The 230,686-nt window shown below is 50.8% G+C and carries 212 protein-coding genes, 3 tRNA genes, 1 other RNA gene, 1 pseudogene and 1 CRISPR repeat array (2 of these 218 only partly in view); of the genes and pseudogenes, 85 read left to right on the top strand and 132 right to left on the bottom strand.

Going from position 1 to position 230,686, the window contains the following annotated elements; translation table 11 throughout:
- Positions 1-311, bottom strand: partial view of a hypothetical protein gene (locus Q0X97_RS01360; protein WP_302065467.1) — the 5' portion only. 142 nt of this gene lie to the left of the window's left edge; only the first 311 of its 453 coding nucleotides appear in the window; its start codon is at positions 309-311; its stop codon lies off the left edge, out of view.
- Positions 312-373: 62 nt separating this feature from the next.
- Between Q0X97_RS01360 and bioF the strand changes: the two genes are divergently transcribed.
- Together bioF and bioC are read left to right on the top strand one after the other, a co-directional pair.
- Entirely contained in the window at positions 374-1,639 is a 1,266-nt protein-coding gene (gene bioF / locus Q0X97_RS01355; protein ID WP_302065466.1) for an 8-amino-7-oxononanoate synthase, read from the top strand.
- Positions 1,629-2,408 (top strand): malonyl-ACP O-methyltransferase BioC, encoded by a 780-nt coding sequence (gene bioC, locus Q0X97_RS01350; RefSeq protein WP_302065465.1) that lies wholly within the window; start codon positions 1,629-1,631, stop codon positions 2,406-2,408. Before bioF ends, bioC begins: the two co-directional genes overlap by 11 nt.
- Positions 2,409-2,625: 217 nt before the next feature.
- Here bioC and Q0X97_RS01345 read toward each other — a convergent pair whose 3' ends face one another.
- Positions 2,626-3,402: an MOSC domain-containing protein gene (locus tag Q0X97_RS01345; protein WP_302065464.1), complete on the bottom strand. Its 777-nt coding sequence runs from the start codon at positions 3,400-3,402 to the stop codon at positions 2,626-2,628.
- A gap of 76 nt (positions 3,403-3,478) precedes the next feature.
- On the opposite strand from Q0X97_RS01345, the gene Q0X97_RS01340 reads away from it, so the two are divergent.
- Complete coding sequence (locus Q0X97_RS01340) at positions 3,479-3,949, top strand: hemerythrin domain-containing protein (protein WP_302065463.1); 471 nt, start codon at positions 3,479-3,481, stop codon at positions 3,947-3,949.
- Between the two features lie 53 nt (positions 3,950-4,002).
- Here Q0X97_RS01340 and ilvD read toward each other — a convergent pair whose 3' ends face one another.
- The 4 genes from ilvD to Q0X97_RS01320 form a co-directional block, all read right to left on the bottom strand.
- Complete coding sequence (gene ilvD, locus Q0X97_RS01335) at positions 4,003-5,865, bottom strand: dihydroxy-acid dehydratase (RefSeq protein WP_302065462.1); 1,863 nt, start codon at positions 5,863-5,865, stop codon at positions 4,003-4,005.
- Positions 5,866-6,221: 356 nt separating this feature from the next.
- Positions 6,222-6,902, bottom strand: coding sequence for a lipoprotein-releasing ABC transporter ATP-binding protein LolD (gene lolD, locus Q0X97_RS01330; RefSeq protein WP_302065461.1), 681 nt, complete (start codon positions 6,900-6,902; stop codon positions 6,222-6,224).
- The gene (locus Q0X97_RS01325) at positions 6,895-8,145 is read right to left on the bottom strand and encodes a lipoprotein-releasing ABC transporter permease subunit (protein ID WP_302065460.1); all 1,251 of its coding nucleotides are present in this window, start codon (positions 8,143-8,145) and stop codon (positions 6,895-6,897) included. The genes lolD and Q0X97_RS01325 overlap by 8 nt, the downstream gene beginning before the upstream one ends.
- A 153-nt stretch (positions 8,146-8,298) precedes the next feature.
- Positions 8,299-9,663 carry a polynucleotide adenylyltransferase PcnB gene (locus tag Q0X97_RS01320; protein ID WP_302065459.1) on the bottom strand — a complete coding sequence of 455 codons (1,365 nt, stop codon included), beginning with the start codon at positions 9,661-9,663 and terminating at the stop codon, positions 8,299-8,301.
- 212 nt (positions 9,664-9,875) lie between these two features.
- On the opposite strand from Q0X97_RS01320, the gene Q0X97_RS01315 reads away from it, so the two are divergent.
- From Q0X97_RS01315 to purE, 4 genes are all read left to right on the top strand, one after another.
- The gene (locus Q0X97_RS01315) at positions 9,876-10,061 is read left to right on the top strand and encodes a DUF3460 family protein (protein ID WP_302065458.1); all 186 of its coding nucleotides are present in this window, start codon (positions 9,876-9,878) and stop codon (positions 10,059-10,061) included.
- Positions 10,062-10,082: 21 nt separating this feature from the next.
- Complete coding sequence (locus Q0X97_RS01310) at positions 10,083-10,751, top strand: class I SAM-dependent methyltransferase (RefSeq protein WP_302065457.1); 669 nt, start codon at positions 10,083-10,085, stop codon at positions 10,749-10,751.
- A gap of 13 nt (positions 10,752-10,764) precedes the next feature.
- Entirely contained in the window at positions 10,765-11,421 is a 657-nt protein-coding gene (locus tag Q0X97_RS01305) for a tol-pal system YbgF family protein (RefSeq protein WP_302065456.1), read from the top strand.
- Between the two features lie 72 nt (positions 11,422-11,493).
- A complete protein-coding gene (gene purE / locus Q0X97_RS01300; protein ID WP_302065455.1) occupies positions 11,494-11,982 on the top strand; it encodes a 5-(carboxyamino)imidazole ribonucleotide mutase in 489 nt (162 codons plus the stop codon).
- Positions 11,983-12,162: 180 nt separating this feature from the next.
- On the opposite strand, the gene der is transcribed toward purE, so the two are convergent.
- The 13 genes from der to cmk all read right to left on the bottom strand — a co-directional run bounded on the left by der (position 12,163) and on the right by cmk (position 25,204).
- Positions 12,163-13,620: a ribosome biogenesis GTPase Der gene (gene der / locus Q0X97_RS01295; protein ID WP_302065454.1), complete on the bottom strand. Its 1,458-nt coding sequence runs from the start codon at positions 13,618-13,620 to the stop codon at positions 12,163-12,165.
- 325 nt (positions 13,621-13,945) lie between these two features.
- Positions 13,946-14,575 carry a tetratricopeptide repeat protein gene (locus Q0X97_RS01290; protein ID WP_302065453.1) on the bottom strand — a complete coding sequence of 210 codons (630 nt, stop codon included), beginning with the start codon at positions 14,573-14,575 and terminating at the stop codon, positions 13,946-13,948.
- Positions 14,576-15,871 (bottom strand): histidine--tRNA ligase, encoded by a 1,296-nt coding sequence (hisS, locus tag Q0X97_RS01285; protein ID WP_302065452.1) that lies wholly within the window; start codon positions 15,869-15,871, stop codon positions 14,576-14,578.
- Positions 15,872-15,918: 47 nt separating this feature from the next.
- Entirely contained in the window at positions 15,919-16,305 is a 387-nt protein-coding gene (locus tag Q0X97_RS01280; RefSeq protein WP_302065451.1) for a hypothetical protein, read from the bottom strand.
- 84 nt (positions 16,306-16,389) lie between these two features.
- On the bottom strand, positions 16,390-17,661 hold the full coding sequence (ispG, locus tag Q0X97_RS01275) for a flavodoxin-dependent (E)-4-hydroxy-3-methylbut-2-enyl-diphosphate synthase (RefSeq protein ID WP_302065450.1): 1,272 nt from the start codon (positions 17,659-17,661) through the stop codon (positions 16,390-16,392).
- Positions 17,661-18,608: a RodZ domain-containing protein gene (locus Q0X97_RS01270; RefSeq protein WP_302065449.1), complete on the bottom strand. Its 948-nt coding sequence runs from the start codon at positions 18,606-18,608 to the stop codon at positions 17,661-17,663. The genes ispG and Q0X97_RS01270 overlap by 1 nt, the downstream gene beginning before the upstream one ends.
- Positions 18,608-19,375 (bottom strand): type IV pilus biogenesis/stability protein PilW, encoded by a 768-nt coding sequence (gene pilW, locus Q0X97_RS01265; RefSeq protein ID WP_302065448.1) that lies wholly within the window; start codon positions 19,373-19,375, stop codon positions 18,608-18,610. The genes Q0X97_RS01270 and pilW overlap by 1 nt, the downstream gene beginning before the upstream one ends.
- A gap of 4 nt (positions 19,376-19,379) precedes the next feature.
- Complete coding sequence (rlmN, locus tag Q0X97_RS01260; protein WP_302065447.1) at positions 19,380-20,477, bottom strand: 23S rRNA (adenine(2503)-C(2))-methyltransferase RlmN; 1,098 nt, start codon at positions 20,475-20,477, stop codon at positions 19,380-19,382.
- A gap of 68 nt (positions 20,478-20,545) precedes the next feature.
- Complete coding sequence (gene ndk / locus Q0X97_RS01255) at positions 20,546-20,971, bottom strand: nucleoside-diphosphate kinase (protein ID WP_107928141.1); 426 nt, start codon at positions 20,969-20,971, stop codon at positions 20,546-20,548.
- Positions 20,972-21,035: 64 nt separating this feature from the next.
- Positions 21,036-22,202, bottom strand: a complete 1,167-nt coding sequence (zapE, locus tag Q0X97_RS01250; RefSeq protein ID WP_302065523.1) for a cell division protein ZapE — start codon at positions 22,200-22,202, stop codon at positions 21,036-21,038.
- Positions 22,203-22,386: 184 nt separating this feature from the next.
- The gene (locus Q0X97_RS01245) at positions 22,387-22,695 is read right to left on the bottom strand and encodes an integration host factor subunit beta (RefSeq protein WP_302065446.1); all 309 of its coding nucleotides are present in this window, start codon (positions 22,693-22,695) and stop codon (positions 22,387-22,389) included.
- 8 nt (positions 22,696-22,703) lie between these two features.
- The gene (gene rpsA / locus Q0X97_RS01240; protein WP_107879040.1) at positions 22,704-24,389 is read right to left on the bottom strand and encodes a 30S ribosomal protein S1; all 1,686 of its coding nucleotides are present in this window, start codon (positions 24,387-24,389) and stop codon (positions 22,704-22,706) included.
- 155 nt (positions 24,390-24,544) lie between these two features.
- Positions 24,545-25,204, bottom strand: a complete 660-nt coding sequence (gene cmk, locus Q0X97_RS01235; protein WP_302065445.1) for a (d)CMP kinase — start codon at positions 25,202-25,204, stop codon at positions 24,545-24,547.
- A gap of 259 nt (positions 25,205-25,463) precedes the next feature.
- On the opposite strand from cmk, the gene Q0X97_RS01230 reads away from it, so the two are divergent.
- The gene (locus Q0X97_RS01230) at positions 25,464-26,699 is read left to right on the top strand and encodes a uracil-xanthine permease family protein (protein WP_302065444.1); all 1,236 of its coding nucleotides are present in this window, start codon (positions 25,464-25,466) and stop codon (positions 26,697-26,699) included.
- Between the two features lie 101 nt (positions 26,700-26,800).
- Here Q0X97_RS01230 and Q0X97_RS01225 read toward each other — a convergent pair whose 3' ends face one another.
- Positions 26,801-27,244 (bottom strand): DUF4149 domain-containing protein, encoded by a 444-nt coding sequence (locus Q0X97_RS01225; RefSeq protein ID WP_302065443.1) that lies wholly within the window; start codon positions 27,242-27,244, stop codon positions 26,801-26,803.
- 233 nt (positions 27,245-27,477) lie between these two features.
- Here Q0X97_RS01225 and Q0X97_RS01220 point away from each other — a divergent pair, with 233 nt between their 5' ends.
- The 5 genes from Q0X97_RS01220 to Q0X97_RS01200 all read left to right on the top strand — a co-directional run bounded on the left by Q0X97_RS01220 (position 27,478) and on the right by Q0X97_RS01200 (position 34,317).
- Positions 27,478-29,073 carry a YdgA family protein gene (locus tag Q0X97_RS01220; RefSeq protein ID WP_302065442.1) on the top strand — a complete coding sequence of 532 codons (1,596 nt, stop codon included), beginning with the start codon at positions 27,478-27,480 and terminating at the stop codon, positions 29,071-29,073.
- Positions 29,074-29,150: 77 nt separating this feature from the next.
- Positions 29,151-29,597, top strand: coding sequence for a GNAT family N-acetyltransferase (locus Q0X97_RS01215; protein ID WP_302065441.1), 447 nt, complete (start codon positions 29,151-29,153; stop codon positions 29,595-29,597).
- A gap of 128 nt (positions 29,598-29,725) precedes the next feature.
- The gene (gene mnmA / locus Q0X97_RS01210) at positions 29,726-30,829 is read left to right on the top strand and encodes a tRNA 2-thiouridine(34) synthase MnmA (RefSeq protein WP_302065440.1); all 1,104 of its coding nucleotides are present in this window, start codon (positions 29,726-29,728) and stop codon (positions 30,827-30,829) included.
- A gap of 65 nt (positions 30,830-30,894) precedes the next feature.
- Positions 30,895-32,565, top strand: coding sequence for an AMP-binding protein (locus Q0X97_RS01205; protein ID WP_302065439.1), 1,671 nt, complete (start codon positions 30,895-30,897; stop codon positions 32,563-32,565).
- Between the two features lie 123 nt (positions 32,566-32,688).
- On the top strand, positions 32,689-34,317 hold the full coding sequence (locus tag Q0X97_RS01200) for a CTP synthase (protein WP_302065438.1): 1,629 nt from the start codon (positions 32,689-32,691) through the stop codon (positions 34,315-34,317).
- A 98-nt stretch (positions 34,318-34,415) separates the two neighbouring features.
- On the opposite strand, the gene Q0X97_RS01195 is transcribed toward Q0X97_RS01200, so the two are convergent.
- Positions 34,416-35,504, bottom strand: a complete 1,089-nt coding sequence (locus Q0X97_RS01195; RefSeq protein WP_302067656.1) for a metallophosphoesterase — start codon at positions 35,502-35,504, stop codon at positions 34,416-34,418.
- Positions 35,505-35,576: 72 nt separating this feature from the next.
- Between Q0X97_RS01195 and Q0X97_RS01190 the strand changes: the two genes are divergently transcribed.
- Both Q0X97_RS01190 and recB read left to right on the top strand, forming a co-directional pair.
- Positions 35,577-36,482 carry a Dyp-type peroxidase gene (locus Q0X97_RS01190; protein ID WP_302065522.1) on the top strand — a complete coding sequence of 302 codons (906 nt, stop codon included), beginning with the start codon at positions 35,577-35,579 and terminating at the stop codon, positions 36,480-36,482.
- A 133-nt stretch (positions 36,483-36,615) separates the two neighbouring features.
- The gene (gene recB, locus Q0X97_RS01185; protein ID WP_302065436.1) at positions 36,616-40,233 is read left to right on the top strand and encodes an exodeoxyribonuclease V subunit beta; all 3,618 of its coding nucleotides are present in this window, start codon (positions 36,616-36,618) and stop codon (positions 40,231-40,233) included.
- Between the two features lie 372 nt (positions 40,234-40,605).
- Here recB and Q0X97_RS01180 read toward each other — a convergent pair whose 3' ends face one another.
- On the bottom strand, positions 40,606-40,851 hold the full coding sequence (locus Q0X97_RS01180) for a glutaredoxin family protein (protein WP_302065435.1): 246 nt from the start codon (positions 40,849-40,851) through the stop codon (positions 40,606-40,608).
- Between the two features lie 135 nt (positions 40,852-40,986).
- Here Q0X97_RS01180 and Q0X97_RS01175 point away from each other — a divergent pair, with 135 nt between their 5' ends.
- Both Q0X97_RS01175 and Q0X97_RS01170 read left to right on the top strand, forming a co-directional pair.
- Positions 40,987-42,117 (top strand): M14-type cytosolic carboxypeptidase, encoded by a 1,131-nt coding sequence (locus tag Q0X97_RS01175; protein ID WP_302065434.1) that lies wholly within the window; start codon positions 40,987-40,989, stop codon positions 42,115-42,117.
- A 233-nt stretch (positions 42,118-42,350) separates the two neighbouring features.
- Complete coding sequence (locus Q0X97_RS01170) at positions 42,351-43,310, top strand: DMT family transporter (protein ID WP_302065433.1); 960 nt, start codon at positions 42,351-42,353, stop codon at positions 43,308-43,310.
- Between the two features lie 38 nt (positions 43,311-43,348).
- Here Q0X97_RS01170 and Q0X97_RS01165 read toward each other — a convergent pair whose 3' ends face one another.
- Entirely contained in the window at positions 43,349-44,329 is a 981-nt protein-coding gene (locus Q0X97_RS01165; protein WP_302065432.1) for a tRNA-dihydrouridine synthase, read from the bottom strand.
- 192 nt (positions 44,330-44,521) lie between these two features.
- Here Q0X97_RS01165 and Q0X97_RS01160 point away from each other — a divergent pair, with 192 nt between their 5' ends.
- Both Q0X97_RS01160 and Q0X97_RS01155 read left to right on the top strand, forming a co-directional pair.
- Complete coding sequence (locus Q0X97_RS01160; protein WP_302065431.1) at positions 44,522-45,889, top strand: cytochrome ubiquinol oxidase subunit I; 1,368 nt, start codon at positions 44,522-44,524, stop codon at positions 45,887-45,889.
- Complete coding sequence (locus Q0X97_RS01155; RefSeq protein ID WP_302065430.1) at positions 45,889-46,884, top strand: cytochrome d ubiquinol oxidase subunit II; 996 nt, start codon at positions 45,889-45,891, stop codon at positions 46,882-46,884. The genes Q0X97_RS01160 and Q0X97_RS01155 overlap by 1 nt, the downstream gene beginning before the upstream one ends.
- A gap of 65 nt (positions 46,885-46,949) precedes the next feature.
- On the opposite strand, the gene iscX is transcribed toward Q0X97_RS01155, so the two are convergent.
- The 4 genes from iscX to hscA all read right to left on the bottom strand — a co-directional run bounded on the left by iscX (position 46,950) and on the right by hscA (position 50,090).
- On the bottom strand, positions 46,950-47,144 hold the full coding sequence (iscX, locus tag Q0X97_RS01150; RefSeq protein ID WP_302065429.1) for a Fe-S cluster assembly protein IscX: 195 nt from the start codon (positions 47,142-47,144) through the stop codon (positions 46,950-46,952).
- Between the two features lie 89 nt (positions 47,145-47,233).
- Positions 47,234-47,575 carry an ISC system 2Fe-2S type ferredoxin gene (gene fdx / locus Q0X97_RS01145; protein ID WP_302065428.1) on the bottom strand — a complete coding sequence of 114 codons (342 nt, stop codon included), beginning with the start codon at positions 47,573-47,575 and terminating at the stop codon, positions 47,234-47,236.
- 59 nt (positions 47,576-47,634) lie between these two features.
- Complete coding sequence (locus tag Q0X97_RS01140; RefSeq protein ID WP_302065427.1) at positions 47,635-48,156, bottom strand: hypothetical protein; 522 nt, start codon at positions 48,154-48,156, stop codon at positions 47,635-47,637.
- A 71-nt stretch (positions 48,157-48,227) separates the two neighbouring features.
- Positions 48,228-50,090, bottom strand: a complete 1,863-nt coding sequence (gene hscA, locus Q0X97_RS01135; RefSeq protein WP_302067655.1) for a Fe-S protein assembly chaperone HscA — start codon at positions 50,088-50,090, stop codon at positions 48,228-48,230.
- Between the two features lie 185 nt (positions 50,091-50,275).
- Here hscA and hpnD point away from each other — a divergent pair, with 185 nt between their 5' ends.
- The 3 genes from hpnD (at position 50,276) to Q0X97_RS01120 (ending at position 53,377) form a co-directional block, all read left to right on the top strand.
- The gene (gene hpnD / locus Q0X97_RS01130; RefSeq protein WP_302065521.1) at positions 50,276-51,124 is read left to right on the top strand and encodes a presqualene diphosphate synthase HpnD; all 849 of its coding nucleotides are present in this window, start codon (positions 50,276-50,278) and stop codon (positions 51,122-51,124) included.
- Positions 51,121-52,452, top strand: coding sequence for a hydroxysqualene dehydroxylase HpnE (hpnE, locus tag Q0X97_RS01125; protein ID WP_302065425.1), 1,332 nt, complete (start codon positions 51,121-51,123; stop codon positions 52,450-52,452). Before hpnD ends, hpnE begins: the two co-directional genes overlap by 4 nt.
- A 205-nt stretch (positions 52,453-52,657) precedes the next feature.
- Positions 52,658-53,377, top strand: a complete 720-nt coding sequence (locus Q0X97_RS01120) for an SDR family oxidoreductase (RefSeq protein ID WP_302065520.1) — start codon at positions 52,658-52,660, stop codon at positions 53,375-53,377.
- 223 nt (positions 53,378-53,600) lie between these two features.
- Here the strand turns inward: Q0X97_RS01120 and rpe are convergent, their stop codons facing one another.
- On the bottom strand, positions 53,601-54,284 hold the full coding sequence (gene rpe / locus Q0X97_RS01115; RefSeq protein ID WP_367881722.1) for a ribulose-phosphate 3-epimerase: 684 nt from the start codon (positions 54,282-54,284) through the stop codon (positions 53,601-53,603).
- A 201-nt stretch (positions 54,285-54,485) separates the two neighbouring features.
- On the opposite strand from rpe, the gene Q0X97_RS01110 reads away from it, so the two are divergent.
- The 8 genes and pseudogenes from Q0X97_RS01110 (at position 54,486) to rarD (ending at position 64,686) form a co-directional block, all read left to right on the top strand.
- Complete coding sequence (locus Q0X97_RS01110) at positions 54,486-54,917, top strand: Spy/CpxP family protein refolding chaperone (RefSeq protein WP_302065424.1); 432 nt, start codon at positions 54,486-54,488, stop codon at positions 54,915-54,917.
- A gap of 133 nt (positions 54,918-55,050) precedes the next feature.
- Positions 55,051-56,526, top strand: coding sequence for an anthranilate synthase component I (gene trpE / locus Q0X97_RS01105; RefSeq protein ID WP_302065423.1), 1,476 nt, complete (start codon positions 55,051-55,053; stop codon positions 56,524-56,526).
- Between the two features lie 115 nt (positions 56,527-56,641).
- On the top strand, positions 56,642-57,280 hold the full coding sequence (locus Q0X97_RS01100) for an abortive infection system antitoxin AbiGi family protein (RefSeq protein ID WP_302067654.1): 639 nt from the start codon (positions 56,642-56,644) through the stop codon (positions 57,278-57,280).
- Between the two features lie 45 nt (positions 57,281-57,325).
- Positions 57,326-58,477: a 5-(carboxyamino)imidazole ribonucleotide synthase gene (locus Q0X97_RS01095; RefSeq protein ID WP_302065421.1), complete on the top strand. Its 1,152-nt coding sequence runs from the start codon at positions 57,326-57,328 to the stop codon at positions 58,475-58,477.
- A gap of 204 nt (positions 58,478-58,681) precedes the next feature.
- The gene (locus tag Q0X97_RS01090) at positions 58,682-60,247 is read left to right on the top strand and encodes a glycosyltransferase (RefSeq protein ID WP_302065420.1); all 1,566 of its coding nucleotides are present in this window, start codon (positions 58,682-58,684) and stop codon (positions 60,245-60,247) included.
- A gap of 91 nt (positions 60,248-60,338) precedes the next feature.
- Positions 60,339-61,706 (top strand): murein hydrolase activator EnvC, encoded by a 1,368-nt coding sequence (locus tag Q0X97_RS01085; protein ID WP_302067653.1) that lies wholly within the window; start codon positions 60,339-60,341, stop codon positions 61,704-61,706.
- A gap of 258 nt (positions 61,707-61,964) precedes the next feature.
- Positions 61,965-63,419 (top strand): S41 family peptidase, encoded by a 1,455-nt coding sequence (locus tag Q0X97_RS01080; protein WP_302065418.1) that lies wholly within the window; start codon positions 61,965-61,967, stop codon positions 63,417-63,419.
- A gap of 362 nt (positions 63,420-63,781) precedes the next feature.
- Positions 63,782-64,686 (top strand): annotated as a pseudogene (gene rarD, locus Q0X97_RS01075) (EamA family transporter RarD).
- A 146-nt stretch (positions 64,687-64,832) separates the two neighbouring features.
- Here the strand turns inward: rarD and bfr (Q0X97_RS01070) are convergent.
- The gene (bfr, locus tag Q0X97_RS01070) at positions 64,833-65,306 is read right to left on the bottom strand and encodes a bacterioferritin (protein WP_085389663.1); all 474 of its coding nucleotides are present in this window, start codon (positions 65,304-65,306) and stop codon (positions 64,833-64,835) included.
- 26 nt (positions 65,307-65,332) lie between these two features.
- Positions 65,333-65,797, bottom strand: a complete 465-nt coding sequence (gene bfr, locus Q0X97_RS01065) for a bacterioferritin (RefSeq protein ID WP_302065417.1) — start codon at positions 65,795-65,797, stop codon at positions 65,333-65,335.
- 382 nt (positions 65,798-66,179) lie between these two features.
- Here bfr (Q0X97_RS01065) and typA point away from each other — a divergent pair, with 382 nt between their 5' ends.
- The 7 genes from typA (at position 66,180) to Q0X97_RS01030 (ending at position 73,074) form a co-directional block, all read left to right on the top strand.
- Entirely contained in the window at positions 66,180-67,991 is a 1,812-nt protein-coding gene (gene typA / locus Q0X97_RS01060) for a translational GTPase TypA (protein ID WP_302065416.1), read from the top strand.
- A gap of 578 nt (positions 67,992-68,569) precedes the next feature.
- The gene (locus Q0X97_RS01055; protein WP_302065415.1) at positions 68,570-69,376 is read left to right on the top strand and encodes a DUF4198 domain-containing protein; all 807 of its coding nucleotides are present in this window, start codon (positions 68,570-68,572) and stop codon (positions 69,374-69,376) included.
- A 64-nt stretch (positions 69,377-69,440) separates the two neighbouring features.
- Positions 69,441-70,505 carry a magnesium/cobalt transporter CorA gene (corA, locus tag Q0X97_RS01050; RefSeq protein ID WP_302065414.1) on the top strand — a complete coding sequence of 355 codons (1,065 nt, stop codon included), beginning with the start codon at positions 69,441-69,443 and terminating at the stop codon, positions 70,503-70,505.
- A 51-nt stretch (positions 70,506-70,556) separates the two neighbouring features.
- Positions 70,557-71,048 (top strand): acyl-CoA thioesterase, encoded by a 492-nt coding sequence (locus tag Q0X97_RS01045; protein WP_302065413.1) that lies wholly within the window; start codon positions 70,557-70,559, stop codon positions 71,046-71,048.
- A 167-nt stretch (positions 71,049-71,215) separates the two neighbouring features.
- Positions 71,216-72,007, top strand: coding sequence for a polyamine aminopropyltransferase (locus tag Q0X97_RS01040; RefSeq protein ID WP_302065412.1), 792 nt, complete (start codon positions 71,216-71,218; stop codon positions 72,005-72,007).
- 25 nt (positions 72,008-72,032) lie between these two features.
- On the top strand, positions 72,033-72,365 hold the full coding sequence (locus tag Q0X97_RS01035) for a ferredoxin (RefSeq protein WP_085389659.1): 333 nt from the start codon (positions 72,033-72,035) through the stop codon (positions 72,363-72,365).
- A gap of 73 nt (positions 72,366-72,438) precedes the next feature.
- Positions 72,439-73,074 (top strand): alpha/beta hydrolase, encoded by a 636-nt coding sequence (locus Q0X97_RS01030; RefSeq protein WP_302065411.1) that lies wholly within the window; start codon positions 72,439-72,441, stop codon positions 73,072-73,074.
- 63 nt (positions 73,075-73,137) lie between these two features.
- Here Q0X97_RS01030 and Q0X97_RS01025 read toward each other — a convergent pair whose 3' ends face one another.
- A complete protein-coding gene (locus Q0X97_RS01025; protein WP_302065410.1) occupies positions 73,138-74,415 on the bottom strand; it encodes a NupC/NupG family nucleoside CNT transporter in 1,278 nt (425 codons plus the stop codon).
- A gap of 235 nt (positions 74,416-74,650) precedes the next feature.
- On the opposite strand from Q0X97_RS01025, the gene Q0X97_RS01020 reads away from it, so the two are divergent.
- From Q0X97_RS01020 to xerD, 4 genes are all read left to right on the top strand, one after another.
- Positions 74,651-75,094, top strand: a complete 444-nt coding sequence (locus Q0X97_RS01020) for a peroxiredoxin (RefSeq protein WP_302065409.1) — start codon at positions 74,651-74,653, stop codon at positions 75,092-75,094.
- A 27-nt stretch (positions 75,095-75,121) separates the two neighbouring features.
- Positions 75,122-75,580: a methylated-DNA--[protein]-cysteine S-methyltransferase gene (locus tag Q0X97_RS01015; RefSeq protein ID WP_302065408.1), complete on the top strand. Its 459-nt coding sequence runs from the start codon at positions 75,122-75,124 to the stop codon at positions 75,578-75,580.
- Positions 75,581-75,676: 96 nt separating this feature from the next.
- Positions 75,677-75,877 carry a hypothetical protein gene (locus tag Q0X97_RS01010; protein ID WP_302065407.1) on the top strand — a complete coding sequence of 67 codons (201 nt, stop codon included), beginning with the start codon at positions 75,677-75,679 and terminating at the stop codon, positions 75,875-75,877.
- Between the two features lie 14 nt (positions 75,878-75,891).
- Complete coding sequence (gene xerD / locus Q0X97_RS01005) at positions 75,892-76,782, top strand: site-specific tyrosine recombinase XerD (protein ID WP_302065406.1); 891 nt, start codon at positions 75,892-75,894, stop codon at positions 76,780-76,782.
- A gap of 90 nt (positions 76,783-76,872) precedes the next feature.
- On the opposite strand, the gene Q0X97_RS01000 is transcribed toward xerD, so the two are convergent.
- Entirely contained in the window at positions 76,873-79,965 is a 3,093-nt protein-coding gene (locus tag Q0X97_RS01000) for a calcium-binding protein (protein WP_302065405.1), read from the bottom strand.
- A 609-nt stretch (positions 79,966-80,574) separates the two neighbouring features.
- Between Q0X97_RS01000 and Q0X97_RS00995 the strand changes: the two genes are divergently transcribed.
- Complete coding sequence (locus tag Q0X97_RS00995) at positions 80,575-81,978, top strand: DASS family sodium-coupled anion symporter (RefSeq protein ID WP_302065404.1); 1,404 nt, start codon at positions 80,575-80,577, stop codon at positions 81,976-81,978.
- A 103-nt stretch (positions 81,979-82,081) separates the two neighbouring features.
- Here Q0X97_RS00995 and rnr read toward each other — a convergent pair whose 3' ends face one another.
- Positions 82,082-84,466 (bottom strand): ribonuclease R, encoded by a 2,385-nt coding sequence (rnr, locus tag Q0X97_RS00990; protein ID WP_302065403.1) that lies wholly within the window; start codon positions 84,464-84,466, stop codon positions 82,082-82,084.
- Positions 84,467-84,556: 90 nt separating this feature from the next.
- On the opposite strand from rnr, the gene Q0X97_RS00985 reads away from it, so the two are divergent.
- From Q0X97_RS00985 to leuB, 5 genes are all read left to right on the top strand, one after another.
- Positions 84,557-84,643: transfer RNA gene (locus tag Q0X97_RS00985), tRNA-Leu, on the top strand.
- 46 nt (positions 84,644-84,689) lie between these two features.
- A tRNA-Leu gene (locus Q0X97_RS00980) sits at positions 84,690-84,776 on the top strand.
- Positions 84,777-84,971: 195 nt separating this feature from the next.
- A tRNA-Ser gene (locus tag Q0X97_RS00975) sits at positions 84,972-85,062 on the top strand.
- Between the two features lie 141 nt (positions 85,063-85,203).
- Positions 85,204-86,712 (top strand): exopolyphosphatase, encoded by a 1,509-nt coding sequence (gene ppx, locus Q0X97_RS00970; protein WP_302065402.1) that lies wholly within the window; start codon positions 85,204-85,206, stop codon positions 86,710-86,712.
- A gap of 324 nt (positions 86,713-87,036) precedes the next feature.
- Positions 87,037-88,107 carry a 3-isopropylmalate dehydrogenase gene (leuB, locus tag Q0X97_RS00965; protein WP_302065401.1) on the top strand — a complete coding sequence of 357 codons (1,071 nt, stop codon included), beginning with the start codon at positions 87,037-87,039 and terminating at the stop codon, positions 88,105-88,107.
- A gap of 66 nt (positions 88,108-88,173) precedes the next feature.
- Here leuB and sucD read toward each other — a convergent pair whose 3' ends face one another.
- The 14 genes from sucD to sdhC form a co-directional block, all read right to left on the bottom strand.
- Positions 88,174-89,064 carry a succinate--CoA ligase subunit alpha gene (gene sucD / locus Q0X97_RS00960; protein WP_302065400.1) on the bottom strand — a complete coding sequence of 297 codons (891 nt, stop codon included), beginning with the start codon at positions 89,062-89,064 and terminating at the stop codon, positions 88,174-88,176.
- A 10-nt stretch (positions 89,065-89,074) separates the two neighbouring features.
- Entirely contained in the window at positions 89,075-90,241 is a 1,167-nt protein-coding gene (gene sucC, locus Q0X97_RS00955; protein WP_302065399.1) for an ADP-forming succinate--CoA ligase subunit beta, read from the bottom strand.
- A 469-nt stretch (positions 90,242-90,710) separates the two neighbouring features.
- Positions 90,711-91,001, bottom strand: a complete 291-nt coding sequence (locus Q0X97_RS00950; protein ID WP_302065398.1) for a hypothetical protein — start codon at positions 90,999-91,001, stop codon at positions 90,711-90,713.
- A 259-nt stretch (positions 91,002-91,260) separates the two neighbouring features.
- Positions 91,261-92,646 (bottom strand): AGE family epimerase/isomerase, encoded by a 1,386-nt coding sequence (locus tag Q0X97_RS00945; RefSeq protein ID WP_302065397.1) that lies wholly within the window; start codon positions 92,644-92,646, stop codon positions 91,261-91,263.
- Positions 92,647-92,952: 306 nt separating this feature from the next.
- Positions 92,953-94,383 (bottom strand): dihydrolipoyl dehydrogenase, encoded by a 1,431-nt coding sequence (lpdA, locus tag Q0X97_RS00940; protein ID WP_302065396.1) that lies wholly within the window; start codon positions 94,381-94,383, stop codon positions 92,953-92,955.
- Positions 94,384-94,446: 63 nt separating this feature from the next.
- Positions 94,447-94,701 (bottom strand): hypothetical protein, encoded by a 255-nt coding sequence (locus Q0X97_RS00935; protein ID WP_302065395.1) that lies wholly within the window; start codon positions 94,699-94,701, stop codon positions 94,447-94,449.
- A gap of 68 nt (positions 94,702-94,769) precedes the next feature.
- A complete protein-coding gene (gene odhB, locus Q0X97_RS00930; protein ID WP_302065394.1) occupies positions 94,770-95,948 on the bottom strand; it encodes a 2-oxoglutarate dehydrogenase complex dihydrolipoyllysine-residue succinyltransferase in 1,179 nt (392 codons plus the stop codon).
- A gap of 60 nt (positions 95,949-96,008) precedes the next feature.
- On the bottom strand, positions 96,009-98,840 hold the full coding sequence (locus Q0X97_RS00925; protein WP_302065393.1) for a 2-oxoglutarate dehydrogenase E1 component: 2,832 nt from the start codon (positions 98,838-98,840) through the stop codon (positions 96,009-96,011).
- Between the two features lie 241 nt (positions 98,841-99,081).
- Entirely contained in the window at positions 99,082-100,365 is a 1,284-nt protein-coding gene (gene gltA / locus Q0X97_RS00920; protein WP_302065392.1) for a citrate synthase, read from the bottom strand.
- A 55-nt stretch (positions 100,366-100,420) separates the two neighbouring features.
- Positions 100,421-100,669, bottom strand: coding sequence for a succinate dehydrogenase assembly factor 2 (locus tag Q0X97_RS00915; RefSeq protein WP_085389639.1), 249 nt, complete (start codon positions 100,667-100,669; stop codon positions 100,421-100,423).
- A 5-nt stretch (positions 100,670-100,674) separates the two neighbouring features.
- Positions 100,675-101,379 (bottom strand): succinate dehydrogenase iron-sulfur subunit, encoded by a 705-nt coding sequence (locus tag Q0X97_RS00910; protein ID WP_302065391.1) that lies wholly within the window; start codon positions 101,377-101,379, stop codon positions 100,675-100,677.
- 21 nt (positions 101,380-101,400) lie between these two features.
- Complete coding sequence (gene sdhA / locus Q0X97_RS00905) at positions 101,401-103,164, bottom strand: succinate dehydrogenase flavoprotein subunit (RefSeq protein WP_302065390.1); 1,764 nt, start codon at positions 103,162-103,164, stop codon at positions 101,401-101,403.
- Positions 103,161-103,508 carry a succinate dehydrogenase, hydrophobic membrane anchor protein gene (sdhD, locus tag Q0X97_RS00900; protein WP_302065389.1) on the bottom strand — a complete coding sequence of 116 codons (348 nt, stop codon included), beginning with the start codon at positions 103,506-103,508 and terminating at the stop codon, positions 103,161-103,163. Before sdhD ends, sdhA begins: the two co-directional genes overlap by 4 nt.
- The gene (gene sdhC, locus Q0X97_RS00895; RefSeq protein ID WP_302065388.1) at positions 103,502-103,879 is read right to left on the bottom strand and encodes a succinate dehydrogenase, cytochrome b556 subunit; all 378 of its coding nucleotides are present in this window, start codon (positions 103,877-103,879) and stop codon (positions 103,502-103,504) included. The genes sdhD and sdhC overlap by 7 nt, the downstream gene beginning before the upstream one ends.
- 155 nt (positions 103,880-104,034) lie before the next feature.
- Here sdhC and Q0X97_RS00890 point away from each other — a divergent pair, with 155 nt between their 5' ends.
- From Q0X97_RS00890 to Q0X97_RS00880, 3 genes are all read left to right on the top strand, one after another.
- A complete protein-coding gene (locus Q0X97_RS00890; protein WP_302065387.1) occupies positions 104,035-104,319 on the top strand; it encodes a hypothetical protein in 285 nt (94 codons plus the stop codon).
- A gap of 165 nt (positions 104,320-104,484) precedes the next feature.
- Positions 104,485-105,462, top strand: a complete 978-nt coding sequence (locus Q0X97_RS00885; protein ID WP_302065386.1) for a malate dehydrogenase — start codon at positions 104,485-104,487, stop codon at positions 105,460-105,462.
- Between the two features lie 368 nt (positions 105,463-105,830).
- On the top strand, positions 105,831-106,196 hold the full coding sequence (locus tag Q0X97_RS00880; protein WP_302065385.1) for a YkvA family protein: 366 nt from the start codon (positions 105,831-105,833) through the stop codon (positions 106,194-106,196).
- Between the two features lie 74 nt (positions 106,197-106,270).
- Here the strand turns inward: Q0X97_RS00880 and Q0X97_RS00875 are convergent, their stop codons facing one another.
- The 14 genes from Q0X97_RS00875 to Q0X97_RS00810 form a co-directional block, all read right to left on the bottom strand.
- The gene (locus tag Q0X97_RS00875; RefSeq protein WP_302065384.1) at positions 106,271-107,458 is read right to left on the bottom strand and encodes an acetylornithine/succinyldiaminopimelate transaminase; all 1,188 of its coding nucleotides are present in this window, start codon (positions 107,456-107,458) and stop codon (positions 106,271-106,273) included.
- 160 nt (positions 107,459-107,618) lie between these two features.
- Complete coding sequence (gene lepB / locus Q0X97_RS00870) at positions 107,619-108,605, bottom strand: signal peptidase I (protein WP_302065383.1); 987 nt, start codon at positions 108,603-108,605, stop codon at positions 107,619-107,621.
- Positions 108,605-110,398 (bottom strand): translation elongation factor 4, encoded by a 1,794-nt coding sequence (lepA, locus tag Q0X97_RS00865; protein ID WP_302065518.1) that lies wholly within the window; start codon positions 110,396-110,398, stop codon positions 108,605-108,607. The genes lepB and lepA overlap by 1 nt, the downstream gene beginning before the upstream one ends.
- Positions 110,399-110,608: 210 nt before the next feature.
- Positions 110,609-111,127: a membrane integrity-associated transporter subunit PqiC gene (locus Q0X97_RS00860; RefSeq protein ID WP_302067651.1), complete on the bottom strand. Its 519-nt coding sequence runs from the start codon at positions 111,125-111,127 to the stop codon at positions 110,609-110,611.
- Entirely contained in the window at positions 111,127-112,773 is a 1,647-nt protein-coding gene (gene pqiB, locus Q0X97_RS00855) for an intermembrane transport protein PqiB (RefSeq protein WP_302065381.1), read from the bottom strand. Before pqiB ends, Q0X97_RS00860 begins: the two co-directional genes overlap by 1 nt.
- Positions 112,766-114,097, bottom strand: a complete 1,332-nt coding sequence (locus tag Q0X97_RS00850; protein ID WP_302065380.1) for a paraquat-inducible protein A — start codon at positions 114,095-114,097, stop codon at positions 112,766-112,768. The genes pqiB and Q0X97_RS00850 overlap by 8 nt, the downstream gene beginning before the upstream one ends.
- 154 nt (positions 114,098-114,251) lie before the next feature.
- A complete protein-coding gene (locus Q0X97_RS00845; RefSeq protein WP_302065379.1) occupies positions 114,252-114,992 on the bottom strand; it encodes a toxin-antitoxin system YwqK family antitoxin in 741 nt (246 codons plus the stop codon).
- Between the two features lie 7 nt (positions 114,993-114,999).
- Entirely contained in the window at positions 115,000-116,343 is a 1,344-nt protein-coding gene (locus Q0X97_RS00840; RefSeq protein WP_302065517.1) for an aldehyde dehydrogenase family protein, read from the bottom strand.
- 264 nt (positions 116,344-116,607) lie between these two features.
- Complete coding sequence (gene htpX / locus Q0X97_RS00835) at positions 116,608-117,450, bottom strand: protease HtpX (protein WP_302065378.1); 843 nt, start codon at positions 117,448-117,450, stop codon at positions 116,608-116,610.
- 385 nt (positions 117,451-117,835) lie between these two features.
- Positions 117,836-119,095 carry a glutamate-5-semialdehyde dehydrogenase gene (locus Q0X97_RS00830; protein WP_302065377.1) on the bottom strand — a complete coding sequence of 420 codons (1,260 nt, stop codon included), beginning with the start codon at positions 119,093-119,095 and terminating at the stop codon, positions 117,836-117,838.
- A 131-nt stretch (positions 119,096-119,226) separates the two neighbouring features.
- Entirely contained in the window at positions 119,227-120,237 is a 1,011-nt protein-coding gene (waaF, locus tag Q0X97_RS00825; protein ID WP_302065376.1) for a lipopolysaccharide heptosyltransferase II, read from the bottom strand.
- 222 nt (positions 120,238-120,459) lie between these two features.
- Positions 120,460-121,275 (bottom strand): squalene synthase HpnC, encoded by an 816-nt coding sequence (gene hpnC / locus Q0X97_RS00820; RefSeq protein WP_302065375.1) that lies wholly within the window; start codon positions 121,273-121,275, stop codon positions 120,460-120,462.
- 147 nt (positions 121,276-121,422) lie between these two features.
- Positions 121,423-121,519, bottom strand: an RNA gene (ffs, locus tag Q0X97_RS00815) — signal recognition particle sRNA small type.
- 96 nt (positions 121,520-121,615) lie between these two features.
- Positions 121,616-121,924 carry a hypothetical protein gene (locus Q0X97_RS00810; RefSeq protein WP_302065374.1) on the bottom strand — a complete coding sequence of 103 codons (309 nt, stop codon included), beginning with the start codon at positions 121,922-121,924 and terminating at the stop codon, positions 121,616-121,618.
- A 311-nt stretch (positions 121,925-122,235) separates the two neighbouring features.
- Here Q0X97_RS00810 and Q0X97_RS00805 point away from each other — a divergent pair, with 311 nt between their 5' ends.
- Entirely contained in the window at positions 122,236-126,066 is a 3,831-nt protein-coding gene (locus tag Q0X97_RS00805) for a DUF3683 domain-containing protein (protein ID WP_302065373.1), read from the top strand.
- 73 nt (positions 126,067-126,139) lie between these two features.
- Here Q0X97_RS00805 and lpdA (Q0X97_RS00800) read toward each other — a convergent pair whose 3' ends face one another.
- The 5 genes from lpdA (Q0X97_RS00800) to Q0X97_RS00780 form a co-directional block, all read right to left on the bottom strand.
- On the bottom strand, positions 126,140-127,918 hold the full coding sequence (gene lpdA / locus Q0X97_RS00800) for a dihydrolipoyl dehydrogenase (RefSeq protein WP_302065372.1): 1,779 nt from the start codon (positions 127,916-127,918) through the stop codon (positions 126,140-126,142).
- Between the two features lie 95 nt (positions 127,919-128,013).
- Positions 128,014-129,672: a dihydrolipoyllysine-residue acetyltransferase gene (aceF, locus tag Q0X97_RS00795; RefSeq protein ID WP_302065371.1), complete on the bottom strand. Its 1,659-nt coding sequence runs from the start codon at positions 129,670-129,672 to the stop codon at positions 128,014-128,016.
- Between the two features lie 132 nt (positions 129,673-129,804).
- The gene (aceE, locus tag Q0X97_RS00790; protein WP_302065370.1) at positions 129,805-132,474 is read right to left on the bottom strand and encodes a pyruvate dehydrogenase (acetyl-transferring), homodimeric type; all 2,670 of its coding nucleotides are present in this window, start codon (positions 132,472-132,474) and stop codon (positions 129,805-129,807) included.
- A gap of 663 nt (positions 132,475-133,137) precedes the next feature.
- Positions 133,138-133,752: a Smr/MutS family protein gene (locus Q0X97_RS00785; protein WP_302065369.1), complete on the bottom strand. Its 615-nt coding sequence runs from the start codon at positions 133,750-133,752 to the stop codon at positions 133,138-133,140.
- Between the two features lie 32 nt (positions 133,753-133,784).
- Entirely contained in the window at positions 133,785-134,510 is a 726-nt protein-coding gene (locus Q0X97_RS00780) for an SDR family NAD(P)-dependent oxidoreductase (RefSeq protein WP_302065368.1), read from the bottom strand.
- 200 nt (positions 134,511-134,710) lie between these two features.
- Here Q0X97_RS00780 and Q0X97_RS00775 point away from each other — a divergent pair, with 200 nt between their 5' ends.
- On the top strand, positions 134,711-135,115 hold the full coding sequence (locus Q0X97_RS00775) for a hypothetical protein (protein ID WP_302067650.1): 405 nt from the start codon (positions 134,711-134,713) through the stop codon (positions 135,113-135,115).
- A 66-nt stretch (positions 135,116-135,181) separates the two neighbouring features.
- On the opposite strand, the gene Q0X97_RS00770 is transcribed toward Q0X97_RS00775, so the two are convergent.
- Positions 135,182-136,252, bottom strand: coding sequence for an AI-2E family transporter (locus Q0X97_RS00770; protein WP_302065516.1), 1,071 nt, complete (start codon positions 136,250-136,252; stop codon positions 135,182-135,184).
- A 189-nt stretch (positions 136,253-136,441) separates the two neighbouring features.
- Between Q0X97_RS00770 and purM the strand changes: the two genes are divergently transcribed.
- Both purM and Q0X97_RS00760 read left to right on the top strand, forming a co-directional pair.
- The gene (gene purM, locus Q0X97_RS00765; protein ID WP_302065366.1) at positions 136,442-137,476 is read left to right on the top strand and encodes a phosphoribosylformylglycinamidine cyclo-ligase; all 1,035 of its coding nucleotides are present in this window, start codon (positions 136,442-136,444) and stop codon (positions 137,474-137,476) included.
- 91 nt (positions 137,477-137,567) lie between these two features.
- Positions 137,568-137,804, top strand: coding sequence for a hypothetical protein (locus Q0X97_RS00760; RefSeq protein WP_302065365.1), 237 nt, complete (start codon positions 137,568-137,570; stop codon positions 137,802-137,804).
- Positions 137,805-137,891: 87 nt separating this feature from the next.
- Here Q0X97_RS00760 and Q0X97_RS00755 read toward each other — a convergent pair whose 3' ends face one another.
- Positions 137,892-138,731 (bottom strand): class I SAM-dependent methyltransferase, encoded by an 840-nt coding sequence (locus tag Q0X97_RS00755; RefSeq protein ID WP_302065364.1) that lies wholly within the window; start codon positions 138,729-138,731, stop codon positions 137,892-137,894.
- Between the two features lie 237 nt (positions 138,732-138,968).
- Here Q0X97_RS00755 and Q0X97_RS00750 point away from each other — a divergent pair, with 237 nt between their 5' ends.
- Both Q0X97_RS00750 and Q0X97_RS00745 read left to right on the top strand, forming a co-directional pair.
- Positions 138,969-140,522, top strand: a complete 1,554-nt coding sequence (locus Q0X97_RS00750) for a BCCT family transporter (protein ID WP_302065363.1) — start codon at positions 138,969-138,971, stop codon at positions 140,520-140,522.
- Between the two features lie 3 nt (positions 140,523-140,525).
- Positions 140,526-140,654: a hypothetical protein gene (locus tag Q0X97_RS00745; RefSeq protein WP_267894247.1), complete on the top strand. Its 129-nt coding sequence runs from the start codon at positions 140,526-140,528 to the stop codon at positions 140,652-140,654.
- Positions 140,655-141,396: 742 nt separating this feature from the next.
- Here Q0X97_RS00745 and Q0X97_RS11880 read toward each other — a convergent pair.
- The 4 genes from Q0X97_RS11880 to Q0X97_RS00725 all read right to left on the bottom strand — a co-directional run bounded on the left by Q0X97_RS11880 (position 141,397) and on the right by Q0X97_RS00725 (position 143,964).
- Positions 141,397-141,453, bottom strand: coding sequence for a hypothetical protein (locus Q0X97_RS11880; protein WP_367881724.1), 57 nt, complete (start codon positions 141,451-141,453; stop codon positions 141,397-141,399).
- A 662-nt stretch (positions 141,454-142,115) separates the two neighbouring features.
- Entirely contained in the window at positions 142,116-142,991 is an 876-nt protein-coding gene (locus Q0X97_RS00735) for a DMT family transporter (protein ID WP_302065515.1), read from the bottom strand.
- Between the two features lie 95 nt (positions 142,992-143,086).
- Positions 143,087-143,449, bottom strand: coding sequence for a hypothetical protein (locus Q0X97_RS00730; RefSeq protein ID WP_302065361.1), 363 nt, complete (start codon positions 143,447-143,449; stop codon positions 143,087-143,089).
- Positions 143,450-143,478: 29 nt separating this feature from the next.
- Positions 143,479-143,964: an aminoacyl-tRNA deacylase gene (locus Q0X97_RS00725; RefSeq protein ID WP_302065360.1), complete on the bottom strand. Its 486-nt coding sequence runs from the start codon at positions 143,962-143,964 to the stop codon at positions 143,479-143,481.
- A gap of 140 nt (positions 143,965-144,104) precedes the next feature.
- On the opposite strand from Q0X97_RS00725, the gene Q0X97_RS00720 reads away from it, so the two are divergent.
- Together Q0X97_RS00720 and recN are read left to right on the top strand one after the other, a co-directional pair.
- Entirely contained in the window at positions 144,105-144,461 is a 357-nt protein-coding gene (locus Q0X97_RS00720) for a RidA family protein (RefSeq protein WP_302065359.1), read from the top strand.
- A gap of 204 nt (positions 144,462-144,665) precedes the next feature.
- Entirely contained in the window at positions 144,666-146,330 is a 1,665-nt protein-coding gene (recN, locus tag Q0X97_RS00715; protein WP_302065358.1) for a DNA repair protein RecN, read from the top strand.
- 112 nt (positions 146,331-146,442) lie between these two features.
- On the opposite strand, the gene tpx is transcribed toward recN, so the two are convergent.
- A complete protein-coding gene (gene tpx / locus Q0X97_RS00710) occupies positions 146,443-146,937 on the bottom strand; it encodes a thiol peroxidase (protein WP_302065357.1) in 495 nt (164 codons plus the stop codon).
- A 73-nt stretch (positions 146,938-147,010) separates the two neighbouring features.
- On the bottom strand, positions 147,011-147,625 hold the full coding sequence (locus Q0X97_RS00705; RefSeq protein ID WP_302065356.1) for a DUF4230 domain-containing protein: 615 nt from the start codon (positions 147,623-147,625) through the stop codon (positions 147,011-147,013).
- A 359-nt stretch (positions 147,626-147,984) separates the two neighbouring features.
- On the opposite strand from Q0X97_RS00705, the gene ribBA reads away from it, so the two are divergent.
- From ribBA to nusB, 5 genes are all read left to right on the top strand, one after another.
- A complete protein-coding gene (ribBA, locus tag Q0X97_RS00700) occupies positions 147,985-149,346 on the top strand; it encodes a bifunctional 3,4-dihydroxy-2-butanone-4-phosphate synthase/GTP cyclohydrolase II (protein WP_302065355.1) in 1,362 nt (453 codons plus the stop codon).
- Between the two features lie 94 nt (positions 149,347-149,440).
- A complete protein-coding gene (locus Q0X97_RS00695; RefSeq protein WP_302065354.1) occupies positions 149,441-150,331 on the top strand; it encodes a DMT family transporter in 891 nt (296 codons plus the stop codon).
- A 67-nt stretch (positions 150,332-150,398) separates the two neighbouring features.
- The gene (locus tag Q0X97_RS00690) at positions 150,399-150,722 is read left to right on the top strand and encodes a DUF2185 domain-containing protein (RefSeq protein ID WP_302065353.1); all 324 of its coding nucleotides are present in this window, start codon (positions 150,399-150,401) and stop codon (positions 150,720-150,722) included.
- A gap of 95 nt (positions 150,723-150,817) precedes the next feature.
- Positions 150,818-151,300: a 6,7-dimethyl-8-ribityllumazine synthase gene (gene ribH, locus Q0X97_RS00685; protein ID WP_302065352.1), complete on the top strand. Its 483-nt coding sequence runs from the start codon at positions 150,818-150,820 to the stop codon at positions 151,298-151,300.
- Between the two features lie 66 nt (positions 151,301-151,366).
- Positions 151,367-151,792, top strand: coding sequence for a transcription antitermination factor NusB (gene nusB, locus Q0X97_RS00680; protein ID WP_107929315.1), 426 nt, complete (start codon positions 151,367-151,369; stop codon positions 151,790-151,792).
- A gap of 67 nt (positions 151,793-151,859) precedes the next feature.
- On the opposite strand, the gene pyrC is transcribed toward nusB, so the two are convergent.
- The 3 genes from pyrC to Q0X97_RS00665 all read right to left on the bottom strand — a co-directional run bounded on the left by pyrC (position 151,860) and on the right by Q0X97_RS00665 (position 153,788).
- A complete protein-coding gene (gene pyrC / locus Q0X97_RS00675; RefSeq protein WP_302065351.1) occupies positions 151,860-152,897 on the bottom strand; it encodes a dihydroorotase in 1,038 nt (345 codons plus the stop codon).
- Between the two features lie 87 nt (positions 152,898-152,984).
- The gene (locus Q0X97_RS00670) at positions 152,985-153,548 is read right to left on the bottom strand and encodes a hypothetical protein (RefSeq protein ID WP_302065350.1); all 564 of its coding nucleotides are present in this window, start codon (positions 153,546-153,548) and stop codon (positions 152,985-152,987) included.
- Positions 153,549-153,560: 12 nt separating this feature from the next.
- Entirely contained in the window at positions 153,561-153,788 is a 228-nt protein-coding gene (locus tag Q0X97_RS00665; RefSeq protein WP_302065349.1) for a sulfurtransferase TusA family protein, read from the bottom strand.
- Positions 153,789-153,961: 173 nt separating this feature from the next.
- Here Q0X97_RS00665 and Q0X97_RS00660 point away from each other — a divergent pair, with 173 nt between their 5' ends.
- Both Q0X97_RS00660 and Q0X97_RS00655 read left to right on the top strand, forming a co-directional pair.
- Positions 153,962-154,567: a CNP1-like family protein gene (locus Q0X97_RS00660; RefSeq protein ID WP_302065348.1), complete on the top strand. Its 606-nt coding sequence runs from the start codon at positions 153,962-153,964 to the stop codon at positions 154,565-154,567.
- Positions 154,568-154,622: 55 nt separating this feature from the next.
- A complete protein-coding gene (locus Q0X97_RS00655) occupies positions 154,623-155,396 on the top strand; it encodes a TSUP family transporter (protein ID WP_302065347.1) in 774 nt (257 codons plus the stop codon).
- 65 nt (positions 155,397-155,461) lie between these two features.
- Here the strand turns inward: Q0X97_RS00655 and Q0X97_RS00650 are convergent, their stop codons facing one another.
- The 16 genes from Q0X97_RS00650 to Q0X97_RS00575 form a co-directional block, all read right to left on the bottom strand.
- On the bottom strand, positions 155,462-155,743 hold the full coding sequence (locus Q0X97_RS00650; RefSeq protein ID WP_302065346.1) for a hypothetical protein: 282 nt from the start codon (positions 155,741-155,743) through the stop codon (positions 155,462-155,464).
- Complete coding sequence (locus Q0X97_RS00645; RefSeq protein ID WP_302065345.1) at positions 155,736-156,137, bottom strand: phage holin family protein; 402 nt, start codon at positions 156,135-156,137, stop codon at positions 155,736-155,738. Before Q0X97_RS00645 ends, Q0X97_RS00650 begins: the two co-directional genes overlap by 8 nt.
- A gap of 170 nt (positions 156,138-156,307) precedes the next feature.
- Complete coding sequence (locus Q0X97_RS00640) at positions 156,308-156,622, bottom strand: YqjD family protein (RefSeq protein ID WP_302065344.1); 315 nt, start codon at positions 156,620-156,622, stop codon at positions 156,308-156,310.
- Between the two features lie 182 nt (positions 156,623-156,804).
- A complete protein-coding gene (locus Q0X97_RS00635; protein ID WP_302065343.1) occupies positions 156,805-157,506 on the bottom strand; it encodes a hypothetical protein in 702 nt (233 codons plus the stop codon).
- 13 nt (positions 157,507-157,519) lie between these two features.
- Positions 157,520-158,614, bottom strand: coding sequence for a beta-ketoacyl synthase N-terminal-like domain-containing protein (locus tag Q0X97_RS00630; RefSeq protein ID WP_302065342.1), 1,095 nt, complete (start codon positions 158,612-158,614; stop codon positions 157,520-157,522).
- A gap of 3 nt (positions 158,615-158,617) precedes the next feature.
- On the bottom strand, positions 158,618-158,905 hold the full coding sequence (locus Q0X97_RS00625; protein WP_302065341.1) for a phosphopantetheine-binding protein: 288 nt from the start codon (positions 158,903-158,905) through the stop codon (positions 158,618-158,620).
- Complete coding sequence (locus Q0X97_RS00620; protein WP_302065340.1) at positions 158,906-160,150, bottom strand: ABC transporter permease; 1,245 nt, start codon at positions 160,148-160,150, stop codon at positions 158,906-158,908. It lies immediately after the preceding gene.
- A complete protein-coding gene (locus tag Q0X97_RS00615) occupies positions 160,144-161,046 on the bottom strand; it encodes an ABC transporter ATP-binding protein (protein ID WP_302065339.1) in 903 nt (300 codons plus the stop codon). Before Q0X97_RS00615 ends, Q0X97_RS00620 begins: the two co-directional genes overlap by 7 nt.
- A gap of 11 nt (positions 161,047-161,057) precedes the next feature.
- Positions 161,058-162,011 (bottom strand): hypothetical protein, encoded by a 954-nt coding sequence (locus Q0X97_RS00610; RefSeq protein WP_302065338.1) that lies wholly within the window; start codon positions 162,009-162,011, stop codon positions 161,058-161,060.
- Between the two features lie 80 nt (positions 162,012-162,091).
- Positions 162,092-163,105 (bottom strand): BtrH N-terminal domain-containing protein, encoded by a 1,014-nt coding sequence (locus Q0X97_RS00605; protein ID WP_302065337.1) that lies wholly within the window; start codon positions 163,103-163,105, stop codon positions 162,092-162,094.
- Complete coding sequence (locus Q0X97_RS00600; RefSeq protein WP_302065336.1) at positions 163,102-163,512, bottom strand: hypothetical protein; 411 nt, start codon at positions 163,510-163,512, stop codon at positions 163,102-163,104. Before Q0X97_RS00600 ends, Q0X97_RS00605 begins: the two co-directional genes overlap by 4 nt.
- Positions 163,509-164,654: a beta-ketoacyl-ACP synthase III gene (locus tag Q0X97_RS00595; protein WP_367881723.1), complete on the bottom strand. Its 1,146-nt coding sequence runs from the start codon at positions 164,652-164,654 to the stop codon at positions 163,509-163,511. Before Q0X97_RS00595 ends, Q0X97_RS00600 begins: the two co-directional genes overlap by 4 nt.
- 7 nt (positions 164,655-164,661) lie before the next feature.
- Positions 164,662-165,603, bottom strand: a complete 942-nt coding sequence (locus Q0X97_RS00590) for a dialkylrecorsinol condensing enzyme (protein WP_302065514.1) — start codon at positions 165,601-165,603, stop codon at positions 164,662-164,664.
- A 120-nt stretch (positions 165,604-165,723) separates the two neighbouring features.
- Positions 165,724-165,867, bottom strand: a complete 144-nt coding sequence (locus tag Q0X97_RS00585; RefSeq protein WP_302065334.1) for a hypothetical protein — start codon at positions 165,865-165,867, stop codon at positions 165,724-165,726.
- Positions 165,854-166,762 (bottom strand): c-type cytochrome, encoded by a 909-nt coding sequence (locus Q0X97_RS00580; RefSeq protein WP_302065333.1) that lies wholly within the window; start codon positions 166,760-166,762, stop codon positions 165,854-165,856. Before Q0X97_RS00580 ends, Q0X97_RS00585 begins: the two co-directional genes overlap by 14 nt.
- On the bottom strand, positions 166,755-168,107 hold the full coding sequence (locus tag Q0X97_RS00575; RefSeq protein WP_302065332.1) for a cytochrome c: 1,353 nt from the start codon (positions 168,105-168,107) through the stop codon (positions 166,755-166,757). The genes Q0X97_RS00580 and Q0X97_RS00575 overlap by 8 nt, the downstream gene beginning before the upstream one ends.
- A 433-nt stretch (positions 168,108-168,540) precedes the next feature.
- On the opposite strand from Q0X97_RS00575, the gene Q0X97_RS00570 reads away from it, so the two are divergent.
- The 3 genes from Q0X97_RS00570 to Q0X97_RS00560 all read left to right on the top strand — a co-directional run bounded on the left by Q0X97_RS00570 (position 168,541) and on the right by Q0X97_RS00560 (position 170,444).
- Positions 168,541-168,918: a thioredoxin family protein gene (locus tag Q0X97_RS00570; protein WP_302065331.1), complete on the top strand. Its 378-nt coding sequence runs from the start codon at positions 168,541-168,543 to the stop codon at positions 168,916-168,918.
- Between the two features lie 9 nt (positions 168,919-168,927).
- Positions 168,928-169,656 (top strand): cytochrome c biogenesis CcdA family protein, encoded by a 729-nt coding sequence (locus tag Q0X97_RS00565; RefSeq protein WP_302065330.1) that lies wholly within the window; start codon positions 168,928-168,930, stop codon positions 169,654-169,656.
- Positions 169,657-169,877: 221 nt separating this feature from the next.
- A complete protein-coding gene (locus Q0X97_RS00560) occupies positions 169,878-170,444 on the top strand; it encodes a peptidylprolyl isomerase (RefSeq protein WP_302065329.1) in 567 nt (188 codons plus the stop codon).
- Between the two features lie 69 nt (positions 170,445-170,513).
- Here Q0X97_RS00560 and pth read toward each other — a convergent pair whose 3' ends face one another.
- The 9 genes from pth to Q0X97_RS00515 all read right to left on the bottom strand — a co-directional run bounded on the left by pth (position 170,514) and on the right by Q0X97_RS00515 (position 176,882).
- Positions 170,514-171,095, bottom strand: a complete 582-nt coding sequence (gene pth / locus Q0X97_RS00555; protein WP_302065513.1) for an aminoacyl-tRNA hydrolase — start codon at positions 171,093-171,095, stop codon at positions 170,514-170,516.
- Between the two features lie 63 nt (positions 171,096-171,158).
- Positions 171,159-171,443, bottom strand: coding sequence for an RnfH family protein (locus Q0X97_RS00550; protein ID WP_302065328.1), 285 nt, complete (start codon positions 171,441-171,443; stop codon positions 171,159-171,161).
- The gene (locus Q0X97_RS00545) at positions 171,436-171,867 is read right to left on the bottom strand and encodes a type II toxin-antitoxin system RatA family toxin (protein ID WP_302065327.1); all 432 of its coding nucleotides are present in this window, start codon (positions 171,865-171,867) and stop codon (positions 171,436-171,438) included. Before Q0X97_RS00545 ends, Q0X97_RS00550 begins: the two co-directional genes overlap by 8 nt.
- A 182-nt stretch (positions 171,868-172,049) precedes the next feature.
- Positions 172,050-172,469, bottom strand: a complete 420-nt coding sequence (locus Q0X97_RS00540; RefSeq protein ID WP_302065326.1) for a hypothetical protein — start codon at positions 172,467-172,469, stop codon at positions 172,050-172,052.
- Positions 172,470-172,605: 136 nt separating this feature from the next.
- Entirely contained in the window at positions 172,606-173,607 is a 1,002-nt protein-coding gene (holA, locus tag Q0X97_RS00535) for a DNA polymerase III subunit delta (RefSeq protein ID WP_302065325.1), read from the bottom strand.
- Complete coding sequence (lptE, locus tag Q0X97_RS00530; RefSeq protein ID WP_302065324.1) at positions 173,607-174,077, bottom strand: LPS assembly lipoprotein LptE; 471 nt, start codon at positions 174,075-174,077, stop codon at positions 173,607-173,609. The genes holA and lptE overlap by 1 nt, the downstream gene beginning before the upstream one ends.
- A 174-nt stretch (positions 174,078-174,251) precedes the next feature.
- Complete coding sequence (locus Q0X97_RS00525) at positions 174,252-175,709, bottom strand: efflux transporter outer membrane subunit (protein WP_302065323.1); 1,458 nt, start codon at positions 175,707-175,709, stop codon at positions 174,252-174,254.
- A gap of 126 nt (positions 175,710-175,835) precedes the next feature.
- On the bottom strand, positions 175,836-176,489 hold the full coding sequence (locus Q0X97_RS00520; protein WP_302065322.1) for a DNA alkylation repair protein: 654 nt from the start codon (positions 176,487-176,489) through the stop codon (positions 175,836-175,838).
- A gap of 48 nt (positions 176,490-176,537) precedes the next feature.
- Complete coding sequence (locus Q0X97_RS00515; RefSeq protein WP_302065321.1) at positions 176,538-176,882, bottom strand: VOC family protein; 345 nt, start codon at positions 176,880-176,882, stop codon at positions 176,538-176,540.
- A 532-nt stretch (positions 176,883-177,414) separates the two neighbouring features.
- Between Q0X97_RS00515 and cas9 the strand changes: the two genes are divergently transcribed.
- From cas9 to cas2, 3 genes are all read left to right on the top strand, one after another.
- On the top strand, positions 177,415-180,654 hold the full coding sequence (gene cas9, locus Q0X97_RS00510; RefSeq protein WP_302065320.1) for a type II CRISPR RNA-guided endonuclease Cas9: 3,240 nt from the start codon (positions 177,415-177,417) through the stop codon (positions 180,652-180,654).
- Between the two features lie 80 nt (positions 180,655-180,734).
- Positions 180,735-181,646 (top strand): type II CRISPR-associated endonuclease Cas1, encoded by a 912-nt coding sequence (gene cas1, locus Q0X97_RS00505; RefSeq protein ID WP_302065319.1) that lies wholly within the window; start codon positions 180,735-180,737, stop codon positions 181,644-181,646.
- Positions 181,639-181,965: a CRISPR-associated endonuclease Cas2 gene (gene cas2, locus Q0X97_RS00500; RefSeq protein ID WP_040666777.1), complete on the top strand. Its 327-nt coding sequence runs from the start codon at positions 181,639-181,641 to the stop codon at positions 181,963-181,965. Before cas1 ends, cas2 begins: the two co-directional genes overlap by 8 nt.
- 64 nt (positions 181,966-182,029) lie before the next feature.
- A CRISPR array of direct repeats spans positions 182,030-183,055; the repeat unit is 36 nt; unit sequence ATTGTAGCACTACGAGATGAGAGAGGAAGCTACAAC.
- A 66-nt stretch (positions 183,056-183,121) separates the two neighbouring features.
- Here cas2 and Q0X97_RS00495 read toward each other — a convergent pair.
- Positions 183,122-183,874 (bottom strand): methylated-DNA--[protein]-cysteine S-methyltransferase, encoded by a 753-nt coding sequence (locus Q0X97_RS00495; protein WP_302067649.1) that lies wholly within the window; start codon positions 183,872-183,874, stop codon positions 183,122-183,124.
- A gap of 222 nt (positions 183,875-184,096) precedes the next feature.
- Here Q0X97_RS00495 and Q0X97_RS00490 point away from each other — a divergent pair, with 222 nt between their 5' ends.
- The gene (locus Q0X97_RS00490) at positions 184,097-185,086 is read left to right on the top strand and encodes a nuclease-related domain-containing protein (protein ID WP_302065317.1); all 990 of its coding nucleotides are present in this window, start codon (positions 184,097-184,099) and stop codon (positions 185,084-185,086) included.
- Positions 185,087-185,477: 391 nt separating this feature from the next.
- Here Q0X97_RS00490 and Q0X97_RS00485 read toward each other — a convergent pair whose 3' ends face one another.
- The 5 genes from Q0X97_RS00485 to Q0X97_RS00465 all read right to left on the bottom strand — a co-directional run bounded on the left by Q0X97_RS00485 (position 185,478) and on the right by Q0X97_RS00465 (position 192,327).
- Positions 185,478-186,518, bottom strand: a complete 1,041-nt coding sequence (locus Q0X97_RS00485) for an ACP S-malonyltransferase (protein ID WP_302065316.1) — start codon at positions 186,516-186,518, stop codon at positions 185,478-185,480.
- Between the two features lie 65 nt (positions 186,519-186,583).
- Positions 186,584-187,705 (bottom strand): ABC transporter permease, encoded by a 1,122-nt coding sequence (locus Q0X97_RS00480; protein WP_302065315.1) that lies wholly within the window; start codon positions 187,703-187,705, stop codon positions 186,584-186,586.
- Between the two features lie 31 nt (positions 187,706-187,736).
- On the bottom strand, positions 187,737-188,300 hold the full coding sequence (locus Q0X97_RS00475) for an alpha/beta fold hydrolase (protein WP_302065314.1): 564 nt from the start codon (positions 188,298-188,300) through the stop codon (positions 187,737-187,739).
- Between the two features lie 299 nt (positions 188,301-188,599).
- Entirely contained in the window at positions 188,600-191,734 is a 3,135-nt protein-coding gene (locus Q0X97_RS00470) for an ATP-binding cassette domain-containing protein (RefSeq protein WP_302065313.1), read from the bottom strand.
- Between the two features lie 44 nt (positions 191,735-191,778).
- Positions 191,779-192,327, bottom strand: a complete 549-nt coding sequence (locus Q0X97_RS00465; RefSeq protein WP_302065312.1) for a TetR/AcrR family transcriptional regulator — start codon at positions 192,325-192,327, stop codon at positions 191,779-191,781.
- Positions 192,328-192,413: 86 nt separating this feature from the next.
- Between Q0X97_RS00465 and Q0X97_RS00460 the strand changes: the two genes are divergently transcribed.
- Entirely contained in the window at positions 192,414-192,920 is a 507-nt protein-coding gene (locus tag Q0X97_RS00460; RefSeq protein WP_302065311.1) for an HPP family protein, read from the top strand.
- A gap of 194 nt (positions 192,921-193,114) precedes the next feature.
- Here Q0X97_RS00460 and Q0X97_RS00455 read toward each other — a convergent pair whose 3' ends face one another.
- Both Q0X97_RS00455 and Q0X97_RS00450 read right to left on the bottom strand, forming a co-directional pair.
- On the bottom strand, positions 193,115-193,513 hold the full coding sequence (locus Q0X97_RS00455) for a hypothetical protein (protein ID WP_302065310.1): 399 nt from the start codon (positions 193,511-193,513) through the stop codon (positions 193,115-193,117).
- A gap of 337 nt (positions 193,514-193,850) precedes the next feature.
- Positions 193,851-194,684, bottom strand: a complete 834-nt coding sequence (locus Q0X97_RS00450; RefSeq protein WP_302065309.1) for a CPBP family intramembrane glutamic endopeptidase — start codon at positions 194,682-194,684, stop codon at positions 193,851-193,853.
- A gap of 51 nt (positions 194,685-194,735) precedes the next feature.
- Between Q0X97_RS00450 and Q0X97_RS00445 the strand changes: the two genes are divergently transcribed.
- Positions 194,736-195,239 carry a hypothetical protein gene (locus Q0X97_RS00445; protein ID WP_302065308.1) on the top strand — a complete coding sequence of 168 codons (504 nt, stop codon included), beginning with the start codon at positions 194,736-194,738 and terminating at the stop codon, positions 195,237-195,239.
- A gap of 168 nt (positions 195,240-195,407) precedes the next feature.
- Here the strand turns inward: Q0X97_RS00445 and Q0X97_RS00440 are convergent, their stop codons facing one another.
- The 12 genes from Q0X97_RS00440 to Q0X97_RS00385 form a co-directional block, all read right to left on the bottom strand.
- A complete protein-coding gene (locus Q0X97_RS00440; RefSeq protein ID WP_302065307.1) occupies positions 195,408-196,550 on the bottom strand; it encodes an NADH-dependent flavin oxidoreductase in 1,143 nt (380 codons plus the stop codon).
- Positions 196,551-196,723: 173 nt separating this feature from the next.
- Entirely contained in the window at positions 196,724-196,900 is a 177-nt protein-coding gene (locus Q0X97_RS00435; RefSeq protein WP_302065306.1) for a hypothetical protein, read from the bottom strand.
- A 190-nt stretch (positions 196,901-197,090) separates the two neighbouring features.
- Positions 197,091-197,567, bottom strand: coding sequence for an ImmA/IrrE family metallo-endopeptidase (locus tag Q0X97_RS00430; protein ID WP_302065305.1), 477 nt, complete (start codon positions 197,565-197,567; stop codon positions 197,091-197,093).
- Positions 197,560-197,937, bottom strand: coding sequence for a helix-turn-helix domain-containing protein (locus tag Q0X97_RS00425; RefSeq protein ID WP_302065304.1), 378 nt, complete (start codon positions 197,935-197,937; stop codon positions 197,560-197,562). Before Q0X97_RS00425 ends, Q0X97_RS00430 begins: the two co-directional genes overlap by 8 nt.
- A gap of 298 nt (positions 197,938-198,235) precedes the next feature.
- A complete protein-coding gene (locus Q0X97_RS00420) occupies positions 198,236-198,901 on the bottom strand; it encodes a glutathione S-transferase (RefSeq protein WP_302065303.1) in 666 nt (221 codons plus the stop codon).
- Between the two features lie 33 nt (positions 198,902-198,934).
- Positions 198,935-199,255, bottom strand: coding sequence for a TfoX/Sxy family protein (locus Q0X97_RS00415; protein ID WP_302065302.1), 321 nt, complete (start codon positions 199,253-199,255; stop codon positions 198,935-198,937).
- A gap of 185 nt (positions 199,256-199,440) precedes the next feature.
- Entirely contained in the window at positions 199,441-199,785 is a 345-nt protein-coding gene (locus Q0X97_RS00410) for a DUF4298 domain-containing protein (protein ID WP_302065301.1), read from the bottom strand.
- A 70-nt stretch (positions 199,786-199,855) separates the two neighbouring features.
- On the bottom strand, positions 199,856-200,827 hold the full coding sequence (locus tag Q0X97_RS00405; RefSeq protein WP_302065300.1) for an HlyD family secretion protein: 972 nt from the start codon (positions 200,825-200,827) through the stop codon (positions 199,856-199,858).
- 9 nt (positions 200,828-200,836) lie between these two features.
- Positions 200,837-201,457 (bottom strand): TetR/AcrR family transcriptional regulator, encoded by a 621-nt coding sequence (locus tag Q0X97_RS00400; RefSeq protein ID WP_302067648.1) that lies wholly within the window; start codon positions 201,455-201,457, stop codon positions 200,837-200,839.
- 191 nt (positions 201,458-201,648) lie between these two features.
- The gene (locus Q0X97_RS00395; protein ID WP_302065298.1) at positions 201,649-203,478 is read right to left on the bottom strand and encodes a M48 family metalloprotease; all 1,830 of its coding nucleotides are present in this window, start codon (positions 203,476-203,478) and stop codon (positions 201,649-201,651) included.
- Positions 203,479-203,490: 12 nt separating this feature from the next.
- Positions 203,491-204,078, bottom strand: a complete 588-nt coding sequence (locus tag Q0X97_RS00390; protein ID WP_302065297.1) for a LemA family protein — start codon at positions 204,076-204,078, stop codon at positions 203,491-203,493.
- A gap of 217 nt (positions 204,079-204,295) precedes the next feature.
- On the bottom strand, positions 204,296-204,946 hold the full coding sequence (locus Q0X97_RS00385) for a fumarylacetoacetate hydrolase family protein (RefSeq protein WP_302065296.1): 651 nt from the start codon (positions 204,944-204,946) through the stop codon (positions 204,296-204,298).
- A gap of 524 nt (positions 204,947-205,470) precedes the next feature.
- Here Q0X97_RS00385 and Q0X97_RS00380 point away from each other — a divergent pair.
- Complete coding sequence (locus tag Q0X97_RS00380) at positions 205,471-206,124, top strand: YceI family protein (RefSeq protein WP_302065295.1); 654 nt, start codon at positions 205,471-205,473, stop codon at positions 206,122-206,124.
- 517 nt (positions 206,125-206,641) lie between these two features.
- Here the strand turns inward: Q0X97_RS00380 and Q0X97_RS00375 are convergent.
- Positions 206,642-208,354 carry a proline--tRNA ligase gene (locus Q0X97_RS00375; RefSeq protein ID WP_302065512.1) on the bottom strand — a complete coding sequence of 571 codons (1,713 nt, stop codon included), beginning with the start codon at positions 208,352-208,354 and terminating at the stop codon, positions 206,642-206,644.
- A 471-nt stretch (positions 208,355-208,825) separates the two neighbouring features.
- On the opposite strand from Q0X97_RS00375, the gene fghA reads away from it, so the two are divergent.
- Both fghA and Q0X97_RS00365 read left to right on the top strand, forming a co-directional pair.
- Positions 208,826-209,668 (top strand): S-formylglutathione hydrolase, encoded by an 843-nt coding sequence (gene fghA, locus Q0X97_RS00370; protein ID WP_302065294.1) that lies wholly within the window; start codon positions 208,826-208,828, stop codon positions 209,666-209,668.
- Positions 209,669-209,769: 101 nt separating this feature from the next.
- A complete protein-coding gene (locus Q0X97_RS00365) occupies positions 209,770-211,152 on the top strand; it encodes a phosphomannomutase/phosphoglucomutase (protein ID WP_302065293.1) in 1,383 nt (460 codons plus the stop codon).
- 107 nt (positions 211,153-211,259) lie between these two features.
- Here the strand turns inward: Q0X97_RS00365 and Q0X97_RS00360 are convergent, their stop codons facing one another.
- Positions 211,260-212,144, bottom strand: a complete 885-nt coding sequence (locus Q0X97_RS00360; RefSeq protein WP_302065292.1) for a factor H binding protein domain-containing protein — start codon at positions 212,142-212,144, stop codon at positions 211,260-211,262.
- A 288-nt stretch (positions 212,145-212,432) separates the two neighbouring features.
- Between Q0X97_RS00360 and Q0X97_RS00355 the strand changes: the two genes are divergently transcribed.
- Together Q0X97_RS00355 and coaBC are read left to right on the top strand one after the other, a co-directional pair.
- Positions 212,433-213,785 carry an MFS transporter gene (locus Q0X97_RS00355; RefSeq protein WP_302065291.1) on the top strand — a complete coding sequence of 451 codons (1,353 nt, stop codon included), beginning with the start codon at positions 212,433-212,435 and terminating at the stop codon, positions 213,783-213,785.
- A gap of 94 nt (positions 213,786-213,879) precedes the next feature.
- A complete protein-coding gene (gene coaBC, locus Q0X97_RS00350; protein WP_302065290.1) occupies positions 213,880-215,061 on the top strand; it encodes a bifunctional phosphopantothenoylcysteine decarboxylase/phosphopantothenate--cysteine ligase CoaBC in 1,182 nt (393 codons plus the stop codon).
- A 233-nt stretch (positions 215,062-215,294) separates the two neighbouring features.
- Here coaBC and aspS read toward each other — a convergent pair whose 3' ends face one another.
- From aspS to rpsT, 4 genes are all read right to left on the bottom strand, one after another.
- Positions 215,295-217,103, bottom strand: a complete 1,809-nt coding sequence (gene aspS / locus Q0X97_RS00345) for an aspartate--tRNA ligase (protein WP_302065289.1) — start codon at positions 217,101-217,103, stop codon at positions 215,295-215,297.
- A gap of 14 nt (positions 217,104-217,117) precedes the next feature.
- A complete protein-coding gene (locus Q0X97_RS00340) occupies positions 217,118-217,849 on the bottom strand; it encodes a DUF502 domain-containing protein (protein WP_302065288.1) in 732 nt (243 codons plus the stop codon).
- A gap of 78 nt (positions 217,850-217,927) precedes the next feature.
- On the bottom strand, positions 217,928-219,097 hold the full coding sequence (locus tag Q0X97_RS00335; RefSeq protein WP_367881721.1) for a phospholipase A: 1,170 nt from the start codon (positions 219,095-219,097) through the stop codon (positions 217,928-217,930).
- Positions 219,098-219,273: 176 nt separating this feature from the next.
- Positions 219,274-219,537 (bottom strand): 30S ribosomal protein S20, encoded by a 264-nt coding sequence (rpsT, locus tag Q0X97_RS00330; protein ID WP_302065286.1) that lies wholly within the window; start codon positions 219,535-219,537, stop codon positions 219,274-219,276.
- Between the two features lie 311 nt (positions 219,538-219,848).
- Here rpsT and Q0X97_RS00325 point away from each other — a divergent pair, with 311 nt between their 5' ends.
- Positions 219,849-221,003 carry an extracellular solute-binding protein gene (locus Q0X97_RS00325; protein ID WP_302065285.1) on the top strand — a complete coding sequence of 385 codons (1,155 nt, stop codon included), beginning with the start codon at positions 219,849-219,851 and terminating at the stop codon, positions 221,001-221,003.
- Positions 221,004-221,137: 134 nt separating this feature from the next.
- Here the strand turns inward: Q0X97_RS00325 and Q0X97_RS00320 are convergent, their stop codons facing one another.
- Positions 221,138-222,046 carry an AraC family transcriptional regulator gene (locus tag Q0X97_RS00320; RefSeq protein ID WP_302065284.1) on the bottom strand — a complete coding sequence of 303 codons (909 nt, stop codon included), beginning with the start codon at positions 222,044-222,046 and terminating at the stop codon, positions 221,138-221,140.
- A gap of 101 nt (positions 222,047-222,147) precedes the next feature.
- On the opposite strand from Q0X97_RS00320, the gene Q0X97_RS00315 reads away from it, so the two are divergent.
- Together Q0X97_RS00315 and Q0X97_RS00310 are read left to right on the top strand one after the other, a co-directional pair.
- On the top strand, positions 222,148-222,483 hold the full coding sequence (locus tag Q0X97_RS00315; protein WP_085390856.1) for a carboxymuconolactone decarboxylase family protein: 336 nt from the start codon (positions 222,148-222,150) through the stop codon (positions 222,481-222,483).
- A 302-nt stretch (positions 222,484-222,785) separates the two neighbouring features.
- Positions 222,786-225,173 carry a DNA translocase FtsK gene (locus tag Q0X97_RS00310; protein WP_302065283.1) on the top strand — a complete coding sequence of 796 codons (2,388 nt, stop codon included), beginning with the start codon at positions 222,786-222,788 and terminating at the stop codon, positions 225,171-225,173.
- A 263-nt stretch (positions 225,174-225,436) separates the two neighbouring features.
- On the opposite strand, the gene ispD is transcribed toward Q0X97_RS00310, so the two are convergent.
- Both ispD and dnaQ read right to left on the bottom strand, forming a co-directional pair.
- Positions 225,437-226,120: a 2-C-methyl-D-erythritol 4-phosphate cytidylyltransferase gene (gene ispD / locus Q0X97_RS00305; RefSeq protein WP_302065282.1), complete on the bottom strand. Its 684-nt coding sequence runs from the start codon at positions 226,118-226,120 to the stop codon at positions 225,437-225,439.
- Positions 226,117-226,845, bottom strand: a complete 729-nt coding sequence (gene dnaQ / locus Q0X97_RS00300) for a DNA polymerase III subunit epsilon (RefSeq protein WP_302065281.1) — start codon at positions 226,843-226,845, stop codon at positions 226,117-226,119. The genes ispD and dnaQ overlap by 4 nt, the downstream gene beginning before the upstream one ends.
- A gap of 304 nt (positions 226,846-227,149) precedes the next feature.
- On the opposite strand from dnaQ, the gene Q0X97_RS00295 reads away from it, so the two are divergent.
- The 3 genes from Q0X97_RS00295 to gap all read left to right on the top strand — a co-directional run bounded on the left by Q0X97_RS00295 (position 227,150) and on the right by gap (position 229,999).
- Positions 227,150-227,632 carry a pyridoxamine 5'-phosphate oxidase family protein gene (locus Q0X97_RS00295; RefSeq protein ID WP_302065280.1) on the top strand — a complete coding sequence of 161 codons (483 nt, stop codon included), beginning with the start codon at positions 227,150-227,152 and terminating at the stop codon, positions 227,630-227,632.
- Positions 227,633-227,797: 165 nt separating this feature from the next.
- Positions 227,798-228,481, top strand: a complete 684-nt coding sequence (locus tag Q0X97_RS00290) for a 16S rRNA pseudouridine(516) synthase (protein ID WP_302065279.1) — start codon at positions 227,798-227,800, stop codon at positions 228,479-228,481.
- A gap of 489 nt (positions 228,482-228,970) precedes the next feature.
- On the top strand, positions 228,971-229,999 hold the full coding sequence (gene gap, locus Q0X97_RS00285; RefSeq protein WP_302065278.1) for a type I glyceraldehyde-3-phosphate dehydrogenase: 1,029 nt from the start codon (positions 228,971-228,973) through the stop codon (positions 229,997-229,999).
- 65 nt (positions 230,000-230,064) lie between these two features.
- Here the strand turns inward: gap and rpoH are convergent, their stop codons facing one another.
- Positions 230,065-230,686, bottom strand: the 3' portion of a protein-coding gene (rpoH, locus tag Q0X97_RS00280; protein ID WP_302065511.1) for an RNA polymerase sigma factor RpoH. The gene runs 239 nt beyond the window's last position; only the last 622 of its 861 coding nucleotides appear in the window; its start codon lies beyond the right edge, outside the window — the gene reads right to left on this strand; its stop codon occupies positions 230,065-230,067.

Genomic DNA, 230,686 nt, shown 5'->3' with positions numbered 1-230,686 from the left:
TGAGGTTTGACGGTAACCGTATGCCGCCAGCGGCGTATCAGCACGCCGCGGCCGTTGTCGAGCATGGTGAAGCAGTCTGCCGCCGGATAGGAAATATCCACGATCTGCCAGCCCAGCGGCACAAGGCCGAACAGGTGCATGTTGAGCCGGTAGGCGGCGGCTTGCCATGTTTCGGGAAGCGTTTCGTTTCGGCACGGGCTGAAAACAACCAACGGACGCGCCACATACAGCAGCAACGACGGCTTTTTCAGGTGCGCAGCCGCTTCTTCGGCGGAGCAGGGCAAAAAAGTGTGCAGGCAGATACTACGCATGGCGGTTTTCGCGTTGTTTTCTGTTTTTCAGACGGCCTCAAGCCGGCAGACAAGCTCGAAAAATGCAACGGCGTAGTGTAACAAAAAAAGCCCTTGCTCGGGCGGTTTTGCATTTGACAGGCCGTCTGAAACCATACACACTCTGCCGCTTTCTACCCGCCGCAGCCATGATGAATTGGAACGACCACCTGCAAGCCGCGCTCGACAGCCAAGCGGCCAAACGAGCCTACCGCCGCCGCACCGCCCGCTGCGCCGACACAACGCCGCCTTATCTCGAAAACGGCGGAAAACGCTATCTCAATTTCGCCGGCAACGACTACCTCGGTCTCAGCCGCGACCCGGGTATCATCGCCGCGTGGCAGCAGGCTTTGGCGCAGTACGGCACCGGCAGCGGCGGTTCGCCTTTGGTTAGCGGCCACACCGACGCGCATGAAACGCTGGAAAACCGTTTGGCCGATTGGCTGGGTTACGAATGCGCCATCTTGTTTCCCAGCGGTTACGCCGCCAACCAAGCCGTGCTGCTCGGTTTATTGGGCAAAAACGACGTGCTGCTGGCCGACAAACTCTGCCACGCCTCCATGCAGGAAGCCGCCGCCCTCGGCCCCGCGCAGTTTAAGCGGTTCGCCCATCGGCAATATGATGTTTTGGAAAAACAACTGATTGAACATCAAGGAAAAAGAATCTTGGTGGCCAGCGAAGGCGTGTTCAGCATGGACGGCGATACTGCCGACTTAGGCCGTCTGAAAACCCTGTGTGAACGATACAGCGCATGGCTGCTGCTCGACGACGCACACGGCATCGGCATCCTCGGCAGCGAAGGCCGTGGCAGCGCGGCAGCGGCGGGCGTGCAACCCGACATATTGATCGTTACCTTCGGCAAAGCGGTCGGGCTGATGGGCGCGGCGGTATTGTGCAGCCGCACCGTTGCCGAATACCTCACTCAGTTCGCCCGCCACCTGATTTACAGCACCGCCTTCCCGCCCGCTCAAGCCGCCGCCCTTTCCGCCGCCTTCGCCCGCATCCGCAGCGCCGACGATTTGCGCGGCAAACTGCGCGGCAATATCCACTTTTTTCAGACGGCCTTATCCGAATGCGGCCTGCGGGAACGCCTGATGCCGTCTGAAACGCCCATCCAGCCCTTTCTCTGCGGCAGCAACGAAGCCGCTTTATCCGCATCCGCCATACTGCGCGGACACGGCCTGTATGTGCCCGCCATCCGCCCACCCACCGTGCCCGTCGGGCAGGCGCGGCTGCGGATTACCTTCACCGCCGCCCACGAACCGACGCATATCGAAACACTAATCAAAGGCTTGCAAGATGCCGTCTGAAACCCCGTCCAAACACCTCATCGCCCGCGCCTTCAGCCAAGCCGCCGCCGGTTACGACGCGTATGCCGACGTTCAACAGCAGGCTGCGCTGCGTTTGCTGCAACTGCTGGAAAGCCGTTTTTCAGACGGCCTCAACCGTAAAACCGTTGCCGACATCGGCGCGGGCAGCGGCTGGGTCAGCGAAAAAATACGCAGTCGCGGCGCAAACGTGCTCGCCCTCGATTTGGCCGAAGGCATGTTGCAACACATCGCCCGCCACCGCCGCGCCGACTGCTGCCTGCTCGCCGATGCCGAATCCCTGCCGCTCGCCGATAGCAGCGTCAACGCCTGCTTCAGCAGCCTCGCCCTGCAATGGTGCACACTCGAACAAGCCGCCGCCGAAATGCAGCGCGTGATTCAGCCCGGCGGCTGCGCGGCCGTCGCCACTATCGGCGCAGGCAGCCTGCAACAGCTCAAACAGGCATGGCAGGCCGCCGATGAAGCCGCGCACGTCAACCGCTTCCTTACCGAAAGCGAAATTCAGACGGCCTTTAACTGCTTTCCCAACCTACGGATACACACCGAAACGCATACCCAATATTTCCCCACCCTCCAAGCCCTGCTGCACAGCCTGAAAAACATCGGCGCCAATCATGTGATCGCACGTGAAAACAAAGGCTTGACGGGCAAACAACGCTGGCAGCGTTTTCAGACAGCCTACGAAAACATGCGCGCGCCGAACGGTATGCTGCCGCTGGATTACCGCATCACTTATGTTGTGGCTTGGTAAGTTTCCGGCAGCCTGTTCAAATAATCAGGCGGGCATTTCCGCCCGCCTTGATTTCCGATATAAAACAACGGGTACGAATGCCCGCCCCGCATCCGCAAACATTCACACCCTACTCCCACCGGCGTATATACGCCGTCTCCAATCATTCATAAAATATGAAACATAAAAGAAAATATGAAACATAAAAGAGGCCGTCTGAAAAATTTTGCGGCAAACGCTATTTATACGACAGCACTTCGATCTCATCGCCCAGCCTTACCGTGCCTTCGTTAAGCGCCACCAGATTCACGCCGAAGATGGCATTGCGGGCAATGGCAAGTGTGCTGAGAGGTTCTTGGAACGGGTCTTTTCTGGCCGTTTGAAGATCAACCGTCGTCATGACGCAGCGCGTACAGGGTTTGAAGTTTTCAAACTCCACTTCGCCGATGCGGAGGCGGTGCCATTTTTCCTCTTCGTAGGCTTCCGTACCCGCCACGACAAAATTGGCACGGAAACGCTCCATTTCCACGGGCGTGTCGAGCATCCGATTCAAATCGTCGAGCGAGGCGGTGTTGGCGAGCAGAAACGGTGCGCCGTCGGCAAAAGAAAGCGGCGTTTGCGAATAAGCCAGTATGCGCCGGCTGGGATTGCCCAACCAGAAAAGGCGGGCTTCGATGCCGAGTTTTTCAGACAACCACGCATCGGTTTCGGCACTGCCGCAGCGGGCGGGAAAGTTGTCTTTCCAAACCGTTACGTCGGCGGTGTCGACCATCTCATCAACGCCCACCGTTCTGCGGCTGCCGTCGGGAGCGGTAAGCACGAGTCGCTCCGGCGAGGCTTCGGTTTGCCACAACAGCATCTGCGGAAACTTGCGCGCCGTAACAAACCCGCCCTGCGGTGTCGCCACCAGCCATTCGCGGTCATGCGGCAGCCCCGCGGCAAAAACGGGAGCTTCGGCAAGCGGATTGCCGCCCATAGATTTAACGGGATAACGGGTAATGGCGGTAAGTTTCATTTCAGACGGCCTCGACAATTAAAAACAGCCCAATCATAGCAGAATTCAAACGCCTATTTCTTAAGGAGCCGCAACCATGACCGATTTTACCCTTTGGCAACAAGCGCCGTTCGATGCCGTTACCGGCCATATTTTGAGCCGCTACCACGACACCCACCGCCGCCAGTTTGCCGAGCTGATTCCGCTGGCGGAAAAAGTTGCCACCGTGCATGAAGGCACGTTTCCCGCCGAAGTGCTGCCGCTGCTACAACACATGCAGGCGGAGCTGTTCAGCCACATGATGAAAGAAGAGCAAGTGCTGTTTCCGATGATCAACCAAGGTGCCGGACGCGGCGCAGCCATGCCCATCCGCATGATGATGCACGAACACGACCAACACGAAGCCGCCGTTTCCCGCCTGCTCGAACTGACCGGCAACCTGCAAGCCCCCGAAGGTGCCTGCGGAAGCTGGCAGCGGCTGTATGCGCTGATACGGGAATTGGTAGATGATTTGAACGACCATATCGTTTTGGAAAACGAAATCCTCTTCCCGCGCGTGCTGGCATAAACCAAGAGGCCGTCTGAAAACATGTTTTCAGACGGCCTCTTAATCATTAACGCTTATTTGCGCTCGACTTGGCTCACATCACGCACCGCGCCGGTGTCAGCGGAAGTGGTCATGGCCGCGTAAGCACGCAAGGAGGCGGAAACGTGGCGGTCGCGGTTTTCGGGTTTCCACGCTTTGGCTCCGCGCGCTTCCATTTCGCTGCGGCGCGCGGCCAACTCTTCATCGGAAACGACCAAACGGATGCTGCGGTTAGGGATGTCGATTTCGATGGTGTCGCCCTCTTTCACCAAACCGATGGCACCGCCTTCCGCCGCTTCGGGCGAAACATGGCCGATGCTCAAGCCGGAAGTGCCGCCTGAAAAACGGCCGTCGGTGAGCAAGGCGCATGCTTTGCCCAAGCCTTTGGATTTCAGGTAACTGGTGGGATAGAGCATTTCCTGCATGCCCGGGCCGCCTTTCGGGCCTTCGTAGCGAATAATCACAATATCGCCGGCGACGATTTGGTTATCCAAAATGCCCGCCACGGCGGAATCTTGGCTTTCAAACACGCGCGCGCGGCCGGTGAATTTGAGAATGCTGTCGTCCACACCGGCGGTTTTTACCACGCAGCCGCGCTCGGCGATGTTGCCGAACAGCACGGCCAAGCCGCCGTCTTGCGAATAAGCATGTGCTTTGCTGCGGATACAGCCGTTTTCGCGGTCGAGGTCAAGCGAAGGCCATTGTCGGTTTTGCGAAAAGGCTTCGGTGGTGCGCACGCCGCCCGGTGCGGCCTTGTAGCGCTCATGCGCGGTTTCGTTGACAGGGTTGGTGATGTCCCATTTCGCCAGCGCGTCTTTCAAGGTTTTTTCGTGAACGGTGGAAACATCGGTTTTCAGGCAGCCGGCGCGGTCGAGTTCGGCCAGAATGCCCATCACGCCGCCCGCACGGTGTACGTCTTCCATGTGGTATTTCTGCGTGGCGGGTGCAACCTTACACAAACACGGCACTTGGCGGCTGATGCGGTCGATGTCGGCCATTTTGAAATCCACTTGCGCTTCGCTGGCGGCGGCCAACAGATGCAGCACGGTGTTGGTGGAACCGCCCATTGCCACGTCCAAACTCATGGCGTTTTCAAACGCGGCTTTGGTGGCGATGCTGCGCGGCAATACGCTCTCGTCGTCTTGCTCGTAATAGCGTTTGGTAATTTCCACAATCAGACGGCCTGCTTCCAAAAACAGTTCTTTACGGCCTGCGTGGGTGGCCAGCAGCGAGCCGTTGCCCGGCAGCGACAAGCCCAAGGCTTCGGTGAGGCAGTTCATCGAGTTGGCGGTAAACATGCCGGAGCAGGAGCCGCAGGTCGGGCAGGCGGAGCGTTCTACCGCCGCTACTTCTTCGTCGGACACTTCGTCGTTGGCGGCATCGACCATTGCGTCCACCAAATCCAGCTTGCGGGGGTCGGTGATGTTGGCCACACCGATGACTTTGCCAGCTTCCATCGGGCCACCCGAAACAAACACGGTGGGAATGTTCAGGCGCATGGCGGCCATCAGCATGCCCGGGGTGATTTTGTCGCAGTTGGAAATGCACACCAGCGCGTCGGCACAATGCGCGTTGACCATGTATTCCACCGAATCGGCAATCAAATCGCGGCTGGGCAGGCTGTAGAGCATACCGCTGTGGCCCATGGCAATGCCGTCGTCCACCGCGATAGTGTTGAATTCTTTCGCCAAACCGCCTGCTTTTTCGATTTCGCGCGCCACGAGTTGCCCCATATTGTGCAGATGCACATGGCCGGGCACGAACTGGGTGAACGAGTTGGCAATGGCGATAATCGGTTTGCCGAAATCTTCGTCGGCCACGCCGGTGGCACGCCATAAAGCGCGTGCGCCGGCCATATTGCGGCCGTGGGTGGAGGTTTTGGAGCGGTAAGCTGGCATGGTGTGTTCCTTTGTATATAGATTCAATCAGGCCGTCTGAAAAGCGCAAAGATGTTTTCAGACGGCCTTTATCAAATTAAGTCGAGTGGTTATATGTTGTGATGCGGTTATCAAAAAGCCGAAACGTATTCTATAGCTAATCCAAGCAAAAACCAATACGGCGAAGACTGTCGCAAAACCCGATAATAATTGCCGACTGCAAGGTTTAAACACCATGCCGAACAGTATTATGGCAAGGCCGGTCGGCATGGCAGAACCGCCGGTTCAAAAACGATTATCGGGCAAGCCTGCATGATAAAAACACAGGCCGTCTGAAAACATGTTTTCAGACGGCCTTGCAATATACAAACCGATGGCTATTTGTCGTTCAAACGGCCGTCGGTCATGGTCATCACGCGGTCGAAGCGGGCGGCTAATTCGTCGTCATGCGTTACCACGATCAAACTCGTGCCCAACTCGTTTTTCAAATCCAGCATCATGTCGAGCACATTTTGAGCGTTTTTACGGTCGAGATTACCCGTCGGCTCGTCAGCCAGCAGACATTTCGGGCGCGTTACCAAAGCACGGGCAATCGCCGCACGCTGGCGCTCGCCGCCGGAAAGTTCGCTCGGGCGGTGCAACATACGCTGCTTCAAACCCACCTTTTCCAACATCGCCGCTGCCTGCTCTTCAGCTTCCGCTTTCGGCTTCTTGCCGATCAACAACGGCATCATCACATTTTCCAATGCCGAAAATTCAGGCAGCAGGTGGTGGAACTGATAAACGAAACCCAGATACCGATTGCGCAAATCACCTAGCTGCTTTTGGTTCATCTTGCCCAAATCATGTCCCATCAGATTGACGCTGCCCGAAGTCGGCATATCCAAGCCGCCGAGAATATGCAGCAAAGTCGATTTGCCGCTGCCCGACGCACCGATAATGCTCACGCTTTGGCCTTCGTCAACCTGAAAATTCAGGTTATTGAGCACATCCACACTCAACACGCCGTCTTGGTAGCTTTTACTGACGTTCTGACAGCTCAATACAATATTATTCATAACGCAACGCCTCCGCCGGTTGGGTTTTCGCCGCACGCCAGCTCGGATACAGCGTGGCGATAAAGGCCAGCACCAAAGAAATCGCGGCAATCACGGCCACATCGCTCATGTTGACATCACTCGGTAGGTAGTCAATGAAATAAATTTGCGAATTAATCAGGTGCACGCCGAACAGCTCTTCGAAAAAGGCCACAATTTTACCGACATTCCAACCTAACAACACACCGCAAATCACACCGATAAGCGTGCCGAAGAAACCCGCAAACGCCCCCTGCACCATAAAGATTTTCATCACTCCGGCAGGCGGCAGCCCCAATGTACGCAAAATAGCAATATCAGCCTGTTTCTCGGTAACCGCCATTACCAATGAAGACACCAAATTAAACGCAGCCACAGCGATAATCAGTGTCAAGATGATAAACATCATCCGTTTTTCCAGCTCAACCGCCTCAAAATAACTGCGGTTTGCAAACGTCCAATCGCGCACCCACACTTTGTCGCGCTGGGCGGTGGGAACGAGGTCGCGTATAAAATCGGGAGCATTCTGCGGATCAGCCAGCTTCAGGCGCAAACCCGTCATGCCGTCAGTCAAACGATATAATACTTGGGCATCTTTAAGATGGGTCATCGCCAGCGAATTATCTACCTCATATACTCCGGTTCTCACAATGCCTACCACATTAAACTGTTTCAGGCGCGGCACCACACCGGCAGGGGTAACATTGCCTTCCGGCGTAATCACAGTTACTTTCCCTCCTTTTTCGGCCCCTAAAGCCTCAGCCAAACCTTCTCCGAGAATAATGTCGAACTCACCCGGCTTCAAATCGTCGAAACTGCCCGCAGGCATATCTTTGCCGTAATCGACCACGTTTTTTTCTTCCGCAGGCAACACGCCGCGAATCTGCACACCGCGCACTTCACCCGCATTTGCCAGCAACGCTTGATCCGCCACATAAGGAGCGGTAGCCAATACCTCTTTACGGCCTTTCACAAAATCGCGCAAATCCGCCCATGTTTCGCCATTACCGGCATCGTAATAGCCGATTTCGGCATGCGGTGCCACATTCAAAAGCTGGCCACGGATTTCCTTTTGGAAGCCGTTCATTACCGACAACACCACAATCAATGCTGTTACGCCCAGCGCAATACCGGCAATTGAAATCATGGTAATAAACGACATGAATCCGTTGCGTTTTTTCGCCCGCAGATACCGCAGGCCGATCCAAGTTTCTAAAGATGCCATTTGTTCAGGCCGCCTTTTATTCAGTAAAAATAAACGCGCATTGTACCGTAAAACAAGTTAAATCGGTTTAACCGCGGTTGTTGTTTTGTTGTCTTATATGGCGAGAGGCCGCCTGAAAAACATTCAGACGGCCTCTCGCCATATGCAGCAGCGTTATCCGGCATTACTGCCGCTGTTTTCAATTTTTTGCTTCGGTTTGCGGCGGCGTTTGCGCTTGGGCTTGTCGCCGGACGTTTCACCGCCGCGCTTCTGCTGTACCGCAGTCATCTGCATACGGATTTCGTCGTCGGCGTGCTGGAATTTCGTCCACCACTGCACCAATTCGCCATCCACCTCTCCCGCTTCGCCGCGCAATGTCAGGAAATCGTAAGCGGCCCTGAAACGCTGCTGGGCGATCAGGCGGTGCGGGCGTGCTCCTTTGCGGTTGTCAAATTGCGGTTGCAACTGCCATATTTCGCGCATGGTGGCGGCAAAGCGTTGCGGCACGCCCCAACCTTTTTCCACATCGTCGCGCAAATCGCCGATGGCGTTATTCAATGCCACCACCGGTTTCTGGCCTTGGCTCATATTCTTCTGCCAATAAGTATTCAGTTGCGGCCACAACACGGCGGCCAGTACGAAGCCTACCGACACCGATTTATCCGCCCGCAAACGTTCGTCGGTATTGCGCAGAGCCAGTGAAACAATATTTTGCCTGCCGTTTTCAGTATGTTGCAGAGCATTGAGCAACGGGTGGATTTTGCCCGGAATGCCGAGCGTATTCATTTGCTGCAAACACTGCCCCGCATGGCCTGAAAACAACAGCTTCATGATTTCGTCAAACAGCCGTGCCACAGGCTCTTGTTTCAGACGGCCTGCAAAAGCGGGAATGGGTTCCGCAGTGTTTCTTTCGACTTCAAACCCCAGTTTGCCCGACAAACGCACGGCGCGGAGCACCCTCACGGGGTCTTCCTGATAGCGCTCGGCAGGGTTGCCTATCATTACCAATTTGCGTGCGCGGACATCGGAAACGCCATGATGGAAGTCGATAATCTGCTGGCGTATCGGGTCGTAATACAGGGCATTGCAGGTAAAATCGCGACGCATCGCGTCTTCTTCCATCGAGCCGTAGGTATTGTCTTTCATGATACGGCCATGTTCGTTTTGCTGAACCTTGCCGCCTCCCCGGAAGGTGGTTACTTCGATGGTTTCGGGGCCGATCATCACGTGTACGATTTGGAAACGGCGGCCGATAATGCGGCTGCGGCGGAATACTTTGCGCACTTGTTCGGGCGTAGCGTTGGTGGCTACATCAAAATCTTTCGGTTCGATACCGAGCAGCAAATCGCGCACGGCACCTCCGACCACATAGGCTTCATAGCCTTCATTGTGCAGGCGGCGGACAACTTTTTCGGCGGCAAAACTAAGCTGGTCGGCACTGATTTTGTGTTCACTGAATGGGATTACTTCTTTGCGGACACGCGGCTTGCCTTTGCCTGACTTCCCGGGCAAAACCTTATGCAGCCATTTTTTCAACATATTATTTTTCGCAATCAATCTCAAAACAGGCCGTCTGAAACATGGTGTTTCGTGTTTGAAACCTTTGCGGATAAACCTGCGGTACGCAAGCCTATCTGCAAAGGTTTCAGACGGCCTTAAAATATCAAAAAGAAACCGCGTATTATACCTTATCAAGATGTTTGTAAAAAATTTTTTCGGCTATAATACACCCTACTTTACAGGAGAACACCATGTACCACTACAAATCCGATGCCACCCGATTCATTGACGAATTTCTGGAGAAAAACCCTCAGGAAGCCGAACAGCGCCTGAAAAACCGCAGTCTGCTTTGGGATGTCGAACTCAACCCCGAAGAACAAGCCGGTTTCGAAGCGGCCAAACTGCCTAAAAAACCGTATGCTTACCAGCCCGACTGATTTTCAGACGGCCTAACCGGTATGGCAACGCACATACACAACATCGACCCGCAACTGCTTGCTTATTTGCACGGCATCGGCGAACCCGAACATCCGGTTTTAACCCGATTACGCGGGCGTACCGCTTCACACCGCCTCGGCAAAATGGCGATTGCGCCGGAACAAGCGGCATTGCTCACTTGGTTGGTCAAGCTGATCAGAGCCGAACGCTATCTCGAAGTGGGCGTGTTTACCGGTTATAGCAGCACGGCAATGGCGCTTACCCTGCCGGAACACGGTAAAATCACCGCATGCGATATCAATGTTACGTTCACGGATATCGCCCGCGAAACTTGGCAGGAAGCAGGCATTGCCGACAAAATCAGCCTGCACCTGCAACCCGCTTTGCTTACGCTTGACGACTTGATTGCCGCCGGAGAAAGCGGCAGTTACGATATGGCACTGATAGATGCCGACAAACCGCCCACCCCGCAATATTACGAACGCTGCCTGCAATTGGTACGCAGCGGCGGCATTATCGCCATAGACAACGTATTGCTCGGCGGGCGCGTACTCGAACCCGCCGGAGAACACAGCCCGCCCGCCCATACGGTTTTACGGGAATTCAATCAAAATCTGCCGCATGATCACCGCATCGTTCCCATTACTCTGCCCGTAGGCGACGGCTTGACCCTGCTTTTGAAAAAATAACCGAGCAAACATCATGAAAATAAAATTCTCCGCCCTGTTATTTTCCTCCTTACTATTGAGTGCCTGTGCCGGAATACCGAAACAAGCCGACAAACCCTCAGGCATTCCCTACCCCGAACCGGACATGCAGACGCAAATCAACACGCTCGGCATGCAGATTACCCGTCTTGAAGAACAAATATCCGGTTTGCAAACCCGCATCCGCCAACTTGAACGCCGCGCACCGAAGCAAGCTCCCCGCCAGCCGCAATCTAAAACACCTGCGGAAACAACGCCTTCCCAAACGCGTTCCAGCTCTCCCGCCGCGATTGCCGCTTACGCCCAAGCACAAAAACATTACCAGAACGGCAATTACAGTGCCGTTCTTCCCTTGCTGAAAAATGCGGAGGGAGGCGGCAACGGTGATGAGACCGCCCGCCAAAGCATGTATCTGCTCCAACAAAGCCATTTGCGCTTGGGCAACTGTGAGTCGGTAATTCACATAGGCAACCGTTATGTCAACCGCTTCCGCAACAGCCCGCAAGCCCCTAATGCCCTATTTGACGTAGCAAACTGCCAATACCGTATGCAGCAGCAGGATATTGCGCGCGACACATGGCGCAAACTGATTCAGATTTATCCCGACAGCGCTGCCGCCAAGCGCGCGGCAACAAAATTAAAAAAACGCTAAACGTCAGAGGCCGTCTGAAAACAAATATTCTTTTTCTTTCTATCTCACAACCATCCCCACAAGGAAAATTACATGATTCAAGTCGGTATCATCATGGGCAGTAACAGCGATTGGCCTGTTATGCAGCATGCCGCGGAGTTTCTAAAAGAATTCGGCGTAGAATACGAAGCGCTGGTCGTTTCCGCCCACCGCACACCCGATTTAATGTTCGAATATGCCGAAACCGCCCGCAAACGCGGTATCAAAGCCATCATCGCGGGCGCGGGCGGAGCCGCGCACCTACCCGGAATGGTAGCCGCCAAAACAACCGTTCCCGTGCTGGGCGTGCCCGTACCGAGCAAATACCTTCGCGGCGAAGATTCTCTGCTCTCAATCGTACAAATGCCTAAAGGTGTGCCCGTCGCCACCTTCGCCATCGGTGAGGCCGGAGCAGCCAATGCCGCTTTGTTTGCAGTATCTATGTTAGCCAATGAAGACGGTTTGCTCGCACAAAAATTGGCAGATTTCCGCAGCAAGCAGGAGGCAACCGTTCTGGCAATGAAGCTCCCTGATACCGAGTAATCTTATTTAAAAAACTTTTATCGATCATCGGCTTGAGATGCATTCCGGAGTTATCCGCCGATCGTGTGCTTAAATTTTGCAGATGCTACGTTTACGTTTGCTCTACCGGCATATCTTGCACCGCATTCAAAGAAGAGGCCGTCTGAAAACTGTTTTTCAGACGGCCTCTTTTCACTTTGATTATTTACTCTGCAATTTCTTCACACTGACTTTTGTTTTCTTTTTAAAGCGTTTTTTTTCTTCTTTACGCCCTTCCCGCTTCTCAATCCGGTTGCTCAACGCTACACGGCGTAACGGCTTTTTCTTCGGTTTGTCATCAGCCTGTTCATACGGATTTTCCGAAACATTGTATTGAATACGCAAAGGCGTTCCCTGCAAATTGAAGGCCTTACGGAAAGTTTGCGTCAAATAGCGGGTATAACTATCGGAAATGGCATGCAGCGAATTACCGTGCACCACGATAACGGGCGGATTCATGCCGCCTTGGTGGGCGTAACGCATTTTGGGCCTTACCAAACCTGCACGCGGGGGTTGTTGCCGCTCAATAGCACTTTGCAACACACGGGTAATCTTGGGCGTGGGCATTTTGATCATTGCAGCATCATAAGCGGCTTGGATGCTGTCAAACAATCCGTCGATGCCGCGTTCTTTCAATGCGGAGATATAATGGAATTTGGCAAAATCCAAAAAATACAGCTTGCGTGCAATATCACGCTTTACCTGTTCGCGACGCTCTTCGGTGATTCCGTCCCATTTGTTGACGGCAACAACCAACGCACGTCCTGCTTCCAAAGCAAAACCGGCAATCGTAGCATCCTGATCGGCAATATCCTGTCGGGCATCTAAAACCAATACCGCCACGTTCGCAGCCTCAATTGCCTGCATTGCTTTAATTACTGAGAATTTCTCTACCGCCTCTTCTACTTTTCCACGACGACGGACACCTGCCGTATCAATTATGGTAAACGGCTTGCCGTCGCGCTCGAAGTCGATATGGATGCTGTCGCGTGTCGTTCCTGCCATATCGAAAGCGATAACACGCTCTTCTCCGAGAATGGCATTAACCAACGTAGACTTACCGACATTCGGGCGGCCTATCACGGCGAATACCGGATGTTTGGGCTGCTCGGGTTCTTCTTCCGCTTCGGGGAAATTGGCTAAAATTTCTTCAATCAGATAATACACGCCATCCCCGTGTGCTCCCGAAATCACATGAGGTTCACCCAAAGCCAATTCATAAAACTCTGATGCCAACACTGCATGGTTGCCTCCTTCACCTTTATTTACAGCCAAATACACGGGACGCGGGCTTTGGCGCAAACGGTCGGCAATGATTTTATCCTGCGGAGTCAAGCCGGTACGCCCGTCTACAAGAAACACAACCGCATCGGCTTCGTCAACCGCCTGCAATGTGTGTTTTGCCATCTCGTGCAAAATACCGCTATCGACAACCGGCTCAAAACCTCCGGTGTCAATAACCAAATAAGGTTTACTGCCGACGCGCCCGTGTCCGTAATGGCGGTCACGCGTCAGCCCCGGCAAATCGGCCACTAACGCATCTTTCGTGCGTGTCAGGCGGTTAAATAACGTCGACTTGCCGACATTCGGGCGGCCGACAAGGGCAATGGTGGGTTTCATTATATATCTCTGTTTCTTGAGCTATGCGCACCTATAAAACGGCAAAAGAATAAGCGCTTCTCATGTTACCGATATGCAGACCGTTTTCAGACGGCCAAACAATATCGTTTTATTTGGAATATCAACAATATAAAATACTATGGCTCGCACAGGACTTTAAAATTATCGACATTTTATTCTCAACTGTTTTTCTTACCAAAAACAATTTAACTACTTGCTTTTGAAAAATTTTAATTCGAACAAACCCGAGGCTACCGACAAAATCTGCCGAAGGCGGATTTGCCGGTAGCCCCTAGAATTGGTTTATCTGTTTTTTCAGACGGCCTTATTTCAACTGTTCCGCCTTGAGCAACAACAATTCTTGGTCGGCAGCATCTTTAGGCAGTTTTGCCAATGCTTGCTCGTATGCGTGCAAAGCTTCTTTATTTTTACCTTGAGCAAGGTATACATCGCCTCTGGCTTCCTGCAATAACGGTTCAAAACTTGCTTCCACTTTTTTATCCAATACTGCCAATGCTTCATCGTATTTCTTTTGCTGCAAATAAACTACCGCCAACCGTTTCGAAGCCAACGTTTGCACCAGCGGATTTTTCTGATTTTTCAACACCCAATTCAGATGGCCTGCAGCGATATCATATTTGCCTTTATCAAACTCAGTAGCCGCTACCATCATGGTTGCTTGGGAAGCGGCAATACTGCCTGAATAATTTTGCTGTAAATTCTGCAAATCGGCATTAATGGCTTTAGCATCAGCTTTACTTTGCGCTTTTTCAACCATCTGCACTAATACCGCAGCAGCTTCCTGATCTTTCTTTAATACATGGTTTTGATACAAGATGTAACCGAGGTAAATCAATGCGGCAAGAACCAATGCGGCAAACAGCCAACGCCCCCAGCTTTTCCAGAAATATTTAAAATTCTCCAGCTCTTCCTGTTCCTGAATATGTGCTGCCATCTATGTATTCTTCCATTGTTCTAAAGTGTTAACCAAATCAGCTGCCGCCACAGTAACTTGGCCGAGCTGTCCCTGCATATCTTTTAATGTTACCGTGCCATTTGACAATTCATCTTGTGCGACAATCAATGCAAAACGTGCGCCGCTGGCATCAGCCTTTTTCATTTGAGCCTTCAGGCTTTGATAACCCGAATGTTGCAATATATTGAAGCCGATTCGGCGCAACATCTGCGTATATTTCAATACCTGCAAAGCCGCTCCTTCACCTTGGTGCATGGCATATATATCGGGTGCAGAATTTACCTCAAGTGCACCATATTCGCTAACCAGCAACAACAACCGCTCCACACCCATGGCAAAGCCGATAGATGGCGCAGGTTTTCCGCCCAGTTCTTCAATCAATCCGTCGTAACGGCCTCCGCCGCATACCGTAGCTTGCGCTCCGAGCTTATCGGTTGTCCATTCAAAAACCGTCTGATTGTAATAATCCAAACCACGTACCAAACGAGGATTCTCAATATAAGCAATACCCAAACCATCCAACATGATTTTGAACTGCGCATAATGTGCCAAAGATGTTTCACCCAGATAATCAATCAGTCGGGGAGCGACATTACAAATCTCTTGCAAATCAGGGTTTTTACTGTCCAGCACGCGCAACGGATTGGTATGCAAGCGGCGTTTGCTATCTTCATCTAATTTTTCTTCGTGGCGACTGAGATACTCTACCAATGCGGCACGATGTGCCGCCCGTTCTTCTCGGCTACCTAAACTATTGATTTCCAAAGTCAGGTAATCACGAATGCCCAGTTCGTTCCACAATTCCGCCGACATCGCCACAATTTCGACATCAACATCAGGCCCTTCAAAACCCAATGCTTCAATGCCTACTTGGTGGAATTGGCGGTAACGTCCTTTTTGCGGACGCTCCCGACGAAACATCGGGCCCATATACCACAACTTCTGGGGGCCGTTATACAGCAAATTGTGTTCTACAACCGCACGCAGACAAGATGCCGTGCCTTCAGGACGAAGAGTTAAGCTCAACGAATCATTGGAATCTGAAAAAGTGTACATTTCCTTACCAACCACATCGGTTTCTTCTCCGATAGAGCGGACAAACAAACCGGTTTGCTCCACAATCGGCGTGCGGATTTGTTGATAACCGAAACGGTGAGTCCAACGTACGACAATATCTTCGAATGCCTGCCAGAAAGATGCGGTAAGTTTGAAGTCTTTCTGTACGACAGGCAATAAATCATTCATGCCTTTAACGGCTTGGATTTTTTGTCCCATAATTATATTTTTATATCAAATTGATTTCAGACGGCCTTAAGCTAATATTAAATAAACTGGCGCAGCATGCTATCGGTTAAATTGACAAATTGCCTGTACTTATCGGATTGCCCGATATTTTCTTTATCTAATTCAATCGGCACAAGAACACCGTTCTTATTGCCGTAAAGCATAATATTTTCAATCTCCCAAATTTGCTTCTTATGCGAAGTATTCGACGGCACAACAAAAGCCTGCACCATCTCTCCTGATGGAAGATTCTGCAAAATTACACTTTTCTTCACATTTTCAATTAAATCCGCTTCAGCATATTGAAACGGATTAACCGCCATATCACTTACACCTTGGTAAGTGTAAATAAAAACTTTGTGTTCAGCTTTAGGATTATTGATTAAATAAAGTTTTAAGAGTAATTCGCGTAAATCCTGCTTCATGTTTACTCCTCGTATGTGCTTTTCAATGCAGATAAATAACCTTAGGCCGTCTGAAATAAACCGTAATAATCCAATTAGGTGTTTTTAAATAGAACGGATAGGAATAACTCGACTATCCTTACGCTTTTTACCACCTGCTCCGTAATTGGTTTCTACATATTCCTGAACGATAGCTAGAAACTCAACAGCCATGTTATTGCCCTTAAGCGTAACTTTCCGCTCTCCATCGACATACACGGGAGCAATGGGTGTTTCCCCCGTCCCCGGCAGACTGATACCGATATCGGCCAATTTACTTTCACCCGGACCATTCACCACACAACCCATTACGGCAACATTCAAAGACTCTACACCGGGATACTGTACACGCCATTCGGTCATCCGTTCTCGCAAATATTGCTGGATATCGCGTGCTAATTCTTGAAACACGGTGCTGGTAGTACGCCCACAACCGGGGCAAGCGGTAACCATAGGTGTAAATGAACGCAATCCCATAGTTTGCAGAATTTCTTGTCCAACAACAACTTCTTGTGTTCGCGGGCTTCCCGGCTCGGGAGTAAGAGAGATACGGATGGTATCACCTATCCCTTCTTGCAGCAGCACCGCCAGAGCAGCTGTTGACGCAACAATCCCTTTGCTGCCCATCCCCGCTTCGGTCAAGCCCAAATGCAGCGGGTAATTACAGCGCGCACCAAGCTCTCTATACACTTGAATCAAATCTTGTACGGCACTAACTTTACAAGACAGAATAATTTTGTTTTCCGGCAGACCTAGATCAACCGCTTTTTGCGCAGACTCTAAAGCCGATACAATCAATGCTTCTTTCATTACCTCTTCAGGAGGTTTGGGCGAAGCAGAGGCCAGATTGGCATCCATCATCCGTTTGGCGATACTTTGGTCAAGCGAACCCCAATTCACACCGATGCGCACAGCCTTACCATATTCAGCCGCGGTACGAATCATGTAAGCAAATTTTTCATCGCCTTTCGCGCCTTTTCCTACATTACCCGGATTAATACGATATTTAGACAAAGCCTTTGCGCATTCGGGAAATTCCTGCAGTAGCCGCTCACCGTTAAAATGGAAATCACCGATTAACGGGGTATTACAACCCATATCATCCAAGCGCCGGCGAATTTCAGCCACTTTCGATGCGGCTTCCGGACTGTTAACCGTAATTCTCACCATTTCCGAACCGGCATCGCTCAACTCTTTAACCTGTTTTGCAGTTCCTTCAGCATCCGCTGTATCGGTGTTGGTCATTGACTGCACCACTACCGGCGCGTCTGAACCAACGGTTATATGGTCAATCTCTACTTGATGTGTGTTACGGCGTTTTAATAAAGAAGTGCTCATTACTGGCCTGCAATAAACGATGATGTTTTCTTACCGACCATATGTTTCGATACGGAAATATCCTGGCCACCATAATTTGCGGTTGCACCTGACGCATAACCAATCCATACATTGTATGGCGCTCCACCTCTAAAACGATGTTCGCTGCCTGCCGGTACAATTTTATTGATAACAAATTGACCATCTTTGTCTTTGATGACTAAATTCGAACGGTAACGCACTTTAACCACCAACTCATCAGCAGCAATAAGTGCTACATCTGAAGCCGCTACGGTTAATGCAGGAGCGGAAGCTTGCACCAGTTCAGGCTCAGAGGCTTGCTGTTTGCTATTGGTAATCGCAGATGCTGCAACGGCTTGACTTTCTGAAACCGATTCTTGAGAAGCAGGTGTAATAGCCGATTCTGCTTCGCTCCCCATTGCAACTACGGAAATATTACTCGCCTGTAAGTTAGGGGCAGAAGCATTGCTTAATTCAGATTGAATATTACTATCGGTTTGTTTTGCATACTCTAAATTTGACTTGTTCTGCCAAACATATACACCTGAACCAACCAATGCCAGTACTAATAAACCTGCTACCCATTTGGGAAAGGATTTTTTAATTTCAGTTTGTTGATAATTTAATGACTGGTTGTTGCGCTCAACAGCATAAAGATTACTCCGATTTTGCGGCAAAATGCGGTCAAGATAAGACGCTACTTCATTCTCATCCAATCCCAAAAAACGCCCGTAGGTACGCAGGAATCCCCGTATAAAAACTGCTTCGGGCATCCCCTCGTAATTCCCGCTCTCCAACCCTTCAATTTGGCGCGCCGGCAATTTTAAACGCTCGGCCACCTCGCCGATAGAAAACCCTTTTTGCTCACGCGCATGACGCAACTTTGCGCCCATTTCAACGGCAGCATTATTAATATATTGCTGTTCGGTGTTTTGGTTATCGTTCATTACAAACGTCCTGTTGTAATTGTCTGCAATTCTTCAGAATAAGGGTAATTAGTCCGCAGCTGGGCTTCATACTCATAAGCTGCCTGTGTATCACCCAAAGCATTATATAAACGCCAGCCTAACAACAAATCATCAGCAGTCAAAACATCGACCTTACTTTGATATTGACGGAAGTAATAATCTGCATCGCTTAAGTTGCCTGCAAGCATCTTGGTGCGTGCCATTTCTTTGAATACCGATGTAAATTGCGGGTCGGCTGCTAATGCCCGTTCTAAATAGGCTTCTGATAAAGAATATTGCCCCATCTTAGCACTGCAAATGCCTTTATTAAGATAAGCAACTTGGGGGTTTGGATAAGTAGGATCAGCTAAAGCTTTATCAAAATAAGGAATAGCTTCATTAGGACGGTTTAATTGGCTACACATAAACCAACCGTAATTATTATTAATCTCTGCACTATTCGGATTTAAAGCAAGTGCTTTTTGAAAACTTTCCCGAGCTTTATCAGAAACTTTCAAGTACTGATAAATCTGGGCACGTATCAGCCAAGCAATCTCATTTTTGCTATTACTTTCCAAAGCTTCTTCAATACTGCTGACTGCCTGACGATAATCTTGCCCGCGCATATACTCAACAGCCAATTGAGTTTTAATATTGGAGACTTGTACGGAACGCTCACGTGCACTTGGTTTCTTAGGAGCACCACTACCGGCACATGCACTCAACAAAGCAATCAATAATAAAGATGGCCATAATTTCATTTTCATTACCTTAACTTCCCCTCTCTGCTGCCACAATCTGCTGCCACTTCTGCTGTCGGCGTGTTTTATCCTTAACCTGTCCCGCCAACTGGCCGCAAGCCGCATCAATATCATCACCACGTGTTTTCCGAACAGTAACAACAAAACCGGCTTGCTGAAGAATATCGCGGAATATACGTATATTTTCGTTGGTTGACCGATTGTATCCTGAATTAGGAAAAGGATTAAATGGAATCAAATTGAATTTACAAGGCACATCACGCACAAGTTCAATCAATTCGTGCGCATGTTGTGCCTTATCATTAATGCCGTCAAGCATAACATATTCAAAGGTCACGAAATCACGAGGAGCTTTTTCCAAATACCTGCGACATGCCGCCATTAATTCTTTTAACGGATATTTTTTATTCAGCGGCACGATTTCATCTCGAACCATATCATTAGATGCGTGCAGGGATACTGCCAAAGCAACCGGCATCACCTCTTTTAAACGATCCATTTGCGGCACCATACCTGAAGTGGATACCGTTACCCTACGCCGCGACAAGCCGTAGCCATGATCGTCCAACATCATGCTCAATGCAGTCACGACATTATCAAAATTTGCCAAGGGCTCCCCCATCCCCATCATAACCACATTGGAAATAACGCGTTCATTTTTAGGGGTAACGCCCATGGCTTTATTTGCCCACCACAATTGCCCGATAATTTCAGCGGCAGTCAGATTACGATTAAAACCCTGCCTACCGGTTGAACAAAATGTACATTCAAGCGCACAGCCTACTTGCGAAGAAATGCATAAAGTACCGCGTTCAGCCTCTGGGATAAATACGGTTTCTACGCCGTTACCGGTGCCGACATCCAACAGCCACTTCCTTGTGCCGTCTGAAGATTGTTGGGAGGTTATCAATTCAGGTACAACAACACATGCATTTTCATTCAGTTTGCTTCGTAGCGACTTAGCCAAATCTGTCATTTCATCAAAGTCTGCCACACCCGACTGATGCATCCAACGCATTACTTGTTTGGCACGAAATGGTTTTTCTCCTATTTCGGAAAAATATTGTGTCAAACTGTTTAAATCAAAATTTAACAAATTGGTTTTCATGTACTTCCATTAAAAGCTCTCAGGCCGTCTGAAAATATTCAGACAGCCTAAAAAATAAAGCTTTTTATTTAGCGTGAGCAAATTTCACTTTGACTAAAGAAATAAGCAATTTCAATTGCTGCATTTTCCAAACTATCAGAACCATGCACGGCATTAGCATCAATGGATGCTGCAAAATCTGCACGAATAGTGCCGGCTGCTGCTTCTTTCGGATTGGTTGCTCCCATCAATTCTCGGTTTTTTGCAACGGCATTTTCGCCCTCCAGTACTTGAATCATCACAGGGCCACTGGTCATAAATTCGACCAATGCTGCGAAAAAAGGACGTTCCTTGTGCACAGCATAAAAATCTTGTGCTTCTTTGGTGCTTAAATGCTTCATTTTGGCCGCAATGATACGCAACCCGTTACTTTCAAAACGACTGTAAATTTGGCCGATTACATCTTTTGCTACGGCATCCGGCTTAATAATAGAAATGGTGCGTTCAATTGCCATGTATATTCCTTAAAATGATTGCTTCAATAAAAATTGGGCAAACATTTTATCAAATTTCCCTATTTTATGGTTGAAAGTTGATTGCTTTTTCGTTGTTATTACTCAAAGTGAGATGAGGCTGGGTGAGATACTCTTTTGATTGCATCTCAATCATTCTGCTAACGGTACGTACAAATTCATTAGCAAAATCACCTTCTACATAAATTTCTTCCGCTTTCACTTTACTTGTGGCACAAAACTTCACCCTAAAATCATACAAAACATCGATTAACCACGTAAGACGGCGAGCCTCTGCCCTCTCTGCCTCACTTAGTTTTTCAATACCCGACACAAAAACCATTTCATAATGCTCGGCTAAATATAGATAATCTGCTTGGGAGCGCGGCCCGAAACATAAAACACGGAAATCAAACCAAATTGCACGTTCATCATGAGCATTACATGTCAATTCGCGCCCATGTATGATTATAGATTCAGGTTTTTTTTCCTTACCGTGGGTCATTTGCGAAAATAACTCTGTCAACTTTCGTTCGTTCTCTTCACTATCAGGTACATAAAATACTTCTGCCGGTTTTAAAGCACGTAAACGGTAATCTTCTCCTCCATCAACATTTAAAATCGTGAGTTTTTCTTCAATTAAAGCAATCGTCGGCAAAAAACTGCTACGGTTTTGCCCTTGAGGATAAAGTTCCGAAGGTGCATAGTTAGATGTCGCCACTAAAACCACGCCGCCTTCAAACAAATTTTCCAACAACCTACCCAGCATCATGGCATCGGCAATATCGCTGACATGAAATTCGTCAAAACACAAAACCCGAGTTTCCTTAGCAATCTCGGCAGCTATCGCTTTTAACGGGTCAGGTTCACTTTTAAAAGCCTTCATCCGTTGATGAACTTCCGCCATAAAAGCATGGAAATGCACACGGCGCTTGCGGCGATATGGCAAGCAACCATAAAAGACATCCATTAAAAAACTTTTTCCCCTACCTACTCCACCATAAAAATACAACCCTTTCGGCAATTGCGGGGAACGCAAACTGCGACCTAGAAAACGGTTACGTTTACGCTTGAACATCATCAATTCTGTCCAAAGCTTATCCAGATATTCAATGGCTTTTGCTTGAGCGCCATCACGGATAAAAGCAGGTTGTTCCGATGCAGCCTGATACCAAGTGAGCGGACTATGGTTGACAAAGTCGGGAGCAATAAAACGATTTTCGTTATTATTCATCATAACCAATATGGCAAATCAACAATTTTGCCATTATAAATGATTTCAGACGGCCTCCAAGTATTTAAGGCCCAATAATCACATAAATCATTTTTCCTTCTAATTCATACCTGCCATATCATACGAAACAAATATAAAAAATGATAAAAACGCCGCATTTCTGCGGCGTTTTACCTTTAAATTACTACTCGGTTAGCATAGCCTGATCTACGCGCTCGCGTAATTCTTTGCCCGGCTTAAAGTGAGGCACATATTTCTCAGGCACCTCCACACGCTCACCGGTTTTAGGATTACGGCCAACACGAGCCGGACGATGGTTCAAATCAAAACTACCGAAGCCGCGGATCTCAATACGCTGCCCCTTAGCCAGCGAACGAGTCATGGTATCTACCAAAACTTTTACGCTGTATTCGACATCTTTGGCAATCAACTGACTGCCATTCCTTTCAGCAAATACTTCTGCCAAGCGAACCATTAATTCAGATTTGGTCATGCTGCACCTTATTCCTGTTCACCAGACAATTTGGCTTTCAGCAGATCACCCAAGCTGGTCGTACCGGCACTTGCAGTTGATGCAGCATTAACTGAATTCAACGCATCGCGATTTTCTTTGGCATCTTTTGCTTTAACAGACAATTTGATGCTGCGGTTTTTGCGATCTACGGTAGAAATAACGGCTTCTACTTCTTCGCCTTCTTTCAAAACGTTACGCAAATCTTCAACACGTTCGCTAGACCACTCGGAAGCAGGCAAATAAGCTTCAACGTCGTCAGACAAAGCAATTACGGCACCTTTGGCATCTACTGATTTGGCAGTACCTTTTACCAAAGAACCTTTGTCGTTTACGCTGATGAAGTTACCGAAGGGATCGCCTTCCAATTGTTTGATGCCCAAAGAGATGCGCTCTTTTTCAACATCGATGGCCAATACAACGGCTTCCACTTCTTCGCCTTTTTTGTATTTGCGTACGGCTTCTTCGCCCGCTTCAGTCCAAGACAGGTCAGACAGGTGAACCAAACCGTCGATGCCGCCGGGCAAGCCAACGAATACGCCGAAGTCGGTGATAGATTTAACCGCGCCAGACAATTTGTCGCCTTTGTTGTGGTTGGCGGCAAACTCTTCCCACGGATTGGCTTGGCATTGTTTCATGCCCAAGCTGATGCGGCGGCGGTCTTCGTCGATTTCCAAGATCATTACTTCTACTTCGTCACCCAGCTGAACAACTTTGCTCGGATGTACGTTTTTGTTGGTCCAATCCATTTCGGAAACGTGTACCAAACCTTCGATGCCTTGTTCGATTTCCACGAATGCACCGTAGTCGGTCAGGTTAGACACTTTACCGAACAAACGGGTGCCTTGCGGATAACGACGGGTCAGGCCGCTCCAAGGATCTTCGCCCAATTGTTTCATACCCAGAGATACGCGTTGTTTGTCTTGGTCGAATTTCAACACTTTGGCTTCAACTTCTTGACCAACTTCCAAAACTTCGCTCGGGTGTTTCACACGGCGCCATGCCAAGTCGGTAATGTGCAGCAAGCCGTCGATGCCGCCCAAGTCAACGAATGCACCGTAGTCGGTGATGTTTTTAACGATACCTTTAACCACTGAACCTTCTTGCAGGTTTTCCAGCAATGCTTTGCGCTCTTCGCCCAAAGTAACTTCCAGAACTGCGCGGCGCGATACCACAACGTTGTTACGTTTTTTGTCCAGCTTAATTACTTTGAATTCAATTTCTTTGCCTTCAAAGTGCGAGGTGTCTTTTACGGGACGTACGTCAACCAAAGAACCCGGCAAGAATGCGCGGATGCTGTTGATCATTACAGTCAGGCCACCTTTTACTTTGCCGTTGATTACGCCGGACAGAATATCGCCGTTTTCCATAGCTTCTTCCAAAGCGATCCAGTCGGCCGCACGCTTGGCTTTTTCGCGTGACAGTTTGGTTTCACCGAAACCGTTTTCAACAGATTCGATGGTTACGGTAACGAAGTCACCGACTTTTACTTCAATCTCGCCCTGAGCGTTTTTGAATTCAGCTACATCAATCAGAGACTCTGATTTCAAACCGGCATTTACGGTAACGAAGTTGTTGTCGATCGCCACTACTTCAGCGGTAATCACTTCACCGGGATTCATCTCTTGAAGGGTAAAGCTTTCTTCCAACAGTTGGGCAAAATTTTCCATAGTCATATATAACTCTTTTCGGTACACCGCCAAGGAGTGTGAGGTTGGTTAGAGGAAACTTGCTGCCCCTGGCACAACAAGCGTTTACTACAAACGGTTTTCAGACGGCCTTTGGTTTTTTGAGGCCGTCTGAAAAAATTATGCGGATTATACAGCAAGGTTTAGATTTTTGCATACCAATCAAGCACTTTTTTTACAGATTCTTCGATATTCATTTCCGAAGTATCTAACAACAGCGCGTCGGGCAACTGTTTTAGCGGTGCAACGGCACGGCGGCTGTCGGCTTCGTCACGTGCTTCGATATCGGATAAAATCCGTTCGAACTCCACTCCTTCGCATTGCACGCCGATTTGCTTGGCACGGCGCTGAGCTCGGATTTGGGCGGATGCGGTTAGAAATATTTTTAAGACGGCATCGGGAAACACCACCGAGCCCATGTCGCGCCCATCTGCAACCAAACCTTTTTCGGTTAAAAAATCGCGCTGGCGTTGCAAAAGCGCCTCCCTAACTTTGGGCAGGCGGGCGACTGAAGATGCGCCCATACCAATGGCTTCGGTGCGGATCGCTTCCGATACGTCTTTACCGTCAAGCAGTATTTTCTGCCCGTCAAATACCGCCGGCAACTGCTGCACCAGTTTTGCAATACCTTCTTCATCGTCCCATTCGATGTTTTTTAATTGGGCGTAGAGTGCGGTTAAACGATATAGCGCACCCGAATCCAAATATTCAAAACCTAATGCGGCGGCTACTCGTGAAGCCACCGTTCCTTTGCCGGAAGCGCTCGGGCCGTCAACGGCAATTATTTTTCGGTTCAAATTCATTTATTGTTATCTCTAAGAAATTTAATTGTGATTCGACTAGATTAATTTGTTTTCTGCCACCATTCGATTTAATCGGATGAACGGCATTTTGTTTTCCCGTAAAGCGGCGGAATTATAGCTTTTTAAATATCTTCTGTAATTATTTTTCATAAAATTATCGACGGAAATATCTTAAATCCGACACATTCAGTTACACACAAAACATTGGCGCAAGGCTATAATCCGCCCCGTTTGTTTAAAAAACATAACGGAATCTAACATGCAACAACTCAAACTAGCTATCTCCGGTGCGCAAATTCTGTTTGTCGCTTTCGGCGCGATGGTTCTCGTGCCGCTACTTACCGGCCTTAATCCTGCTCTGGCCTTGCTGGGCGCGGGTATCGGCACTTTGCTGTTCCAACTGGTTACCAAACGCAAGGTGCCGATATTTTTAGGTTCTTCTTTCGCCTTTATTGCTCCGATTATTTATTCTATCGGCGAATGGGGTCTGCCTTCCACCATGTTCGGCTTGTTTGCCGCCGGCTTTATGTATTTTATTTTTGCCGGGCTCATCAGGTGGCGCGGATTGGCTACGGTAAACCGCCTGTTACCGCCGGTTGTCATCGGCCCCGTGATTATGGTTATCGGTTTGTCGGTTGCAGCCGTAGCCAGCCAAATGGCAATGGGGCAAGCTGGCGGCGAACAAGTAATAGACTATACGCAATCGCTGCTGCTCTCCGGCTTTACTTTTGCTGTTACCGTTATCGTTGCCGTATTCGGCAGCAAAATGATCAAACTGGTTCCGATTTTGATCGGTGTTGCCGCCGGTTATACCGTGGCTTTAGTGATGGGATTGGTGGATACCGCGCCGATCATGAATGCTCCGTGGTTTGCCATTCCTCATTTTGAAACGCCGCAAATCAACTGGCAGGCGGCTCTGTTTATGCTGCCCGTTGCCATTGCACCCGCCATCGAACACATCGGTGGGGTAATGGCCATCGGCAAAGTAACCGGCAACGATTATGCAAAAGACCCGGGACTGGATAAAACTTTGGCAGGCGACGGCTTGGGCGTATGCGTCGCCGGTTTGATCGGCGGCCCGCCGGTAACCACTTACGGCGAAGTAACCGGAGCGGTGATGATTACCAAAAACAGCAATCCGAAAATCATGACTTGGGCGGCAATTTTTGCCATCAGCATGGCTTTTTTCGGAAAATTCAATGCTTTTTTGGCTTCGATTCCATTGCCGGTAATGGGCGGCATCATGATTTTACTGTTCGGAACCATCGCCTCACTTGGTTTAAAAACCTTGATTGATGCCAAAGTAAATCTGATGCAACCGAAAAATCTGGTTATCGTCAGCTCGGTATTGACCACCGGTGTAGGCGGCATGGTAATCAAATTTGGCAGCATGAGCTTCGCCGGCGTGGGCTTGTGTGCCATTTTAGCCATTCTGCTCAACTGGTTGCTACCTGACGAAAAATTCAGTGATACCATCATCAGCAAAGAAATTTAACCGGTCAAACTATAGTTTCGACTATCCGGTCTAACCAAAAAGGCCGTCTGAAACATAAACAATATGTTTCAGACGGCCTCTTTCTAAAAAAAAACAATATGCTAATACCAATCCAATTTCAGCAACCGGAAAACCAGCCCCAAAGCCAGCACGCTGCATATCATATAAATGATACTCGAGATGCCGTGCCACTGGCCGAATGATCCTCCGATGAGGGATAGCAGCCAATTTGTTTTCCCTGCTTTATGCGCCTCGATAACGGGAGTAACCAAAAACTGATTTACCGCCAAAAACGATAGCAGCGCCAGCACAAACTTATTGGTATACGAACGCATCACATGTCTGCTCAATTCGGCGCGGCCGATAAAGTAAACCAACAGCCAAACCGCCATGCCTGTATAGGCCACCACATTAAACATCACACCGGCCAAAGCTCCGGCTTCCATTCTGCCCATATTTTGAAACAATATCGGCGCAACCAAATAACCTACGCCCAATTGCAAACCCAACCATGTTCCTGCCAAAACCGCTGCCAATTTATTCATATTCTACCTATCCATTGTTTTCATTTATGCCGTCCGCCGCCCGACAACAATCTGTACAAGCAAACCATCCGACGGCGAAAATACTTAAAAATTAAAATAATATTTTCCCAGTAAAATATTATTTAATCAATATTGCCAACAATTATGACATCAGGCCGTCTGAAAACCGCCGCAAAGACAAATCCTATAAATGATGCTATTCTTCAAACTTTCCGTTTTATCTATTTGAAGCAATGAAAAAGCTCCTGATTTCCGTATTACTGGTTGTGTTCGTCGCGCTGGCCGCCGTTTTTGTCGGCCTGCCTTACTATCTCGGCACCAAAGCCGAAGAAAGTCTGAACGCACAGCAAGCACTGCTCGCACAGTCCAGCTTTTTAACGGTCGAATCGCACCAATACGAACGGGGCTGGTTTAGTGCCACCGAAACCACCGTAATCCACCTGAAACCCACCCTGCTTCACAACACTCAAAAATACCTGCCCGACAATCTCAAAACCGTGTTAAAAGAACCGATTACCGTCGTCAACCACATCAAACACGGCCCGTTTGCAGGCGGATTGACGCCCGTTCGCGCCCATGTGGAAACCGAATTCAAATACCACCCCGAAACAGCCAAAGTGCTGGCACGCTTTTTCGGCGGACAAACTCCGGTAAGCATGACCAATACCGTTTATTTAAACGGAAACGGAAAAATCGCATTAAACGTGCCTTCTTTCGATTATGAAGAACTTTCCGGTATCAAACTCAACTGGAAAGGGCTGGAAGGCACCACTTCATACCAAGCCGATTTCCAAGACTACACCCATGATTACGCAGCGCCCGCTCTGCAAATCAAACTGGCCGACAAAGGCGATATCGGCATGGAAAACCTGCGCGTCCGCACCCAAACCATCGACGGCAGCAACCGCTTGGCGTTGGGCAGCAGCGAATTTTCCTTAGACAAACTCTCGCTGCAATGGAAAGAAGGCATTGATTATAATGTCAAATTAAACGAACTGGTTAATCTGGTTACCGATTTGCAGATCGGTGCCTTCATCAACCCCACCGGCACGGTTGCACCTTCTAAAATCTTGCTTGAAAAACTCCGCTTTGATACCAAAACCCATGAAAATGGTGGCTGGATCGACAGCGAAGGGCGTTTCCGCTTCCAAACCCTAACCTACGGCAACGACCGTTACGGCCCGTTGGATATCGACATCGCAGCCGAACATCTCGATGCCAAAGGCCTGCTTGCCATCAAAAACAAAATGGCCGAACTTGCTTCGACCGAAATGACCGAAGAACAAATTCAAAACGAATTGTTGAAAACCGCCAAAACCGAGGCTGCAGGGCTGTTCATCCAAAATCCCGTACTCAAAGTTAAAGCCTTCAACTTTACCATGCCGCAAGGCGTGGTCGATGTGAAAGGCGAAATGCGTTTTAACGGCCTGACCCAAGCCGATATGAACGACTTCAGCGCCATGGTAAAAAAAACCGAAGCCAAGCTCGACATGCGCGTGCCGCAAAAACTGCTTGAAGAACTGGCCATCAACCAAGCCAGCAGCATCTTCAGCGTTAACCCCGAAGATGCCGCGGAAGGCCGCGCCAGCATCGAGGACATCAACGAAACCCTGCGCCTGATGGTAGACAGCACCGTAAACTCGATGGCGCGCGAGCAATATTTGACATTGGACGAAGGCGATATCCGCACGCTGATAGAATTAAACAAAGGCCGTCTGAAATTAAACGGCAAAGTGTTCGAGAGCGAACCGGAACCGGACTTCAACGAAAACGATTTGCTGCCGGAAAATGCCGATTCCGCCCTTGAAGAAGAGGAAACAACATCCTAATCCGAAAGGCCGTCTGAAAATAAACATTCAGACGGCCTTTGATATTTATCCACCCTATTGTTTACCGAACCATCAATATGCAATGGCACAGCAAAACCTTCCCCCAACTTACCAACCTTGAGCTTTACCGCATCCTGCAATTACGCAGCCGTATTTTCGTGGTCGAACAAAACTGTGCATTTTTAGATTCAGACGGCCTCGACCTCGAAGCCGTGCACATTTACTATGGCAACGAAAATACCGTTGCCGCTTACGCCCGCATTCTCAAAATGCCCGACCATCCCATCGCCCCCGCAGCCATAGGCCGATTGGCCGTTGCCGCCGAATACCGCAGGCAGGGTCTTGCTGCCGAAGCCCTGCAACGCAGCATGGATTACATCCAAACCGTCTGGCAGTGCCGCACCATCTACCTGCAAGCCCAAACCTACCTGCTGCCGTTTTACCGGCGGTTCGGCTACGAAGCCGTATCGGAAGAATATTTGGAAGACGGCATCCCCCACATCGACATGCGTTTTACCCGTTAAGCAAACAGGCCGTCTGAAAACATCGCCTCCGCAACCCCGATTCTTTTCAGACAGCCTCTTCTTAACACCAACCCAACCTGTGTTAAAATTCTTCTTTAAATTCCCGCCCCATTTTCCGCATCTGCATCATGCACATATCGAACACCCCGCAAAACATCATCGTCGGCTTATCCGGCGGCGTTGATTCCTCCGTTACCGCGTACCTTCTCAAAGAACAAGGCCACCAAGTGCGCGGCGTTTTCATGCAAAACTGGGAAGACGACAACAACGACGAATATTGCAGCATCAAACAAGATTCACTCGATGCCATGTCGGTGGCCGACATCATCGGCATCGACATCGACATCGTCAATTTCGCCGCCCAATACAAAGACAACGTCTTCGCCTACTTCCTCAAAGAATATCAAGCAGGCCGCACGCCCAATCCCGACGTATTGTGCAACGCCGAAATCAAATTCAAATGCTTTCTCGACTACGCCGTCGAACAAGGCGCAGACGTGATCGCCACCGGCCACTACGCCCGCAAAGAAGTGCGCAACGGCGTGCACTACCTGCTCAAAGGTCTCGACAACAACAAAGACCAAAGCTACTTTTTATACCGCCTCAAACCGCACCAGCTCGAACGCGCCATCTTCCCGCTCGGCGACTTGGAAAAACCCGAAGTCCGCCGCCTCGCCGCCGCAGCCAAACTGCCGACCGCCGCCAAAAAAGACAGCACCGGCATCTGCTTTATCGGCGAACGCCCGTTCCGCGAGTTCCTGCAAAAATACCTGCCCACCGACAACGGCGACATGGTTACGCCCGAGGGCAAAAAAGTAGGCGGACACGTCGGCCTGATGTTCTACACCATCGGCCAGCGCAAAGGCTTGGGCATAGGCGGCGCGGGCGAACCGTGGTTTGTTGCCGGCAAAGATTTAACCCGCAACCGATTAATCGTCGTACAAGGCCACGACCACCCGCTGCTCTACACCAAGAGCCTGACCATGAACGATTTGAGCTGGACACTGCCCGAACGCCCCGCCGAAGGCCGCTACACCTGCAAAACCCGCTACCGCATGGCCGATGCGCCGTGCGAGCTGCGCTACATCGACGACGAAACCGCCGAGCTGCTGTTCGACGAACCGCAATGGGCCGTTACTCCCGGCCAATCCGCCGTACTCTACGACGGCGACGTATGCTTGGGCGGCGGCATCATTACGGCTACCGACAAACCCGTTATCATTACACAATAACAGTCAGGCCGTCTGAAAAAGCCAACCTGATTTTCAGACGGCCTCACAACAAGGAAACTCACTTTATGGAAAAAATCTGGCTCCAAAGCTACGAGCAAGGCATCAATGCCGAAATCGACACCGAACGCTACAACTCGATTATCGAAGTGTTTCAAGAAAGCGTAAGCAAACACGGCCATCTGCCCGCTTTTCAAAACATGGGCAAAACCCTCACCTACGCCGAAACCGCCAAGCTGGCCGAAAACTTCGCCTCGTTCCTGCAACACAGCCTCAAACTGCCGCGCGGCGAACGCGTCGCCATCATGATGCCCAACCTGCTGCAATACCCCATCGCCCTCTTCGGCGCATTGAAAGCAGGCATGATAGTTGTCAACACCAATCCGCTTTACACCCCGCGCGAACTCGAACACCAACTCAACGACAGCGGCGCGACCACCATCGTGGTGCTGGAAAACTTCGCCAACACGCTGGAATTGGTTTTGCCGCGCACCAAAGTGAAAAACGTGATTGTCGCCAGCGTCGGCGATATGTTCGGCTTGAAAGGCAAGCTGATGAACTTCGTGGTGCGCAAAGTCAAAAAAATGGTGCCCGAATACCGCATCGCCAACGCCATTCCTTTTCAGACGGCCTTAAAAGAAGGTGCGGCGCATCCGTTCACGCCGGTTACCCTCACCCGCGACGACACCGCCTTTCTGCAATACACCGGCGGCACCACCGGCGTGGCCAAAGGTGCCATCCTCACCCACGGCAACATCTGCGCCAATATGCAGCAGGCCGCCGAATGGATTAAAAATTTATTGGAACCCGGCAAAGAAATCGTGATTGCCGCCCTGCCGCTCTACCACATCTTGGCCTTAACCATTAACCTGATGATCTTCACCCAAGCCGGCGCCAAAATCCTGCTGATTACCAATCCGCGCGACATGAAAGGCTTCATGGGCGAATTGAAAAAAGAAAAAATCAGCGTATTCATCGGTGTAAACACCTTGTTTAACGCCATGGTCAACCGCCCCGAACTGGCCGAAATCGACTTCTCCGCCCTCAAGCTCACCTTAGCCGGCGGCATGGCCACCCAAAAACCTGTGGCCGAAAAATGGAAAAACATCACCGGCACGCCGATTGTCGAAGCCTACGGCCTTACCGAAGCCAGCCCCGGCGTATGCTGCAACCCGCTCAGCATTCCTTCCTACACCGGCAGCATCGGCCTGCCCGTGCCTTCCACCGAAATCGAACTGCGTGATGCCGACGGCAAAGAAGTGCCGGTAGGACAACCCGGCGAAATGTGGGTGCGCGGCCCGCAAGTGATGAAAGGCTATTGGAACCGCCCCGAAGAAACCGCCAAAGCCATCGACAGCCGCGGCTTCCTCGAAACCGGCGACATCGCCGTGGTTGACGAAAAAGGCTGGTTCAAACTGGTTGACCGCAAAAAAGACCTGATTGTCGTTTCCGGCTTCAACGTCTATCCCAACGAAATCGAAGAAGTGGTCGCCCACCACGACAAAGTGCTCGAAGTCGCCTGTATCGGCGTAGCCAGCGAAAAAACCGGCGAAGCCCTGAAACTCTTCGTGGTGAAAAAAGACCCCTCGCTCACCAAAGAAGAGCTTATCGCCTTCTGCCGCACCGAGATGACCGCCTACAAAGTGCCGAAAGACATCGAATTCCGCGACGAGTTGCCGAAATCAAACGTCGGCAAAATCCTCCGCCGCGAACTGCGCGAAGAAGCCAAAAAAGCCTAGCCGCGCTTGCCGCACAAAACAAAAAGGCCGTCTGAAAAGCAATCGTTTTTCAGACGGCCTCTAAAGTTGAAGGCAAACCCCATTCACGGTAAAATCACGCATTCAAAACGAGCGGTAAAGATCATGACCAAATTTATTTTCGTAACCGGCGGCGTTGTATCTTCACTAGGTAAAGGTATCGCCGCCGCTTCTATTGCCACCATTCTCGAATCCCGCGGCTTGAAAGTCACCATGCTCAAGCTCGACCCCTACATCAACGTCGATCCCGGCACCATGAGCCCCTTCCAGCACGGCGAAGTGTTCGTAACCGAAGACGGCGCGGAAACCGACTTGGATCTCGGCCACTACGAGCGCTTCATCAACTCCACCATGCTGCGCCGCAACAGCTTCAGCGCCGGCCAAGTTTACGAACAAGTTATCGCCAAAGAACGCCGCGGCGACTACTTGGGCGGCACCGTGCAGGTTATCCCGCACATCACCGACGAAATCAAACGCAAAATCCACGAAGGCGCGGCAGGCCATGATGTCGCCATCGTCGAAATCGGCGGCACCGTGGGCGACATCGAATCCCTGCCCTTCTTGGAAGCCATCCGCCAAATGCGCAGCCAACTCGGTCGCAACAATACCCTATACGTACACCTGAGCTACGTTCCCTACATTGCCGCAGCGGGCGAAATCAAAACCAAACCGACCCAGCATTCCGTTAAAGAATTGCGTGAAATCGGTATCCAGCCCGACGTACTCATCTGCCGCATGGACCGCATCCTGCCCGAAGAAGAAAAACGCAAAATCGCCCTCTTCTGTAACGTCGAAGAACGCGCAGTGGCCGGCAGCTACGATGCCAACAGTATTTACGAAATCCCCGAAATGCTGCACAACCAAGGCATCGACAACATCATTTGCGAGCAGCTTCAATTAAACGTACAGCAAGCCGATTTGACCGAGTGGAAAAAAATCGTTTACGCGATTAAAAACCCGAAACACACCGTTAAAATCGCCATGGTCGGTAAATACGTCGATCTGACCGAATCCTACAAATCGCTCACCGAAGCCCTGAAACACGCCGGCATCCACACTGAAACCGACGTACAGATTACCTATATCGACAGCGAAGCCATCGAAAAAGAAGGCACCGACTGCCTGAAAGACATGGATGCCATTCTTGTGCCCGGCGGCTTCGGCGCACGCGGCGTAGAAGGCAAAATCGCCGCCGTGAAATACGCGCGCGAAAACAAAGTGCCTTATCTGGGCATTTGCTTGGGCATGCAGATCGCCCTCATCGAATACGCCCGCGACGTTGCCGGCATGCAAGGCGCGAACTCCACCGAGTTCGACCTGAAAACCGCCTACCCCGTTGTCGGCCTGATCGACGAATGGCAAACCGCCGACGGCAGCGTGGAAAAACGCGACGAAAACGCCGACTTGGGCGGCACTATGCGTTTGGGCGCACAAGAAGTGGAATTAAAACCCGACAGCCTCGCCGCCAAAATTTACGGCAGCACCGCCATCAAAGAACGCCACCGCCACCGCTACGAAGTCAACAACAACTTCATCCCGCAACTGGAACAAGCCGGCTTGGTGATCGGCGGCGTATCCGCAGGCCGCGAACGTTTGGTAGAAACCATCGAACTGCCCAACCACCCGTGGTTCTTCGCCTGCCAGTTCCACCCCGAGTTCACCTCCACGCCACGCAAAGGCCACCCGCTGTTTACCGCTTACATCAAAGCGGCTTTGGCCAACAAAAAGGCTTAATTCGCCTGCTCCGTTGATAAAAACAAAAGCTCCCTAATCGGGAGCTTTTTATTCAAGGCCGTCTGAAATGTTTTCAGACGGCCTCAAGCCATTTTCAGCTATTTGCCCGCCACATCGATAATCCATACTTCCGACTGCGAGCCCAAGCGCAACGGTACGCCCCAAAAGCCGTAACCCGAAGTAACAAAAAAATGGCCGTTGCCGATTTGCTCGTAACCGTAATGTAGGCGGTTCAGAAAGCGGACAATCAAATTGGCCGGAGCGATTTGGCCGTTATGCACGTGGCCGGAAACCTGCACGTCTATCGGCAGTCCGGCATGAAGCGCAATGTCGGTAGGCCGGTGATCCATCAGCAATACCGGCATGGAAGTATCTTCGTTTTCCAACAATTTTTCAGCCGAGGGGCGGTTTCTATCCAAATCGTCGTTACGTCCCACCACCAGCAACCGGCGATCGACCACAATGCTTTCGTTAGTCAACACGCGAATACCGGCCTTGCTCACTTCTTCATAGATTTTCCGTTCGTGCCCGAACAAATCATGATTGCCCAGCGTGGCATACACGCCCAACGGTGCGCGCAGTTTTTCCAAGTGCGGGCGCATATTTTCCGCACGGTAGGCTTTCACGTTATCGTCCATCAAATCGCCGGGCAGCAGGATAATGTCTACTTTTTCACGGTTCATAATGTCCGCCAGTTTGTCCAACTGGCGGGCTCCGAACAGCACGCCCAAATGCATATCGCTGGCCATGCCGATACGCAACGGTTTTTCCAGCGGTTTATCGATCGTAATTTCTGCATGCCGTACAACCGGCGTATAAGCATGGTAAAGCGACCAACCGAGCAGCGCGGCTACAAACAATGGCGCAAACAACCGCAAACTGCGCGACATGGGCTTTTGCCGCATAAAACGTCGCAGCAACAGATACAGCGCAAACGTAGCCAACGCCGCATACATCACGAACAGCAGCAACACCATCCACAAAGCCATCCAGCGGAACACTGCGTGGCCAAGCTGAAAAACCAATCCTGCAATCAGCGCGTTGGTAATGAAAAACGCTGCGCCCATCAACCGGTGTTTACCGTGTTGGCCGATATAAGGTGCAAGCAACCATTGCAGCGAACGTCCCAAACCATAGGTGGAAAGCTGCAACAGGAGCAAAATCAAAATAAAAGCAAATATTCTCATAAATATTCCCGTTAAACTGATTGCACGTATCAGTTATAATCTTATAATAATTTGTTTTGAAAGGAACATAACATAATGAAACCGCAAACCGCCATCATTCCAGATCACAGCAAAGCCGCCATATTTATTGAAGCCAATATCAAAGGCGGCCGTGAGCAGATTAAAACCGCCTGCCGCCAAAGCCTCGAAACCCTCGCCAAACTACAAAACCAATACCCCGATGCCGTACTCGGCCTCACGATTGCATTCGGCAGCGAATATTGGAAAGGTTTCGGCCACACGCAGGAAGGCAGCGAAATCAAACCTTTCGTACCGCTCGGCAATGGCCTTGCCCCCGCCACCCAGCGCGACATTATGTTCCACATCCAATCTCTGCGCCCCGATGCAAACTTTTCTCTGGCCATGGAAATACTCGATGTATTCGGCGACGACATTGATGTAAAAGACGAAACCCATGGCTTCCGTTGGATTGAAGAACGCGGTTTGGACGGTTTTGTAGACGGCACCGAAAACCCGCACGGCGACGAAAAAATACAGGCGGTCGGCACGATTCCTTCGGGCAGACCCGACAGCGGCGGCAGCTACGTATTATTGCAAAAATACCGCCACGACTTGAAAAAATGGAATCAAGTGCCACTGGCCGAACAAGAAGCCGCCGTAGGCCGCAGCAAAGAAGCCAACGAAGAATTCAGCAAAGACGTGCGCCTGCCCGATTCACACTTGGGCCGCGTCAACATCAAAGAAAACGGTGTCGGCTTGAAAATCGTGCGCCGCAGCCTGCCCTACGGCACGGCATCGGGCGAACACGGGCTGATGTTTATTGCTTATTGCGGCACATTGCACAATATCGAAGCCCAACTTCTGAGTATGTTCGGCGATACCGACGGCAAAACAGACTTGCTGCTGAAACATCTTTCCGCCGCCGTTTCAGGTGCTTACTATTATGCGCCTTCGGTAGAACGTTTGCAGGATTTGTAACTTTTCAGACGGCCTCTTTGAAAAAGCCTTCCGATCAGGCCGTCTGAAACCCCATTTCAGACGGCCTTTTCCATTCCCCTGATTCCTCAAAGAAATGCTATGATGCCGCCAACCGATTAACACTCCCACCGCCATGCCCGCCCATCACCAACCCTTCAACCCGCTCACCATTCCCATACAAGGCACCAATCTGATCGAAGCCTCCGCCGGCACAGGTAAAACCTACGGCATTGCCGCACTGTTCACGCGGCTGGTGGTGCTCGAGAAAATGCCGGTCGAAAGCATATTGGTGGTTACGTTTACCAAAGCCGCCACCGCCGAATTGAAAACCCGTTTGCGCGCACGCTTGGACGAGGTTCTGCGGGCATTGGAAGACAATCCGAATGCCGTAAACGATTCAGACGGCCTGCAAGCCTATTGCGAACGCGAGCATAAAGACGACGGCTTTATTCTGCCGCTGCTTACCCAAGCCTTAAGCCAAGAACCGCAAGCACGGCTGATTGTGCGCCTGAAAGCCGCCATCGGCCAATTCGACAATGCCGCGATTTACACCATCCACGGTTTCTGCCAGCGGCTGCTGCGCGATTACGCCTTTCTCTGCCAAGTGCCGTTTGATGTCGAACTCACCGAAGACAACCGCGAACGCCTGCTCGTACCCGCCGAAGACTTCTGGCGCGCAAACGTGTCCGACGATCCCCTGCTGGCGCGGTTGGTGTTCAAATGCAAACAAACCCCGCAAACCGTGTTGGCAAAGATAAAAAAATTCATCAGCCGCCCGTATTTGGTTTTCAGACGGCCTCAAGCCGATTTGGCCGGTGCAACGGCAACTTTGCAGCAAACATGGCAAAAAGTGCGTGAAAACCTAACCGCACTCACCGAAACATTTTGGCGGGTATATCCCAACCTGAACGGCCGGAGCTACCGCAAAACCTCTTTTGAAAACCTGTTTGCCGAGCTGCAACAAGCCGATGAAAACAATCTTTTACCTGCATCTAACGACAAACTGGCGATGTTCGCCGTAGATGCATTGGAAAGCGAAACTAAAAAAAACACCGCACCCGACCTTGCCGCCTATGCCGACCTGCAAATACTCGCCAATCTGGAACGCGACTTTGCCGCCGTCGAGGAAGAAGAAAAAAACACCCTCACCGTTTTGCAGCTCGATTTACTCGAGCACATCAACAACGCCTTGGCCGAACAAAAAAAATCCCGCCACGAACGCGGTTTCGACGATTTATTGCTCGATGTTTACCACGCGCTCACGCAAAGCCCGCACCGCCGCACTTTGGCCGAAACCGTGGCGGACAACTGGAAAGTGGCGCTGATAGACGAATTCCAAGACACCGACCCGCTGCAATACGAAATTTTCAGCCGCCTGTTTATCCGGCAAGGCAACCCGCTGTTTCTGGTGGGCGACCCCAAACAGGCGATTTACAGCTTTCGCGGTGCCGACATTTACGCCTATCTCCAAGCCGCCGAAGATGCCGAACACCACTACACGCTTGCCACCAACTACCGCAGCCATGCCAAGCTGATTAACGGTATCGGCGCATTGTTCAAACAAAAAAACCGCCCCTTCGTGCTGGAACACATCAATTACGCCGATGTCGCCGCCTCGCGCGAAGCAGGCCGTCTGAAACCCGCCCGCCCCGCGATACAGGTGCGCTGGCTTAACCGCAACGACGACAATTCCGCCGCCAAAGAAAGGCTGCGCCGCCGTGCCGCCGAATATTGTGCCGACGAAATCGCCCAAGCCCTCAACGAAGCGGCGGCAGGCCGTCTGAATTATCAGAAAAACGCCGATTCCGAGGCGCGCCCGCTGCAATCGGGGCAGATCGCCGTGCTGGTGCGCACCCACAACGAAGGATTGTTGGTGTCGCAAGAGCTGAAAAAACGCAACGTGCAAAGCGTTATCCGCAGCCGCGAATCGGTATTCGCCACCCCGGAAGCCGAAGCCGTCGCCGCCCTGCTCGGTTTCTGGCTGCAACCGCAGCAAACCGAACCGTTCCGTTTCGTGCTCGGCAGCATCCTGTTCCGGCAAACCGCAGCCGAACTCTACGCCCTCAATCACGACGAAAACGCCTTGCTCGCATGGATTGCCTCCGCCGAAGCCACCGCCGCCACATGGCGGCAACACGGCATTTACGCTGCCATGCAGCAGTTTGCCGCGCGGCACGGCATCGAAACAGGGCTGCTCAAATCAGGCAACGAACGCAGCCTGACCAACTACCACCAGATTCTTGAACATCTGGCCGAAGAAGACGAGCAAAGCCACACGCCCTCGTCGCTGCACCAGTGGCTGTTGGAACAAATTCAGGCTGCACAAGAAAGCGGCGGCAGCGAAAACAACATCTTGCGGTTGGAAAGTGATGATGCCTTGGTCAAAATCGTTACCATGCACGCCGCCAAAGGTTTGCAGTATCCGCTGGTGTATTGCCCGTTCGTGTGGGATGCCGCCGACAACAAACCCGCCGAATGGCAGATTCTTCATCAAAACCGGCAGGCGGTATTGCTTGCCAAACACCAGCTCGACGACACCGATACCGAGTTGCTGGCCGACGAAGAACTCGCCGAACGTCTGCGCCTGCTCTATGTCGCCCTTACCCGCGCCGAAGAGCAGCTCAATATTTACGCCGCTTATTGCAGCGACACCGCCGACAACACTTTCGCTTATTTATTGGAGGGCGGCCGACAGGCCACCCGCAGCGAAAACAAAACGGCATACGAAGCGGCCAAAAACGAAGAAGGCGTGGCGATGCTGAAAGCCAACTGGCAGCGTTTTATTGACAATGCCTCTGAAAACACCGAATTTGTTTTCACGGAGGATGCTCCTACTCAAACCGTATATCACGGCATGCAGTTTTCAGACGGCCTCTACCAAGCGGCAAGCATTCCCGAGAGAGCTTTCGAGCTGATACGCCACACCAGCTTTACCGGCTTGAGCCGCCACACCCGCAGCCGCGATTCCGAACGCGACGAACTGCAACCCGCTATCGATCCCGCCGAAAGCAGCATAGACAGGCCGTCTGAAAAGATGCCGTCTGAAAACAGCGGAACAGACGGCATCCACGCCTTTCCGCGCGGCACCAACGCCGGTGTGTGCCTGCATGAAATACTCGAACATTTCGACTTCGCCGTCTCCGCAACCTCCCAAACCGAAGCCATATCCGCCGCCCTTGCCCGTTATGGCTTCGACGCTACTTGGCTGCCTGCCGTCAACGCCATGCTCGAGCATGTCCGCCAAACCCCGCTCACCGGCAAACACGCCCTAGCCGATATCGCCGCCGACCGCCGCCTGCCCGAAATGGCTTTCACGCTCTACATGCACGATTTCAACCTGAACCGCCTGCGCGAATGGTTTGCCCGTCCGCATCTCAACTTGCCATCCGAATGCGTTGCCGCCGCGCAACAACTAGACTTTGCCGCCGTGAAAGGTTTTCTCAACGGCTTTATCGACATGGTGTATCAGGATTCAGACGGCCTCGTTTGCATTATCGACTATAAATCCAACCGCTTGGGCGACACCGCCGCCGACTACACCCAAACGGCCATGAACGAAGCGATGGCCGAGCACCACTACTACCTGCAAGCCCTGATTTACGCCGTCGCCGTTGCCCGCTATTTCAAGATACGCGGCCTTCCGCAGCCCCAAATCGCCGTGCGTTACCTGTTCCTGCGCGGATTGGACGGCAGCGGCAACGGCATCTGGGCGTGGAATTTAAACAGCTCTGTTCTGGCGGAATGGTTATAAATCAATCGCCGATCATATAATCAAGCCGACACAAACCCACTCAAACCCTTTTTTGTACCATTTATCCCAACTGCTTACCAAGATAAACAATCTTTATCAAATTTAATCTTGTAATAAACACCAATCAGCATTATATTGCGTATTACTCTCACAAATGACAACAACAACGAAAGGAGACGCTTATGCAACACCGCAGACGTCAGGCCATTTTTCAGGCTGCCAAGCGTGCATTCAACGCACGCAAACCTGTAAACGGCCACGCCGCACGCATCAGCTCGTCGCGCTGATACCCATATTTTATTGCGTGCCTAAAAAAACGCCGCCCGAGTTCATCAGGCGGCTTTTTATATGCACGCGCGGAAACGCCGGAAATTATTTGCCGGCCTGCTCTTTCAAACAGGCTTCCAGTTTTTCCGCATCCAAGAACCAATGGCAGATTTCCGTTTCGCCATGCAGCAACACCGGCACCAACTCATTGTATTTCTCTTCCAGCACCGGATCGTCATCTACATCGAATATTTCCAAATCAAATCCGTATGCTTCCCGATACGGCTGCAAAGCATCGCGCATTTTGTGGCAGAGGCTGCAATATTCGCGAAACATCAAAGTGAGCTTCATGTTACCAGTCCGATTGTCTAAAACGATTCTATTATAACTTGCCCCGTTACAGCCTTTTCCGAAAAGTATTACAATATTGATTATCCGGCCGCCGTTGAACGCATTTTCGGCGGCTTAACACCGACAGGACAACACATGATTAAAATCAGCACCCAATTCGACGCAGGCTCCGTCAGCGTTATTGACTTGAGCGACCCTGCCAATATCCGCCTGAACCTGCGCCCCGATAATGCTTCCGATTTCGCCCAATGGTTTTATTTCCGCTTGCAGGGCGCAGCCTATCAAAATTGTGTGATGCACTTTGAAAACGCCGCTTCTTCCGCCTACCCCGCCGGTTGGGAAGAATATCAGGCCGTAGCCTCCTACGACCGCAGCAACTGGTTCCGCGTGCCTTCCCGCTATGAAAACGGCGTGTTTACCATCGAGCATACGCCGCTCGCGAACAGCGTTTACTACGCTTATTTCGAGCCGTATTCGCACGAGCAGCATTTAAACCTGCTCGGCGACGCGCAAGGCAGCGGCCTGTGCCAGATTGACGACTTGGGCAGTACCGTGCAAGGCCGCGACATCAACCTGCTTACCATCGGCAACCAAGTGGCCAGCGATTTGAAAGTGTGGATCATCGCCCGCCAGCATCCCGGCGAAACCATGGCCGAGTGGTTTATCGAAGGTTTGCTGGGCCGCCTGCTCGATCCGCAAGACCCGACCGCCCGCGCTTTGCTCGACCGCGCCACGTTTTATATCGTACCCAACATGAACCCCGACGGCTCGGTGTTGGGCAACCTGCGTACCAATGCCGCCGGTGCCAACCTCAACCGCGAATGGTTGGAACCGAGCATCGAGTGCAGCCCTGAAGTGTATTATGTCCGCGAAAAAATGCGCGAAACCGGCGTGGACTTGTTTTTAGACATTCACGGCGACGAAGCCATTCCGTTTGTGTTTATGGCCGGCACCGAGGGTGTACCTTCGTATGATGCGCGTATTGCCGCACTGGAAACGCAGTTCAAACAAGCCTTTACCGCCGCCAGCCCAGATTTCCAAGACGAACACGGTTACGACAAAGACGCGCCCGGCCAAGCCAATATGAGCATGGCCACCACGTGGGTCGGCGAAAACTTCCGCTGCTTGGCCTTCACGCTGGAAATGCCGTTTAAAGACAACAACAACCTGCCCGACGACGATTTCGGCTGGAACGGCCAACGTTCTCTGCGTTTGGGCGAAGCGATTTTGTCGGCCGTCTTAAATGTGTTGCCCGATTTGCGCTGAATGAACATAAAAAAGCCGGCCGGTCGCGGCGCTCGCCAAACCGCTCCGGCCGTATAAATGATGCCGTCTGAAAAACGTTCGGTTTCCGTAGAAACCGCGCTACTCGTTTTCAGACGGCCTCGAACGGCATAAACAACCGTCCCCCTTACCAATCCGCATTGAACAGTGAATGCTTTATTTTTCCTGCCAATGCGGGGAAAACAACGTACTCCGCCCGTTTAAGGCATTTAAAAATGGAAACTCCGCTAACGCATGCCGACAACCCTCAAGCTTCGCTTCCCGCGTCTGCCGGTAACACCCAACTTCCCATCCCTCCGCTGCTCGCCCTGAAACTGGTACTGGCTGCTTTATTCTGGGGCGGCACGTTCATTGCCGGCAAGGTGCTGGCACAATCCATACCGCTTATGACCGCCGCTTTCGGGCGTTTCCTTATCGCCTCGATGCTGCTGATCTGGGCTTCGTACAAAATCGAACACGGCCTGCCCCGCCTCAACCGGCAGCAGATGATCGGCACCGCGCTGCTGGGGCTTACCGGTATTTTTCTCTACAACATCTTTTTCTTCGGCGCGCTTTCCCACATACCTGCCGGCAGAACGGCTTTGTTCGTTAGCCTCAGCCCCATCACCACCGCGCTGGCGGCCGCATTGATCATGGGCGAACGGCTCGGAACGAAACGCTGGATAGGCATCGCCACCGCCCTTTTCGGTGCCGCCATCGTGATTACCCGCGGCGATTTGGCCGGCACCATGCACGATATCAGCCAATCGGTGGGTTTGGGGGAAGTCTTAATGACGTGCGCCGTAGTCGCATGGACGGTTTACACCCTGATTTCCCGCAAGGTATTGACCTCGCTCAGCCCCATTGCCGCCACCACCTATTCCACCCTTTGGGGCACGCTCTTTCTCGGTATCGGGGCGGCCGGCCAATTCGGTTCGCTTGATATGGCATCGTTCAACTGGCAGGTTTGGGCTTCCATTTTCTATCTGGGCGCATTCGGTACGGTTGCCGCATTCGTTTGGTACTATCAGGGCATCCGCGCGGTGGGCCCTTCCCGCACCATCATATTCAACAACTTGGTACCCGTATTCGGCGTGTTGCTTTCGGCGCTGCTGCTGGGCGAACCGATTTTAATGTCGATGCTGCTGGGCGGAGCGATATCCGTAGCCGGCGTGCTGCTGGTAAACAGCAAATGATGAGAGGCCGTCTGAACAGAAGTTTTCAGACGGCCTTTTTAGTTTGATGATCTTTTTGCCCGTTGCATGAGTTCAAACCCGAGCAACACCTGTTTCACTTCGTGCGCTTCCTTCAGCGTGCGGATAAGTTCAAACAATTCCTGCGCCTGCGGATACACTTTTTTCATCATGCCCAGCCATTGTTTCAAGCGGGCGACAGGGTATTTGTTGTTGGCTTCTTTTGCGAGGCACAGGTCAAAAAACAGGTTTATCCAACCCGCGATTTCGGCAAAATCCGCTTCGGTAACGGTTTCTCCGCGTTCAAACTGCTTAATCTGCCGCGCCAAATCCGGCCGCATCACCGCGCCGCGCCCGAGCATCACGCTACTGCAACCGCTTACCTCTTTAATGTCGAGATAATCCTGCAAAGCAAACACATCGCCGTTGGCCGTTACCGGAATCGGCACGGATTCGCGGATTTTGCGCACCCATTCCCAATGCGCGGGCGGTTCGTAGCCTTCCACTTTAGTGCGTGCATGTACGGTCAGGCCGCAGGCACCGCCGTCGGCAATGGCGGCGGCACATTCCAGCGCGAGCGTTTTGTCTTCAAAGCCCAAACGCATTTTGCCGGTGAGCGGAATATGGTCGGGCAGACTTTGGCGCAAAGTGCGGACGATATGGCGAATCAGCTCCGGCTCTTTCAGCAGCACCGCGCCGCCTTTGTGTTTGTTGACGGTGGGTGCGGGGCAACCGAAGTTGAGGTCGATTTTGTCGGCACCGAAGCGGACGGCTTCCAACGCGTTTACCGCCATGTTTTCCGCATCGCTGCCCAAAAGCTGCACGGTGCAGGGCACGCCGGCAAAGGTTTTGTTTTCACGGGCGATTTCGGGAACGTATTTCAGCCAGGTCTGGCGCGAGTGCACGGTATGGGTAATGCGCACGAATTCGCTCACGCACTCGTCGAACCCGCCGATACGGGTCAGCAAATCGCGCATCACGTCGTCAACCAACCCTTGCATGGGTGCCAAAATCAACTGCATATCTGAAAAGGCCGTCTGAAAAAGCGGCTATTGTACCGCCGTATCAAAGGTTTTACACCTTCGGTTTACCGAGGCCGCCTTAAAACCCGCTTTCCGCACTCTGCTAAGTTTTGCAATAAAACACCCTTTACCCGCGCAGAAGAGTAAACTTTTGCCCCGTTGTAAACACACACATCAAAACAGGAAAATCCGATGGACGCTTTAATCCTCAGTCGCATTCAATTTGCGGTCAATATCAGTTTTCACATCCTGTTTCCCGTTATCAGCATCGCCTTGTCTTGGTTTGTGGTTTATTTCCGCTACAAAGCAGGTAAAACGGGTAACGACGGCTGGCTTCAGGCTTACCGTTTTTGGACTAAGGTTTTCGCCGTAACCTTCGCGATGGGCGTGGTGTCCGGCGTTACCATGAGTTTTCAGTTCGGCACCAACTGGCCAGGCTTTATGGAGCGGGCGGGTAACGTGGCCGGGCCGCTGCTGGGCTACGAAGTGCTGACGGCTTTCTTTTTGGAGGCCGGTTTTCTCGGCATCATGCTGTTCGGGCGCGAGCGCGTGAGCCAGCGCGTGCACATGATCGCTTCGACCATTGTCGCCGTCGGCACCAGTATTTCGGCTTTCTGGATTCTGGTGTTGGATTCGTGGATGCAGACACCGCAAGGGCATTGGATAGATTCAGACGGCATCGTCCATGTGGCTGATTGGCTACAAGTGATTTTCAACCCCTCTTTCCCTTACCGTTTCGTACACATGATGCTGGCTTCGGTGTTGACGGTATCGTTTTTGCTGGTTGGCCTTTCCGCTTGGCAGATTCTGAAAAAATCGGCCAACTCCGCCACCGCCAATGTGATGAAAACCGGCTTGACTACCGCCTCCGTCGCCATCGTGCTGCAAATCTTCGCGGGCGACGCGCACGGTTTGAACACCAAAGAATACCAACCGGCCAAGCTCGCCGCCATCGAAGCGGTATGGCACACCGAGCAAAACGTGCCGCTTACGCTGATCGGTTGGCCGAACGAAAAAACGCAGGAAACCGACTACGCCGTCAAAATTCCTTATCTCGGCTCGCTGATCCTCACGCACAGCATGAGCGGCGAAATCAAAGGCTTGAGCGAGTTTGAACACAAGCCGCCGGTTGCGCCCGTGTTTTTCGCTTTCCGCATCATGGTCGGCATCGGCATGCTGATGTTGTTGGTAAGCTGGTACGGCTGGTACCGCCTGCGTAAGCACCGCTGGCAGCCGCACACTTTGCCGCGCTGGTTGCTGCACACTTTTGCGGGCATGACGTTTATCGGCTGGGTCGGCACGCTGGCGGGCTGGTACGTTACCGAAATCGGCCGCCAACCGTTTTTGGTGCAGGGCATTTTGCCGACCGCCGAAGCCGTAACCAAAATCGTGCCTGCGGGCGATGTCGGTTTAACGCTGGTGATGTATCTCGTGCTTTACGCCGCCATGCTGCTTTCTTATCTGATGGTGTTGAAATATATGGCGGAACACCCCGAACACGAAATCCACAATAAAGGCCGTCTGAATCCGGTAGGCCGTCTGAACGCGGAGGAAAAATAATGGACTGGAATTACTGGCTGCCTTTGGTCTTTTTAGGATTGCTCGGCTTCGTGATGACCGTGTATGTGGTGTTGGACGGCTTCGATTTGGGCGTGGGCATGCTGATGCCGCGTGCGAAAGCCGACGAGCAAAACGTGATGGTCGGCTCCATCGGCCCGTTTTGGGATGCTAACGAAACTTGGCTGGTGCTCGGCGCGGGCGTGCTGTTTATCGCCTTCCCCAAAGCCAATACCATCGTGTTGGGCAATCTTTATCTGCCCGCCACTTTTATGCTGTTTGCCCTGATCGTGCGCGGCGCGGCGTTCGATTTCCGCGTGAAAGCCGACGACAACCACAAAGAATTGTGGAACATCGCCTTTATGCTCGGTTCGGCGGGCATGGCGCTCACGCAGGGCTGGATGCTGGGGCGTTACATTACTGCGTTCGGCACCGACGTATCTGATTACTTGTTTTCACTCGGCATCATGGCCACCGTGCCCGCCGTATATGTTTTGCTCGCCGCCTGCTGGCTGGTGGCGAAAACCGAAGGCGACTTGCAACATAAAGCCCGCCGTTGGGCGAATCAGGCATGGTGGCCGGTGGTGGGCTGTCTGCTGCTGATTTCGCTGGCCACGCCGTATATCCGCCACAGCATTTTCGAGCGGTGGTTCACCCTGCCCAACATGCTTTGGCTCGCGCCCGTGCCGCTTCTGAGCGCGTTCTGCCTGCTGCGCGCCAAACTGCTGCTGCAAAGCGAAAACATTCTGCACTGCCGCATTTGGCAGCCGTTCGCCCTCACCATCTTTGCCCTGATCTTGTGCGCCGTCGGTTTGGGCATCAGCCTCTATCCTTACGCCGTGATCGGACAGCTTACCGTGTGGGAAGCTGCCGCCAGCACGCCTACCTTGGTGATTACCCTTATCGGCGTGTGCATTACCGTGCCGTTTATCGTTGCGTACAGCATCTTCGCTTACTGGGCGTTCAGAGGCAAAGCGACACATCTCACCTACGGTTGAAACGTTCCAATATAACCGGAGGCCGTCTGAAAAAGTTTTCAGACGGCCTCTTAAACTGCAACGGCTTATTCCGCTTCGTCAATCCAAGCCTGTTGCACGGCTTCGAGAATGCGTTCGCCGCAATGGGCGGGATCGTCGTCGAAATCGGGCAATGCAAGAATCAGCTCGCGCAAACGGGTAAAGCGGACGGTTTTCGGGTCGATATCGCCGTGGGTGTCGTAAAGCTCTTCGGCGATGCGTTGGGTGTCTGTCCATTTCATGATGTGTTCCTTCGTCATTCTCAGGCCGTCTGAAAACAAACGCGGTTCGGTTTTACCCGCCGGTACGTTTTCAGACGGCCTCTCTGTTATCAATGATGTTCGCGCGCATGGTTGATGGTGTATTTGGGAATTTCCACCACCAAATCTTCATCGGCGACTTTGGCTTGGCAGCTCAAACGGGATTCCGCTTCCAATCCCCATGCCTGATCAAGCAGGTCTTCTTCGATTTCAGACGGCTCTTCCAAGCTGTCGAAACCCTGCCGCACGATCACGTGGCAGGTAGTGCAGGCGCACGATTTTTCGCAGGCGTGGTCGATTTCGATGTCGTTGTCGAGCAGCAAATCGCAAATGGTTTGGCCTTCGGGCGCATTTTCAATGACTTTGCCCTCGGGACAGAGTTCGGCGTGTGGGAGTACGGTTACTTTCGGCATGTGTTCTTTCGTTATTAAATAAATTAAATTTTACATCGGGTGCATAAATTAAATAATTTTCAATAAATTTTCAGCTTTTCACTTACAAATTTCCGGCCATTTTCATCATAAATAGAATAGTAAGTGATTTTGATATCTGATTCATGAATGAATCTCAATAAAAATTTTGTACAATCTGTGTCTGTTATATTTGCTTTACTTAATGCAATTAAAGGTTCTTCAGTGCTATTTGCCCTGATAACTGTTCCTCGGTTTATAGAACCGAATCTTAAGAGATAATTGCATTTTTGCAATTGGGCATCTTGAAGCAGTTGATGCCAATTCGCAGTAGTAAACGAACTATATTTCTTCCCATTTATAGTAATAGATTCAATAACGGCAGGACTTAAACCCTCATTGGAGATAAAGATACCCAAATCTGCCGCCAACATCGGCGCTATTGCTAAATATGGTCGTAATGTTTGTAGTTGGTATTTGGCCGATTGAGCTGAAGAATATGCAGCATATGCGGCACAAACGGCCGTAAATAATGATAAAACATTAATTGAAATAGAAATTATTTCCGTCTTTTTCCACACCATACGCTCTTTATTCAAGATAAAAACTAAAATTAAATAATTAAACCATAGTTGCGTTCAATTCCAAGCACCTATTAAATCTCTTCCACCCTCTGCCCCGTCAAAGCCCGCTTGATATTCCTATCCATACGTTTGGCGGCAAAGTCGTCGGTAGCATGTCCTAACGCGGATACGGCATTGCGGATTTCGTCGGCATTGCCTGTCTGAACGAGATTTTGCAAAGCGGCGATGCTGTCGCGGATGGCGGCAAGTTCGGTTTCGTTGAGCAAATCGCCGTCCATTTCCAACGCGGTTTCTACGGCGGCGGTTAGACCTTCAGCTTCTACAACGGCTTCGGCACGGGCGCGGGCGGCCATGTCGTCGGAGGCGTTCGACATGCTCTCTTTCAGCATGTTGGTGATGGTTTCGTCGTCGAGACCGTAGGAAGGTTTTACTTCGATTTGCGCCTGCACGCCGGTGGATTGTTCGCGGGCGGACACGGAGAGCAGGCCGTCTGCATCCACTTGGAAGGTAACGCGGATGCGGGCGGCACCGGCCACCATCGGTGGGATGCCGCGCAAAGTGAATTTGGCGAGGCTGCGGCAGTCGGACATGAGTTCGCGCTCGCCCTGTACCACATGAATTGTCATCGCGGTTTGGCCGTCTTTAAAGGTGGTGAACTCTTGAGCGCGGGCGGTGGGCAAGGTGCTGTTGCGCGGGATGATTTTTTCTGCCAGCCCGCCGTAGGTTTCGAGGCCGAGCGACAGGGGCGTTACGTCGAGCAGCAGCCATTCGTCTTCGTTTTTATTGCCCGCCAGCACATTGGCCTGTATCGCCGCGCCGAGTGCGACCACTTGGTCGGGGTTGAGGTTGTTGAGCGGCGTTTGGCCGAAAAAGGTGGCCACGGCTTGCTGAACGTGCAGCATGCGGGTGGAGCCGCCCACCATAATCACGCCTTTCACGTCGGCTTTGCCCACGCCTGCGTCTTTCAAGGCCTGCTTTACCGGTTCGATGGTTTTGGCCACCAGATGTTGGGTGAGGTTGTGGAATTCTTGGCGGGTGATGGTGGTATCGACCGTGCGGCCGTCTGAAAGCACGGTTTGCACGGTGGCGCTGGTGTCGGTGGTGAGCGTTTCTTTGGCGGCGCGGGCAAGGCTGAGCAGCAGTTGGCTGTCTTGCTCGTTGAGTTGCGAGAGTTTGTTTTGCTCCAGCAGCCAGCAGAACAAGCGGTGGTCGAAGTCGTCGCCGCCGAGCGCGCTGTTGCCGTTGGTGGCTTTTACTTCAAACAGCCCTTTGGTGAGCTGCAACACGGATACGTCGAGCGTGCCGCCGCCGAGGTCGTACACCACAAACGTGCCTTCCGAGCGGTTGTCCAAACCGTAAGCAATCGCGGCGGCGGTCGGTTCGTTGAGCAGGCGCAAAACGTTTAATCCGGCCAAACGCGCGGCATCTTTGGTGGCTTGGCGTTGGGCATCGTCGAAATAGGCGGGCACGGTTATCACGGCACCGACAAGCTCGCCGCCGAGGTTTTCTTCGGCACGCTGTTTCAAAGTGCGGAGGATTTCGGCGGACACGTCAATCGGCGTTTTGTCGCCCGCGCGGGTGTGCAACTCGATAATGCGTTCGTTGCTGCCGAAGCGGTAAGGCAGATAGCGGGCTTCTTGCTGAACATCTTCCAAAGTACGCCCGATCAAACGTTTGGCGGAGCTGATGGTGTTCACGGGGTCGATTTTCTGAGCCTTGAGCGCGTCGTAGCCGACTTCGATATCGTCTCGGCCGCAATAACGCACAACCGAAGGCAGGGTAACGCGGCCTTTTTCGTCGGGCAGGCAAACGGCGCTGCCGCTTTTAACGGAGGCAACGAGGCTGTTGGTGGTGCCCAAGTCGATACCGACGGCCAAGCGGTGTTGGTGCGGAGCGGCAGACATGCCGGGTTCGGAAATTTGCAGAAGAGCCATGTTTGTGTGCCTTTTGAAGTGTTATTTTTGTCGTCAATTATTTTAGCAGATTTGGCAAAGGTAGTTGAGTGATTTTGTCGGGAATAGGCAGAGGCCGTCTGAAACGCTTTCAGACGGCCTCGAATTGTTATCCCCCCTGTTTCCCGCTACAATCCGTATCCGATAAAAACTACTCAGGAACCGCCGTGCTGCCGCTCGAATACTGCCGTCAAAAAGCCGCCGAAAGCAAATCCAGCTTTCTGGCGGGTTTTCGTTTTCTGCCGCAACCGAAACGCGATGCCATGACCGTGCTGTATGCCTTCTGCCGCGAGCTGGACGATGTGGTGGACGACTGTTCCGACCGGCACGTTGCGCAAACCACGCTCAACTGGTGGCGGGTCGAGCTGGCCAAAGTGTTCGACGGCGAAACGCCGGAGCATCCCGTCTGCCGTGCCTTGAAAACCGTTGCCGCCGATTTCGGCCTGCCGCAGGAAGAGTTGGAAGACATCATCAACGGCATGCAGATGGATTTGGAGCAGGCCCGCTACGGGCGTTTTGAAGACCTGAAACTTTACTGCTACCGTGTGGCGGGCGTGGTCGGGCGGCTGATTGCCCGCATTCTCGGTTTCAGACGGCCTGAAACTTTGCAATACGCCGAAACGCTCGGATTGGCTTTGCAACTCACCAACATCATCCGCGACGTGGGCGAAGACGCGCGCAACGGGCGCATTTATCTGCCCACCGAAGAATTGCAGCGTTTCAACGTACCCGCGCAAGTGCTGATGCAGCGCACGCCCACGCCCGAATTTGCCGCGCTGATGGATTTCCAAATCAACCGCGCCCGCAATACCTACCGCGAGGCCGTGGCGCTGCTGCCGTCTGAAGACAAAAAAGCCCAAAAAGTCGGCTTGGTGATGGGCAGCATTTACTATGCTTTATTGAACGAAATCGCTGCCGACGGTGCCGAAAACGTATTGAAGTACAAAATCGCCATTCCTTCGCCGCGCAAAAAACGCATTGCCCTGAAAACATGGCTGTTCGGATTTAACCCATGAAACCGCAAAACCCACGCCCCAAAATCGCTGTTATCGGCGCAGGCTGGGCAGGCTTGTCCGCCGCCGTACAGCTTGCCCCGCGTGCAAACCTGACGCTGTTTGAAGCAAGCCGCAGCGCCGGCGGCCGTGCGCGCACGCTGAATGCCGACAACAGCGGTTTCAGCTTTCTCGACAACGGCCAGCACATTCTGCTCGGTGCTTATCACGGCGTGCTTGCGCTGATGAAGCAGATCGGTGCGGACGAACACCAAGCCTTTCTGCGCATGCCGCTGCAATGGCATATTTCAGACGGCCTCCAATTTCAGACGGCCTCTTTGCCTTCGCCGCTCCATATCGTTGTGGGATTGCTTAAAGCCAAAAACATCGGTTTCGGCGAAAAAGTCAAACTGCTCAACGATATGCACGCGCTGCAACAGCGGCACCGTTCACCGCTTCCCCTGCCCGACATCACCGTTGCCGAATGGCTGCGCAGCCGCAACGTCCAACGTAAAGCCGTCGCGCAATTCTGGCAACCGCTGGTGTGGGGCGCATTGAACACGCCGCTCGAATCCGCCGGTCTGAAAACGCTGTGTAATGTTTTGCAAGACGGCGTGTGGGCAGACAAAGCCGGCAGCGACTACCTGCTGCCCAAACAGGATTTAGGCCGCATCATCGCCGAACCTTCCCTGCAATTCTTAGCCAAACACAAAGCAGACATCCGCATGGAAACGCGCGTAACGCAGCTTTCCAACCTGCCCGACGGCCGCGTGTGCGTGAACGGCGAAGCGTTTGATGCCGCCGTGTTGGCCGTTGCCCCCTATCATGCCGCCGCGCTGATGCCGTCTGAAACCCCCGCCGATATTCAGACGGCCTTTGAAGGCATCATCTACCATGCCATCACCACCGTTTATCTGCGCTACGCTGAAACCGTGCACCTGCCCGCGCCGCTCACCGGCTTGGCCGAAGGCACCGCACAATGGTTTGTCCACCGCGCAGCACTGGGCTTGCCCGCCAATGAAACCGCCGCCGTGATCAGCGTGTCCGACCATTTAGGCCGTCTGAAAAACGAAGAATGGATTGCGCGCGTACATGCCGATTTGAAAACGCTTTGCCCTTATCTGGGCGAGCCGCTTGCCGCGCAAGTGATTACCGAAAAACGCGCCACCGCCGCAGCAACGGCCGGCCGCACCCCGCCCGATTTGGTATGGCTGCACCACCGCCGCATCTACCCCGCCGGCGACTACCTGCACCCGCGCTACCCCGCTACGCTGGAAGCCGCCGTGCAGTCAGGCGCAACCGCTGCCGAACTGTGTTTGACCGAATACAAACCGTACGGGGCGAAACTTTAGCGTGAACCGGCCTGCCTTACCGCAGTCCGCCATATTCAAGCTTGGCCGGTATATCTTGGCGTTTCGGTAACGTTGGGATACTCGGGTCAAGCCCGAGTATGACGGATGTAGAATGCCCCGTACCGGAAAACCGCCCCCTCGGCACCGCAACATTTTTTCAGACGGCCTGCCGTCGATACCGATTGAAACCTTAAAGGAAAAACCCATGAGCCAGCTTCAAAACAAAACCATCCTCATCACCGGCGCATCGCAAGGTATCGGCGAACAGGTTGCCAAAGCCTACGCCGCTGCGGGTGCCACCGTAGTGCTGGTTGCCCGCCATCAGAAAAAACTCGAAAAAGTGTACGACGACATCGTCGCTGCGGGCGGCCCCGAGCCGTTTGCCATCTGCTTCGACCTCCTAACCGCCGAAGAAGCCGAGTTCGACCGCTTCGCCGCCACCATTAACGAAGCCACCGGCGGCAAGCTCGACGGCATCGTGCATTGCGCCAGCTACTTCTACGCCCTCTCCCCGCTCGATTTCCAAACCGTAGCCGAATGGGTCAACCAATACCGCATCAACACCGTTGCCCCGATGGGCTTGACCCGCGCCTTCCTGCCGCGCTTAAAAGAATCGCCCGACGCTTCGGTGATTTTCGTCGGCGAAAGCCACGGCGAAGACCCGCGCGCCTACTGGGGCGGCTTCGGCGCATCCAAAGCCGCACTCAACTATTTGTGCAAAGTAGCCGCCGACGAGTGGGAACGCTTCCCCAACCTGCGCGCCAACGTACTCGTGCCCGGTGCCGTCAACTCGCCCCAACGCATGAAAACCCACCCCGGCGAAGCCCGCACCGAACGCAAAAACTACGAAGACATCATGCCCGAATTTGTTTGGTGGAGCAGCGAAGCCAGCAAAGGACGCAGCGGCGAGATTGTGTATTTATAGTCGATCAACTTAACTTTTACTGCGGTGTTGCTGCGCCTTGTCGTACTACCTCTACCGCCTGCGGCTTGCTGCCTTGTATTAAAAATGTGTTGATTAACTATAACCCCCCGATTTTAATATTCCGCAGCATTGGTTTGCCCCGCTTTCCCGTATAGGCTTTCAAGAATAGAAACAGGCCGTCTGAAATGTTTTCAGACGGCCTTTTGATAAATTGCCTGCCTTACTATACGGCTACTTTAGCCAATTCCGCACGCATCTCGTCGATAACGGCTTTGTAATCGGGCTTCCCGAAAATCGCCGAGCCGGCCACAAACGTATCCGCACCCGCCGCCGCCACTTTGGCGATGTTGTCCGTTTTGATGCCGCCGTCCACTTCCAAGGCGATTCTGCGGCCGCTCTCGCTTTCGTACATATCGAGCAAATCGCGCACTTGGCGAATTTTTACTAAAGTTTGCGGAATAAAACTCTGTCCGCCGAACCCCGGGTTTACCGACATCAGCAACACCATATCCAGTTTATCCAGTACATTTTCCAACACATAAACCGGTGTGGCGGGATTCAACACCAATCCGGCCTGACAACCCGCTTCCTTAATCAAACCCAAACTGCGGTCCACATGACGGCTCGCTTCAGGATGGAAAGTGATGATGTCCGCACCCGCCTGAGAAAACGAACGGATTAAATCATCCACCGGCTCCACCATCAAGTGCACATCCACGGGCACGGTGGCATAAGGCTTCAACGCGGCACACACCATCGGCCCGAAAGTAAGATTGGGCACATAATGGTTATCCATCACATCAAAATGGATCAAATCCGCACCGGCTTCGATAACGGCCGATACTTCTTTACCCAAACAAGCAAAATCAGCAGACAGGATACTGGGGGCAATACGGTATTTTTGCACGATTAATTACTCTCCTTAGTAATCTTCTTTCAAATGGCTGTTATGCACATATTCCCACAAAACCGAATATAATCAACAGCTCATATGCAAAAATTTTCAAAAAATTGCATTGTCATTAACGAAAGTTAACTACGATTATACCGCGTTTCACATACATATCCGCTATATTTTGCGATGTTACAAAATTGGGAAAACAATAATATGCTTATCGCTTTCAAACTGGGTCGGGTTACGCAATCAGTTACCATCGGCCTTTTTATCCTATGCACAAGCCAAACACAAGCCATGCAACTCACTTCACAGCTCGACGATTTCCACCCCAACTGCGACGTACGTCCGCTCGGCCTTTCCGACGCACAAAACAACGAATTGCGCAATCTCAGAAAAGAATACAAAAAAGCGCGTGATAAAGCTGCCCGCAAAGCCGACCGCATAAATAAAAACCGTCGCCGCAACATTATCAAAATTTTATCCGAAGATAAATTCGATACCGAAAACGCCCGCGACTATGTCGAAAACCGCTACACTTTCAGCATGGATTTCGCCGTAGACGAATTGGCCATTCAGCACCGTTTCTATAAACTGCTCAGCCCGCAACAACGTTTATTGTGGTTGAACTCCTGTCTGAAATAAAATTTCACCTTAGTCATGTTGTTATCCAACAAGGCCGTCTGAAAACCATTTCAGACGGCCTTTCAACACCCCAAATATACCTGAAACTGTTATACTTATCTGCATTTTCCACCCACCTCAGGCCGTCTGAAACATGATTACCAAACAAGAATACCAGGCCCAAGCCGCCGCAGGTTACAACCGCATTCCGCTGGTTCAAGAGCTGCTGGCCGACCTCGACACCCCGCTTTCCCTCTACCTCAAACTCGCCAACCAGCCCTACACCTACTTGCTCGAATCCGTGGTCGGCGGCGAACGCTTCGGGCGGTATTCTTTCATTGGCCTGCCCTGCCGCACCTATCTGAAAACATCGGGCAAACACGTCGATGTGTATCAAGACGGCCAAATCATCGAACAATACGAAGGCAACCCGCTGCATTTTATCGAAACCTTCCACCAACGTTTCAAAACACCCGAAATCCCCGGCCTGCCCCGCTTTACCGGCGGCTTGGTCGGCTACTTCGGCTACGAAACCATCTATCATTTCGAGCACTTCGCCCACCGCTTCCAAAACAGCAATAAACCCGACACCATCGGCACGCCCGACATCCTGCTGATGCTCTCGCAAGAACTCGCCGTCGTCGACAACCTCAGCGGCAAAATCTACCTTATCGTCTATGCTGACCCCGCCGTTTCAGACGGCTACGAACAAGCCCGCGAACGGCTGGAAGACCTGCGCACCCGCCTGCGCCAAAGCTGCGCCATTCCCCTTTCGCTCGGCAGCTCCAAAACCGAACCGGAACACGAAACCGGCGAAGCGCGCTACAAAGAATATGTGCGCAAAATCCGCGAATACATTCTCGACGGCGACTGCATGCAAGTCGTGCCCAGCCAGCGCATGAAGCAAAAGTTTACCGACAACCCGCTCAGCCTCTACCGCGCCCTGCGCACGCTCAACCCCTCGCCTTATATGTTTTACTACGACTTCGGCGACTTCCACGTTGTCGGCTCGTCTCCCGAAATCCTCGTACGCCGCGAACGCGACAACATCATCGTCCGCCCCATCGCCGGCACCCGCCTGCGCGGCAAAACCCCCGCCGAAGATTTGGCCAACGAACAAGATTTGCTCAATGACGCCAAAGAAATCGCCGAACATGTGATGCTGATTGATTTAGGCAGAAACGACGTCGGCCGCGTCAGCGAAACCGGCGAAGTCAAAGTAACCGACAAAATGGTCATCGAACGCTATTCGCACGTGATGCACATCGTTTCCAACGTAGAAGGCCGTCTGAAAAACAATATCGACAACATGCAGATACTCGCCGCCACCTTCCCCGCCGGCACCCTGTCCGGTGCTCCCAAAGTGCGCGCGCTCGAAATCATCGAAGAACTCGAACCCAACAAACGCTGCATCTACGGCGGCGCCGTCGGCTGCTGGAGCTTCAACAACGACATGGACTTAGCCATCGCCATCCGCACCGCCGTGATTAAAGACCAAACGCTGTATGTACAAAGCGGCGGCGGCATCGTGGCCGATTCCGACGAAGAAGCCGAATGGCAGGAAACCCAAAACAAAGCCCGCGCGGTATTGCGGGCGGCACAGATGGTACAGGAAGGGTTGGATAAGTGAGGCCGTCTAAAAGGCTTATTTACTGCATGAAAATATAATTGATAGGTATGCTGATCTCAAGCTCCAACATATTTATCATATAATATTTTGCTTTCAAAAAGGAATATCTATAAAGATGATAAGAAACCGCCCTGATTTTTCAAATTATCTCGCACACTTTACGACGGATAGAAAACCTTGTAGCCAAGCAAAAAATAATGCAACTGCCCATGTTGTAAAGATGAGTGCGCAAGAGAGGCTAATTAATATATTAAGAACAAAAAAGATTTTAGCCTCCAGATTACCATGGAACTCAAGAGATGCAGTTTGCCTCACAGAATGTCCGTGGGAAAGCTTACTCGATCACGCTAAAAGATATTCATCTTATGGTATTGGTTTTAACAAACCTTTTGTCTTTGGAGCGGGTGGAGGCCCCGCTTATTATGTTCGAGCAGACCACTATCAAAACCAAAAATGGGACGATAATGTTCACACATTTGTTACCCCCTTTTGGCCCGCGTACCGGCCTCAAAAACTCAAAAATAACCAAATTTTAAATAATAAAAATATTGACTATTCTCATGAAAGAGAATGGAGGGTTCCCCATGATCTTGCTTTTGAGTACGACCATATCGAATTTATTATTTTGAATACATACGAAGATATGGCTAAATTCCCAAAAGATTTAAAAGACGATATCGGTAGAAATAAATTTTTATTAATGGATAATTATAGGCAAATAGGAAAAATTTGGCCTACGTACACCTCAAGCTAACAATCTTAAGCAATTAATAATAAACATTTAGATTGATCAAAAAACATGCAAAACACTCCCATCCTCCCCCCCGCCAACCTCGGCATTCTCGGCGGCGGCCAGCTCGGCCGTATGTTTGCCGTCGCCGCCCAAACCATGGGCTACCGCGTTACCGTACTCGACCCCGACCCCAACGCCCCTGCCGCCGCCGTTGCCGACCGCCATTTATGCGCCTCTTTCGACGACAAAGCCGCCTTAAACGAGCTGGCTGAATGCGCCGCCGTTACCACAGAATTTGAAAACGTCAACGCCGATGCCATGCGTTTTTTGGCACAACATACCGTGGTTTCGCCCGGCGGCGACTGCGTGGCCATCGCACAAAACCGCATTCAGGAAAAAGCATGGATTCAAAAAGCCGGCCTGCAAACCGCGCCTTATCAGGCCGTCTGCACACCTGAAGACATCACCGAAGCCAGCGCTGCCTTTCTGCCCGGCATCCTCAAAACCGCCACATTGGGCTACGACGGCAAAGGCCAAATACGCGTCAAAACTTTGGACGAACTGAAAACCGCATTTGCCGAACACGGCGGCGTAGCATGCGTATTGGAAAAAATGGTGGACTTACGCGGCGAAATTTCCGTAATCGTATGCCGTCTGAACAGCGACAACATGCAAACCTTCGACCCCGCCGAAAACATCCACGAAAACGGCATTCTCGCCTACTCCATCGTACCCGCCCGCTTAAGCGCGGATGTTCAGCAGCAGGCGCAACAGATGGCACGCCGCTTGGCAGACGAACTGGATTACGTCGGCGTATTGGCCGTGGAAATGTTTGTGGTCGGCGACACGCACGAATTGATTGTCAACGAAATCGCCCCGCGCCCGCACAACAGCGGCCACCACACCCTTGATGCCTGCGCCGCCGACCAATTCCAGCAGCAAGTACGCATCATGTGCGGCCTGCCGCCCGCCGACACCCGTTTATTGTCAAGCTGCTGCATGGCCAATATTCTGGGCGACGTGTGGGGCGAAAACGGCAGCGAACCCAACTGGCTGCCGCTGCAAAACCACACCCGCGCACATTTACATCTATACGGCAAAAAATCCGCCCGCGCCGGCAGAAAAATGGGACATTTCACCGTATTGTCCCCAAATGCGGACGAAGCGTTTGAAACAGCGCAATCCCTACACGGCAGTTTGTCGGTATCAACCCAATAAACCGCCATACCGATACAGGCCGTCTGAAAAATAATGTTCAGACGGCCTGATTCTTTTGCCAAAACTGCGAAAATATCGGAAACTCAGCGTTTTCCGAAAAGCCGCCGGGCAAACCGTGCTACCATGCTTTTCAGACGGCCTCACCCCATGCCCCGATATGACCCGCGCCGTTTTTTCAGACGGCCTCCCGTACCCTAACCGTTTATGCAAACACACAAAATCCCCGCCAGCGCAGCCATGCTGGTTAAAAATTCCGAACGCTATCTTAAAGAAGTGCTGACCGCGCTGGCCGACTTCGACGAAGTGCTGCTGCTCGACAACGGCTCCACCGACAGCACGCTTGAAATTGCCGCCCGCTTCGATAACGTGCGCGTGTGCAAACACGAGTTTATCGGCTTCGGCCCGATGAAAAACCTCGCCGCGTCGTTGGCCAAACACAATTGGATTTTCAGCATCGACAGCGACGAAGTACCCGATGCCGAGCTGGTTAGAAGTATCCGCGATGCCGTGGAACACGACGACCCGCAAACCGTGTACACCTTGTCGCGATTAAACCATTACAACGGCCGCTTAATCCAAGGCTGCGGCTGGTATCCCGACATTCTGCCGCGTCTGTATCAGCGCAACTATATTCAGTTTTCAGACCGCAAAGTACACGAATCTTTGGTGCTGCCGCCCAAAACCAACGTCCGCTCCCTCAAAGGCCATCTGAAACATTATTCGTTTCAAAACGCCGAAGGGCTGATTCAAAAAATGCAGCAATACAGCACGCTTTATGCCGAAGAAAACCGCTACAAAAAAGATTCCTCGCCGTTTAAAGCACTCTGGCACGGCGCGGCATCGTTTATCAAAAACTACCTGCTCAAAAAAGGCTTTCTCTACGGTTCGGACGGCCTGATTATTTCCGCCGCCAATGCGCAAGGTTCGTACTACAAATACGTTAAGCTCTACGAACACAACCGCAACATGAGCGTGTCGCTGATCATCACCACCTACAACCGCCCCGACGCGCTGGCTTTAGTGTTGAAATCGGCATTGGCGCAAACCCGCCTGCCGCAGGAAATCATCATCGCCGACGACGGCTCGGACAGACGCACCACCGAAGTGGTCGGCAAATTCACCCAAGCCAGCCCCGTGCCGGTCAAACACACTTGGCAGAAAGACGACGGCTTCCGCGCCGCCGAATCACGCAACCGCGCCATCGCCGCCGCCACTTCGGATTACCTGATTATTATCGACGGCGATATGGTGCTCGATCCGTCGTTTATCGCCGACCATATTGCCATCGCCAAAAAAGGCCGTCTGATTCAAGGCTCGCGCGTGATTCTCACCAAAGCGCGCACCGACGACATTCTCAGCCACCCCAATCTGCCGCTGCCCGACCTTTCGTTTACCGCCAACGGCATCGAAAAACGCCTCTCTGCCCTGCGCCTGACCAAGCTTGCCAAGCTAATCGGCAAACGCGGCAACTGCAAACACAAAGGCATCAAAAGCTGCAACATGGGCTTTTTCCGTGAAGACGTACTGGCGGTAAACGGCTTCAACAACGAATTTGTCGGTTGGGGGCGAGAAGACAGCGAGTTTGTCGCCCGCTGCTACCATAGCGGCATGAAGCGGCACAATCTGAAATTTGCCGGCATCGCCTACCATCTGTGGCATAACGAAGCCGAACGCGCCGCCCTGCCGCGCAACGATGCTTTGCTCAAAGCCACGTTGAATGAAAAGAAAACCCGCTGCGAACGGGGCGTGAACGAATTTCTGGAAAGCTAAACAAACCATAGAAAGCAGGCTTCGTTCTGATTTTCAGACGGCCTGCCTATCCGCTATAATTGCGCCCGTATAACCTTTGCAAACAACCGCCATGCCGTTCAAATACCTGCTGCCAGCCGCCCTGCTCTGCCTTTCCGTTCCGGCCGTCGCCACGCCCGAACTGCCCCCTGCCACCGCCGCAGAAGCCACGGGAGATTTAAAAGAAATCCGCGAAGCCATTAGCGCCGCCCAAACCGACCTGAAGCAGAAACAGGCCGCCCAACGCAGCGCCCGCGCCGCTCTCGAACGTACCCGCGCCGCACTTGCCAAAGCACAGAAAGAGCTTGCCGCCATCAATAAGCAGCAACGCACCGCATGGGAAAAACTGCAAACCCTCCAAAACGAATTAGGCCGTCTGAAAACCGAAATAACCGGTACCAAAGCCCAAGTGGCACGGCTATTGGCGGGGCATTACAAAAACCGCCAACCCAACGTCGTAGTGTTGTTTTTAAAAAATGCCGAACCCGGTCAAAAAGCCCGTTATCTGCAATACAGCCGCTACATCAATCAAGCCAACGAAAAAGTTATCGGCGATTTAGCCAAACAGCAAACCGAATTGGAACAACAAGAAGCCGCCATTGATGCGGAATTGGCACGTTTGAACAAAATCAAAGCGCAAAAACAGGCGACACTGAACAAACTCGGCCGTGCCAATTCAGAAGCACAAACCGAAAGCAGCCGGCTTTCCTCCCAAATCGACGGACAAACCAAACGCATTGCCAACCTGCGTGAAAACGAACAACGCCTGAACAAACTGTTGGCCGACATCGCCAAACGCAATGCCGAAAAACGCCGGAAAGAAGCGGCGGCCCGCAAAAAAGCAGCCGAAGAGCGCATTGCCGCAGCCGAAAAAGCCCGTGCCGAACGAGCGAAAAAAGGCAAAACAGCGAAAAAAGACGACAAACCCGCCGATAAAAAATCCACTCCAACCGCTAAAGCACCTTCGAAAAGTACGGCCTCTAAAACACCGCGCTCCACCCTCACCGCCGAAGACCGCGCTTTGCAGGCTCCCGCCGAAACCGTCGAAAACCAATACGGCTTCAGCCGCATGCAAGGCCGCCTGCGCCGCCCTGTCGGCGGCAGTATCGGCGGGCGTTTCGGTCAACCGCGCCCGGGCGGCGGCACATGGAAAGGCGTGTTTTTCTCCACCGGTAATGCACCGGTTCAAAGCATTGCAGCGGGTACCGTGGCCTATGCCGGCCCGTTGAACAGCTACGGCAACATGGTGGTGCTCGACCACGGCGACGGCTATGTAAGCATTTATTCAGGCTTGAGCGGCATCTCCGTTTCCGGTGGCAGCAGCGTTACCGCAGGGCGCACCATCGGCACCAGCGGCAGCCTGCCTTCGGGCGAGCAAGGGCTGTATTTGGAAATCCGCTACCGCAGCCAACCGATGAATCCGCTCTCATGGGTGCGTTAACCTTGTTTTCAGACAGCCTCTTTCCATATATTGAGGCCGTCTGAAAAATCATCTGCATATGCCTGATGTATATCGACTATTTCAGATTTCTTGTTTGAGGAAATCGGAAAAACGTATGAAAACCGTTACAAAATCCAACTGAATTAGCATTTTTTTACCCCTATACGGTTGCCCGTATCAAATAAATCACATAAAGTTTACCAATTATCCGGACAGGCCATCTGAAAGCCTGAAAAAGACGAAAGAGAAAGCAAAACGATGTCTAAATCCACTTTGAAAAAAGTAGCCCTTTACACACTCGGCGCATTCAGCGGAGTGGCACTAAGCCTGAGCGTACAAAGCTATGCCGCCAACAAAGACAAAGCAGAAGCCCTGCCCGTGCAATCCATCCGCACCATGGCGGAAGTGTACGGCCAGATCAAAGCCAATTATTACCAAGACAAATCCGACGACAAATTGATCGAAGGGGCCATGAAAGGCATGGTTGCCGGCCTTGATCCGCATTCCGAATACATGACCAAAAAAGACTACGCCGACTTGAAAGAATCCACCAGCGGCGAATTCGGCGGTTTAGGTATGGAAGTAGGTTCGGAAGACGGCTTTGTTAAAGTAGTCGCACCGATTGAAGACACACCGGCCGAACGCGCCGGTGTAAAAAGCGGCGATTTCATCGTGAAAATCAACGGTGTTTCCACCCGCGGCATGACCGTTAACGAAGCCGTGAAAAAAATGCGCGGCAAACCCGGCACCGATATAGTGCTTACCCTTTCGCGTAAAGATGCCACCAAGCCGATTACCGTCAAAATTACCCGTGCCATCATCAAAGTAAGAAGTGTGCGCCATCATCTGCTTGAGCCCGGCTACGGCTATATCCGCATCAGTCAGTTCCAAGAGCGTACCGTTGCCGCATTAAACGAATCGGCCAAAGCATTGAACAAACAAAACAAAGCCCCGCTCAAAGGTTTGGTGCTTGACCTGCGGGACGATCCCGGCGGCTTGCTAAACGGCGCGGTTGGCGTATCCGCCGCCTTCCTGCCTGCCGAAGCCACCGTAGTCAGCACCAAAGGCCGCGACGGTAGGGGCGGCATGAGTCTGAAAGCCGTTCCGGAAGACTACATGCTCACTACCGGCAAAGATCCGCTTCACGACCTGCCCGCCGAATTGAAATCCGTTCCGGTTACCGTGCTGATCAACTCAGGTTCCGCCTCCGCTTCCGAAATCGTGGCCGGAGCCTTGCAAGATCACCGCCGTGCCGTCATAGTCGGCACACAAAGTTTCGGTAAAGGTTCGGTACAAACCGTATTGCCTCTTTCCAACGGCAGCGCCATCAAATTGACGACCGCACTGTATTACACGCCGAAAGACCGCTCAATCCAAGCACAAGGTATTGTTCCCGATGTGGAAATAAAAGATAAAAACCGCCTGTTTGAAAGCCGCGAAGCCGATCTGCTCGGCCATATCGGCAACCCGTTCGGCGGTGAAGAAGTAAACGGCAAGGACTATGTACCGTCCGAACCGGAACCTGCTCCGAAAGCCAAAGGCAAAAAAGATAAAAAAGACGAAGATATTTCTTCGCGCCGCATCCCCAATCCAGCCAAAGACGACCAACTGAAAAAAGCCTTGGATTTGATAAAATCACCCGCTCAATGGCAAAAATCTCTTGGGCTAGCCGCTAAAAAACCGGCACCGAAAAAAGAGAAAAGCAGCGAATAATCATTGAGTAAACTCAAGAGGCCGTCTGAAAAACTTTTCAGACGGCCTCTAGTTATTTGCGACGCCCAAAACAAAAAAACGCCCTCTCTTTTTTCAGACGGCCTCCGTAATTGTTGTACAACCAACACCAATGCTTTCCGATACAGCGAATAACCTATCTTTGACACAAGGCGGCAAGCGGCAGACCGTACAAATAGCACATCAGCGCCGCCGCAGAAATAAATTTTATTTGCCATATGCCAAACAAGACAAGAATCTTCTATCCTTCAAAGAGTTATTTCTTTTTACCGAAACCTATAACACCATAGAATTATCCTGCCCATCCGCTATACAATAATATCTTAACAAATCGAAATACCATTATGAGTGAAACACAAAAAGGCGTACTCGCTGCCTTGCTATCCAACATCTTATTCGGCGTATTGTACCTTTACGGCCGCTGGATGGAACCGATGGGCGGCACGGAAGTTTTTGCATGGCGTATGGTCAGCATGCTGCTCATACTTTGGCTGACTCTACTGCTTACCCGTAGCCTGCACAGCGTTTTTGCTTACATCAAACAGATTGGAAAAAATCGGAAACAATGGCTTATATCATCTTGCCCACTCCTATTTTAGCCAGCCAGTTGAGGCTGTTTATGTGGGGCCCCGTCAATGGTTACGGGGTAGACATCGCAATGGGCTATTTTTTATTTCCACTGATGATGGTTTTGTGCGGGCGCATGTTTTTATCCGAATACGTTAACCGCCTGCAATGGCTCGCCGTAGGTTTGGCGGCTCTCGGCGTGGCACATGAATTGTGGCAAACCCATGCTTTTTCGTGGGCTACTCTATGGGTTTTGGGTACTTACCCGATTTACTACCTTCTCCGCCGCATCATGCAGGTACCGGTACTGACCGGATTATTGATAGACTTAACTCTGATTTCTCCTATTGCCGTTATTTACCTTTTGTTGCAACCGCACAGTTTGCAAATTTGGGCGGAACCGTCTAAATACTGGCTGCTGATTCCTCTGCTCGGTATCGTCAGTGCCGCAGGCATGCAGCTTAATCTGCAAGCCAGTCGGATCCTGCCTGTAACCCTGTTCGGTATGTTGAGTTATCTCGAGCCCGTATTGTTATTTATGCTTGCCGTATTGGTACTCCAAACACCGGTTTCCACGCAATCTTTAACCACTTATGGTTTGATTTGGTGCGGACTCGGGCTGAGCTTGCTGGACGGTTGGTTGAAAATGCGTAAAAAGTCGCAATCCGTAGCTCCGGTGTAAACTAAAGCCGGCAGGCAATCCGAATAAATCAAGCACCCCAATCGTGGCAAATACTTTTCAAATATAAGAAAACGGCATGCTGAAATCGCATGCCGTTTTATTTTCAGGTGCTCAAAAGAACTGCTATATTGGCAGTAGTTTGTGTTTTAGTCCTCTTGCGCCCCGGTTTGCAGATAATTGGCCAAACCGATATTGGTAACCAATTCTTGTTGGGTTTCCAGCCAATCGATATGCTCTTCATTGGTATCTTTTTGTTTTTCCAACAAATCGCGGCTTACATAATCTTGTTTTTCTTCGCACAATGCAATTGCTGCAATAAGTGCATCATGCTTTTCCTGCTCTTTAGCCAAATCACATTTGATGATTTCTTCAGTGCTTTCGCCAATCAGCAATTTTCCCAAATCTTGCAGATTAGGCAAACCTTCAAGCAGTAAAATACGTTCGATCAAATCATCGGCGGCTTTCATTTCTACGATAGACTGTTTATAGAAATGTTCGCCTAATTCTTCAAAGCCCCAGTTTTTCAAAATGCGGGCATGTAAGAAGTATTGGTTGATGGTTACCAGCAACAGGCCGAGGTTTTTGTTTAACTCGCGAATAACCAAGCGATCGCCTTGCATAACAAACTCCTTGTTTATTCAATTGGTTATAATTGGCTTTGCAGATAATTTTGCATACCTACCAATTCAATCAAGCGAAGCTGTTGCTCCAGCCAATGTGCGTGATCTTCTTCAGTATCTTTCAACTGGCCCACCAATAACTCACGGGTAACGTAATCCTGCTTTTCTTCGCACAATTTGATGCCGCGTTTGAGGGCTTCACGCACTTCCAATTCCGTATTCAAATCGGCTTTCAGCATAGAAACCACATCGCACCCCACATTGATTTGTGCAGGCACCATTTTAGGAGTGCCACCCAGCATCAAGATGCGGCGGATAAATGCTTCCGCATGCAGCGTTTCATCTTCCATCTCGTGGCCGATACGCTCAAACAGTTTGTTATAACCCCATTCCGCATACATGCGCGAATGGATGAAATATTGGTCACGGGCCGCCAGCTCGCCTGCCAGCAACTCGTTCATATAATCGATAACGGCCTTATCGCCTTTCATGATGTGTCCTTTCAAAAGTGTATGTTGTTTTCAGCGGTTTCTTACTTAAATTCAATTTTTATAAATTGTAACAACAAATCTGAAGGATTTTAAATTTTCTATTTAAAATACAAACAATTATCAACAACAATACAGGTTTAAAGAATAAGCTGCATTGAAGTTAGCATCTTGTTTATTAAACATTTATTCTAAAATTTGATTGATATTTAAAAACGATAATACACAACCATTCCAACATTTATTTACATTATTTAACTGTTTGAAATTGTCCACTAACCATAAAACCCTCCCTTGGATACCTTTAAGTATGCAAGAAAGTGATAAAAAAACCATGTTATAATGCATAGTTATTTTTATTTTATTCCTCTCTCAAAGAACAATCATGAAGCAAATCCGCAATATCGCCATCATCGCACACGTCGACCACGGCAAAACCACCTTGGTAGACCAGCTCCTGCGCCAATCCGGCACCTTCCGCGCCAACCAACAGGTTGACGAACGCGTGATGGACAGCAACGACATCGAAAAAGAACGCGGCATCACCATTCTTGCCAAAAATACCGCCATCGAATACGAAGGCTACCACATCAACATCGTCGATACGCCCGGACACGCCGACTTCGGCGGCGAAGTAGAACGCGTATTGGGCATGGTCGATTGCGTGGTTTTGCTGGTGGACGCTCAAGAAGGCCCGATGCCGCAAACCCGTTTCGTTACCAAAAAAGCATTGGCATTAGGCTTGCGCCCGATTGTGGTCATCAACAAAATCGACAAACCGAGCGCGCGCCCGAGCTGGGTGATTGACCAAACTTTCGAGCTGTTCGACAGCCTCGGCGCCACCGACGAACAATTGGATTTCCCCATCGTTTACGCTTCGGGCTTGAGCGGTTTCGCCAAGTTGGAAGAAGAAGACGAAAGCCAAGACATGCGCCCGTTGTTCGACACCATTCTCAAACACACCCCGCCCCCCAGCGGCAGCGCAGACGAAACCCTGCAACTGCAAATTTCCCAACTCGACTACGACAACTACACCGGCCGCTTGGGTATCGGCCGCATCTTGAACGGCCGCATCAAACCCGGCCAAGTGGTTGCCGTGATGAACCACGAAAAACAAGTCGCACAAGGCCGCATCAACCAACTTTTAGGCTTCAAAGGCTTGGAACGCGTGCCTTTGGAAGAAGCGGAAGCCGGCGATATCGTGATTATTTCCGGTATTGAAGACATCGGCATCGGCGTAACCATCACCGATAAAGACAATCCCAAAGGCCTGCCCATGTTGAGCGTGGACGAGCCGACCTTAACCATGGACTTCATGGTGAACACCTCTCCGCTGGCCGGCACCGAAGGCAAATTCGTTACCTCGCGCCAAATCCGCGACCGCCTGCAAAAAGAATTGCTGACCAACGTCGCCCTGCGCGTGGAAGACACCGAAGATGCCGACATTTTCCGCGTATCCGGCCGCGGCGAACTGCACTTGACCATTCTGTTGGAAAACATGCGCCGCGAAGGTTACGAATTGGCAGTAGGCAAACCGCGCGTGGTTTACCGCGAAATCGACGGCCAAAAATGCGAGCCGTATGAAAACCTTACCGTTGACGTACCCGACGACAACCAAGGCGCGGTAATGGAAGAGCTTGGCCGCCGCCGTGGCGAATTAACCAATATGGAAAGCGACGGCAACGGACGCACCCGTTTGGAATACCACATTCCCGCCCGCGGCCTGATCGGTTTCCAAGGCGAATTCATGACCTTAACCCGCGGTGTCGGCTTGATGAGCCACGTTTTCGACGATTACGCACCGGTGAAACCCGATATGCCCGGCCGCCACAACGGCGTGTTGATTTCCCAAGAGCAAGGCGAAGCGGTGGCTTACGCGTTGTGGAACTTGGAAGACCGCGGCCGTATGTTCGTATCGCCCGGCGAAAAACTCTACGAAGGCATGATTATCGGTATCCACAGCCGCGACAACGACTTGGTGGTTAACCCCTTAAAAGGTAAAAAACTCACCAACGTGCGCGCCAGCGGCACCGACGAAGCCGTGCGCCTGACCACGCCGATCAAGCTGACTTTGGAAAGCGCGGTTGAGTTTATCGACGACGACGAACTGGTGGAAATTACGCCGCAATCCATCCGCTTGCGCAAGCGTTACCTGCAAGAGCATGAACGCCGCAAACACTTCAAAAAATTAGACTGATTCCTTCATGTCTCAAAGGCCGTCTGAAAATAAGTTTTCAGACGGCCTTTTGTAATCGAGCCGTTTCATCCCCAAGCAACACGGCCAATATAAAGCAACAACATAAAAGCAGTACGAATGTAGCCAATAAAATTGACTTAACTACGGCATTGCCACCCCTTGGCTCAAAGAAAACGATTTTGTGAAATATTGAAATGGCAGGCAACAGAAGCGGTTCCGTAGCACTTGTACTTTTCTGCCGCTTACCGCCTTGTATCAAAAATAAGTTTATTTGCCATAGTGCGGAACCGTCTCCATTGCATTCCTAAGGCCTGCAAAATCATTCTCTTTCAACAAAGACATGGCACACCGTAACCGTTGTAGGCCAACCGGTTATATTTTAAATTTTCAGACGGCCTGATGCGTTCAACAAAATTTCTGAATTTAAAACAAACAACTAATCTCTTCTATAGCCGTTAAGCATATGATGCTTGAGGCCGTCTGAAATGTTTTCAGACGGCCTCAGTTCATTTTTAATATTTAATATTATATTATAACAATTCCTTCGATTTAAAGGTTTGCGACCAAGAGAGAAAAACATGAAAAAAACCACTTTATTAACATTGGCCGCCTTATTATGCGCCGCATCCGCCCACGCCCACCGCGTATGGGTGGAAACCGCCCACACACATGGAGGGGAAATTCTCAAAGCCGAGCTGGGCTACGGCGAATTTCCCGAAATGGAACCGATTGCCAAAGACCGTTTGCACATCTTCCGCAAGCCCATGCAACTGGTTACCGAAAAAGGCAAAGAAGACTTGATTCAGAAAGGAAAATTTAATTACCAATATCAAAGCAAAAAGCCGGTAAAAGACGGCAGTTATCTGGTTATTGCCGAATACCAGCCTACTTTCTGGTCGAAAAACAAAGCCGGCTGGAAACAGGCCAGCATGAAAGAAATGGTTGATGCCGATTATTGCGAGCAAACCAGAATGTATGGTAAAAACATCGTCAATGTCGGCCATGAAAGCGCCGACACCAAAATCATTACCCGTCCGGTAGGTCAAGGCTTGGAAATCGTGCCGTTAGATAATCCGGCCAACATTCACGTGGGCGACCGTTTTAAAGTGAAAGTGCTGTTTAACGGCGAGCCTTTACCCGATGCGGTGGTTACTGCTACATTCGACGGTTTCGACACCAGCGACCGCAGCAAAACGCACAAAGTGGAAGCGCAAGCGTTTTACGACAAAACCGGCGGCAACGGCATCGTAGAAGTGATTCCGTTGCGCCAAGGTTTCTGGAAAATCAATGTCAAGCACAAAACCGACTTTCCCGACCCAAAAGTCTGCCAAAAACTCGCCAGCTATACCACAATGACATTCCAAATCGGCCATCAGGCGCATTAACCCGCCGTAGTCCGCAGCGGATTGAAGTATCGGCGGGCGGCAGTTTGATTACCCAAAGGCCGTTATGCAAGAAACCTTATCTCCCCATCTGATACATAATGCCGATGAAACCGTGCCGCGTAGCGATATTGCCGGAGTACCGCCGCATGCCGTTCATCAGACTGTTTACTCCGCCGATACTTTCTTCCAAGCCGATTATCTTCCCGACGGCCATCCGCCGGTTTTCCGTCAACCTGAAAACGAAGAAACCAACTGGCTGCATTTCGTCGGCATTACCGATGCCGCGCTGCTGAAACATGCGCTTGCCCCATACGGCATTCATGATCTGGTGCTGGAAGACATTCTCAGCCGCAAGCAACGCCCTAAAATCGAAGATTACGGAAACTACATCTTCATTGCCGCCCGTGTTTATCAATATACGTCGGGCAAGCTGCAATCCGATCAGATTTATCTGATTATCGGCACGAATTTCGTCTTTACCTTCCAGCAACGGCCGCTCGGTTTGTTCAGCCCTACCCGCCGCCAGCTTCACGACAACCGCCACAACATCCGCAGCAGAGATGCCGCTTTTCTCGCCTATCGTTTTATCGACCGGATGATCGACGATTACTTCCTTACCCTCGACAAATACGATAACTTTGTTGAAAACATAGACAAAACCCTCTTCAGCGAAACCGCCGAAAACAAGATCATCCTCAGCCGCATCCACCGCCTCAAACGCGATGCCGTGCGGTTGCGGCGCACGCTGCAACCCTTGCGTGATGTGCTTTACCAACTGGCACACGGCGAATTTGCGATTTTTCGCGGCGAACCGCACCTCTATCTGCGCGACGTATACGACCACACCATGCAACTGATGGAATCTCTGGATGCCTCGCGCGATATGGTGTTGAGCATGATGGATATTTATCTGTCGTTTCAGTCCAACCGTCTCAACCGGCAAATGCGCGTGCTTACCGTAATCACCATTATTTTTATGCCGCTTACCGTGATTACCGGCATTTACGGCATGAATTTCGAGTATATGCCCGAACTGCGCTGGCACTACGGCTACTTTATGGTGCTCGGCCTGATGGCTTTGGTTATTATCGGCCTGTTAGTCTTTTTTTATCGCAGAAAATGGCTGTAAAGGTTATATTTCAGACAGCCTCCTATCTATCAACCTTTACAGAACAATCCAATGGACACATTAACCCACACCCAGCCCCAACACGAATTACAGATGACCGTATTGATGACACCCGATATGGCCAACTTCAACGGTAATGTTCACGGCGGCGATTTGCTCAAGCTGCTCGACCAAGTAGCCTATGCCTGCGCCAGCCGTTACAGCGGCCATTACTGCGTTACCCTCTCCGTAGACCAAGTAACCTTCAAAGAGCCGATTCACGTAGGCGAACTGGTTACATTCTTCGCCAGCATCAACCACGTCGGCCGTACTTCGATGGAAGTCGGCATCCGTGTCGAAGCCCAAAACATCCGTGCGCGCACCAGCCGCCACACCAACAGTTGTTACTTCACCATGGTTGCCATAGAAAACGGCAAACCCGTAGCCGTGCCGCCGCTGGAAATCGCCACCGAATTGCAGCGTTGCCGCTTTGAAGCCGCCGAACAGCGCAAATCCCTACGCTTGCAGGCAAACAAAAAAGCCGACTGCGGCCAATGCGGATAACCGGCTGAAAGGCCGCCGGTTATCCGTACCGGCCTCATCCCCAAAGCCGCTCCGCCAAAGGCTTCAGGCTGTTTCGGCACATAGCAATCGGCCGCGCCAAACATTTTAAACCCTGCGCCCGAGTGCAAACTGTATTAAAATACGCCTTTTTTTGCATCACTCAGCCCATGGCCCGCCATCCTTACCGCCGTCTGCGCGCACAACAGTTCGAACTGCCCGAAGTGGGCATTTCCGAAACAGACAATATCCGTTCACTGCATCTAGGCAGCGCAACCGTGCAAAGCTCCATGAACCTCGACAACCCCGCAGAGTTGGTACTTTCATACAGCCGCGCCATGATGGGCTGGCTGCTGTTTGCAGAGCAGCCGCCCGCACACATCACCCAAATTGGTCTGGGCGGCGGCTCTTTTGCCCGTTGGATAGACGCTTACCTGCCCGACACCCGCCAAACCGCCATCGACATCAATCCGCAAGTGATCAACGTAGCCCGCAGCCTGTTCGAGTTGCCTTTTGAAGACGAACGCTTCGAAATCATCGAAGCCGACGGTGCCGAATACATCAAAACCCTGCGCGGCAGCACCGACGTGATTCTTACCGACGGCTTCGACGGGCAGCAGATTATCGATGCTTTGGTGGAAATACCCTTTTTCGAAGACTGCCGCCAAGCCCTTTCTCCCGACGGCATTTTCGTTACCAACTGGTGGAGCGGCGACCGCCGTTACCGCCGCTTCGTCGAACGCCTGTTAGAGGTGTTTGAAGGCCGCGTATTGGAACTGCCTGCCGAAAGCCACGGCAATGTGGCCGTTATAGCTTTCCAAAACGCTCCGAAAGAACAAAATCTAGATCATCTGAAAAAGCGCGCGGATAAATTATCCGAACAATACGGCTTGGATTTCAAACGCATGCTGTCCGAGCTTAAAGCCAACAATCAAAACAACGGCAAACATTTTTATCTGTAAAACGCCGCACAAAGAGCCAACCGTTATGAGTTATTTTGAACGCCACTTATTCATCTGCACCAATGCCCGCCACGATGCCTGCAAACAAAGTTGCAACGACAACGGCGAAGGCACGGCAGCCGTTGATTTTTTAAAAGGCAATGCCAAAAAAATGGGCTTGATCGGCCCCGGCAAACTGCGTATCAGCAGTACGAGCTGCTTGGGGCGGTGCGAATCCGGCCCGCTGATGGTTATTTACCCCGAAGCGCGCTGGTATACCTATGTGGACGAAGAAGACCTGCAAGACATTCTCGAACAGGATTTAGCCGGCGGCCAAGCCGTGGAACACCTGCTGATAGACGCTCCCGAAACCGAATAACGCCCCCTACTCTCCGCAGGCCGTCTTAAACCGTATTTTTCAGACGGCCTCCTTTAACAAACGATTCGATATCATGCTGAAACCGACCGATCAAATCATCATTCAAGGCTCCGCCGGCGGCTTGGAAACCATTTACCTACCGGCACACGGCCGCGAACGCGGCGTAGCCGTTATCAACCATCCCAATCCGCGCCAAGGCGGCACCAATACCAACAAAGTGATTCAAACCGCCGCAAAAGCCCTCACCTCTCTGGGATTCCATTGCTACCTGCCCAACCTGCGCGGCGTAGGCAACAGCGAGGGCGAACACGATTACGGCCGCGGCGAAACCGACGACTGCACGGCTGTGATCGACTACGCCCGTGCCCGCCATCCCGATGCGCCGCAATTTATTTTGGGCGGCTTCTCATTCGGCGGCTACGTTTCCCTGTTTGCCGCCCAACAGCGCGAACCCGATTTGCTCCTGCTTATCGGCCCCGCAGTACGGCACTACGACACCCGCGAACCTAATGCCCCCGATCCGGCCAAAACTTTGCTGATTCACGGCGAAACCGATGAAGTGGTGCCGCTGGAAAACGCCTTCAAATGGGCGGCTCCGCAAGATTTGCCGGTAATCGTATTGCCGGAATCTTCGCATTTTTTCCACGGCAAACTGATTGCCCTGCGCCATACCGTGCTGCGTTTCGTGCCTGCGGTTTTAGGTAAATAAAGAACAATATCGAAGAGGCCGTCTGAAAAGTATTCATACGGCCTCTTTCCATCTACATCACGGTTATCCGACAAAGACCACACCCGACAAACCGATAAACAAGCCTGCAATCACCGCGCTCATCAAGTTGGACAGCGAACCGGCAACCACCGCTTTAATGCCCAAGCGGGCTACGTCTTTGCGGCGGTTCGGCGCCATAATGCTCAAGCCGCCCACCAATACGGCAATCGAACCCAAGTTGGCAAATCCGCACAGCGCGAAAGAAATAATCGCTTTGGTGGTGTCGGTGAGTTTGACCGCCGAGTCGGCTTTCAGATAATTCACAAATTCGGAATAGGCCACAAATTCGTTCACCACCACTTTTTGCCCGATTAACGAACCGGCTATCCCCGCCTCGTTCCACGGCACGCCGATAACCCAAGCCAACGGTGCAAACAGCCAACCCAAAATGGTCTGCAAAGTCAAACCGCCGTAACCGAACCAGCCGGCCACACCGCCGATGATGCCGTTGATCATGGCAATCAACGCCACAAACGCCAGCAGCGACGCGCCCACCGCAATGGCGATTTGCGCACCGGTTACCGCACCGCCGGCCGCTGCGTCGATGACGTTGGTCGGCTTGTCTTCTTCATTTTCGGCCAGCACTTCTTTATCGTTTTGCGTTTTTTCGGTTTCGGGCACCAACAGTTTGGCGAACAGCAAACCACCCGGTGCCGCCATAAACGAAGCGGCAATCAGATAAGGCAGCGGCACGCCCATTTGGGCATAACCGGCCAACACCGAACCGGCCACCGAAGCCAAACCGCCGCTCATCACGGCAAACAGCTCCGATTCGGTCATCTTGCAGATATAAGGGCGCACCACCAGCGGCGCTTCCGTCTGCCCCACGAAAATATTGGCCGCCGCCGACATAGATTCGGCTTTCGACGTACCCAACACTTTTTGCAGAAAACCGCCGATCACTTTAATCAACACCTGCATCACGCCGATGTAGTACAGCACCGCCATCAACGACGAGAAAAACACAATCATCGGCAACACGCGCAGGGCAAAGATAAAACCTCCGCCGCCGAACACATCGAACATTTTTTTCGACACCAAACCGCCAAACAAAAAACTTACGCCGGTATTGCCATAAGCGATAACGTCTCCGATGGTATCGGAAGCCTCTTTCAACATATCGCGCCCTTGCGGCACATACAGCACCAATGCGCCCAAGGCCACCTGAATCAGAAACGCACCGGCCACCGTGCGGATGTTGATGGCCTTACGGTTGGTGGAAAGCAGCACCGCAATGGCTACCAACACCGCCATGCCCAGCAAACTGTGTAAAACACCCATTTCAGTTTTCCTTTATTGACAGATTTCCGCCATTATAAAGGAAGCCTGCGCAAAGCCGTGCCGGAATTTTCAGACGGCCTTCGGACTTGAAGCTATGGTCGATAACTTGCTTTACCGCGGTTCGTCATATGGCTGCCGCCTGATTCGGTTGATTCATTTTCAGACAGCCTTTGGGAGTAAGGCAGAATGGTATAAGATAAAGGCCGTCTGAAAACCGATTGAGAAAGAGAAAAACATGCCGCAATATAGCTTTACCCTGCCATCTTCCGCAGAGCGCGATTTCGTATCCGACGAACACCTGCCGCTGGTGGTTTATTTCTACCCCAAAGACAGTACGCCCGGCTGCACCACCGAAGGCTTGGACTTCAACGCCCGCTTGGACCGATTCAAAGCCCTCGGCTACACCGTGGTCGGCATCTCGCGCGACGGCGTGAAATCGCATCAGAACTTTTGCAGCAAACAAGGCTTCCAATTCGAACTGCTAAGCGATAAAGATGAAACCGTGTGCAAGCTGTTTGACGTGATTAAGCTGAAAAAACTCTACGGCAAAGAATCGCTCGGCATCGAACGCAGCACTTTCGTGCTCAACAAACAAGGCGGAATCGAGCACGAATGGCGCAAAGTCAAAGTGGCGGGGCACGCACAAGAAGTGTTGGAAACCTTGAATAAAACCGCTTAAACAAACTTTTTCAGACGGCCTCGAACCATGAACTATCCTTGTCTTTATCCCGCCCCGTTCGGCAACATCACGTTAATCTTCGACGCAGAGGAAAACCTTGTCGAAGTAAACCTGCACGGCAGGCTCGAATATGCGCCTTATCCTTTGCCCGAAGCATGGAAAAAGAAACTGGACGACTACTTCTCAGGCCGTCTGAAAAACTTTAATCACCCGATTTCCACGCAAGGCACGGCATTCCAGCAGAAGGTTTGGCAGGCGATTGCCGAAATCCCCGCCGGAGAAGTGCTCACTTACCAAGACATCGCCCGCAAAATCGGCAGCCATCCCCGCGCAGTCGGCGGCTCATGCGGCAAAAACCCGCTGGCCTTGGTGGTGCCGTGCCACCGCGTCGTCGCCAAACAAGGCTTGGGCGGATTTTCCAGCGGAGAAGGCGACGCACTGGCGATCAAACGCTGGCTGCTGCAACATGAAGGCATTAAGATATAGCAGAATAGTATGCCCGAGCATGACGAAACCATGAAAAAATGAGTTTATTTGCCGTATAAGGCCGTCTGAAAACACATTTCCCGCAAGGAGACAAACATGCACGAAACCCCCGATAAAGACCTGCAAACCCGCCTGACGGAATGGGACATTGAAAAAACCAAAGCCGAAACCGCCAAACTGCAAGCCGAGGTACGCTTGGCCGAAGCCAAAGCCCGAACCGCCAAAATTGTGATGAACGGAATTTTGACAGTGATTGCACTGGTATTCGCCTTTATTATTGCTATGGCCGCTCTTTAAGAAAACCGTTTGCGATGCCGTCTGAACAACATCCCGACACCTTTATCGACCGCCTGCTCGAACACCTTTGGCTCAACGACCGCCTCAGCCAAAACACCCTCGACGGCTACCGGCGCGACCTGCAAAAAGTCGCCGCGCGCTTGGCCGAACACAGTCTCAACTGGCAAAACGCACAAAGCAGCGACTTATCCGCCGCCATTTACCATCCAGACGAGAAAACCCGTTCGCAAGCCCGCGCCCTTTCCGCCTGCAAACGCCTCTACGGTTGGCTGCTCGAAACCGAGCAGCGCAGCGACAACCCCACCCGCCACCTCACTACGCCCAAACAGCCCAAAACCCTGCCCAAGCTGAGTACCGAAGCACAAATCGACGCGCTGCTGAATGCGCCCGACACCGAAAGCACACACGGCCTGCGCGATAAAGCCCTGTTGGAACTCATCTACGCCACCGGCCTGCGCGTCAGCGAAGCGGTAAAACTCCAAATCGGCCAAGCCAATCTGCACAAAGGCATCATCAACACCATCGGCAAAGGCAACAAACAGCGCATCGTGCCGCTCGGCGAAGAAGCCGCCTACTGGATAGAACGCTACCTTGCCGAAGCCCGCCCGCTGCTGCTGAAGAACAAAGCCTGCGACGAATTATTCGTGAGCCAGAAACGCACCGGCATCAGCCGCCAGCTCGCTTGGATGATTGTCGAAAAATACGCCCAAGAAGCCGGTATCCGCCACATCAGCCCGCACGGACTGCGCCATGCTTTCGCCACCCATCTCGTCAACCACGGCGCCGACCTGCGCGTGGTGCAACTGCTGCTCGGCCACGCCGACATCAGCACCACCCAAATTTACACCCACGTTGCCAACGAGAGGTTGAAAAGTATTGTTCAGGAACACCATCCGCGCGGTTAAGTGAGCGGTTAAGTGTAGGTACGGAAATGAAAACAGGCCGTCTGAAAATGTTTCAGACGGCCTCAAACCTGCTTTAAAGCATTACAATCGTCAAATCACAACCGCTGCGGTACTTACGGATTCATCAACCGTATTTGCCCAGACGTTGCCGCCGGAATAAACGGCTTGGTCCCCCACATCAGGCAGCTCAAACCATGTTTTGGCACTTACGGCATCTGAAAGTTTGTTGATGCCTTGCTCGAAACGGCTGTTGTTTTCCAGCAAGCCTTCAAGATTCGCAAAACCTTTGTTGAGCCGCGACAATGAGTCAAGGGCATTTTGATTGACTTTGGCTAAAACATCCTTCACGGCGCCCTCGCGCACGGTGTCGCTGCCCAGCGTATCCCACGGCAACACGCGGTCTGTTTCTTCGCTATGGTGTGCACCGGTGCGCGGCGTGGCACTCGCCGAGCCGGTTACCAAAGCTTGGAATTGAGCTGCCGTATATTTGCCCGAATCGAATTCAAAAAATTCGACGTTTTTGTCGCCATTAGAACGGGATTGCCATTGGACAGTCAGGGTGTCTTGAGAGCCTTTGATGCCGATTACCCAGTCGGTGCCACCGTCGCCCTTCGGCTTGATTGACAGCGTCAAATCTTGCGGCTTCAGCCCGTCACCGAAACGGACGGTGTCCTCATTACCTTCATAATGCGAACCATACCCGTCAATGGTGTCTTGCCCGCTTCCTCTGCCGAAGAGGAAAGTATCCAGGTACTCGCTGCCTACCAGCGTGTCGTCTCCCGAGCCGCCGTCAAGCACATTGGTGCCATAATATCCACCTCTGAGTTGGTCATTACCTTCACCGCCGTATAAGAAGTTTTTGCTGCCGCGCTCTCCGATAATCACATCGTCGCCGCCACCGCCGTGAATCGTGTTTTTGCTACCGGAAGCGTAAACCAACTCGTTTTTGCTGTCGCCGTTATATTGGAAGTGGCCTCCGGCATTGCCGATGACAATGCGGCTGTTACCTTCTTCGACAACAGTGTAATTTTTCATATTCTGAGCGGCTTGAACGTCGAATTTCAAAATCTGCTGATAATCTTTGGTGGTATATGCCGAATACGAATCGGGCGTGATGTGATATTTCACATAGGCATCGGGTGTGCCGTGATACGGAATGAATATTATTCTGGATTCATTCATATATTCCGAATAATACTCTTTGACGTGTAAAGCCTCACGCAGAGGAACATGCTCTAAGTTATCAGGTGCTGCGCGGAAATTAGTGGGTAATTTTATCAGCCGGCCTTTGGAAACTTCGTCAAACGTAATCCGGTCATCTGAATTCAAATCCCCGTCTTTCGGCCTGAGCATGATGTATCCTTGGCGCTCATATATTTCCCGTGTTCGGGTAAAAGTGTCCAATTCCATAATTTCAGCCATCCTGCGCGAAGAGAGCCAATAGTTGTCGAAAACAAACTCATTAATCGCGGCTCCGTCACCGTTGTGCTGGTTGAGAATGGTTAAAGTATCGTCGGTACCCTTAATGCGGATAACCCAAGTATCCCCGCTGAGGTCGGGAATTTGGTTGGTTTCGCCGATTTTCCCTTTGATAAGCGATTTATCATAACCGTTGATACGGGTAATTTCCAAATCACGCGGAGTAATGCCGGGACCGAAACGCACAGCATTGTCGGCAGATTCGAAAGGCGGCATATCATCTTGGGGTCTCCATACCTTGCCAAAATCGAAAATCACATCCTTGCCCGAACCCCTGCCGAAATAATAAGTGTCGGAACCGCGATTGCCTTCAATATGGTCGTTGCCTGTGCCGCCGTTGAAGTAGTCGTTGCCTTCGCTGCCGAGAATCACATCATCACCGTCGGTACCTTTTTGAGTAAAACCGGTACGGTTGATAAATTCCTCGTGGGTATAAGTATCTGTTTTATTGCCCTGACCGAGTATGAACTTGTCGACAGCAGGCTTGCCCGAGCTGTTTATCTGGTTTTTTATGGTTATGCTATGACCGGTTGAATAGCTGGAAATAACCCAGTCAACACCGCCTGATTGATTGGCGACAACATGTACGTCGAAATCATCAAAATTTGATGAGTTTTCGGTGTGGGTAAATTTAACCGTATTGATACCGAATGAATCGACAATGGTGTCTTTTCCTTGCTCGGTCAGATCAATCAGATAAGTATCGTCCCCCGTATCACCATACAGCATATCGTTGCCGAGGCCGCCGCTGAGGGTATCGTTGCCGTCGCCGCCATGCAGGGTGTCGTTCCCCGAATCTCCCGTTAAATTGTCTGCGCCGGTACCGCCGTCCAAGTAGTCATCGCCGGCATTGCCGATCAGCGTATCTTGACCGCCCAAACCGTATATCTGGTCATTTAAATCCGAACCGGCCAGACGATTGTCGCCATCGTCTCCTTTTATGGTCAAGCCCTTGTTTTTATCAGGGAAAGGCGGCTCAACGCCCGCCAGATTAGCCAGATCTTTGGCACTCAGCATACCGGAATCAAACACAAAATAGTCGACGGCCAGCTTTGTGTTGTCGTCAAAATATTGACTGGGAATGGTTAGTGATGAATTTTGGTCGACCTTGATCACCCAATCGGTTGTTCCTTCACCTTTGGTTACGGCTTCAATCACCAATTGCTCCGGCTTGATGCCGGGGCCGAAACGCACAAGATCGGTGCCTTCCAAGTCTCTGATGGTATCGTGCCCGCTGCCTGCTCGGAAAACGTAGGTATCGCTGTGCGCGCCGCCGTACAGCTCATCGTTGCCTGCACCGCCATTTAATATGTCTCTGCCGCTGCCGCCGTACAAGGTATCGTTGCCTTCGTCGCCGTTTACCGTATCGTCATGCGCACCGCCGAAAAGGGTGTCGTTACCCTTGCCACCGAAAAGCGTATCGTTACCGCTGTTGCCGTACAAGACATCATCGCCGCCGTTGCCGTTTAAACGGTTATTGCCGATGTTGCCGTTTATCAGGTTATCGGAATCGTTGCCTGAGCCATGTAGGTGAGCGTTACCTGAAAGAAAAAGGTCTTCAACATTATTCGGCAGGCTGTATGAAACGCTGCTGTAAACGCGGTCTCTGCCTCCGTCGGGCTGTTCGATGATTTTGTCGCCGGTATGGTTGACATAATAGGTGTCGTTACCCGGAGTGCCGATAAATGTTTTAGGATTGGACATACTCATTTCTCCCATATCATTTGTTAACAAACAGAACAACTTAAAACATCTCTAACATTTTTTAGACAGTATTTTTATGGGACTGATTTTTAAAGAAATAGTTCTTTCATTAATAAAGATGACAATAAACTAATATTCACGTGAAAGTTTCATGCTATATAAATTTAAGTATTTTCAGACGGCCTCATTGTGATAAGCGGTTTGCAACAATTCGAAAAAACGCTTTCCACCCTTTGGAAGCCGCAACCGACCGCATCGCCTTACAGCCACCGCCAGAAGAAATCTCGGCGAAACACCGTTTGCTTAAATCAATCGAACAATGAGGCCGTCTGAATATACTTTTCTTTACATTTTTCAGACGGCCTCAATGCTTTTTTCAACGGAAAAGCATAAATATTTTATTCAATACAAATAAATAGACTGCTTTCAAGCAACCCACATCTCAAGCATTATCATCTAAACAATACCGATTATTTACACATTCTTTACAACTACATTCAATTACACTTATACTGCTTTTACCTTTCCGATGCATGATTCTCATCGCACGGAACAGGATTTCTGCTTTTTTCACAAACCCTTAATCCATATAGAACGGAAACAAACAGTATGACTTCTGATAAAAACCGTCCGGAAAATATCGAGCTGCTCAGCGCACAAGCTCCGATTACCAACTTTCGAGGTCTGATCACTACGATTATCGCTGCCGTGGTGTGCTTTGGCATCTACCATATCCTGCCTTATGACACCAACGCCAACAAAGGGATCGCCGTATTGCTGTTTGTGGCCATTATGTGGTTTACCGAAGCCGTACACATTACCGTTACCGCTTTGATGGTTCCTATCTTGGCCGCTTTACTCAGCTTTCCCGATATGGACATCAAAAAAGCCATGAGCAGCTTTTCCGACCCGATTATCTATATTTTCTTCGGTGGTTTCGCATTGGCCGCCGCCCTGCACATGCAACGGCTCGACCGCAAAATCGCCGTATGGCTGCTGTCGCTTTCACGCGGCAACATGAAAGCGGCCGTGCTGATGCTGTTTATTGTTACCGCTTTTTTATCTATGTGGATCAGCAACACCGCCACCGCCGCCATGATGCTGCCTTTGGCAATGGGCATGATGGATCATATAGATAAAGAAAAAGACCGCAAAACCTTTGTATTCGTGCTGCTCGGTATCGCCTATTGCGCCAGCATCGGCGGTTTGGGCACCATCGTCGGTTCCCCGCCCAATGCCATTGCCGCCAAAGCATTGGATTTGGATTTCTTCGGCTGGATGAAAATGGGCTTGCCGATGATGCTGCTCATTCTGCCTCTGATGTTGTTCTCTCTTTACATCATCCTCCGCCCGAACTTAAACGAACGCGTGGAAGTGAAAGCCGAGCATATCCCTTGGACGCTGCACCGCGTTATCGCTATGCTGATTTTCATCGGCGCGGCGACCGCATGGGTCTTCAGTTCTAAAATCAAAGCCGTTTTCGGCATCGCCAATCCCGATACCGTCATCGCTCTTACCGCCGCCGTTTCCGTCGTGGTATTCGGGGTTGCGCGCTGGAAAGAAGTCGCCCGCAACACCGACTGGGGTGTGCTGATGCTGTTCGGCGGCGGTATTGCTTTGAGCAACCTGCTACAAGTTTCCGGCGCTTCGCTCGCGCTCGGCCAGCAGTTGGCTACGGCTTTTGTATTGGCCCATCCGCTGGTTGTTATTTTCGCCGTGGCTACGTTTATTATCTTCCTCACCGAGTTCACCAGTAATACCGCCTCTGCCGCATTATTGGTACCGATTTTCGGCAGCATCGCCACCCAAATGGGATTGCCGAAAGAAGTATTGGTATTCGTTATCGGTATCGGCGCATCGTGCGCATTCATGCTGCCGGTTGCCACTCCGCCGAATGCCATCGTATTCGGCACGGGTTTGGTGCAACAAAAAGAAATGATGCGTGTAGGTATTCTGCTGAACATCTTGTGCGTGTTATTGGTTGCCATGTGGGCTTATACTTTCTTCGCTTAACTTCGGAGGCCGTCTGAAAACTTTTCAGACGGCCTTTCATGAAACCGCATACAAAAAAAGCGTTTGAACCCATGAAGTTCAAACGCTTTTTTACGGCTATATTTTATTTCTTACGGCTGCGCTTACCGGCAGAGCCGCTTCGGGCTTTGCTCTTCACTGCTTTCTCGTTCCGGGCATTTTTTGCAGATTTTCCCTGTTTTCTGCTTACCGCTTTGGTTTCCGATGCTTTCGTATTGCTGCGGGATCTTCTAACGGCACCTTTCTCCGAAAATACCGTTGCCGAAGCGTCTTTTTTCTTCTTGCCTCTTTTGGCAGGCACTTCCCCGCCGCTGATCAAGCTCAAATCAATCCTGCTGGTATCCAAGTCGGCACGCGCCACTTTTACCGTTACGCGGTCGCCCATATTAAAGCGGATACCGCTGCGCTCGCCCTGCATTGCCATGAGTTCGGGCCGGTAGTTGAAATAATCTTCGCCCAAATCACTGATGTGAATCATGCCTTCGATATGGATATCGTCAAGCGTTACGAAGATACCGAAGTTGGCCATACCGGAAATGCGCCCGCTGAAAACTTCGCCGATTTTGTCGCGCATATAATAAGTTTTCAGCCAATTTTCCACATCACGGCTGGCATCATCGGCGCGGCGTTCGCAAAACGAAGTATGCACTCCCAAAGCCTGCCATGATTTGGGGGCATATTTTTCACCTTTTAAGACGGCCTTAATGGCACGGTGAACGGTCAAATCCGGATAACGGCGGATAGGCGACGTAAAATGGGCATAGGCATCATAAGCCAATCCGAAATGGCCTTCGTTATTCGGTTCATAAACCGCCTGCTGCATCGAACGCAACATCATCACCTGCAAAAGCTCGGCATCGGGGCGTTGACTGAACTGCTCCGCCAGCAGCGCATAATCCTTCGGTGCAGGCTGATCTCCTCCTCCCAACTGCAAACCGAGCAAACCGAGCTGCTCGCGTAAAGTAGCCAGCTTCTCGATGGTCGGGCCCAAATGATTACGAAACAATGCCCTATGCTTGTGCTTCAATAAAAACTCCGCCGCACACACATTGGCCGCAAGCATGCACTCTTCAATCAATTTATGCGCATCGTTACGCACCACCGGCACAATCCGCTCGATTTTACCGTTGTCATCAAAAATCATCTGCGTTTCAGTGCTTTCAAATTCAACCGCACCGCGCTGGTTACGTTTGGCATGCAGAATTTTAAACAGCTTATATAAAGTATCGATTTGCTGTTTGTGCGGGTAATCGCCGCCTTTTTCTATCCAGTCCCATACTTGGGTGTAAGTCAAACGTGCTTGCGAACGCATTACTGCGGGATAAAACTTATATTCTTTTATATTCCCCGCATAAGTAATTACCATATCGCACACCATACACAAGCGCTCGACATCGGGATTCAACGAACAAATACCGTTGGACAAACTTTCGGGAAGCATCGGAATGACACGGCGCGGGAAATAAACACTGGTCGCACGCTCTTCCGCATCAACATCAATCGGATCATCCGGACGAACATAATGGCTAACGTCTGCAATCGCCACCACCAAACGATAATTGCGGCCGATTTTTTCCGCATAAACCGCATCATCGAAATCACGTGCCGTTTCTCCGTCTATGGTTACCAACGGCAATTCGCGCAAATCCACCCGTCCTTCCAAATCACGCTCTTGTACATGATCCGGAATTTTCCGGGCTGCTTTTTGGCATGCTTCGCTAAATTCATGCGGCAAATGATGTTTGCGCACGGCAATTTCGATTTCCATGCCGCTGTCGGCATAGTTACCCAACACTTCGATCAATTTAGCGACCGCAGGGCGATGCCCGTCCGGGTAACTTTCAATTTCCGCCACCACAACCTGCCCTTGCTCAGGCTGAAATGCCGTCAAACTATCAGGTTCAAGCACAATACTTTGAATCAGCCGCTGGTCTTCAGGCTCCAAGATCGCAATACCGCGCTCCACATAAAACCGCCCTACCACCTCTTTCTGCGCCCGCTCGACAATATCCAAAACCTGGCCTTCACGCCGCCCTCTGCGATCGATACCCGCAGGGCGCACCGTAACAATGTCCCCATGCATCAAACCGCGCATTTGACGCTCATACAGCACAAAATCGCCATTGCCGGTCGGAATTAAAGGCACTGCAAAACCAAAACCGTCCTTATGTGCCTCAACCCGGCATTTTACCAAGGCCAATTTATCTGCGGCACATACTGCGCCACGGCGGTTAATCAATACTTGGCCGTCACGCGCCATCGCTTTAATACGCCGTTCAAAAAACTCGTATTCTTTATCGGTAATCGATAATTTTTGTGCCAATGAGGTAATTTGGAGCGGCACACCTTCCCGCTCCAACAATTCGGTAATCCACTCCCTACTTGGCAAAGGATTTTCGTAACGCTGCCGTTCCCTGCTCAAAAAAGGGTCTTTCTCACGTAAACTGAATAACTTAGAATTTTTCTTCATATTGATGATTGACAATCTTTCATTTAAATATATAATGCATTTTTTTCTTTGCGAAGCGACACTTTATCGCAAAGTAAATATTAAAGCAAAGCCCAGGTGGCGGAATTGGTAGACGCGCCAGCTTCAGGTGCTGGTATCTTCACGGGTGTGGAAGTTCGAGTCTTCTCCTGGGCACCAATATTTTATTGACTTTGCTTTAAAAAAATACAATTTTTGCTTAATTGCCCAGGTGGCGGAATTGGTAGACGCGCCAGCTTCAGGTGCTGGTATCCTCACGGGTGTGGAAGTTCGAGTCTTCTCCTGGGCACCAAATAAAATATTCCGGTTTATCACCGGATTTTTGTTTTCTAAACACCCATTGAATTTGTTTTTTTTTAAACATTTATTGAAATAGCTAAAAACATAAAAAAACTATTTCAGACGGCCTTTTACATCGCTTATTGCCGCAAGATGAAAAACACCGTATAATTTCAAGACTAAACAGTTTGACTCCTAAATTCGATTTAGAGAGGTGGATGAGTGGTTTAAGTCGCACGCCTGGAAAGCGTGTATACGTGAATAGCGTATCGAGGGTTCGAATCCCTTCCTCTCTGCCAAATTTCAAGAAGCCCTTTGTAAAACAAAGGGTTTTTATTTTGCCAATATAAACCGGCAATATCTTAATCACAGCAAAAGATGACAGTACTCACGTCGCGCGGTAACATGATGGCTTCGTTCGATTCGTTATCTTCTTCATCATGACCAACATAGCTTCCAACGTGCTTGCCTCTGTCGATTTAGGTTCCAATAGCTTCCGGCTGCAAATTTGTGAAAACCATAATGGACAATTAAAAATTATTGATTCTTTTAAACAAATGGTGCGTTTTGCCGCCGGCTTGGATAATCAGAAACATCTCAGCGAAGAATCTCAGGAACGTGCACTGGAATGTTTGGCCAAATTCGGCGAACGGTTAAAAGGATTCAGCCCCGAACAAGTCAGGGTAGTGGCAACCAACACTTTCCGTGTAGCCAAAAATATTGGCACATTTATTCCTAAAGCCGAAGCTGCCTTAGGCTTTCCCATCGAAGTTATCGCCGGACGTGAAGAAGCACGCTTGATCTACACCGGCGTAGTTCATACGTTGCCGCCTAACGGCGATAAAATGCTGGTTATCGACATCGGCGGCGGTTCAACCGAATTCGTTATCGGTTCGGACTTGCAGCCCACGCTTACCGAAAGCCTGCCTTTGGGATGCGTAACATACAGCATGCGGTTTTTTCAAAGCAAAATCAGCCAGAAAGATTTTCAAGCCGCAATTACTGCTGCACGTAATGAAATCCAGCGCATCAGTAAATTGATGAAACGAAACGGTTGGGATTTTGCCGTTGGCACTTCGGGTTCCGCCAAATCCATTCGTGATGTGCTCGCTGCCGAAAACCCGCAGGAAGCCGATATTACCTATGCGGGCATGAAAAAAATAGCCGATAAAATCATTAGTGCCGGAGGCACCAGAAAAGCCAAACTCGAAGGTTTGAAACCCGACCGCGTAGAAGTTTTTGCAGGCGGTCTGGCGGTGATGATGGCGGCGTTTGAAGAGTTGGAAATTCAAAAAATGATGGTAACCAACGCGGCTTTGCGCGACGGTGTGTTTTACGACTTTATCGGCCGCCAACTCAATGAAGACATGCGCGACCAAACTACGGCGGAATTCCAGCTTCGCTATCACGTCAGCCGCAATCAGGCCAAACGTATATCGGAAACGGCACAAAAATTCATGGAAAGCCTCTGCCTCGCCCACAATACGCCGGTACAAGAGCTGGCCTACTGGCAGCAATACATCAACTGGGCGGGATTGCTTCACGAAATCGGCATTAATATCGCCCACACCGGCTACCACAAACATTCCGCCTATATTCTCGAAAATGCCGATATGCCCGGCTTTTCCCGTAAAGAACAAAATATTCTTTCCCTGTTGGTATTCGGCCATCGCGGTGATTTACGCAAAATGGTCGATCTGGTCGGCAACGACCATATGATGTGGTTTGCCATTCTCTCGCTGCGGCTTGCCGCCCTATTCTGCCGCTCCCGCCTGCCGTTGGAGTTACCACAATTTACCCAGCTACGTTCCAACGACAACGGCAAAGCCTTTACCTTGCGCATCAGCCAAAACTGGCTTGACGAACATCCGCTGATTGACGGTGCGTTGGAGTATGAAAGTGAACAATGGCAAAAAATCAATATGCCGTTTAATGTGCAGCCCCAGTAAAAGGCTGAAGAATAAAAGGTTTAAAGAATTCCAATGTTGTTTACACTTTTCGTTTTTGCATAAACGTCCGGTCTAAAATGTTTTTGAAAGCCCCGCGAATATCTAAGAAATACAGTAAAGCGGCGAGATTCCCGATACTTCGCCCAAACGAAAGCCGTTCGACCGAACCGGTGTAAACAACTTGAACCCTTTCAAAAAAACAAGCAAATAAAAACAAAAGAAACCTGTTTGGTTTCATCAAAACCCTATCCGGTTAGGAAATAATAAAGTCAATCTGATCCACCCTCAATAAATCATATTGTTTCTATAAAGGAAAGCTGAAAAATGACCAAACAAATCGCCATTCTCCCCGGCGACGGTATCGGCCCGGAAATTATCGCCCAAGCCGTGCGCGTGTTAGATAAATTAATTTCAGACGGCCTCGATGTCCAATACCAATACGCCCCGCTCGGTGGCGCCGCTTACGATGAATACGGCCATCCTTATCCCGAATTCACGCAAAAGCTTTGCCGCGAAGCCGATGCCGTATTGCTCGGCGCAGTCGGCGGCCCGCAATACGACAATCTCGACCGTCCGCTCCGCCCCGAGCGCGGTTTGTTGGCCATCCGCAAAGATTTAAACCTGTTTGCCAATCTGCGCCCCGCCATTCTGTATAAAGAATTGGCCAACGCTTCCACGCTCAAACCCGAAGTGGTTTCCAGCTTGGATATTCTGATTGTGCGCGAACTCACCGGCGATATCTATTTCGGCGAACCGCGCGGCATCCGCACACTGGAAAACGGCGAGCGCGAAGGCTTCAACACCATGAAATACAGTGAAAGCGAAATCCGCCGCATCGCCAAAGTGTCGTTTGAAGCCGCACAAAAACGCAATAAAAAATTGTGCTCGGTCGATAAAGCCAACGTACTGGAAACCACCGAACTGTGGAAAGAAATCTTTACCGAAACGGCAAAAGATTATCCCGATGTGGAGCTTTCGCATATGTATGTCGACAACGCCGCCATGCAGCTTGTGCGCGCACCGAAACAGTTTGACGTGATCGCCACCGGCAATATTTTCGGCGATATTCTGAGCGATCAAGCATCGATGTTGACCGGCTCCATTGGTATGCTGCCGTCTGCATCTTTAAACGAAACCGGCAAAGGCTTATACGAACCCTCGCACGGTTCCGCCCCCGATATCGCAGGTCAAAACAAGGCCAATCCGCTGGCAACCATTCTTTCGCTGGCAATGCTGGTGCGTTACAGCTTGAGCAACGAAGCGAATGCCAAACGTATTGAGAATGCCGTACAAAAAGTGCTGGAACAAGGTTTCCGCACCGGCGATATTTTTGAAGAAGGCTGCAAACTCGTTTCCTGCTCCGAAATGGGCGATGCTGTTTTGGCTGCTTTATAACCATCCGGATACAATAAAAAGGCCGTCTGAAAACATTTTCAGACGGCCTTTCGCTCTCTTAAACCGTTATGCCAAACCTTTGGCTTTCAACACTTCCAGCATGGTGCTGCCCAATTCGGCAGGGCTGCGGGTGTAAGCTATACCGGCTTTTTCAAAAGCACGGAACTTCTCTTCGGCAGTGCCTTTACCGCCGGAAATAATCGCACCGGCATGGCCCATACGTTTGCCTTTAGGCGCGGTAACACCGGCGATGTAGCCGACAACCGGTTTGCTTACGTTGCCTTGGATGTATTCGGCAGCTTCTTCCTCGGCCGTACCGCCGATTTCGCCGATCATAATGATGGCATCGGTGTCCGGATCGTCTTGGAACAGTTTCAAAGCGTCGATTTGGTTCATGCCCGGAATCGGGTCGCCGCCGATACCGATGCAGGTAGACTGACCCAAGCCCAGTTTGGTGGTTTGTGCCACGGCTTCGTAAGTCAGCGTGCCTGAACGGGAAATAATACCGATGCGGCCGGGTTGATGGATGTGGCCGGGCATAATGCCGATTTTGCATTCGCCGGGAGTAATCACGCCGGGGCAGTTCGGGCCGACCAAACGGGTGCCGTTACCGTTGGTTTCCAGATAACGTTTGGCTTTCAGCATGTCCAGCGTCGGCACGCCTTCGGTAATCACGACCACCAAACCTACTCCGGAATCAACGGCTTCTACTATGGAATCCAACACGAAAGGCGCGGGAACGTAAATCACAGAAGCATCCGCACCGGTTTCTTTCACCGCTTCTTTCATGGTGTTGAAAACAGGCAGGTTCAAATGGGTTTGGCCGCCTTTGCCCGGGGTAACGCCGCCCACTACTTTAGTGCCGTAAGCAATCGCTTGCTCCGAATGGAAAGTACCGTTTTTACCGGTAAAACCCTGTACCAATACTTTAGTGTTTTTATTAATCAATACGCTCATTGTGTTCTCCTTAGGCTTTTACGGCTGCAACGATTTTTTCGGCTGCGTCATTCAAGCCGTCGGCAGAAGTCAGTTTCAGACCTGATTCGTTCAGGATTTTAGCACCCAGTTCGGCGTTGTTGCCTTCCAAACGAACCACCACGGGAACGGTTACGTTCACTTCTTTTACGGCGGCCACAATCGCTTCAGCAATCATGTCGCAGCGCACAATGCCGCCGAAGATGTTGATCAGCACGCCTTGCACCGATTTGTCTTCCAAAATCAGTTTGAAGGCTTCTACTACGCGCTCTTTGGTCGCGCCGCCGCCTACGTCGAGGAAGTTCGCCGGCTGGCCGCCTTTCAATTTGATGATGTCCATAGTGGCCATCGCCAAGCCTGCGCCGTTTACCATACAGCCGATGTTGCCTTCCAAGGCCACATAGTTCAAGTCGAATTCGGAGGCTTTCAATTCACGTTCGTTTTCTTGCGATTTGTCGCGCAGGGCGGCGATTTTGGGCAGACGGTACAGCGCGTTGCTGTCGATACCGATTTTGCCGTCCACGCAGGCCAAATCGCCGTTTTCGCGCACCGCCAGCGGGTTCACTTCAAACAAGGCAAAATCGTTTTCGATAAAGGCTTTGTAGGCACCGGTCATCAATTTGACGAACTCGTTGATTTGCTTGTCTTTCAAGCCCAATTGGAACGCTACTTCGCGCGCTTGGCACGGTTGCAGGCCAATCAGCGGATCAACGGTTACTTTGAAGATTTTTTCAGGCGTTTCTTCGGCTACTTTTTCAATTTCCACGCCGCCTTCGGTCGAAGCCATGAAGGTTACGCGGCGGGTAGAACGGTCGACCACTGCGCCCAGATACAGTTCGGTTTGCACGGGGTACATATCTTCGCAAACCAAAACGCTGTTTACGGGCTGGCCGTTGGCATCGGTTTGATAAGTAACCAAATGGGCACCGATCAGGCTTTCGGCTACTTCTTTTGCTTCTTCACGGCTTTTTACCACTTTCACACCGCCCGCTTTTCCGCGGCCGCCGGCATGAACTTGGGCTTTGACTACGGCGAATTTGCCGCCTAATTTGTCGTAAGCCGCCGCAGCTTCTTCGCCGCTGGCTGCCAAAATACCGCCTTGCACGGGCAAACCGTAGCTCGCCAGCAGTTCTTTTGCCTGATACTCATGTAAGTTCATGAAATCGTCCTCTATAGTTGTTGATGACAGGAGCTTCTCCACAAAGGCGAAACGCCATAATCCGATTGTTTGGTCAAACGGAAGCAGTATAGTTTAAATTACCGCGTCTTGCATCATTTGCGCGCCGCCGGACAACCGTTTTTATACTTTAACCTTAATCAAATCAAAGGCTATTGCAAATGTTAACGGAAAAGCTGCCGCTATTGAATATGAGGCCGTCTGAAAGCAATAATAATGCGGAGTTATTTTCAAACCGGCATTGTTTTGGCAACAAATGCTTTCAGACGGCCTTTTGTGAGTTACAGCAGACTACATCCGTTACCCGCCGGCCTCGCCTTTCTCCCGCTAAGGCCGTGAAAACCGAACCCATGCCGAGCGGCGGATTTCAGCCTGCATCAAGCCGCCTGCCCGAATATTGCATGCAAGAGGCCGTCTGAAAACTTTTCAGACGGCCTCCAAACAAGCATCATCATTTTGCGGCAAACGGCAACCATTGCTTTCCCAATACATACATCACTACGCCGCCTATTCCGAGCAATGCAAATAGCAGCCCTTTCTTACGGGCATTGGGGCACAACCAATATACGGCCAGACTGAAACTGAAAAACAAAGCCGCCACCACCCATACCAGTTGTTTGTCTTTATAACGGTTGAGCGTATAACTTTCAGTCATCATCACATACATCTGCCACAGCCCTGCCATGCACATGCTGATGATGCCCGCAGGCAGAAAAATAATACCGAGCAGTTCTTGATTCATGATGGATGCCGTCTGAAAATAAACTTGGATTATATAGCAAACAAACTTGAATTTTGCTACGGCGTTGCTGCGCCCCAGCCCAAAGAGAACGATTCAGTAAGCCGCCGCAGCAACAGAACCGGTTCCGTACCATTTGTACCGCCGGCCTGCAACTTATTGCCTTGTATTAAAAATATATTTATTTGCTATAACGAAACAAGCAAAAACCGTTACAGCGCAATGCATGTAACGGTTTTTCTGTTTGACAATGAAAGCGGGCTTACAAAATATCTATCCGAACGCGACCGTCGATTTTAGGGCGGTAGCGGTCGGGAGAATTGTATCGCACGGCTGCGGTGATGAAATGTCCGAAAGGCAGCAGCGGCAGCATCAAACTTTGGAACGCGTGATAAATGTCCGGCTTGCCCGCCCAAATACCGTCGGCGGGGCGGTTTTCGGCATCAAGTTGGTGATGCCACTTACCGGCATCCTCAATCAAAAATCCTGCCGCATAAGCCATAAATTCTTCATACCAATAAGAAAACTCATTACCCAACTCTGCCGCGATATAGTTGGCCACTTTGGTTGATTTCTGCGGCAATGCATTCGAAGCCGCCTCTACGCCGTTTAACGCCACGCTCGCACCGATGGCTTCGCACAATACCCAATGCATACGGTCGTGCACAATCGGCTTGCCTTTGAAATCCGTGGTGTACACAAAACCGTCCGCCCCGTCGCAATGCCAATTGTTCAAAGCTTGGCGGAATAAATTGTGGGCGATATCGACAAAATTTTCCCGAACGCGGATGCCGTATTTTTGATTCATAACCGACGCATTACACGCCAACCGCGCCCATTCGAAAGCATGGCCGACGGTGGCACCATAAGGGCGGAACTGGTGTGCTTTGTCGTTTTCATTGTAATTCCAAAGCACCTGCCAATCTTCATCGAAATGTTCGGGAATGCGGTAATCGTTTTGTTTGGCCAAACCGAATGTGAAACCGATAATCGAGTTGGCACGCCGCAGCCAATTCAACGTCTGTTCGTCTGCCGAAGAAAGATTCTGCATCAGTTGGGCATCAAACGCGGCAAGGCAGGCTTCCACGGTATGCATATTGGCGTTGATGCCGCGATAAGGCTCACTTTCCAAAAAATCGCGTGAAAAAGATTCGCGCATTTTTCCGGTTTCTTCATCCCAGAAATATTCGTCGATAACTTTACTGATTTTGTCAAACAATTCATCGGCTCTCTTAATGTATGCCAGCACCCCGCTCGAAGCGGCCAACAATACGAAAGCATGGGTATAAGCGGTTTTTCGTGTGCCGGATTCTGTGGGCACAGCTTTGCCGTTTATATCGGGCTGGTGCTCGACAGCCTCAAAAAAACCGCCGTGTATAGGGTCTTCAAAATATTCGAGCAATGTGCAAATACCGTGTTCGGCAAGTTCGCGGCAACCTTCCACACCCATCAACGCACCAATGCTGTAAATGTGCGTCATGCGGCAACTTATCCATGCTTGAACGGGTTGGTCGTAATCGACTTCGCCGTTTTTATCGAGATAACCGAAACCTAAAAACACTTTAGATTTGCGGGCAAAATCAAGCAAAGCAATGCTTTGCTCAAACAACCAGCGTCTGTGCTGCAAGTTTTGTAACGCGTTTATCATAAGACACTCCTATCGGCAGATTAATCATGAATATTGTTTTACAAAAATCTATCTAATGGCTTAACTGCTTCTGCGTAAAGCAGATACCTTTGTCCGATACTGCTCTGAGGTATATTTCTTGTTATATATTTTCCCGCAACTTAACCCGTCTTTCAGGCCGTCTGAAAAACACATCGGTTTCAGCATTTCGACGTATTGTCCACTCAACCCTGAAAAAGTAATTTGAGGAATATCAAAATAAAGCCGCCCTACTTTCGACGAAGCGGCTCCATTTGATTTTATCGGGGGCTTTCAGACGGCCTCCAATTAACCGTGCAATGCCCGCTTGTCGACGGCCAACGCCGCTTCATGCAATACTTCCGATAAAGTCGGATGTGCATGAACGATACGGGCGATATCTTCGCTGCTGGCACTGAATTCCATACTCATCACGCCCTCGGCAACCAATTCGGAAACCATCGGGCCGATCATATGGACACCGAGCACACGGTCGGTTTTGGCACATGCCAATACTTTTACCGTGCCTTTGGCCTTGCCCAAACCCAAAGCGCGGCCGTTTGCACCAAAGCCGGAAGTACCTTTTTTATATTCCACGCCTTCGGCTTTCAATTGCTCTTCGGTTTTGCCTACCCATGCGATTTCGGGGTCGGTATAAATCACAAACGGAATGGTGTTGAAATCCAAATGCGGCTTCTGACCCGCAATGCGCTCGGCAACGGCCACGCCTTCGTCGCTGGCTTTATGTGCCAACATCGGGCCGCGCACCACATCGCCGATCGCCCAAACATTAGGCAGATTGGTGCGGCATTCAGCGTCCACTTTAATGAAGCCCCGCTCGTCTTTTTCCAAACCTACCACTTCGGCATTCAACCCTTCGGTATTGGGAATGCGGCCGATGGAAACAATCAGTTTGTCAAAGGTTTCTTCTTTGGCCTGACCGTCCACCTCATAAGCAACCGTTACGCCTTTTTTGCTATTTTTAATCGCATTCAGTTTCACGCCCAACTCAATCGCCAAACCTTGTTCTTTGGTGAATACTTTGAAGGCTTCTTTGGCGATTTGCTGGTCGGCTGCCGCCAAGAAAGTGGGCAGGGCTTCAAGAATGGTTACTTCGGAACCAACGCGTTTCCATACGGAACCCATTTCCAAACCGATTACGCCGGAACCGATTACGCCGAGCTTTTTCGGCACTTCGGTCAAATTCAACGCGCCTTCGTTATCCAACACATTAACATTGTCGATTTCAATTAAAGGTAACGGGCGTGGTACGGAACCGGTGGCGATAATCACCTGCTTGGCTTCGACAACCGTTTTTTCACCTTTATTGTCTACTTCGACCTGCCACAAATCACCGTTACGGCCTTTCAATGATCCTTTACCGAACAGGCTTTCCACTTTGTTTTTTTGAAACAGAAATTTAATGCCGCCGGTAAGTTTGGTAACAATCGCATCTTTGCGCTCAATCATTTTAGCCGCATCGAATTTCACATTGCCTACGGTAATACCGTGCTCGGCAAAATCATGCTTCGCCGCATGGAAATGTTCGGACGACTGCAACAAGGCTTTAGACGGAATGCAGCCTACATTCAAACAAGTGCCGCCCAATGCCGGAGCGTCGCCCGCCTTATTGACCCCTGCATCGATACAGGCCGTCTTAAAACCGAGTTGTGCGGCACGAATGGCGGCAATATAACCGCCCGGACCGGCACCGATAACCACTACATCAAATTGTGACATCTCAAAATCCTTTGCTGTTGCCTGCAAAGCGGCAGGCATCAAAATAAAAAGCCGTTTACAGCATCAACGGCACTTATACGGCGGATATTCTTTTACCATTTGTTTGGTCGCTTTATTGTGCACACGGATGATTGCTTTCGGGTGTACTTTACATAAAGTATCCCGTGCAAGCGGAACGCCCGCTCTATTAGTACCCATTTCAACCCGTTTGCTTAACAAACGACCATGATCATCATAAGCAGACACCAGATATTCTTCTTCCGGCGTACTTGCACAAGCCCCTAATAATAAAGTGAAAAGTAAAACAGTATATTTCATATTCTTCTATATTTTCTTTTCAGACGGCCTAAATCACTTCAGGCCGTCTGAAAGCCAAGTTATCGTTTTTAGAGATCCAACAACAAACGCGCCGGATCTTCCAACAAGTCTTTAATAGTTACCAAAGTTAGCACTGCCTCACGACCATCAATGATACGGTGGTCGTAAGACAAAGCCAAATACATCATCGGGCGCACCACCACTTGACCGTTTTCAACCACGGCACGGTCTTTGGTAGCGTGCATACCCAAAATGGCAGATTGCGGCGGGTTGATGATCGGCGTAGACATCATCGAACCGAAAGTACCGCCGTTGGTGATACTGAAAGTACCGCCGGTTAAATCTTCCAATGCAATTTTACCGTCTTTAGCCTTAACTGCATAATCGACAATGGCTTTTTCAATATCCGCGATGCTCATTTGGTCCGCATCACGCAGAATCGGCACAACCAGACCGCGCGGGCTGCCGATGGCGATACCGATATCAAAATAACCGTGATAAACGATATCGTTGCCGTCAACAGAAGCATTCACTACCGGATATTTTTTCAAAGCGGCCACAGCGGCTTTGACGAAGAACGACATAAAGCCCAGCTTCACACCGTGCTCTTTTTCGAATTTTTCTTTATATTTGGCACGCAAATCCATAACCGGTTTCATGTTGACTTCGTTAAATGTAGTCAAGATGGCATTTTCTTGCTGCGAAGCCAGCAGACGTTCGGCCACACGCGCACGCAAGCGGCTCATCGGCACACGTTGCTCCGGACGGGCACCGGCGGGAACGGGTGCAGTGGCAGGAGCGGCAGCTTTAGGCGCGGCAGATGCATTTTGCACATCTTCTTTCAATACCCGTCCGTCACGACCCGAACCTTGCACGCTGCCGATGTCCACGCCTTTTTCGGCAGCCAGCTTGGCTGCGGCAGGCATGGCCACACCGGATTGTGTGTTGGATGCAGGTGCAGCGGCTTCGGCGGGAGCGGCAGCAGCCGGTGCGGCAGCTTCTGCTTTGGCCGTAGTATCGATTTTGGCCAAAAGCTGCTGTGCAACCACCGTTTCACCGTCTTGCGCCACGATTTCGACCAAAACACCGGCTTGTGGTGAGGGCACTTCCAAAACCACTTTATCGGTTTCCACATCAATCAAAATCTCGTCGCGCTCTACAAAGTCGCCCACTTTTTTGTGCCAAGTCATCAAAGTGCCTTCAGACACACTTTCCGACAATACAGGTACTTTTACTTCAACAATCATTTTTTTCTCCGGTAGTGTGCGGCCGTCTGAAAAAATGTTTCAGATGGCCTCATTAATGGTTCAGTTCAAATTCATCGCATCGTCAACCAACTGTTTGAGTTGGGCAACGTGTTTGCTCATATAGCCGACAGCAGGAGAAGCACTGGCCGGACGACCCGCATAAGTCAGTTTTTGCGACTCATTCAAAACACGCTCGATACGGTGGCGGATCTGATAAAACGCCCCTTGGTTACGCGGTTCTTCCTGCGCCCACATCACTTCTTTTACTTGCGGATATTTATCCAATTCGGCTTTTATTTCTTCGTATGGGAACGGATACAGTTGTTCCAAGCGAATGATCGCAATGTAATCCGTCAAATTGCGCTCCACACGTGCCGCCGCCAAATCGTAATAAACCTGACCGGCACACAGAATCACCCGTTTCACTTTGCCGTTATCGCGTTCTTCCACATCGCCGATCACCGGACGGAACGCCGAGCCTTCAGTAAAGTTTTCCAACGGGCTCATTGAATCTTTAAAGCGCAACAAACGTTTCGACATGAAGATAACCAACGGCTTGCGGTATGAACGCAGTGCTTGGCGGCGCAATATATGGAACATCTGGGATGCTTCGGACGGCATGATAATCTGCATGTTTTCTTCCGAACACAGTTGCAACCAACGTTCCAAACGTGCCGAAGAGTGTTCCGGCCCTTGGCCGTCGTAACCGTGTGGCAGAATGGTCGTCAATCCGCACAAACGCCCCCATTTGGTTTCACCCGATGAAATAAACTGGTCGATAACCACTTGCGCGCCGTTGGCAAAGTCGCCGAACTGTGCTTCCCAAATGGTTAATTTGTCGGGAGCCGAGCAGGCAAAACCATATTCGTAGGCCATTACCGCTTCTTCATTCAAGATGGAGTCGATAACCATAAAGTCGGCTTGCCCCTCTGCCATATGGCGGAGCGGAACATAAGCGCCGTCATCGCTTTTCTCACGATTTTGATCATGCAGCACGGCATGACGGTGAGAGAACGTGCCGCGTCCTGAATCTTCGCCGGAAATCCGCACCCCCGTGCCGTTGGTTACCAAACTGGCATATGCAATCGTTTCCGCCATACCCCAGTCAATCGGCTGCTCGCCCGTAGCCATGCCTTTGCGTGCTTCAAGCACGCGCTTGGCGGTATTGTGCAAAGTGAAATTTTCAGGTACTTCGGTAAACTTGTCTGCCAAACGTTTGATATCGGCGGCAGGCAGGCCGCTTTCCACTTTTTCACGCCAATCTTGGCCTTGGTACTTAGACCAATCTACACGGTGTTTGCTTTCGTAATCAGTCAAGCGGGTTTGTTCAACATGTTCGCCTTTATCCAAAGCGGCACGGTAAGCCTGAATGTAACTTTCGGCTTCTTCAGCTTTGATAATGCCTTCAGCAATCAGTTTGTCGGCATATAAAGCTCGCGTGCCCGGATGTTGCGACACTTTTTTGTACATCATCGGCTGGGTCAATGTGGGGTCATCGCCTTCGTTGTGGCCCAGTTTACGGAAACATACCAAATCTATCACCACATCTTTTTTGAAGCGTTTGCGGTAATCCAAAGCAGCCTGTACAACAAAACATACTGCTTCAGGATCGTCGCCGTTCACATGGAATACCGGTGCTTCCACCATTTTTGCGATATCGGTACAGTAAACAGTCGAACGCACATCACGGGTATCCGAAGTGGTAAAGCCGATTTGGTTGTTGATAACGATATGAACCGTACCACCGGTAGTATAACCGCGGGTTTTGGAAAGATTGAATGTCGCTTGATTGACACCCAATCCGATGAAAGCCGAATCTCCGTGAATCAAAACGGGCAACACCTCATTTTGACCGCACCCGCCGCGACGGCGTTGCTTGGCACGTGCCGAACCTTCAACCACGGGGTTAACGATTTCCAAATGCGAAGGGTTGAACGCCAGAGTAACATGCATAGGGCCGTTCGGAGTAGCAATATCGGAGTTGAATCCCATATGGTATTTTACGTCGCCGCTGGGCAGAGTTGCGACGGCACGACCCTCAAACTCGGCAAACAAGTCGCTCGGTTTTTTACCCAAAGTATTCACCAATACATTCAGACGGCCACGGTGTGCCATGCCGATAATGACTTCTTCAACACCATCTCTACCGGCGTTTTGAATCAAATAGTTCAAACCGGCAATGGCACTTTCGCCACCTTCGACGGAGAAACGCTTTTGCCCTACATATTTGGTATGCAGATAACGTTCCATGGTTTCGGCGGCAGTAATTTGTTTCAGAATATAACGTTTCTGCTCAACGTTGAATTTAGGAGTAGATAAGCTGCTTTCAAAATAATTTCTAATCCAACGACGCTCATCGGTATTGGCGATATACATATATTCGATGCCGATATGTCCGCAATAAGTCTGCTTCAGGTTGCTAACGATATCCGACAAGGTCATTTTGTCCCGACCGGAAAAATCCCCCTCACCTACACTGAACTGGACAGCCATGTCAGCATCGCTTAAGCCGTGGAATTTAGGATCTAAGGCCTCTATATTGCGAGGAGGCATGCGTTCGAGAGGATCAAGCCGGGCGGCACCTACGCCTTGAATCCGATAAGCAGACATCAGCCGCAGCACGCCTACTTGCTTTTTCATCAAAGTTTCATCCAAGCCGCCCGAAATAGCAGCCGTGGCTTTATTTTTGGCAAGATTGGCAAAAGATTCTTGAATCGGACGATGCGCCACATCTCTTTCTACTGCACCAGGCTGAGCTGCCAGATCACTAAAATAGTGCCTCCAATTATCGTCTACCGATTGGGGGTCATTAAGAAAGTTTTCGTATAATTCTTCGATGTAAGGTGCGTTGGAACCAAATAAATAAGAGAAATTTAGTTTATCATCCATCATGGCTTCTGCCTTTGCCTTTGGTTTGTAGAAAATTTAAAAGAGTAGAATTTCTTTATCTTCAAAACGCAGCCGGTGTCGCTTGAAAATATATCCATTCTACCCTCTGAAAATTAAGTTTGCTAATATTTTCCGCTTTGATTTTAAAGTAATTAGACTACACAATAATCATATCCGTTTCAAATGAATCCTACTTGCTTCGAATGCCGTCTGAAACAAGTAGGACATTAAAACAATCAATCGGTTAACGCTTCTCAACCGGTACAAAATCGCGTCGCGGCGAGCCAGTATAAAGCTGGCGCGGGCGACCGATTTTTTGATTGGGATCACTAATCATTTCATGCCAATGTGAAATCCAACCTACCGTACGCGCCAAAGCGAAGATAACGGTAAACATTGAAACCGGAATGCCCAATGCAGACAATACGATGCCAGAGTAGAAATCCACATTCGGATACAGTTTACGTTCGACAAAATAAGGATCATTGAGCGCGATTTTCTCCAATTCCATCGCCAACTTGAATTGCGGGTCATCTTGCAAGCCCAACTCATTCAACACTTCATAACAAGTTTCACGCATGATGCTGGCGCGGGGATCCATATTGCGGTAAACACGGTGCCCGAAACCCATCAGGCGGTATTTGCGCTCTTTCACACCTTCCATAAAGGCTGCTACGTTAGATACGTCGCCGATTTCATCCAACATTTTCAACACGGCTTCGTTAGCACCGCCATGAGCCGGCCCCCACAAGCTGGCAATACCGGCGGCAATACATGCAAACGGATTGGCACCGGAAGAGCCTGCCAAACGCACGGTAGAAGTTGACGCATTTTGCTCGTGGTCTGCATGCAGAATGAAAATACGATCCAGCGCACGCACCAATACCGGATTAGGTTCGTAATCTTCACAAGGAGTAGCAAACATCATGTGCATAAAATTTGCCGTATACGAAAGATTATTCTTCGGATAATTAAACGGCAAACCATTTGAATAACGGTAGCACATTGCAGCAATCGTAGGGATTTTGGAAATCAAACGATAAATCGCCACTTTACGATGATCCGGATCGGCGATATCCAAACTGTCTTGATAGAAAGCGGACAAGGCACCTACCACACCCACCATCATGGCCATCGGGTGGGCATCACGGCGGAAACCGCGGAAAAACCAAGTCAGTTGTTCATGAACCATCGTATGGTGCATCACGGTATTAACGAATTTGTTTTTCTCTTCGGCAGTAGGTAGTTCGCCATAAATCAACAAATAGCATACTTCCAAATAATCGCTGCCCTCGGCCAATTGTTCAATGGGATAGCCGCGATAATAAAGCTGGCCTTTATCACCATCAATGAACGTAATTTTTGATTCGCAGCTCGCAGTTGAAACAAAGCCCGGATCAAAAGTAAACATACCAGAACCTTTGGTAAAGGTACGGATATCGACTACATCGTTACCCAAAGTACCTTTCAAAACAGGCAGTTCCAAGGTGTCTTTACCTTCGATTGCTACTTTAATTGATTGAGACATCTCTTTAGCTCCTTTATTCTTCTATGCAAGGTGATGAAATATGCAAGCAGTCTTATTAACACTGCCTGATTTTATCCAGCAATGATTTAAATTGCGGATTGTCTGTTTTTTCTTTTTCGTTTACCAACGCCAAAAATTCAGGATCGGGCAAATCCAAAAGCGCTACAAACACTGACAATTCTTCATCATTGAGGTTCTGGAATTCTTTTTCCATAAACCGCCCGAGCACGATATCAAGCTCAAGCAAACCTCTGCGGGTTAAGAAGCGGATTCTCCGCTTCGCGGTTTCATCAAAAGCCACCATTTTATTTAAATAGCTCGTTTCAACATGATTTCTTTAATCTTGCCGATTGCCCGTGTCGGATTTAAATGCTTAGGACATACGTCCACGCAATTCATAATCGTATGGCAACGGAACAAACGGTAAGGGTCGTTCAAATTATCCAACCGTTCATTGGTGATGGTATCGCGGCTGTCCGCAATAAAGCGGTAAGCATTCAATAAACCGGACGGGCCTACAAACTTATCAGGATTCCACCAAAACGACGGACAAGCGGTGGAACAGCAAGCGCACAAAATACATTCGTACAAGCCGTCCAACTCTTTGCGTTCTTCTTGGGTTTGCAAACGCTCGCGATCAGGTGCGGGAGTATCGTTGACAACATACGGTTTGATGGAGTGATATTGTTTGAAAAACTGTGTCATATCAACAATCAAATCGCGAACAACGGGCAATCCCGGCAGCGGGCGCAATTTAATCGGCTGTTTCAAACTGCGGATATCGGTTAAGCAAGCCAACCCGTTTTTGCCGTTGATGTTCATGCCGTCTGAACCGCAAATACCTTCACGACATGAGCGGCGGAAAGACAGGCTGTCATCCACAGCTTTTAATTTAACCAATGCATCCAATAATTTAACATCAGTAGGTTCGATTTCCACTTCGTAATCCTGCATATAGGGCTTTGCATCTGCGTCAGGATTGTAGCGGTACACCTGAAAACGTATCTTTTCCATGTGTTGTGTTCCTTATATTTTTTAGTAAACGCGCTTGGCCGGTTCAATATAGTCGACGGTAAGTGGTTTGGTGTGAACCGGTTTGTAGGACAAGCTGTTGTCGGCGGTGTAGAAAAGGGTGTGTTTCATCCAATTTTCATCATCGCGCTCGGGGTGGTCGTCCGAAGCATGTGCTCCGCGCGATTCTTTACGCGCTTCGGCGGATACTAAAGTAGCTTTGGCCACCTCAATCAAGTTATCCAACTCCAAAGCCTCTATGCGTGCGGTATTCCATACTTGGCTCTTGTCTTTAATTTCGGTATTTTTCACGCGCTCTGCAATCGTCAATACCTTATCCACACCTTCTTTTAAGATGGCATCGGTACGGAACACACCGGCATGCAGTTGAACCGTGCGTTGTAACTCGCGACGCAATTCATCTACATTCTCTCCGCCGGTTTGGTTATTCAAACGATCCAAACGCCGTTTGGTAAGCTTGCCTGCATTGCCGGGCAACTCTTTCCAGCCGTCTTGCTTGTTAATATACTCAATCATGCTGTCGCCGGCAGATTTACCGAATACAACCAAGTCTAACAGGGAGTTGGTACCTAAACGGTTGGCACCATGCACGGAAGCACAAGCACATTCTCCGGCTGCATATAAACCGTTCACTACGGCTTCGGGATTATCGCCTTGCGGCACAACCACTTCGCCCAAATAATTGGTAGGAATACCGCCCATCATGTAGTGAGTGGTCGGCACAACCGGAATCGGATCTTTAATCGGGTCGATACCGGCAAACTGGATGGAAATCTCGCGGATACCCGGCAGTTTTTCCATAATTTTTTCCGCACCGATATGGTCGATTTTCAGCAACACATGGTCTTTATTTTTACCGCAGCCACGGCCTTCATAAATTTCCATCGCCATAGCTCGCGAAACCACGTCGCGAGAAGCCAAATCTTTTACGGTCGGCGCATAACGTTCCATGAAACGTTCGCCGTCGCAGTTCAGCAGAATACCGCCTTCGCCACGCACGCCTTCGGTAATCAATACGCCGGCTCCGGCCACACCTGTGGGATGGAATTGCCAGAATTCCATGTCTTCGAGCGGAATACCCGCACGGGCACAAATACCCAAGCCGTCGCCGGTATTCATGAAGGCATTGGTTGAAGAAGCATAAATACGGCCCGCACCGCCTGTGGCAAACAATACGGCTTTGGCATGGAAGATATAAACATCGCCGCTTTCCATTTCCATAGCGGTTACGCCGACGACATCGCCGTTTTCGTTACGGATCAGATCCAGCGCCGTCCACTCCACAAAAAATTGGGTGTTGGCACGTACATTTTGCTGATACAGCGTATGCAACATGGCATGGCCGGTACGGTCGGCCACTGCACAAGCACGTTCTACCGCACGCTTACCGTGTTCGGCGGTATGGCCACCAAAAGGACGTTGATAAATTTTGCCACTCTCTACGCGGTCGAAAGGCATGCCCATATGCTCCAACTCGATAACGGCTTCAGGAGCACGGCGGCACATGAATTCGATGGCATCTTGGTCGCCCAACCAATCCGAACCTTTTACGGTGTCGTACATGTGCCAGTCCCAACGGTCTTCCTGCACGTTACCCAAAGAAGCGGAAATACCGCCTTGGGCAGCTACGGTGTGAGAGCGGGTAGGGAAAACTTTAGACAATACGGCTGTATTCAAACCAGACTTTGACAATTGCAGAGCGGCACGCAAACCGGCACCGCCGCCGCCAACAATTACAGCATCAAACTTACGAACAGGAAAACTCATACGATACCCCAAATTACTTTAACCGAATACACCAAACAGCCTACCAGCCAAACGATAGTGGCCACCTGTAAAAACAAGCGCAGTCCGAACGGCTTGATATAGTCCATCCACAAATCGCGGATACCTACCCAAGCGTGCAGGAATACAGCAATAAAAGTAACCTGGGTAAATACTTTCACCCAAATTTGGGAGAAAAATGCTTGCCAAGACTCATAATCGCCGGGCAATGACAAAAGAAAAATAATGAATGCAACGGTGTAAATCAGCATAATCACGGCTGTTACGCGCTGCATCGCCCAATCACGCAGGCCGTAATGGGCACCGGCCAATTTGCGGTCTACCATAACCATGCTCCTATCACGACAGTTAAAATCAAAGCTGCAACGAATACCAATTTCGCAGTTGCGCGTGCAGTTTGCAATTCCAAACCTTTATGGGCGTCCAAAAATAAAAAACGGATGCCGGCCAATAGATGATGCAAATAGGCCCAAAGCAATCCGATTAAAGCAAGTTTGACAAAAGGGTTGGCAACAACTGCACGATACGTTTCGAATGCAGCTTCACGACTTAACGTGCCGCTAAGAAAGCACAGCAATAACGGCAGGCTCACAAACAAAATGACCCCGCTGATGCGGTGCAGAATGGAAACAATCCCGGGTATCGGCAACCTGATATTAGGGAGTTCAAGGAATACAGGGCGCTGTTTCGTCTGCATTTCAATATCCTCTTTCTACAGTATTTTTCTCAAATTCTCAAAACCGAGAAGTGTTTTGCCCAAACTTTATTTAAAATCAAGCTACACAAAACTACTTCAGCACGTAATTTACATGGTTTGCCAAATATTGAACAGCCCCCTTTAGCGGTTTTTTAATGAAATTTAACGTCAACCTTACAAACCAAGAGCCTTTCACCGGCTTTCGTGCCGGATCATTTTTCAAAAAACGGGCGATATTTATTTTCCCGATGCTCTCAAAGGCCGCAAAAGAAACGGCTACGGTCAATATATATGATAGTTCCGTCCGACACTTATTTATTGCTATGGACTTATCGCATTTGAAAAGTTTCAGGCGACTACAAAATAATATTGCCCCTATCAATAAATTTGGTATGATTACAAATGTCGTGGCACGGCTTCCCACGCTTGTTCCTGCGTAGAAGCCGATTTTATTGCACATACAACCAATATCCGTCACAGCATACTTATCAGTGTTCTATGAAGACCGCTCATGCGGCACATCCGTTTGATAAGGCCGTCTGAAAACATTCTTCCGACAAAACACTGTTTCTTTACACAAACAATTAATTCAGGAGAGTTTTGGTATGAAAACACCCGTTCGCGTTGCCGTTACCGGTGCAGCAGGTCAAATTGGTTATGCTTTATTGTTCCGCATCGCTAGCGGTGAAATGCTGGGTAAAGACCAACCCGTTATTTTGCAGTTGCTGGATTTGCCTCAGGCTCAAAATGCCGTAAAAGGCGTGATGATGGAATTACAGGATTGCGCGTTTCCGCTTCTGGCCGGCATGTTCACTACCGACAACCCCGAAGAAGCGTTCAAAGATGCGCAAATCGCCATTTTGGTGGGTTCGCGCCCGCGCAGCAAAGGTATGGAACGTGCCGACTTGCTGCAAGCCAACGGAGAAATCTTTACCGTGCAAGGAGCAGCGCTGAACAAAGTGGCCGACCGTAACGTAAAAGTGCTGGTTGTCGGCAACCCCGCGAACACCAATGCCTACATCGCCATGAAATCGGCTCCCGATTTGCCTGCCAAAAACTTCACCGCCATGCTGCGCCTCGACCACAACCGTGCATTAAGCCAAATCGCCGAGAAAACCGGCAAGCCTGTGGCCGAGATTGAAAAACTGTGCGTATGGGGCAACCACTCTCCCACCATGTATGCCGATTACCGCTTCGCCACCATCAACGGCGAAAGTGTAAAAGATATGATCAACGACCAAGAATGGAACGCCGATGTATTCCTGCCTACCGTGGGCAAACGCGGCGCGGCCATTATCGAAGCACGCGACCTGTCTTCCGCCGCTTCTGCCGCCAATGCCGCCATCGACCATATCCGCGATTGGGTGTTGGGCACCAACGGCAAATGGGTAACGATGGGCATTCCGTCTGACGGTTCTTACGGCATTCCCGAAGGCACCATGTTCGGTTTCCCCGTTACTTGCGAAAACGGCGAATACAAACTGGTTCAAGGTTTGGAAATCGATGAATTCAGCCAAGAGCGCATCAATATCACGTTGAAAGAACTGGAAGAAGAAAAAGCAGGCGTTGCCCACCTGCTGTAATCTTTTAAAACCCGAAAAGGCCGTCTGAAAACAAGCCCGAGACATTTATCGCACCGTCCGCTTTTTCAGACGGCCTTTCTACATCTGTTTCTTGTGCACCAAAGCCCATCCGATGCATATGCGGTTGCAGCCTTCATTATGTAAAGCATACCGCTTTGCGCTTTTTCTTTCTTTAACCGACTGTCAAATATACTTTCACTTGCAATTACGACAACCTTTCCCCATGTACGGAACGAAACCTTTGCAAAATTCCTCGAGGCGGAAGTGGTTTAAGGTATAGTAACCGCTGACAACACTTCAATGCGCCACAAGAAAAGTTTTGCGACGTTTCAAACGTATTACATATTACACACCACGAGGTTTTTAATATGCACAGACCGTCTCCTGAAGAGTTCATCCCCAAATTCCGCCGCCGAAAATTGGACGACCCTAGTTTTTTGCGCAAACTCGGCCGTTTCGCCGGCAGGCTCGGCGCACCGGTGGTTCGCCAACTGTATGCGCTGTATTTTCTGTTTAAAGCACCCACCACACCCAAACGCGCCAAAGTCATTATCCTCGGCGCTTTGGTTTACTTCCTCAGCCCGATAGACAGTATTCCCGATTTGCTCGGGCCTTTGGGATTCAGCGACGACATCGCAGTCATTACTTTGGTTTACGCTCAAGTTAAAAGCTATTTAACCGAAGAAATCCGCGAAAAAGCACGTATTGCCACAGAGAAACTGTTCAACAGATAAGATTTGATGGCAGAGGCCGTCTGAAAAGTTTTCAGACGGCCTCTTATCATTTACATATCAAAGCAATAAACCGGCTACTGCTTCCCCAGCCACGCCGATACCGCCAAACGCAAGCGGCGTATTCCTTCTTCCCTATCTTCGTCATTCAACAACAAGCTGGGCGCCAAGCGGATAACATTTCCGCCGGCCACTAAAATCATCAAGCCGTGTTTCAACGCTTCTTGCGTCAACTCTCCGGCACGGCCTGCATATTCGTCCGCCAACACGCAGCCTATCAGCAACCCCATACCGCGAACTTCTTTAAACACGCCTGTTTCATTACCCAAATCTTTTAAGACGGCCTTCAGCTTTTCTCCTTGCTGATGAACGTTTTCCAACGTATCCGCCGCATTAATCACATCGAAAGCACTTCCGGCAACGGCACAGGCCAGCGGGTTTCCGCCAAAAGTGGTACCGTGTGTTCCCGGAGTAAAAGCCGAAGCGATTTTATCGGTCGTCAGCATCGCACCAATCGGAAAGCCGCTGCCGAGCGCTTTGGCACTGGTAAGAATATCGGGCGTAACGCCGTAATGTTCATAAGTAAATAATTTGCCGGTGCGCCCCATGCCTGTTTGCACTTCATCCAAAATCAACAAAGCATGGTTTTCATCACATAACCGGCGAGCAGCCTGCAAAAATTCGGCATCCACCGGCAAAACACCGCTTTCGCCTTGTATCGGTTCGAGGATAACTGCGCAAGTTCGCTCGCTGACCGCTTCGGACAATGCTTTCACATCATTGAACGGCACATGGGAAATGGCAGGTGGCAAAGGGGCGAAATCTTGGCTGTATTTCGGCTGGCCGCCTACGGAAACCGTGAACAATGTGCGCCCGTGAAAACCGTTGATGCAGGCGATGATTTCGTTTTTACCTTCGCCGAAATGATCGCGGGCATATTTGCGTGCCAGTTTTAACGCCGCTTCATTGGCTTCCGCACCGGAGTTGCAAAAAAACACTTTCTCGGCAAAAGTATGCTCGGTCAGCTTTTTTGCCAGTTTTTGTGTGGGTTCGGTAGTGTAGATATTGGAGATATGCCACAATTTGCCCGCCTGCTCGGTTAACGCCTTAACCAATACGGGGTGGCAGTGCCCCAACGCATTCACCGCAATACCACCTGCCAAATCAATGTATTCCCGCCCTTCACTATCCCACACCCGACTGCCGGAGGCGTGATCGGGAATGACGGGAGCGAAAGCAAAATTGGGAGTCAGATAGTTTTGCATGGGTATTCCTTTTTCAAAAAGTGAAAGTCATTATGCGCTGATTATTGTTTATTTTCAATGTATAACGGATAAACCGCCACTTTTCGCGGCCATATATCCTTATTCATAACAAAGGCCGTCTGAAAACTTTTTTCAGACGGCCTCATCAAGACGGATCCAACTATCGGATTTTCATACCGATACGGCTTATATCGCCGAAATTCATCCAAATAAAGAAAGCCTTGCCGACAATCAGCTTATCGCTGACAAAGCCCCAATAACGCGAGTCTTCACTATTATCGCGGTTATCGCCCATCATAAAATAATGGCCTTCGGGCACAACGCATCTGAACCATGATCCGTCTTCCGCATACTCGCAATTCTGGTGGTGGGCAAATTCGGGACGCACGCCTTGCGGCAGGAAGCTGGGCTGTTCCGGAATTTTCAACACTTCAAACTGGTGCGAACCGAGCGTTTCTTTAAATGCTTCGGCATGAACGGTGAGGGAACCGTACTGGCGGGTATTTTCCGTATAGCTTTGTTCGCCGACGGCATGATCTTCTACCACTTTCCCGTTAACGCTCAACACCTTGTCTTTATATTCAACCAAATCGCCCGGCAAACCGACGGCGCGCTTGATGTAGTTGATAGACGTGTCTTCAGGGTAATTGAACACCACAACATTGCCCCGTTCCACGCTGCCCACCGGGATCAAAACGTTATTGATGATCGGCGTGCGGATGCCGTAGGCAAACTTATTCACCAAAATAAAATCGCCGACTACCAAACCGGGACGCATCGAGCTGGAAGGAATCTGGAACGGTTCGCCGATAAAAGTACGCAACACGAATACCACCAGAATAATCGGGAAAAAACCGCCCATATAATCGGTAAAATGATTGCTTTCCACACTTCCCGCCTGCTTTTTCAGACGGCCTTTATGGATAATCCAAACCACACCGGTAAACAGCACGAAAATCAGCAAAACGGCGGTAAAACTCATGAATGCCGACAACACGCCGAACGTACCCACCATCATCAACAGATAGCCCCATTGCAGCGAATTGCTCCATTCGCCGTTTTCTTCGCGCTCTTTATTGCTTTTGGCAAACAGCACCAAGCCGATAATCAGGGCGGCAACTGCGCCAAGTATCAAAGTTTTGCTCATTATTTATCCCCAACCTGCAAAATAGCCAAGAACGCGCTCTGCGGAATTTCCACATTGCCGACCTGTTTCATACGGCGTTTACCGGCTTTTTGTTTTTCAAGAAGTTTTTTCTTACGCGTGATATCGCCGCCGTAACATTTGGCCAATACGTTTTTACGCAGGGCTTTCACGGTTTCGCGGGCGATAATCTGGCTGCCGATCGCCGCTTGTACGGCAATATCGAACATCTGGCGCGGAATCAGTTCGCGCATTTTCGCCGCCAGTTCGCGGCCGCGGAACACGGCATTGGAGCGGTGGACTATCAGGCTCAAGGCATCAACTTTTTCGCCGTTCACCATAATATCCAGCTTAATCAGATCGGCTGCTTGGAATTCTTTGAATTCGTAATCCAACGAAGCATAGCCGCGCGAAGTGGATTTCAGTTTGTCGAAGAAATCCATTACCACTTCGTTCATGGGCAGATCATAAGTCAGCATCACTTGCCGGCCCATGTATTGCATGTTTCTCTGCACCCCGCGTTTTTGGTTGCACAAGGTCATCACGGCACCCACGTATTCTTGCGGCACCAGAATAGTAGAGGTAATAATCGGCTCGAAAATAGTATCGATCAAACCGACATCCGGCAGTTTGGATGGGTTTTCCACTTCGATTTTTTCGCCGTTTTTCAGCAATACTTCATACACCACCGTCGGCGCAGTGGTAATCAAGTCCATATCGAATTCGCGCTCCAAGCGCTCCTGCACGATTTCCAAATGCAACAGCCCCAAGAAGCCGCAGCGGAAACCGAAACCCAACGCTTGGGAAACTTCCGGCTCGAATTTCAGCGAAGCGTCGTTTAATTGCAGTTTTTCCAAAGCGTCGCGCAAGGCTTCATAATCGTGGCTTTCCACCGGATACAAACCGGCAAATACCTGTGATTGAACCTCTTGGAAACCGGGCAGAGCCTCGGCAGCAGGGTTGGCCGTCAAAGTAATAGTGTCGCCTACTTTGGCGGCATTCAATTCTTTGATACCGGTAATCAGAAAGCCTACTTCGCCGGCCTTTAATTCTTGTTTTTGCAACGATTTCGGCGTGAATACACCCAATTGCTCCGCCTGTGTTTCGGCTTTGGTGCTCATAAACAGCAGCTTGTCTTTCAGTTTCAGACGGCCTTCTTTCACTCGGATAAGCATCACCACGCCGACGTAATTATCAAACCAAGAGTCGATAATCATGGCTTGCAAGGGTGCATCTTCATCACCTTCGGGAGCGGGAATTTTGGCTACGATTTCTTCCAACACGTCTTCCACGCCCAAGCCGCTTTTGGCCGAACAGGTTACGGCGCCGACGGCATCGATGCCGATGATGTCTTCAATTTCCTGCGCCACGCGGTCGGGGTCGGCGGCGGGCAAATCGATTTTGTTCAGCACGGGCACTACTTCCACGCCCAGATCAATCGCGGTGTAGCAGTTGGCCACGGTTTGCGCTTCCACGCCTTGCGAAGCGTCCACAACCAAAAGCGCGCCTTCGCAAGCAGATAACGAGCGGGAAACTTCGTAGGAAAAGTCGACGTGTCCGGGGGTGTCGATCAGATTGAGCTGATAGGTTTGCCCGTCGCGCGCTTTGTAGCTCAGGGCGGCGGTTTGCGCTTTGATGGTAATGCCGCGCTCTTTTTCGATATCCATCGAATCCAGCACCTGCGTGCTCATTTCGCGCATTTCCAAACCGCCGCAATATTGGATAAAGCGGTCGGCCAATGTGGATTTGCCGTGGTCGATGTGGGCGATAATGGAAAAGTTTCTGATGTTTTTCATTGAGTTAGACATACTACTCTTTTGTGCTGTGTAGGCCGTCTGAAACAGTGTCCGGCTTTTTCAGACGGCCTGATAAAATCGGAATCAAATAGCTGCACATTTTAGCCGAAAAACGGCATTTCCGCTAATGCGGGTGAGATATCCGTCAGATAAACGGCAAAGGCCGTCTGAAAAAGCTTTTCAGACGGCCTTTTAAGATTGCAAGACGAATTAATAGACAATCGCTTGTGCGGCATCTTCCAAGCCTTTGTTAAGCGATTCGACCATCGCGGTATAGCCGTCGCCCTGCTGCGGCGTTTCGATATGGAACGGCCTGCCCTCTCCGTTCGGCCACAAGGCATAGCCGCTTACCAAAGTCTTGCCCTGATAACTACCCTGAAACGCTTCCACATAAATTTTCAATGTCTGCGCGCTGCTGCTCCGTGCGGCGGGCACAAACATATAGCGGGTATCCAAACGATTGAGTTTGTTACTGAAACCGGCGATCAATGCGTTATCCAGCGCACCCGCCCAAAGATGGTTGCGGGCGAAATTCACATGGTAGGCATCGGTTTGATACACAAGGCCGCCGTTGTTTAACAGCTCCGCCAGATAAACGCGTACCGCGATTTCGCTGCCTCTGCGTGCGGGCTGGCTGTATTGGCTGTCGGGCAATGTGAAATACTGCGGTGCAGGCGTGCTGCATGCGCTTAACGCGGCAAAGGCGGCAATAAAAAATATTTTACGCATCAGCGGCTTCCTTTCGGTATCGGGTCTTTAACATTGCTGTTGAAAATCAGCGCATTGGGTTTTTCTTTCAAGGTATTGATAACCGGCTGCGCTTCTTTCAGGGTTTTATCGATGCTTTGCAGCGTGGCCTGAACATCGCCATACAGCGGCGACTGCGGCGATACGCCTTGCAGAGTTTGGCGCAATTCTTTCAGCGTTTGATTCAATTCTTGCGGAATATTCTGCGTTTGCGGTTTGCCGAGCAGCGCATTGGCAGAGTTCAACGTGGCTTTTAATTCGCGTAGCGAGCCGTTTAATTCGCCGACGGTTTTGTCCAGCGGCAGTTTGTTGAATTTTTCCAGCAAATCGCCCAACTGAGCCTGCAAATTGCCCAAGCCGCCGTTTTGGGTGGCAATCACGACGTTGCCGGCATAATCCGCATAAGGTTTGAGTTTCGCGCTTGATGAAGGCTGGTCGTTCAATTCAATCATTTTGCTGCCGGTTAGCAGATTGTTGCTTGAAATGGTTGCGGTCAAACCTTTCTTTAAGGCCGTCTGAAACTGGTTTTGCCAGTATTCGCGGCTTTGCTCGCCCGCATTGATTTCCATACGGGCAGGCTCTATGCGAATGCGTACGGGAATCCAACCGTTTTGCAGAAGTTTCAGGCTGTCGCTGCCGGCAAAATAAGGCACGTCGACCACGGCTCCGATATTGATGCCTTTGTATTCCACCGGCGCGCCCGGGCTCAAGCCGCGCACGCTTTGGTTAAAGAAAGCAATGTAATACAAGGCCCGCGAACTTGGCAGGTTGTCGATTTGGCTGCGGTCGTCATACAGTTCGAAAGTATCGTCATTGACCGCGGGTTTGCCTTTGTCGCCATCCAACGGCGTACCGAACGAAATTGCGCCGGAAAGCAAAGCGGAAAGCGGAGCGGAATCTACGCGGACTCCGCCGTTGGTGGTTTCGATATTGATGCCGCTTTGCAGCCAAAACTGGCTGTGTTCGCCCACCAGTTTGTCGTTCGGGCTTTGAATGAAAACGGTGTAGTTAACGGTTTGGTCTTTCGGGTCGAACTGGGCACTTTCCACCTGCCCCACCATAAAGTCTTCGTAAAGCACGGGGCTGCCGACGGCAATCATTTTATTGTTGGCCCCGATCAGTTTCAGGCGCAAACCGCTTTGGCCGATGGCGGCAATCGGCGGAATATCCAACACTTCAAAAACATCTTCGGTTTCTTCGCTGCTGCCCGGCGTGAATGCGATATAAGAGCCTGAAACCAAAGTATTCAGGCCGGTAATGCCGCTTTGGTCGATACGCGGTTTCACCACCCAAAATTGGGTGTCTTTGCGCATCATATCTTTGGCATCCGCCGTAAGGCGCGCGGTTACTTCCACGCCTTTGCGGTCGCCGCGTAGCCGGATACGTGAAACGCGGCCGACCTCCACGCTCAGCACTTTTACCACGGTATTGTTCACTTCGATACCGTCGGCACTTTCCATCAGCAGGGTTACTTCAGGGCCGCGGTTGCGGATGTCTTTCATCAGCAGCCAGCCGCCTACAACTAAAGCGATTAGCGGAATCAGCCACACCACCGAGGTGAACACATTGGTTTTGCGCACACGGGCGGGCACGGGTTGGTTATCGTTTTTTTGGTTATCGTTATTCATATTCGGGTTGGTTTGCAGGCGCGTTTTCAGACGGCCTTTCGGTTAAAGCGGCATCGTTGCGGGCTTTGTCCCACAACAGGCGCGGATCGAAAAAATAGGCGGAAAGCATGGTAAGCAGCACCACCAAACAAAAATATATGGCCGCCGCGCCCGGCACCACCCGCGCCAGATTGGTGTGGAACGCACTCATTAAAACAATGATGACAAAAATATCGATCATCGACCATTTGCCCACCGCCTCGGTAAAGCGGTAGAGCAGCGACATTTTATGTATCCCCATCGGCAGACCGAAACGGGCGCTGCCGATTAAAAACAACAATGATACGATTTTCGCCACCGGCACCAAAATACTCGCGCTGAAAATAATCATCGCAATCAGCTTGTCGCCGTCGTTCCACATATACACGATGCCGTTGAAAATCGTATTGATCTGCACCGTTGCCGGATTGGAAGAAATCATAATCGGCAGCACGTTGGCCGGAACATACAACACGATGGCCGCGGCCAAAAACGCCATCGATACGCTCAAACTCTGCGGGCGGCGGCGGTATAAATCGGCTCCGCACACACCGCAAGTGTTTTCGGTTTTATCACGGAAATACAGGCAGCGGCTGCAACAGATATGTTCTTCGGAGGCCGTCTGAACAGCATTTCTGCCGAGCATGTGATGGATTTTATAATAAACCCAATGTTGCGGAATCGCCACCGAAGTACGTATCAGCATCACGGCCAGCCCGAACATCAGATAAAACGCCGCGCCGAATTCCACCCGTGCCACCGAAGAGAGTTTGATATACGACACCAGCGTCGAAATAAAAAACACATCCACCATAATCCAATGGCGCAGCCGCACCAACGTGCGGGTAGCGTAAAACAACCCCGGATAAATTTTGTCGCGTATCAGGGCGGTATACACATATATGCAAAGCAGCAGAAACAGCAGCGGCGTGCCGAAAGTGAGCACGAACATCACTTCTGCCAAAAAACCGAAATCCAGCAGAATCAACTGTTTCATCATCGAAGGCAGCGACAGAATCGACGTTACTCCGGCCATCGTTACGGTAACAAACATCATGTTGTACACAAACGCCATCAGCACCAAAGATGCAACGGCATACGCCAAAGGAGCGATATAGGGATTTTTTTCGATTTCCACCACTTCATACCCGCATCGCGGACAATGCGCTTCCTGCCCCTGCCGCAAGCGCGGCAACATCATCCGCTGGCCGCATTCGGGGCAATCCAACGAATGCGCCGGCAAAGTCGCATCGCTGCGGTATGTACGGTAACGCCACCAACGGCGGTAGGCTCGGGCAAATTTCATGGGTGTTCAGACGGCCTGAATATGTTTTGGAAACAACGGTTAAGAAAGTGAGCATTATAACGGAAAACATTTGCCTGTCGGAAAGATGAATGTAAAGGCCGTCTGAAATATGCTTTTCAGACGGCCTCGAAGAAAGCTGCTCCGGCTTTATGTTTTACTCTTCCAACAGATAACCTTCGTCATCCCAAACGGTCTTTTTTATCAGCTCGCCATCCTGATAAACCGCTTCCGACTTTTTCGCACCGTTGTCATGCCAATCGAGCACGATGCCGTTTCGCTTTCCGTCAGTCATGGTGATTTCCGAAAGCAGCAGCCCGTCTTCATTCCAACTGATAATGCTTACCGGCTTGTCGTTTACCATCACCATCTCGGTTTTGGGTTTGCCGCTTTGATACCATTGCTTCCAATAACCGTTGGCCTGATTGTTTTTAAATTGAATCTCGCTCTCTTTGTTGCCGTTACGGTAAAAACGCGCCCCCGTGCCTTCGCTTTTTCCTTCCGCATAAGGCATTACGGCCGACTTTTTGCCGTTTGGATACCAGTTTATCCACTCGCCGTCGGGTTTGCCGTTTTTATACTGGCCGGTCATCTTTTTCTGGCCGTTAAAATGCCACAGCGTAATGGTGCCGTTCGCCAAGGCGGGCACAAATTCTTTAATCTGGTTTGCCGTTATCTGATACGGGTCGGAATATTTTTTCAACGACGGGTAATAGAAATCCTGTACCTGCGCAATGCCGTCTTTTACTTCGTATTTACGCACATACGATACCGACGACATGGTTGCAGTAACCTGCCCCTGCTGGTTGAAATAAACTTCCATGGTTTCCGCCGCTGCGGGCAACGCAACGCCAACGAGCACTGCCGCCGTGAAACCTGCCTGCAATAATCTGTTCATTGTTCTTTTATCTCTGCCAATAAGCTTTTACATTTACAAATTCATACAATCCGAATTCCGAGAGCTCCCTTCCGTAACCCGAATCTTTCACTCCGCCGAACGGCAGGCGCAAATCGCTGCTGGTGTGGCGGTTGATAAACACCGCACCCGTGTGCAGTTTTTCCGCATATTGCCACGCTTTCGCAACATTTTCACTATAAATACTCGCGCCCAGCCCGAAAGGATTGTCATTCGCCAGCCGCACGGCATGTTCTTCGTCCCGCGCCCTCAAAAGCACGGCCACGGGGCCGAACACCTCTTCACGATACACGCGGCAATTGCGGGTTACGCCGTCTAAAACGGTAGCCGGATAAAACCAGCCTTTACCTTCCGGCAAAAAACCGCCGCACAAAGCCGTCGCACCGTTTGCCAGCGCGTCCCGCACCTGACTGTGAACCCGCTCGCGCAAATCGCTTCGGTGCAACGGTGCCAGTGTCGTTTTTTCATCCATCGGATGGCCGGTTTTCAACTTGGCACATTCTGCGAGAAACAGCGGTACGAACTCATCGGCCACCGCTTCGGTAACGATAATCCGCTTCGCCGCATTGCACGACTGCCCCGCATCGCGAAAGCGGGAATAACACGCGTCTTTTGCCGCTTGCGCCACATCCGCATCGGGCATCACCATAAAAGCATTGCTGCCGCCCAGTTCCAATACCGTTTTCTTCAGATTCATGCCGGCATGTGCCGCCAACCGGCGGCCGGTATCCGCCGAACCTGTAAACGCCATCGCATCAGTTTGCTCAATCGCATGCAGCACATCGGCATCATCCAACCAAGCGGGAATTAACGGCAATGTGCCGCCGACCAAGTCAAACAACGCATCCGTTACCCTTGCCACAGTCGGTGCCAGCTTTACTGCACAAGCATTGCCGGCACATAAAGCGGGAACGGCGAAACGCAAAACCTGCCACACCGGATAATTCCACGGCATAACGGCCAGCACGACTCCCAAAGGCTCAAAACGCACTTGGCTTAGACTGGCCTGTGTTGCAATAGTTTTATGGGCCAATAATTCGGGAGCCAAACGTGCATAATAACGAATCAGCTCCACCGACTTATCCAACTCCGCCCTGCACTCGCGCAAACAGCGCCCCACTTCTTCGCATACCATTTCGGCCAACCGATCGCGGTTAGCCGCCAATTTTTCGGCGAAATCCAGCAATAATGCGGTTCTTACCGTTACGGGCAATGCGGCAAAGTTACGTTGCCGGCAACGTAAATCCTGCAAGTTTTCCTCAAATTCGGCCCATTGCTGTGCCGAACGCTCAAATAATGTTTCTCCGCTGATAATGTGGGTACTGCGGTACACGCTTTGCTCCATCAGATAGTTTGTTTATTTTATACAATACCTTACTCAATTATCTGAAATATTTTCAGACGGCCGTCCAGCCCTCTAACCGGTCAACAAATATCAAAAGAAATAGTACCATTAAAAATTATTTAAATGACACTCATATCTTCCAAAATAAAGCTGCTTCTATAATTATTCTACTGTTAAAACCGAACACATGCCGAATGTGCAATAAAAGGCCGTCTGAAAATTTTATTTCAGACGGCCTGATCCTTCATTTCCTTACAACTGTTTCAAACGCGCAATACGGTTATCCAAAGTCGGATGTGTACTCAAAAGCGAATCGCGTTCTTCGCTGGCAATACCCATTGCTGTCATTTCTTTAGGCAGATCGCTCGGGTTTCCTTTCAAGCGTTGCAGCGCGGCAATCATTTTCGGAGCGCCCACCAGTTTGGCGGCACCCGCATCGGCACGGTATTCGCGTTGGCGGCTGAACCACATAACGATAAAGCTCGCCAGAAAACCGAATACAACCTGCAATACCATGCTCACGATGAAATAAGTGCCTTGCGAAACTTCGCCGTTGTCGCTGCGGGCCACCAAGCCCGAAACCACGCGTGCCAAGAACACAACAAACGTATTGACTACGCCTTGAATCAAAGTGAGCGTAACCATATCGCCGTTACCGACGTGCGCCATTTCATGCGCAAGAACGGCTTCCACTTCGTCACGGGACATGTGATCGAGCAAACCGGTGCTGACGGCAACCAGCGAATTGTTTTTACTGGCACCGGTGGCAAAAGCGTTGGGTTCGTGTGAATGGTAAATCGCAACTTCGGGTGTTTTCAGATTCCATTGGCGGGCCTGATTCTCAACCGTCTGCAAAAGCCATGCTTCGGTTTCGTTGTGTGGCTGGGTAATCACCTCGGCGCCGACCGAGCGTTTCGCCATGGTTTTCGACATCAACAGCGAAATAATCGAGCCGGTAAAGCCGATAACGGCGGAATACACCAGCAGGCTGCCCATTTCATTGGGATTGCTGCTCACGCCGAGAACGCTGAGGATGACGCTGATAACAACGAGAACGGCAATGTTGGTTGCTAAAAACAAAAAGATACGTTTCACGAGTTTTCCTTTGGAAGTGCGATTTGTGTATTGTTTTCGATATGGATTTTTAAATCGTTAAGAGAATGTGTTCTGTGTCCTGAAGAACGGTGATATTGTCGCAAAAAGCCCGATAACCGCAAAGATGCCGTTAAGAAAAGGTATGCAAATTTGTGAATGTTTCAAACGGCTTCTTTAACAGGCAAACGGCCGTCTGAAGATATCTTAATGTATTTTTCAGACGGCCTTTTTTTGCAAAAAATCGGCATAATCAGCTTTTAAAATAATTTTTCGGCATAATACAAAGCAGTAAATCCGCAATAGTCTCTATTTATTGAACAAATCAACCATTCCTCCCAACCGCCGATTTGCCGATTGATAACATCTGATGCGTTTACAAAACAAATTACATGCGCACTTGCCCGTTGCCAAGCACCACCCATTTTTGGCCGGTCAACCCGTGCAGTCCGACGGGGCCGCGCACATGGATTTTATCGGTAGAAATGCCGATTTCCGCCCCCAACCCGTATTCAAATCCGTCCGCAAAACGTGTGCTGGCATTTACCATCACGCTGGCGCTGTCGACCATACGCAGGAAAATCTGCGCATCGGTATAAGATTCGGTAACGATACTGTCGGTATGGTGGCTGCCGTACATGTTAATGTGGGCAATCGCCTCGGCCATACTGCCGACTGTTTTTACGGCCAAAACGGGAGCCAGATATTCGGTGCGCCAATCTTCTTCGGTTGCCGCCTTAATGTTTTTTAAGACGGCCGACGTACGCTCGCAACCACGCAACTCCACGCCTTTCTCTGCATATTTTTTCTCCAGCAACGGCAGAATTTCGGCGGCGCGGCTCTCGTGTACCAGCAGCGTTTCCATCGTATTGCAAGTGCCGTAGCGCGAAGTTTTGGCATTAAAAGCAATATCCACGGCCTTCTGCGTATCGGCGGCCCGGTCGATATAAACATGGCAGATACCGTCAAGATGCTTAATCACTGGCACGCGTGCTTCGGCGGCAATGCGGGCAACCAGCGATTTGCCGCCGCGCGGAATAATCACATCGATCAAATCGGGGCTTTGCAGCATTGCGCCGACACTTTCGCGGCTGGTGTTTTCAATCAGGCGCACGGCATCCGCGGGCAAACCGTTTTCAGCCAACGCCTGAGTAATCAACTTGGCCACCGCCATATTGCTGTTGAACGCTTCGCTACCGCCTCGCAGCACGCAGGCATTGCCGGATTTCAAACACAAAGCGGCGGCATCAACGGTTACGTTCGGGCGCGATTCGTAAATAATGCCGATAACGCCCAGCGGCACACGCATTTTGCCGATTTGCAAACCGTTCGGGCGGATGCGGAATTCGTCCATTTCCCCTACGGGGTCGGGCAAAGCGACAATTTGCCGCAAGCCTTCGCACATACTCTCTATGGTGTTTTCAGTCAGTTTCAGGCGGTCGAGCAAAGCGGCATCCAACCCTTTTGCTGCCGCCTGCTCCATATCTTGGGCGTTGGCGGCAAGCACGGCGGACTGATGGTGTTTGAGGAGCTCCGCCATCCGTAACAAAGCGGCATTTTTCTGTGCGGTGGAGCTTGCCGCCAATGCATAAAAAGCCTGCTTTGCAGCGGCGGCGGTTTGACGGACGTATTCTTGGATATTCTGCATAATGTGCGGCCCGATGGGAAATGGAAAAGTAATGGATTTGAAGACAACCTTACAAACAGGGCTTCGCGGCTATGGTAAACGCGGCAAACGGATTAGGCAATATTCGAGGCCATCTGAAAAGCCGGCCTGCCTCAGCATAATTCCTGCGCCGCCTTTTCTACCATATCGGGGTCGAGTTTGTTTAAACAATCGGTATGCCCGAACGGACATTCGCGTTTGAAACAAGGTGAACAATCAAGATTTAAGCTGACGATTCGAGCCTTATCGCTCAACGGCGGCGTGTGGTCGGCACTCGACGAACCGTATACGGCCACCAGTTTCCTGCCCAACGCGGCAGCAAGGTGCATCAGGCCACTGTCGTTGCAGACTACCGTATCGGCACAGGCCAACAGGTCGATGGCTTCGGAAAGGCTGGTTTGGCCGCATAAATTGATGCAGAGGCCGTCTGAAAGCATGTTGATGTTTTCGGCGATATCGAAATCTTTTTGCGAACCGAAAAGCCAAATCTGCCAGCCTTTTGCCGCGTAACGTCGCGCAAGTTCGGCAAAATGGCGGGCCGGCCAACGTTTAGCAGGGCCGTATTCTGCGCCCGGGCAGAAAGCCAGCACCGGTTTGGCCGTGTTTAAACCGTGCTTCTCCAGCACGGCCTGCTGGCTTGCGGGGGCGATTTGAAAAGCGGGATAACTCGAACGGCCGTTAAAATCGGCTTGGGAGGGATGCGCCAGCGCGGTGTAACGGTCTACCATCAGCGGCAAAGCGGCTTTATCGAGTTTGCGTATGTCGTTCAGCAGCAAATAACGGGTTTCGCCTACATAACCGGTACGCTGTTTGATGCCGGTTGCTGCCGCAATCAAGGCTGATTTGAGCGAACCGGGCAACACGATTACTTGATCATAACCCCGTTTTCCCAACGCCCTGCCCGTTCGGATGCGCTTTTTCAATTCCAACGCACCATGCCCGAACGGGTTTTCAAAAATTTCATTGATTTCGGGCATGCGTTCGAACACAGCCATCGACCATTTGGGGGAAAATACGTCAATCGTGCAATCAGGATGAAGTTCTTGCAAACGGCGGTAAAGCGGCTGCGTCATCACGCAATCGCCGATCCAGCTCGGGGAAATAATCAGAATTTTTTTAGCCATGATGATTTAACGGTTTATGCAGGCGGCTATTTTATCGCCATTTCACGCGCTTATGTTGGAGCAGCAGTTTTTTCCGCTTTCAGGCCGTCTGAAAAGAAAAACAACGTATCAACGAAGAACTCTTTATCGCGATTGATACCGGCCGCTTGGCCGCCTTTGAACAGCCGACTTCCACACCCAACCGAACAGGCCGTCTGAAAACTTTTCAGACGGCCTGTTCGGTTATTTCTTCAATGCCGCACGTTTCACGATCACCCACCAATCTTTCGCTTCCAATTTGGGGCGTTTTTGAAAAACATCATAACGGTTGGCTTCCAGTTTGCTCAAAATCTGCTGCGCACCGATCACTATCATTCTCAATTCAAAGCCGATGCGCCCTTTCAACGTTTTACCCAGCGGCGAACCTGCTTTCAACATATTATGCGCGCGGGTACACTCATGCGCCATCAACCGTTGGAAGGCAAAGTCGGCACGGCCTTCGGCGATTTGGGTTTCGCTTACGCCGAATTTTTCCAAATCGTCCTGCGGAATATAAACCCGCCCTTTTTCCCAATCGACCGCTACATCCTGCCAGAAATTAACCAACTGCAAAGCCGTGCAAATGCCGTCGCTTTGAGCAATACTGCGCGCATCGGTTTCGCCGTAAAGATGCAGCATGATGCGCCCCACCGGATTGGCGGAGCGGCGGCAATAATCCACCAATTCGGCAAAATTCTGATAACGCTTTTTCACCACATCCTGACGGAACGCGGAAAGTAAATCGTAAAACGGCTGCAAAGGCATTTCGAACGGGCGCACCGCCTCGCGTTGCAAGCGGCGCATCATTTCGGTTTGCGGCGTTTCACCGCGCGAAATCGTATCCAACTCTTGCTGCAAAGCATCCAGCCCCTGCAAACGCTCTTCGTCGCTGACACAACCTTCATCGGCAATATCGTCGGCAGTACGGGCGAAAGCATAAACCGCATGCGTCGGCACACGCAGGCGACGCGGCAGCATGATCGAACCGACGGGGAAATTTTCGTAATGGTTGACAGACATAATCGGTTTTCCGTTAATTGGGCGGTTTCAAGAGGCCGTCTGAATTCAGCCGTCATTCTTTTCAGACGGCCTCAAAGACTTTGCGGGCCGGCAAAACAGCCATAAAAAAACACCGACGGTTCACTTGTCGGTGTTTTCAAATGTTAGGGTGGCGAGCCCGACCCCCGGCACTGGCGCATCAGAGTGGGCTGCTGGCTTCCGCCCCTGACCCGTTGTTCCAAATTACCATGCGGGGAGACCCGCCATAGAAGAATGCGTATTATATAGTCAAAAAAATGAATAAGCAATACGGGGCGGCAGACAATACGGCGGCTTTCCAAACCGGCACACGGATGAAAGTTTAGCTGCCTGTTTCAGGGGCGGATGCTTCGCGCTGCTGTTTTCTCTGCTTTTCTTGCTCACGTATCAATTTTTTAGTTTCCCGTCGGCGGCGGTCTTTTTCCAACTTGTCGGCGATTCTTTGGCTCAACGAACGCTTGTCTTTCGCAGTTTTCCGGCGCGGATTGGCCAAACGGCTGTTGTCCGCCACCGTAATACCGCTTTCGGAAAGCACACTTTGTTCCGAATCGGCAGAAACGGAAGGTTGGGCATAAACGGCAGGCACGACCAACACCGATATAACCAACGGCAACAATACTTTTTGCTTCATCAATTGCTCCCCAACAGGTGAAAATCTGCAATATCTGTCAATATATTATACCTTTTCCGCTCTTCCACAAGCGGTTAACCGCCTTTGAAATACAGCGCAATACATCGTACAGCCACACAAATTGTCAACAAAATTCCTACCTCTTTATGAAATGCCTGCATACTGATATCTATATTTTTCCATTGAAAAACAATGGAAATTACACTACATTACACAACTATTTCCTTATTCCTTACATATTTTTCAGACGGCCTTAAAAAATTAACAAAAGAGCCTGCCGATAAATAAAAAAACACACGGAACCGCACGCCATGACCACCAACGTAACGCAACGCATCCGGGAAATTCCCTACAACTACACGTCTTATTCCGACCGCGAAATCGTGATCCGCCTGCTCGGAGAAGAGGCTTGGAACGTGCTGCAAGAGCTGCGCAACCAACGCAAAACAGGCCGTTCGGCGCGGATGCTGTTTGAAGTGCTGGGAGATATTTGGGTGGTGGTGCGCAACCCTTATCTGGTGGACGATCTGCTCGACCAACCGCACCGGCGGGCGGCATTGGTGCGGGAAATGCGCCATCGCCTGAATGAAATCCAAAAACGGCGCGACAACAATCCCCAAGTCGACCAACTGCTTCAGGCCGTGGAAGCGGCAATACAACGGTTTGACGAAAGTTTTGAAACCACCCGCAACAAACGCGCCGAAATCCTAAAACGCCTTTCCAAAATCACCAAAAAACACAATATCATGTTCGACGGCCTCGCCCGCGTGGTACACGTTACCGACGCTACCGACTGGCGTGTGGAATATCCGTTTGTGGTGGTCAATCCCGACACCGAAGCCGAAGTCGCGCCTTTGGTGAAAGCCTTAATCGAACTCGATTTAACCATCATTCCGCGCGGCGGCGGCACGGGCTATACCGGCGGCGCGGTGCCGCTCGATGCCATGAGCGCGGTCATCAACACCGAAAAACTCGACAAACACAACGGCGTGGAATATGTGGAACTGCCCGGTTTGGAAGGCAAACACCCGATTATCCATTGCGGCGCGGGCGTGGTAACGCGGCGCGTGGAAGAAACCGCCACCGCCGCCAAACTGGTATTCGCGGTTGACCCGACTTCCGCCGACGCTTCCTGCGTGGGCGGCAACGTGGCCATGAACGCGGGCGGCAAGAAAGCCGTATTGTGGGGCACCGCGCTCGATAACCTTGCTTACTGGAAAATGGTCAACCCGCAAGGCGAGTGGCTGAAAATCGAGCGTGTGCGCCACAACTTCGGCAAAATCCACGACGAAGAAACCGCCGTTTTCGATGTGCATACTTTAGATTCAGACGGCCTCAATATCGTTAAAACCGAACGCTTGGAAATCGACGGCCGCAAATTCCGCAAAGTCGGCCTCGGCAAAGACGTTACCGACAAATTCCTCAGCGGCCTGCCCGGCGTGCAAAAAGAAGGCACCGACGGCATCATCACCAGCGTGGCCTTCGTGCTGCACACCATGCCGAAATACATCCGCACCGTGTGTTTGGAATTTTTCGGCACGGTTGCCAACGCCACGCCGTCTATCGTGGAAATCCGCGACTACATGCTCGGCCACGACAGCGTGAAGCTGGCCGGTTTGGAACATCTCGACTGGCGCTATGTGCGCGCGGTCGGCTACGCCACCAAAGCGGCGGGTAAAGGCCGCCCGAAAATGGTGCTGATTGCCGACATTGTGAGCGACGACGAAGCCGCCGTCGCCGATGCCGCCGAGCATATCGTCAAACTGGCGCAAGCCCGCGACGGCGAAGGCTTTATCGCCGTTACCCCCGAAGCGCGCAAAACCTTCTGGCTCGACCGCAGCCGCACCGCCGCCATCGCCAAGCACACCAACGCCTTTAAAATCAATGAAGACGTGGTGATTCCGCTGGAGCGTTTGGGCGAGTATTCAGACGGCATCGAGCGCATCAACATCGAACTGTCGATTAAAAACAAACTGGCTCTCTGCAACGCCCTGCAACAATACCTGCAAGGCCGCCTGCCGGTGGACAAAATGGGTACCGACCTGCCCGGCAGCGAATTATTGGGTGAACGTGCCAAACACGCGCTCCAACACGTTTCCGCTGTGAAAGAGCGTTGGGAATGGCTGCTTAGCAACCTCGACGCGCCTTTGGGCGAATACAAACAACGCTACGGCCATGCCGTCCACGCCGCGCCCGAAGCCAGAGACGAAGAAAGCTGCTTCATCGCCTTCCGCGATTTCCGCTTGCGCGTGTCGATTAAAGCCGACGTGATGAAACCCCTGTCTGAAATCTTCAGCGGCAAGGCCGACACCAAAATCATGGAAGGTTTGGCCAAGATTCACAGCCGCGTGGTGCGCGGACGCGTGTTCGTCGCCCTGCACATGCACGCGGGCGACGGCAACGTCCACACCAATATTCCCGTGAATTCAGACGATTACGACATGCTGCAAACCGCCCATAAAGCGGTGGAACGCATCATGAAAATCGCCCGCAGCCTCAACGGCGTGATTTCCGGTGAACACGGTATCGGCATCACCAAACTCGAATTCCTTACCGACGAAGAAATGCAGCCCTTCTGGGACTACAAAGCCAAAGTCGATCCGCAAGGCCGCTTCAACCGCTACAAACTCATGCGCGGCTCCGACTTACGCAACGCCTACACGCCTTCGTTCGAGCTGCTCGGCGTGGAATCGCTGATTATGGAGCAGTCCGACCTCGGCACCATCGCCGAATCGGTGAAAGACTGCCTACGCTGCGGCAAGTGCAAACCCGTATGCAGCACCCATGTGCCGCGCGCCAACCTGCTGTACAGCCCGCGCAACAAAATCCTCGGTGTCGGTTTGCTCACCGAAGCGTTTTTATACGAAGAACAAACCCGCCGCGGCGTATCGCTGCGCCACTTCGACGAATTAAACGACCTCGGCGACCACTGCACCGTGTGCCACCGCTGCGTGAAGCCTTGCCCCGTCAACATCGACTTCGGCGACGTAACCGTAGCCATCCGCAACTATCTGCGCAAAGCCGGCAAACGCAAGTTCAACCCCGCCGTTGCCGCCGGCATGGCCTTCCTCAACGCCAAAGACCCGCGCACCATCCAAGTGTTGCGCAAAGGCGTGGTGGAAGCCGGTTTCAAATTACAGAATCTGGCCTACAACTGGGGCAGAAAAGCCCACATCGGAGCAGGCCGTCTGAAAAAAGCCCCCAAAGCCACCACGGGCGGCTCGCCGATTAAAGAGCAGGTGGTTCACTTCATCAACCGCCCGCTGCCGCGCCATGTACCGATTAAAACTGCACGCGCTTGGCTGAACATCGAAGACAACAAAACCGTGCCGATTATCCGCAACCCGCAGCTGCCGGAAGACAGCGAAGCCGTGTTCTACTTCCCCGGCTGCGGTTCCGAGCGCCTGTTCAGCCAAGTCGGACTAGCCACGCAAGCCATGCTGTGGCATGCCGGCGTACAAACCGTGCTGCCGCCGGGCTACCTCTGCTGCGGCTATCCGCAAGACGCAGGCGGCAACCACGACAAAGCCGAACAGATGACCACCGAAAACCGCGTGCTCTTCCACCGTTTGGCCAACACCTTAAACTACCTCGACATCAAAACCGTGGTCGTGAGCTGCGGCACTTGTTACGACCAGTTGGAAAAATACCGCTTCGAAGACATTTTCCCCGGCTGCCGCATCATTGATATTCATGAGTTTTTATTGGGAAAAGGCATCAAGCTCGACGGCGTGAGCGGCCAGCAATACCTGTATCACGACCCCTGCCACAGCCCGATCAAAACCATGAACGCCACCAAAATGACCAGCGAACTGATGGGCAAAGAAGTGGTGTTGAGCGACCGCTGCTGCGGTGAATCGGGTATGTTTGCCGTCAAACGACCCGACATCGCCACACAAGTGAAATTCCGCAAGCAGGAAGAAATCGAGAAAAACCTCAAGCAGCTTCCACAGGGCGAGCCGGTCAAAATGCTCACCTCCTGCCCCGCCTGCCTGCAAGGTTTGAGCCGCTACACCGACGACAACGCCATGCCCGCCGACTACATCGTGGTGGAAATGGCGAAACACATCCTCGGCGACAACTGGCAAAACGAGTTTGTCGAAAAAGCCAATAACGGCGGCATTGAGAAAGTGTTGCTGTAAGCCGTATGATACGAAGAGGCCGTCTGAAAGTTCTTTCAGACGGCCTCTTGCTCAACAGTTAAATCAAACTGCTTTATTTTTTACGTTGCGGCGGCAAATCGGTACAAGTACCCAATGCCACTTCCGCAGCCATACCGATACTTTCGCCCAAGGTCGGGTGCGGATGGATGGTTTTGCCGATATCAACGGCATCACAACCCATTTCGATGGCCAAACAGATTTCACCGATCATATCGCCACCGTTAGGGCCGACAATACCGCCGCCAATGATTTTGCCGCTTTCGGCATCAAAAATCAGCTTGGTAAAGCCTTGATCGCAACCGTTGGCAATCGCGCGGCCTGAAGCAGCCCACGGGAAATTGGCTTTGGTAATCTTAATGCCTTGCTCTTTGGCAGCGGTTTCGGTTACGCCTACCCAAGCCACTTCGGGAGCGGTATAGGCTACGCCCGGAATCACACGCGCATCGAAATAGGCTTTGTGGCCGGCGCAGTTTTCCGCTGCCACATGGCCTTCGTGCACGGCTTTGTGTGCCAACATAGGCTGGCCGACAATATCGCCGATGGCGTAAATGTGCGGCACGTTGGTGCGCTGTTGTTTGTCCACTTCGATAAAGCCGCGGTCGGTAACAATCACACCGGCCTTTTCGACACCAATCAGTTTACCGTTGGGTGCGCGACCCGCTGCAACCAACACGGTATCGTAACGTTGCGGCTCTTTGGGCGCATTGGCACCTTCGAAAGTAACGTAAATACCGTCTTCTTTCGGTTCAACGGCAACGGTTTTGGTGTTGACCATGATATTGTCGAAGCGGTATTCGTTCAGCTTCTGCCAAACTTTAACCAAATCGCGGTCGGCTCCCTGCATCAGGCCGTCCATCATTTCAACCACATCCAAACGGGTGCCCAACGTGCTGTACACCGTACCCATTTCCAAACCGATGATACCGCCGCCGATAATCAGCATTTTGCCCGGCACTTCTTTCAAAGCCAGTGCACCGGTAGAGTCGATAATACGGGGATCTTCGGGAATAAACGGCAGGTTCACCACGCGGCTGCCCGCAGCGATGATGGCGTTTTTGAAAGCGATGGTTTTCTTCTCGCCGGTTTCGTCCTTACCTTCGCCTGAAGTCAGAGCCACTTCCATGTGGTTCGGGCCGACAAATTGGCCGTTACCGCGAATCACATCCACTTTGCGCGATTTAGCCATACCGGCCAAGCCGGTAGTCAGTTTACCGATGACTTTTTCTTTATAGCCGCGCAACATGTCGATATTTAATTCCGGTTCGGGATATTTGATACCGTTCGCAGCCAAATGGCGCACTTCGTCAATCACAGCGGCATTGTGCAGCAAGGCTTTGGAAGGAATACAGCCCACATTCAAACACACGCCGCCCAAAGTGGCGTAACGCTCTACGATGGCAGTTTTCAAACCTTGGTCGGCTGCGGCAAATGCAGCGGAATAACCGCCCGGGCCGCCGCCCAGCACCACTACGTCGTATTCGGCATCGGCCGAACCGCTGAATTGCGCGGCTTGCGGTGCAGGTGCAGCCGCTTTCGGCGCTTCTTGCGCGGGAGCGGGGGCAGCTTCTGCTTTGGGTGCTTCGGCTGCGGCACCGGCAGCTTCAATCACGGCAATCACGCCGCCTTCGGAAATTTTGTCGCCTACTTTTACTTTCACTTCTTTTACCACACCCGCAGCTTCGGCAGGTACGTCCATGGTGGCTTTATCAGTTTCCAAAGTAACCAATGTATCTTCAATCGCTACGGTATCGCCCGCTTTGATTTCTACGGCAATAATGTCCACATTTTCATGGCCGCCGATATCGGGAACCTTGAGTTCAATCAAGCTCATTGTTAAACCTTTCTGTAAAGCAGTTTATATACTGCTTTCATTAAAATCTTGTTTTCAGACGGCCTCTAAGATTCCTAAAGGCCGTCTGAAAAGCCTTACAGCACCACGCGGCGGAAGTCTTTCAACAGGTTCGCCAGATACACGGTAAAGCGCATACCGGCCGCACCGTCGATCACGCGGTGGTCGAACGACAGGCTCAACGGGCACATCAGGCGCGGTTCAAAAGCCGAGCCGTTCCATACCGGTTTCATTTGTGATTTGCACACGCCCAAAATGGCTACTTCGGGAGCGTTCACAATCGGCGTGAAGCCGGTACCGCCGATACCGCCCAAGCTGGAAATGGTAAAGCAGGCGCCTTGCATTTCATTAGGCTTGAGCTTGCCTTCGCGGGCTTTTTTGCTCAACTCGGTCAGCTCTTGAGAAATTTCTTTCAAGCCTTTTTTGTCCACGTCTTTAATCACGGGCACAACCAAGCCGTTGGGCGTGTCGGCGGCAAAGCCGATATTGTAGTATTTCTTCAGAATCAGGTTTTCGCCGTCAAGAGAAGAATTGAACTCGGGGAAAGCTTTCAAGGCAGTTACGGAAGCTTTGATAATGAACGCCAACGGCGACAGTTTCACGCCTTCGCGCTCCCACTCTTTATTGAGAGTTTTGCGGAACTCTTCCAGCTCGGTCATATCGGCATCTTCGTTCACGGTAACATGGGGAATCATCACCCAGTTGCGCGACAGGTTTTGACCGGAAATTTTCTTAATGCGGGAAAGTTCTTTCACTTCGATTTCGCCGAACTTGCTGAAATCGACTTTCGGCCACGGCAGCAAGTCCAAACCGCCACCTAATGAAGCGGTTGCAGCGGCAGGCGCAGCCTTGCCCGCACCGCCTTGCATAGCAGCTTTAACGAAGGCTTTGATGTCTTCGCCGACGATACGGCCTTTCAAGCCCGTACCTTTAACTAAGCTCAAATCCACGCCCAACTCGCGCGCCAGTTTGCGTGCAGACGGGCCGGCATGGGCTTTGGCAAATGCGGCTTCGTTTACTGGCGTATTGCCGAATGCGGCAACCGGAGCGGCATCGGCTTTAGGCGCGGCAGGAGCCGGAGCAGCTTGCGGCGCAGGCACAGCGGCTTTAGGCGCTTCTTGTGCGGGAGCTGCGGCAGGAGCTGCGGCAGGAGCGGCAGCTGCACCGCCTGCGGTTTCCACTTCGATAATTTGAGTGCCTTGTGAAACTTTGTCGCCCACTTTCACATACACGGCTTTCACTACGCCGGCAGCGGTGCTCGGCACATCCATGGTGGCTTTGTCGGTTTCCAAAGTAATCAGCGTATCGTCTTCGGATACGGTGTCGCCTACTTTGATCTCAACGGCAATCACGTCTACATTTTCGTGGCCGCCGATATCGGGTACTTCCACTTTTACAGTTGCGCCGCCCGCAACAGGAGCAGCTTGTGCAGGTGCGGCGGCAGGAGCAGGCTCAGCTGCTTTTTCGGCGACGGGCGCTGCTTGAGCGGCGGCACCGGCGGCTTCAACCAAGACAATCACGCTGCCTTCGGAAACTTTGTCGCCTACGTTGACTTTAACTTCTTTCACCACGCCCGCGGCATCGGCAGGTACGTCCATGGTAGCTTTGTCGGTTTCCAGCGTAATCAGGGTATCGTCGACAGCGATGGTGTCGCCCGCTTTCACTTCAACGGCAATCACGTCTACATTTTCATGGCCGCCGATGTCGGGTACTTTGATTTCTACGATTTGACTCATCGTGCTTTCCTTTAACAACCGCAGCAGCCATGTGCTGCGGCATGTTGTTTTGTTGTAAGACTTAAAACGGTTTCAAGCGGATATTCTTTTCAGACGGCCTCTTTCATTTTCAGAGGCCGTCTGAAAATATCATTACCGCTTCCAGCTCGGTGCAGTATCGGTTTTAATGCCATATTTCTCGATGGCTTGCTGCACAACCACTTTCTCAATCTTGCCTTGATCGGCCAGTGCGCTCAGCGCGGCAACGGCAACGTGGCGGCTGTCCACCTCGAAGAAGTCGCGCAGGTTGGCGCGTGAATCGCTGCGGCCGAAACCATCGGTACCCAAAACGTGGTAATCGTTGGGGATGTGGGCGCGGATGCGGTCGGCAAAGCTGCGGATGTAGTCGGTAGAAGCAATTACCGGGCCTTCATGACCTTGCAACTGCTGGGCAACAAACGGCAGTTTGTTTTGTTCCATCGGGTGCAAGCGGTTGTAACGCTCAACTTCGATGGCATCGCGGTGCAGCAGATTGAATGAAGGTACGGACCAAACGTCGGCTTCTACGCCGAAATCGGCTTTCAGCATATCGGCTGCTTTGATGACTTCGTTCAGAATCACACCCGAACCCATCAACTGTACTTTCTTGTCGCTCTTCGCACCTTCGCGGAACAGATACATACCCTTCAGAATTTCTTCTTCGATGCCTTTGCGTTGCGGCATAGCGGGGTGGGCATAGTTTTCGTTCATCACGGTCAGATAATAGAACACGTCTTCTTGTTCCACATACATGCGGCGCAAACCGTCTTGGATAATCACAGCCAATTCGTATTGGAAAGTCGGGTCGTAAGACAAGCAGTTCGGAATCAGATCGGCTTGAATGTGGCTGTGGCCGTCTTCGTGTTGCAAGCCTTCGCCGTTCAGCGTGGTGCGGCCTGCGGTACCGCCTACCAAGAAGCCGCGTGCATGCATGTCGCCAGCCGCCCAAGCCAAATCTCCTACACGTTGGAAACCGAACATTGAGTAGTAAATGTAGAACGGAATCATGGCGTAACGGTTGTTGGCATAGCTGGTCGCCGCGGCAATCCAATCGGCCATCGCGCCCGGCTCGTTAATACCTTCTTGCAGAATCTGACCGTCGATAGATTCTTTGTAGAACATCAATTGGTCTTTGTCTTGCGGGGTGTATTGCTGGCCTTTGGGGTTCCAAATACCGTATTGGCGGAACATGCCTTCCATACCGAAAGTACGGCTTTCGTCGGGCACGATCGGCACAATGCGTTTGCCGATTTGCTTATCCTTCAACAAGGTAGAAAGGATGCGCACAAACGCCATGGTGGTAGAGAATTCGCGGTCGCCGCTGGTTTGCAACTGTGCATCGAATGCAGACAGTTCAGGCACCGGCAGAGATTCGTTATTCGGGTTGCGTTGCGGCAGATAACCGCCCAAAGCATTGCGGCGTTCGCGTAAGTAGCGCATTTCTTCGCTGTCTTCAGGGAAGCGGTAGTAAGGCAGGTCGCCGCTTTCGATTTGCTCGTCGCTTACCGGAATACCGAAACGGGTACGGAATTTTTTCAGTGATTCCACGTCCATTTTTTTGGCTTGGTGGGCAACGTTTTGGCCTTCGCCGGCAGAACCCATACCGTAGCCTTTAATGGTTTTCGCCAAAATCACGGTCGGACGGCCGCCGGCGTTGTTTACTGCTTCGTAATATGCGGCATAAACTTTGTGCGGGTCATGACCGCCACGGTTCAGCGCCCAGATTTCGTCGTCCGACATGCTGGCTACCATGGCTTTCAGTTCGGGCGTATTGAAGAAATGCTCGCGCACATAGGCACCGTCTTTAGATTTATAAGTTTGGTAATCGCCGTCCAAACATTCGTTCATGCGCTGTTTCAAGGCATTATTGGTGTCGGCAGCCAGCAGATTGTCCCAACGGCGGCCCCAGATCACTTTCAGCACGTTCCAGCCTGCGCCGCGGAAGTTGCCTTCCAACTCTTGAATGATTTTGCCGTTTCCGCGCACCGGGCCGTCCAAGCGTTGCAAGTTACAGTTAATCACGAAAATCAGGTTGTCCAAACCTTCGCGGGCGGCCAGTGAAATCGCGCCTTGGCTTTCCGGTTCGTCCATTTCGCCGTCGCCGCAGAACACCCATACTTTGCGGCCTTTGGTTTTGCTCAAGCCGCGTGATTCCAGATATTTCAGGAAACGGGCTTGGTAAATGGCCATCAACGGGCCCAAGCCCATAGATACGGTGGGGAACTGCCAGAAATCAGGCATCAAGTGGGGATGCGGGTAAGAAGACAGGCCTTCGCCTTCCACTTCTTGGCGGAAATTGTCGAGTTGGGCTTCGGTCAGACGGCCTTCTACGAAAGCGCGGGCGTAAATACCCGGTGAAACGTGGCCTTGAATGAAGATCATATCGCCCTCTTCGCCGTCGCCTTTGGCTTTCCAGAAATGGTTGAAACCGACATCATACAAAGTGGCGGAAGATTGGAAAGAAGCAATATGGCCGCCCAATTCCAAATCTTTTTTACCTGCACGCAATACCATAGCTGCGGCATTCCAACGGATAGCGGCACGGATACGGTGCTCTAAATCGTGATTGCCGGGTGATTTTTGTTCTTTGCCGACGGGAATGGTATTCAAATAAGCCGTGGTGGCATCGAACGGCATGTGTACGCCGCGGCGGCGGGTATATTTAACCAATTGTTCCAGCAGGTAATGGGCACGTTCGGTACCTTCGCTTTCCAAAACCGAGCTTAAAGCATCCAGCCATTCCTGTGTTTCAATCGGATCAACATCTTGAATTTGAGCGGACATGATTATCCCTTCTGTTGAGTGTTATGAAATCAGCCTGATTTGCAGGCTTTCTCTTTTTCGTTTGCGAAACCGCTTGCTTAAAAAAACGGTTTGCGCATCAAACAAAACGCTTGCGGCAACACGAAAACGCCCTGTCTGCTCCGCAGCTGCCATGATAAAACCGTACGGTTTCGGACGGGGCGCAAGTATGCCGCAATATACATTGCTTAACACGGAATGCTATCAGTAAACGGATATTCTGGCAAATTGAAAACGACCGTTTTTAAACGGTGATTATTGGATTCCGAAACAACTTCATACAAATATCTTCGGAATAGAAAATATTATGCAAAAATAGCAAAAATTATTTGCTATTCAGAAAATAAAAAATCAAAAAAGAAAATGGAATTTACTTAACCTGCGATTTACGTAACTATTTTTCACTTACATCAATAACGATAAAAATAAATTGCTGCTACACGGGATACAGATGCACAAAAAACACATAAGCATAATCCATATAACTACAAAATTTAAAATATTGAATCCCTTACCCCTCAAAATACCAATGCGGCTTAAAGCACAGAAACTAAAAATTTCGGCAAGATTTCGATATCGTAAAAAGGCTGTCTGAAAGCACTGACTTAGTTTTCAGACGGCCTTGCCTTATATAAAAATCAGAATTTAGTCTTCGTGCGTGCGGTTGCGTTTGAGCAGAATCCGCACCGCTCCGTCGTTGCCTTTATGCGGCTCCGCATAAGCCAGCACGTCGGGATGCGCCATCAGCCAACGCCTCACCAAAGTTTTCAGCACGGGTTTGTAGCCCGACGACCCGAGGCCGCTGCCGTGTATGATTTCACCGCACACGCCGCGTTTTTTGGTGAACTCGATAAACTCGCTCAGTACTTCCTGCGCCTGCTCTTGCGTATAGCCGTGCAAATCGACATCGGCCACTACCGGCCAATGGCCGCTTTGCAGGCGGCGGATGTCGTTTTTACCTTGTCCGTTTTTACTGAACGATGCGGGCGGCTCGTCGAAACCTCCGTCGCTGACATAAAAATAATCGCCGGCCTCCAAGCCTGCTTCGTCGTTCTTGCGCGGCTTGATCGGTGCAGTATCGCGCGGCGGGGTATAACGATTGGTGTTTTTCAACGGCGTTACGCCGCCCATTTCTTTGGCGAAATCTACTTCTTGAGCGGCCTGTTTGCGTGCCTCCGCTTCGGCTTCCGCACGCGCCTGTGCTTCTTTTTTAGCCTGTTTGCCCAAAGCCTTTAAAGTGGACTGGAAATCGTGGGTCATGTGTCGCTACCTTTTATATTTTCAGACGGCCTTCAATGCCGCCGTACGTCATCCAATGTTTCGCTGCCGAAATCCTTACCGGCAATCATCGCGGCGATGCGGGCGGCAGTGTCGGCCGCACTGCTCAAACCGCCTTGCGCTTTTAAGTCTTGAAACCGCTGCAACATCGGAAAAGCCTCTGCTTCGGCGGCGCGGATTTCCGCCTGCATATCGGTATCCACCACGCCCGGAGCGATGCAGGCGGTTTTTATATCGGCATGTTGTTCGGCGGCAATGCAGCGGGCATGATGGTCTAAGGCCGCTTTGGTTGCGCCGTAAACACTCCAACCCGCATAGGCGTTGCGTCCTGCTCCGCTGCCGATATGCACGATTTTCAACATGCTGCGAGCGGGTTTTCTTGCTATCAAGTGATTGGACAGCAACAGCGGTGCGGCAACGTTTAGCGATACGGCAGCGGTAATTTCCACAGGGTTTTGCATGCCTGCCACGGCATTCGGTGCGACTACGGCGGCATTATTGATTAAAACGATTTCATCCGCACCGTCGATAAAGTTATCCAACATGCCGTCTGAAAGCAAGCGGATCACTGCTTTACTGTCGCCCAAATCAATAGCATGCTGCAACAGCTTTTCAGACGGCCTCAAATCGACCCGCCGCCGCGCCAAACCTAAAACGGCGCAACCTGCCTTCAAATAATGCTCTGCCAGCGCACGCCCCAAGCCGCTGCTGTGCCCGCTGATGATGATTTTGGTATTCATAAAACAATCCTGTCTGTGCCGTCGGCAATACCGCCCGACTGAGCCGCCCCATGCCCGGCATTCTAATCAATTTTCAGACGCCCTGAAACATACGGCCGTATCCAGCAACCTGTTTTTGCTGTATATTAAACAACCCTTTTCTGCCCGTTTCAGACGGCCTTTGAATATGATATATCTTTGTAATACAAAGGAATTACAATATGTTTAAACGCCCCGAAGAATTAATTGTCGCCATACTCGCCGTTCTGTGGGTGATATTGACTTATCTGATCGCCAATTATTTCGGCGCACCTTCGCAAACCAAATTGCTGATTACCGCGCTTACACTGATTTGGGCGGCGGTATGTTTCGTGTTGTGGCAACGCAATCTCAGCCGCATTATCTGGCCGTTTTTCCTCGGCCTGCTTGCCGCCTGCTGGTGGCCGTATCTCGATTGGATCGCCGTGCGCAACATCGTGGTTTCCGGCACGGTAACGGACACGATTCTGATTGTCAAACCGTGGTATGCCACATGGACGTCCAAATGCATTTTAGCCGTTATCCCCGTGATTCTCGGCTACGCCCTCAAATGGAAAATGAGCAGAGCACATAAAACCGTCGACTGATGGACAGTACATTGCAAAGAGGCCGTCTGAAAACTTTTCAGACGGCCTCTTACCTTTACCGGCACCTTATTTATGCTTGTAAAATCTGCTCTTGAAATACATATCCGCACCTTCGCGCAACAATACCAAAGTTACGGCGGCCAGTGGCAAACCCACCAGCATGCCGACAAATCCCATCAACTGCCCGAACGCCATCAATGAAAAAATCACCCAGAAAGGCGAAAGGCCGATACGGTCGCCGACGATTTTCGGCGTGATGAAAAAACTCTCCAAAAACTGACCTACGCCGAATACCGCCCACACCATCAGCAATCCCTGCCACGAACCGAATTGCAGCAACGCCGCCAGCGTAGCCAGCAGCAGGCCGGTAAACGCGCCCAGATACGGCACAAACACCAAAATACCGGCAATCATACCGATGGCGAAACCCGAATCCAAACCGGTAAACATCAACCCTATTCCGTAAATCAACCCCATAATCAGCATCACCATCAACTGCCCGCGCAAAAACTCGCTCAGCACCTTATCCATATTGCCACTGACACGCATGTAAGTATCGATAAAACGGCGGGGGATCAACGCGCGGATACCGTGCGACCAGCGTTGCCAGTCGAGCAAAAAGTAATACAGCAGAAACGGCAGCAACATCAGATTGGTAACGCCCACCACCACATTGCCGCTTTGCCGCATCAAAGTAGGAGCCAGCTTCTGGAACGCATTGTTCAATTCTCCGGTATGTGCCTGAAGCCACGCCACCACCGTTTGCGTGTCGATTTTAATATGTTCACCCGCAATATCGTTCAGCCACGGCAGCAGTTTGTTTTGCACGAAATCAATCATTTGCGGCAAACGCATGACGATATTGTTGAACTGGTTGATCAGCATCGGCACGATAATCAACACCAACGCCAACAGCACCAGCAGCGAGAAAATCATTACCAGCATCGAAGCCAGCCCGCGCTTCACACCTTTATGACGCAACTTCTCCACCAGCGGGTTCAGGATATAAGCCAACACCGCCGCCACGATAAAAGGCGTGAGGACATCGCCGAGCGCGTACAACAGCCACACCAACGAGGCCAGCACCAACCCCATGATAATCCACGGCTTGGCACCGCGTATTTTCTTTTGATACATAAGTTTCCTATTTTCAAACTTGTCGAGCGCCTCTTTCAGACGGCCATGAAGCATATCAGTTTCACGGCCGTTTTGCATCCGGCCGTTCTTAAACGGAGGCCGTCTGAAATTATTTGTACTCCGCAAACCATGCCTCTGCAAATTCAGGTAAAATAGCCGCGATTTTTACCCTTACAGAAAGCCAGAAACATGAGCGATTCATTGAGCTACCGCGACGCAGGCGTAGACATCGACGCAGGCGACCAACTCGTTGAAAACATCAAACCTTTTGCCAAACGCACCATGCGCCCCGAAGTGTTGGGCGATTTAGGCGGCTTCGGCGCACTGGTGGAAATCGGCAAAAAATACCGCAACCCCGTGCTCGTTTCCGGCACCGACGGCGTAGGTACCAAACTGAAACTGGCTTTCGACTGGGACAAACATGACACCGTCGGCATCGACCTCGTGGCCATGAGCGTGAACGACATTCTCGTGCAAGGCGCAGAGCCGCTGTTTTTCCTCGACTACTTCGCCTGCGGCAAACTCGATGTCGCCCGCGCTACCGACGTGATTAAAGGCATCGCCCAAGGCTGCGAAGAATCAGGCTGCGCCCTCATCGGCGGCGAAACCGCCGAAATGCCCGGCATGTATCCCGAAGGCGAATACGACTTGGCCGGCTTCGCCGTAGGCGTGGTGGAAAAAGACCAAGTCATCAACGGCCGCAGCATCGTGCCCGGCGACATCGTGCTGGGCTTGGCTTCCAACGGCGCACATTCCAACGGCTATTCATTGGTACGCAAAATCATCGAGCGTGACCAGCCCGATTTGGATGCACCGTTCGACAGCGGCAAAACCCTGCGCCAAGCCATCATCGCGCCCACCCGCCTGTATGTAAAACCGATTCTCGCCGCGCTGAAACAGTTCACCATCAAAGGCATGGCGCACATCACCGGCGGCGGCATCACCGAAAACGTGCCGCGCGTGCTGCCGGAAAACACCGTTGCCCAAATCGACGCCAAAGCGTGGGAAATGCCCAAGCTGTTCCAATGGCTGCAACAAGCGGGCAATGTGGCGCAACAAGAAATGTACCGCACCTTCAACTGCGGCATCGGCATGGTAGTGATTATCGCCAAAGAAGATGCCGACACAGTGCAGAAATTCTTGGCCGAACAAGGCGAAACCGTTTACCGCTTGGGCGAAATCCGCGCGCGCAACGGCGACGAGCATCAAACCCAAGTGGCTTAAAAAATATTCAGCCTCCTCCGACTAAAGAGGCCGTCTGAAACCACATTTTCAGACGGCCTCTCTTTCCTAGAACCAATACAGTTAAACCTATATGAACATCATCGAAAAACAAGCCTTAAAATTTATCCTCAAACACACGCAGGAAACGCAGCAGCAACAAATGTCCGACTACGTGCAAACCCATTGGGCGCGCTACCGTGCAGGCGAAATCAATCTGCAAGAAGCCAAAACACTGGCCAAACAAGCCCGCCCGATGCTGAAGCCCGAAAGCGTGGCCGAGCTGACCGAGTTTGTGAAAAAATGGGGAAAACGCTTAAACCTCAAATAGCCTCTATCTGATGCCGTCTGAAAGCGGGCTTTGCGAGCTTCGCCAAAGCGAGCCGTGCGGGTTTCGCTGAAACCCCGCATCAGCTTTTCAGACGGCCTCTCCCAACGCAATACGCACAATCCGTTGGTCTAAGTTCCGCTTACCCCAACGGGTACGGTAAAACAAACGGGCGATCCACGGATAGCGGTGGCCGCAGCAATCGCTTAAATAAGCCACATGCTCGACACGCAAGCCGGGCAGCCACTTCTCCATCTCGCCTGCATCAACCACCGACCATTTGAATTCGGGGCGTTCGCCGCCTTTATTCATTTTCTTCAGTGTATCATGGTACTTCGCTTTGCCGACCGCCACCGCCGGCACGATATCGAATACCACGACCACGCCCGGCAGCTTGCGTGTGAGTTTGGCAAAAAGCGCCTGCACTTCCGCCACGTCAAAATACATCAGCACCCCTTCCAACACCAGCAAAACGGGCTTGCCGTGCGCCGCTACCGTGTCCATCCAGCCTTCATCAAACATCGATGCTGTCAGATAATGATTGCCGTCTTCAGGCAGCAGCCTGCGCCGAAACTCGATCACTTCGGGCAAATCCAAATCATACCAAGCGGTAACGGCGGGTTTGCCCAAACGCTCAAAACGCGCATCCAGCCCCGCACCGAGCTGCACAACCACGGCATCGGGGTGTTTTGCCAAAAAGCCTTTGATTTCATTATCCATCAAAGCGGCACGCCCGCAGCAGCCGGGTTGCGACATTTTTGCTCCGGCAAACGTGCTGAAATCGTAGTCGATTTGTTTCATCATGCGTGCGGCCGCCTCGTCCCGCAGCAGCGCATCGGGGCGGTCGTTTTCTACCGCTTTGGCCCACAGCGTAATCAGCATGGTTTCTGACAATACGCTGATTTCGTCGGTGGAAATTTTTTTGTCCATCACACCTCTCCGTAAAACAATAATGATTATCATGTTAACACAAACCAGAGGGTTCCACCGCCCGCCTGCTTTTCAGACGGCCTGTACAAACCAAAAACCGCATTTGTCGGGTAAAAACCTACCTATTCTTTCACATGCCCTTACAATGGTGCTAGTATCCATATAACAAATTTTAAAAAACAAAACTTTACGTCAACGTCTTACTCGTTCCCGCTCAACAACCGAGAGAGGTCGAGTATGTCTTCCGAAAAAGAAACCCCGCCCGTCAAGCGCCCCGCTTATTTTGTGTGGACTTCCATATTGGTAGGCTGCCTTGCTGTCATGGCCGTCGTAAACCCTGCTCTACTTACCAATTCCATTGCCGATATCAGCAAATTTTTCTACCTGAAATTCGACTGGATCGTGATGTGGCTGCCGCTTTTGGCTTTCACCGTGGGGATGGCGGTGGCTCTGTCTCCCCGCTTTGGCAAAATAAGGCTGGGCGGCAAAGATGCCCAACCGGAATATTCGTTTATGTCGTGGATGAATATGCTGTTTACCGCCGGTATCGGTGTCGGCATCGTATTTTTCGGCCCCATCGAAGCGTTATGGCACTACTACCATTCCCCCATCGGCATACAAGCCGCCAATCTGCCCGAATATCAGAAAGTGGAAAACGCCATGAGCCTCGCGTTGCACGTATGGGGCATTCCGGCATGGTCGCTTTACACCATCGGCGGCTTGGTGATGGCTTATTTTATGTACCAGCATAAAACCGAATGCACCCCCGCCGCCCCTTTGCAATATGCGTTCAAAAATAAAAAATGGGCCAAGCCGCTGGGCATTACCGTTACCGCCGTTGCGATTATTTCCATCGCCATGTCGGTTTCGTCTTCCATCGCCATGGCTTCTACGCAAATTTCGTCAGGGTTGCAAATCATCACCGGCATGGGGTTCGATACCCTCGGCTGGAAATTGATCGTGCTCACCGCCATTGCCGCACTCTATACCGCAGGCGCTGTCTTACCGATTCACAAAGGGATGAAACTGCTGGGCGATGCCACCGTTTTCCTATCGATATTGATGCTGCTGTTTGTTTTCATTACTGGCCCCACCCATTATTTTCTCAGCACCCTAGTCGTCTCCATCGGTAACATCCTTACCCAAACCGTGCACCATTCTTTCGAACTTTATCTTTTCCAAAACCGCGATTGGATGGTGTGGTATCCGATGGCTTACTGGGTTTGGTGGGTTACTTGGGCACCGTTTGTAGGCGTGTTCCTCGCCAAAATTTCCAAAGGGCGGACGCTACGCGAGTTTATATTCGCCTCCATACTCGTGCCGGTGGGCTTTCTTGTGATTTGGTTCTCGGTATTCTCAGGCTTCAGCCTGCTGGATACGGTGGAAGGCACGGGGCGTTTGGCCGAAATCGCCAACAAAGGCGACTATGAAGGCACGTTCTACTATCTGCTCAATATGTTGCCGCTCTCGGGCTTTACCAAACCGCTTACCGTGGTGCTGTTTCTCGGCTTCGTCGTAACCACCGTAACCAGCGCCGCCATTTCATTGGGCATCATGACCAGCAGCGACGGCCGCCGCGAAAACAAATTCCGCGCCGTGGTGTGGAGCGTATTGATGACGCTCATCGGCTACGCAGTGATTTTTACCGGCAAAATGGAAGGGATTAAAGCCGTCGGCTCATTCTCAGGCTTTCCGTTTGTATTCATTATGTATCTGTGGTTCGCCGCACTGTGGCGGCAGCTCAACCGCGACGTACCCCGCCCCGCAGAAACCGCACCGAAGGAGGAATAAACCATGCAAAAAGAGTTGCTTTATTGGAACCAAAGCATTCAGGAAAATATTCTCGAAACTTCGATGATGCTGCTGACTTTGCTGTTCCTGTTTTATGTGATCAAACTGGCTTTCTTCGAGAAAGATGATTGAATTGAAAACAACAACCAAAGAGGCCGTCTGAAAACATTTTCAGACGGCCTCTTTTAAAATTTTTAATATTATTAATTACACACTGTCAGGTAAAGGCTGTAAAAATTCACTTTTAATGTATAAGCATTTTTTATTAATATCTTCATTATTTTGAATGGTTTGCGGGCAGAAAATTTTAATATTACCTAAATTCCATGCTATATAACCATAAAAAGCATTAGAATATTTATATCCATTTATATTTATACGAGGAGGCAAAGGTTGAAAAACTTTTTTCCACGTTTCCATATGATCAACTGACATTGAATTTTTAATATTTTCTTTGCTTCTCAAGGCATTCCATTCCACAAAACGAGTATCGATTAAATACCAACGAGCTTGTTGATAATTTTCAATGTAGCCTAGTGACATTAACAAGCCACTTCTAACTTGAGAACCTGGGAGTAGCACCATAAATGCACCTAATAAAATAATAAACATGATAGGGAAACACCATAATATAGTATGGTTATTTCCCTTCCCCACTCCTAAAAATCCAAATGAAGGTAAAATATTAATCAAGTAGCATATGATGACTGTAATAAGAAAAGAAGATTTATCACTATCAAACCAAATTTCGCTTATTAAAAAAACAAATAAAATCAACAAAAGATTAGATAAAGCAAATACTACTCCAAAAGAAAAAAAATCTAAAACAAAATCCCAACTTCTATAAACTTTTATTTTTATATTTTTCATAAATTTATTTTTCATGAAAAACATGAGAAGAATACAAGTTAATGGAATGGCTAATATCCAAAATAATCTTATATTCTCATAATCTTCAAAATGTAAAACAAGTCCTCTTCCTAAAATAAATATCACAATAGAAAATAAGAATAAATTAAAATAATTATTTGATTTTATAAATAAAAAAGTAAAAAGTGGGAACAAAAAATAATATAGCGTAAGAAAAAATATAAATATTAGTTCATTTTTCTTAACAGCTGCCCATCCTATAAAATATATTCCAATAAAATCTTTTAATATTAAAAATATCAATATAATCAAATAAAATTTAATATTTTTTTTCTCATACTTATTAACAAGTTTAGCTAAATTATAGGGAGCGAAAAAAGGGAGTCCAAAAATATAAATAACTAAAAAAGAAAATAATATTAAAATTGAAAAAAATACAGAAGGAGTTGATATTACCTCTGAAAACAAACCAATACTATTTAAAGTAAAAAGATGAGCATAAATTAGCGTAGCTCCTAAAAGTAATGCTATTGGAGAAACTGCTGCAATAATCTTTATCCAATGTTCTAACCAAATCCACATACTAAATTTTTCTTTTAAATCGTGTTTTCTTACTGGCTTAAGAGTATTTCTCAATCTTTTTTTAGATACTAACAATTTCCGCATATAAATTTTCTCCCTTAAAATTATTTAAATTTTATCAACAATATTTAAAACTGCTTATTAAACTCCCAACCACCCAGCAATCACATTCCAATAAAACAAACAGCCGATGGCACACACCGCCACTACAATCCCCGCCGCATTCACCGCACTGATTTTCTCTTTAAACGCCAACGCTCCGACCACCGTGCCCAGCACAATCACGCCGATATTCATACCGGTAAATACCAACGTAGGATTGCTGCTCATTTCCTGATGGGCGCGCACATAAGTAAAGATGTTGGCGAAATTCAAACAACCCAAAACCAAGCCGCCGAGTATGCCTGCGGCCGTCCATTTGGTAGCTTTGGCAAACAGATAACCGAACATCAGCACGGCAGCCAAGCCGAATGCCACCAGCAGGTTGCCTGCAAATGCCGTGCCGCTTTTGGCGACTTGTTTGAACAGAATATCAATCACCCCGTAGCCCGCCCATACGCCGAGCAACAAAGCGGCGGTGGTAAAAAAGCCGCCCGATTTTTTGCCGCCGTCCGATTTCCACAGCAAGCAAAACAGCGCGGTAAACGCCAATGCAATACCGATAACGCGGCCTTGCGAAAGCCGTTCTCCGAAAATCAGAAACGAAGCGGCAATCGGCAAAAACAGTGACAGCCGCTGCGCCGCATCGGATTTCACAATGCCCGCATGCTGCACCGCCTTGCCCATAATCACAAACACGCTGGGCAGCAGCACACCGAGCGCGGCAAACAGCCACCATGTCGGCAGATAAGATTTCCATGAATAAAGATCGGGTTGCAGCAAAAACATAGTTAAGGCAATAGCTGCGATATAGTTCACCGCTACGGCTTGTTCGATGTCGATTTTTTTGGAACGGGCGATTTTGAGCAATACGGATACGGATACGCTGAAGAAGATGCTGGACAGGAGATAAATCATATTTTCACTAAAAATAATCTTTTCAGACGGCCTCTCGGGATTCAAGAGGCCGTCTGAAAAGGTTGGGGACAAAAATTCAAAAAGCAGTCAAACGTTTACAGCCAGCCGTCCGGCGACACGGGTTTGTTGTCGTAGAGCTTGACAAATCCGGCAACCAAACGGTAAATAAACCAAACACTGACCACAATCCACACCAACCCGCCGATAAGCAGGGCGAGCGTTACCCAGCTGACCAAAAGCCCCAGCAGGCTCCACCAGAAGGTTTTAATCAAATACTGCATGTGTTCGTAATAAATCGTTCCCTGCATTTCATCACGCTTCACATACGCCATAATCACGCCCACCAGCGCGGTAATCCCGTTGATCAGCGATAATGCATACAGAGCATACACAATGATGGTGTAGGTACGCAGATTATCGGGGGCGGGTTTGTTGTGTTCGATAACCCCATGGTTCATAAGTACTCCTCCTTTGCTCGATTTACCTTCTAAGTATCAGTGGCGACACTAACATCTTGAGGGTTCAATGTTTTCAGGGCTTGCGGCGATACGGCCACCAAAAAGCCCCGTTTGCCGCCGTTGATGTAAATCACGTCCAAATCCCAAATCGTGCGCTCCACATACACAGGCAGCGCCGTTTTGATACCGAACGGGCTGGTGCCGCCCACCAAAAAACCCGTCCATTTATTCGCCTGTTTCGGGGCGGCCGGTTCGATATGCTTCATACCCAACTCACGGGCCAAATTGCGGGTGGAAATGTGTTTGTCGCCGTGCATCAGCACGATCATGCCTTTTTTCTGCTCGTTTTGCAGCACGATGGTTTTAACCACCTTATGCTCGGGCACGCCCAAACACTGCGCTGAATGCGCCGTACCGCCATGTTCGACATAAGGATAAAGACACGGTTCAAAATCCACCTTGCGGTCGCGTAAAAAACGGATGGCCGGCGTAACGGGATAATCAGGTTTGCTCATAACTAAAGAGGCCGTCTGAAAAAATTGGAGAAAAGAAAATTGAAGAATGGGCGGAGCAAAGCCCGCACATTCTTAAAAACAGAGTGGCCCTATGTTACCATAATTGCTTTCATTTACTCGCCCATCGCAAAGGAAACGACATGACTGTGCAATACTTCGGCCAAACGCCCCGCCTCTCCGAAGCCACCGTTGCCAACGGCTTTGTATTTCTCTCCGGCATGGTGCCGGAACGCACCGACGTAAGCGTTACCGACCAAACCCGCGACGTGCTGGCACAAATCGACAAATGGCTGGCCGAATGCGGTTCCGACAAAAAACACATTCTGGAAGCCACCATATTCCTGCCCGATTTAGCCAACTACGCCGCCATGAACGAAGCATGGGACACATGGGTCGCCCCCGGGCACGCACCCGCCCGCGCCTGCGTGGAAGCAAAGCTGGCCAACCCAGACTGGGCGATAGAAATCAAAGTTTCCGCCGTGCAGATTAAAAAATAATGCTCGAAAGGCGGTCTGAAACAAACGTTTCAGACGGCCTTGCATAATGCCGGATTGTAAAAATCAGCAGAGAATCAAATCATTAAAATAAAATCACACAAACACTACGAAAAAACTTATTCAAACTACGAAAAATCTTAGTTATAATAAACTTAATCTGAACAACCCGTTTTCAGACGGCCTCCAACCACTCAAGGAACCCCGATGCTGCTGGCACTTTCATTGCGCGACTTTGTGATTGTCGAAAAGCTCAACCTCAACTTCCAAAGCGGTTTTACCGTGCTTACCGGCGAAACCGGTGCCGGTAAATCCATCACGCTTGATGCCATCGGCCTCTTGCTGGGCGACAAAGCCGATTACGGCCAAATCCGCACCGGAGCCAAGGAAGCCCAACTCTCCGCCCTGTTCGATATAAGCGCCCTACCCGATTTGCAAAACCAACTGCGCGAACAAGGCCTGCTCGAAGAAGGCTCGGAAGAACTCAGCATCCGCCGCATCATTGATGCCAAAGGCAAAAGCCGCAGCTTCATCAACAATCAGGCCGCCACACTCGCACAACTGAAAGCCGTCGGCGAGCAACTCATCGACATCCACGGCCAAAACGCCCACCACTCGCTCAACCAAGAAACCGCCCAACGCAACCTGCTCGATGCCTTCGCAGGCAGCCTGCCGCAAGCCGAAGCGGTAAAACAGCATTATCAACGCTGGAACAACACCCGCAAAGCCCTGAACGAAGCTCAAAACCAAGCCGAAAATATCGCCATCGAACGCGAAAGGCTGGAATGGCAATTCAACGAACTCAACCGCCTCGAACCCAAATCCGGCGAATGGGAAAATCTCAGCCAAACCCACGGCAGCCTTGCCCATGCCGCCGATCTGTTACAGGCCGCCGAACAAACCGGCGAATACATCGACGGCGACAACGGCATGCAGCGGCAACTTTACCGGTGCCGAAAGCTGCTGGAAAACCTGCAAAATATCGAGCCGCGCTTTGCCGAAAGCCTCAACATGCTTGCCAGCATCGAAGCAGAACTCGGCGAAATCAGCGCCAACATGCGCGATGTTGCCAACCGCGTGGAAATCAACCCTGAAGAGCTGGCCGAACAAGAACGGCGCATGGGCGAACTGATGGGGATGGCACGCAAATACCGCGTCGAGCCGGAAGAGCTGCCCGCCAAACTGCAAGAATTAAACGAACAACTGCAAACCCTGCATGCCGCAGCCGACATCGCCGCGCTGGAAACCGCCGTTGCCCAAAGCGAAGCCGAATACATGGAGGCCGCACAAAAACTTTCCGAACAGCGCCACCAAGCTGCCGCCAAACTCGGCCGCGAAACCACCGAGCACATGCAGCATCTGGCCATGAAAGGCGCACAATTCCATATCGAGCTGCTGCCGTCCGCACCTGCGGCACACGGTTTGGAACACGTGCAATATCAGGTTTCCGCCAACAAAGGCAGCCCGCTGCGGCCGCTCAACAAAGTTGCTTCCGGCGGCGAACTGGCACGCATCAGCCTTTCCATCCAAGTCGTTACCAGCCAATATACCCACGTGCCGACTTTGATTTTCGACGAAGTGGATACTGGCATTGGAGGCGGTGTAGCCGAAACCGTAGGCCGTGCCTTGCGCTCGTTGGGCAAACAGCACCAAGTGCTCGCTGTTACCCACCTCCCCCAAGTCGCCGCCTGCGGCGAAAACCACTGGCAGGTACGCAAACACAGCGAAGGCGAGCAAACCGTCAGCGAAATCAACGTATTGGACGACACACTCCGCATCGAAGAAATTGCCCGCATGCTCGGCGGCGAAACCATTACCGATACCACGCGCAACCACGCGGCCGAGCTATTGGAAATGGCGGCAAGCAAATAAGCCATTACCACCTGCCGTATCATGCTGAAATATGCGGTTTAAACACCCTCAAAAAGCCAAAGGCCGTCTGAAACGTTTTCAGACGGCCTTTCCGAAAGAATCTCTACCCAGCTTACAGCACACCTAAAGCAGCATAATAATTCGGCTCTTGGGCGATTTCACTTACCAATTCGCTGTGCAGCACTTGGTTGTTTTCATCCAAAACCACTACCGCACGCGCAGTCAACCCTTTCAGCACGCTGCTTTCAATCGCCACGCCGTAGTCTTTCGCAAAATTGCTGCGGAAAGTAGAAAGCGTTACAACATTCTCAATACCCTCTGCACCGCAAAAACGGCCTTGTGCAAACGGCAAATCGGCCGAAATACACAATACCACCGCATTATTCAGAGCGGCTGCTTTTTCATTGAACGTACGCACCGACTGAGCGCACACTCCGGTATCCACGCTGGGGAAAATGTTCAGGATTTTACGTTTGCCGGAAAAATCGGCCAGCGTTTTTTCAGACAAATCACCGCCGGTCAATTGGAAATCAGGCGCTTTTTGGCCTTTTTGCGGGAATACGCCGCCTACTTCAACAGAATTGCCTTGCAGGGTTACTTGAGACATGTTCATCCTTTCGTTTTGTCGGTTAAGCCATCAAACGGCCGTTTTGTGTTATTTTCGGCCGTTTGAGTTTCCATTATTTCGAAAATTTACATGGAGGCAAGGCAGCAGGATAAATTGAAACCTGTGTTTGAGCCAGCGCAAACAATGTTTCCAACTGTCGCTGAGTTTGATGTTGCGCATGCTCTAAAATATCGGCTTTACAGGCACTCGCCAATACTTGTTTTTTCGCCTGTTCCTGCACCACTTTCAATACGTTTTTATCAATGGGATGCAAACCAAACGAACCGGTTTTGATATCGTAAATTTCCAAATTTTCAAGATTCACACTCAAAATTTCCACTGGCGGCAAACTGATAATGACTTTGCTATTAACCACATTTACATTTTCGGCCTTCAGTTTGTTCAAATCCAATCCCGCCAGCACTTTGCCTTGTGCTACGAACAAACCGGTTTGCGAATCCTGCCAAAGGGCGTACCAGTTGCCTTTCTTTTCCGTTTTAATAATGGTATCGATATGGAAAGCCGTACTTTCCAAACGATTCAAGTGTTGAATCTGTGTCAGCACACTTTCACTCGTCAACACCTTGTGGGCATTGTTCTTTTGCTTATTACTGCTGAAAAACCACGCAGCGACAATAGCGATAATCAATAAAATCAACACCGGAGCAATACGTAGAAAGGTTTTCATAGTAAGCGTGCTTCATTGTTATCTAAACAATTGCAATATAGTATTTTCAAATAAAATTTTCAATATCAGGATCACCTGAAAATACCATAGAAACCCTTGCAAACCTTTACTTCCAACGTATCTTTACATTACATACCGCTTGATTGAGTATCTATCTATATGATATGTCTGAATTACCTGTATTGCCACGCTGTGAATTACATCCTTATCTAAAGATTTTGCAAAGATCCTATAAATGATTTTCAGACGGCCTTTTACCTAAATAACCAAAAAGTAATAAATAAAAATTGAAAATTGAATTTGCTTTTTGGTAAAGCCGAACATATAATCGCCGCAAACCGCATAGGTAAGGAATTTTTATGGATACCGTAGAACGGCGCCGCCACAATCTACGCCAATGGATAGCGCGACTTTACGGCGGACAGCAGGCACAATTTGTTGCCGCTACCGCCATCAATCAGGGCGAATTGTCCGCCCTTTTGAAAAACAAATCATTTGGTGAGAAAAAAGCCCGAAAAATCGAGCAAACCGCCGGTATGCCCGCCATGTGGCTGGATACCGACCACGGCGACACGCCCACCGAAGATGCCACACACACATCAGAAACGAGCACAAAAATGAGCCACATCTCCCCTATTTCCGAAATTCTCGCCGACATCAAGGCCGGTAAAATGGTGATCATCACCGATGCCGAAGACCGAGAAAACGAAGGCGATCTCTTGATGGCCGCCCAATTCGTTACGCCCGAAGCCGTCAATTTTATGATTAAGTACGCCCGCGGCTTGGTATGCCTGCCGATGAACGAAACCATGGTCGAAAAACTCGGCCTGCCGATGATGACCCAGAAAAACGGAGCGCAATACGGTACCAATTTCACCGTATCCATTGAAGCGGCCCACGGCATCTCCACCGGTATTTCCGCCGCCGACCGCGCCCTCACCATCCAAACCGCCGTTTCCCCCAATGCCAAACCCGAAGATATCGTGCAACCCGGCCACATCTTCCCGTTGCGCGCCCAAAAAGGCGGCGTACTCGTACGTGCCGGCCATACCGAAGCCGGTGTGGATTTGGCTCAAATGTGCGGCCTGATTCCCGCCGCCGTTATTTGTGAAATCATCAACGACGACGGCACCATGGCACGCATGCCCGAATTGCTGAAATTCGCCGAAGAACACAATCTCAAAATCGGTACCATTACCGATCTGATCGAATACCGCAGCCGCACCGAAAGCCTGCTCGAAGAAATGGGTGATATGGCCGTACAAACACCGTGGGGCGACTTCCAACAGCATGTTTATGTAGACAAACTTTCCGGCGAAACCCATCTCGCGCTGGTTAAAGGCATGCCCGAAACAAGCAAAGAAACCCTTGTGCGCGTGCACGAACCTTTCAGCGTAATGGACTTCCTGCAAACCAATCCCCGCCATTCATGGTCGCTGCCCGCCTCGCTCCAACGCATCCAGCAAGCCGAAAGCGGCGTGATTATCCTGCTGCACCGCACCGAAACCGGCGCAACCCTGCTCGACCGCACCCTGCCCAAAGGCATGAGCCAAACACGCAAATGGGACAGCAAAACCTACGGCATCGGTGCACAAATCCTCGCCAACCTCAACGTAAAAAAAATGCGCGTGATGGGAAAACCTTCATCGTTCACCGGCTTAACCGGCTTCGGCTTGGAAGTAGTCGGGTTTGAAGAGGCGGACGACAACTCGGACATTTAAACGCCCGAAACCCGCAATCCGACCGCCGACAGTTTTTTCAGACGGCCTGTTTAAGATACGAGGCCGTCTGAAAACATCATCAAAAGAGAAAGCCATGCACATCCAATCTGCCAAACAATACGCCGCTCCGACCTTGGTGGCCGGCTGCGTCATCTTCGGATTGGGCAGCCTGATTGTTAAATTCGTGCCGGTCGGCGCGTATGCGATTGCATTTTGGCGACTGGCGGTTGCGGCGGTTATTTTTGGGCTGCTCACCCGTTTTTTCGGACAAGCGTTCCCTAAAAAGAAACGCACCGCCTGCTTCGCGCTGCTTTCCGGCGCATTTCTCGGCTTCGATCTTGGCTTGTGGCATGAAAGCATCCGTGCCGTCGGCCCCGGCATTTCCACCCTGCTCAACAGCTTGCAGATTTTTTTTCTTTCCGCCATCGGCTTTTTCTTTTTCGGCGAACGTTTGGGCAGGCTGCAAATATTCAGCCTGCTTCTGGCCGTTATCGGTGTCGCCCTGATAGGCAGCCCCGAGCTCGGCCGCAACAGCCACGCCGTTTGGGGCTTGGTGAGCGGTATCGTGTCGGGGGCGATGCTGGCGTTATCAATGGTATTTATCCGCAAAACCCATCAGGAAGAAAAAGCGGCGTTGTTTCCGATAATGTTCCTACTCAGCATCGGCGGCATGGCGGCTGTTTTTCTGCCCGCATTGATGTGGGATGCCGACAAGTTCTACCCCGAAACCCTGCGCGACATCAGCCTGATTCTGATATACGGCGTGGTGATGCAATGCTTTGCATGGGGGCTGATTACTTATGCGATTCCGCTGCTTTCCCTTTCCCTCACCGGCTTGCTGCTGCTCAGCGAACCGGTGGCCACTTTGGTTATCGACTACTTTTGGCTGCACAAACCGATTAGCGCATTGCAATGGTGCGGCGCGGCATTAACCCTGTCGGCGATTTATCTGGGCTCGCCGAAGCCCAAAACCCGCCCCGCCTGAAGCCGTGCGAAAGCCTGCCGAATCGTGTAAAATCCGCATCTAACTTCCCATCAGGCCGTCTGAAAACATGAACAAATTCGCCAACGCCCTTTCCACCGCGCTCGGCCGCTGTATCGCCGCCAAAACCGTTACCGAAAACGGCGAGCCGGTCGGTTTCATGTACCGCGAAGCAGCGGTGTTCGACAACGACAGCGGCTGGCGTTTTTTCAGCGGCAACGAAACCGACGAATACACGCAAGACCCCGATAATTTCACCGTGTGCAACCTCAGCGACATTACCCGCAACCACCCCGTTGCCGGCGATTTCATCGGGCAGGCGGCAGGCACGGCATGGGAAGCGGACGGCAAAGGCGGTTTTCGCGCAGTTGAAGACTGGCAACCGGAAGACTGATTTTCACCGCCCCCTCGAACACGCAAGCCGTCTGAAACTTTTTTCAGACGGCCTCAAACGCCCCTTTTCAAAACCTTGATACCGAGAGTGACATTATGAATATCATCCAACCCAACCTCAACGGCACCCATCTGCGCATCGGCATCGTGCAGGCGCGTTTCAGCAACGAAATCGGCAACGCCATGCTGAAAGTCTGCGTCGGCAAACTGAAAGAGCTGGGCGTAGATGCCGACAACATTACCGTTGCCACCGTACCGGGCGCGTTGGAAGTGCCGATTGTGCTGCAAAATCTGGCATCTTCCGACAAATTCGACGCATTAATCGCCATCGGTGCTGTTATCCGCGGCGAAACCTACCATTTCGAGCTGGTGGCAAACGAATCCGGCGCAGGCGTTTCACGCGTTGCCATGAGCTACAACATTCCGATTGCCAACGCCATTTTAACCACTGAAAACGACGAGCAGGCACACGCCCGCATCGAAGAAAAAGCGGCCGATGCCGCCGTGGTCGCCGTGGAATGCGGCAATTTGGTCAACCTGCTGCTGTCGGAACAGTTTGAAGAAGACGACGAAGAATAAAACGGTTTCAGACGGCCTCAATGCTGAAAGAAGCCGTCTGAACACCCAACCCTAAAAGGAATATCCATGAAAACACCCCGCCGCCGCGCCCGCGAGTTTACCGTGCAGGCACTGTACCAAGCCGCCATCACGCAGGCTTCGGAACATGAAGTTTCCAAAAACATCCGCGAGAGCAGCGAATTTAAAAAAGCCGACGGAGAGCTGTTTACCAAACTGTTTTTCGGCGCATATGCCAACACGCGCGAATACATGCGCATCATCCGCCCGCTGCTCGACCGTGATGAAAACGACCTCAGTCCCATCGAACGCGCCGTGCTGCTGATGGCCTGCCACGAGCTGGCCGCCATGCCTGAAACGCCGTATCCGGTAATCATCAACGAAGCCATCGAAGTAACCAAAACTTTCGGCGGCACCGACGGGCATAAATTTGTCAACGGCATTCTCGACAAACTCGCCGCGCAACTGCGCCCGAACGATCCGAAACGCAACTGAAACTTCCAATGCGGTAAAAGGCCGTCTGAAAACTTTTCAGACGGCCTTTGTTTATGGTTTGCGACAATCAATACTGCACGGTCCAGCCCACGCTTTCACCGCCACGCATCGGCACCAGCACTTCGTTTTCTCCGAACGGCACTTTCGGCGCAACCAACTGGGTTTGTTTCACCAGCGTGATTTTGCGCGGATTTTCCGGCAGGCCGTAGAAACGTGCGCCGTTTTGCGAGGCAAACGCTTCCAACTTATCCAATGCCCCTGCATTTTCAAACACTTCGGCATACAGCTCGATGGCTGTGGCCGCACTGAACATGCCCGCACAGCCGCACGCGGTTTCTTTGGCGGAACGGGCGTGCGGCGCGCTGTCGGTACCTAAAAAGAATTTGTGTGATTTATCGCCGGTAATCGCCTCCACCAAAGCTTTGCGGTGGCTCTCGCGTTTCAGCACCGGCAAGCAGTAATGGTGCGGGCGCACGCCGCCTACCAACAAATCGTTGCGGTTCATCAGTAAATGTTGCGGGGTAACGCTGGCGGCCACGTTGTCGCCCGCCTCCATTACCAAACGGGCGGCATCGGCAGTGGTGATGTGCTCGAATACCACTTTCAAATCAGGCACTTTCGCCAACACGGGCTTCATCACGCGCTCAATAAACACGGCTTCGCGGTCGAAAATGTCGATTTCGGGGTCGGTTACTTCGCCGTGCACCAAAAATAATATGCCTTGTTTAGCCATTTCTTCGAGCACGGGAATCAGCTTGAACAAATCGGTTACGCCCGAATCGGAATTGGTGGTCGCCCCCGCAGGATACAGTTTAAACGCCACAATGCCCGCCGCTTTAGCTTCGCGCACAAGCTCCGGTGTGGACTTGTCGGTAAGATAGAGCGTCATCAGCGGCTCGAACGTACTGCCCGCAGGCAAAGCCGCCATAATCCGTTCTTTATAAGCCTGCGCGTCGTCCACGCTGACCACCGGCGGTTTCAGGTTAGGCATAATCACGGCGCGCCCCATCTGGCGGGCGGTGAACGGCAGCACGGCTTTCAAAGCCTCGCCGTCGCGCAAGTGCAGGTGCATATCGTCGGGCTGGGTAATGGTCAGGGTTTGCATGGTTTTCCTTTGTTTCAACATGATTTACCGGAGGCCGTCTGAAAAACGGTCGGCACGGCCTAATCTTTTTCAGACGGCCCGAACGGGCTAATTTTCCGCCGGTTGCCGTGCAAAGAACAACGCGGCTTGCACGGGCACATAGTCCGACGGAGAAGTGTTGGCGGTTAACAAAGCACGTTTTCCGTCTTCAAACTGCCAAGCATACGTTAAGCGGCGGAATGGGAAAATCGAAGCGGCGGCTTCATCGCTGTGAAAGCGGGCTTTTACTTTCGCACCGGCTTGTTCCGCCACAGCCGCAAACTGCTTGCGCACGGCGGTTTCGTCTGTGACAACGGTTTTCACGCTGCAACCTTCGGCATTCGTATTCAGGTAAAACACCGTGCCGTTACGTTCCGTCTGCCACACGGTTTGTACGTTCCGCTCCATCATGCCGTGAGGCAGTTTTTTCACGGCTTCGGCATTCAATCGGGTGAATTGCTGCCGCTCCGCCCATTCCGCCACCTGCGCCGCATCGCCGCGCCATGCCGCACAACCTTGCGCGAACAACTGCACAATTTCGGCGGCAGCCGCTTCTTTCTGCGCCTGCGGCATGTCGCCGCCGCACGCCGTTAAAGCAAACGCAACGGAAAGGCTGACGACAATCGGGCGCATGTTCAGACGGCCTTATTTGTGCTTCACAACCAATTGGAATACACCGTCTTCGCGCACGGAAGATTCCAGCAATACGTGCCCGGTTTGGCGGCAAAAGGCGGCGAAATCGTCGGGTGCACCGTGATCGGTGGCCAGCACGGTCAGCACTTCGTCGGTCTGCATCTGCGCCAAGGCTTTTTTCGCCCGTAAAATCGGCAGCGGGCATTTCAACCCGATTACGTCTAAGGTTTGTGTCGTCATGAAAATACCTGTTTTTCGGTTATTCTTTATTATATAGCGAAAAGGCCGCTTCTTTTTAATTATCCTCTTTTAACAAAACGGGTTGGTTTGCCTCCGCCCACCTTTTGCGCCGGTTGCGCCTTTCCCCTCTCACCCCCTACAATGACGGCTGTTTTGAACCCACGGAGAAGCCCATGCGCCGTTTTCTTCTGTTGGTGCCGGTTTTGGCCGCCGCCCACGCTTTTGCCGCGCCGCACCACGATAAGGACACTTTAACCAATTCCCGCTATCAGGAAAGCACGGCCGAAAAAGCCGCCCGCGAATTCAAAGAAGCCGACGTTGCCCTGCCTGCTTTTCCCGACACCCGCAACGGCGGCTGGTTTGATATTTACGTTAACAACACTTATACGAAAAAGCCGAAAATCCTGCTCGACAGTATCGCCCTCGCTCCCGACGGCACCGTGCGCTACGTGTTGAATATCCAATCGAAACAAGGCTATGACAACTTGAGCAGCGAAGGCATATTCTGTGCCGGCACTTCGTTTTCTTTAAAAGAAAGCCAACGTTCGTCGTTCAAAGTATTCGGCTACGGCGATACCGTAAACAAACGCTGGATTACTCCGCGCAACGGCGAATGGAAACCCATCGGTGCCATTCTGAATACCGCCGACCCGGTACGCGGCGTGCTTTACCGCGCTTTCTGCGAAGACGGCAAACCTGAAAACGAGCAAGCGTTGCGCGAACGGGTTATCCGTCGCGCCGGCAGCCGCTCTCTTTCCGCCGGCAATCCTTATAAATAACACCCGATACCGACAGGCCGTCTGAAATATTTTCAAACGGCCTATTTCTCGATTTATGGACTACCACCTTATCCCCCTGCTCGTTTTCGGCTTTCTCGCCGGCCTGATGGATGCTGCCGTCGGCGGCGGCGGGCTGTTGCAGATTCCCGCTTTATTCAACACCCTGCCCGCCTCCGTGCCGGTTACTTCGGTGATAGGCATCAACAAATTCGCTTCGTTCAGCGGCACGTTTACCGCAACCACCCAATTTATCCGCAAAATCCCCGTGCCGTGGAAAATGCTGCTGCCTGCCGCTGTTTTGGCTTTTATCGCTTCATACGGCGGAGCGAAATTGGTCGCTTACGTGCCCGTGCAATACCTCAAACCCGCCATGCTGGTGATTATGGCGGTGATGTTCGTTTACACGTTTTTCAAAAAAGATTTGGGGCAGGCGGTGCGCACTGCCGCGCTTACCCGCAAAGAAACCGCGCTGGGGCTGTTTTTCGGCGTGTTGATCGGCTTTTACGACGGCCTCTTCGGGCCGGGCACCGGCAGCCTGCTGGCTTTTGTGTTCGTGCGTTTTTTCGCCTACGATTTTCTTACTGCCACCGCATCGGCCAAAGTGATCAACCTCACCACCAATCTGGCCGCGCTGTCGTTCTTCATTCCCCACGGCCATATCGTCTGGGCATGGGCGTTGCCGCTCGCGCTGGCCAATCTGAGCGGCGGTATAGTGGGCACGCATCTGGCGATACGCGGCGGCAGCAAATTCCTGCGCTATGCCTTCATGGCGTTGCTGTGTGTGCTGATCGGCAAGTTCGGCTGGGATTTGCTGCATACGGCTTATTAAAACACCGAGGCCGTCTGAAAAGTTTCAGACGGCCTCGGTCATCGCTTAACATACGGCACCGCGCATCAACGGCTTTTACGCCCTTCGGTATGCCACCAACGCCACAGCACCAATCCGGCACCCAGCAGCAAGCGGTGTTTCCAACGCAGCGGCAGAAACGCGCTCTTCCACAATAAATCGCTTGAAGGCAGACCGTCGGCAAGGGAAACAAATTGGGTGAACTTTGAATCGATGTGTTTTTGCTGCTCGCGCTCTTTACGCAGTTTCAACTGTTCGGCAGCAATTTTCAGGCGTGCCAAATTTGCTTTCAGTTCGAGCAACTCGCGCTCTTCAGACATTCTACTCATTATTCTCCCTCCGGTAATTTTCCGCTTTTCCGCGCAGATAGGCGATGTCCTGACGCAAATCGTTCAGCGTAGCGGCAACTTGTGCGTTTTTATTGTTCCATGTGTTGATGATCCATGCCGTCAAACCGACGATAACCAGCAGGCATCCTCCGGAAATGCCGAAAAACACCCAGATTTTAGCGGTATCGCTCAACACATGATCCAAACCGAACAACAGGCTGATGATGCTCAAGGAAAACAAAGCGCCGATAAACATAATGGCGGCCAATATCCGCAACAAACTGCCCGCCTGCTCGGTAAGATCCAAACCCAGAATCTGCACGCGCAATAACAGCAAATCCACGCCCTGACCGAGCAAAATTTTAAAATGGCTGATGTTTTGTTTGACGTTCATATCGTTCCCTTTTGAGGCCGTCTGAAAAGATTGCCTTTATTTTACAGGAATATAACTGCACCGCAATTCAACTGACACCGCCGAATCATGCTTCGGCGACAGCCTTTTGCATGAACGGCTTTTCGACAAAAGAAGGCCGTCTGAACATTCAGACGGCCTTCTGCCATCAATTAGCGGCGGTTCAGCAAAATACCGACCACCAAACCGGCCAATGCAGCGAAACCCATTGCGTAATAAGGTTTTTCCTGCACCAGCTCATCGGCTTGTTTGGCGGTGTGTTTCACTTTTTCAGTTGCCTGCTCTTCAAAATCACGCAGTTTCGATTTGGCTACGTCGAGCTTGTCTTGCAGCTTGACTTTCAAAACTTTGGCTTCTTCCGAACCGGCTTCCACCCCGCTGTTATACAGCTCTTCTACATCGTCCAAAACGGAACGGATGTCTTTCATTAACGCTTCTTTTTGTGCTTCAAATTCTTTTTTCATCATACTCTCCTATTCTATGCGTTTGGAAATGGTTGGGAAAAGTCGGCGGCAGAAACTCTTGCCGTTGACAATGATACAGATTAGCCTATTACGGCCGTATTTCAAGTTGATAACGGGATATTTACAAATCATTTCTTAATTTTAAAAAGGCCGTCTGAAAATCATTTTTCAGACGGCCTCCCGATTTAAACGGTTTTAACCGTTATCCGCACGTTTTGCGGATAACCCGCGCACGGCAAAATAACTTGCCCTTTACGGGCAAGCACATCGAACACTTGCGAAACAGGCTGTAAAAATCCGCTTTTTTCCGCCGATTCGGCAGCATCTTCCTCGAAATGCTTCGATTGCATATCGACAATAATCTCAGCCGAAGGATTGCTGCCCGCCGTGGTGCCGATCTGCCACCAAAAGCTGCCTTCCGGCTGCGTTTCATCCGCCCTTATGCGCTCGTACGCCCATCCGACCAATGCGGTTTGCCGCGGATGCAGCAGCAAGTCGTTCACCGCCAGCCATAACGGTTGCCAATACGTGTGCGGGCTGACCAGCAGAAACACCGACGGGCCGTCGCAACCCAGCGTCTGGGCCGTCTGAAACGTGGCGGCATTGTTTAAAGCAGCCATAAAATCCAGCGGGCTGGGCAGATTGTCATTCAGCAACCGGCTGAAAGTATCGGTGAATTTGCTCGGAGAGCTGAACGGTGAAGCCAGATAAATATTGCTTTCCGCCGACGGATTAAACGGTAGGGTGCCCGCCGAAACCAGTTGGCTGAAACGGCTCATGCGGCGCGCTTCCCTGCCGTGCTGCTTGAGGTAGCGGCGCAGATCGATGCCGTCGGTTTCGGTAGCGGTATAACTGTGCTGTGCCTGAATCCAGAAAGTGTGTTTCATAGCATATTCCTTTTCAGACGGCCTCACACCATTCCGACACCCAGCCGATATTGCTGCCACCGAAACCGAGGAAATAATGCAGGCACAGGCCGTCTGAAACGGGTTGGCCGTGTGCGGTCGGCAAATCGGTGTAATCCGCCGCATCCGGCAGTGCGGGGAAACGGCCGTTTTGGATAAAGCGCAACATCAGGGCGGTTTCAAGTGCGCCCGCCGCGCCGAGCGGGTGGCCGGTATAAGGTTTGAGAATCAGGCGGTAACTGTGCGGAAGCATTTCGCGCAGCACGGCTTCTTCGGCTTCGTCGCCGATTCCGCCCGTGGCATGCACTTTAACGGTTTGAATCTGGGCGGCATCTACGCCCGCCTGCTTCAGAATACCGGCAATCAAACGCCTTAAAGCATCATCGCTGCTGTTGGTGAGGCTTTCGTGGTCGGTAAGGCTGCTGATGCCGCTGATGGCATAATGCCTATTGCCGCCCGGCTGTGCGGATAACGCAACGCAGGCCAAACCTTCCCCCAGAATAATGCCTTGCGGATCGGCCAACGGCAGGCTGTGCGCCCCGGAAGACAAAAGCTGCATGGCTTGGAAATGCTCGAACGTAAAGCGGTTGAACATCTCGAAGCCGATAACCAATGCTTTGTCGGCAAAACCGTTTTCAATCATTTTACAGCCGTAACCTATGGCTTGCGCCGAGGAGGTGCAAGAGGTGGCAAAGCTGTAAACATGGGGATTGTTCCAACGGCGGCGCAGATGCTCGCTGATTTCGTTCGGCGGATAGGCATAAACATCCTGCCCGCTACCAAAACGGCTTTCCTGATCGGACACCACATAAGCGGTCGACCCGATTAAAATCGGCACGCAGCCGAGCTCTTCTTCCTCCCAACCTGCTGCCGAGGCCGTCTGAAGCATGTGTTTTTCAAGCAACGCAAACAAATCGGGCAAGGTCAGCAAATCCTGACCGAAAGCCTTGAAATAAGGCCATTCGGTTGTTTGGCCGAGCATTTGCGAAACCTGCACGGCGGGCGGCTTGATACTGCCGTTCGGCGGAAAAGCCGCTTCGTTCTCGCCCTGTGCGCATACGAAACTGGCTCCGGTAACATACACGGCCATATGCTACTCCGTTTGCCCGGCACGGATAAATGCGGCCAGATCGCGCACGGTCATCATGTGTTTGCGCACCATGCGGTCGCCGTTCAAACGCACGCCGTAGCGGGCCTGCAAAGCAACGCTGATTTGCAGCGCGTCGAGTGAATCCAAACCGATGCTGCTTTTGCGGCCGAACAGCGGTTCGTCGTCCTGCCAAGCGTCGATATCGAGGTCGTCCCTTTCGCTCTCCCGCGCGATGAGTAGTTTCAATTCCCGCTCGAGCGCGGGGGAATCTGTATTAACCGTATTGCCCATTTAAAATCTTACCTGTGTTCTTAATTGATGGCGGTATAAAAGCGCGGCAACCGTTAATGCGGCTACGCCGAACCCTGCCAGCAACAAAAGCTGTGTGTGAATCTGCATCAGCGAATAATGATTCAGCAGCAGATTCTGAAATGCCGTAAGCGCCCAGCCCATCGGCGAAAACTGTGAAACCGTCTGCATAACTTCGGGCATCACATACACCGGCACCATAATGCCGCCCAACGCCGCCATAATGATGATGCCGCCGCCGCCCAGCACCACGGCGTGCTCGGTGGTGCGCGCAATCACGCTTACCAGCAAACCGTAGCCTAATGCGGCCAAACTCACCGCCGAAGACAGCGCCGCATAAGACAGCAGGCCGCCTGAAAGCTCGAATGCGGGCATGTTCAGATGCGGCAGCACGAAATAACCGAGTGCCACCATGCCGGCAAACTGCAACTGGTTGATGACGAAATAAGGCACCAGCTTCGACACAATCAGCTTCCATGCCGAAGCACGCGCCATGCGCAAACGGGTGATGGTGTTGGTTTGCCGTTCCATCGCCATGACGTTGGAAAGCGGTATCATAATAAAAAACATGCCGAAAATCAGCCATGCGGGCACGCTGTGCTGCACCGAGTTGGGCTTGGTTACCTGTGTGCCCTGTCGGTTGAGATACACTTCTTCCCACAAATCCTTGTCCAGATAGTCGTTGATTTCGGCGAATTTTTTATCCAAATCTTCGTTTACTTTGTTTTGGATTTTTTTAATCGGCGCGCGTTTGTTGTTCTCAAGCGTAACGTGGTTGCCGTCGAGGAAATGCGCCAACCGCTCTTCGGTGTAATGTTTCTGCAAAACGCCTTTCATACCCAGCAGCCACGAGCGGTCTACGCTCGGGTTCAACCACAATTGCAGCGGTTTTTCATCAGTCAGCGCGGTTTTGCTGCCGTTGGGGTTGACCACCAGCAATTCAAACCTGCCTTGCTGTAAGGCCGTCTGAAAGTCGGCAAGCTCCGACGGTGCGGCCTGTTGCACCGCCAGATTTTCGGCTTGCAGGGCTTTGACGAAATCCTGATTCAGTTTGCTGTCTTTTTCGCCGATAAACACGATATTGCTGCGGTGGTTCAACTCGTCTTCATTGCTCAACGCCGCCGACATAATCAGCATAAACAGCACCGGCATCACAAACAACACCGCCACGCCGTGCAAATCTCTACTCAACAGCTTGATTTCTTTAACAATAGAAGCAATCAGCATGTTACCTCCGCCTGATTGCGCAAGAAATCGAGATAAAACGATTCCAACGATGCAAAACCGAATTGGCAGGCAGTTACCGCATAACCTTTTTCCTGCAAAAACACCCACACCGGCTCGGCAGTTTGCGTTTCAATCCGCACGGCTCCGTTCGCTTCCCGTTTGCCGTTTAAGACGGCCACATGCTCATCGCTCAGCGGCGGCTGCGTTTGCACGCTTAAACCAGATCGGCCGTTTTGCTGCAAAATATCCTGCACGCCGCCTTGATAAATCATTCGGCCGTGATTCAGCAATACCAGATTTTTACACAACAATTCAATTTCTTGCAGGTAATGCGACGTATAAATAACGGTTACGCCCCTCCTGCCCAGCTCCGCCACGCTTTCCAGAATAAACCGGCGCGATTCGGGGTCGATGCCGACGGTGATTTCATCCAGAAAAATCAGGCGTGGCCGGTTGATTAAACCGACGGCGAAATTCAAGCGGCGTTTGAGGCCGCCTGAAAGATGCTTCGCCAGCTTGTTGCGGTGCGCTTCCAAGCCTGTTTCTTCAAGTAACTGCTGCAAATGCGCTTTGTCTTTCACGTCATAAAGCGCGGCAAAAAATTTGAGATTGTCCCAAACGCTCAGTAAGGGATAAAAGGCAAAATCTTGCGGCACAAGGGAAATTTGGTGCCGCTGTTTTTTACTCAGGCGCGCGAACGGCACGCCGTCGAAAGTAATCTGCCCCGACTGCCCCGGCTGCAAACCCGCCAGAAGCGACATCAACGTGGTTTTCCCCGCCCCGTTCGGCCCCAGCAAACCCAAAGTTTCACCCTCGCCGATTTCCAGCGAAACACCGCGCAAAGCCGGCACTTGCGCGTTTGGATATTGATGGGAAAGGTTTTTTATTTCTATCATAAAAATTTATATTATTTGAATAGCCCGATCAATTGAAGGCAACTGATGGCGACCCCTAAAATCACAAATGTAATATTTACTTTATCCTGTTTTTTCTTATCTATTTCTTTTTGTTTTCTCTCTTGCTTTTCGGATTGCAGATTTAAAATATAGTGGATCATTGAAACCTTTTGATCCAATTCACTCTTTAATTCGCTAATTTTTAAAATGCCGCTGATACGGTTCCACGCTTCAACCGAGGCGGAATTTTTACTGAGTACCGGCTGGCAAAAAAAGAACTTCACATAGAAATAAGAAATTTTTTCATATAAAAAATGTAATCGGGAAATATCTTCCGGTTTTCCCAACTTGGCCAACTCGTTACCGAATTTTTCCAATACGCCTAAATAAGCGTATGCCAGCGCTACCAGTAAAATATAGCGTTCCAAATAAGCTCTTTGCTTTGGTAATTTGGCCAAAAACGACAATCCTCTTCCATCAAAATGGCCATAATGTGATCTCGTTTCATAGAAATCATCGAACTTTACCGCTTTTGATTCACGGACAATCAACGATAAATGTTCTATATATTTTAGAAATTCATCATTTATTTGATGATCTTTCCTCGAATCGCCTTGTATTTGGCCATCATAAACAAAACATAATCGTGTGATTTCATCATATTTTTTGAAATTCAAGTCCGTGTTTTTCAATATTCTCGAACTGTCATCTTGGCAAAAAGCAATATCTTCGTCTTTATCTAATTCATTAAATTTAATATAAAATTCTTGCCGGTATAAATCATCGTCTTTAAAAAATATTAATTTCCAATTTCCCCGCGCATCCTTTGTAAACTCACTGTTATTCAAAATAGAATGATGAAGGAATTTGATTTCTTTTTCATCAATCTTTAATTTTTCTCCATTAAAATCCAATGAATCTAAAGGCTTATAAACCCTAGTTAAGAATAATTCCGGCTCTCTCACAACAATCCTCTCCTAAGCTGATTACAAGACAGTAATTTCTATTTTTTTTTTTTTTTGTATATTCGTTTCCGGTTATTATTTTATTTGATTCGATTTCGGGTATTTTTCAAATCCAACCACAATTTTTCTTCCGCGTCAGCAATTTTCCGCAAAAAGTCAGCCGTTTCCCGATAGCCGTTTTCAGACGGCCTTTTGCATTGCTTCACACACAAACTTGCGAATTTGCGCCATTGGTCTCCAATGGCCGTCATGCGTTGCGAGGCCGTCTGAAAAGCAGGTTCGCCGCAGATGTCGGCGGCTTGCTCGAGAAAATAAGCATAAAGGTAGCGGAAACCTGCGCCGCCGGTGCCGATTTCTTCCTGCATGCGCACGATATGGCCGAGATAGAGTTTTTTGTATTTTTCCGATTTGCCGCTGCCGGCAAGTTTTTCAATTTGTTTGGCCACCGTACGGATGCCGCGCACACCAACGAAAAACACCGGCGCAAGCATCTGTTTGGCGTTTTTGCCAACTGCCTTGCGAATCAACCGCGGCAGCTCGGCAGACCAGTTTTCAGACGGCCTCGAACCATCGATGGTGTACATCAAGCCTTTGGCGGCCAATGCGCCTTTGGCAAAACGCGCTCGCTGCAAATCTTCGGCGGCGCAACGTTGCACGGTTTCAAACACAGGGTCGCTGATTAAATAATCGCCGTCTTCCTTGTCGTACACCAGCAGATTGTGGGCATTGAAATGAAAACGCATCTCTTCGGGGAAATACGGCAACCAAAACACGGAAGTCTGCAAGCCGACGAGTTTGCCTGCGGCAAGAGCCTCGTCCAGCGCCTTCCGCCCCTGTTCGGCTGATGAAAACTTGCGCATATTCAACCGTATGCCCAAATTTTTACAAGTGTTTTTGATGATGCCTTTCGGCGGCATGCGGTAGGAAATCAGCGGCATGCCCGCCAATTTGACCACGGGCAGATAAACAAACGTGAGGGCGGAAGCCAATCCGAAAATCATGGCTTCGTTTAAATCGTAACCGTGGTGCTTGAGTAAGGTAGACATCACACCGCTTTCGCAGTGGGCCGTGTGCTGGTGGTGGAATTCGATCATGGTTCGAGGCCGTCTGAAAGCGGCTGGCGCAAGGTGGAAACATCAAGCTGCAAGGCTTGGGCGTATTTGCTTAAAGTTTTGTTGTTGAGTTTGGCAAACACTTCCGGCCGGAAATGCCGCCTTATCTGCCAACGCCACAAGCCTGCGGATTGGGCGAGGCTGCTTTCGTCGTGGCGGTAGCGGTACATATAATAATAAAGTGGCGAACGTTCGCCTTTTAAGACGGCCTGCAACGCCTGTTCGGTCAATTCGTCCAATTCCGCTACGGCCTGCTCAGTGGCGAATGCTTCGTCCTGCCAGCCGCTGCTGGTGGCGGCTTCGTAATGGCCGTCGCGCGTGCCGTAGATGATTTTCTGATGGCCGTGATAGGTTTTGCTCTCGTCTTGCGGAATATCGTCTACTTTCATACCGCCTCCAGCAACATGAAACAGGTGGAAAACCGCCCGCTTTCGGGGATATAGCACAATATTTTCTGACCCTTTCGCAGCGGGAAAGTGCGTATGAATTCTTCAAGGATGATGTAAATCGAGGCGGAACCGGTGTTGCCTTTTTCGTACAGGTTGGTAAACCATTTTTCCTGCGGAATCGGAAAACCGGCATTGACCAAGCCTTCGGCTACACGGTCGCGGAAAAAGCCCGACGAATAATGCGGCAGGAACCAATCGATTTCATCGGCCTGCAAATTGTATTTCTGCTTGATACGCTGCAAAGGCTTTTCTACGGTGTAGCGGACAATATTTTCGTTGAGCAGTTTGACATCCTGTTTGATGGCCATCAGGCTGTTTTTCTCGCGGTAATCGGCATCGACGCTTTTCCAACTGACAAACCCGCCGTCTTTCACTTCGGCACCCGCATACATGCACACGGGCATTTCGTTGGCATAGGAAAGCAGGTCTATCCAATGGATTTTAAAGCTGAGGCCGTCTGAATTCGGGCGGTTGCTCAAATAAACCGCACCTGCGCCGTCCGAAAGCATCCAGCGTAAAAAGTCTTTTTCAAAACCGATTTCGGGGCGGGCGTTTTCAAGCCGTTTTTGCGAGGCTTCGCTGCGAAAGTTTTCGCCGCGCATCACGGCGGAAGCGGCTTCTGAAGCGGCAGCGACGGCATGTCGGTGTTCACCCGTGCGCACGGCGTTAAACGCATGTTTCATCGCCGCCATGCCCGCCACGCACACGCCGGACATGCTGGCTACTTCGCAAGCAGGCGCATCGGGCAGCAAGCCGTGTACCATCACGCCGTGCCCCGGCATAATCTGGTCGGGATACGATGTGCCGCACGCCAAGCAGCTTACTTGTTCGGCCTGTATGCCTTGTTGAAACAGGCGTTTGACAGCCTCGGCGCAAAGCTCGGTGTTGGTATGGGTGGCTTTTCGGGTAACGGGATCGATGGCGTAATAACGGTGGCGGATGGCATTGGATCGCAGAATCATTTTGCGCACGCGGGAAGGCACATCGCCAACCATGCCCAAAATATGCTCCATTTGTTCGTTATCCACCGGCCCGTTCGGCAGGAAGGCAGATACGCGGTTGAGATAAACGTTTGACAAGATGCTCAAATTATTCCCCTGAAGGCCAGCCGTATTGTTGCTTCTGCATTTGGATTTTGTTTTTCAGCAGAGGGGCAAACAGGCTTTTCAATAATGCGGTAACGGGCACTACGGTAAGGATAACCGCCACCAAAAAAACGATATAAAAACACAAAATCCCTTTTCTCAGCAAAGGGGAGATTTTTCCGGCGGCAATCAAAAGTTTGCCCCAGAGGTAAAAACTGCGGTGTGCGAAGCGCTCGCTCAGAATCAGTTTTTCATTGATTTTTACCGCACCCATATTTTGCAGCAGCGTTTCGTCCAGCGGTTTATCGGCTTGTAAGGTATCGGCAATTTTCTGCCCGAAGCGCGCGGCATCGGCTATTTCTTCGTCGCTGATGCCGGCACTCGGCAGCCACGACACTGGCTTTTTGTTGCCGGTCAGCATCCACGCCGGCGTAGTGATGAAGCTGGCGGCACTGCCGCATTGGTCGGTTTTCACCACATTCCCTACCAGCCGCGCTCCTGCGTGCTGCAACAGCTTTTTCATTTTTTCCTGCGCCATCAGCCACATATTGCGGCAACCGATTAATGTAACCACCGGCGTATTGTTTAAGACGGCCTGCGCTTCCCTGCTCTGCATGAAAGCGGTAACCGGCTGGGCGGGCGATAAAAACCAAACGCTGTAAGCGATCACCACCAAATCATACCGTTCACGTTGGAACTTCAACGGCTCAATGGCCTGCGGCTGCAAGTGTACGGTTTCGGGAAAGGTGTTGAAAAATTTCATAAACCGCCACGGAAATGCAAACGCCTGCCGCGGTTTGATTTCCAAAGTTTCTACACAAATATCGGAATGCTGTTTCAAAGGCGCGGCAAACTGCTCGGTCAGCTTTTGCAGTTGCCCCGTTTGCGAATAAAAAACCACCAGAATATTTTTCGTGTGTGCTGCCGTTTCGGTGCTACTACCCATAATGATTTGTTTTTTCAATTTGTTAGGTGCGGAAAGTACGCGCATTCTAATTTTGGCGGAATGCGTTGTCAAACGTTTGGGAAATGTAAAGATTCCAATACGGAAGGCATATTTTTATGTTTAAACGTTTTTCAGACGGCCTGAAACCGTTACTTTTACATTTATGATGAGGCCGTCTGAAAACACCGCCATACCTTCGCGCAAAAATACGGCAGGCTTCAAACCTGCCGTACCTATCAGACAAACCGCTTCAATAACGGGCATCTTTGGGCTTATCGCCTTTCGGCCAGTCGTTTACTTTACCGGCGAAATCCGGCCGCGGTTGATGGGTAAAGTATTCGGCGATGTCTACCGCATCCTGCTCGCTGAGCAAATTGCCTTCACCCCACACACCGTGGGTTTGCACCCCCATCGGCATGGCGGCTTTGAGGAAGGCGGCCGCTTTGTAGGTACGCGCCATCCCCGCACCGATATTGAAGGATTCGTCGCCCCACAACGGCGGGAACGCATAATAACCGCTGCTGTCGCGCTTGCCTTCGCCGTTGCTGCCGTGACAGGAAGTGCAATACTGCCCGTACAGCACCTTGCCGCGCTCGGGGTTGGGCACAAGGTCGGTATTGATCGGCACAGCGTTCACAATATCCACCCGCTGTCCTTTAGGCACGTCCTGCCCCAGCCATTTGATATAGGCAATCATAGCCTGCATCGCTTCGCTGTCTTTGGGCAGGGGTTTGCCGTTCATCGAACGCCGGAAGCAGCCGTTGATGCGGCCGGTCAAATCGATTTCTTTACCGGGGCGCGGCATCACGCGCGGATAGCGGTTGTAAGTATTGATATAAGGGTTGCCGCCGGGCACCTTGCCTTGCGCGATATGGCAACTGCTGCAATTGAGGTGGCTGCCCACGTGGTCGGGCAACAGGCGTTTGGTTTCGTTCATCAACCGCTGGCCGTAGCGGATTTGCTCCGCATTGGGTTGTTTGTCGATATCGCTGTCGGACGGCAACGTATATTCGCCCACAACCTTTTTCTGATCGCCCTTACCGGTTACGATCGGATAACGGACAGCCTGCTCTTCGGTGGCTTTCGGTTGGTCTTGGCACGCAGTTAATCCGAACAAAAACAGGCAGGCGGCTCCCAATAAAGAAAGTGTTTTATTCATGATGCTCTCCCGATGCTGCCTGCGGCACGATATTGGGTGCTTTGCTTCTCACAAAACGGCGGATTTCGGCCACATCGGCCTTGTTGATTTCCGGCGCTTGGTTCTGCCAACCGTTGCGGATAAAGTTCGCTAAGTCGGCGATATCCTGATCGCTCAAATACCTGAATCCGGGCATGCTGAAAGCCATGGGATCATGCTTGCTCTGCGGCATGCGCCCGCCTTCAAGGGTTATTTGGATGACCGACTGGGCATCATCGGCATACACGGCGCTGTTGTTATTCAGTGCCGGGAAAACACGCGGCACGCCGTTGCCGTCGGCGCGGTGGCAGACGATACAGTGCTCGGCATAAAGCAAGGCACCGCGGCTGCTGTATTTACCGCTTCTCAACATGGCCGTAGTAACATCTTCGCGTTTCGGCAATTCCGCTTCTTTGCCGGGCGCGGGCGACAAGGTTTTCAGATAGCTCGACAAGGCTTTGAGGTCTCCATCGGTCCAATACTGCGTACTGTGTTCCACCACATCGGCCATTGCACCGAATGCCGCGCTGGTACCGGTACGCCCGCTTGCAAAAAAATCCACCAATTCGGCTTCGGACCAAGAAGCCAACCCGCGCGCCTCGCCGCGCAAACTCTTGGCCCTCCAGCCGTCGATAACCGCTCCGCTCAAGAAGTGGCTGCCGTCGTCGCTGAGGGCTTTTTCCTGATAAGCGATACCGCGCGGCGTGTGGCAGGCTCCGCAATGGCCAGGGCCTTCAACCAAGTATTTGCCGCAGTTGATATGTTCGTCGTAACGGCTGTCGGCCTGAAACCGACGCTGCGGCGCAAATAAAGCCTGCCAATAAGCCAGCGGCCAGCGCCAATTTAAAACCGGCGGCAAGGTGCTGCGGGCATTCTGTTGGGAAACAGGTTTCACGCCGTGCATAAAATAAGCATACATCGCCTGCATATCGGCTTCGGGCATAATCACATACGAAGGATAAGGCATGGCCGGATACAGCAGCGCGCCGTCCGAACGTATGCCGTGTTGCACGGCATTTTTAAATTGCTGATAGCTGTATGAACCGATACCCGTCGCTTTGTCGGGCGTGATATTGGTGCTGTAAACCGCACCCAGCGGCGTTTGCATGGCCAATCCGCCCGCATAAGGTTTGCCCTTGGGCGCAGTATGGCAGGCAAAACAGTCGGAAAGCCGCGCAACATATTCGCCACGCTTGATGAGGGTTTGATCCGCGCTTACGGCGGCTTGTGCCGGAACGACACGGTTATGGGTAAGCCATTCGGCTCCGCCGTATGCCATGCCGAACAACACCGCCACCGCCAAAGCCGTTTTGGTGAAGGTTCTCATTAAGTGCTCCTTTAGGTGCGTTCCTTTGTAGAGCCGTGTTTCCTTTTGACGGTAACTGCAAAAGAAATCTCGGCTGTGCCGTTATTATTTTTGGTGTGTGCGGCTTACTGCGTTTTTTATTTGTTATCATATTAACATATAATATTAATACGATGTTAAACAACCTCATATTTTTCAATATTTTTTATTACAACAATGTCTTAATTCACCGTTTCTCTCTCTGTCTTTCAAACCGTATTGTTTTTCATTTTTCTTAAATATTCAAATATTACCAACTTTCGTTCTTTACCAAATTTTAGGAAAAGCGATGTCAGAAATAGATTTCGGCTGCGTCTATTCGGTTACATTTTTCGTAATGACGGCATTACCGGTAAAACGATAGGATACGTTTTCGGCAACTGTTGATGCCGTCGCTAACATAAGGATGAGAATCATGAAAAAAATCATACCGATGTTCTTCGCTGCACTGTTGGCCGGACAAGCGTTGGCTGCCGATTTCCAACCCTTCCAACAGGCAAAATTCGATGCCCTGCAAAAAGACGGCAAGCCGGTATTGGTTGATATTTATGCCGACTGGTGCCCGGTATGCCACCGTCAGGAGCAAGTGTTAAAACCCATGCTGCAAGAGCCCGAGTTTAAAAATCTAACCGTGCTCAAAGTAGATTTCGATTCCCAAAAGCAAGAAGTCAAGGCATTCAAAGCCAACCGCCAAAGCACGCTGATTCTGTTTAACGGCGGCAAAGAAGTGCGCCGCAGCGTCGGCGAAACCAATCCGCAACGCCTGCGTCAGTTTGTAACTCTGCCGCACTAAGGAGTAAAGATGGACATCAGCATTACCGTATTGGCTTTGAGCCTGCTGGCGGGCGTACTTACCACCCTGTCTCCTTGCGTGCTGCCGATTTTGCCGATTGTGGCTACTTCGGCTATGGCCAAACAGAAAATCGGTTTGTTTGCATTGGCTTTCGGCATGGCCGTGTCGTTTACTCTGGTCGGCACGGTAGTGGCTTCGGTGGGCTTGGCATTGGGCTTGGACAGCCAATATTTACGCTACGGAGCGGCGGTGTTGATGTTGCTGGTGGCAATCTGGCTGCTCAATACCCGCTTGCAAGGCTGGCTGGGACGTTATACCTCGGCACTTAGCGGCCGCGGTGAGGCATGGTTGAGCAATTTCAACCCCGAATCGGGGCTCGGACAACTGGGCGTAGGTTTGCTGCTCGGCATGGTTTGGGCACCCTGTATCGGCCCGACTTTAGGTGCGGCCATTGCTTTGGCCAGCCAAGGCGAAGCCCTCGCCAGCGTAGCGGTAGTGATGATGGTGTTCAGCTTGGGCGCGGTGGTTCCTTTGATTATCATCGGCTTGCTGTCGCGCCAAGTATTCCGTCAAAAACGCGAAAAACTCGCAGCCATCAGCAACACCGGCCGGAAGGTAATGGGTTGGAGTTTGCTGGCGGTCGGTTTGCTGGTTCTTTCCGGTTTTGACAAGCAATTGGAAATCTTGCTGGTTCAGCTTAGCCCCGAATGGCTGACGGATCTGACCACCCGTTTTTAAAGTGTAGTCATATATTTATTTTGTTGGCGAAAGGCCGTCTGAAAACATACTTTCGGGCGGCCTGAAACCTTTTACATTCCTTTTACATCATACTACGCCGAAAACCACGATAATAACGCCCGACAAACCGAATCGGCTGCGACACCGTTTCACAGCCCGCACATACGAACATCATGATTCGCGTTTAATCGCCAATATTTTAAAAACATATCGGAAAACTTATGAAACACTTACCCAAACTGATTTTAGGCGGCATGATCGCTGCCGCCGCACTCTCCACTCACGCCGAAACCCGTGCCGTAATCGACACCAATATGGGCAAAATCGAGCTTTCACTGGACGAGAAAAAAGCTCCGAAAACCGTAGCCAACTTTGTCAACTACGCCCAAAAAGGCTTTTACAACGGCACGATTTTCCACCGCGTTATCGACGGCTTCATGATCCAAGGCGGCGGTTTTACGCCGGATCTGACCCAAAAGGCTACCGACAAAGCCATCAGCAACGAAGCCGACAACGGCCTGAAAAACACCGTCGGCACGATTGCCATGGCGCGCACCGCCAACCCGAATTCGGCCACCAGCCAATTTTTCATCAATGTGGCCGACAACGACTTCCTGAACTTCAAAAGCAAAACCATCCAAGGCTACGGCTATGCCGTGTTCGGCAAAGTAACCAGCGGCATGGATGTGGTGAATCAGATCGCCAAAACAAAAACCACCGATCAGGCATACTACCAAAATGTTCCGGTTAGCCCGATCGTGATCAATAAAGTAACCATTGTTAAGTAACAATGCTTGAGAGGCCGTCTGAAAAGTTTTCAGACGGCCTCTCAACTTGATATGTCCGCTTACCGGATTCTATTTGCCGCTGTGCAGCACCCTCACCGCTTCTTCAAATTCGCCTGCCAGAATCAACGGCAGGTTTTTCAACGACTTCGCCACCGCTTCGTCTATCAGCGCACGGTCGTCGGCACTCGGCTTGTTTAACACATACGACACCACCAAATTGCGGTCGCCCGGATGGTCGATACCCAAACGCAGGCGGTAGAAATTCGGCGTGCCGAGCCGCGCCTGAATGTCTTTCAAGCCGTTATGCCCGCCGTTGCCGCCGCCGAGTTTGAAACGGATGCGCCCGCACGGGATATCCAGTTCGTCATGCACCACTAAAATTTCTTCGGGCTTGATTTTATAAAACTGGGCAAGCGCAGCCACGGCTTGGCCGGAGCGGTTCATGAAAGTATTCGGTTTCAACAGCCACACTTCGCCTTCGGGTCGGGCGACACGCGCTACTTCGCCGTAGAATTTCTTTTCTTCCTTGAAATGGGCTTTCCATTCCCAAGCCAGTTCGTCTAAAAACCAAAAGCCCGCATTATGGCGGGTGTGGACGTATTCGTTTCCGGGATTGCCGAGGCCGGCGATGAGTTTGATTTGCGGCATGATGTATTCTTAAAATATATTTTTATCGGTTGCGGCCGTCTGAAAACGGTTCTTCAGACGGCATGTTTACGCTTCTTCGTTTTTCGACTGCACCCGCAGACGGCGGGCTTCTTTCGGGTCTATCAGCAGCGGGCGGTATACTTCCACGCGGTCTTTATCGCGCAGCACGGTATCGTCTTTTACCGCTTTGCCGAAAATGCCCAACGGCGCTTTTTCAACATCGGCATCGGGAAATTCGGCGGCGATACGGCTTTGCAGCACCGCCTGCCGCGTCGTGGTACCCTCTTCCACCTGCATGGTTTCGAGCAGTTGTTTCTCCGCCGTGCCGTAAGCGATTTCGATTTCAACCATAGCGGCGGTCCGCCTCTTTGATAAATGCGTCCACCAACGTGCCGGAAAGGTGGTTGAACACCGGCGAAATCAGCGCGGAAAGCAGGCTGCTGGAAAAATCGTATTGCAGCCTGAATTCGATTTTGCAGCAATCGTCGCCCAGCGGAATGAATGTCCAAGTGCCTTGCAGGGTTTTGAACGGCCCTTCGAGCAAATCCATGCGGATTTCGCGCCCGGGCACGTTGTGGTTATGCGTGGCGAAAGACTGCTGCACTTTCATGTAGTCCATGAAAAGACGTGCCTTCAACTCGTTGCCGTTGCGCTCGATGATTTCGGTTTTGCTGTACCACGGCAGGAACTTGGGGTAGTCCTCTACTTTATCGACCAGTTCGAACATCTGCTCGGCGCTGTGCAGCACCAATACGTTTTTCTCTACGGTTTTCATGGTTTTTGGGGCAGGCGGAAAAGCCAGCATTATAAACGAAACGCCTGCAGCTTGCAGGCGGGTTTGCCGCGCCGCCTGCGTTTTCAGACGGCATCGGATTCCGGTTTTCCTTTATATCGAAATGAAACAGGCCGTCTGAAAACTGTTTTCAGACGGCCTGCCGGTATCCCGGCTCCAACCCGTTAACGGTGCGGCCTGCGCTGGCCTTTCATCTGTTGTTGCGCCATTTGGTTCATTTGCTGGCGGGTCGGGCGTTTTTTCATCATCTCATGGGCTTCGTCCACCGAACAGTTTTGCGACATGCAGATGATGGTAATCACGTCTTTCTGGGCTTGGCCGCCGCTGTGATACATACGGCGCAGGTTGGCTTCGTTGACGCGGCCTTTTTCGGGGTCGATGTCGAATTTTTTCAGGCGTTCGAGAAACTGGCGTTGCTGGCGGCGCGAAGACCAAATCAACCCGCCGACAACTCCCGACATGATGCCGATGGCCAATAGAATGGCAACCGGCCATGAATCGGTAAACAGCACGAGTATCAAACTTAATACGGCAGTGGCCAGCAATGCAAGTCCGCCTAAGCGGAGTTTGGTTTTATTATCCATATGTTTGTGTTTCCTTGAAGAACTTGGTTTTTCAGGCCGTCTGAAAGCGAACTTTGTGAGCTTTACCAAAACGAGCGCGGGTTTCGCTAAAAGTTTTCAGACGGCCTGTTGTATAGATAGGTGCACATTATATCTGTTACAAGGCCAAACCCGTAACCAAATGTTTAAATTCCGCCCACGCATTGCCGTCTTCCGCGCCCTTGATGATGCGGTCGATGCGGGCGCAATCCTGCAAGGCGGCAAGCAAACGGCTGATGCTGATGCGCTTTACCGCCATCGGTGCGAGGGTTTGTTTGTCGCCCCACAAACGCAGGCTGTTGCGCACGGCCTGTATGCTCTGGCCTTGCTTCAGCGCGGCGGTCAGGCGGATCAGGGTGCGGATGTCTTCGGCCACCGCCCACAGCAGCAACACCGGCTCTTCGCCTTCGGCTTCCAAACCTTCGAGCAGGCGGGCAACGCGGGCGCTGTCGCCGCTCATCCACGCTCCGGCAAGTTGGAACACATCAAAACGGGCGACATTGGCGACGGCGGCTTCGGCATCCGCCATATTCACGAGATGGCCGGCAGGATGCAGCAGCGCGAGCTTGTCGATTTCCTGCTTGGCGGCCAAGAGATTGCCCTCCACGCGTTCGGCAAACAAAGCCAGCGCATCGGGTTCGATATTGAGGTTTAAGGCGTTCAGACGGCCTCTTATCCATTGCGGCAAGGCTGCGCCGGTAACGGCTTTGGCTTCCAACACCACGCCGTGCGCCGCCAACGCGCCGAACCATTTGGCCTGCGTTTGGGCGCGTTCGAGTTTGGGCAGCATCACAATGATTACGGTGTCTTCCGGCAGATTTTCCGCCAGCGATTGCAGCGCATCGCCGCCGTTTTTGCCGGGTTTGCCGTTCGGGATATGGATTTCCAGCAGCTTCAGATCGGCAAACAAACCCATGCTGCCTGCAGACTGCAATAATTCGTTCCAATCGAACGCATTATCGGCGGTATAAACTTCGCGGTTGAGATAGCCTTGCTGTTTGGCGGCGGCGCGTAAAGTGTCCAATGCTTCCACGCGAAGCAAATCCTCTTCGCCGTGAATCACATACAGCGGTTTCAACGGCAAATCGGGCGACACCTGTTCGATACTCATCACCGGCATCAGTTGGCCTTCAAAAAGGTTAGGCGGCGCACGATTTGGTCGGCTGCATCGGCACGCATTTCCGCCCAAATAGTGGCTTCTTCTTCCTGTTTGCCCAACACTTCGCTGTCGGCGTAATCCATTTTACGCTGCACCAGCACCACCATCGGCTCTCCCCATGGTTGGCCGTTTTTGGCGGCTTGGGCTTCTACGCGCAGAATCAGCAGAAATTCATTGATGTCCGCCGCACGCGTGATGGTGTAAATGTCGCGGCGGGTTTCGATATTGGTTACGGTAACCGATACCGGAGCTTGGGTTGCGGGCTTGCCGTCGGCGCGGCGCAGGGCGTTTTCCAACGGTTGCTGCATTTGGCCGCCCGCAACATGCCATTCCTGATACGGCAGCGAACCGGATATGTTGCCCATGCCTTTCAAATGGAAGCCGCAGGCGGCAAGGATCAGCGCGGCGGCGGGCAGTAGGATTTTGTTCATATACGGCTTTCGTTTGAGAATAAACAGGCTTGGATTATAGCCCAGCGGCAACGGATTTGTCAGGCCGTCCGCACGGGCTTTCAGACGGCCTGAAACTTACGTCGATACCGCAAACTCAGCGGGAATACGCCGGAGCAAGCAATGTTGGTGAGACAACGGCTTTCACCGCTTCGTTTACCCGCCGACCCAGCCGCCGCCCAAGGCCTTATACAAACCAACCAACATCCGCGCGCGCGCCAGTTGCGATTGAATCAGATTTTCCTGCATCGCTTCTTCGTTCAGGCGTGCGGTGAGGGCGTTATCGAGCGTTTTTTGGCCGTATTTAAACAGTTTTTCGGCATCGCCCGCCTGTTTTGCCGCCTGTTTGTGCGCAGTAACCAGCAAGGTGTTTTGGCGGGTAAGCGCGCTGTGTGCCTGATATGCGCTGTCCACTTCGCCGAGGGCTTTGAGGATGTTTTGGTCGTATTGCAATAAGGCCGTCTGAAGCCGTGCATCGGCGGCGGCGATATTGGCTTTGATGCGTCCGTTGGTGAAAATCGGCACTGTGATGCCTGCTTTGATCAAGCTGCCCCAGCCTTTTAAATCGCTATCGCTGTCGATACTGATGGTGCCCCTGCCCAAAAATTCGATGGTAAAACGCGGCAGCAAATCGGCTTTGGCGCTGGCGAGTTTGGCGGCGTAGGCGTTCACTTGCGCGGCATGGGCGCGGATGTCGGGGCGGCGCTCAAGCAGGCCTTGCGGGGTTTGGCCGCTCGGTGCGGCGGGTTGCGTAGTCAAGATGTTGACGCTGCTTTCAGGCAAGGCAAATGTTTGCGGGGTTTGGCCGGTAAGCACGGCGATGCTGCGCACATGGGCGGCGTATTCCGATTCGATGGTGCTTTGCTTGGCGCGCAAGGCGGTGAGCTTGCTGGCGACTTCGTCCACTTCATAAGCGGTAACGTGGCCTGCTTTGAAACGGCCTTGCACATATTTCGCCAGCCGCTCGACGGTGGCGATATTGCGGTTTACCGACTTCAAACGTGCTTGGGCAGCGCGGGCTTGCAGGTAATGCTCGGCAATTTCGCCACCGATCAGCACTTGCGTGCCGTACACTTCTTCCTGCCTGCCGAGTGCGGCATAAGCGGCGGCATCGGCATCGCTGCGTTTCTGCCCGAAAATATCCGGCTCCCACGACGCGGAAAAGCCACCCGTGAGGCTGTTGCCTTTCAACGTGAAACGCTCGCCCGCCAAATCGGCAGCCTGCGGAATCCTTCCGAGCACGGCGCGGGCTTCGTCGCTCAGCGGGTTGCTGATGCGGGCGTTGAGGCGCGATGCTTCCGCGCCCGCGCCGACCGTCGGGCCTTTATCGGCATCGGCCAAGCGCTCAATGGCACGCGCTTCGTTCAAACGGCTGCGGGCGATTTGGATATCGTGGTTTTGCTGCAAACCTTGTTCGATTAAGCGGCTGAGTACGGGGTCGTTCCAATGCTGCCACCAGCGGCCGATTTCCGCGCTGCCGCGCGCCGCTTCCGCTTGGCTGAAGGCTTGCGGAATATCGATTTTGCTTTCGAGCGGAACAACGGTGCTTTTGCAGGCGGCGAGTATCAACGCCAACATCAGGCTGCTTGCAACAGGGTTCAAACGGGGTTTCATGGCTTTTCCTTATCTTTATTTTCAGACAGGCATGGAGGCCGTCTGAAAACCCGCTAGCGGGTTTCGCTAAAGCAAACTTTGTGAGTTTCGCTAAAACGTTTGTGCAGATTGCTTCGGTCATGCAGCTTACACATACTTCTCCGCCTCACGGATACTGAGTTTCGCCATACGGCTGCGATACCGTTCGATAAATGCCCGCACCCATTCGGGGTTGGTTTTACTGTAATCGCGCAACGCCCAGCCGATGGCTTTGTTGATGAAAAATTCTTTTTGCTCCAAATTGTTGCAGATAATTTGCTCCAGCAGCGCGGTGTCGGTTTTGTCTTTGCGCAAAAGCTGGTGGTCGATGGCGACGCGCCGCAGCCAGATATTGCCGCTGTTGCTCCAATCCAGCAGCACGGCATTGGTTTCGGGGTAAACCAAAGCGATGCCGCCGACAATGCGGTCGAGCACGTCCGCCGTATCCCACCACGATTTTTCAGTAATCAGCTTTTTCAGGTGCGGAATGTCTTGTAGCGTGAGCTTTTTCTGCATGGTTTTCAGATACTCAAGCGCACAGTATTGCAGCTCGCGATGCGGATCGGCCCAGCATTGTTCGACAAACCGCCAGTCAACTTCTTCTGCCGCCGCATTTTTAAACAACAGCTTGCAGATTTGAGCCAAACGCGGCTTGCTGATGCCGAGATAGTCGAAACGGTGCTTCATATAGGCTTTCATCGGCACAGCGCGTTCGGGGTCGGCTTCGCGGGTAAGGATAGCGAGCAGTTCTTCGTAATTCATCGTATGTACCTTTTTCAGACGGCCAACAATGCCATTCGAGCCTGCAAATTATTCTTTAAGCTGCACAAAAGAAATGCCGTTGCCTTCGGGATCGGCCACATCGCAAGCCAGCACCACTTCCCAATCAACAATTTCCCCCGCCTCGATGCCTGCTCGAATAAGCGCTTCGCGGCAAGCAGCCACGTCGTCCACACCGATAACCACCGCCGCTTTACCGCCCGCCTCCGCACCGGTGAGTTGCAGCCAAGCATGGTCGGCAATACGCCATTCCGCCGTGCTTTCCATCGGCACCTCATCCGGCTCGCCCAACCATGTTTGATACCACGCCAGCGCGGTTTCATAATCCGCCACATTGATAACGGAAATCAAATCGTTGGTTTTAAAAAGTTTCATGCTTTTCTCCTGCGTGTAGAAGATTGTGATTGTTTTTCAGACAGGCATTGCGCCTTGCCGTTCCAACAATGTTTTTTACTCCGCCACTGCCACATCAAGATTCACAGTTTGGTATTTCGGATATTTTAGGCTTAGGGAGTTTGGTTATCTAAGAATACCGCACCTTTGATATCAATTGGAAGGTTCCTAACTTTGGAACAGTTGATTGTTTTCATACGGCCTGCTCGGGCCTGCCCGAGTATGACGAGCGTACTATTTTTATCTTTAAGTTGATTCACCATAACAGGCTTTTTCAGATATTAAAAAGACGATGCCCCTGTTTAAGCGGACTTAAACAGGGGCTCAACTCATTTCTGAATCTTTACGTCGCGGCACGTCTTTTCAGACGGCCTTATTGTAGCAACGGCTCTCATCTCGTAGTGCAACAATAAATTTGATTCTAATGATGATGAAAACACTTGTCAAATATTTATTTCTTTACTATAAATAAGCGTATGTATTTTTTTGTAAATCAAGATGAAAAGGGGAAGAAATGAAAAAACAGCCGCAACGCTATATTTTGGGTTTGGATTTGGGTATTGCTTCAGTAGGCTGGGCCTTGATTTTAGTAGATGAAGAGGGAAACCCCATCGGCCTGCTGGATTGCGGGGTGCGCACATTTGAACGGGCGGAAGTGCCGAAAACAGGCGATTCTTTAGCCTTGGCCCGCAGGCAGGCGCGCAGTGTGCGCCGCTTAATCCGCCGCCGCGCCCACCGTTTACTGCGGTTGCGCCGCCTGCTCAAGCGCGAAGGTATTTTGAGTGTTAACGACTTTAATTCAGACGGCCTACCCAACCTGCCGATTGATACTTGGCAGTTGCGTGTGGCTGGTTTGGAGAGAAAGCTGACGAATCAAGAATGGGCGGCGGTATTGCTGCATTTGGTTAAACACCGCGGTTATCTGTCGCAACGAAAAAGCGAAACCCAAACGGAAAACAAAGAATTAGGACGTCTCCTTGCCGGCGTGGCCGAAAACAGCAAACTGCTGTCAGAAAGTTCTGAACAATACCGCACGCCTGCCGAATTGGCGGTTAAATTATTTGCGGAACAATCGGGGCATTTGCGCAATAAAGGCGGTGATTACACCCACACTTTCAACCGCTTGGATTTACAGAGAGAATTGCATTTGCTGTTCGAGCGGCAATGTGCGCTCGGAAACCCGTTTGCTTCGGCAGAGTTGCAAAGCAAAGTTGACGAATTACTGATGACGCAGCGCAGTGCCTTACAGGGTGAAGCCGTGTTGAAAATGCTGGGTAAATGCACATTTGAGCCTTCCGAATACAAAGCGGCTAAAAATACTTATTCCGCCGAACGGTTTATCTGGCTGACCAAACTGAACAACCTGCGGATTCTGCACAACGGCGAAGAGCGGGCTTTGGATGAAGGAGAGCGCAAACAGCTGTTGGACGAGCCGTATAAAAAAGCCAAACTAACATATAAACAGGTGCGCTCAATATTGAATCTGCCTGAAAGCGCAGTATTCAAAGGGCTGCGTTACGGAAAAGATTCAGACGGCCTCAAGGCGGAAAACGGCACATTAATGGAAATGAAGGCCTACCATAAAATCCGCACGGTATTGGACAAAGCAGGTTTGAAAGGCGAATGGGAAAACCGCATCCGCAATCCCGAAATACTGGATGAAATCGGCACGGCATTTTCACTATATAAAACCGATGAAGATATTCAAGCAACCTTGGCCGATTTAAGGCTACCTGAAAATGTGTTGGACGCGCTGCTGGCAGGTTTGAACTTTGATAAGTTTATCCAACTTTCGCTGAAAGCCTTAAGGAATATTCTGCCTTTAATGGAACGCGGCATACGCTATGACGAAGCCTGCAAAGAAGTTTACGGCGATCACCGTGCCTTGGCAGAATCGAAAAACCAAGTGCTGCTGCCACCCATTCCTGCCGGCGAAATCCGCAATCCTGTGGTACTGCGCACACTCACGCAAGCACGCAAAGTGATTAACGCGATTATCCGCCGCTACGGTTCGCCGCAGCGGGTGCATATCGAAACCGCACGCGAGTTGGGCAAATCGTTTAAAGACCGAAAGGAAATCGAAAAACGTCAGGAAGAAAACCGCAAAGAACGCGAGCGTGCGGCGAAACATTTTAAAGAATTGTTCCCACATTTTGCCGGAGAACCCAAAGGCGGCGATATTCTGAAACTGCGCCTGTATGAACAGCAACAAGGTAAATGCCTGTATTCCGGCATACCGATAGATTTAGGCCGTCTGAACGAAAAAGGCTACGTGGAAATCGACCACGCCCTGCCGTTTTCCCGCACTTGGGACGACAGCTTTAAAAACAAAGTGCTGGTATTGGGCAGCGAAAACCAGAAAAAGCGCAATCAAACGCCTTATGAATATCTTGATGGTGCCGGCAATAGCCAACGCTGGCGCGAATTTCAAGCGCGGGTACAAGGCTGCCGTTTTCCCTATGCTAAAAAACAGCGTATTCAGACGGCCAAACTGGACGGCAAAGCCGAACAAGGCTTTTTGGAACGCAATCTGAACGATACCCGTTATATTGCCCGCTTTTTATGCAGCTTTATTGAAAAAAACCTGCATCTGCAAGGAACCGGCAAACGGCGCGTATTCGCATCAAACGGCGAAATCACTGCCCTGCTGCGCGGTTTGTGGGGCTTGAAAAAAGTAAGGGAAGACAACGACCGCCACCACACACTCGATGCCATTGTAGTCGCCTGCTCTACCGTTTCCATGCAGCAGAAAATCACCAAAGCCATGCAGCGGCGTGAAACTTTGGAAACCGTGGATAGCGAAACCGGCGAAGTCAAAACCCGCATTCCGCAGCCGTGGGACTTCTTCCGCCAAGAAGTGATGATACGGGTATTCAGCGACTCTCCCCGTGAAGAGCTGGCAGAGAAACTAAACAGCCGGCCTGAAGCATTGCATGATTTTGTATCGCCTTTATTTGTCTCACGCGCCCCCAACCGCAAGATGACAGGACAAGGACATCTTGAAACCGTCAAATCCGCCAAACGCCTGTCTGAAAACATCAGCGTGGTGAGAAAGCCATTGACAGCGTTAAAACTGAAGGATATTGAAAACATCGTCGGCTACCCTGACCGCGAACCTGCTTTATATCAAGCTTTGCAGGAACGGTTGCAGGCGTATAAAGACGATCCCGTTAAAGCGTTTGCCGATCAACCGTTTTACAAGCCTGCGAAAGATGGCAGGCAAGGGTCATTGGTCAAAGCGGTGCGGGTGGAGGACGTACAGAAAACCGGTGTGATGGTTCGAAAAGACCGTAGCGGTACGGCACACGGTATTGCCGACAACGCTACCATGGTGCGAGTAGATGTATTCGGCAAAAACGGTAAAAATTATCTGGTGCCGGTTTATGCTTGGCAGGTGGCAAAAGGTATTTTGCCGAATAGAGCGGTAGTGGCAAATAAAGATGAAGGCTGTTGGGATTTAATTGATGAAAATTTTGATTTCCAATTCACTCTGTATCCTAACGATTTAATTAAAGTTGTAACTAAAAAAGATAAGTTTTTTGGTTATTACGTTGGTTTGGATAGGGCAACAGGTGCTATTACTCTTAAAGAACATGATTTAGAGAAAAGAAAAGGTAAAGATGGAATACACCGCGGTATTGGCGTAAAAGCCGTTTCTATTTTCCAAAAATACCAAGTCGACCCATTAGGCAAAGAAATCCGCTTGTGCAAAGCAGAAAAACGCACTGAATTGAATGACAAAAAGAAAAAATAACCCTTAGCGGCTGCACCTTCAATGGTGTAGCCGTTTTACTGTATAACCCATTCAAAAAAGCTACTTACGGAGAAAATAAAATGACTTGGCGCAGCATTTTAATCAGCCGCCCTGCACGCCTGTCGCTGCAACAAAGCCACCTGCTGATTCAACAGGACGAAGCCATACCTATACCGCTGGAAGACATCGCCGTTATTATAGTCGAAGCACGGGAAGTGGTACTAACCGCACCCTTGCTATCTGCACTGGCACAATATGGCATCACCCTGCTTACCTGCGACGAACAATTTTTGCCCTGCGGCCAATGGCTGCCGTTTGCACAATACCACCGCAGCCTGAAAGTGCTCAAACAACAAATCAATATGACAGAACCGCAAAAAAAGCAGCTGTGGCAACAGATTGTGAAACAGAAAATCCGCAATCAGGCTTGGCTGCTCGATTACAGCGGCCACGATATTGCCGCAAGCCGTCTGAATGCCTTAGCCGACAGCGTAAAATCCGGCGATAAAAACTTCGCCGAAAGCCAAGCTGCCGCTTTGTATTTCCGCGTACTGTTCGGAGAACAATTTGCCCGCAGTCATGAAAACAGCGTAAATGCCCATTTGAATTACGGTTACAGCATTTTGCGTTCGGCCGTTGCCCGTGCACTTGTGCAATACGGCTTTCTACCTGCGCTCGGACTGCACCACCGCAGCGAACTCAACCCTTTCAATTTGGCCGACGACTTTATCGAACCATATCGTCCCATTGCGGATTTATGGGTCTACGACAAGATGCTCTCAAACAGTCTGCCAGATGAGCTGGCACCCGCAAGCAAACAACAACTAATCTCTTTGTTATGCGGCCAAGCAGCTTTGGAGGGAAACAAATATAGTGTATTGGCTGCCATAGACCGCACCATACAATCTTTTCAGACGGCCATCAGCCAAAACAAACCCAAACTTTTAAAACTGCCACAAATGCTGCGCTTAAAGGTACATGATTATGAGTGAGGCCAAATTTATGCGCTTAATCGTTTTCTTTGACTTGCCTGTAACCACCGCTGCCAAAAGAAAAGCAGCCAACCAATTCCGTAAATTTCTACAGAAAGACGGTTATCACATGCTGCAATTATCGGTTTATTCACGCATTGTAAAAGGACGCGACTCGTTGCAGAAACACCACAAAAGACTGTTAGTACATTTGCCCGAAGAAGGCCAAGTCCGCTATTTAGAGGTAACAGAAAAACAATATGCAAGCATGGTTATGCTTATTGGAGAACCAAAACCCCGCGAAAAAAAGGTCAATGCCGACCAACTTTTGCTTTTTTAAAGTCGTTTTTTTTAACCAAAATAAAACAGGGAAACCTTATTTTATAAGGCTTCCCTGTTGAAGTATTGTAGCACTACGAGATGAGAGAGGAAGCTACAACTAAAAAATGAGAACAGAGAAAAAGTGCCAAATTGTAGCACTACGAGATGAGAGAGGAAGCTACAACAAAGCACGTCTTGCGTCATTATCTGAAAAAATTGTAGCACTACGAGATGAGAGAGGAAGCTACAACGTTATGGTTAAGTAAAAACTACTCTAGAGAATTGTAGCACTACGAGATGAGAGAGGAAGCTACAACCATGTACAAAATCATCATGCAAGCTATTAAATTGTAGCACTACGAGATGAGAGAGGAAGCTACAACGCTCATCAGGTGCAACAATCAAATCCCCAAATTGTAGCACTACGAGATGAGAGAGGAAGCTACAACTGCGCAAGTTGAAAACCTCTTGTTAAAATTATTGTAGCACTACGAGATGAGAGAGGAAGCTACAACATTGTCTATATAACAGTTCATTTATTCAATATTGTAGCACTACGAGATGAGAGAGGAAGCTACAACGGAATTTGACAACTTGTCAGGATTGGTTGCATTGTAGCACTACGAGATGAGAGAGGAAGCTACAACATATCGGCTATGCTTCGGATGAAGAAAATTATTGTAGCACTACGAGATGAGAGAGGAAGCTACAACGCCGGCATGGCTGCTTCGGCAGCCTTTTTTATTGTAGCACTACGAGATGAGAGAGGAAGCTACAACCACTAGTCCTGCCGATATTACCCTTTATCAATTGTAGCACTACGAGATGAGAGAGGAAGCTACAACAATAGTGTAGATAGAGTGCATCAACAATTAATTGTAGCACTACGAGATGAGAGAGGAAGCTACAACAGAGCAAAGCGGCGTAGATGTTTCAGGCGTATTGTAGCACTACGAGATGAGAGAGGAAGCTACAACGGCTGATGCCGATGGCAAAGTGAGCAATAAATTGTAGCACTACGAGATGAGAGAGGAAGCTACAACCTAGGGTCTGCACGTTCCAAAGCGCCTAGGATTGTAGCACTACGAGATGAGAGAGGAAGCTACGACTACATTTGAAGTTTTATTTTCTTCTTTTCACCATCACGACCATATCAATTTCCATCTTATCCTTTTTCAGACAGGCATTGCGCCTTCCAATTCCAACAACGCCTTTTTCCGCGCAAGGCCGCCGCCGTAGCCGGTTAAATCGCCGTTGCTGCCGATCACGCGGTGGCACGGTATCAGGATGGAAATTTTGTTCTGCCCGTTGGCGGCGGCTACGGCGCGCACGGCCTGCGGTTTGCCGATGCGTTCCGCCTGCTGCTTGTAGCTGCGGGTTTCGCCGTAGGGAATGCTTTGCAATGCGCGCCAAACTTGCCGCTGAAAGGGTGTGCCGACCGGGTCGAGCGGCGTGGCGAAGTTTTTCAGACGGCCTTCAAAATACAGATTCAACTCTTGCTGCAAAGTTTGGCTGTGCACCGTGTCGCGCCACACAAAATCCGCCTGAAATGCTTTTTGCACGGCCAAGAGTTCGCTCTCTATTATTTTGCGCTCGGGAAACTCCAGCAGGCACAAACCTTGTGTGCTGAATACCGCCAACATCTGCCCCAACGGAGTGGCTTGCACAGAAACCGTCAGCTCGTTATCGTGTTTGCTGTTGCGTTGCGCCAGCAAGTACGTGATGCGTTTCAGGCAGACGTACTGCCCGAGTGATATGCCGACGTACCGCTCGAAATCTTTTTTCAACATAACCAGTTCGTCTGCCGATTCGAGCGGGTGGTCGCGGTAGGATTCGGGCGGATTTTCCCGTGCGGCCGGCCATGCGGCATAAGCCTGCCACCGTACGGGAAGCAAGGTTTGCGGATCGGGCAACCGGCGGATATTCATGGAGTTTCCTTGCAGTGTTCAGACAGGCAGTCTAATAAACAATCAAAAGAACAATTTTTTGATATCAATGTGTTATCCGAGTTCAATATTATATCTTTGCCATTAATTTTCAGACGGCCTGCATAGGCTTTACAAACCCGTCAGCCTATTGCTTTCAATCTATCTTTGTTAAAATTATACTCTTTTGAAATAGTAACAAATCTATCCAATAAAGCACCTATCATGATAATCAAACAAGCACACAACCGGGAACGTGATATTGAGGAGCTAAATACATTATTGGCATTGCCCTATATCGATTCCGATACTAAAGATAAAATCAGCCGTGAAATCAGAAACATCCAATCCGGCATGAAAGGCGAAAAAGAAGCGGCCTACCACATGAATTTCCAATGGACGGAATCCAAAAATTGGATGGTCATCCATGATTTAAGGCTGGAATATAACGGCCATGTGGCCCAAATAGACCATTTGCTACTTAACCGATTTATGGAAATTTATGTCTGCGAAAGCAAACGCTTCGGCGAAGGCATTGCCATTAATGAACACGGCGAATTTTCAGCATTTTATAAGGGGAAATCTTATGGCATACCCTCCCCGATAGAGCAAAACAACCATCATATCAAACTGCTTCAAAGACTTTTCGACAGCGACAACATTGAGCTGCCCATCAGGCTAGGGGTTAAGATGAAACCCAAGCTCATCAGCCTGATTTTAATCGCTAATTCAGCGCGTATTTCACGCCCTAAAAATGAAAAAAGAATTGAGGGCTTAGACAGAATCATTAAAAACGAGCAAATCGTTAAAAGAATCAACAGAGATATTGATAATGAAAACATCTTTAGCATGGTAAGGTCGGTATCTAAAATTATCTCTCCGGAAACGTTGCAGTCATTCGCCGAATCTTTAGCCGCCTTGCACAAGCCATTGGAAATGAATTGGCGGGCAAGGTTCGGTATCAATGAGCCGATTGAACCTACTCCGGTTAAAGCGGAGCATGTTGATCCTGTTCAACCTCAAGATGAGATTCAGCCCCAAGCCGATGTGCAAGATAACGCTCCGAATGCTGCGCCAACCCGCTTGTTCTGCGCTAGCTGCAAAAAAACAGTTAGCTCCAAAGTGGCACATTTTTGCTGGAGTAACAAAGCCCGTTTTCAAGGCAGGGTGTATTGTTACAACTGCCAAAGAAGTATCAAAAAACCGGCAGATTAGCCGGTACATGTCCTTTACACAGCAAGCATGATGGATAAAAATGTGCAGTCTGCCACGCGTTTCAGATATTGACGCTTAATGAACATGGCCACTTTATTCTACTTTTTCCTCTCCAGCATCCTGATTGCCGCCTTGCCCGAGCCGGCGATGATGTTGGTGATTCAAGGTGCAGTAAAGGGTTGTTGGCGCGCAGGCGGCTCATGTGGCGCGGAATTATTTGGCCCGGCCGATTACCCGCCGTGTGATGGCTTTGGTGTTTGGTTTGCTGCTGGTTTATATCGGGGCGGAAGGCTTGATCAGCCTTTTTGTGTAAAGTTTTCAGACAGGCATAGCTTTGCACAATGCCTGTCTGAAAAAGGCGCATTGTTCATCAACTTGAAAACTACGTTTATTACGCACCAAACAACGCGGCCTTGCCTTCTGCGCCAGATACGTCCAGCACTTCGATATTTTCCCCGTCCAATACCGCCTGTGTGAGCATGGCCACGCCGCCGGAGGGGCCGATTTCCAAAATGCGGCGGACACCCAAATCTGCCATGCGGCGGCATTCTTCCACCCAATCGACCGGATCGACCAACACATTTTGCGCAATGCCGCGCGCCTGTTCTGCGTCCAAACCGCAGGCCGCCGCCCATTCGGCTACTTGCACTACGGCGGGTGCCAGCGCGGGATGATGGAAGCCGACTTCCACTTCAAGCGGCACAAGCAGCGATTCGGGGGTAAGGCCGTCTGAATCTTTTATTGTGGCCGAAAGTTCTTCACACACGCGCTGCACCGATTCCGGCCGCCCGCTGACCACAAAGGCTTCTTGGCTGTTGCGCAGGCCGATGCACGGGCGGGCGGCTAGGTCGGTTGAGGCGGCGGGGAACAGTCTATCCACCATGTCGGCAAGCTGCGATCGGCTCACGCCCTGCACTATCACCATTGCATGGCCGCCGTCGTGCATATACATGCCGGTTTTTCTGCCTTGCTGGGTGGCGGCCGCGCCGATCAGTTCGGCCAATGCCAGAATTTCGGCGGCACGGTGCGGTTCGCTAACCAGATAACGCCCGAGTATGCCTTGCGAATGCCCGATCACGCCCGCTGCTTTGCCGATGTCCAGCCCGCGTGTTTCCAAAACATGCAGATTGGCGATTTGTGAAAGGAAAATGCCGGGCACGCTCACGGCAGCCCGCACCAAATCAATCCCACTGTTGCCGTCTGCCCACGCAATCGGTTCAAAACCCTGCGGCCGCGCGGTGGCAAGCTGCTCCGCCACGGGCGCGACCATTTTGGCGGCAGCATCCGCAACCTTGCCGGTTTCCTCCCGCACACCTTCGGCCAAAGCCTCGCGTAACATACTTATCCAATCAAACCCTTGCCCGGAAAAACACAATGCAAACGGTTTGGCATGCACACGCTCAAGCAGGCGTTTTTGTTCGGTTTCACTCATTGTCTCACTCCTTTGTATGATGGTTTTCAGACGGCCTCAGCGGCCTTTGTCCGCATCCTCAACACTCAGCCATGCTGCTCCAGCATTTTTCTAAACCGCATCAAAGCAAATGCCAAAAACAGCAGTCCGGTTAAAGCCATTGCCAAGAGCTGCGGCCACACGATGCTCAAGCCGGCATTGCGGAACAGCACGCTTTGGGCAAACTGGATAAACTGCGTGCTCGGCCAATATTCACTGACCCATTGCGCCGCTGCGGGCATATTGTTGCGCGGCGAGGCCACGCCGGAAAACAGCAGCAGCACCATATACAGCGGAATCATCAAGAGGCCGAACTGCGCCATGCTCGGCGCAATCGTGGCAAGCATCACCGCCAGCGCGGCAATGGAAAACAAATACACGGCCACGCCGAAGCCGTAGAGCATAATGGAGCCGTAAATCGGCACGCCGAGTATCCCCTTTACCACCAACCACATCGACAGCATACTCACCAGCAAAATCACCGCACTGTTGGCCAGCACTTTCGCCAGCATGATTTCGGCGGCGTTTACCGGCATCACGAGCAGATGCTCAATGGTGCCGTGTTCGCGCTCGCGGATAACTGCCGCACCCACCAAAATCAGTGCCAACACCAGCACCATATTGCCCAACTCCATCGGCGGCCCGTAATAGACGCCTTCGGCATTGGCGTTGAAGTGCGAACGGATGACCGGCTTCACGGGCAGCCATTTCTCCGCCGACTGCTGCCGCGCAAACTCCGCCGTTTCGCGCTCCAGAATGCGGGTCAGATAAGCCGCGCCCAAACCGGCCTGCGACATGGCGGTAGCGTCCACTTGCAGCAGCAATTCGGGGCTACGCCCCATCAGCACATCGCGCTCGAAGTTCGGCGGAATTTCCAAGGTAAAAATGTACTCGCCCTTGTCCATCGCCTGATTCACCGCCTCCGCCGCCACTTCCTGCGGCGGCTGGAAAAACGGCTCGCGCACAGCATCGCGCAGGCGGTAGGAAAGCGCTGAACGGTCGCCGTCCACCACCGCCACGGCAGCATTTTTAACTCCGGAGTCGATTTCAGCTGCGGACAAAACCGTTACCGTAAACATAAACACAATCAACACCATCAGCACCAAGTCGGAAAACAGGCTTCGGAGTTCTTTTTGTGCTAAGTAAAAGATGTTTTTAATGCTGCGCATGGGCTTACCTTTGCGGTTTCAGACAGGCATTTCACACCGATTCGGCGGTTGCATCGGCAAACTCGTCCAGTGTCTGCAAAAATCTTTCGGGGCTTTCTTTTTGCGGCCGATGCTTGTGTTCTTCAAACACTTTCAGCCGCATCTGCGGCATGATTGTGGCCCCCGCTTCAGCATCGGCCAGCGGCACGGCAGGGTCTTTACTGCCGTGAACCAGCAGCACGGGGCAGTCGATTTTCGGCAGCTCCGGCAGCAGGCGGCCTGTGGGTTTGCCGCCGTAGGTTTCGCTGAGCTGGAAAGATTGGAACGCTTTGCTGGCATCTTCTGCCAAGGCGGCCGCGCGCACTTCGTCTACCAGTTCGGTGCTGATTTTGCCGGCATCGCCGAATAGTGTGGCGGCAATCAGGCGGCGGGTCAGCAGGCAGCTGACGCATAGGCGGTAAGCAAGCAGGTTCCAACGCGAGCAGGCATACCAGCCGCCCAACCACGGCCACGGCACCATCAGCACCAGCCGCTTGAGCATGTGGGGGCAGCACAGGGCAAACTGCAATACCACGCTGCCGCCGAGCGACAGGCCGCATAAGTTGATACGCTGCATGCTCAGTGTTTTCCAAAGCGTCGGGTTTGTCACTTTGGCCGTAGCAGAGCAAGTCGGGGGCAACCAGGTATTCGTTGCCTAGCCACTGCGTTATGATTTCGCTCCACGACAGCATCGCCAAATTCATGCCGCCGCCGTGTAGAAACACCTAAGCTTCTTCAGGCTGGCACGCTGTGTAGCACGCAATTGGAATATAGGATACGGTTAAGATATGCGTTTCAATTGTATTCATCATTTACACTTTCTTAAGTCTGAAACATGCCTATTAAGTTGCTCATTGTTTTTTCAGACAGACATATTTATTTTTCCTGCTTCTTCAAAATCCAGCAGGCCGAAGTGAAATACACCACATAAAACGCCAGCAACACCAGCATTTCGCGGTTTAGGTCGTGCCCGCCCAAGCCTTTGGTGAAGCTGCCGATGCTGATGTTGAGATACCACGACGCGGGCATCAGCTTGCCCATCCAGTACGCCCCGCCTTCCATCGACGAGAGCGGATGCAGAAAGCCGGAATAGTTGAAGGTCGGGATCATAATCACAATCGCGGTGAGGCTGATGGCCGCCATTTGCGAGCGCACGACAGTGGAAGCCAGCAAACCCAGCGCGGTGGACACGAACAGCAGAATCAGCGTGCCCGCCGTCAGCACGAGCAGCGAACCTTTTACCGGCACGCCGAAGCCGAACACCATCATCGCCGTGAGTACCACATAATTCACCATGCCCACCGCAATATACGGCAGCTGCTTGCCGAGCAGAAACTGCGGCACGGTGGCGGGCGAGGTGTAGAAATTGGAAATCGAACCGATTTCGCGTTCGCGCACCACCCCGACCACCGACATCATTGCCGGAATCAGCATCAGCACCAGCATCAACACGCCCGGCGCGATGGCGAAAATGCTTTCAAAATCCTGATTATACATAAACCGCTGCTCGATTTTGGCCGCGGGCGGCGGCAGCGTCAGCCCTGTTTCGCGCGCCAAATCCTGCCCGTACAACGCAAAAATGCCGCCGATATAGCCTTGGATATTACTGGCGTTGAACGGCATCGCGCCGTCGACATAAAACGCCGCTTCCGGCCGCCTGCCTGCCAGCATATCGCGCCCGAAGCCTTCGGGAATCTCAATCACCAAACGCGTTTGCGCCGACTGCAAGGCGGTGTCGATATCGCTTGGCGACGAGAGCGGCGGCTGTTCGTGAAAATAGCGAGAACCGGAAAAATATTCGGTGAGGCGGCGGCTTTCGGTGGTTTGGTCGCGGTCGAGCACGGTAAACGTGAGGTCCTTCACGTCGAACGACACGCTCCACGATAGGGAAATCATCAGAATCACCGGCCCCATCACCGCAAAAAACAGCCGCACCTTGTCGCGCAGCAATTCTTTGGTTTCACGCAAAGCAAACGTGCGCACGCTTGCCAGCCAGTATTTGAGGGTGTCGGTCGGCGGTGTGTTTTCAGACGGCCTGTTGCCTGTGTGCGCATCCGAAACCTGATTTTCCTGCACACTCCTTGCGGCAACTTGAGGCACGCTTTCGGTTTCAGACGGCCTGTCTGAAACATCGGCGGCTTGTTTCCTTTCTGTCATCTTGCCGGTTTCCGAACGCGGTTCGGCCGAGGTGGAAGAAATCGGGGTTTCCGGCGAAACAACCGTTTGCTCCTCCTCCGCTTGCAAGCAAGCAAGGCCGCTGTCGGAACGGACATTTTCAGACGGCCTTATCCCTGCCTGCACATCCAAATCCTGATCCGACCGCACCACCCTCGCCGCCAGTTGCGCCACGCTTTCGTTTTCAGACGGCCTGCTTGAAGCATCAGCAACCTGTTGCGGCGGCACGGCGGCATTATTTGTTTGCGCGTTTGCTTGCACGGAAGCCGCCGTTTCAGACGGCCTTTCAGACAGGCCTTCCCGCGCTTCGTCGTCCAACAAATACTGCACAAACGCCTCTTCCAGATTCGGCGCGGCCTGCCGTGCGGTCAGCTCCGCCGGCGTACCCACCGCCAGCACGCGGCCTTTGTGCATGAAGGAAATGCGGTCGCAGCGTTCGGCCTCGTTCATAAAGTGGGTCGACACAAATATGGTGATTTTGTCTTCGCGCGAGAGTTTGAGCAGATGCCGCCAGAACATGTCGCGGGCGGCGGGATCGACGCCGGAGGTCGGTTCGTCGAGAATCAGCACTTCGGGTTTGTGCAGGCAGGCCGCCGCCAGTTGCAGCCGTTGGCGGATGCCCAAAGGCAGCGAAGCGGGTTTGGCAGCAGCGGCATCGCTGAGGTCGAACTGCACCAACGCATCGGCCACCGCCTGTTCGCCGGCCGCGCCCATTTGGTAGAGGCGGGCGTGCAGTTTGAGGTTGTCGATCACGCTCAATTCTTCATATAGCGAGAACGCCTGCGACATATAGCCGACGCGCATCCGCGTTTGGATATTGCCCGCTTCGATCGGCCGCCCCAAGAGTTCGGCCGAGCCGTCGCTGGCTTCCAGCAGGCCGGTGAGCATTTTCATGGTGGTGGATTTGCCGCAGCCGTTGGAGCCGAGAAAGCCGAAGATTTCGCCTTGTGCGATTTTGAAGCTCACCCGCTCAACCGCGGTAAAGCTGCCGAAACGCTTGGTCAGCCCGTGCGCTTCGATGGCGGGCGGGGCGTCGGGATCGGCGACAAACGGGGTCATCGACAACCCGCCCGAGCCTTGCTGTTTTTCAGACGGCAGCATCTGCACATAGGCGGCCTCCAGTGTGGCGGCACCGCTGTCGCTCATCACCTCGCGGGTGGGCTTGTTGACCAGCAGTTTGCCGTCGTCCATCGCCAGCAGGTGGCCGAAACGTTCAGCCTCTTCGATGTAGGCGGTAGCCACGATTACCGTCATTCCCGCGCTTTCGGCTTGAAGTTCGTCCACCAACGCCCAAAACTGGCGGCGCGACAGCGGATCGACACCGGTGGTCGGTTCGTCGAGAATCAGCAGATCGGGCGAATGCACCAATGCGCAGCATAAACTCAGCTTCTGCTTCATCCCGCCCGAGAGCTTGCCCGCCGCGCGGTCGGGGAACGGTGCCAAACCGGTGGCTTCGAGCAGACGGCTGATGCGCGCTTGACGTTCGGCGGCATTCAGCCCGAACAGCCGCGCATGGAAGTCGACGTTTTCATACACGCTCAAAGTGGGATACAGATTGCGCCCCAAACCCTGCGGCATAAAGGCGATACGGTGCGACAACGCCTGCCGCGCCGCTTTGCCGGCCATGTCGTGCCCGAACACCGCCACCGTGCCGCTCTGAATGATTTTAACCCCAGCAATCAGCGACAACAGCGTCGATTTGCCCACGCCGTCGGGGCCGATTAAGCCGACGGTTACCCCGCGCGGGATGGTCAGCGACACATCGTCCAACGCCGTTACGGTTTTACCGTAGCGGTGGGAAACGGAGCGGAGGGAAACGGCGGGGTTGTTTATCATGATTTACTCTGTTTTCAGACAGGCATTGGGGGTTTCAGACGGCCTTAGGAATCCGATCTATGTCCATCGAGCAAATTAGCCATTTCTTCTATAGAACAGACTAAATCTTGTCCGCTTTGTGCGGCAACAATCAATCCTTCCCCAATCATAAACAACATATCGGCTTTTTTATTTGCGTCAGGCACGCCGCAGTTTTGCAAGCGTTGGCGCAAAATCTGCCTGATTTCAGACTTATGTCGACTTGATTTTTGATGCGGTATGCTTGCTTTATCGGAATACTCGGCACACGCGTTGATAAACATACAGCCGTAAAAATCAGCGGATTGCGTCCAATTGCTAATGAAATCGAGATACGCATAAGCCGTTTGCTGCTCTTCATAACGCACTAATGCGTCAACCATATTTTGGATAAATTGCTCGTGGCGGTATTGCAAAACAGCCTCAATCAAACCTTCTTTGCTGCCGAAATGCGCATAAAGTGTTCGTTTGGTCGTATTGGCCTGAGCTGCCAATAACTCTACACCGCAGGCATGAAAGCCTTGACGATAAAACGTTTGATAAGCAGTTTCCAGAATTTTCTGACGGATATCCATGTGAACCCTTGTTTCAATATACCGAACGGTATATTATTTGTATACCAATCGGTATATTTTAATTTTAATGATTACAGGAGAATCATATGGTCGATAAACCACGCTTTCAAGCGACAGAAAACTGCCCGCCCCGTTTGCCTTGGAAAACCATCGGTTTTGCTTGGCTCGGTGCCGCTTTGGCCACAGCGGCCTTCGCAGGGCTGGGGAACGCTCTGGTGTTGCCTTTGGTGTTAGGCTCTTTCGGGGCAAGTTGTTTATTGGTATTCGCCTACCCGCAAAGTCCGTTTGCACAGCCTCGAAATGTGATAGGCGGGCATTTTGTCGCCACCTTGACAGGTTTGATATTGATGGGCGTTTTCGGTTCCGGCTGGTGGAGTATGGCACTTGCAGTCGGAACAGCTATTGCCTTGATGCTTATTCTGCGCGTTCCACATCCTCCTGCCGGTTCAAATCCATTGATTGTTATGTTGGGCGGGGTCGGTTGGGATTTTTTATTAACGCCTACACTATTAGGTTCCCTGATTTTGGTGACGGTTGCTTTGTTCTATAACAATTGGGGTGAAGGTAGACGCTATCCGACTTACTGGTTTTAGTTTTAATAGCTTGGTTTTAATGATGCTTGTCTGAAAAGTATTTTCAGACAGGCATTGTTTTTCAGACGGCCTTTCAGGTAGCTTGTTTGGCCTGTTTTATGATGTTGCCACTGATAGGTTGCGGCAAAGCCCGCGCACACAAATCTAGAGGTTTAGGCAACGCGTGCGTGCAGGTCGCACACACACTATGCTTACTAAGGATGTCGGCTGCGTGGTGTACAGGCGGTTGTGAGCAGGCGGCGGCTGGTGCGCCAGTCGCCGGCGGGATAAGTGAGGACGCCGGCGCTGTTGGTTTCCTGCCAGCGCAGGTTGTTCAGGCGGTTGGCGTAGCCGCCGCCTGCATCGGCTTGGCCGTCAAGATAGTCGATAAACCTGTCTTTGCCGTTGTTGAAACTCAGGCTGATTCGGATGGGGCTGAGGTATTTGATGAACACGCTGTAGCCGTTGTCGCAACTGAAGCTGCCGTAGCGGCCGTTCGGATCTGGCTCATAACCGCCGATGGCGACACTCTCTAAAGTCAGGTTATCCATGGTGATACAGCCGCCGAGCAGCAAAGCCGCTGCAGCCCAAGCCGGCCATAAAACGATGCGCATGATTGTACTCCTGTGATTTAACGGTATCGGAACGGGGATTATATAGCAGGCAGTTCGGTCTTTTGCACCGTTCCGGTTGCCGTAGCCGCCTGTTCTGCGGTTATTGCCGTGCCGGCGGAAAGCCGTCGCAAAATCTTGGGAACTGCTTAGCTGCAATATTTGCCAAGCAAACGGAGATCGGATGCTTGTATCCGACAAAACCATTTGAGGCTACCTGAAATACTTTTCCAATAACCCATTTTTTTATCTTTATCGGATTCGAGAATCCGACTTGCAGCTTGCTTTCAGGTAACCTACTTTAGGGCATGTTGTCAGGAAGCGTTACGGATGACATGCCCTAATTCAGAGGCCGTCTGAAAAACAAAGCTCTCTCCTTCCACAGCACCCATACGGCCAACAGCAGTAGAATGCCTGTCTGAATCACTTTGCTGTCGGGGTGAGTTTGGAATATCTCGTTGCCGAGATTGGCGGCCAAATGGAACAGCAGCGCCACCACAATGCTCCGCCCGCTTTTCAGATACAGCCAGTTCATCAGCAGCACAAACACCACCATGCTAGCAACAAAATTGGCAGTGTAAAGCCAGCCTTGCGCCACCAGTTCGCTGTGGTAATAGCCTTTCACCAAGCCCAGCGGCACATGCCACAGCGCCCAGTACACGGTAAAAACCAGCGACGCGGCAAACAGGCTGAAGCGCGACAGCAGCGCATCCGTGCCGTAGGAGTGCCACGCCAGCTCTTCCAGCACCGCCCCGAGCACCAAAGCCAGCCACGGCGAAATCAGCGCCGAAGTAAACGAAGGGCTGCCTGAAATATGGAACTGCGCGGCGGGATAGCCGAACAACAGCGACACGCCTTGCGCCAACACCAGCGACAGCGGCGGCAACAGCACCGCCGCCAGCAAATACCGTTTGGGCGCGCCGGAAAAACGCAAGCGCGACAAGGTATCTGCCCGCAGCGAGGGTTGCCGCCACAACAAACCCGCCGCCAAACACACCGGCGCGAGCAAACCGGCCAACAGCAAGGCCGTGAGTAAACCTTTGTGCCCGCCGTCGGGCTGGTGGCTGAGATAAGCCGCCGCCAACCACGCCGCCCACGGCAACAGCAGCGACCAAATGAAGAACAACACGGGCCGGTAAACTGCGGGATTGGCAATGTGTTGGGTTGGGCGCATCGGTAGTTCCTTGTTGTTTGGGCAAGCATGTTTTTCAGACGGCATCACTTCATGATGCAATGTGGAGTTGGCATCCTTACCCTCCACGTGCGAGGCCGAATGGCGGGCAAGGATGCCCGCCCTACGCATGATAATTTTCAGACAGGCATTGTTTTTTCAGACGGCCTGATTCAAATCATCGCGAATCCATGCCGCTACTTCCGTTGCATCAGTCTGCTGTCAGGTATCACAACCAGCAATCCCCGTAGGGCGGGCATCTTTGCCCGCCGTATGATTCAAACTTGCGAGGCTGAATGGCGGGCAGGGATGCCCGCCCTACGCATGGAAATTTTCAGTCAGGCATTTTTTTCAGACGGCCTGATTCAAATCATCGCGAATCCATGCCGCTACTTCCGTTGCATCAGTCTGCTGTCAGGTATCACAACCAGCAATCCCCGTAGGGCGGGCATCTTTGCCCGCCGTATGATTCAAACTTGCGAGGCTGAATGGCGGGCAGGGATGCCCGCCCTACGCATGATAATTTTCAGACAGGCATTGTTTTTTCAGACGGCCTGATTCAAATCATCACGAATCCATGCCGCTACTTCCGTTGCATCAGCCTGCCGTCGGGTATCACAACCAACAATCCCCGTAGGGCAGGCATCCTTGCCCGCCGTATGATTCAAACAAACCAATCTGAATGGCGGGCAGGGATGCACGCCCCACGCATTAAACCCTATCCAATCAAATATCCACCGGCTGCCAGTTTTTGCTGCCTTTTACCGGCGGCAGGTAGGCCAGCCCCATTTGGCATTGTTGCCATAATCTTTCGGGGATGCGGTAACGGTCGGCTTTGTCGGGATCGAGTTCGCACACGATTTCGGCTTCGCGGCCGCTTTCAATCAGCGCGACCAAATCGGGGTTAATCATCACGGTTTTGCCTAGTGCGATAAATTCCGCCCAGCCGGTTTGGTAGGCCGCCAAAATCTGCTCGGCGGTAAAGAGGTTGCCTACGCCGATCAGGGGCAGTTTGCCGCCGATGCGTTGATGTATCTGCTCGATGCGCGTCAAATTTGTGTCGGCTCCGCGGCGGGCTTTTTTGTAGAAATCCCAAAGCGAAACGTGCAGGTATTGCAGCGGTTTTTGTACCATGGCATCAATCAGCGCGAACGTGTCTTGCATGGTCAGGCCGTTGTCGCCGCCTTCTTCGGGCGAGAAACGGTAGCCGAGAATGAAATCGGGGCGGTTGTGTTTGCGGCGCACGGCATCTACTGCATCGACGATGGCCAGCGAAAAGCGCAGTCGATTGGATAGGCTGCCGCCCCATTCGTCGTCGCGGCGGTTGCTTTGGGCGGAAACGAACTGCTGAATCAGGTAGCCGTTGGCACCGTGTATTTCCACGCCGTCGAAGCCTGCCTGAAGCGCCAATTCGGCAGCGCGGCCAAAGGCATCAATCAGCGCGCGGATTTCCGGGTCGGTGAGCGCGCGCGAACCGCTGGCTTCGTCGTCCGACGGGGCCACTTTGTCGGCACCTTCCAGCAAATCGGCCATCGCTTTGGTGCCGCCGTGATGAAGCTGCAAAACGGCTTTTGCGCCTTGTTCGTGTGCAATCTGCGCCACTTCTTTCAAGCTCGGCAAGTCTTCCGCGCCGATGGCTTCCGGCTGCCCGCCGAACGCTTTGCCTTCGGGCGACACCAGCGTGGCGGCGGCGATAAACATGCCGAAGCCTTCAAAGCGGTTTTGCAAAAAACGGCGCTCGCTCTCGCTGATGCTGCCGTCTGCATTGGAAGCCCAATGCGTCATGGGCGCGACCACCAAACGGTTTTTCACGACCACGCCGTTGTTGAGGGTGTAGGGTTGGAAAAGCGGGGTGTATTTCGGGTTCATAAAATTTACTCCAGTTAGTTATGTATTTTCAGATGGCCTTTCCATACAGGCATGGTGTTATAGTAATTCCAGCTTTCCGATGTACTCTTTCATCAGGTCGCCTCAGGGTGGATAGTGAATAGCTGAACCGACGACAATAATTAAAAAGCCCCGTAAAAACGGGGCTATGGTTCCTATACCCTTACAGGAATTTTAAATGGCTTACCATCTTTAGAAACTACTTTTTTACCACTTTTGGTGGTAAAAGACATTCTAAAGATGTATGCACCAGTATCGTCCACTAAATCGGGAGTAACAGGAGCTTTAGCTGTTGCCATAATGACACCTCTTAATTTTACAAAGGTTGCCATCACTTCGCTTTTCGTGGACAAACAAATTTGAAAAATATATACTACATTGCTTGCTAAGTATTTCTCTTAAATAATAATCTGTTTGCAGTTAGCGGATGGAGAACTACACTTGTATTACATATTGGAAGTATGCTAATACACCACAATAACGGCTTGGGATGTTGGAAGCATTCCAAGCTGTTTTTCTTTATCAAAACCGAAAGCTTAGCTGCTCCGGCACGTATTTAATTCCCATCTTTCTTAAAATACATTTTGAAAATTCATCAGCTTGCCATTCTGAATCTTCGTGTTTTGAGGGGAGAGTTTCACTATAGTGCAACATAGCTTTATGTCCCAAAAGCAAATGGCCTAGCTCGTGGAAGAAAATAAAAACAGCCTCTGGCTCGCCATCACAGATGCGAGCATAGAGGCCATTAGGCATTAGAATGGTACCGTTATGACACATTGCATTGGTAATAACCAACCATTCAGAATCCGCAACAACGTCAATTACGATACCATACTCTTCCAGCATTTCCATAAACGCATCCATCTTTTTATAGGTACGTTTATTCACTTCCAAAAGTTTGGCAGCTTCGTTTGCAAAGAATTCAATTGTTTCTTCACTTAATGCTTCCACACGCACACCACGCATTGAATAATTAATATGATTATTAGTTTCAGACATTTTCATCCTCTTTCTGCGGATCTTTATGGATAGTTCTTAATAGTTCAGCAAATTTTTCCAACTGCTCCTTACTGAATTCTGAACTGGCAAAACCAGCAACAAGCATTTGCTGTTGCAAACTTAAGCCACTCAAGGAAACATTTTCATTAGATACCATTGCTTTTTGTTTTAAATCAGCTACGGGCTGATTTAAGTTTTTGAAAAAATCTTCAACTTTTTCAACAAAATCCATTGGTACTTTACTGCGACCAGTTTCGATAGCACTTAAAAAAGCAGGCGAAGTGCCTAATGCTGTGGCCATCGTCTGTAGTGTTTGTTTAGTTTGGCGACGAGCCTCACGAACGGCTGCGCCGAATTGAGTCAGTCCCATTTTTAGCCTCCTTTTTGTATGTATTTGCAGCAATCACACTGCGTTTAATACATTTGAATGATACCAAATCGTTTTTATAAATTCAAGCATTTTAGTTGAAAACTTGAATTTCATTTAAAACAGTATGATAAAAACAACACAGGCTACATCTGCAGCCGTAATTGAGTTCAAATAACTTTAGTAGATACTCAGGTCAAACCCAAATATGATGGATGTACTATTTTTTTTAATTATCATAATGCTTTTTCTTCAGGCAGGGATGGTATTTTCATTCAGACGGCCTTTTACAGGCACGGCATCACAGCAATTCCAGTTTCCCGATACGCTCTTGCGCCCGTTGGTAAGCGAGGTCGTTTTCAATGCGGCGCACATAGGCGGCGATATTCGGCAGATTCAGCGGCGTGCGCGACACGGCGGCCTGCAAGGGAAAGCTCATCATGATGTCGGCACCGCTGATTTCTTCGCCCAGCAGCCAAGTGCGGCTGGCCAGCTTGTTTTCGACAAATTCCAGATGCAGTTTGAGCTGTGGGTTCAAAAACGATGCGCGCACGCCGTCGGTAATTTTGCGGGCAACGGGTTTGGCGAAAAACGGCATTTTGCGCGCTTCAATTTTGCGGAACACCAGCGACATCACCAGCAGCGGCATCAGCGAACCTTCCGCATAATGCAGCCAAAACAGATATTCGGGATAAGCCGCGCTGTTTTCAGACGGCCTCAAGGCCGTTTCCTGCCCGTAGCGCGTGATCAGGTATTCGACAATCGCGCCGCTTTCGGCCAGCACCAAGCCGTTGTCATCTATCAGGGGCGATTTGCCCAGCGGGTGGACACGGCGCAGGCTGTCGGGCGCAAGCGAGGTTTCGGCATCGCGCGCGATCACTTCCGCGCGGTATTCTACGCCGAGCAACTCGAGCAGCCATGCGATACGGTAGGCGCGCGATTGTTTGAGTGCGTAAAGGGTAATCATGGCGGACTTTCTTTTCATTGCTGATTGTACGGTTTACTTCTTTTTCTTAGGTTTAGCTTCAGGCAATTCATCATACATGGCCTCAAACAGCCCTGTTAAAAACGCTTTGTCATCCACTTCACTCACAAGCAGCATTGCTTTTGCGCCTTCGTAAGGCAACTCATAGGCCGCATTCGGCATATAGTCGATTGCCGACTGAACGGGCTTAACCAGCAATCGGTCGTCGTAGATGCCGCCGACGATTTTCTGCTTATAGTAGAGAATATACTCGCCCATCATGGCTCGATAAGTGATGTCGTCCAAACCGGATAATTGTTCCAAAATAAAATCCAAATATGCTTTGCTGGATGCCATATGCGCCTCTTTTTCCCATTTCATTTATGGCCAAACACTTACGCAGTAACTGTGCCGTCATACTCGAGCTTGACCTGACTATCTTGAATTCCAACCACTTCGGGAGATACTCGGGTCAAGCCCGAATATGACGGACGTGCTGTTTTTTTTAAATGCTTTTTCAGACAGGCATTTTTCAGATGGCCTCAATCACCACCATCCCTATCCAACACCGCCACAGCCGAACGCAGCCGCTGCCAAGCGAGGCTTTGCTGTTCGGTAAAAGCGTTCCACAGCGCGTCTTCGCTCATGATGCTGTATTCGCCTTGCGTGTGCAGGTTCACATCCAGCCCGTCTTCGAGGGCTTGGTGGTAGCGGCTGTATTCGCCTTCAAAGTAAAACTGCGCCAGCTCACGCATGATGGCTTCGCCGTGCAACCAGTCTTGATGGGCGGCTTCGAGTTTGGGGAGCAACTCCGTCCATTCGCGGTAAAGTTTTTGAATATGGTCAATGCGCGCCTGTGCTTCGGCTTGCGGCGGGAGGTCGTTCATGGGGTTTCCTTTCGGTGTCGGTGTTGGATTGATTGGCCGTTTTCAGACGGCCTGCCCACTGTGTCTTTTACTAACGCGGCAGCTTCACCGCCAATTCAGACGGCCACGCCCGCGCGGCATCGGTGCGCACATAGCCGTTGCCCGTCATACCGCCTTTGAGCAGGCGGTTGTAGCGGGAAGCGGTCTCGGGCGCGAGTTTCAGTTTGACTTTAAACACCAGCTTTTCGCGCTCGTTGGCGGTTTCCACCGATTTGGGCGTGAACTGGGCTTCGGTGGCGATAAAGCTGATTTTGGCGGGGAACACGGCCTCCACGCTGTCGAGCACAATCCGCGCCTCGTCGCCTACTTTCAGACGGCCTGTCTGAGCGTTGGGCAGAAAAATGTTCATCGACACATCCGTCGGATCAAGCAGGCTCACCACTTTGCTGCCCGCGGCAATCACGCTGCCCACTTCGGCGATTTTGTATTCCACCCGCCCCGTTTTCGGGCTGCGGATGGTCATGTCGTCATTGGCCGAAGCTGCTTGGTTAATCTGCGCCTGAGCCGCCACCACCGCCGCCATCGCTTCGGCACGGGCAGCACGGGCGGCACGCACGGAAGCCGCCGCACCGTCGCGCGCGGCCAGCCGTTTGGTTACTTCAGCCGACGACACCAATTCGTCGCGTTTCAAATTCTGCGCATTGCCCAATTCCATCTGCGCCACTTTCTGCTGCTGCTCGTAAGCCTTGATCTCGGCATCCGCCCGCGCCACCGCTTCCTGCGCCCGCTGTTTCTGGGCTTTGGCGGCTTCAAGCTGGCTGGTGCTGGTTACGGAAGAAAGCTCGACCAGCGCGTCTCCCTCTTTCACTTCGCTGCCTTCGTCCACCAACACCGCCTGCACCCGCCCCGGATACAGGCTGGCAATGTCAAAGCGGTTCAGCTCCAAGCGGCCGTTGGATTGGGCGAAACCTTCGGGAAGTTCGTTTCGGCTGCTTTGCCGGTAAGCGTACCAACCGCCGGCGGCAAGTGCGGCGATTACAACGACAATTATCATTTTTTTCATAAACTTATCCTATGCTTTGTCATGAGGGAACAACACGGAAAAAGACCATTCGATCCGTTGTGCAATGGCGGCATTTTCCAGCACTTCGGAAATTTTGCCGCTTACCGGTTCGGGGAGTACGCCCATATTGTTCAGGCGGGTACCGATAATCATCGGAGCAAACACCGAACCGTTTAAATAAGTGAGCCGCAATATCTGCTCGGAAAGCGTTAACCGACCGCCGCTGCTTTCGTTCAACAAAGACAGCAGGCCGTCTGAAAATCTGCCGAAACGGGCACGCAAAAATTCATCTACCACTTCCGCTCCGTCGGCACTGTCGGCCAGCACGCGATGTACCCATTCCAAATTGTCGCGCAGGCATACCGCCAACTGCCAAACGCTTTCACGCAGCCGTTTAACCGCCGGAATGTCCGTATGCGAATCAAATGCCACCAACTCGAATGAACGGTTATATTTTTCTTGCAGCAGTTCCATTAAAAACGTATTTTTATCGGCAAACGCGTGATGGAACATGCCCGCACTCAATCCGGCCTCGGCAGCCAGCAACCGCACCGAAAGTTTACGGTAGCCGTATTGCGGATAAAGCCGCAAACCGGCCTGAATAAGTTGGGAACGGGAGGAGTTTGTCATATAAATTGTTTGATTTTTATATTGGACGTACGTCCAATATAGCCCAGCACCACCCGCATTGCAATAGTCGGACACATGAGAAAGGCCGTCTGAACAAACTTTTCAGACGGCCTGAGATTCCGACGGAATCAATGGTAATGGTTTAAAAACGGCATGCAGTCTTAACTGACTGATTTGAATACAATACGATATCAATTACCGAGTGCGGCAATATTCAATGACACGCCCAGCGTATAACGCAATATTTCGGCGGCCACCCGATTGTGCCATTGCCCGAGCACGGCTTCACAGTCAGCAAGAATCCGCCGCCGCTCGCTTTCGGGCAATTCGGTGGCTTGATTTAAGGCCGTCTGAAATTGCCGGAACAAGGCCGTTTCAATCTTCCCGCCGTTTTCTTCGGAGGCCGTCTGAAAACCGGCAAGGGCATTGATAACGGAATCAGCCGTGTTCGGATTGCCGGCATGGTCTTTTTCAGACGGCCTGCCGAGATACACATTCAACAGATGCCAAACGCAATGTTGCACCAAAGCGGCCTCATCATTGGCACGGTAAGCCTGTTCGGCCTCCGCCAACAGTTTTTCTTCCAACTTCAGCGACGCGGCGTAAGGCAGCATATGCTCGAGCAAATCAATATAATGAACGGAATAAAGCGGCTGTTCGTACAAACGTTGGTATAACACCTCCCCCAAGGCATCGCCGTGCATCAAGGCCGTCTGAAAACCGGCGGGAGCAAGCATGGCATGCAGCAGCAACGGTGTCCGTTTGCCGTTTGATGCCAGAGAAAACCAGACATTCGGCGCATTCCGTGCCAACAATGCCTGCCGTGCGGCATAGTCAGGATTGGTGGCGATGATTTTTTGGCGCATGGCATCGGCCAGCTTCTGCTGTTCATTAAATCGGGCTTCCGCTTCGGCCGCCGCCCATTCGTCTTCTTTGCGTGCGTTTACCAGCGCGAAAACGCCTTCATAAGGCTGTTTTTCCCCCAACCATTCGGCGGCAGCCACCTCTTCGGCAAGCTGGCGGGCGCGATAGGGGCTGAGGCGGCGGATCCGCTCGATAATTTTCGGGTGGGTTGCGGCCAATTTGTCGAAAATATCCGGCTCATGAATACTGCCGAACATAAAATGGGCGTATTCCGCCGCATGCCAAGAATGCAAACGATGGCGCGGCGCAACGGCCACTTTGTGCAACGCCCCAACCATACCTTCCGTCTGGCGTGTGAATTGCACCGCCGAAGCATCCGCCAGATATTCCCGCTGACGGCAAATGGCCGCCTGAATCCAACCGGCAAGCAGTGCCCCCAAGCCGCCTATGATTCTGAACATAAGCCCCAGCAAGGTAAACGGCATGCTGACCAAACAACCGGCCACAACGGTATCGGCTTCTTCCTCTATGGTTTTCTTACTGCCTGAAATTTGAAAGCGTGTGCCGAACATCAGATATTTGCCCAGCACTTCAATCATCTGCAAACCGAACAGCCAACCGGTCAGCCGCATATTCAAACGCGTATCACCGTTAAGGATATGACTGAATTCATGGGCAATTACCGCTTGCAGTTCCGCACGGTTGAGATTATTTACCGCGCCTTGCGTAATACCGATTACAGCGTCTTTACCGCCCATGCCGGCGGCAAATGCGTTAATGCTGCTGTCAGGTAGGAGATAAACCTTCGGAAGCCGCATCATGGAAGCCAGCGCCATCTCTTCCACCACGTTCAACACCCGCCTTTCCGCCGGTGTTGCCGCCTTGCGCGGGTAAATACGTTCGCCGCCCAACGCTTCGGCCACAACGTGCCCGCCTTCCGAAAGGCTGCGCAAACGATACCAGCTGGCGGCTAGCATCACGCCGGCAAAAGATACGGCGATTATCAAATAATGTTTCAGGGTATGGAATTCTTTGGGCAAAAACCAACCGGATGCCCATGTGAGCAATGAAACGGTTAACGACATGGCGATAACATACAGTACAACCAATTTAACCGTATATCGGCGGGCTTGAGCCTGTTGCTCGAAGAAACGCATTTAAACTCTGCCTTATTGCAGAATGCGCGGGCTGATTTGAATCACGGCATTGTCTTCAAACTTCAACAAAACCGCATCTTGTTTATGGCCGAAAAAGCCGGCAAGCATATTGGTGGGAAACGACTGACGCAGGTTATTGTAAAACATCACCGAGTCGTTATATGCCTGCCTTGCGAAAGCCACGCGGTTTTCAGCAGTATCAAGTGCCTCGGTAAGCTGGGAAACGTTTTGGTCGGCTTTCAATTCCGGGTATGCCTCAATCGTTACCTGCAAATTCCGCAACGCACTGTTGAGTTCGGTTTCCACGGCTCCGAGCGAAGTTAACGAATTCACGTTCGGATTGGCCGCCGCCGCCTGCAATAACGACTCCGCACGACTGCGCGCAGCCGTAACCGCTTCCAAAGTGGCACGCTCGTGGTTCAAATAGATTTTGGTGGCTTCAATCAGATTGGGAATCAAATCATGACGCCGTTTAAGCTGCACTTGGATTTGTGCGAACGCATTGAGATATTGGTTTCTTCCGGCAACAAGTTTGTTATAAAGCACGGCAGGAAAAATCACACAAACGATAACAAAAAATAAAGCGAGAAACGGTCCCATCGTTATATCCTTTTTATCTTATTTTTTTCAGACGGCCTCCATATGAAACCGGCATGCGATACATAGACGATTATAACGGATAAACATTACTGTAATGTAGAGTTAGGTAAGGTAAAATTACCCATTTGTTTGAAAATATTTGGATTTTACTCACAAACTATTTACGCTTGCCCCGCTTTTCAGACAGCCTGAAGCCTTTCAACGCCCCGTTTTTAAATCAAACCACCTCAAAAAACGCCTGCACCGTTCCGGCCAAATCCAGCTCAAGCCTATCCCCCGCGTGTAATTCGCCCACTCCCGCCGGCGTGCCCGTAAAAACCACATCGCCCCTACACAAACCGTAAGTTTCGGCAAGCTCTTTCAAAATCGCCGGCAACGGATAAATCATGTGCGAAGTTTCACCGCATTGGCGCATTTCACCGTTTACTTTGAAAGTAAATTTGCAATTTTGCGGATTAACCAACTTATCCGCCCCGATAAATTCCGACACACATGCTGCGCCTCGGAAACCTTTGGCCTTAGTCCACGGCAACCCTTTTTCTTTCAGACGGCCTTGCACATCGCGCGCGGTTAAATCCAAGCCCACACCGTAGCCGGCAATAATTTCAGTCAAATCATCGGAATTAAGGCCGTCCGAATCTTTGCCGATCAATAACACCAACTCGCTTTCATAATGCACCGAACGACTATACGCAGGCAAACGGATGGTGCCGCCCGAGTGCAAAATACTGTTGTTCGGCTTCATAAACACCACCGGTTCGGTAGGCGTTTCATTTTTCAATTCGGCAATATGATCTACATAATTTCGGCCGATACAATAGATATTGTTGATATCTACCGTTTGTTTTTCCAAGATGACATTCACCATAACGCCCTCTCTCAATATTTACGTATTATTATTGTTTATACTTTACCCCAAATCAGGAAAACAATGTTTTAGTATCTTAATTCCCAATTGTTTTCAAAAACGCTTCGAGCTATCCAGCGTTGCCGGATGTTTCATATTACGTAAACATAATATGATAGGGGTAACCTATTTTTAATGTAAGTAATGATAAAAATTTATACATTTAAAACAATATGTTATAGAAATATTCATTATTTTTGTCAAAATAATTTAATAAAATTTCGATTTAACTGTAAGAAATGCCTTATAACGCCGTCTAATCCCGCGTAACTTTTACATTTGGAGCTCCCAAAGCAATCCCGTGTGGCACCCAACAGCTGTGAAACCTAATGATTCTAAAGTGTTATCCGGTTTTCCATGCAGGTTTTTATGCTCGCAAACTTGCATCTTGTATAATTATTACGTTTTATAGCAATACCATTCGGCAATTTTTATTTTATATTTCACATACGTTTTCAAAGAAAAGATAAGAAAGGAATTATATTATGTTTAAAAAAGCACTTATTGTATCGACTTCTTTGCTGGCTCTTGCTGCCTGCTCACCCAGCGAAACCGCACAATCCGCACAACCTGCCGCAGAAGCCGTACAAGCCGTGCCGCAAACACCTGCCGATTGGGAAGTATCTAACGCCGGTATTACCTTCCTGAGCAGCAAAATCAACAAACAACTGGGCAGCGTAACCGAGCAATCACGCTTTACAGCCAGCCAAGCTATGTTGGGTAAAGACGGTGAATTCAAAATGGAAGTGGATTTGAGTAGCGTAAACACCGGTATCGAAATCCGCGACCAACGCTTGAAAGATTGGGTATTTGAAACTGCCAAATTCGCTAAAGCCAACGTTACCGGCAAAGTAGATGTAGACACCGTGAACAAACTGGCTATCGGTGAAACCGTTAATTTGAAGCAACCTTTGGTTTTGGACATTCACGGCAAACAAATCAATCTTGAAGCCGACCTGTCTGCACAACGCATCAGCGCAGACAAAATCATGGTTAGCACCCTGAGCCCTGTTCTTTTGGATGTTAAAGCAATGGACATGGTTGGCGGTGTGGCACAACTGGTTGAAGTAATGGGCTTGAGCTCTATTGTTCAACAAGTTCCGGTTTCTTTCAACGCCGAATTCACTCGTAAAGAGTAATCAGGCCGTCTGAAACCTGATTTCATTCCATATTCCCTTTTCTAGATCACAGGCCGTCTGAACAATTCAGACGGCCTGTGGTTTTGTGTTTTAGGAAAACGGAACACTTTTCCGATTAAAAACAGCATAGCAAATAAACTTATTTTGGATACAAGGCGACAAGCCGCAGACAGTACCAGCAGTACACAAAAATCAATTCTGTTGCCGCTTCAGTGGCTCACAAATCGTTCTCTTCGAGCGAAGACGCAGCACAACTCCGTAACATGTTAAGTTTATTTGCTATACGTTTGTGATGCCGCAGTTTTTTATCGAATTCAAAAATTCATTCCTACAAAAAAGACGAATCGTTTAGGCAACCGGTAGGGCGGGCATCCCTACCCACCGCTACTACCTACCTACACCATAACGGGCAAGGATCTTTATCGAAATCCAGAATTCGATTTACGCAGCTTATGACTATAAAAAGGCCGTCTGAAAAAACTTTTTCAGACGGCCTTATTCCATCATGCGATTGGTTTTATTTACCCAAAGCACCCAGCACTTTGCCAACCACCTCGCCGACAGCCACGCTTTGCGCTTCGTTGTCGGTGCGCTTGGCGTATTCGACGTTGCCTTCTTTCAAAGCACGGTCGCCGATGACGATGCGGTGCGGGATGCCCAAAAGCTCGGAATCGTTCAGCAACACGCCTGCACGTTCGTCGCGGTCATCGAGCAGCACATCCGCGCCTTTTGCCTGCAACTCGGCGTAGAGCTTGTCGGCCGCTTCGCGCACGGTGTCGGATTTTTTGTAGTTCATCGGCACAATCACCACTTCAAACGGTGCCATTGCATCTGTCCAAATAATGCCGCGTTCGTCGTTATTTTGTTCGATGGCGGCGGCCACGATGCGGGTGATGCCGATGCCGTAGCAGCCCATTTCCATGATTTGCGCTTTACCGTTGTTGTCCAAGAAGCTGGCATTAAGAGCTTTGGAGTATTTGTCGCGCAGTTGGAACACATGCCCTACTTCGATGCCGCGTGCCAATTTCAGACGGCCTTTACCGTCTGGGCTTGGGTCGCCTTCGATAACATTGCGTAAATCGACAAACTCAAGCTCGGGGCAATCGCGGCCGAAATTGAAACCTGTGTAGTGGTAGTCGTCTTCATTGGCACCGATAACGGTGTCGGCCAGTTTTTCGACCGCAAAATCGGCATACACTTTGCCTGTGAAACCGACAGGTCCGAGTGAGCCGCCGCTTGCGCCTAAGGCCGTCTGAATGGCGGCAGGCGTAGCCATGGCCAAAGGAGATTTTACGCCGGCAAGTTTTTCGGCTTTGATGTCGTTGAACTCGTGATCGCCGCGTAACAGCAGCAATACCAATTCGCCTTCTTCTTCGCCTTCCACCACGATGGATTTGAGTGTTTTTTCAATCGACACATTCAAAAACGCCACCAAGTCGGCAATGGTTTTCACATTAGGCGTATGGACTTTGGTTAAGGTTGCGGTGGCGGCGGCACGTTCGCCTTGTTGCGGCAGGGTCGGTGCCAGCTCGACGTTGGCGGCGAAATCGGATTCGTCGCTGTATGCGATTACGTCTTCTCCGCTTTCGGCCAGCACTTGGAATTCATGCGAACCGGTGCCGCCGATGCTGCCGGTATCGGCGGCAACGGGGCGGTAGTTCAAACCCAAGCGGTTGAAAATGCGGCAATATGCGTCGTACATCGTGTTGTATCCTTCCACCAGCGATTCATAATCGGCATGGAAAGAATAGGCATCTTTCATCACAAACTCACGCGCGCGCATCACACCGAAACGGGGGCGGACTTCGTCGCGGAATTTGGTTTGGATATGGTAAAAATTTTTCGGCAATTGCTTATAGCTGGTGATTTCTTTGCGTACGATGTCGGTAATCACTTCTTCGCACGTCGGCCCCATACAGAAATCGCGTTCGTGGCGGTCTTTAAGACGCAGCAACTCTTTGCCGTAAAATTCCCAGCGGCCGCTTTCCTGCCATAATTCGGCGGGCTGCACCACCGGCATCAGCAGCTCCACTGCACCGGCACGGTTCATCTCTTCGCGCACGATGTTTTCCACTTTGCGCAGCACGCGCAAACCCATCGGCATCCATGTGTACAAACCCGAAGCATTGGCTTTGATCAGGCCGGCACGCAGCATCAGTTTGTGGCTGGCGAGGGAGGCTTCGGCAGGGGCTTCTTTTAAGGTGGAAATGAAAAATTGACTGGCTTTCATGTTGATATCGGCAGGAAAAATCAAAAATGTGCATTGTACCGCAAAGCGGCTTTTTTCGGCAGGCATTTATCCGGTATTTCTTGCTTTTCGGGTAATGTCAATCTAATTTTGTACACAATTTTCAGACGGCCTTGTTTTATTTAAAGAATTTGTTTTCAGGCCGTCTGAAAAGCCATTTAAAAATATAATCCATTGATTTATATAATCTTTTAAATTGACTATTTTTAAGGCAGTTTAACGCGCCGATTGTCGGCAAAGGCTTTTTTCGAGTTACTCCAAATTTATACACAAAGTTATCCACAAAGTTTGTGAATAGAATTACAGCAATAATAAATATCATGATTATGCTAACTAAAATTTTCACAATACATAATTGATGTATTTGCATATACGGTATTTATCATACTGTTATTTCAGACTGCCTGTTTCTGATATATTCGCATTACCCCTCCAACTATCGAAAGCACCATCATGACCGCACTGACACTGATTTCCCGCAATAAAATGTTTAACGGCCATCACGAACGTTACAGCCACCGTTCAGATGCCACCGGTACCGACATGACTTTCGCCGTCTATCTGCCGCCGCATGCCCTGCAAGGCTATCGTGTGCCTGTGCTTTACTGGCTCTCCGGTTTGACCTGCACCGATGAAAACTTTGCCACCAAAGCGAGCGCGCAACGGTTCGCCGCGCAATGGGGCATTGCATTAGTGATGCCCGACACCTCGCCCCGCGGGAAAGACGTGCCCGATGCCGACAGCTACGATCTCGGTCAGGGAGCCGGTTTCTATGTCAACGCCACAGAACAACCGTGGGCGGAACATTATCAAATGTACGACTATATCGTTCGCGAACTGCCCGACTTGGTGGAAAAACATTTTCCCGTTACCGATCAACGCAGCATTTTCGGCCACAGCATGGGCGGGCACGGCGCGTTGCAGATTGCCCTGAAGAATCCCGAACGTTATGCCGCCGTTTCCGCCTTTGCCCCGATTGTGAACCCGAGCGAAACACCGTGGGGACAAAAGGCTTTTGCCGCATACCTCGGCCAAAATCCGCAAATATGGGCGCAATATGACAGCACCGAATTGGTTAAAAGCGCCGCACGCAAATTGCCGATATTGATAGACCAAGGCGATGCCGACGACTTTTATCCCCAAGAACTGCAACCCGAAAAATTCGTTGCAGCCGCACGCGGCAACGGATTTAACGTCGAATTCAACTTGCGCCCCGGATACGATCACAGCTATTACTTCATCGCCAGCTTCATCGACACGCACATCGAATTTCACACCGATGCATTCGGGTTATGAAGATACCAAGGCCGTCTGAAACCTTTCAGACGGCCTTTTCCCACTATGCTACAATTCCCAATCAAAACTTCCGCCCATTCATTTACTACAAAGGAATGCTCATGACAACCATCGCCCATGATATTTTCAAAGCCTACGACATCCGCGGCATCGTCGGCAAAACCCTCACTAACGAAGCAGCCTACTTAATCGGCAAAGCCATTGCCACCAAAGCCTCCGGAAAAAGCATCAAAAAAATCGCACTGGGGCGCGACGGCCGTTTAAGCGGCTCCGAACTGATGGAAAATGTTTCGAAAGGTTTAACCGAAAGCGGCATAGACGTACTGAACGTCGGCATGGTTGCCACGCCCATGCTCTATTTTGCTGCCATCCGCGAATGCGAAGGCAGCGGCGTGATGATTACCGGCAGCCATAACCCGCCCGACTACAACGGCTTCAAAATGATGCTCGGCGGCGACACGCTGGCAGGCGAAACCATTCAAGAACTGCTGGCCATCATTGAAAACAAACGTTTTGTTTCAGACGGCCTCGAAGGAAAGGTTACCGAAAAAGACATCTCCGCCGAATACCAAAACCACATTGTCGGCCACATTAAACTCAAACGCCCGATGAACATTGTGATTGATGCCGGCAACGGTGTAGCCGGAGCATATGCGGGCGATTTATACCGCGCCCTCGGCTGTACCGTAACAGAGCTTTTCTGCGATGTGGACGGCACTTTCCCCAACCACCATCCCGACCCTGCCAAGCCGAAAAACCTGCAAGATGTCATTAACGAACTGAAAACCGGCAACGCGGAAATCGGTCTTGCCTTCGACGGCGACGGCGACCGCTTGGGCGTGGTTACCAAAGAAGGCAACATCATTTACCCCGACCGCCAACTGATGTTGTTTGCCCAAGACGTTTTAAGCCGCAATCCCGGCGCAAAAGTGATTTTCGACGTAAAATCCACCCGCTTGCTGACTCCGTGGATTAAAGAATACGGCGGCGAACCGATTCTGGAAAAAACCGGCCACAGCTTCATCAAATCTTCCATGAAGAAAAACGGCGCATTACTGGGCGGCGAAATGAGCGGACACTCTTTCTTCAAAGAACGCTGGTTCGGCTTCGACGACGGCCTCTACGCCGGCTGCCGCCTGCTGGAAATCCTTTCCGCCGGCGACAATCCTTCCGCCGTGCTGAACGCCTTGCCGCAAAGCATTTCCACGCCCGAACTGAATATTGATTTACCCGAAGGCAGCAACGGCCACAAAGTGATTGAAGAATTGGCGCAAACCGCCCGATTTGACGGTGCGGAAGACATCATCACTATCGACGGCCTGCGCGTAGAATTCCCCGACGGCTTCGGCCTGATGCGCGCCTCCAACACCACGCCGGTGTTGGTGCTGCGCTTTGAAGCCGACAGCGAAGAAGCCATCACACGGATTCAAAACCAATTTAAAACGGTGATTGAAAGCAATCCCGCGCTGCATTGGCCGTTATAATTTGGATTATCAGGCTATTTGGAAAACAAAATAGCAAAAGGCCGTCTGAAATTCAGACGGCCTTTTGCCATGATGCATCAATATTAAGTATCGGCCTAACGAAAAAACTAACGTTTACCGCCGAAAACAATGCCTAAATCTTCCGGTTCAGTCAAATCGGAAACAGCAGGCTTGGTAAACTCCACACCACCGGCAATTTCTTCTGCTTTCGGTCCGAAGAAGCCTGCTCCATAGGAACCCTTGCCAAGTTTTGCTGAAGAGGCGATACCTTCCAATTCTGCACCTCCTTTGAATCGGGCATCCGTACTTTCTTTAATTTTAGCTTTTTCCAGTGTGATATTCCCGAATTCTTGTAATCCGGAAATACTGCCGTATCCTTCTTTACGATCGAAATCAGCCGTGTAAGTTAATTTTCCTTGAGTATTGCCCGTGAAAGCATCACCGGTATAAGTAAATTTATTACCTGAGGGCAGTTGGTTAAACGGTGTAACTTTACCTTGGATATCATCAATGGCAAATTCATTCACCACTTCTTCTTTACTGTCGGCATCATACTGCTTTTTGATATAAGAGCTGACAATAATAGAGTGTGCCTGTTTGTAGAGGCGTAAATCACCTTCGCTCTTCACAACAGACTCCCCTGCTTTACGCCCGTCAACACGATCTTCAAGAGTTACTTGTGCTTTAAACGGTTTGGTATGCAATCCTTCATTAAGAGAAGAAATATCTACGGTTTGATTGCTTTTATATGTTTTCCCATCTATTGTTATCAAGTAATTTTTAGCTACTACTTCACGCAATGTAGTCTGGCCGTTTAAAGTACTTCTACTTGTTTCAACTACTTCATTTTCTTGATTGGGAATTTGAAAACTAGAATATTTCTGTTTAACTGTTTCGGTTGCATTGGTTGAAATGCTGTTTCCCCCTCCGCTTCCCCCACACGCAGCCAGCAAAAACATAGAAGCCGCACAACAAATTGCCATTTTTTTCATAATATCTCTCTTGTAATAATAAATAAAAAGCAAGTTTTAATTTTAACATAAAAAAACATTTATCGCAATTTCTATACAATATTAAATGTTTTGTAAACAATTACTTTTTCAAAACCTATTGCTATCTGACACATATGTTCTTAATTTCGAAACATGAAAAATCTTTCAACACAAGATGACTCACATCAAACAACCTTTATTAACAAAAATATTTAACAATCACCATCTATATAATTTTAGTTTTCAACGTATCCGCCAAACCACCCTACCAGCAAACTAGGAGTCAAAATGTTATCTTTTTTAGCATCCAAACAGGGCAATCCCGTACCCGAGGCAGAAGTCAGAGAACGGTATAACCGCCTCAGATGGCATGCCTTATTCGGCATCTTTATCGGTTATGCCGCCTACTACATTCTGCGGAACAACTTTCTGCTTTCGTCTCCCGAGCTGATTGCCGAATTCGGCTTTACCAAAAAAGACATCGGTTTTATTTCCGGCACGATGCTGATTGTGTACGGCATCAGTAAAGGCGTGATGTCGGCGCTGGCCGATAAGTCGAACCCGAAACATTTTATGATTTTCGGTTTGATGATGTCCGCCCTCGTCAACCTCATGATGGGCTTCAGTGCATCTTTCTGGATTTTCTTATTGCTGTGTATTCTGAACGGTATTTTTCAAGGTATGGGTGCGGGGCCCGCTTATGTGGTGCTGGCAAGCTGGTTCCCGCGAAAATCGCGCGGCGTAACGACAGCTGTTTTCAATATCTCGCATAACGTCGGCGGCGGCCTGATCGCCCCGATTGCCGGTGCTGCGATCGCATGGCTGGGCACGGAGCATTGGCAGGCCGCACATTTTATTGTGCCCACCGTACTTGCTTCCATCGTTGCCGTTATTGTTTATGTGTTCGGTGCGGGCCGTACTTACAACGAAGGCCTGCCCCCTATGAACCAAATTCTGCAAAATGAAAATGAAGAGTTGGTGGCCACCAAAACAGAAGACATCGACCTGACCACATGGCAGATTTTCAAACAATATATTCTGAAAGACATCAATGTATGGTTCGTATCGTTTATCGACGTATTCACCTACATGATCCGTTTCGGCGTGCTGACTTGGCTGCCGCTGTATCTGCTTGAAACCAAAGGATTCACCAAAGGCCAAATGGCAACCGCTTTTGCAATTTTCGAATGGGCGGCCATTCCGTCGACCCTGCTTGCCGGCTATGTAACCGACACCTATTTCAAAGGCAGACGCATGCCGCTGGCCATGATCGCTTTGGTCGGCGTGGGCATCGCCATCTTTGCTTACTGGGGCGGGCAAGACCTGCTCACCGTTACTATCGGTGCCGGTATCGTAGGCTGTTTGATTTATGTGCCGATGTTCTTGTCTTCACTGCAAGCCATTGAGTTGGTACCTTCTTTTGCCGCCGGTTCCGCCACCGGTTTGCGCGGTCTGCTCAGTTATGTGCTGGGCAGCTTCTCCGGCACGGCCCTCTTCGGCATTTTGGCCGAACGTTACGGCTGGGATGCCGGTTTCTACCTGCTGCTGTTTGCCGTAGCCGCATGTATTTTCTGCTGTTTCATGACCCATCGCGGCGTATTGCGTTTGGAAAAACGACGCATCGTTGTCGACACCCAGTAATCCGACCCGATTCATGCTATATTAAAGGCCGTCTGAAATTTTTTTCAGACGGCCTTTAATCTTCGATTTCCATATCATCCGAATCCGAACATTCATGAGCAAACACATCCTTCTCGGCATCAGCGGCGGCATTGCCGCATACAAATCCTGCGAACTGGTACGACTGTTAAAAAAACAGGGACATGACGTTACCGTTGCCATGAGCCGTGCAGCAGCCGAATTTGTTTCGCCGCTTACTTTTCAAGCGCTCAGCGGCAATCCCGTTTTATTCGAAACCCACGGCGGATATAGCGGCAACGGCATGGCACACATCAATCTCACACGCCAAGCCGATGTCTTTCTGATTGCCCCTGCCACAGCCAACACCATCGCAAAAATAGCCAACGGCATCGCCGATAACCTGCTCACCAACCTTGCAGCCGCACGCAAATGCCCGCTTGTGGTTGCTCCTACCATGAATGTCGAAATGTGGTTCAATCCTGCCAACCGCCGCAACATCGCCCAACTGATTTCAGACGGCATCACCGTATTCCAACCCGCCTACGGCGAGCAGGCTTGCGGCGAAACCGGCGTAGGCCGCATGCCCGAAGCGGTCGAATTGGCAGAGCTATTGCCTGACTTATGGACGGAAAAAAACCTACAAGGCAAAAAAGTATTGATTACCGCGGGTGCCACCTTTGAAGCCATTGACCCCGTGCGCGGCATTACCAATATTTCCAGCGGCCAAATGGGAACCGCCCTCGCCCGCGCCTGCCGAGCCGCCGGAGCCGAGGTTACCCTGATATACGGCCAACTTCAAACCCTGCTACCTTTCGGCTTGGCCCATACCGAGCAAGCGGTCAGCGCCCAAGCCATGTATGAAGCGGTGCATAAACATATCGGCAGACAAGACGTATTTATTTCCGTAGCCGCCGTAGCCGATTACAAAGTGAAAAACAGCAGCCCGCAAAAACTGAAAAAAGACGGCAGCGGCATTCCTCCCGTCATCGAATTGGCGGAAAACCCTGATATCCTCGCTTCCGTAGCTTCACTCGCCAACCCGCCGTTCTGCATCGGATTTGCCGCCGAAAGCGAAAACGTACTCGAACACGCCCGCGCCAAACGTTTGCGTAAAAACATTCCGATGCTGGTGGCCAACGACGTTTCCACCGCCATGGGTAAAGCAACCAATCAAATTACCATTATTGATGAAAAGCAGGAAATCTCCCTGCCAGAAACCGATAAAAACCAAGCCGCAGCCGCAATCGTGACCCACTTGGCGGAATGGGTAAAATAACGAATCCGATATATGTATAACAAATAAATTTTTTTCTGCTGCGGCATTACTACGCCTTAGCTCAAAGAGAACGATTTTATAAGCTGCCGAAACGGCAACAGGATTAGTTCCGTACTGTTTGTACTGTCTGCGGCTTACTGCCTTGTATCAAAAATAAGTTTATTTATCATATTAAGAGGCCGTCTGAAAATTTTCAGACGGCCTCTTATATTCAACTTATCAATTGATAAATATTAACCTTCTTTGCTTTCAGCTGCTTTAACACGTAAACGCAAACCCAATTCACGCAGTTGTTTATCGTCAACCGCATTCGGTGCGTTGGTCAGCAAGCATTGGGCGCGCTGGGTTTTCGGGAAAGCAATCACGTCGCGGATGGATTCGGCACCTGTCATCAAAGTAACCAAACGGTCTAAACCGAACGCCAAACCACCGTGCGGAGGCGCACCGAATTTCAGGTTGTCCAGCAGGAAGCCGAATTTGTTTTGCTGCTCTTCCGGCGTGATTTTCAGGGCGGCGAACACTTTTTCCTGAATGTCGGCACGGTGGATACGGATAGAGCCGCCGCCGATTTCCCAACCGTTCAGCACCATATCGTAAGCGCGCGCCAAGCAGTTTTCGGGATCGCTTTCCATCAAATCTTCATGGCCTTGTTTCGGCGAAGTAAACGGATGGTGCATGGCAGCATAGCGGTCGTTTTCTTCGTCGTATTCAAACATCGGGAAATCAACCACCCACAACGGTTTCCACTCATCCACAAAGTAGCCGTTTTCCGCACCGTGCTCATGGCCGATTTTGATACGCAATGCGCCGATGGCTTCGTTGACAATCTTGGCTTTGTCGGCGCCGAAGAAAATGATGTCGCCGTTTTGCGCTTCGGTTTTGGCAATGATTTCTTTCAGGCAGTTTTCAGACAGGAATTTCACAATCGGAGATTGCAGGCCGCTGTCTTCTCCGTTGGTGATGTTGCTCACGTCGTTGACTTTGATGTAAGCCAAGCCTTTCGCGCCGTAGATGCCGACAAATTTGGTGTATTCGTCGATGTCTTTGCGGCTTAATTTCGCGCCGTTCGGCACGCGCAAAGCCACCACGCGGCCGCCTTTCATGTCGGCTGCGGCACGGAATACTTTGAATTCTTCGGTTTTCATCAAGTCGGTCAGCTCGGTGAATTTGAGCGACACGCGCATATCGGGTTTGTCGGAACCGTAGTAGAACATGGCTTCGGAGAAAGGCATGCGTGGAAAATCGCCCAATTCCACACCCAATGCTTCTTTAAACACCTGTTTGGCCATGCCTTCGGTAATGTCCATGATTTCGTTCTCGCTTAAGAACGAGGTTTCAATATCAATTTGGGTGAATTCGGGCTGACGGTCGGCACGCAAATCTTCATCGCGGAAGCATTTGGTGATTTGGTAATAACGGTCGAAACCGGCCACCATCAACAATTGCTTGAACAGTTGCGGAGATTGCGGCAAAGCGAAAAATTCGCCCGAATGCACGCGGCTGGGCACAAGGTAGTCGCGCGCGCCTTCGGGAGTGGAACGGGTCAGCATCGGCGTTTCGATATCGATAAAGCCTTGTGCATCCAAATAACGGCGCACGCCCATAGCCACTTGGTAGCGCAGGCGCAGGTTGCGCTGCATTTGCGGACGGCGCAGGTCGATAACGCGGTTGGTCAGGCGCACGTTTTCGCTGATGTTTTCGTCGTCGATTTGGAACGGAGGCGTAGCGGCGGTGTTTAAAATCTCGATTTCTTTCGCCAAAATTTCAATCTTGCCGGAAATCATTTTATCGTTGGCCGTGCCTTCGGGGCGGTTGCGTACTTTACCGGTAATGCTTAACACGTATTCGTTACGGGCCGAATCGGCGGTTTTGAAGGCTTCCGGTGTGTCGGGGTCGATAACCACCTGCACGATGCCTTCGCGGTCGCGCAAGTCGATAAAAATCACACCGCCGTGGTCGCGGCGGCGATGCACCCAGCCTTTCACGGTAACGGTTTGGTCTAAATATTGCTCGTCAATCAAGCCACAATAATTGGTACGCATAAAAATGAATCCCTTTATTTATTTTCGGATTTTGATGTTGATTGGAGGCCGTCTGAAACGGTTTCGCCGTTTTCAGACGGCATAGCTGTCAGCAAGGCAGGGGCTTCGGCAGAAGCCGGCAGCACCATGCCTAAAGAAATAACGTATTTCAACGCTTCGTCCACGCTCATATCCAGTTCGCGCACATCGCTGCGTTTTACCATGATGTAATAACCGCCGGTGGGATTGGGCGTGGTCGGCACATAAACGGAAATATATTCCTCGTCTTGCGGCAAACTTTGCAGTGCAGGAGCCGGAATGCTGCCGGATACAAAAGCCAGCGTCCAAATGTTGGGTTGCGGAAACGGCACCAGCACCGGTGTTTTAAACGATTGCCGCGAATCGGAAAGCAATGATTCCGATACTTTCTTAACGCTGGAATAAATGGATTTTACAACCGGTATGCGGCCGAGCAGGTTATCCCAAGCGGCAATCATGCGTTTGCCTAATACATTCGCACCCAACAAACCGGTAACGAACAATACCAACACCGCTACGATGAAGCCCAAACCGGGAATATTGAATCCTAAAAAGTATTTCGGCTGCCAATGCAGAGGAAGCAGATTAATCAATTGGTCGGACGCGGAAACAATATAGGTAATCACCCAAACCGTAACGGCAATCGGCAGCCATACCAGAACACCCGTAATCAGGTATTTCTTCAATGCCTTAGCGAAACTGCTGCTGTCTGCCGTGTATTTTGCCATAGTGTCAATCTTAAAGTTGCTGCCCAAACGCGGCATTATACGCGTTTGGGCAGCAATAAACGAGTGTTTTTGAACGTTTTAAAAACCGTCCCAATCATTTAACATAAAACCAAAACCGATGCTGTTATGTTTATGGTTATAGTCGAGCAAACTTTCGCCGTAACCGTGAAAACCCTGTACATAACCTTTCAGCTTGCCTTTAATCGGGAAAGTATAATCGGCTTGCACGCCTCCTCTGCCGGTTTTCGGGTTATAACGCATGGTGGTGGCGATGGTTTGCTTGTTGTTAAATAAGTATTGGAGTTTTAAATCGCCATAACCCATATAACGGGAAATATCGGGGTTATCGTCTCTTTCGCCTTTTTGGTCGAACGCCCTTACCCATAAACGCGGAATCACCGTTAATTTGCCCCATTCCATACCTGCCATGCCGTAGATGCGGTTCCAAGAGCGCGATAAAGGGCGGCTTTGACCGTTCGATTGGTGCACCAAACCCAAACCGAGCATACGCAATTTACCGCCGCCGGGCAAATCGGCCTTCACCGGCTGGGTAATAAAAAACTCCGGCTGGTAATCGTTGTTACGAAACGGTGCCGATTTTTCGCCTTGATTCCAGACCTGCCAATGCGAAGTTTGAGTATAACCAAACCAAATATCGGCACGGGTTTTGAATACATCTTCCATCAACTTGGTTTTAAAAGAGGCCTGCATTTTGGCTTCCAAGCGCTTCTGCTCTTTGGAAATGCGGTTTTCAGACACTCCCCGCGTAGACGATTGCGGCATTCTGTTCGGGTTGCTGTTGTACCACGCGGGAATCAGATACATGGGATTATGCTCGCGTACCGATAAAATTCCGCTTGTGTGATTCTGATCCAAATCATACATATGGCTCAGCGGGGTATAAGCGTCCGCTGCATCAAGTAAAGTTTCTGTAGGAGCAGCCAACGGTTGCGCTTTGTCTTTACTGAAAACAATAGTGGCTTCTTTTCGATTCAAGCTTTCATCCACCGTCCTAACCAAATCCACAGCTTTAGGTTCGCTTTTAGGCGGTGCTGGCTGCTTTTGCAGCGGGAATTGTGCCGAATACACTTTATCAAAACAAGCCAGACGCAATGAGTTGTCCCGTACCAACGTACATTGCAATGCGGCATCTTCTGCCACAGCCGAAGGTACTGCTGCCGATAAACAGGCACCGATAATCAAATAACGTTTTAACATTATATTTACCAACCACTTTCCAAAGGCCATCTGAAAACTTCAGACGGCTTCCAAACGTTTGCCTCACCGTTTCAATTTATCAAAATCTTCAAATCAAAAAAGCAAATGCTCCTGAACACGAACTTCCGTCTGTTCAGGAGCATTTACATGATAGCAGTGCGGAGCCCCAACAGCTTTACCGCATCGCGCCTACCGGCCTGCTCAAATTAAGCCAAAGCTTTAATTTTGGTAGACAAACGGCTTTTATGACGAGCTGCTTTGTTTTTGTGATAAACGCCTTTATCGGCAATGCGGTCGATCACTTTCACAGACTCTTGGTAAACCGCTTGGGCGGCAGCTTTATCGCCGGCTTCAACCGCTTTCAGTACTTTTTTCACCGCTGTGCGGAAAGCAGTACGCAGGCTGGCGTTGTGGGCACGTTGTTTAACCGCTTGGCGGGCGCGTTTGCGGGCTTGTGCGCTGTTTGCCATATTGAATATCTCCTGATAAAAATCAAATTTTCGTAAACGCGTAATTTTAAATACTTAACTGTATATACGCAAGTGTTTTAATCAAAAACCCCCGATACCCACCTGCAAGCCCTCCCGAAAGCGACAATCTTCAAACAGAAATGCTGCTTTCAGACGGCCTTTCCACCCCATATCCTACCTCCTCAAAACACCTCTATCATTTTGATTTTTATTAGGCACTCCATTACAATACCGCTTCATGCCGCCGCCGGGGTTTACTATGGGGCAGCGGCTTCTTTCATTTCAACCATTTCATCAGGAAAACAACCCGTATGAAAAAATCAGTATTAGCCGTAATCGCAGCCCTTGCTTTGGCCGCTTGCGGCGGACAAAGCGAGCAAAAAACCGCCCAACCTCAAGCAGATGCAGGCTCTGCCGCTGCTGCCAATACAGACGGCCTGCCCGCAACCGACACACTCAACATCTACAATTGGTCGAACTACGTTGACGAAAGCACCGTTGCAGACTTCAAAAAAGCCAACAACCTGAAACTTACTTACGACCTGTATGAAAATAATGAAACGCTGGAAGCCAAAGTATTAACCGGCAGATCAGGTTACGACCTTGTTGTGCCCGGTATCGCTTTCCTGCCGCGCCAAATCAAAGCAGGTGCATATCAGAAAATCAATAAAGATTTGATTCCGAACTATAAAAACATCGATCCTGAGCTGTTGAAAATGCTCGAAACGGCTGACCCCGGCAACGAATACGCCGTACCTTATTTCTCAGGCGTGAACACTTTGGCCATTACAGCCAAAGGTAAAAAAATACTGGGCGGCCAACTGCCTGAAAACGGCTGGGATTTGCTGTTCAAACCCGAATACACCAACAAATTGAAATCTTGCGGCATCGCTTTGTGGGATACCCCCAGCGAAATGTTCCCGATTGTGCTGAACTATCTGGGTAAAGACCCGAAAGGAACCAACGCCGACGACATCAAAGCGGCGGCGGCCACTCTGCAAGCCATCCGCCCCGACGTGAAACGTTTCAGCCCGTCGGTTATCGATGAACTGGCCCGTGGCGACGTGTGTTTGGCAGCAGGCAACGGCGGTGATTTGAACATGGCGAAAGCGCGTTCGGAAGAAGTGAAAAACAATGTAGGCATCGAAGTGCTCACACCGAAAGGCATGGGCTTCTGGATCGAATCTTGGCTGATTCCCGCCGATGCCAAAAACGTGGTTAATGCCCACAAATATATCAACCATACGCTTGACCCTGAAGTGGCTGCGAAAAACGGCAATGCCGTTACTTTCGCCCCCGCAAGCCTGCCGGCCCGTGAGAAAATGGATCCTGCGCTGGTTGCCACCCGCTCCATTTTCCCGAATGCCGATGATGTAAAAGACGGTTTCGTTATGCCGCAAATGGCAGATGATGCGAAAAAACTGACCGTGAATCTGTGGCAGAAAATCAAAGTCGGCTCCCGCTAAACCTGTTTTCTTGGAAAACAACGGCTGTATGATGCAGCCGTTGTTTTTTATGATTGGCAAGCCGAGCATAACTAATATAGCTTAACTTGAGTAGGAAACAGATGATCTCTGCTGCTCTACTCGGGTGCACCGGCTCAATCCGCTTTGTCGCTTTTCCTGTATTGTCCGGGAGACATGCCATATTGCTTTTTAAAAGCTTTACCGAAATGCGTTTCCGATCGGAAGCCTACCGACAAGCCCACCGATAACACCGAATCTGCCGTATTTTTAAGCAACAAAGCAGCCTGCTGCAAACGGATACGGTTTACAAAGACGTGAGGGCTGACCCCTATTTGCTGTTTAAATAAACGCATCAACTGGGCCCTCGACATATTGGCTGTTGCCGCCATATCACTGACACTCCACGTATGTTCCGGCGATTCCAACACCGCTTGCACCACTCCTCTGAGGCGGTTATCCTGCCAACCGTTCAATGTACCGGCCAACGCCTCCCGATTGCCCTGTTCCAGATAAACACGCATCAACAACACCAACAAAACGGAAAACAGAGCATTTATAACGGTTCCCGCTCCTTCCTCTTTGCGTTCCGCCTCGTATTCCAACATGCCGATCAAAGCACGCAACGAAGGGTGTTCGACTTTCAGATAAACGACTTCCGGCAAACTCCTGATTAAATCAGCTTGGGCATCATAATCAAAACAGGCGCAAAATAAATCCATGCCCTGCCCGGCCGAACCGCTCTTTTTCAGCGTAAACACCCCGTTTTGCACAACTTCCGGTACATCGCCGATGTTATCGCAAGCCGCGCTGCTGCTGATAACATGCCCCGCGATGCGGGGAAACAAAACCACATCTCCCGCTTCCAAAAACCTTGCATCACACCCGTCGACCTTTAAATACCCTTCCCCTTCGGCAACGATATGTACTTGCCCCTGCGTTTGCACAGGCTCTTGCCTTACATACCAATTTTCTTGAAAACGGCATTGCACATCCACACGCCCTTTGATTTGGGCCAGAGAAACTAATTTGTCGAGAATATCCATTTCGCACCAGATTTTGAGACGATTTGCAGATTATTCTACTGTTTTTTTTGTAAAATGAGGCCGTCTGAAATTCAAAATAACTAACCTGAAAGGAAATTAACATGTTTCAAAACTGGCCTGAACATACTGCCCATGTAAAAAAATTGTTTGGCGAATTAGGCAAATCCCATCCTAAAATGGTCCAAGCCTACGACTTGCTCGATCAAGCGGCGGCTGCCGAAGCATTGGACGAGAAAACCCGAGAGCTGATTTCTATTGCCGTAGCGATTACCACGCGCTGCGAAAGCTGCATCAGTATTCATGCCGAAAATGCAGTTAAAGCAGGTGCAACCGAAAGTGAAATCGTCGGAGCGCTGGCAACAGCCATTTCACTCAATGCCGGTGCCGCCTACACCTACGCTTTACGTGTTTTGGAAGCTGCCGAAACCCAACGCTAACTCTCCCAGTTCGTTGCTATATCAAGCAGATGAACCTTGCCCGCCTTACGGCGGGCTTTTTTCAGACGGCCTGTATAGAAAAATCTGAACATTGATTGATCATCCGGTGCGAGCTGCCAAAACAACAGCCTTTCAGCCGTATTTTTGCAAGAGATGAACATAGATATTGTATAATCCCGCTTTCTGCCAAGCCGCCTGCATAAATGTTTTTCAATATTTCCGAAACTTCAACGGCATCAGGCGGTCAATGTTCCTTTTGCCGCCGTTTTGCTTTTAAGACGGCCTCCACAATACAATTGTTTATGGCTACAAAACCCCCAAAAATTACCGAAAAAACCAATAAGTCCAAGACTGCAAGCATAAGGCCGTCTGAAAAAAAACTGCCATGTCATGCCAGAGGCGTAACGAAAAACGATCCCGTCAAAAAACGCCCACAGCATATCGTAAACCTGATCAACGACACCGGCTGGCTACTCGGATTACTGGTTACCGTTTATGTTGCTCTGGCGCTCGCCAGCTTCACGATGGACGACCCTGCGTGGTCGCGCAGCGTGCCGCCTTCCGATGACGTACACAACCTCGGCGGCCTGTTCGGTGCTTATCTTGCCGACATCGGCTATTACCTGTTCGGTTTATCGTTTTGGTGGTGGGTTATCGCCGCCTGCGTTTTCCTCTACAAAAACTTCCGCCCGTTGCAAACCGAAGAACGCAAACCCTACAACCACACCATTGCCATATCCGCTCTGGCTGTTTTACTGATTTGCAGCCCGATTCTCGAAGTGTTTTCATTCAAAAACCAGCTTGCCGATTCCCTGCCCGTCGGTGCAGGCGGATTGGTCGGTTCGTTTGCCGCAGGTGGCTTGAGCTGGCTCTTGGGCACGTCGGGCAGCCTACTGATTATGCTGGTGGTTTTACTGCTGGCCCTATCGCTTCTCACACAAGTTTCGTGGCTGGACATCCTTGAAAAAACCGGTGCCAAACTGGAATGGTTTTGGATGAAGCTCACCCGCAAAGAGCACAAATACATCAAAGACCTGCCTGATGCCAAAACCACCCGCCGCATGGTGCGTGAAGCGAAAAACATCACCGCCGAGCCGGTAGAACAAATCGAAGGCACCAGCAGTAACCGCAAAGTGGCCGTATCGGTTGCCCCGCCCGCGCCCGTCCAGCCCGCCTTGTTCGACGAAAAAGGCGAAGCGGCCGAACACCAGCACAGCGGCGAATACACCAAGCCTTCGCTGCACCTGCTGCGCCTGCCGCAAGGCGAGCCGCCGGTGGTCAACCCCGACAAGCTGCAACAAACCGCCGAACGCATCGAAGCCAAACTGGCGGAATTCGGCATCGGCGCACAAGTGGTTTCCGCTACGTCCGGCCCGGTGATTACCCGTTTTGAAATCGAACCGGCCCAAGGCGTAAAAGGCAGCCAGATTGTCAACCTTTCCAAAGACTTGGCGCGTTCGATGTCTTTACAGGCCGTGCGGATTGTCGAAACCATTGCCGGTAAAAACACCATGGGCATCGAGCTGCCCAACGAACGCCGCCAAGACGTAATGCTGAGCGAAATCCTCTCGTCGCCCGTGTTTACCGATGCCAAGTCCAAACTCACCGTCGCGCTGGGTAAAGACATTGCCGGCATTCCCGTGGTCGGCGATTTGGCGAAAATGCCGCATTTATTGGTCGGCGGTATGACCGGTTCGGGTAAATCGGTAGGTGTGAACGCCATGATTTTGTCGATTCTGTTTAAAGCCACGCCCGAAGAAGTACGCTTTATCATGATCGATCCGAAAATGCTGGAATTGAGCATTTACGACGGCATTCCCCACCTGCTCTGCCCCGTGGTAACCGATATGCGCGAAGCCGGCCAAGCACTCAACTGGTGCGTGGCCGAGATGGAAAAACGTTACCGCCTGCTTTCGCACGCCGGTGTGCGCAATATCGAGAGCTTCAACAAAAAAGTGGCCGATGCCAAAGAAGCGGGCAAACCGCTGCTCAACCCGTTCAGTCTCAACCCCGACGATCCCGAGCCTCTGGAAAAGCTGCCGATGATCGTGGTGGTGATTGACGAATTGGCCGACTTGATGATGACCGAGCGCAAATCGGTCGAGCAGCAAATCGCCCGCCTTGCCCAAAAAGCCCGCGCCGCAGGCATCCACATGATTGTCGCCACCCAACGCCCGAGCGTGGACGTGGTTACCGGCCTGATCAAAGCCAACATTCCCACCCGCATGGCGTTTACCGTGCAAAGTAAAATCGACAGCCGCACCATTCTCGACCAAATGGGTGCCGACGAACTGCTGAAATACGGCGATTCGCTGTTCCTGCAACCCGGCAACGCCGAGCCGACCCGTCTGCAAGGCGCATTCGTATCCGACGACGAAGTCCACCAGATTGTCGCCCACATCAAACGCCAAGCTCCGGCCAACTATATCGAAGGCCTGCTCAGCGGCGAAGCGGCGTTGGAAACCACCAATATCGTCAACCCCAATGCCAACAGCGACGAACTCTTCGACCAAGCCATGGCATTTGTATTGGAAACCCGCAAAACCTCGATTTCTTCCCTGCAACGCCAGCTCAGAATCGGCTATAACCGCGCCGCCAACCTGATGCAGGCATTGGAAGATGCCGGTGTGGTTTCACCCGCAGATGTCGGCGGCAGCCGCAAGATTTTGGCGCAGAAAGACAATCTGTAAAACAACAAACGGTAAAAAGGCCGTCTGAAAACTCAAAGCAAGTGTTTTCAGACGGCCTCTTCTTTTAACAGCTCCCTTACTGCCAACAAAGAATGTAACTGGAAACGGGAAAAGCAGGATGGTGAAATCAAACAATGCCATAAAACCGTAAAATTAAATTTTACAAGTTTACCCGTTTAAACTGGAGAGGCCGTCTGAAAACTGCTACTGTATCTTTCAGACGGCCTTTCCTAACTCTAATATGGCATGTTTCGGTATCCAACCTATTTGCTTTTATCCGCCAACAACAACCGCACAATATATTCATCTTGCGGCAAAGTCAGTTTTAAATTACGGCTGTCGCCCTGAACCAACAAAGGCCGGATGCCCAATGCCTCGACCGCCGAGGCTTCATCGGTAACGGCACTCAAATCTTCAACCGACAAAGCACGCTGCAATAAGGCCGTCTGAAAAAGCTGCGGCGTTTGCGCCTGCCACAAGCCGCTACGCGGTACGGTTTCTCGGATTTGCTTTCCTTCCGCACGCTTAAGCGTATCGGCAACCGGTACGGCAAGAATGCCGCCGCATGCCTGATGGGCCGCTTCATCAAGCAACCGGCTCAAGGCTTCGGCAGGCAGGCAGCAGCGCGCGGCATCGTGCACAAGAATATTGTCTGTATCTGCTGCCAATCCTTGCGCCACCAATGCATTCACACCATTCCTTACCGTTTCGGCACGGCTGCCGCCGCCGCAATGCAGTAAAACCGTTTTATCAGAGGCCGTCTGAAAAAAACCATCGTCCGGAGCCAGCACAACAGCGATACAATCAATTTCCGGATGGGCGGAAAAAATATCCAGCGTATGTTGCAACACGGTTTTGCCGTTGATCTCGACATATTGTTTGGGCTTGCCCGCGCCGAAACGTTCTCCGACACCTGCCGCCGGAATCAAAGCGATATTACGGCTCACGCTTCCGCCCCGCTTCCTTTTGCAGCACGCCATACGCATTGGCCGCCGACAGCTTTATCCAAGCCGTCCAGATAAGCCTCATGATCTGCCGCTTCAAATTCATCAGCTTTAATTACTTTCAAATAGGCAGGGCGTTTTATTTCCGTAACGATATGTACTTCTTCTTCCTCTTCGGCGGAATTGTCCATCAAGTCGAACTGGCCCCGCGTCATCGCCAAGTAAACTCCGCCTAGCAATTCGCAGTCGATTAACGCCCCGTGCAACACGCGTTTGCTGCGGTCTACGTCAAAACGGTTACACAACGCATCCAAGCTCGCTTTCTGCCCCGGGAACATTTCACGCGCCATCGCCAGCGTATCGATAACGGTACAGCCCAGCTCGTTAATAGTGGGCAAACCCATGCGGCGGAACTCCATATCCAAAAAGCCCACGTCAAACTTGGCGTTATGGATAATCAACTCCGCCCCACGCAAAAAATCTGCAATTTGCCGGCCTACCGCTGCAAAATTCGGCGCATTTTCTTCTTCCAAACGCTCAAGGGTAATACCGTGTACGGCAACTGCTTCTTCGGGAATATCGCGCTCAGGATGGACATACAGATGCAGATTGTTGTCCGTCATCTGGCGGTTAATCATCTCCAGCCCGGCGAACTCAATCAAGCGGTCGCCACTATTGGGATAAAGGCCGGTGGTTTCGGTATCAAGAATGATCTGGCGGGTATTCATGGCATAACACTTATAAAAAAGTCCAGCCGCATCATACTAAAAGCGGCTGCGAAAGTAAAAAACAACGATAAGCTGCGCCGATATTTTCATTCCTCCGATAAAAACAGCGGCCGGTTGCATACTTACCATATATTTAAACAATGATTTTTATTGATCCCCTCTAATATTTTAAAATTTATTTTTTAATAAACAAAAAGTTATAATTTTTATTTGAAATAATAACAATTATCATTTGCAAAATATACTTTATTGCGTATAATGCAACCCAAGCACTCGATGACACCCAAAGTGAAAGGAGGGAAAAATGCCTGAAAATATTTTCAAGCAAGTCTCTCTGAATATTTTGAGACTGCATCAAAAAACCATTCACTCGTTGCTGGCAACACAATGCAGCGATATAACGGAGATTCATGATGCCGTTTATGTGACATTGGATGGAAAATATTATGTTTGGTTGCCGCAGACACCGCAAGAAGACAGCCAAGAAACCAGTATTTTACTGATTGAAGACACAGACGCGCAGGCACGCTTGAGCTGGATAACCACCATCCGCGCCATTAAGCAGAAAGACAGCCTGTACAGCCGTGTTATTGATGCTCTGCAACGCCGTATGCGACACACAACAAACAAAATAATCCAAGCAGCCGATGCTTGCTTATTAGAGTTAACCCCTCAACAAGGCCGGTTAACGGTAGATGAAAATCGAGATTTTACGCTTTCACCAGCCGACTTGATGAAAGCCTTATATCCGGCAACTTATAATATGGAAAATTTTGCCGTATATTGATAACTGTTTTGGTAGTGGTTTGTGTTCCTTTTGCGCCCCTTTTAGAGGGGCGATTTTTTTGGCCGTTTAATCCGCTTATTGAATATCTTTTGATGGAACCAATTAGTTTTTCAGACGGCCTTACAGTACAATCAGGCCGTCTGAAAAATTCCTATCCTTTTGATTATGCAACTGCTCAAATATATACAATCACAGGGCATCGGCAGCCGCAAACAATGTCAATGGTTGATAGAAAATGACTGTATCGCCATCAACGGTACGATCCGCAACCATCCTAAAGACAACATAACACCCGATGAAGTAGCGTCTTTAGAAATAGATGGGGAGCCGTTTATCATCGTACCCATGCCCTATTTCTATATTCTGCTCAACAAACCGGCCGGTTACGAAACTTCCCATAAGCCCCAACATTATCCGAGTGTATTCAGCCTTTTCCCCGACCATATGCGGCAACTGGATATGCAGGCCGTAGGAAGGCTGGATGCCGACACTACAGGGGTGTTGCTGATTACCAACGACGGCCAATTCAACCACCGCATGACCTCGCCCAAACACAAGGTTCCGAAACTGTATCAAGTAACGCTGAAACATCCGACCGATGAAACGCTATGCAAAACTCTCGAAAACGGTGTACTCTTACATGATGAAAATGAAACCGTAGCGGCAACCGAAGCCATTCTAGAAAACCCTACCACATTATTAATGACAATTACCGAGGGCAAATACCACCAAGTTAAACGCATGATTTCCGCCGCAGGAAACCGCGTAGAACAGCTTCACCGCAGAAAATTCGGCGATTGGCATACCGAAAATCTGCCGTCCGGCACTTGGAAGTTTATATTTTTGTAAAGATTGAATAATTCACAACATCAAAAATTAACTATTTTACTTTAAAAATCAAAATGATATTAATTTTAAAAAAGCATTTAAAAAAATTAACACTTAAAGTTGTGAACTAATATATAATGCAGAGGTCTGAGTAACACTTGCTCCGAAAGGAGTGAGTAAGTGAGTAAGACGTTTTCCCCGTAATGTGTTTGGCCATCTATACTTTTCCCCTTAGTATAGATGGTTTTTTTTGGCTCAAAGAATTTAACAACAACCATCATTATATACTCATTTATTTATAATCCAATAATATTATCTAAAGTTATAGTTTAATTTAATATATTAACCATCACCTTTGCTTAAATTTCTTTTCAAACGGCATTCATTAAAACATTACCGTCTGCAACTCCAGCTTGACTACATGCCACTACACTACGTTATAATTCAGCCGACTTACAGGCTGCTACAGCCTATTTTCTAAACTCTCAGCACAAACAAAAGGAACATAACATGGGCATTAAGGTTGCCATTAACGGCTATGGCCGCATCGGACGCCAAGTATTACGCGCAATCTACGATTACAAATTGGACAAGCAACTGGAAATTGTTGCCGTCAATGCCAGTGGGAGCCTCGAAACCAATGCCCATCTGACTAAATTCGATACCATACACGGCCGTTTTGATGCCGATGTTTCCTACGATGAAAATCATTTAGTTATTAACGGTAAAAAAATTCCTTTTTTCTCTACCCGTAATCCTGCGGAACTGCCCTGGGAACTGCTGGGCGTAGATCTGGTTATGGAATGCACCGGTGCCTTTACCAGCAAAGCCGCTGCAAAAATACACTTGGAATCAGGTGCTAAAAAAGTGCTAATTTCCGCGCCTGCCGATGAAGACGTGGATGCCACGATTGTTTACGGCGTAAACCACGACATCCTAACCGAAGACATGACCGTCGTATCCAATGCATCCTGCACCACCAACTGTCTGGCTCCGGTAGCCAAAGCCCTGAACGAGGCCATTGGGATTAATAAGGGTTTGATGACTACCATCCATGCCTTAACCAACGACCAAACCGTTACCGACGTACGCCACAAAGACTTGCGCCGCGCCCGCAGCGGTGTGGAAAACATGATTCCTACCAAAACCGGTGCGGCAAAAGCAGTCGGTTTGGTGCTTCCGGAATTAAAAGGCCGCTTGGACGGTTTGGCTATCCGCGTACCGACTGTAAACGTATCATTGGTAGACTTGAGCTTTGAGGCAAGCCGCGATACCAGCGTGGAAGAAATCAACGGCATATTGAAAGCAGCCTCGGAAGGCGAGATGAAAGGTATACTCGGCTACAACACCCTTCCTCTCGTTTCAATGGACTTCAACCATACCACCGAAGCCAGCAACTTCGACAGCACACTTACCAAAGTGAGCTGCGGCAACATGGTAAAAGTATTTGCTTGGTACGACAACGAATGGGGCTTCAGCTGCCAAATGCTGAATACCGCCCGGGCAATGTTCGGCATGGAAGTAACACCATTCAAATGATTGCTTGAAACCCAAAAAGGCCGTCTGAAAATTTTCAGACGGCCTTTTGTTACAATACATTCAAATTAAACTGCTTCGGCTTCGTGCGCTAAGAAACCACGCAATTTCTGCATCGCCTTGGCTTCGATTTGGCGGATACGCTCCGCTGAAACACCATACTCGGCGGCCAGCTCATGAAGGGTTAAACCGCCGTCATCTTGCAGCCAGCGGGTTTCCACAATACGGCGGCTGCGGTCATCCAATTGCGCCAATGCATTTTGTAAGCCTTCGGTTTGCAAAGCGTAATGGGCTTTTTGGGCAATTTGGCGGGTAGGCTCGCTATCGTCGTCTGCCAACCAGTCGATTGGTGCGAAACTGTCCTCGTCATCATTGTTGTCAGCCATAATGCCGATATCGCGACCGGTCATACGCTGTTCCATTTCCAATACTTCAGACAATTTCACGCCCAAATCATCGGCGATTTCCTGAGCCTCTTTGGGAGATAAAGCATTCAGGTTTTTACGCATGCTGCGCAGATTGAAAAAAAGTTTGCGTTGCGGCTTGGTGGTTGCAACGCGCACCAAACGCCAGTTGCGCAAAATAAATTCGTGTATTTCGGCTTTAATCCAATGCACGGCAAACGAAAACAAGCGTGCTCCGCGCGTAGGTTCGAAACGCTTCACGGCTTTCATCAGGCCGATATTGCCT

Source organism: Neisseria sp. MVDL19-042950 (assembly GCF_030504625.1).
Classification (GTDB): domain Bacteria; phylum Pseudomonadota; class Gammaproteobacteria; order Burkholderiales; family Neisseriaceae; genus Neisseria.
This window is presented reverse-complemented; position numbering and strand designations above follow the sequence as displayed.

Bases quoted from the DNA above. Each gene is read 5' to 3' on its own strand.
- bioF (WP_302065466.1), top strand. From the start codon at position 374: ATGCAACGGCGTAGTGTAACAAAAAAAGCCCTTGCTCGGGCGGTTTTG.
- bioC (WP_302065465.1), top strand. From the start codon at position 1,629: ATGCCGTCTGAAACCCCGTCCAAACACCTCATCGCCCGCGCCTTCAGC.
- Q0X97_RS01345 (WP_302065464.1), bottom strand. From the start codon at position 3,402: ATGAAACTTACCGCCATTACCCGTTATCCCGTTAAATCTATGGGCGGC.
- Q0X97_RS01340 (WP_302065463.1), top strand. From the start codon at position 3,479: ATGACCGATTTTACCCTTTGGCAACAAGCGCCGTTCGATGCCGTTACC.
- ilvD (WP_302065462.1), bottom strand. From the start codon at position 5,865: ATGCCAGCTTACCGCTCCAAAACCTCCACCCACGGCCGCAATATGGCC.
- lolD (WP_302065461.1), bottom strand. From the start codon at position 6,902: ATGAATAATATTGTATTGAGCTGTCAGAACGTCAGTAAAAGCTACCAA.
- Q0X97_RS01325 (WP_302065460.1), bottom strand. From the start codon at position 8,145: ATGGCATCTTTAGAAACTTGGATCGGCCTGCGGTATCTGCGGGCGAAA.
- Q0X97_RS01320 (WP_302065459.1), bottom strand. From the start codon at position 9,663: ATGTTGAAAAAATGGCTGCATAAGGTTTTGCCCGGGAAGTCAGGCAAA.
- Q0X97_RS01315 (WP_302065458.1), top strand. From the start codon at position 9,876: ATGTACCACTACAAATCCGATGCCACCCGATTCATTGACGAATTTCTG.
- Q0X97_RS01310 (WP_302065457.1), top strand. From the start codon at position 10,083: ATGGCAACGCACATACACAACATCGACCCGCAACTGCTTGCTTATTTG.
- Q0X97_RS01305 (WP_302065456.1), top strand. From the start codon at position 10,765: ATGAAAATAAAATTCTCCGCCCTGTTATTTTCCTCCTTACTATTGAGT.
- purE (WP_302065455.1), top strand. From the start codon at position 11,494: ATGATTCAAGTCGGTATCATCATGGGCAGTAACAGCGATTGGCCTGTT.
- der (WP_302065454.1), bottom strand. From the start codon at position 13,620: ATGAAACCCACCATTGCCCTTGTCGGCCGCCCGAATGTCGGCAAGTCG.
- Q0X97_RS01290 (WP_302065453.1), bottom strand. From the start codon at position 14,575: ATGGCAGCACATATTCAGGAACAGGAAGAGCTGGAGAATTTTAAATAT.
- hisS (WP_302065452.1), bottom strand. From the start codon at position 15,871: ATGGGACAAAAAATCCAAGCCGTTAAAGGCATGAATGATTTATTGCCT.
- Q0X97_RS01280 (WP_302065451.1), bottom strand. From the start codon at position 16,305: ATGAAGCAGGATTTACGCGAATTACTCTTAAAACTTTATTTAATCAAT.
- ispG (WP_302065450.1), bottom strand. From the start codon at position 17,661: ATGAGCACTTCTTTATTAAAACGCCGTAACACACATCAAGTAGAGATT.
- Q0X97_RS01270 (WP_302065449.1), bottom strand. From the start codon at position 18,608: ATGAACGATAACCAAAACACCGAACAGCAATATATTAATAATGCTGCC.
- pilW (WP_302065448.1), bottom strand. From the start codon at position 19,375: ATGAAAATGAAATTATGGCCATCTTTATTATTGATTGCTTTGTTGAGT.
- rlmN (WP_302065447.1), bottom strand. From the start codon at position 20,477: ATGAAAACCAATTTGTTAAATTTTGATTTAAACAGTTTGACACAATAT.
- ndk (WP_107928141.1), bottom strand. From the start codon at position 20,971: ATGGCAATTGAACGCACCATTTCTATTATTAAGCCGGATGCCGTAGCA.
- zapE (WP_302065523.1), bottom strand. From the start codon at position 22,202: ATGAATAATAACGAAAATCGTTTTATTGCTCCCGACTTTGTCAACCAT.
- Q0X97_RS01245 (WP_302065446.1), bottom strand. From the start codon at position 22,695: ATGACCAAATCTGAATTAATGGTTCGCTTGGCAGAAGTATTTGCTGAA.
- rpsA (WP_107879040.1), bottom strand. From the start codon at position 24,389: ATGACTATGGAAAATTTTGCCCAACTGTTGGAAGAAAGCTTTACCCTT.
- cmk (WP_302065445.1), bottom strand. From the start codon at position 25,204: ATGAATTTGAACCGAAAAATAATTGCCGTTGACGGCCCGAGCGCTTCC.
- Q0X97_RS01230 (WP_302065444.1), top strand. From the start codon at position 25,464: ATGCAACAACTCAAACTAGCTATCTCCGGTGCGCAAATTCTGTTTGTC.
- Q0X97_RS01225 (WP_302065443.1), bottom strand. From the start codon at position 27,244: ATGAATAAATTGGCAGCGGTTTTGGCAGGAACATGGTTGGGTTTGCAA.
- Q0X97_RS01220 (WP_302065442.1), top strand. From the start codon at position 27,478: ATGAAAAAGCTCCTGATTTCCGTATTACTGGTTGTGTTCGTCGCGCTG.
- Q0X97_RS01215 (WP_302065441.1), top strand. From the start codon at position 29,151: ATGCAATGGCACAGCAAAACCTTCCCCCAACTTACCAACCTTGAGCTT.
- mnmA (WP_302065440.1), top strand. From the start codon at position 29,726: ATGCACATATCGAACACCCCGCAAAACATCATCGTCGGCTTATCCGGC.
- Q0X97_RS01205 (WP_302065439.1), top strand. From the start codon at position 30,895: ATGGAAAAAATCTGGCTCCAAAGCTACGAGCAAGGCATCAATGCCGAA.
- Q0X97_RS01200 (WP_302065438.1), top strand. From the start codon at position 32,689: ATGACCAAATTTATTTTCGTAACCGGCGGCGTTGTATCTTCACTAGGT.
- Q0X97_RS01195 (WP_302067656.1), bottom strand. From the start codon at position 35,504: ATGAGAATATTTGCTTTTATTTTGATTTTGCTCCTGTTGCAGCTTTCC.
- recB (WP_302065436.1), top strand. From the start codon at position 36,616: ATGCCCGCCCATCACCAACCCTTCAACCCGCTCACCATTCCCATACAA.
- Q0X97_RS01180 (WP_302065435.1), bottom strand. From the start codon at position 40,851: ATGAAGCTCACTTTGATGTTTCGCGAATATTGCAGCCTCTGCCACAAA.
- Q0X97_RS01175 (WP_302065434.1), top strand. From the start codon at position 40,987: ATGATTAAAATCAGCACCCAATTCGACGCAGGCTCCGTCAGCGTTATT.
- Q0X97_RS01170 (WP_302065433.1), top strand. From the start codon at position 42,351: ATGGAAACTCCGCTAACGCATGCCGACAACCCTCAAGCTTCGCTTCCC.
- Q0X97_RS01165 (WP_302065432.1), bottom strand. From the start codon at position 44,329: ATGCAGTTGATTTTGGCACCCATGCAAGGGTTGGTTGACGACGTGATG.
- Q0X97_RS01160 (WP_302065431.1), top strand. From the start codon at position 44,522: ATGGACGCTTTAATCCTCAGTCGCATTCAATTTGCGGTCAATATCAGT.
- Q0X97_RS01155 (WP_302065430.1), top strand. From the start codon at position 45,889: ATGGACTGGAATTACTGGCTGCCTTTGGTCTTTTTAGGATTGCTCGGC.
- iscX (WP_302065429.1), bottom strand. From the start codon at position 47,144: ATGAAATGGACAGACACCCAACGCATCGCCGAAGAGCTTTACGACACC.
- fdx (WP_302065428.1), bottom strand. From the start codon at position 47,575: ATGCCGAAAGTAACCGTACTCCCACACGCCGAACTCTGTCCCGAGGGC.
- Q0X97_RS01140 (WP_302065427.1), bottom strand. From the start codon at position 48,156: ATGGTGTGGAAAAAGACGGAAATAATTTCTATTTCAATTAATGTTTTA.
- hscA (WP_302067655.1), bottom strand. From the start codon at position 50,090: ATGGCTCTTCTGCAAATTTCCGAACCCGGCATGTCTGCCGCTCCGCAC.
- hpnE (WP_302065425.1), top strand. From the start codon at position 51,121: ATGAAACCGCAAAACCCACGCCCCAAAATCGCTGTTATCGGCGCAGGC.
- Q0X97_RS01120 (WP_302065520.1), top strand. From the start codon at position 52,658: ATGAGCCAGCTTCAAAACAAAACCATCCTCATCACCGGCGCATCGCAA.
- Q0X97_RS01110 (WP_302065424.1), top strand. From the start codon at position 54,486: ATGCTTATCGCTTTCAAACTGGGTCGGGTTACGCAATCAGTTACCATC.
- trpE (WP_302065423.1), top strand. From the start codon at position 55,051: ATGATTACCAAACAAGAATACCAGGCCCAAGCCGCCGCAGGTTACAAC.
- Q0X97_RS01100 (WP_302067654.1), top strand. From the start codon at position 56,642: ATGATAAGAAACCGCCCTGATTTTTCAAATTATCTCGCACACTTTACG.
- Q0X97_RS01095 (WP_302065421.1), top strand. From the start codon at position 57,326: ATGCAAAACACTCCCATCCTCCCCCCCGCCAACCTCGGCATTCTCGGC.
- Q0X97_RS01090 (WP_302065420.1), top strand. From the start codon at position 58,682: ATGCAAACACACAAAATCCCCGCCAGCGCAGCCATGCTGGTTAAAAAT.
- Q0X97_RS01085 (WP_302067653.1), top strand. From the start codon at position 60,339: ATGCCGTTCAAATACCTGCTGCCAGCCGCCCTGCTCTGCCTTTCCGTT.
- Q0X97_RS01080 (WP_302065418.1), top strand. From the start codon at position 61,965: ATGTCTAAATCCACTTTGAAAAAAGTAGCCCTTTACACACTCGGCGCA.
- bfr (WP_085389663.1), bottom strand. From the start codon at position 65,306: ATGCAAGGCGATCGCTTGGTTATTCGCGAGTTAAACAAAAACCTCGGC.
- bfr (WP_302065417.1), bottom strand. From the start codon at position 65,797: ATGAAAGGCGATAAGGCCGTTATCGATTATATGAACGAGTTGCTGGCA.
- typA (WP_302065416.1), top strand. From the start codon at position 66,180: ATGAAGCAAATCCGCAATATCGCCATCATCGCACACGTCGACCACGGC.
- Q0X97_RS01055 (WP_302065415.1), top strand. From the start codon at position 68,570: ATGAAAAAAACCACTTTATTAACATTGGCCGCCTTATTATGCGCCGCA.
- corA (WP_302065414.1), top strand. From the start codon at position 69,441: ATGCAAGAAACCTTATCTCCCCATCTGATACATAATGCCGATGAAACC.
- Q0X97_RS01045 (WP_302065413.1), top strand. From the start codon at position 70,557: ATGGACACATTAACCCACACCCAGCCCCAACACGAATTACAGATGACC.
- Q0X97_RS01040 (WP_302065412.1), top strand. From the start codon at position 71,216: ATGGCCCGCCATCCTTACCGCCGTCTGCGCGCACAACAGTTCGAACTG.
- Q0X97_RS01035 (WP_085389659.1), top strand. From the start codon at position 72,033: ATGAGTTATTTTGAACGCCACTTATTCATCTGCACCAATGCCCGCCAC.
- Q0X97_RS01030 (WP_302065411.1), top strand. From the start codon at position 72,439: ATGCTGAAACCGACCGATCAAATCATCATTCAAGGCTCCGCCGGCGGC.
- Q0X97_RS01025 (WP_302065410.1), bottom strand. From the start codon at position 74,415: ATGGGTGTTTTACACAGTTTGCTGGGCATGGCGGTGTTGGTAGCCATT.
- Q0X97_RS01020 (WP_302065409.1), top strand. From the start codon at position 74,651: ATGCCGCAATATAGCTTTACCCTGCCATCTTCCGCAGAGCGCGATTTC.
- Q0X97_RS01015 (WP_302065408.1), top strand. From the start codon at position 75,122: ATGAACTATCCTTGTCTTTATCCCGCCCCGTTCGGCAACATCACGTTA.
- Q0X97_RS01010 (WP_302065407.1), top strand. From the start codon at position 75,677: ATGCACGAAACCCCCGATAAAGACCTGCAAACCCGCCTGACGGAATGG.
- xerD (WP_302065406.1), top strand. From the start codon at position 75,892: ATGCCGTCTGAACAACATCCCGACACCTTTATCGACCGCCTGCTCGAA.
- Q0X97_RS01000 (WP_302065405.1), bottom strand. From the start codon at position 79,965: ATGTCCAATCCTAAAACATTTATCGGCACTCCGGGTAACGACACCTAT.
- Q0X97_RS00995 (WP_302065404.1), top strand. From the start codon at position 80,575: ATGACTTCTGATAAAAACCGTCCGGAAAATATCGAGCTGCTCAGCGCA.
- rnr (WP_302065403.1), bottom strand. From the start codon at position 84,466: ATGAAGAAAAATTCTAAGTTATTCAGTTTACGTGAGAAAGACCCTTTT.
- ppx (WP_302065402.1), top strand. From the start codon at position 85,204: ATGACCAACATAGCTTCCAACGTGCTTGCCTCTGTCGATTTAGGTTCC.
- leuB (WP_302065401.1), top strand. From the start codon at position 87,037: ATGACCAAACAAATCGCCATTCTCCCCGGCGACGGTATCGGCCCGGAA.
- sucD (WP_302065400.1), bottom strand. From the start codon at position 89,064: ATGAGCGTATTGATTAATAAAAACACTAAAGTATTGGTACAGGGTTTT.
- sucC (WP_302065399.1), bottom strand. From the start codon at position 90,241: ATGAACTTACATGAGTATCAGGCAAAAGAACTGCTGGCGAGCTACGGT.
- Q0X97_RS00950 (WP_302065398.1), bottom strand. From the start codon at position 91,001: ATGAATCAAGAACTGCTCGGTATTATTTTTCTGCCTGCGGGCATCATC.
- Q0X97_RS00945 (WP_302065397.1), bottom strand. From the start codon at position 92,646: ATGATAAACGCGTTACAAAACTTGCAGCACAGACGCTGGTTGTTTGAG.
- lpdA (WP_302065396.1), bottom strand. From the start codon at position 94,383: ATGTCACAATTTGATGTAGTGGTTATCGGTGCCGGTCCGGGCGGTTAT.
- Q0X97_RS00935 (WP_302065395.1), bottom strand. From the start codon at position 94,701: ATGAAATATACTGTTTTACTTTTCACTTTATTATTAGGGGCTTGTGCA.
- odhB (WP_302065394.1), bottom strand. From the start codon at position 95,948: ATGATTGTTGAAGTAAAAGTACCTGTATTGTCGGAAAGTGTGTCTGAA.
- Q0X97_RS00925 (WP_302065393.1), bottom strand. From the start codon at position 98,840: ATGATGGATGATAAACTAAATTTCTCTTATTTATTTGGTTCCAACGCA.
- gltA (WP_302065392.1), bottom strand. From the start codon at position 100,365: ATGTCTCAATCAATTAAAGTAGCAATCGAAGGTAAAGACACCTTGGAA.
- Q0X97_RS00915 (WP_085389639.1), bottom strand. From the start codon at position 100,669: ATGGTGGCTTTTGATGAAACCGCGAAGCGGAGAATCCGCTTCTTAACC.
- Q0X97_RS00910 (WP_302065391.1), bottom strand. From the start codon at position 101,379: ATGGAAAAGATACGTTTTCAGGTGTACCGCTACAATCCTGACGCAGAT.
- sdhA (WP_302065390.1), bottom strand. From the start codon at position 103,164: ATGAGTTTTCCTGTTCGTAAGTTTGATGCTGTAATTGTTGGCGGCGGC.
- sdhD (WP_302065389.1), bottom strand. From the start codon at position 103,508: ATGGTAGACCGCAAATTGGCCGGTGCCCATTACGGCCTGCGTGATTGG.
- sdhC (WP_302065388.1), bottom strand. From the start codon at position 103,879: ATGCAGACGAAACAGCGCCCTGTATTCCTTGAACTCCCTAATATCAGG.
- Q0X97_RS00890 (WP_302065387.1), top strand. From the start codon at position 104,035: ATGAAATTTAACGTCAACCTTACAAACCAAGAGCCTTTCACCGGCTTT.
- Q0X97_RS00885 (WP_302065386.1), top strand. From the start codon at position 104,485: ATGAAAACACCCGTTCGCGTTGCCGTTACCGGTGCAGCAGGTCAAATT.
- Q0X97_RS00880 (WP_302065385.1), top strand. From the start codon at position 105,831: ATGCACAGACCGTCTCCTGAAGAGTTCATCCCCAAATTCCGCCGCCGA.
- Q0X97_RS00875 (WP_302065384.1), bottom strand. From the start codon at position 107,458: ATGCAAAACTATCTGACTCCCAATTTTGCTTTCGCTCCCGTCATTCCC.
- lepB (WP_302065383.1), bottom strand. From the start codon at position 108,605: ATGAGCAAAACTTTGATACTTGGCGCAGTTGCCGCCCTGATTATCGGC.
- lepA (WP_302065518.1), bottom strand. From the start codon at position 110,398: ATGAAAAACATCAGAAACTTTTCCATTATCGCCCACATCGACCACGGC.
- Q0X97_RS00860 (WP_302067651.1), bottom strand. From the start codon at position 111,127: ATGCGTAAAATATTTTTTATTGCCGCCTTTGCCGCGTTAAGCGCATGC.
- pqiB (WP_302065381.1), bottom strand. From the start codon at position 112,773: ATGAATAACGATAACCAAAAAAACGATAACCAACCCGTGCCCGCCCGT.
- Q0X97_RS00850 (WP_302065380.1), bottom strand. From the start codon at position 114,097: ATGAAATTTGCCCGAGCCTACCGCCGTTGGTGGCGTTACCGTACATAC.
- Q0X97_RS00845 (WP_302065379.1), bottom strand. From the start codon at position 114,992: ATGAACAGATTATTGCAGGCAGGTTTCACGGCGGCAGTGCTCGTTGGC.
- Q0X97_RS00830 (WP_302065377.1), bottom strand. From the start codon at position 119,095: ATGCAGAATATCCAAGAATACGTCCGTCAAACCGCCGCCGCTGCAAAG.
- waaF (WP_302065376.1), bottom strand. From the start codon at position 120,237: ATGGCTAAAAAAATTCTGATTATTTCCCCGAGCTGGATCGGCGATTGC.
- hpnC (WP_302065375.1), bottom strand. From the start codon at position 121,275: ATGTCTGTCAACCATTACGAAAATTTCCCCGTCGGTTCGATCATGCTG.
- Q0X97_RS00810 (WP_302065374.1), bottom strand. From the start codon at position 121,924: ATGAAGCAAAAAGTATTGTTGCCGTTGGTTATATCGGTGTTGGTCGTG.
- Q0X97_RS00805 (WP_302065373.1), top strand. From the start codon at position 122,236: ATGACCACCAACGTAACGCAACGCATCCGGGAAATTCCCTACAACTAC.
- lpdA (WP_302065372.1), bottom strand. From the start codon at position 127,918: ATGAGCTTGATTGAACTCAAGGTTCCCGATATCGGCGGCCATGAAAAT.
- aceF (WP_302065371.1), bottom strand. From the start codon at position 129,672: ATGAGTCAAATCGTAGAAATCAAAGTACCCGACATCGGCGGCCATGAA.
- aceE (WP_302065370.1), bottom strand. From the start codon at position 132,474: ATGTCCGCTCAAATTCAAGATGTTGATCCGATTGAAACACAGGAATGG.
- Q0X97_RS00785 (WP_302065369.1), bottom strand. From the start codon at position 133,752: ATGACCCACGATTTCCAGTCCACTTTAAAGGCTTTGGGCAAACAGGCT.
- Q0X97_RS00780 (WP_302065368.1), bottom strand. From the start codon at position 134,510: ATGAATACCAAAATCATCATCAGCGGGCACAGCAGCGGCTTGGGGCGT.
- Q0X97_RS00775 (WP_302067650.1), top strand. From the start codon at position 134,711: ATGTTTAAACGCCCCGAAGAATTAATTGTCGCCATACTCGCCGTTCTG.
- Q0X97_RS00770 (WP_302065516.1), bottom strand. From the start codon at position 136,252: ATGTATCAAAAGAAAATACGCGGTGCCAAGCCGTGGATTATCATGGGG.
- purM (WP_302065366.1), top strand. From the start codon at position 136,442: ATGAGCGATTCATTGAGCTACCGCGACGCAGGCGTAGACATCGACGCA.
- Q0X97_RS00760 (WP_302065365.1), top strand. From the start codon at position 137,568: ATGAACATCATCGAAAAACAAGCCTTAAAATTTATCCTCAAACACACG.
- Q0X97_RS00755 (WP_302065364.1), bottom strand. From the start codon at position 138,731: ATGGACAAAAAAATTTCCACCGACGAAATCAGCGTATTGTCAGAAACC.
- Q0X97_RS00750 (WP_302065363.1), top strand. From the start codon at position 138,969: ATGTCTTCCGAAAAAGAAACCCCGCCCGTCAAGCGCCCCGCTTATTTT.
- Q0X97_RS00745 (WP_267894247.1), top strand. From the start codon at position 140,526: ATGCAAAAAGAGTTGCTTTATTGGAACCAAAGCATTCAGGAAAATATT.
- Q0X97_RS00735 (WP_302065515.1), bottom strand. From the start codon at position 142,991: ATGATTTATCTCCTGTCCAGCATCTTCTTCAGCGTATCCGTATCCGTA.
- Q0X97_RS00730 (WP_302065361.1), bottom strand. From the start codon at position 143,449: ATGAACCATGGGGTTATCGAACACAACAAACCCGCCCCCGATAATCTG.
- Q0X97_RS00725 (WP_302065360.1), bottom strand. From the start codon at position 143,964: ATGAGCAAACCTGATTATCCCGTTACGCCGGCCATCCGTTTTTTACGC.
- Q0X97_RS00720 (WP_302065359.1), top strand. From the start codon at position 144,105: ATGACTGTGCAATACTTCGGCCAAACGCCCCGCCTCTCCGAAGCCACC.
- recN (WP_302065358.1), top strand. From the start codon at position 144,666: ATGCTGCTGGCACTTTCATTGCGCGACTTTGTGATTGTCGAAAAGCTC.
- tpx (WP_302065357.1), bottom strand. From the start codon at position 146,937: ATGTCTCAAGTAACCCTGCAAGGCAATTCTGTTGAAGTAGGCGGCGTA.
- Q0X97_RS00705 (WP_302065356.1), bottom strand. From the start codon at position 147,625: ATGAAAACCTTTCTACGTATTGCTCCGGTGTTGATTTTATTGATTATC.
- ribBA (WP_302065355.1), top strand. From the start codon at position 147,985: ATGGATACCGTAGAACGGCGCCGCCACAATCTACGCCAATGGATAGCG.
- Q0X97_RS00695 (WP_302065354.1), top strand. From the start codon at position 149,441: ATGCACATCCAATCTGCCAAACAATACGCCGCTCCGACCTTGGTGGCC.
- Q0X97_RS00690 (WP_302065353.1), top strand. From the start codon at position 150,399: ATGAACAAATTCGCCAACGCCCTTTCCACCGCGCTCGGCCGCTGTATC.
- ribH (WP_302065352.1), top strand. From the start codon at position 150,818: ATGAATATCATCCAACCCAACCTCAACGGCACCCATCTGCGCATCGGC.
- nusB (WP_107929315.1), top strand. From the start codon at position 151,367: ATGAAAACACCCCGCCGCCGCGCCCGCGAGTTTACCGTGCAGGCACTG.
- pyrC (WP_302065351.1), bottom strand. From the start codon at position 152,897: ATGCAAACCCTGACCATTACCCAGCCCGACGATATGCACCTGCACTTG.
- Q0X97_RS00670 (WP_302065350.1), bottom strand. From the start codon at position 153,548: ATGCGCCCGATTGTCGTCAGCCTTTCCGTTGCGTTTGCTTTAACGGCG.
- Q0X97_RS00665 (WP_302065349.1), bottom strand. From the start codon at position 153,788: ATGACGACACAAACCTTAGACGTAATCGGGTTGAAATGCCCGCTGCCG.
- Q0X97_RS00660 (WP_302065348.1), top strand. From the start codon at position 153,962: ATGCGCCGTTTTCTTCTGTTGGTGCCGGTTTTGGCCGCCGCCCACGCT.
- Q0X97_RS00655 (WP_302065347.1), top strand. From the start codon at position 154,623: ATGGACTACCACCTTATCCCCCTGCTCGTTTTCGGCTTTCTCGCCGGC.
- Q0X97_RS00650 (WP_302065346.1), bottom strand. From the start codon at position 155,743: ATGAGTAGAATGTCTGAAGAGCGCGAGTTGCTCGAACTGAAAGCAAAT.
- Q0X97_RS00645 (WP_302065345.1), bottom strand. From the start codon at position 156,137: ATGAACGTCAAACAAAACATCAGCCATTTTAAAATTTTGCTCGGTCAG.
- Q0X97_RS00640 (WP_302065344.1), bottom strand. From the start codon at position 156,622: ATGATGAAAAAAGAATTTGAAGCACAAAAAGAAGCGTTAATGAAAGAC.
- Q0X97_RS00635 (WP_302065343.1), bottom strand. From the start codon at position 157,506: ATGAAACACACTTTCTGGATTCAGGCACAGCACAGTTATACCGCTACC.
- Q0X97_RS00630 (WP_302065342.1), bottom strand. From the start codon at position 158,614: ATGGCCGTGTATGTTACCGGAGCCAGTTTCGTATGCGCACAGGGCGAG.
- Q0X97_RS00625 (WP_302065341.1), bottom strand. From the start codon at position 158,905: ATGGGCAATACGGTTAATACAGATTCCCCCGCGCTCGAGCGGGAATTG.
- Q0X97_RS00620 (WP_302065340.1), bottom strand. From the start codon at position 160,150: ATGCTGATTGCTTCTATTGTTAAAGAAATCAAGCTGTTGAGTAGAGAT.
- Q0X97_RS00615 (WP_302065339.1), bottom strand. From the start codon at position 161,046: ATGATAGAAATAAAAAACCTTTCCCATCAATATCCAAACGCGCAAGTG.
- Q0X97_RS00605 (WP_302065337.1), bottom strand. From the start codon at position 163,105: ATGATCGAATTCCACCACCAGCACACGGCCCACTGCGAAAGCGGTGTG.
- Q0X97_RS00600 (WP_302065336.1), bottom strand. From the start codon at position 163,512: ATGAAAGTAGACGATATTCCGCAAGACGAGAGCAAAACCTATCACGGC.
- Q0X97_RS00590 (WP_302065514.1), bottom strand. From the start codon at position 165,603: ATGGGTAGTAGCACCGAAACGGCAGCACACACGAAAAATATTCTGGTG.
- Q0X97_RS00585 (WP_302065334.1), bottom strand. From the start codon at position 165,867: ATGCCCGTTATTGAAGCGGTTTGTCTGATAGGTACGGCAGGTTTGAAG.
- Q0X97_RS00580 (WP_302065333.1), bottom strand. From the start codon at position 166,762: ATGAATAAAACACTTTCTTTATTGGGAGCCGCCTGCCTGTTTTTGTTC.
- Q0X97_RS00575 (WP_302065332.1), bottom strand. From the start codon at position 168,107: ATGAGAACCTTCACCAAAACGGCTTTGGCGGTGGCGGTGTTGTTCGGC.
- Q0X97_RS00570 (WP_302065331.1), top strand. From the start codon at position 168,541: ATGAAAAAAATCATACCGATGTTCTTCGCTGCACTGTTGGCCGGACAA.
- Q0X97_RS00565 (WP_302065330.1), top strand. From the start codon at position 168,928: ATGGACATCAGCATTACCGTATTGGCTTTGAGCCTGCTGGCGGGCGTA.
- Q0X97_RS00560 (WP_302065329.1), top strand. From the start codon at position 169,878: ATGAAACACTTACCCAAACTGATTTTAGGCGGCATGATCGCTGCCGCC.
- Q0X97_RS00550 (WP_302065328.1), bottom strand. From the start codon at position 171,443: ATGGTTGAAATCGAAATCGCTTACGGCACGGCGGAGAAACAACTGCTC.
- Q0X97_RS00545 (WP_302065327.1), bottom strand. From the start codon at position 171,867: ATGAAAACCGTAGAGAAAAACGTATTGGTGCTGCACAGCGCCGAGCAG.
- Q0X97_RS00540 (WP_302065326.1), bottom strand. From the start codon at position 172,469: ATGGATAATAAAACCAAACTCCGCTTAGGCGGACTTGCATTGCTGGCC.
- holA (WP_302065325.1), bottom strand. From the start codon at position 173,607: ATGCCGGTGATGAGTATCGAACAGGTGTCGCCCGATTTGCCGTTGAAA.
- lptE (WP_302065324.1), bottom strand. From the start codon at position 174,077: ATGAACAAAATCCTACTGCCCGCCGCCGCGCTGATCCTTGCCGCCTGC.
- Q0X97_RS00525 (WP_302065323.1), bottom strand. From the start codon at position 175,709: ATGAAACCCCGTTTGAACCCTGTTGCAAGCAGCCTGATGTTGGCGTTG.
- Q0X97_RS00520 (WP_302065322.1), bottom strand. From the start codon at position 176,489: ATGAATTACGAAGAACTGCTCGCTATCCTTACCCGCGAAGCCGACCCC.
- Q0X97_RS00515 (WP_302065321.1), bottom strand. From the start codon at position 176,882: ATGAAACTTTTTAAAACCAACGATTTGATTTCCGTTATCAATGTGGCG.
- cas9 (WP_302065320.1), top strand. From the start codon at position 177,415: ATGAAAAAACAGCCGCAACGCTATATTTTGGGTTTGGATTTGGGTATT.
- cas1 (WP_302065319.1), top strand. From the start codon at position 180,735: ATGACTTGGCGCAGCATTTTAATCAGCCGCCCTGCACGCCTGTCGCTG.
- cas2 (WP_040666777.1), top strand. From the start codon at position 181,639: ATGAGTGAGGCCAAATTTATGCGCTTAATCGTTTTCTTTGACTTGCCT.
- Q0X97_RS00495 (WP_302067649.1), bottom strand. From the start codon at position 183,874: ATGAATATCCGCCGGTTGCCCGATCCGCAAACCTTGCTTCCCGTACGG.
- Q0X97_RS00490 (WP_302065317.1), top strand. From the start codon at position 184,097: ATGATAATCAAACAAGCACACAACCGGGAACGTGATATTGAGGAGCTA.
- Q0X97_RS00485 (WP_302065316.1), bottom strand. From the start codon at position 186,518: ATGAGTGAAACCGAACAAAAACGCCTGCTTGAGCGTGTGCATGCCAAA.
- Q0X97_RS00480 (WP_302065315.1), bottom strand. From the start codon at position 187,705: ATGCGCAGCATTAAAAACATCTTTTACTTAGCACAAAAAGAACTCCGA.
- Q0X97_RS00475 (WP_302065314.1), bottom strand. From the start codon at position 188,300: ATGCAGCGTATCAACTTATGCGGCCTGTCGCTCGGCGGCAGCGTGGTA.
- Q0X97_RS00470 (WP_302065313.1), bottom strand. From the start codon at position 191,734: ATGATAAACAACCCCGCCGTTTCCCTCCGCTCCGTTTCCCACCGCTAC.
- Q0X97_RS00465 (WP_302065312.1), bottom strand. From the start codon at position 192,327: ATGGATATCCGTCAGAAAATTCTGGAAACTGCTTATCAAACGTTTTAT.
- Q0X97_RS00460 (WP_302065311.1), top strand. From the start codon at position 192,414: ATGGTCGATAAACCACGCTTTCAAGCGACAGAAAACTGCCCGCCCCGT.
- Q0X97_RS00455 (WP_302065310.1), bottom strand. From the start codon at position 193,513: ATGCGCATCGTTTTATGGCCGGCTTGGGCTGCAGCGGCTTTGCTGCTC.
- Q0X97_RS00450 (WP_302065309.1), bottom strand. From the start codon at position 194,684: ATGCGCCCAACCCAACACATTGCCAATCCCGCAGTTTACCGGCCCGTG.
- Q0X97_RS00445 (WP_302065308.1), top strand. From the start codon at position 194,736: ATGATGCAATGTGGAGTTGGCATCCTTACCCTCCACGTGCGAGGCCGA.
- Q0X97_RS00440 (WP_302065307.1), bottom strand. From the start codon at position 196,550: ATGAACCCGAAATACACCCCGCTTTTCCAACCCTACACCCTCAACAAC.
- Q0X97_RS00435 (WP_302065306.1), bottom strand. From the start codon at position 196,900: ATGGCAACCTTTGTAAAATTAAGAGGTGTCATTATGGCAACAGCTAAA.
- Q0X97_RS00430 (WP_302065305.1), bottom strand. From the start codon at position 197,567: ATGTCTGAAACTAATAATCATATTAATTATTCAATGCGTGGTGTGCGT.
- Q0X97_RS00425 (WP_302065304.1), bottom strand. From the start codon at position 197,937: ATGGGACTGACTCAATTCGGCGCAGCCGTTCGTGAGGCTCGTCGCCAA.
- Q0X97_RS00420 (WP_302065303.1), bottom strand. From the start codon at position 198,901: ATGATTACCCTTTACGCACTCAAACAATCGCGCGCCTACCGTATCGCA.
- Q0X97_RS00415 (WP_302065302.1), bottom strand. From the start codon at position 199,255: ATGGCATCCAGCAAAGCATATTTGGATTTTATTTTGGAACAATTATCC.
- Q0X97_RS00410 (WP_302065301.1), bottom strand. From the start codon at position 199,785: ATGAACGACCTCCCGCCGCAAGCCGAAGCACAGGCGCGCATTGACCAT.
- Q0X97_RS00405 (WP_302065300.1), bottom strand. From the start codon at position 200,827: ATGAAAAAAATGATAATTGTCGTTGTAATCGCCGCACTTGCCGCCGGC.
- Q0X97_RS00400 (WP_302067648.1), bottom strand. From the start codon at position 201,457: ATGACAAACTCCTCCCGTTCCCAACTTATTCAGGCCGGTTTGCGGCTT.
- Q0X97_RS00395 (WP_302065298.1), bottom strand. From the start codon at position 203,478: ATGCGTTTCTTCGAGCAACAGGCTCAAGCCCGCCGATATACGGTTAAA.
- Q0X97_RS00390 (WP_302065297.1), bottom strand. From the start codon at position 204,078: ATGGGACCGTTTCTCGCTTTATTTTTTGTTATCGTTTGTGTGATTTTT.
- Q0X97_RS00385 (WP_302065296.1), bottom strand. From the start codon at position 204,946: ATGGTGAATGTCATCTTGGAAAAACAAACGGTAGATATCAACAATATC.
- Q0X97_RS00380 (WP_302065295.1), top strand. From the start codon at position 205,471: ATGTTTAAAAAAGCACTTATTGTATCGACTTCTTTGCTGGCTCTTGCT.
- Q0X97_RS00375 (WP_302065512.1), bottom strand. From the start codon at position 208,354: ATGAAAGCCAGTCAATTTTTCATTTCCACCTTAAAAGAAGCCCCTGCC.
- fghA (WP_302065294.1), top strand. From the start codon at position 208,826: ATGACCGCACTGACACTGATTTCCCGCAATAAAATGTTTAACGGCCAT.
- Q0X97_RS00365 (WP_302065293.1), top strand. From the start codon at position 209,770: ATGACAACCATCGCCCATGATATTTTCAAAGCCTACGACATCCGCGGC.
- Q0X97_RS00360 (WP_302065292.1), bottom strand. From the start codon at position 212,144: ATGAAAAAAATGGCAATTTGTTGTGCGGCTTCTATGTTTTTGCTGGCT.
- Q0X97_RS00355 (WP_302065291.1), top strand. From the start codon at position 212,433: ATGTTATCTTTTTTAGCATCCAAACAGGGCAATCCCGTACCCGAGGCA.
- coaBC (WP_302065290.1), top strand. From the start codon at position 213,880: ATGAGCAAACACATCCTTCTCGGCATCAGCGGCGGCATTGCCGCATAC.
- aspS (WP_302065289.1), bottom strand. From the start codon at position 217,103: ATGCGTACCAATTATTGTGGCTTGATTGACGAGCAATATTTAGACCAA.
- Q0X97_RS00340 (WP_302065288.1), bottom strand. From the start codon at position 217,849: ATGGCAAAATACACGGCAGACAGCAGCAGTTTCGCTAAGGCATTGAAG.
- Q0X97_RS00335 (WP_367881721.1), bottom strand. From the start codon at position 219,097: ATGGCCTTTGGAAAGTGGTTGGTAAATATAATGTTAAAACGTTATTTG.
- rpsT (WP_302065286.1), bottom strand. From the start codon at position 219,537: ATGGCAAACAGCGCACAAGCCCGCAAACGCGCCCGCCAAGCGGTTAAA.
- Q0X97_RS00325 (WP_302065285.1), top strand. From the start codon at position 219,849: ATGAAAAAATCAGTATTAGCCGTAATCGCAGCCCTTGCTTTGGCCGCT.
- Q0X97_RS00320 (WP_302065284.1), bottom strand. From the start codon at position 222,046: ATGGATATTCTCGACAAATTAGTTTCTCTGGCCCAAATCAAAGGGCGT.
- Q0X97_RS00315 (WP_085390856.1), top strand. From the start codon at position 222,148: ATGTTTCAAAACTGGCCTGAACATACTGCCCATGTAAAAAAATTGTTT.
- Q0X97_RS00310 (WP_302065283.1), top strand. From the start codon at position 222,786: ATGGCTACAAAACCCCCAAAAATTACCGAAAAAACCAATAAGTCCAAG.
- dnaQ (WP_302065281.1), bottom strand. From the start codon at position 226,845: ATGAATACCCGCCAGATCATTCTTGATACCGAAACCACCGGCCTTTAT.
- Q0X97_RS00295 (WP_302065280.1), top strand. From the start codon at position 227,150: ATGCCTGAAAATATTTTCAAGCAAGTCTCTCTGAATATTTTGAGACTG.
- Q0X97_RS00290 (WP_302065279.1), top strand. From the start codon at position 227,798: ATGCAACTGCTCAAATATATACAATCACAGGGCATCGGCAGCCGCAAA.
- gap (WP_302065278.1), top strand. From the start codon at position 228,971: ATGGGCATTAAGGTTGCCATTAACGGCTATGGCCGCATCGGACGCCAA.